Genomic DNA, 200,800 nt, shown 5'->3' with positions numbered 1-200,800 from the left:
TACATATATATTGTTGGTCAAAATTCTTAAAATATCCATAAAACCAGAAAAATTTAAGAAAATGATAAAATAAATATTCTGAAAATTTAGAAAATGTGTTATAGTATTTTTTATCATTACTTAATACAACAACAAAATATTATAGGAGGTATAAGAATGACAACAGAACTTAGAAAAATAAGCGTTGGAGATTTTATTTTTAGAGTACTTTCCGGAGTGGCTATTGGGATTGTGGTAGGTTTAGTACCGAATGCCATTTTAGGTGAAATCTTTAAAGCACTTATGCATCACCATCCTATTTTTGCAACATTACTACATGTTGTTCAAGCATTACAATTTACTGTACCAGCATTAGTAGGTGCGTTAATTGCAATTAAATTTAATATGACTCCTCTTGCGATTGCAGTCGTATCAAGTGCAGCTTATGTAGGAAGTGGCGCTGCTCAATTTAAGAATGGGGCTTGGATTATTGCAGGTATTGGTGACCTCATCAATACGATGATTACTGCAGCAATTGCAGTTTTATTTATTCTACTTATTGAAAAACGTGTAGGAAGTATGGCATTGATTGTTTATCCAACAATTGTTGGAGGTCTCTCAGCTACTATTGGTGTGCTCATCCTACCATATGTACATACTATAAATATTGCGATTGGTAATATGATTAATAGTTTCACTGAATTACAACCTGTATTGATGTGTATGTTAATATCAATGGTATTTAGTTTTATTATTATTTCTCCATTATCAACAGTAGCTATCGCTATTGCCATTGGTATTACAGGTTTAGCAGCAGGTTCAGCTTCAATTGGTATTTCAGCTACTGAAGCTGTTTTACTTATTGGCACAAGTCAAGTAAATCGTGTCGCAGTACCAATTTCTATTTTCTTTGGTGGCGTGAAAATGATGATGCCAAATATGGTGAAATATCCAATTATTATGTTACCTATTTTGATTACCGCAGCGATTTCTGGTGTAGTGGGTAGTCTTATCGGTATTGCTGGAACAAAAGAATCTGCAGGATTTGGATTTATTGGCATGATTGGGCCGATTAGTGCATTTAAATTTTTACATGTCGATTCAGCCGTTATGAGTATCATCCTAATTATTATTGGTTTTTTTGTTGTACCTTTAGTAACAGCATTTATACTAGATGTTATTTTACGCAGAGTCTTAAAATTATTTACAAATGATATTTACAAATTTATGGGATAAACGTATTAAGCCTGGGACATGATGAATTGTCTCAGGCATTTTTAAATTTAAATGATAAACGTCAATAATGTTACAATAAAATAGAAAAAAGATTAAAAGGATGAAGGGTTAATGGCGAAAAAAATTGAAGCTTTAGCATTAAAAACAGCAGAATTAACACGACGTACACATGAACTAGGCATTCCAGTGATGATATTATTTGAAGGTGTACCTGCATCTGGGAAGACGCGCTTATCTAATGAGTTATTATTAAATTTAGATGCGAAGTATACACAATTTATTGCGACACAGTCACCTAAACAGGATGATTTAAGATATCAATTTTTACAAAAATATTGGAATACCTTACCTAAAAAAGGTGATATAAATATTTATTTTAGAAGCTGGTATTCTCATTATCTAGATTATAGAGAAAATAAAATTAAACACGACAAATATAAAAACTATGATGTACTCAAACAACAAATTTCTTCTTTTGAAAATATGCTTAAACGAGATCACTATGAAATCATTAAGTTTTTCATAGAAATTAATGAAGAAAAGCGTCAAGAACATATTCAACAAACCAAAGATAACCCATTGACGCGTTGGAAAGTTCAAGAATATAGTAATGTACTTCCAACAGATATTTACCTTAAAGATATGCGTCAATTTATAAAAAATGATAAAGCATGGGAAATCATTGATTATACCGAAAGAGAAAAAGCAATCGAAACAATGTATGAACATATTATCAAACGTCTTGAAACAGCGATTGAGAAGCATGAGCAAAAAGAAGAACAGCGAGACGGTAAATTTCATTCTAATTTTAAAACACACCTTTTTGATAGAAAGGTGGATAAAGTAAAAAAAGATGAATATAAACAGCTCATCGAGGAATTACAAAATCGTATGAGAGAAATTCAATTCGCTTTATATGATAGAAAGATTCCACTTATTTTAGTATTTGAAGGTATGGATGCAGCTGGTAAAGGTGGAAATATTAAACGAATTAGAGAAAAATTAGATCCAACGGGTTATCGGGTGAATGGAATTAGTGCCCCTACAGATGTTGAATTAAAACATCATTATTTATGGCGATTTGCGAAGGAAATGCCAAGAACAGGGCACATCGAATTATTCGATAGAAGTTGGTATGGTCGTGTATTGGTAGAGCGTGTCGAAGGTTTTGCTACTATCGATGAATGGCAACGTGCATATGATGAAATAAACGCATTTGAGAAAATGTGGACAGATGAAGGAGCAATTATTTTAAAATTCTTCCTTACATTAGATAAAGAAGAACAATTAAAACGTTTTAAAGATCGTCAAGAAAATGTTAATAAACAATGGAAAATTACAGATGAAGACTGGCGAAATAGAGAAAAATGGGATTTATACGTGGAATCAAGTCACGATATGGTTGAGAAAACAAATACATCCTATGCACCATGGCTTGTTGTCCCTGCTGATCATAAAAAAACCTCTCGTATTGAGATACTAAAATATATTATTCGTAATTGTGAAAAGGTACTTTGGGGAGTAAAAGATTATTAAAAATAAATAAGGAAACTTAATACGTGCAAGCTCTTGTTTTTTATCAAAAGTAAAGAATTTAAATAGCCAATTACATTTTAAAAATATTACAGTAATGTAACAAAATATTAATTTGTAATATGACTAATGACGTTAAAGTATTGTGAATTTTGTAAGAAAGTATTGTAAAACGTTAATTTATAATAAAAATAAACTCCATATTGATAGATTTTATATATTACAGGAAGTATTTAATATATTTCAATATTACAAAATGATGGGTTAATTGTAATTTTTTGTAAAATAAGCGTAATACTATTCTACAAATTTTGTGTTATAGTAGCTATTGTCAAAAGTTAAACAACAAATCAAAACAGAAATTAATCTTAAATAAAGAATGAAACATAACGAAAATATATATTTCAATTTTGGAGGAATTATTTATTATGAAAAAGACAGTAATCGCTTCGTCATTAGCAGTAACTTTAGGTTTAACAGGATATGCTTTAACAAACGATCACAGTGCACATGCATCTGAACAAACAACTAACTATTCACATTTAGCTGATTTAGCTCAAAATAACCCATCTGAATTAAATGCTCACCCAGTACAAGCTGGTGCATACAACATTTCATTCGTACAAGATGGTTTCAAATATACTTTCACTTCAAATGGTAACACTTGGTCTTGGAACTACACTTACACTGGTGGTGCTGATACAGCTCAATCAACTACTGACTACACTGATTCTTATAATCAAGCTTCAACTCAATCAGTAAGTTCAAATAATCAAGCTAGCACTTCAAATGTAAAAGCTGTTTCAGCTCCAGTACAAAGAACGTCTAGCTACAGTAACTACAGTGCTCGTACGACTTCATACTCAGCACCAAAAACTACTTCATACTCAACTGCTTCAACTGGTGGATCAGTTAAAGCCCAATTCTTAGCTAACGGTGGTACTGAAGCTGCTTGGAATGCTATCGTAATGCCGGAATCTGGTGGTAATCCAAATGCTGTTAACCCAATTGGTTACAGAGGTTTAGGTCAAACTAAAGAAGCTTGGGGTACTGGTTCAGTAGCTACACAAACTCAAGGTATGGTTAACTATGCTAAATCACGTTACGGCTCATGGGATGCAGCAATTGCTTTCCGTCAAGGCCACGGTTGGTGGTAAGATTTAAATCGATAACTGGATAGGACATCGAGTTATCAAGTAAGAGAACGACATTGTCGTTCTCTTTTTTTTATCTTTTTTAAATAATATAAGCTTATTTTCTTGATGAATACATATAAAACGACTTTCTTTTAATGGTGAACAGTTTTAATTATAATGAACATAACTATATTGAAAGAGGGTGATGCGATATGGAAATTAAAAAATTAATAACGTTAGGTGTATATCATAGTGTATATTGGTCGGTTACTCAAATGTCGCTATCTCACTTATTTACAAAAGTGCCTAGTTCTTTTTTTGATACATATCATCATTGGTTTAAAACATTTCCTTTTGAACAAGGTGGGCAGTTATGGAATCGTCTTTTTCTTATTAATAGATGGAAAGGGTATATTCCAGAAGGAGAATCCCTAAATAAAAATGTTTATAATAAGCATGTTTTGAAACCACTAACTCAAGAAAGTGTTTATAAAATGATTATCGAAATGAGACGAGCTGAATTAGTACATTGGCTTTCTATACTGCCAGTTATTGTCTTTGTAAAAGCACCTAAATGTATTAAAACAATAAATATACTATATGCTTTATTAGCAAATGTACCGATTATATTGACACAACGTTATAATCGACCAAGATTAGAGAGATATTACCAATTAAAGTACAAGAGAGGTATGGATGATGGCGAATAAAACAATTGTCGTTATTGGCGGTGGATTAGGAGGTATATCAGCTGCTATACGTTTAGCGCAAAGTGGTTATCACGTAGATTTATTTGAAAAAAATACACATATAGGTGGTAAAGTGAATCGATTAGAAACCGAAGGATTTGGTTTCGATTTAGGCCCTTCTATCCTAACTATGCCTTATATTTTTGAAAATTTATTTTACCATAGTAATAAAGAAATGGCAGATTATGTGACAATTGAACGCTTACCACTTCAATGGCGTAGTTTTTTTACAAATGGTAAAGTGATTGACTTATATGAAGATTTAGAACAGACGGAAAATAAGAATAGCCATTTAACAGACTATGATATTCAGCAATTATCTAATTTTCTAAATTATGCAGAAAAAATACATCGATTTACTGAAGATGGATACTTCGCTTTAGGTTTAGATACGGTAACGGACATTCTTAAATATCAGGGTCCTTTTAAATCTTTAAAAGGTGTAGATTATTTTTCAACAATGCAACAAGCGATTAATCGATATATAAACAAACCTGAACTTCAAGATATGTTAGGATATTTTATCAAATATGTTGGATCGTCTTCATATGATGCACCTGCTGTATTAACTATGTTAGTACATATGCAGTATGAACAAGGATTATGGTATGTCAAAGGTGGTATTCATCATTTAGCCAATGCTTTAGAACGACTTGCTGAAGAGGTAGGGGTTCAGATTCATAAAGGTATTGACGTAACAAGCATTGATACCTATTTCAATCAAGTCATAGGGGTAAGACTTGATAATGGTCAGCACATTCATGCTGATTACATTGTCTCTAATAGAGAAGTCATACCAACGTATCGAGATCTACTTCATTTTTCTGATAAAAAGTTGGAAAATTTAGAAAAAATATTTGAACCCGCCAGTTCTGGTTATGTGATGCATTTAGGTGTTAATACATCTTATCCTCAATTGGCTCACCACAACTTCTTATTTTCAAATGATTCTAAACAAAATTATTATGAAGTTTTTCATGAGAAGGTGTTACCACAAGACCCTACCATTTATCTCGTTAATAGTAATAAAACGGACGAAGCACAAGCTCCTAAGGGATATGAAAATTTAAAAGTATTACCGCATATTCCGTATATCCAAGATCAACCGTTTACTAAAGAACAATATGATGAATTTCGAGAAAGAGTTTTAGATAAACTAGAAAACATGGGTTTAACCAATTTAAGAGAACATATTATTTATGAAGATGTATGGACACCTCATGATATTGAGAGCAATTACGCATCGAATAGAGGTGCCATTTATGGAGTAGTGGCAGATAAAAAGAAAAACAAAGGTTTTAAATTTCCTAAACAAAGTCAATATTTTGATAATTTATTCTTTGTTGGCGGTTCTGTCAACCCAGGTGGAGGTATGCCAATGGTAACACTGAGTGGACAACAAGTAGCAGATAAAATTAATGCCATAGAAGAGGCGAAATTATTAAAATATCAGCCTTAAGGAGACACTCAATGATGAAACGATTAGCTAAACTATTATACCCATTACTCGGTGCTTCAATAGCGAGCGGATACTTTATGTATAATCGTCAACGACTACTTCAATATAATAAAAAAACAACTAAGAAAAATTATCCATCTATCAGTATTATTATTCCGGCTAGAGATGAAGAAGTTCGATTACCACGCTTATTGACGAGCTTAAATCAACAGTCTATCTCTCCAGAAATTATTGTGATGAATGATGGATCTAAAGATAATACTAGAGTAGTAGCATTATCTTACGGTGCTAAAGTAATAGATGTCGTAGAAGGTGACGATGCACGATGGTATGGTAAATCGTTTGCTTGTTATCAAGGTGTTCAGTATGCAACGTCAGATATTTTTATCTTTATAGATGCTGATGTACAGCTATTAGATTCACATGCTTTAGAATCTATATTACAAGCTTATGAAAACCAATCATATCGTGGACTATTAAGTATTCAACCCTATCATCTCGTCAAAAAAGCATATGAACAGTTTTCAGCTTTATTTAATTTGATGACAGTTGTTGGAATGAATCAATTTTCAAGTTTATCTCATCATAAGCAAACATTAGCATTTGGTCCAGTTACAGTAATGAAGAAAGAGGATTACGTTTTAACCCAAGGTCATAAAAATGCTGAATGTCATATTATTGAAGGATTTGCTCTTGCTCAAGCTTTCTCGAAATATAATCTACCTGTATCCTGTTATGAAGGTAAAGGGTTTGTAGGATTTAGAATGTATGAAGAAGGACCTAAATCTTTGATACAAGGTTGGACAAAACATTTTGCGACTGGTGCTTCTGGAACTGAGGGTACGATTATGTTTATGATTATGACATGGATGATGGGCATAACATTTAGTCACATCTTATTGTTGCTCAGTTTTGTTACGAAAACCGTAACAAAAAAATGGGCAGGATTGTCTTATGTTTTATATCTTATTCAATTTATAAGACTACATAAGCGTGTAGGGAATTTTTCAATATTATTTTTAATCATGAATCCATTATTATTTATAGTGTTTGTATTTGTATTTATAAATTCATATTGCCAGACACATTTTACTAAAAACGTAAGATGGAAAGGGCGTACTTTTAAAATTAAGTAAACATGTAAAGTATAACAGGGGGACGCTTCATGAGTTTTGTAGAAGAAAGTTATCAGTACTGTCATAAAATAATGAAAGATTATTCTAAAAGTTTTTCATTTGCATTTGATTTATTACCAGAGCGACAACGACGAGCTATTTGGGCGATTTATTCCGTGTGTCGGATTATTGACGATAGTATTGATATTCACCAAGATGTCGATTATTTATATAAAATTAAACAGGACGTAAAACGTATCGAGCGTCAATCAGATATTCAAAAATCGTTTGAAAGTGATCAACATATTATGACTGCTTTTGCAGATACAGCTCAAACATTTCCAATGAATTACGATGCATTATATGAATTAATAGATACTGTTATGAACGATCAATACTTTACAATGTTTGATACTGATGATGCCTTAATGGAGTATTGTTACGGCGTCGCTGGAACAGTTGGTGTATTACTTATACCTGTATTATCTACTTCGCCTACAAAAGAAACATATGAAAATGGAAAACAACTAGGGGAAGCTTTACAACTAACAAATATACTTCGAGATGTAGGTGAAGATTATCACAACGGACGTGTTTATTTAAGTATCGAACGATTAGAACAATGTGGCGTATCAATGGATGATGAAATGAATAGTGGCCCTTCTGAAAGATATAAAAAATTGTGGGAATATTATGCAACGATTGCAGAGAATGACTATGAAGCGGTACTTAATCATCTAGATGTGTATGACAAAGAAGCACGTTTTATTATAGAATTAGCAGCTCGCGTATATAAAAGCATTCTTGATGAGACAAGGAAAGCGAATTACACATTTAGTCAGCGTGTTTACGTTTCCAAATGGAAAAAGAATCATATTTATCGTGAATTAAAGAAAGAATATAAAGTAAAAGAATAGGTGGGAAGTTTATGGATATTGCCGTTATAGGCGCAGGAATCACTGGATTGGCGTCAGCAGCACGATTAGCTTCACAAGGACATCATGTGACAATATTTGAGAAGAATGGAAAAGTTGGAGGAAGAATGAACCAACTTAAAAAAGATGGTTTTACTTTTGACTTAGGTCCAACTATTGTTATGGTACCTGATGTATATAAAGCTATATTTGAGGAGTGCGGCAAACACTTTGAAAATTATATTGATATGCACCAATTGTCACATATTTTTGATATCTATTTTTCAGATAAAGATAAAGTAAGTGTCTCTACAGATTTACCTCAATTAAGTCAGACTTTAGAAGCGATTGAACCAGGTTCTACACATGGATTTATGTCATTTTTAACAGATGTCTATAAACGTTATGACATTGCACGTAAGTATTTCTTAGAGCGCACTTTCCGCAAACCAAGTGAATTTTATAATCCGATTGCTTTATATAGAGGCATGAAATTAAGAACACTTGGTAAAGCAAATCATCTTATTGATAGCTATGTTAAAAATGAAAAGATTCGTAAATTACTTGCTTTTCAAACACTATATATAGGGATCGATCCAAAGCAAGGTCCTTCAATTTATTCAATTATCCCAATGATAGAAATGATGCATGGCGTATATTATATCAAAGGTGGTATGTATAGCTTTGCTAAAGGTCTTCATCGTCTTACACAAGATTTAGGAGTCAGTATTGAATTAAATTCAGACGTTCAAGAAATTATTATAGACCCTAAATTTAAACGTGCGGATGGTTTAAGAGTGAACGGAGATATTCGTCGTTTTGATAAAGTATTATGTACGGCAGACTTCCCATATGCAGCGCAACATCTTATGCCAAGTCATTCTCCACTTAAAAAATATACACCTGCTAAGATAGATAAAATGGATTATTCATGTTCTGCATTTTTAATTTATGCAGGAATAAACAGAGATTTGAAAGATAAAGTTCATTTGCATAATGTGATTTTTGCTGAAGATTTTAGAGGGAATATTGACGATATCTTTGAAGGAAGATTGCCGAAAGACCCTTCTATATATCTTTATTTCCCCTCCGTTGAAGATGAGGAATTGGCTCCTGAAGGAAAAACAAGTATGTACATTTTAATGCCAGTACCTGAGCTTAAAACAGGTCAAATCGACTGGAACAATCCAGCCATAATTGAACAGGTTAAAAATGAAATTTACAAAAAAACAGAAACAATTGAATCACTTAAAGGATTACGTAACGATATCGTATCCGAAACTATTTTTACACCCTTAGATTTTGAAACACATTATAATGCTAAATTCGGTACAGCCTTTGGATTAATGCCTACTTTAGCACAAAGCAATTATTACCGTCCGCCTAACGTGTCCCGTGATTATAAAGATTTATATTTTGCAGGCGCAAGTACACATCCAGGCGCAGGCGTACCCATTGTATTAACAAGTGCTAAAATAACAGCAGAGGCTATGTTAGAAGATATAAAAAATATGAAATAGAATAAATAAATCTGAAAATTGACAATTATCAGTGTAATGTTAAAATAAGACTTAATACGTAAGAACTTATCGAGAGAAGTGAAGGGATTTGGCCCAATGAAACTTCAGCAACAGGCTTCATAAATATAAAGTACTGTGCTAATTCCAAGAGGATAATAAATAACCTCAAAGATAAGTGACATATATCTTATGAAGCTATATGCCACACAAAAGTGGTATATAGTTTTTTATTTAAGGAGGAATAACATGGTTATTTCAAAAAGATTAGCAGCCATTCCTGATAGCTATTTTGGAAAAACGATGGGCCGTAGAGTAGAACATGGCCCTTTACCACTTATTAATATGGCAGTAGGCATTCCCGATGGTGAAACACCAGAAGGTATTATTGAGCATTTTTCTGAAGCGATTCGCATTCCTGAAAATCAAAAATATGGTGCCTTTCATGGTAAAGAATCATTTAAAGAGGCCATTGTTAATTTTTACCAACGTCAGTACAATGTGACATTAGATAAGGAAGATGAAGTATGTATTTTATATGGTACAAAAAATGGATTAGTAGCGTTACCTACATGTGTTGTTAATCCTGGAGAAAATGTGCTACTTCCAGATCCTGGATATACAGATTATTTAGCAGGAGTGATGCTTGCAGATGCCAATCCTGTTCCATTAAATTTAGATCCTCCAGATTATTTGCCAAATTGGGATAATGTAGATAAGAGAGTACTAGACAACACAACGCTTGTTTATTTAACGTATCCCAATAATCCAACAGGATCAACGGCTACAAAAGAAGTATTTGATGAAGCAATTGAACGATTCAAAGGTACAAAGACAAAAATCGTGCACGACTTTGCTTATAGTGCTTTTGGCTTTGATGCTAAAAATCCAAGCATACTTGCTTCAGAACACGGTAAAGATGTCGCCATTGAAATTTTCTCACTTTCAAAAGGATATAATATGTCAGGTTTCAGAGTAGGGTTTGCAGTAGGAAATAAAGACATGATTCAAGCATTAAAGAAATATCAAACGCATACAAATGCTGGAATGTTTGGTGCGTTACAAGATGCAGCGACGTATGCACTTAATCATTATGATGAATTTTTAGAAGAACAGAATGAAACATTTAAACGGCGTCGAGATAAGTTTGAAGCAAAATTAAGTGAAGCCCATCTACCATTTGTGCATTCTAAAGGCGGTATCTATTCATGGTTACGTACACCTCCAGATTATGATAGTGAAACCTTTGAACAATATTTATTAAAAGAGAAATCTATTTTAGTTGCTCCAGGTATACCATTTGGTGAAAATGGAAAACATTACGTGCGTATCTCACTTGCATTAGACGATAAATGGTTAGAAGAAGCAGCTAGTAGATTAATGGACCTAGCTGATATGTATAAAGCAAAGCATAGTTAAAAAATTATGAAGGAAGATGATCAATATATGACCAAAATTAAAATTATGAGTGTAAGAGATGAAGATATACCATATATTAACGAGTGGGCGAAACAAAACAATGTTGATGTTGATTTAACCAAAGAAATGTTAACAGAGACAACAGTTGATACTGTAAAAGGATTTGATGGTCTATCGTTATCTCAACAACATCCAATTTCAGAAGAGGTTTTTGCGAAATTGAAACAATATGGAATTAAGCAAATTGCACAACGTAGTGCAGGATTTGACACGTATGACTTAGATTTAGCTACTAAATACGACATCATTATCTCAAATGTACCCTCGTATTCTCCAAGTTCAATTGCTGAATTTGCTGTTACACAAGCTATCAATATTGTAAGGTATCAAAAACGTATTCAACATAAAGTGCGCAATTATGATTTTCGTTGGGAACCTTCTATATTATCACAATCTATCCGAGATTTAACTGTGGCAGTAATTGGTACTGGACGCATCGGTTCGATTGTGGCAGAAATTTTTGGAAAAGGTTATAACAGCAAGGTTGTTGCTTATGATCCATTTCCAAATACCGCTTTAGCAAAATTCGTTGATTATAAAGATACATTAGAAGCAGCAATTAAAGAAGCTGATATTGTTACCGTGCATATTCCAGCTACGAAATATAATCATCATTTGTTTAATAATGTTGTTTTTTCAAACTTTAAAAAAGGTGCCGTATTTGTGAATGCGGCAAGGGGATCAATTGTAGATACACAAGCTTTACTTTCTGTTATAGATAGTGGTCGAATTAAAGGGGCTGCATTAGATACATATGAATATGAAAGAGGGTTATTCCCAGGTGATTATCGTGGAAAAGAGATAGATGATGTATTGTTAAAGCAACTTATCAAAAGAGAAGATATTATTTTAACACCACATATTGCTTTCTATACAGAAGCGGCCGTCAAAAATCTCATAGTAGGTGCACTTGATGCAACTATGGATGTTTTAACTAGTGGTACGACTAAACTAAGAGTAAATTAAAATAAAAAAAGTTGGAGCGTTACCTCCAACTTTTTTATTATTCTTTAACATCATAGCCTTGATCTTCAATAGTATCATGTAAATCTTTCGTTGAAACGAGTTCATCATTATAATCTACACGAACTTCGTTTTTATCAAGGTCTACTTCAGCAGTTCTTACACCATTAATTTTAGCTAATGCTGATTCGATTGTATTTTTACAATGGTCACAACTCATACCATCTACTTTAATGACTTTATTAATCATTGATTGTCACCTCCGAGTATTTCATAATGACTATACCCATATTTTACGCTTTTTAAATTTTTATGAAAGTATAAAGCTTAAAATTCATTTATAATTTCATTCGTTTTAGACGTAATGCATTAGTTACAACGCTTACAGAACTTAATGCCATCGCTGCACCAGCAATCCATGGAGCGAGTAAGCCCATTGCAGCAATAGGAATACCAGCAGCATTATAACCGAACGCCCAAAAAAGATTCTGTTTGATATTTCGAATGGTTTTATGACTTGCGTGAATCGCTTTAGGAACTAAAGCAATGTCTCCACCTAAGATAGTAATATCAGCCGCTTCAATTGCAACTTCAGTACCTGTTCCCATGGCAATACCAATATCTGCTTGAACTAAAGCAGGTGCATCATTAATACCATCGCCAACCATCGCAACGTTCTCACCTTTATCTTGAAAATGAGCAACATGTTTAGCTTTATCTTCCGGAAGAACATTGGCGATCACATGATCAATACCAACTTCATTTGCGATAGCTTGAGCTGTAGAGTGGTTATCACCTGTAATCATTACCGTACGTAAATTCATGTCTTTTAGTTCTTGAACCGCAACTTTGGCTTCAGATTTAACAGTGTCTGCTACAGCAATATAACCACGTAATATCTGATCATATGCAATCAACATGACGGTTTGTCCTTTTTGTTCAATTTGGGTGATTTCATCTAATAAAGATGTTGTATCAATATGATGATTTGACATTAATGACCGGTTGCCTATGAATAATGTCTTATTATTGATTATAGCTTTAATACCATGACCTGGTAATGTTTCATAGTGCTCTATATTTGTTAAAGTAAGCTGTTTTGTTTTAGCGTACTTAACAATCGCGGTTGCTAAAGGATGTTCAGAATTATTTTCAGCAGAAGCTACATATCGTAATAAAGTATCATCACCTTTAAAGTAAGTCACTTCTGGTGTACCATGTGTCAACGTACCCGTTTTATCAAATACCACTGTATCAATTTGATGAGTACGTTCTACATATTCGCCACCTTTAAACAAGATACCTTCTTCTGCTGCACGTCCTGTACCAACCATAATAGAAGTTGGCGTTGCAAGTCCTAATGCGCATGGACAAGCAATCACTAATACAGAGATCATGGCAACGAGTGCATCTTCAAATTGACCAGGATGAACGAAAATAATCCATATGATAAAGACGAGTACGGCAATACCAATAACAATAGGTACGAAATAGCCAGAAATCATATCTGCTAAACGTTGAATAGGTGCCTTTGAACTTTGGGCTTCTTCAACTACTTTAATAATATTAGATAAAGCGGTATCTTGACCTACTTTTGTTGCTTGAACGGTAATGACACCATTTTTATTTAGTGTTGCACCAATCACTTCATTATCAACTGTTTTATCTATAGGCATGGATTCTCCAGTTAGCATGGATTCATCTACGGTTGTTGTCCCTTTAATGACTTTTGCATCTACTGGAATTTTTTCTCCTGGTTTAACAAGTAAGGTGTCTCCAACTTGAACATTTTGAAGCGGAACCATTGTTTCTGTTCCATCATCTTTAATGAGACGTGCTTCTTTGGCTTGTAAATTTAATAATTGATTTAAAGCATGTGTTGTTTGTGATTTTGCACGTGCTTCTAAATACTTGCCAAATAAAATTAAAGTGATTAAAACAGCACTGGTTTCAAAATAAAGGTGGGGCTGTGCGTTTGAGTCTAATAACCATTTACTCATTTCATAAATACTATAGAAATAAGCTGCACTCGTACCAAGTGCTACAAGAACATCCATATTGGCACCACCATTACGTAAATTCTTGTATGCGCCAACATAAAATTGCCATCCTATAATAAATTGAATGGGAGTGGCTAAGATAAATTGAAACCAAGGATTCATAAATATTTCAGGTAACGGTACATTAAATAAATGAACAAGCATAGTTAAAAGTAATGGAAAAGCTAATATTGCTGAAATAATGAGTTTATTACGTTTTCTTTTTAATTCTTGAACTTTACGAGAAGCTTGTTCTTTTTTTGATTGTTTAGGTTTAGCATCATAGCCGAGATGTTGTATTCGTCCAATGAGCGTATCAACATCAGTTTGACCTGGATAATAATCGATTGTTGCTTGTTCTGTGGTTAGATTGACTGTTGCTTGCTTAACGCCTGTTGTTTTATTTAATACTTTTTCAATACGATTAGAACAAGCAGCACACGTCATACCTATAACGTCTAGTTCACTTTTATCTGTTTCAACGTCATATCCTAATTTTTGAATCGTTTTAATAAAATCGCTTACTTCATATTGATCGTTAGGATAATCAATGGTTGCTTTTTCAGTTGCTAGATTCACTTGAGCATGAACGCCATCTATTTTATTCAATCGTTTTTCAATACGATTAGAACAAGCGGCACATGTCATACCAATGATATTCAAGGTGATTTGATGATTTTGAGTCATATGTTCGACCTCCTACCACCTTCAATATACCCCCTTAGGGTATATTAGTCAATGATCTTGCTTAATAAAAAAAGAACAATGTTACTCTAAATAAAATGAGTATATTGTTCTCTTATTCATAATAGCTATTCATATTAAAAGAAATCAGAGGGTTTAAAATGGCTTAAATCTAAATCTTTAAAATTATTGAAGTTAGGATGAGTGATAGATCGTACAAGTTCACCACTTTTAGCTTCATTATAGTATTGGTTGGCTTCATTCATTAAATCATGATCTTGAACTGTTTTTACAATCCCTAAAATGATGAGAATGGTAATGATACCCTTTAGAATGCCTTTCATGTTGTAACACTCCTTTTTATCTTTATCTCTATATGAGACGCTTTTTAGATTAATTATATTATAAAGACTCTATGTTAAAATTTCATGCATCTCTAGTACGGACTTTGTATCATTCAAAAGTAGTAAGCATAATCATTTTGTTTTAAAAATTAAAGAAATGGGAACGGTTAAGTAAATAAAGAAGGAGTGAAGAGGTATGGACTTATTAAATTTTCATAAAAAAATTAAAGGTTATACACAAGAAAAACAACCAGGTTCTGAAAAAGATATGAATCCTAGACCTATTGCTGAAATGGAAGAATACAAGGCAGGCGGTAAACTAAAAGGAAAAGTCGCATTAATCACTGGTGGTGACTCCGGTATTGGTCGTTCAGTAGCTATTTTATACGCCAAAGAAGGCGCTGATGTCGCTATTGGTTATTATAATGAACATGAAGATGCTGAAGATACCATCAATCGTTTAAAAGAAATCGGCGTTAAAGCAAAAGCATATTCTCATGATTTAAAAGATGCTGATCAATCAAAAAAACTTGTTGAAACTGTTGTTAACGATTTTGGCGGTCTTAATATATTAGTAAATAATGGTGGCGTGCAATTTCCTAATGAAGACTTTTTAGATATTAAACCAGAACATTTCAATGAAACATTTAAAACAAATATTTTTGGTATGTTCTTCTTAACACAAGCTGCAGTACCTCATTTAAGTAAAGGTGATGCAATTGTTAATACAACAAGTGTAACGGCTTATCGTGGTTCTGGTCACCTTATTGATTACTCAGCAACTAAAGGTGCTATTGTGTCGTTCACACGTTCTATTGCAACTTCGTTGATGGAAAAAGGAATTCGTGTTAATGGTGTAGCGCCAGGTCCAATTTATACTCCATTAATTCCATCAACATTTGATGAAGATAAGGTAGAAAATCAAGGTGGAGATACACCAATGGGTCGACGTGGTCAACCTGCTGAACTTGCGCCAGCTTATGTATTCTTAGCAAGTTATGCAGATAGTTCTTATATTACAGGTCAAATTATCCATGTTAATGGTGGCGATTATATTACGTCTTAGTATGTAGTACTTATGAAGATAATAAAGTATTCTGTCTACGTATAGCGTAGGGAGAATACTTTTTATATTTATAGAAAGAAAAGAGGAAAAGACAATGACTGAAAAAGAAAAAATGTTAGCACACGAATGGTACGATGCAAACTTTGATAAGGAATTAAGAATGGACAGACAAAGTGCTAAAGACTTATGCTTTGAATATAATCATACACGACCTAGTGATATAGAAAAACGCCAAGCGATTTTAAAAGAATTACTTGGCTATGAAGCGAAACAACTTTCAATCAGCAGTCCATTTGACACAGATTATGGTTGGAATATAAAAGTTGGAGAAAACGTGTTTATCAATAGCAATAGTTATTTGATGGATGGTGGTGGCATTACGATCGGCGATAACGTCTTTATAGGACCATCATGTGGACTATATACAGCACATCATCCACTCAATTATCAAGATCGTAATAAAGGATGGGAATTGGCAAAACCTATTCATATAGGAAGTAATATTTGGTTTGGTGCGAGTGTGACAGTGACACCAGGTGTTTCAATTGGTGATGGCTCAGTTATTGCAGCAGGTAGTGTTGTAACAAACGATATTCCACCGAATAGTTTAGCTGCTGGAGTGCCAGCAAAAGTGATAAGAACGATTGATCAAAATGAAACGATAAATATACCTAATCACTTTGAATAATATAGTAACCAACCTTTAAGCAGTAACACGTATGCTTAAAGGTTGATTTTTATGTAAAATAACAATTTGTATTGAAATTAAATATTTATTATATAATATAATTAAATGATATAATTGTAGAGTGCTGAATGTGTGTATTACTATATGTGCATCATTGAAATAATTCAATTCATTTTAATGAAACAACTTAAGAGAAATAAAAGCAACTTAGAAAGGATAATGAATATGACACTTAAGACATGTCTTACAAATCAATTAAGACGTAAATTGAATTTTTTATTTAAGCCAATACAAAGAAAAAATAAATCTGCTTATACAAGTAAAGTAATGACTTACGCTAAATATTATAAAAAAAATAACGTTAAGGAATATCAGATACTATATCAAGTGAGAGATGGAAAAAGTATCACAGATAGTCCATATGCAATATTTAAAAGTTTAATTCAACAACCTCGTTACCGTAAATATAAACACATATGGGTAGTAGATCATCACGAAACATTGCTATTTTATAAAGCAAGATTTAAGTACTATAAAAATGTAGAGTTTGTTATTAAAGAATCAAGAGAATATTTGAAAGCATTAACGGAGAGTAAGTATTTAATTAATAATTCTACTTTTCCATCCTATTTCATTAAAAAGCCAAAACAAATGTATATCAATACATGGCATGGGACACCTTTAAAATATATGGGATTAGACATTGAAAATAGTCTTTATGGTTCTCAAAATATTATTAAAAACTTTTTAAGCAGCGATTACTTAATTAGTCCTAATCACCATACGACGACGATTTTTAAACGAGCCTTTAGACTTGAAAATATTTATGGTGGAGAATTTTTGGAAATTGGATATCCTAGAATCGATTTAACTTTAAATTCAAATCGAAAAGACATGATTAGCGAGTTGAATCATTATCTTCATATTAGTAAAGAACAAAGTATTTTATTGTATTGTCCAACTTGGAGAGGCGAGGATGTCAATGCACCAGAGGCAAGTTTAAATCATATCGTTGAAGAAGTTGAAAAACTTAAACATCATCTAGATTATCAAGTGTTAGTCAAAGTCCATCCTTATTTATATAAAGACGCGCTTAAAATAAAACGTTTAAAACCTTATTTAATTCCTGATTATTTTGATACCAATGAAATATTAGCGATCGTCGATTTAATGATTACAGATTATTCAAGTATCTTCTTTGACTATTTAGTAACCAATAAACCGATTGTCTTCTATACTCCAGATTTGGATGAATATCAATCATCACGAGGTATGTATATTGCTAATCGTGACCTACCTGGTCCTGTCGTTCATCATATTGAAGATGTGATTACAGCGATCAAGCAAAAAGTATATGATGATGATTCAGTAAAGAAAAAATATCAATATTTTAAACGTCAATATACCTATCTAGATGATGGAACTGTTACTGAAACACTTATTAACATACTGTTTGAGGGTAAACGTAAGCGTCCTAAACGTAAGATCTGTGCTAAGAAAAGAGTGTTAATTTATCCTGGTGGTATGAAAAATAATGGTATTACAACGTCTATCATTAATTTATTAGAAAATGTCGATTATGAAAAATACGACATTACATTGTTTACTAATAAAAGTAAAAATCTTGAAGTTTTAAATAACTTAAATCGTATTAATAAGAACGTTAGAATTATTTTGAGAGTACCTCCATTAGCAGCATCATTGAAAGAAATGTATAGTATCGATTTCGTAAGACAGAGAGGATTAAAAAGTACGTTAGAACATTTGATATATCCGAAGAAAGTATACGAAAGAGAAATGCGAAAAGTATTTGGTCATAGCCAATTCGACTATGCGATTGATTTTAGTGGGTATTCTATGTTTTGGGCTAATTTAATTTTAGCAACAAAAGTAAAACGTAAATTGATTTATTTACATAGTGATATTAAAGCAGATATGGAAAGAAAAGTTAACGGTGTTAAAATACATTATCAAAATTTAAAAGGTGTACTCTCGCTGTATAGTCAATTTGATCAATTAGTATGTGTATCCGATGCTTCTAAAGATCAAAATAAACAGAAGATCAATGATAAATCATTGAATAAGAAATTTGTTACTTCCAGAAATACGATTAATTTGAATAAAATCAATCAACTAAAATTAGATGACTCTGAAAAATTTGAAAAACAACACCAATCCGTACTCGTACGCATCAATAATAGGGATATAAGTTCAGTACCGTTTAAGGAAGACGATTTCAAAATTGTAACTGCAGGACGATTATCACCTGAAAAAGGTTTTGACTTACTTATTGATGCATTTAGTAAAGTACATGTCAGTCATCCGCATACAAAGTTATATATTATGGGGGAAGGCCCTATCCGTGTTCAATTAGAACAACAAATAAAAAGGTTGAAATTAGAAAAACATGTCTTTTTATTAGGCCAAAGGAAGAATCCATACTATATCATGAAACAAGCAGACGTCTTCTGCTTAACGTCTCATTATGAAGGACAATCAATGGTATTACTTGAAGCATTAACTTTAAAGGTTCATATTATCGCGTCAGATATTATAGCAAACCGCTATGTACTCGGTAATGGTAAATATGGTACTCTTGTGAGTCATGATATTGATGATATCACAGTCGCATTAGAACAGTGTATTCAAAAACGACCATCTCAATATGAAGTATTTAACGCACAAGAATATAATCAATTAGCACTTAAAGAGTTTTATAAACTACTCAAATAGTAAAAAACGGTTAGCATATTAATAAAAGCTAACCGTTTTTCTATTAAATAGTGATGTTGTTATGTTTATTATAAGTCAAATAAGCTGTAATACCTTCTTCAATACTATATTTAGGATTGTAACCTAATGCTTTGAGCGGGGTAATGTCAGCACAAGAATGTTTAATATCTCCAAGACGTGGAGCTTCAAATTGATAAGGTATATGATAATCAAAGCCATGTTCGAACGATTGAAAAACAGCTTTCAAATTTGTTTGTATTCCTGTGCCTACATTATAGATAAAACCATCCGTTAGAGTAGTATTAAGAACAATTGATAGAGCATTGATTAAATCATCGATATAAACAAAATCACGTGTTTGTTCACCATCTCCATAAAATGTAAAGGTTGAATGATTTAAAAACTTAGTATTCATAATAGAAATGACTCCTGAATAATCAGATGTTGGATTTTGTCTAGGACCGTAAATATTAAAGAATCTTAAACAAGTACAAGGAATTTGATATAAATGATTATAAATCTTAGTATATTGTTCTCCGGCATACTTTTGAATAGCATATGGAGATAATGGAAATGGTTTCGATTGTTCTACAGATTTAGGTAAATCGGGTAGATGACCGTAAATAGCTGCAGAAGAAGCAAATATGACTTTTTTAATATTTGGATTATATATTCGAATTGCTTCTAATATATTGACAGTAGCATCTATATTAATACGATTGGATAATTCTGGTTTTTCAATAGTTTCTACTACACTTACCATAGCAGCTAAATGAATGACAAAATCAAATTGTTCTTTTTGTATTAACTGTGTTACAAATTCAAAATCGGTGATGTCTTTGATATAAATATGTTCATTGTTCACAAAAGGTATATTCTTTAAAAAGCCGGAACTTAAGTTGTCAATAATATGTACTTCTGTGTCATGTTTCATAAAATATTCTGCTACATGGGAGCCAATAAAACCTGCTCCCCCAGTGATAAGTACTTTCATATAAATACTTCCTTTTCTAGATGTCGGTTAATTATGTTGTGATTATTATACTTTATTTTATTTAAATTATAAATTATTTATATAAAAAATGTATTGATAGGGCTATATTGGTATTTGAAGAAAAGTTTAAACAAACAATTTTGTAAGCGGTTGCAAATAAAGGGGTAAGCATAGTAAAATGAAGTTAATGATAGAAAATATCATGATTAAGAAACAAAGGGTTAGAGAATGAATTTAAATATTTAAAAACATATAGGGGGTAATGAAGTATGGTAGTACCTTTCAAAAATGAACCTGGTATTGATTTTTCTGTACAAGAAAATGTTGAAAGATTTCAAAAAACGTTAGAAAAAGTAAAACATAGCTTAGGCCAAACGCTTCCTATTGTCATTGATGGTGAACATATCATTAAGGATGATACATTCGATTCAATTAATCCAGCGAATACATCTGAATTAGTAGCTAAAGTGTCAAAAGCGACAAAAGACGATGTAGATAACGCATTTGAATCTTCAAACAAGGCTTATGACGCATGGCGTAAATGGTCACACAAAGATCGTGCTGAATTAATGCTTCGTGTCGCAGCAATCATTCGTCGTCGTAAAGAAGAAATTTCAGCAGTCATGGTATATGAGGCGGGTAAACCTTGGGATGAAGCAGTTGGAGATGCGGCTGAAGGTATTGATTTTATAGAATATTATGCTCGTTCAATGATGGAACTTGCAGATGGTAAACCGGTCTTAGATCGTGAAGGTGAACACAATCAATATTTCTATAAACCGATTGGTACAGGTGTAACCATTCCACCTTGGAACTTCCCATTTGCAATTATGGCGGGTACAACATTAGCACCAGTGGTTGCAGGTAATACGGTGTTATTGAAACCTGCTGAAGACACAGTGCTTACTGCATATAAACTGATTGAAATTTTAGAAGAAGCAGGCTTACCTAAAGGTGTGGTAAACTTTGTGCCTGGTGATCCTAAAGACATTGGTGATTACTTAGTTGATTCTGTGCATACACATTTTGTGACATTCACGGGGTCTCGTGCAACAGGAACACGCATTTACGAGCGTAGTGCAGTTGTACAAGAAGGTCAAACTTTCTTAAAACGTGTGATTGCTGAAATGGGTGGTAAAGATGCAATTGTAGTAGATGAAGGTGTAGATACAGACTTAGCTGCACACTCTATTGTAACGTCAGCGTTTGGATTCTCCGGTCAAAAGTGTTCAGCATGTTCACGTGCCATTGTGCATAGCGCTGTTTATGATGAAGTCTTAGAAAAGGCAATTGAGTTAACAAAAGATTTAACAGTAGGTAATACTGTTGATAATACATTTATGGGACCTGTTATTAATAAAAAACAATTCGATAAAATTAAAAAATATATTGAAATTGGTAGTAAAGAAGGAAAAATTGAAATTGGTGGAGAAGCGGATGATTCAACAGGTTACTTTATCCATCCAACAATCATTTCAGGATTAACATCTTCTGATCAAGTGATGCAAGAAGAAATCTTTGGCCCTGTAGTTGGCTTCACCAAATTCGATAACTTTAATGAAGCCATTGATATTGCAAATGATACAGATTATGGCTTAACAGGCGCGGTCATCACAAACAATCGTGAACATTGGATTCAAGCTGTAAATGAATTTGATGTAGGTAACTTATATCTAAATCGTGGATGTACTGCAGCTGTTGTAGGTTACCACCCATTTGGTGGTTTCAAAATGTCAGGTACAGACGCTAAAACAGGCAGTCCTGACTATTTATTAAACTTTTTAGAACAAAAAGTCGTATCAGAGATGTTCTAACATAACGAAGTGGTAGGTGCTGTGGAAAGTCGAATTCGTTCGATTTTCCATAGCTTTTTTTATAGTCTCAAAAAAATAAATACGCTAAACAATGTATGAGTCATATCTAAAATTTATGAAAAATGAATAAATAAATAATTGTAAAAGTAAGTGAAAAAGGTTATCATTTAAGTGTTGAGAATGATTATTAATTACAAATAGAAAGTGTGAGTGGAATGATAAATGTAAGCACTGCATCAAAAGATAAAAAGTATGTAGTTAAACAAATTGATATTCAAAATAAAAATATGCTATATCGTTTAGGTGCCTTTGGCTTAAATGTAGGTAGTAAAATCAGTATTAAACAAAAGTGCTTGTTAAATGGACCAAGTGTTGTTGAAATTAATGGCCAATGTGTAAGCATTCGTCAACGTGATGCACGTTTAATTATGTTAGAGGAGTAAGCCTATGCACGAAAGCTTCTGTATATTAGGTAATCCAAATGTAGGAAAGACATCATTGTTTAATGCACTAACCGGTTCGTATGAATACATTGGAAACTGGAGTGGCGTTACAGTTGAAAAGAAAGTTGGACAATTAAAGAAAGATATTGGCAATTTAATCGATTTACCGGGTATTTATGATTTATCACCTATTTCTAAAGATGAAACAGTTGTCACAGACTATCTGATGACAAATACATTTACAGGTATGATTAACATTATTGATGCCAGTCAATTAAAGAGAAACCTTCAACTTACAATACAATTAATGGAATTAAATGAACCTATTATCATTGGATTAAATATGGTAGATGTGGCAACGCAAAGAGGTATTAAAATTAAATACGAAGGTCTAATGAGAAAACTGAAAGTACCTGTATTTCCCATTGTTGCTCGTAAAGGAAAAGGTACGGAGGAATTGCTAAATGAATTGTCTTTTTTAAATCCAAAAGAAAGACGTAACTTCAAAATCAGTTATGGTAAAGAAACTGAAGATGCGATTAAGCAAATGACTTCTATCATTCAAGCACATACAGAATATCCTTCAAAACGTTTACGCTTTATAGCAATTCAGTATTTATTAGACAATCCGGAAATCGAGCGAGAACTACCTTCAGTCATTTCCGAACAAATTGAACCTATTAAAGAGAAGTTAAGTCAACACTTAGATGTATCAATACGACAACATATTGAAATCATTCGAAATCAATACATTGATCGTCTATTAGATGGCGTCGTTGAATATCCGAATGAAGAACAGCAATTTTTAACTGAAAAACTCGATAAAATAATAATGAATAGATACTTAGGTATTCCAATATTTCTAGTCATTATGTGGCTGATTTTTCAAACGACATTTACTTGGATAGGAACACCATTATCAGATCAGCTAGATGCTTTCTTTAGCGGACCACTCACAGACTGGTTAAAGGCAGGCATGCATTATATACATGTTGCGCCATTTCTACAAAATTTGATTACAGATGGTATTGTAGCTGGAGTAGGTTCAGTCTTAGTATTTGTGCCACAAATTATTGTATTATTCTTCTTTATTTCACTTTTAGAAGATTCAGGATATATGGCACGAATTGCAGTTTTAATGGATAGAACAATGGAATCAATAGGATTAAGTGGAAAATCATTTATTCCCATGATTATTGGATTTGGTTGTAATGTACCCAGTATTATGGCAACACGGAGTATTGAAAATGAAAAAGAAAGACTAATTACTATTTTAATTGCACCTTTCATGTCATGTTCGGCGCGATTGCCAGTATATGCTATTTTTGTAGGAGTATTTTTTGAAAAGTATCAATCTCTTGTAGTCCTAAGTTTATATGTATTAGGAATTGTAGTGGCATTAATTGTAAGTACATTACTTAACAAGTTTATTCTTAAAAGTGAGAATTCCGTATTTATTGTGGAACTACCTACATATAGAGTTCCATCAATTAAAAAGTTATGGAGAAGTACTTGGGAAAAAGCAAAAGGATTTGTAAAAAAAGCAGGAACATTTATTTTTGGTGGTTCTGTAGTCATTTGGGCATTGAGTTACATCGGTCCTCATGGAGTGAATGTACAGATTGATGAAAGCTTCATGCACAGTATTGGAGAATTCTTTGGACATCTCATTGCTCCATTAGGATTTGGTAGTTGGCAAGCAGGCGCTACGTTAATTCCAGGATTCTTAGCTAAAGAAGTCATTGTAAGTTCTATGGCTATCTTGTATTCTTCTAGTGAAGGTGGTTTAGTCAATGTCATTCAACAACAGTTCACACCGTTATCTGCATATGCCTTTATGATTTTTATATTATTATATGTGCCATGTATTTCAACTGTTGCAACAATTCGTAAAGAAACAACATCATGGAAATGGACACTTACAGCATTAATTTATCCAATTTTTACAGCGTATATATTAACATTTGCATTTTATCAAATAACAAAATTACTTATATAAGGATGATGACAATGACTTTATTAATAAACGTAATCATTTTTGTTGCTATTTTTGGTTACGCTGCGTATACATTATATAAATTCTTTAATCGCTCTACTCAAGGAAAATGTGGTAGTTGCGATACAGATTGTAATTGTGATATTAATGCATCTAGCGAGTTAAATGAATTAAAATTAAATCATATAAAAAACAATAATTAATAATAAATAACCCCCGTCGAATTAAGACGGGGGTTATTTATTAAAACGATATAACGATGGTTTGATCAGTAATTAATCGTTTTAATATTAACTAATTTATGAAAAACGTCATCCATTTCTTTAGGCGTAAGTGTTGTCTCCTCATTTTTTTGCCACTCTAAAAAACCACCTATAATTGAACCAAAAACATAGAAAACTAAGCTTTTAGGAATGGTTTCTTCAAGTGCTATCCGATCCATATTTTCATAAACATCATTTTTGATAATATCTATAAGAAACTGATTTCTAACTTTGTTGTATTCATTATCCTCTTCTTGCATGTGTTCGATTCTAGACAATGTTTCACGATTTAATGAATTAGACAAAACTTGAAACGGACGATTAATACGTTCCTTAATATCAATTGCAAAGTAATTTTTCCCAATGACTTCAAGTAAATAGACGAGTAGTTCATATTTATCATAAAAGTGTTTATAAAATGTAGTACGATGAATACCAGCATTTTCACAAATTTTATGAACTGTAATAGAAGAGAAGGGTTCTATTTCTAGTAAAGCATATAAACTACTCGTTAACGCTTTCTTAGTCTTTATCACTCTTAAATCTTTATCATTCATGTCTTTCTCCCCTAACATGTAAACTATAAAATATTTATATAGAGATACATAATATATGATTATAGAATAGAAATATCTATAAATAAATAGAGAATAACTAATAAATTACAATTTAATAAAAAAAATGATTTTTTATGTTTAGCGTTAAATAATTTATAATATAGAAAAGTTTTAACTAGGATGAATAGGGTATACAAATTTTAAAGAAATTAATTAGAATTATAAATAAAAATTAAAAAATTATAGAAAAATAGTATTCTTTATAGAATGATTCAATGATAATTCTATAAAATATAAAAATACTCTATACTGGAGGATGGTAAAATATGAAAGGTAGTAAAAGATTAAATCAAATTAAAGAAGATAATAAAAAACAACTTAAAAAATTATTTAAGTATGACAAAAATAATGCTTTATCATTTAGTAAACCAGATCGTGAAAAAGTTCAAGATAAATTTGGTGTATATGTTATTTTTGATAAAAAAACACCAATATTTGTAGGTCAAACTGGAGGATATTCAACAGGTTATCAACCTATTACGAAAGACTTATTTAACAAAATGGGACAATATAACTTAAAATCTGGTGTAGGCACAACAAAATTTAAAAAAGGCTTAGCTCAACAAAAAGGCTTGAACGAAGACGATATTAAATCAATCACTGCTGAAGATTATGGATTAAAATTCCAATATGTAAATGTTAAAGATGAGCCAGCATTTATCAATATATTAGAAATTTTAGCATTAGAATATGCTAAAGATAAAGGCTATGAATTATATAACTTCAATTAAGAACGATTGTATTCTTAAAATAAACTTAGTATTAAACAGTTATAAATCAATGTGTCAGAATTGATTAATGGAAGCGAGAAGAGGAATTCAAATGAATTCAGTCTCGCTTCTTATTTTTTATTACAATACAATAGAGTAAGGAGGAAGCTATTATGTTCTATTCAATGCTTTATCACTCTCCAGTAGGTAATTTAGAAATCGTTACAGACGGAGAAGTAGTGACGCAATTAGAATATTTATATCAATACACGCATTTACGTTTTCCTACAAATCATGAACTATATATTTTAAAAAAAGTAAAGCGATGGCTTGATGACTATTTCTTAGGAAATAATCCAGAGATTGATTTTCCTTTACAACCTCATGGTACATCTTTTCAACAAGAAGTATGGGCTTATCTTAATACGATCCCATATGGAGAGCTTACTACTTACGGAACCATTGCAAAACATATTGGTCAAGTATTAAACAAACCAAAAATGTCTGCACAAGCTGTAGGTGGAGCTGTAGGAAAAAATCCAATTTCTATCATCATTCCTTGTCATCGCGTTGTAGGAAAAGATGGTAGTTTAACAGGATATGGTGGAACAATTGATAATAAAATTAAATTGTTAGAAATTGAAAATGTGAATATGAGTCAATTATATCGACCATTATACACAACTAAACCATAAATAAAAGGCGCCTAAGACATAATGAGTTGTCTTAGGCGTTTATAATGTTTTGGGGAGATGGGATGACGAATTCATTTTGAGTACATCGTCCCACCTTTTTTAATATCGGATTGACATACATTATTCAGGAGAATGATAATATCTAATATCATCTTCAATGTTTTCTAAATAAAAGATATTTTTATCGTTTTCTACGTTTTCAATCTCATGATTAAAAGATAAATCATCAAAACGTCTGAAGAACGATTCGTATTCTTTTACAGATACTTCTTGACGCTCATTTAATAAAGCTTGATGTGCTTTTTTATCTAAGTGTTGTTCAAAACCTTCCACTACTGTGGCGCTAAAGAATTCTCCCACTGACCCAGAACCATAACTAAATAATCCAATTGTTTGACCAGGAGTTAAAGTTCTGTTTTCAAGTAATGAAATTAAACTTAAATAAAGTGATCCAGTATATATATTACCTACATAACGATTATAGTATACAGCATCTTCATAACCAGACGTTAATCGAGATTGAGTCGTTTCATCAGTATCATTAATGATAGAATCTAATGCTTTTTTGCCCATTTTAGTAAAAGGCACATGGAAACATAATGATTCAAAATCGGATAATGATTTATCTTCACGACGTGCATACTCTTTCCAACTTTCTTGGAATGATTCAATATATGCATCTTTTGATAATGCACCTGCAACAAGTGGATATTTATAACCAGTCGGTCTCCAGAAATCATACACATCTGCTGTATAAGCAACAGCATCATTGTTTAATTGTAAAATGCGAGGCTGATGTGAAATTAACATTGCCACTGCACCAGCACCTTGTGTAGGTTCACCGCCTGACTCGATACCATAACGTGCTGTATCACTTGCAATGACCAATACTTTTTCGTTAGGACGGTTTGCAAGATAATCTTTAGCAAGTTGAATTGCAGGTGTAGCTGCATAGCAAGCTTCTTTCATTTCAAAACAACGTGCAAAAGGTTGGATATTTAATAAATGGTGAATTTGAACTGCTGCGGCTTTAGCGTTGTCGATAGCAGATTCAGTAGCAACGATAACCATTCCAATATGTTTTTTATCATCTTCTGTTATAATATCTTTAGCAGCATTGGCTCCCATTGATACGATATCTTGAGATACTGGACTTACTGCCATTTGTGTTTGTCCAATCCCAATTAAAAATTTGTTTGGATCAACTTGACGAGCCTCTGCAAGCTTCGCCATGTCTACATAGTATTTAGGGACATAAAAATTGATTTTATCGATACCTATATTCACAGGCATGTCATCCTTTCGAATAGTCTAATTTTAACAATACAATACTCTGTATTTTACCAAAATAAATTACTAAAATACAATTATATCTATATTACAGGCAAGGAGATAAAGAATGAAACAAATCGCTATTGTAAGTGCTAAAAGAACGCCAATTGGCAAATATAAAGGGAAATTGAGAAATTATTCAGCTGTTGAACTAGGTACAACAGCTTTAAAAGGAGCTATTGAATCAATTGATATCGATCCATCTCTTATTGAACAAGTTATTTTCGGAAATGTCTTACAAAGTGGTATAGGACAAAACTCTGCACGACAAATTGCTATTAAATCAGGTATTCCTGATACAACTCCAGCGATGACGATTAATGAAGTATGTGGTTCAGGACTTAAAGCAATTATTTTAGGGAAGCAACTTATTCAATTAGGAGAAGCTAAAGTCGTTGCTGTTGGTGGTGTTGAAAGTATGACTAATGCACCTAAACTTATTTTAAAAGACGGAGAAGACCCTGTAGAAAGTTTTATGCATGATGGATTAACGGATGCTTTCCATTATGTTCCGATGGGTGTCACAGCAGAAAATATAGCTGAAAAATATCATGTAACACGTGAAATGCAAGACGAGTTTGCTAACCATTCTCATGCTAAAGCTGCAAAAGCCGTTGAAGAAGGTAAATTTGATAACGAAATTATAAAAATGACAGACGCTGAAGGTAATGAGATGACTTCTGATGAAGGTATAAGATCAAATAGTAGTGTTGAAAAATTATCTACTTTGAAAACAATATTTAAAGAGAATGGAACAGTCACTGGTGGTAATGCTTCGAGTATTAATGATGGATCATCTGCCCTTATTTTAATGGAAGCAACATTTGCAAAAGAACATGGATTTGAAATTCTTGGCATAGTAGGAGATTACGCTGAAGTAGGTTGCGATCCACAATACATGGGTTATGCACCTTTTTATGCAGTAAAAAAATTATTAGAAAAAACACATCAACACATTAATGATATTGATATTATAGAAATGACTGAAGCATTTGCAGCTCAAAGTATACCTGTTAAGGATCATTTAAAAATTCCTGATAGCATTTTAAATATTTATGGTGGTGCCATTGCATTAGGACATCCTATTGGTGCAAGTGGTGCACGTCTCGTTACAACACTTGTGAATGCTTTAGAACAAGAACATCAACATACAGGTATCGCAACAGCTTGCATTGGTGGAGGACTAGGCATTGCTTTAATGATTGAAAAGGGAGTACATTAATATGAAAAGTTTAGATAAAAACTTTCGTCATTTATCAAGAGAAGATAAATTAAAACAATTAGTAGACTACGGATGGTTAGATAAAACGAATTATCAAACATTATTAAGCAATCCAGTTATTGATGAGGAAGTGGCAAACAGTCTCATCGAAAATGTCATTGGCCAGGGTACGTTACCAGTTGGATTATTACCTAAAATTATCGTAGATGAGAAAGAATATGTGGTACCTATGATGGTTGAAGAGCCGTCAGTTGTTGCTGCTGCGAGTTATGGAGCGAAACTTGTTAACCAAACTGGAGGATTTAAAACGATAAAAAGTGAACGATTGATGATCGGCCAAATCGTATTTGATGATGTTAAAGATACAGAAGACTTAACACATCGCATTCAAAAGCGAGAAAGCCAAATTAAACGTATTGCAGATGAAGCCTATCCTTCTATCATCCATCGTGGAGGTGGCTATCGTGGTATTGACATAGATGCGTTTCCTAATGAACAGTTATTATCTCTTAAAGTATTTGTTGATACTAAAGATGCGATGGGCGCAAATATGCTTAATACCATTTTAGAAGCAGTGACAGCCTATCTAAAAAATGAATTAATAGATCAAGAGATATTAATGAGTATCTTATCTAATCATGCAACGTCTTCTGTTGTAAGGGTAGAAGGTGAGATTGATATCAATGATTTAAATCGCGGCGATTATTCTGGTGAAGAAGTAGCTAAGAGAATGGAGCGTGCGTCAGTGCTTGCACAAGTCGATATTCATCGGGCAGCAACACATAACAAAGGAGTCATGAATGGAATTCATGCCGTTGTTCTAGCTACAGGTAACGATACACGAGGTGCTGAAGCAAGTGCGCATGCTTATGCAGCACGTGATGGTCAGTATAGAGGCATTGCCACGTGGAAATATGATGAAACCCGTGGACGTCTTGTGGGCACAATTGAAGTACCGATGACTTTAGCCATTGTTGGCGGAGGAACGAAAGTATTACCAGTCGCGAAAGCTTCTTTAGACTTACTCAACGTTGAGTCTGCTAGAGAATTAGGACATGTAGTGGCTGCAGTAGGTTTAGCACAGAACTTTTCAGCTTGTAGAGCCCTTGTTTCAGAAGGTATTCAAAAAGGACATATGAGTTTGCAATATAAATCATTAGCGATTGTTGTAGGCGCTAAAGGTGAAGAAATTTCAAAAGTTGCTGAGCAACTTAAACAAGAACCTAAAGCAAATACCGAAGCGGCTGAACGCATTTTAAAATCAATACGCCAATCTTAAAAATAAGCCATGAGAATTTAGAAATGGAAGAGATTCCATCACTAAATTCTCATGGCTTATTATGTTGTGTCAATTAATAAATGTAATTGTAATTACGCGCAGCAGATGCACTAATATATCGCGTACTGTATGCTAGCGGACGGTTATAATTATATTCTGAAACAAGAATTTTTCCATTACTGTAAACACGTTCAACGATGGCAACATGACCGTAATATCCTGCAGTTGATTGCATAATAGCATAGCGTTTAGGCTTATGTCCTGTTCTATAACCAGCACGTTGAGCTCTATAGTACCAGTTTTTGGCATTGCCCCATTGATTTGAAACAGGTTTACCTAATTGAACACGGCGTTGATATGCCCACCAAGTACATTGATATTTATTATAATAGTTATAACCAGCTGCTTCAGAAGTATGTGTATGTTCAACATTTTGATATGTATAAGTTCCAGTAAAAATAATTGCCGTAGCTAATATTAAACGTAAAATGAATGTTTTAATTTTCATTAAGTTCTCCTCAAAAATTAAATAATTTAAAGTCTAAAATAATATTATTATTTAAAAAGTTGTAATACAATATAAGAAATGAATTATACAAATAACTGTAATACTTCTGAAATATATGTAATACATCGTAACTAAATCTTTGCATAAAAAAAGACGCCACGAGGGCGCCTTGGTGAGATGATACTTCCATGTAATGTATAACTACATTTTGTTGAAATCATACATCTGTGAATTGGTTAAAAACAGCTAATGCTCTTTTAACACTAGTCACCGGTATGTTTTCAAGACACGGATTTGTTCGAAAATATAGCAATATTTCGTTTTGGCTCTTCACGTCTTTAGGAAAAGTGTTATCTTGATTAATCCAATTTACCAATTCACCTAATGGTGTGTCATCGCCTATAAAATTTTGCATAAATTCGTAAAAGCTCAATTCATCACCTCATATTCACTTGAGCCGATTTTGATTATAACATTTTTTGTAATTTGAAAATATAGTTTTGTTTATATGAAAAATAATTTATTTATAAATATTATTTTTCCATAAAGTATACATATTTGAGTCAGTTCTCGAATGAATTCAAATTGAATGAATTTACATTTTTTTTACAAAAATAATGTATAATAAAAAAAAGAATTTTTTAAGAAGGTGAGCAATTGGATATCAAGCATATGAAATATTTTATGGAAGTTGTGAATCAAGGTGGTATGACAAATGCTTCTAAATCTTTATATATTGCTCAACCAACTATAAGTAAAGCAATAAAAGATATTGAAAAAGAATTAGACATGCCTTTATTCGATCGACAAAAACGTTATTTAGTTCTTACAGATGCAGGAAAAGTGTTTTATAAAAAATGTGAAGAAATTTTAGCATTATATGATAATATTCCAAATGAAATTAATGGCTTGCTTGGTTTAGAAACAGGTCATATTAATATTGGGATGTCAGCAGTGATGGATATGCAACAGTTTATTAATATTTTGGCGGAGTTTCATAAATTATATCCAAACGTTACCTATAGTCTTAATGAAAGTGGGGGTAAATCGATTGAAAATCGTTTGATTAACGATCAAATAGACATTGGCATTACGACCATTCCTATAGATGAGAACATATTTGATTATGTGTCTTTATATAGTGAAGATTTAAGACTTATAGTGAGTGAAGAACATCAGTTAGCTAAGCGTTCATCTGTGACTATGGCTGATTTGAAAAATGAAGATTTTATATTATTCAATGAGGACTTTTATCTTAATGATAAAATTATAGCTGCTGCAAAAAATGCTGGTTTTATCCCAAATACAGTGTCCAATGTATCACAATGGAATTTCATCGAATATTTAGTAATAGCACGATTAGGCGTTAGTATTTTACCAGAACATATTGCCAAGATGTTAAAAGATGAGATTAAAAGTATAAAAATTGAAGACTCAGGTATGAGCTGGGAACTTGGAGCAATTTGGAAAAAAGATAAACTTTTAAGTTATGCAACTTCTAAATGGATAAAATTTATGACTGAGAGATTGGAAAACAAGTAAACGATTCATTTTTACAAATAGTGAAAAACCTTAACGTAGGTTCTCTCACTATTTTTTTACTTTTAAAACGGTTCCATAGAAAATAACTATAAGTTATATATAAAATCAATATTTTTATAATCTATCAATATAGATTACAATTTTGAATATAGACTAAAAAATCGCTGTAACAAATTCGACAAATTTATGGAGGTCAGTCGTTTTGAAAAAAGCATTAAATATTATAGAGATTATTCTTCAAATCGTATTGGTGGTAGCGATTAGTATTATAGGTTCACTGCTACAAAAATGGCTACATATACCATTAGCAGGAAGTATTATCGGTATGATATTATTTTATATTTTATTACATTTTAAAATTATTCGTGTTGAATGGGTTTCTAAAGGAGCCGACTTCTTATTAACTACAATGGTCTTCTTCTTTATTCCTTCAGTTGTAGGAATTATGGATATTGTTTCTAATATCACTACAAGTTATATTATTTTCTTCCTCTTGATTATTATTGGTACAAGCTGTGTGGCACTTGTTTCTGGATTTATTGCTGAAACAATGTCTAAGAAAAAACCTCATACTAAGAAAGGAAATCATTAAAAATGGATATATTAAAAGGCGTTTTAATGATATTATTAACTGTTGTAATGTATAAACTTGCTCAAATATTACAACGTAAATATAATAACCCATTATTGAATCCAGCATTAATCGGTTCACTTGGAATAATTATTGTTTTACTTTTAACACGTCAAAACTATCACGATTACATGATTGGCGGTCAATGGATTAACCATCTATTAAATGCCACTGTTGTATGTCTTGCTTACCCACTTTATAAAAATAAAGATAAGATTGTAGAAAATATTGGGGTCATTTTTTCAAGCGTCATGGCTGGCGTGATATTGAATTTTGTGTTAGTGTTTAGTTCGTTAAAGTTATTAGGTTACTCAGAAGAAACAATCGTAACTATACTACCTAGATCAATCACAGCTGCTGTAGGAATTGAAGTTTCTCAAGAACTTGGAGGTACAGATACGATTACAGTACTGTTTATCATTACTACTGGATTGATAGGTAGTATGATGGGTTCAATGCTACTTAAGGTTGGTCAATTTAAAACATCAATCGCGAGAGGTTTAACATACGGAAATGCATCACATGCTTTTGGAACTGCAAAAGCGTTAGAACACGACATCGAATCTGGCGCATTTAGCTCAATTGGAATGATTTTAACAGCAGTTATTAGTTCAATTCTTATTCCAATTATGATTAAGTTGTTTTACTAAAGGGAATACAGAAATAAAATGTATATTTAGGAAAGGGGCTATTTAATCAAATGGCGAAGATTAAAGCAAATGAAGCATTAGTTAAAGCATTACAAGCTTGGGATATTGATCACTTATGGGGTATTCCAGGTGACTCAGTTGATGCAGTAGTAGATAATTTAAGAACAGTTAGAGATACTTTCAAATTTTATCATGTACGTCATGAAGAAGTTGCAAGCTTATCAGCTGCAGCATATACAAAGTTAACAGGTAAAATCGGTGTAGCTTTAAGTATTGGTGGACCTGGGATTGTTCACTTATTAAATGGTATGTATGACGCTAAAATGGACCGTGTACCTCAACTTATTATTACAGGTCAAACGAATAGTACATTATTAGGTACAAAATTCTTCCAAGAAACTAACATTTCTAAAATGGTTGACGACGTAGCAGTATTCCATCACCAAGTTCAAAAAGGTGATGACTTATTTGAAATTACAAATGAAGCGATTCGTACTGCATATGAAAAAAATGGTGTAGCCGTTATTATTTGTCCAAATGATCTATTAACTCAAAAAATTAAAGACACTACAAATCGTCCAGTAGATACGTCTAGACCAGTGTTACCAACACCATCTTATCGTAGTATTAAAAAAGCTGCTAAATTAATTAACAAAAGTAAAAAACCAGTTATGCTTGTTGGGGTAGGTGCAAAAAATGCTTCAACTGAATTACAAGACTTCATTGAAGCAGCTAAAATCCCTGTAATTCATACATTACCAGCTAAAACTGTTTTACCTGATTCACATCCATACAGTGTGGGTAACTTAGGTAAAATTGGTACAAAAACGTCTTATCAAACTATTCAAGATGCTGATTTATTAATCATGGCTGGTACTAACTTCCCTTATGCAAATTACTTACCTAAGAAAAATATTAAAGCGATTCAAATCGACACAAATCCAAACGTAATTGGTGAACGTTTCGATATTAATGTTGGTATTGTTGGTGACGTTAAATTAGCATTCCATCAATTAACTGAAGCAATCAAACCAGTACCTCATCGTTCATTCTTAGACAAAACGTTAAAACGTAAAGCTGTATGGGATAAATGGATGGAAAAAGACATGAATAATACAAGTGCTCCAATTCGTCCAGAACGTTTAATGAAAGCTATCAATGATTACAGTAAAGATGACGCTGTATACTCAATCGATGTTGGTACTTCAACTGTTTGGGGTACACGTTACTTAGACTTAAATGTTAATAATAAATTTATTATCTCAGCATGGTTAGGTACAATGGGTTGCGGTCTTCCAGGTGCCCTTGCTTCTAATATTGCTTACCCAGGTCGTCAAGCAATTGCAATTACTGGTGACGGTGCATTCCAAATGGTAATGCAAGACTTCGCAACTGCTGTTCAATACGATTTACCAATGACAGTCTTCGTATTAAATAACAAACAATTATCATTCATCAAATATGAACAACAAGCTGCTGGTGAATTAGAATATGCTATTGACTTCTCTGATATGGATCATGCTAAATTCGCTGAAGCTGCTGGTGGTAAAGGTTATGTATTAAAAGACCCTAACCGTATTGATGAAATTGTTGAAGCAGCATTAAATGAAAATGTACCAACTGTTGTTGATGTACATGTTGATCCAAATGCTGCGCCATTACCAGGTCAAATCGTTAACGAAGAAGCATATGGTTATGGTAAATGGGCTTACAGATCTATCACAGAAGATAAAGAATTTGACTTTGATAAAGTACCACCAATCTCTGTAGCTGCTAAACGTTTCTTATAAGACATAGATTCGACACACTGACGAAAGTAATGCTTTTGTCAGTGTTTTTTTATGAATATTTAAATTATAAAAAATGTAAAATATTAGTAAAAAAAGATATTGAAAACGCTTTATATTATAGGTATAATTAAATTGTTAAAAAAGAACTGCGTGTTACTATTCGATTAGGCATGAGCAGATAAGCTATCATTATTTTTGTCATAAATAATGGGCTTATTTGGTCATGCTTTTTTAATGCGTAAAAAAGATATATTGAAAGGATTGAATCAAAATGTTTAAAAAGCTATTTGGACAATTGCAACGTATTGGTAAAGCATTGATGTTACCTGTGGCAATCTTGCCTGCAGCTGGATTATTACTAGCAATTGGAACAGCTTTTCAAGGTGAAGCATTACAGCAATATCTTCCATTTATTAAAAATGGAGTAATTCAAAATATTGCTAATATGATGACAGGTGCTGGTGGTATTATTTTTGATAACTTACCTATCATTTTTGCACTCGGTGTAGCAATAGGACTAGCAGGTGGAGATGGTGTAGCAGCCATTGCAGCTTTTGTTGGATTTATTATTATAAATAAAACCATGGGAGCATTCTTAAATGTTACACCAGCACAATTGGAAGATCCATCTAAAGGATTCGCAAATGTTTTAGGCATACCTACACTTCAAACTGGAGTGTTTGGTGGGATTATTATAGGAGCTCTAGCAGCTTGGTGTTATAACAAGTTTTATAATATTTCCTTACCATCGTATTTAGGGTTCTTTGCGGGTAAACGTTTTGTGCCGATTATGATGGCAACGACATCGTTTATTTTAGCTTTCCCAATGGCTTGGATTTGGCCATTCATTCAAAATGGATTAAATGCATTTAGTACAGGTTTGTTAGATTCTAATACTGGATTGGCAGTATTCTTATTTGGATTTATTAAACGATTACTTATTCCATTTGGTTTACATCATATTTTCCATGCGCCATTCTGGTTTGAATTTGGTTCTTGGAAAAATGCAGCTGGAGAAATTATTCGAGGAGATCAACGTATTTTTATTGAGCAAATACGTGAAGGTGTTCATTTAACTTCAGGTAAATTCATGCAAGGTGAATTTCCTGTTATGATGTTTGGATTACCAGCAGCAGCATTAGCAATTTATCAAACAGCTAAACCTGAGAATAAAAAGGTAGTTGGAGGTTTGATGTTATCAGCAGCTTTAACATCATTCTTAACTGGTATTACTGAACCGTTAGAATTTTCATTCTTATTCGTAGCACCATTATTATTCTTTATTCATGCAGTACTTGATGGATTATCATTTTTAACACTTTATCTACTACATTTACATCTAGGATATACATTCTCTGGAGGATTCATAGATTTTGTTTTATTAGGTATTCTTCCAAATAAAACACCATGGTGGTTAGTGATTCCAGTAGGATTAGTTTACGCTGTTATTTATTATGTTGTATTTAGATTCTTAATTGTTAAATTCAACTTTAAAACGCCAGGTCGTGAAGATAAACAAGCCTCTGTAGCTAATACATCTGCAAGTAAATTACCTTTTGATGTGTTAGATGCAATGGGCGGTAAAGAAAATATCAAGCATTTAGATGCTTGTATTACGCGTTTACGTGTTGAAGTCAATGATAAATCTAAAGTAGACGTTGAAGGACTAAAAGCCCTTGGTGCTTCAGGGGTGCTTGAAGTAGGAAATAATATGCAAGCGATTTTTGGTCCTAAATCAGATCAAATTAAACATGATATGGCACGCATTATGAATGGAGATATCACAAAACCTAGTGAAACCACTGTGACTGAAGATACATCAGATGAGCCAGTACAGTTGGAAGAGGTAAAAGAAACGGATATCTATGCACCAGGTACAGGTCATATAATTCCATTATCTGAAGTGCCAGATAAAGTATTCTCAGAAAAAATGATGGGTGACGGTATTGGATTTGTTCCTGAAAAAGGCGAAATTGTAGCACCATTTGATGGTACAGTTAAAACGATTTTCCCAACGAAACATGCCATCGGTTTAGAATCTGATACAGGAATTGAAGTATTAATTCATATTGGTATCGATACAGTGAAATTGAATGGTGAAGGCTTCGAAAGTTTAGTCGATGTCAATGAACCTGTCACACAAGGTCAACCATTAATGAAAATTAATTTAGCATACTTAAAAGAACATGCGCCAAGTGTCGTTACACCAGTGATTATTACAAATCAAGGTGATAAAACATTAACATTCGATGATGTTGATTCAGTAGATGCTGGTAAACGCATTATGACAATTAAGTAATAAAACAAGCCTGGGACATCATATGTGTCTCAGGCGTTTTTAATGTGTTGACAGTCGATGACTGAATTGAAAAGGTGTGGTCTCAAGTTTTTCAATTCTAATCCTCTTTGCCATGGCGGAGCGACGAATTCAGAAAGAATTCTGTCCCCCTTACTTTTTATTTAATATACAACATTATTCAGTTATATCATTCTCAATTAATAATTTGATAGCTTTATGATCTGTAGCATTTCTAAATAAGTCATAAGCATTTTCAATGTCACTTAATTTACTATAATGTGTCACGAGTTGTTCTGGTTGAATGATTTTAGATTTGAGAGCTTCCAACAATTCTTCAGTGGTATTAGCAGAAACTAAACCCGTTGTAATGTTGATATTTTTAATCCATAATTTTTCGATATCAAATTGAACGGGTAAGCCGTGAACACCAACATTAGCAATTGTTCCATCGACGCCAATCAACTTTTGACATAAATCAAATGTTGCTGGAATACCAACTGCTTCAATAGCAACATCGACGCCACGATGATTGATATCTTTGATTTGTTGAATTGCTTCATTCACATGACTAGAATTAATTGTATGAGTCGCGCCAAATTTTTTGGCTGTAGCTAAACGATGATCGTCTAAATCAATCATAATTATTTTTGAAGGTGAGTAGAATTGAGCAGTTAATAAAGAAGCTAATCCAACTGGTCCAGCACCTACAATAGCAACAGTGCTTCCAGGTTTTACTTTTCCTTTTAATACGCCAATTTCATAACCAGTCGGTAAAATATCTGAAAGCATCACGAGTGCTTCATCAGATAAAGAAGTAGGAGCATGATATAAAGAATTATCTGCAAAAGGTACTTTCACATATTCTGCTTGCGTACCATCAACAAGATGTCCTAATATCCATCCACCGCCATTTTCACAATGAGCATAGATACCTTTTTTACAGTAATAACATTTGCCACAAGATGAGATACAAGACACAATGACTTTATCGCCGACTTTGAAGTTATTGACATTAGAACCAACAGATTCAACAATACCAATACCTTCGTGACCTAATGTGGTATATTGAGGAACTTCAGGTGTGTCCCCTTTAATAATATGTAAATCAGTACCACAAATTGTTGTTTTGACCATTCTAATAATAGCGTCAGTACTTTCCGTAACAACTGGTTTTTCTTTATCGACGAGCTTAGCTACGCCAGGTTTTTCATAGATGTAAGCTTTCATGTTGATTCCTCCAATATAAATTGTGAATTATTTCACAAACATTATAACATTAATTTAATAAGATGTATTCTATTTTGAAGAGAAAATCATTGAACTCTTGTTAAACGTATTTAACAAGAGGATTTAGATGAAAAAATAAGTGTAACATCGTAAAATAAATATGTATAAGAGAACTAGACCGTTAAATTAAATAAGTAGGTGAAAATATGACTAAAAGTATTGAAAGTATAGAACAATTTCATCAATTTATTCAAACGCATCGATTAGTAGTGATTCATGTTATGCGGAATCATTGTTCAGTATGTCATGCGGTATTGCCACAAATTGAAGATATCGTCAATGATTATTCTAAAGTACATTTTGCTGTTATCAATCAATCTAATGTAGAAGCTATTGCGGGAGAACTATCTATATTTACTGTTCCAGTGGATTTAATATTTTTGGACGGAAAAGAAATGCATCGACAAGCGCGTTTTATCGATATGCAAGATTTTGAGCACCAGTTAAGTTTAATGCATGAGAGTTTAAATTAAGTTAAGAAAGCCTAAACACGATAAATGAATTGTTGTGTTTAGGCTTTTTTTACTATTTATTTAAGATTGATTCAATGATAGCATCAGCACGTTGTTGATGCTCTAAAATAATATGACTTGATTGTTTGAAACGAGTAAGTTCATCTTCTTCTAATTTCAGTTCAATGACACGATCAGCACCATTACCGTTAATCACTGTTGGCGTTCCAATATAAAGGTCATTTAATCCATATTCACCTTCAAGATAACTTGACACATTCATAATCACATTTTTATTAAATAAAATAGCTTCTACAATACGTACTAAACTTAATGATATGCCGAAGTTTGTAGTACCTTTTCGAACGTAAATATCATATCCCACTTGAGTAGTTTGAGAAGCGATAGATTGTTTGAACGCGGTTTGGTCTACTCCTTTATTCAATAAATCAAGAACAGGTTCGCCGGCAATTTGAGCATGAGACCAAACAGCTACTTGAGAATCACCATGTTCGCCAATAACAGGCGCATAGACATTTTGTGGTGCCACATCAAACGTGCGACTTAAGAAAAATTCGAAGCGGGCTGTATCTAATGAAGTGCCTGATCCAATAATTTTATTCTTAGGAAATTGAGACACACGTTTTATGACATAACTCATAATATCGACTAGATTAGATGGAAGTACAAAATAACCATCGAAACCATGAGCAATGACTTTTTGAATCATAGGCACAAAGATATTTACATTATCTTCTAATAATTTTAAACGTGTGTCGCCTTTATCTAATTTTGCACTTGCACAAATGACGACGATATCAGCATCACTACAATCACTATACGAACCAAGATGTACATCTACAAACTTATCTCCAAAAGGTGTAGCATGGTTTAAATCCCATACATCTGCTTTTGCTTTATCTTCATCAATATCAATAATAGCTAGCTCATCGACTAGTCCTTTATCTACAACTGCATGTGCAAAGGCAGAACCTACGAATCCACTACCAATAAGCACAATTTTATTTCTTTTCATTCATCATAACCTACTTTCTAAAATAAAATAAAAATTCTGATAATTATATTTAGAATAGCACTTATCACTATTTTTTTAAATTTTTAAAAGTTGAATAAGCGATTTACTAAAATATAATGACTCTGAGGTATATAATAATATAGAGTATAGGAGGTTAAAAAATGAAAAAACGATTGTTAACCGTAGCGACATCTGCAATTCTTGGAACTTTAGCTTACATTAAAGTAAAAGAAAAACGCAGTTATCAAAGCTTTATTACTGAAAAATATATTCGTATGTCTGGAATGAAAAAAACATTTGAAAATGTGAATGATGCTAAAAAAGCATTAGAGGAGGTCAAACCTTTAACAGCTGGTAAATATGATGGGACAGATTATGAGTTTAAACATCGTGCGCATACTAGAAGTATTAATGGTTCTGTCACATATATTGTTAATGATAAAAGAGAGCCTCATCAAGATGTTGTGCTTTACATTCATGGGGGTGCTTGGTTCCAAGATCCATTAGATAATCATTTTGATTTTATTGATCAACTTGCAGGAGAATTGGATGCACGAGTGATTATGCCTGTCTATCCTAAAGTACCTCATAGAGACTATCGAACAACATTTGAATTACTAAAAAATATTTATCAAAAAGAAATATTAGAAGTTGAAAATCCGCAACATATGACGATAATGGGAGATTCAGCAGGCGGTCAAATCGCTTTATCATTCGCACAATATCTTAAAAAAGAAACACCATTACCACAACCAGGACATATTGTGATGCTGTCTCCAGTTCTTGATGCAACATTTAGCAATCCCGAAGCTAAAAAATATGAAAAAATAGATCCTATGTTAGGAATTGAAGGAAGTAAATATTTCATTCAATTATGGTCTGGTGATACGCCAATAGAAGACTATAAAATATCGCCAATTAACGGAGATTTAGAAGGTCTTGGTCGTATATCTATTTTTATAGGAACAAAAGAAACGCTATATCCAGATGCATTAAAACTCTCTAAAATGTTAAATGATAAAGGGATTGAACATGATTTTACACCAGGGTATAACTTATTCCATATTTATCCTATTTTCCCATTACCAGAACGTCAAAAGTTCTTTATACAACTGAAAAATATAATGGGAAAAGATTAAATACTAGTTTGAACGTTAGTGTTATTTTTAAAAGCACTCAAATAAAGAATGAAACATCTATGATATCACATCTGGCTAGGCTATTTTTTAAAAGGTAATAATAAAATAATGAGTAAAATGAGTATCATTCTAAGCATTTGAAATACAATGAAAATCGAATGTTTAGGTTGAGAAATTTTATCAAAATTCAATAACAGCATGTTACTTATTAATAGTCTAGCAGTAAGTAACATACCCATCCGCATGTATATGACGTTGATTGAATAGTAAATCAGATACTGTACCACTTAGTCCCATAATAACTATGGCACCTATCATAGTAAACAGTATTTCTCTTGTTCGTTTATGAGTAGTGTCCATATGATGTACCTCTATAAACGATATTACAATTTTTATATAAATATAAAAACAGATACTAACTTGTATTATTCTCTAGAGTTAGTATCTGTTTCTTTATATTGAGGATTAATAGTATTTTTATGTGAAGGTAGAGCATCTTCTTTTTTAATTTCAGTAAAGTTTGAAGTCGAATGTGGTGATTCATTTTTGTTGATTGTCTCGTTAGAAGATTGAGAACGATTGTTGATATAACGAGGGTCAGTATCTAGGACAGAATGACTCATGTCATTTCCTTGTAGACTGCCAATCAAAATAAAGATGAGATAACTAGAACAAGCCAGTAAAACTAAAGCAAGATAAATGCCAACTGCAATTTTAACAGGTTTAGCCATAGATTTATCCATTTATGTCCTCCTAGAGTCATAGCAATGTTTACTTATAAACTAACATGAGAGTTTTAAGTAAATGTAAATAAGAAGTAAATATTTATCAATTTACTATTAATAAATGTAAGGCAATTAAATTTGTCGATATTAATTTGGAATAATCAATAATTTGTCTGAGAAAATATTTATATTCTTTTAATTTTTTTATAATTTTATACTATCCTTAACTTAATATTTACATTTTTAAAACTGACTAAATATTAAGATGATAGCATACCCTTATTAAAGTGTTTAACGCATTCATTAAGATAATATTAAATGAAAGAAAAAATATGTTTAAAGAGAGGGACTTCAGTTTGATTCTCATTATCATTTGTATCGCTTTGATATTATTTCTAGGAATTAGAGAGAAAAAGCGCCATACACACCGTTTAAATAAGATTCCTCTACGAATAAATATTAATGGTATTCGTGGTAAATCAACTATTACAAGAATGATTTATAGTATTTTGCGAGAAGATCAATATCATGTCATTGGTAAAACAACAGGCACTGATGCCAGAATGTTGTATTGGTTTACAGAGAAAGAATATCCTGTCCTTAGAAAACCGCAAGGCGCCAACATAGGAGAACAAAGAGACATTGTGCAAAAAGTAGTTAAGCAAAAAGGCAATGCGCTTGTTAATGAATGTATGGCAGTTAATCCAGATTATCAAATTGTCTTTCAAGAAGATTTAGTAAAAGCGAATATTGGTGTCATTGTCAATGTTATGGAAGACCATATGGACGTATTAGGGCCGACACTTCAAGATATTGCTCAAGCATTTACTGCAACGATTCCCCGAAATGGAAAATTAGTAGTCATGAAGGATGAGTTTACAGACTTTTTTGCTAAAGAAGCTAAAAAACGTAAAACTGAACTTATTGTTGTAGATAAAAATGATATACCTGAATCATACTTAAGGAAATTTAATTATTTAGTATTTCCTGATAATGTAGCCATCGCTTTAGGTGTAGCTCAAGCTGTAGGAGTTGAAAAAGACGTTGCGCTGCGCGGAATGTTAAATGCGCCTCCCGATCCTGGAGCGGTTGAAATTAAATATTTTAATGCAAATAACACAAAAAATGTATTTGTTAATGCGTTTGCTGCTAATGAGCCTCAGTCTACGAAAGCGATATTAAATAAAGTGGAATCATACGATTATCCTTATACAAAAAAAGTAGTGATTCTGAACTGTCGTTCTGACAGGGTAGATCGAACGCGACAGTTCGTTGAAAATTTTATTGAGGACGTCGAATTCGATACCTTAATTTGCACAGGAAAAAGCACGCAAATGGTTACAGATGTAATGCAACGGCTACCTGAAAAGACATACATAAATCTTGAAAATCATGACTTTTCAGATATAGAAAAAGCGATTCTTAGTGAATCACATCAGGCACTCATATTTTGTGTGGGAAATATTCATGGTCCAGGTGGAAAAATAGCAGAATTTATAGAAGGGATAGAATAAAATGATAGGTTCGGAGTTATACTTTTCCCTATTTGTTGGTATTGTATTAAGTTTAATTTTTGCAGAAAAATTTGGGATTAATCCCGCAGGTCTTGTTGTACCTGGTTATTTAGCCCTTATTTTTGATCAACCCATTATGTTACTATCTGTGTTGGTCATTAGTTGTCTCACTTATTTTATTGTTACGTTTGGTATTAGTAGATGGGTCATTCTTTATGGTAGACGTAAATTTGCAGCGATGATTTTAACTGGTATGGTTCTAAAATTTATTTTTGATTTAATTTATCCACTTACTCCATTTGAAGTTGTAGAGGTTTCAGGTATCGGAGTTGTTATTCCTGGTATTATTGCCAATACCATTCAAAAACAAGGTGTTGTAATTACATTAGCTACAACAATGTTATTAACATGTATGACTTATGTCATCTTGTTCTTATATAGCTTTATTAATTAATCGCGATCGAGGAGCGCATAATAATGAAAAAGACAAAACGATTATCAGCGAGCGAATGGTTACTTAAGCAATCAAAACGACATAAACGAAGAAACTTTTTGTATACGTTTATTGTCTTAGTTATCACAGTAGTACTTCTAATTTTTGCTATTCGAGCTGTTAAAGTTGAACCTGTAGAGACGATGCCACATTCAGGTAATAGTATTAGAAATACATATTTAGGAAATATCACTTTGAATAATGACATCAGAAAGGTCAATTTAAATGATGTTTTTAAAAGTTTAAGACAGCCATTACAACAAAGTGATTTTTCCACAGCTTCTTTATATGTGAACCAATTTTCTAAAAATCCTAAAGAAAATTTAAACAAAAACATAGAAAACATTATGTTTTTAAAAAAACAAAATATTAAAAGTATCAATTTAATTAATAGCACTATAGATAATGTACAAGCGCAAGATTTATCCAAAAAAGTTGAAGCACAAACAGATTATAATTTTTTAACTGGAAATGGTTCGAATCCAATTAATAGTAAAACAGTACAACAAAAAGTTAAAAATAAAAAAGTCGCTAATGTTTCGTTCACAGATATTGAATCGTATTATGAAGATCCTTTAAAAAATACGACATCTATTAGCTTAGATCCCAAAATTTTTGTACCATTAATTAAAAACTTAAAGGAAAACAATGATCTTGTAGTTGTGAACGTAGATTGGGGGATTCCTAACGAACGTAATGTAACAGATCGCCAAAAAGCTTATGCTCATGCATTAGTTGATGCAGGTGCAGATGTAATCATTGGCCATAATACAGTTATACAAAGTATTGAGAAATATAAACATGCTAGTATTTTTTATAGTTTAGGAAATTTAACCTCTGCTGATTTTCTATCAAAAAATCAAAAAAGTATAGTTGTTCAACATGATTGGGATGGTCAGCATCATCAATTTCAAATTACACCTGTTCGCTCTGCAGATGGAAAATTAACAAAAGATCATATGAATAGTATGGAGTCACAACGTTATTACAATAATATTAAAGATAAAACAATTCATCTGAAAGAAAAGAATGGGGGGTATTCTTTTGAATATTAAACAAAATTGGTTACCTATTGTTACAACACTCATTATTATTGCTATTTTATTAATGGTTACATTTGCTAGAGCAAATGAAGGTCTCGATAATTACGAAAAAAATGAATTAAATAAAGCCACGGAGCAATATTTATCTAAAGGGGCCAAGTAGTATGAATATCTATAATAAAGTGACACTATCAGTCATTTTAGTGATTACAATTTTAATCTCATTTACATTTTATTTTTTTAATAAAGAAGATAAACCTGATAAAGATGATCTATATGAAAACAAGATTGCTAACCGTAAATCAGCAACCTCTGATGAGCAAAAAACGTATGGTGTCGCTTCAAACAATGCTATCGCAACACGTGTAGGTAATAGAATTATTGAAGATGGTGGTAATGCAGTTGACGCAGCGGAAGGTGTCGCATACGCGCTTGCAGTAACAGAACCTCATTCATCTGGATTAGGTGGTGGCGGCGCTACACTTACCTACGATGGTAAAAATGGTGAAGAACCTCGCATGTATGAATATAAAACAACATCTTCATTTAATTACAAAAAAGGAGATAAAATAGGGACACCTGGTTTTGTACGCGGTTTACATGATATGCATGAAAAAGAAGGTAAAATGGATGAGAAAAAAATCTTAAACTATGTCATTCCATTAGCTGAAGATGGCTTTGAAGTAGATTCAGAGTTAGAACGTAGTTTGAAATTATTTGGTTCTGACATTGATCGAAACTCTCCCTTCTTTAAAGGCAAGCGTACAGTTCGTGAAGGTGCAATTGTAAAACAACCTGCTTTAGCAAATACTTTAAAGAAAATTCGAGATAAAGGGCCGGATTATTTTTATAATCATATTGGAAAAAGTGTATCTAAACAATTAAAAAATCAACTCACTGAAGAGGATTTTAAACAAGTAAAAACAGAAGAAAAGAAACCTATTAGTACAAAATATTTAAACAATACTGTTTATGCTGCATCTAACCCATTAGGTGGGATCTTAATGGAACAAGGTTTGAAGATTGATGAAAGCGTAAATTCTGCAAATGATCGTACAGATTATATTACAGGGATTGTCAAATCTCGTGATATTATGTATCGAAATAGAGATATTGTTAATGGCAAAGAATCTAGTAGCAATACCTACTTGTCTCAAGATTATTTATTAGATAAGATTAACGGTATCAATTTTGACGAACAAGGTAGTGACTTCAATACACAACGTATTGATAACACAAGTACAACGCACTTTGTAGTGATTGATAAGAACGGTAAGTTAGCAAGTACTACAAATACATTATCAAGCTTCTTTGGAACAGGTAAATATGTTAAAGAAGGTTTTTACATGAACAACTCACTAACAAACTTTTCAACAGATCCAAACAGTCCAAACTATGGTGAGAAACATAAAGCACCACGTTCTTATACGTCGCCTACTATTATTGTTGGACCTGACTTCTATATGGGTATTGGTTCGCCAGGAGGAAATAAAATTCCAACGATTCTTAATGAAGTCATTGTAGATTATTTAAGAGGAAATGGTACGTTGCAAGAATCTATTAATAAGCCACGTTTTTATAATGATGGTGGAACAATCTTCTATGAAAATGCTATGGATGATAATGATGTCAATATTTTCAAAAGTCTAGGTTTCGGTGTAGAAGAAAAACGTAACGATCCTAACTTTGGTAGTGTTCAAGGTGCTGTTTATAACAAAAAAGATAGAACAGTGGAAGTTGGACAAGATGTAGGAAACAGATAATAAAAAAGGACAAAAATCAATCGGTTTTTGTCCTTTTTTTATTTACTCAAAATAAGTATTGAAATAATTATTTAAAACGCTATCATAAATACATAGATAGCTAAATTTAATTTATTTACAATAGAAAATATAAAAATAATAAATTGTCATTAATATAATTATATGAATAGTGATATAAAGGGTGAGACGTATGAAAGAAGCAGTATTAGGTATTGATCTTGGAACTAGCGCAGTTAAAATTATTGCGGTAAATCAAACAGGCCATGTAATCACTTCAACAAGTGTACCTTTAAATTTAATACAATCCCAACCTGGATATAGCGAACAAGATCCAGAGGAATGGTTTAATGCAGTTAAAACAGGCATATATCGGTTAAATCATTCTGATGAAATGAAATCGTATAAAGTGAAGGGCATCTCATTCTCAGGTCAAATGCATGGACTAGTAGCCTTAGATAAAGAAGGTCACCCTGTACGACATGCTATCCTTTGGAATGATACACGTAATTCAGAACAATGTAAGCAAATTCGATCGGTTTATGGAGAGCGATTAAATGGAAATCCGATTCTTGAGGGTTTTACACTTCCTAAGATGATGTGGGTAAGTACACATGAGCCTGAACTATGGAAGAAAGTAGATGTGTTCGTTCTTCCTAAAGATTATGTACGTTATTGTTTAACGGGTAAGATTCATATGGAATATTCTGACGCTGCAAGTACGCTCCTTCTTAGTCCAGAAACGCATGATTGGTCAAAAGAAGTTGGAGATACATTTGATATAGGGGATGTTTATCCATCACTTGTGAAATCCACAGACGAAGTTGGAATGATTCAAGACCCCTTAGCGAGTGAACTTGGTTTTACATCTCCAGTAAAAGTATTTGCTGGGGGTGGAGACAATGCCTGTGGTGCTATTGGTGCAGGTATAATCAATGATAATGATACATTATGTAGTATTGGTACTTCTGGTGTAATCGTAAACGTAGAAAAAAGTAATCAAACGCACTATAAAAATAATATACATTTTTTTGATCATAGTGTTCCAAATACATATTATGCAATGGGAGTAACGTTGGCTGCAGGATATAGTCTTAATTGGTTAAAGAGAGCATTTTTTGATAACGATACGTTTGATGAAATTGTGAAACAAGCGAGCACCTCGTCAATAGGTGCAAATCGTTTATTATTTGCGCCTTACCTAGCTGGTGAGCGTACACCCCATGGTGATGCATTTATTCGAGGGAGTTTCATTGGCATTAGCGGTAACCATTCTAAATCAGACTTTGCACGAGCGGTATTAGAGGGTATTACCTTTTCTTTATATGATTCAATTCAATTGATGCGAGAAGCGGGAAAAGAAATTACACATATTACTTCAATTGGTGGAGGCGCAAAAAGTGAATTTTGGCTCCAAATGCAAGCTGATATTTTTAATGCATCTATACGTAAATTGAAGCATGAAGAAGGACCAAGTATGGGGGCAGCAATGATTGCAGCGTATGGGTTACAATGGTTTGATTCTTTTGATGACTGTGTAGCACAATTTATAGACGTTGAACATATATATGAACCTAATTTGCAACGACATCAACAATATGAATCTTATTACAATATTTATAAACAAATCTATCAACATACACATCAACTTACAGAAGCGTTATTAAAGACTTAAAGCGTTTCGCACATGATTATTTAGAAAGAAACTCGAAGAATCAGATGACAAAGTAGGGACAGACATTGTTTTTGTGTCTCTACTTTTTTAATAGTAAATTCCCATTAATATGCTTTGTTATAATTAATATATTATATTTTATAAAAAATTTATTGACAAAAATCTAATGTAGATATTAAATAATATATATAAATTCCTCATTCCAAATAACACTATCTGTTAAGTATGGAAAGGAGTGATAGTTATGAACGATACCCATTTCATTGATCAACTATCACACGTAAATATGATTGAGACGCTTTATTTAAATTCCAATGATTTAAAACCCTCTATGAATCTTTTCCTAAATTTATTATTTAAACGATTATTACTAGAATATTATGTATACATTCGTACAATTTACAATAAGTATGCATGTTTAGAAATGCCATTTCTATCCTTTCAACTTTTTTTCAATCATTTTCATGATTTATTTTATATCATGTATACACTCATCGATACGCAAAATATAACAACTTATTCTAACGTTTTAGAATAGTAAAACGATATAGTTAAGTATGTTTGTGTGTATAAGAGATCCACCCCGTTAAGAAATAGAGTGAGTAAGAAAACAATAAATAATTGATAAAATTCAATCAAGTGGTGAACATTCATATTACTAAAAGATGAATTATAACTGAGTGTATTTATAAACATCTTTTTCAGTAGAAGTGAGTATATTTCTCATTTCTACTGTTTTTTTATGAATAAAATTAATATTTTGCGTCTAATTTTTTTACAAGAAAATTAAATTCGTTAAAATACTTAAAATGTGAATTATTTCACAAATAAATTTTGGATTTACTATATTAGGTATTGAAAACGTTTTCTGCCAGGTGTACTATGACATTGGCTAGGAAATTAGAGAGAAAGAGGTTATTGGGAAATGAATATTATTTTAGGCGTTGGGACTCTTGTATTAGTATTAATTGTAATGACACTTTTCTTAAACTTTGCACCATATGGGAAACAAGGATTACAAGCACTGTCGGGAGCAGCCTGTGCGACTTTCTTACCACAAGCATTCTTAAGTTATGCGATAGGTGGCGTTTTCCATATTCACTTCTTCCAAGTGATTGGAGATTTAGCAGGAAGTTTAGCTGGCGTTGCAGTAGGGATTTTGACATGTGTTAATTTAGGTATTTCCCCAGTATTTGCAGTTATCGTTGGTTTAGTATTACATGATTTTAAATTACTACCAGCATTTATTGCAGCGTATGTTATTTCATTTGGTATTAAATTTATTGAGAAGAAAGTACCAGAAGGGTTAGACTTAATTACAGTTATTTTAATTGCTCCAGCTGTTGCATTTGGCTTAGCAACGGTAATTAGCCCAGGCGTAATGGCTGTATTGCAACAAATTGGTGGCGCAATTACTGCTGTAGGAGATAGTAATCCATACGCTTTAGCAGTGATACTTGGATTAGTAATTCCAGTTACAGGTATGACACCATTAAGTTCAATGGTACTGACAAGCTTATTAGGTTTAACAGGTGTACCAATGGCAATCGGTGCATTAACTTGTACAGGCGCTTCATTTGTTAACTACGTGATGTTTAGTAGATTAAACATTGGTGGTCCATCTAAAGCATTTGCAGTTTTTGTTGAACCGCTCACTCAAATTGATTTAATTGCTAAATATCCATTACAATTATATGGAACAAATGCCTTGATTGGTGTAGTAAATGCATGTATTGTAACATTTAGTGGACTAGTAATAAATGTAAAAGGTATGGCTACACCAATTGCTGGTGCAATTGTATTGTTTGGCTTTAATACACCAATGAAAGCAGTAATTACAATCATTGCTGTAGCAATTTCAAGTATCATTTTGGCGTTCGTTATCAGTACATTGATTAAAAAATTCAATCTTATGGATTTATCTATTAAATTACCATCTAAACAAAAACAACCTAAGGAGAGTGTTTAAGAATGGCTACTAAAAAAAGTTATGACTATCAAAGTGCGTTTGATATTATTGGGCCAGTCATGATGGGACCTTCAAGTTCTCATACAGCTGGAGCAGTAAAAATAGGGAATGCTACTTTTAATGTACTAGGAGGCATTAAACCAGAAACATTAGCAATTCATTATTATGAATCATTCGCAAAAACACACCAAGGGCATGGTACAGATTTAGCAATTGTAGGTGGTGCAATGGGTTATAGTACGTTCGATAGTCGAATTAAAGATTCATTAACTATTGCTAACGATTTAGGTATTCATGTTGATATTATTGAAGAAGATGGAGAAAGTATTGGAGAACATCCAAACTGTGCTTATTTAATTGCTGAAGCGAATGGACGTCATATTGAAGTAATTGGTAATTCTATAGGTGGCGGTACCATTAAATTGAGAAGAATTAGTGTTGAAGGTATAGATGTTAACTTTAATCATGGCTTACCTATTTTAGTCATGGATGGATCTAAAAATAAGTCGGAAGTGAATCATTTCTTAAATGATGTAAACGAACTTGGCGTAAGTATAGATGAAGAATTGGTTGATACAGATGATGATAATAGTTTAGTTGTTTTACCGTTAACAAAAGCAATCAAAGAATCAACATTAAATCAAATTAAAGAAAAATATAATCACTTAAACATATCCTATATAAAATAAAGGAGGATTAAAAATGTTCGATTCAATTAGAGAAACTATAGATTATGCTGTTGAAAACAATATGTCATTCGCGGATATTATGATTCAAGAAGAAATGGAATTATCAGGTCAATCACGTGATGAAGTTAGAGATTTAATGAAAGAAAATTTACAAGTCATGCGTGATGCTGTAGTTAAAGGGACCACAGGAGATGGGGTAGAAAGTGTCACAGGTTATACGGGACATGATGCAGCTAAAATCCGTGATTACAACGAAAATCATCATGCTTTATCAGGCCATGAAATGATGGAAGCAGTCAAAGGCGCTGTAGCAACAAATGAAGTGAATGCGGCAATGGGTATTATTTGCGCGACACCGACAGCTGGGTCCTCCGGTACGATTCCGGGCGTATTATTTAAATTAGAAAAAACACATGGTTTAACAGAAGATCAAATGGTTGATTTCCTATTTGTTGCATCATTATTTGGACGTGTAGTTGCAAATAATGCGAGTGTTGCTGGAGCAACGGGAGGTTGTCAAGCAGAAGTAGGTTCAGCTTCAGCTATGGCAGCAGCAGCTGCAGTATCGGTCTTTGGTGGTGAACCAGAAGCTTCGGGTCATGCGATGGCATTAGCTATTAGTAACTTATTAGGCCTTGTGTGTGACCCAGTGGCTGGACTTGTTGAAATTCCATGCGTCATGCGTAATGCCATTGGTTCAGGAAATGCATTGATTTCAGCAGACTTAGCATTAGCTGGTGTGAAAAGTAGAATTCCAGTCGATGAAGTCATCGAAGCGATGGACAAAGTAGGGCGAAACTTACCAGCACAACTTAGAGAAACTGGACTAGGTGGTTTAGCAGGTACACCAACAGGAGAAGCCATTAAACAAAAAATCTTTGGTAATGCAGAAGATCCAGTCAATAGTTTTTCATAATATTTAAAATCCTAAACCATTCTTGAATGATAGCATATTCAAGAATGGTTTTTTATGCCTTGAATTATCAGAAAATTTCAAAAAAATAATTGCAATATTTCACTTTTAAATATAGAATAACTTAAAAGGGGATGATGATATGCTTAGATTATATATTTTATTTTTAACCTTCATCATTAATACAACGTTAACACGTGTATGGACGATCGAAGGAACTTGGGAGCATCTTTTACTTCAATCAATGTCTATGAGTATAATGTTTGTATTTCTTTTTTACTATGTGTGTTTTATGCTTGAAAATAGAAAACATAACAAAATAGATAAACTTAGAGATGAAAAATAAACAAAAAAGTCGAGACAGTTATTTGAATAACAGGGTCTCGATTTTTTTATGAATTATGTATCCGCTTTTAAATCGTATTGATAGAAAGCTAAATCAAGCCAACGTTCAAATTTATAGCCTACGTTTTCAATCGTACCAGCATGTTTAAAATTGAATGTTTCATGAAGTTTAATACTTGCTTCATTTAATGTATCTATACCTGCAACTATAGTACGATACTGGCGGTGTTTAGCATCATCAATTAAATGTTCGAGTAAATGTGATGCCACGCCTCTTCTACGATAGTCTTTATTTACATATATAGAATGCTCAATAGAATATAAATAGGCTGGCCAATGTCTAAATTGACCATACGTGGCAAACCCAGCTACTTTATGATCTATTTCAAATACAAATATAGGTTCGTTTGCAAGCACTTTTGTTTCGAACCATACTTCTCGTTCATTAAGACTTTGTGGATGATAAGTATATACAGCCGTTGTATTCAATATAGCATCATTATAAATATTTAATATATCAGGTAAATCTTTACGTTCTGCTTCTCTAATTATGATAAGCACCTACTTATAGTATTTATTATTAATTTAAGCACTTGCATGAAATTAAATCAAATATATATCATATAATCTAACATTTTATTTAGAAAAATAAATGGTATACTATGAATTAAGAATTTTAAAATTAAAGGAGTACTACTTAGTGAAGAATTGGACAAATCGACTCATGACCATGATTGGCGTGATTTTGATATTAGTAGCAGTATATTTATTTGCGAAACCATATATTGATAATTACTTACATCAAAAAGATAATAACGATAAAGTAGAACAATACGATAAAAATGATAAAAGCAATACATCAAAAGAAAGACCTACGATTCCAAAAGATAAATCGAAAATGGCAGGGTATATCAGTGTACCCGATGCGGAAATCAAAGAACCTGTTTACCCAGGTCCTGCGACACTTGAACAACTTAATAGAGGTGTAAGTTTTGCAGAAGGTGATGAATCACTTGATGATCAAAATATTTCTATTGCAGGACATACGTTTACTGATCGTCCACATTACCAATTTACAAATTTAAAAGCAGCAAAAAAAGGCAGCAAAGTTTATTTTAAAGTTGGAGATGAAACACGAGAATATAAAATGACAAGCATCCGAGATGTAAACCCTGAAGATGTTCAAGTATTAGATGAACATGAAGGGGAAACCAATCAACTGACATTAATCACGTGTGATAATTATAATCAACAAACAGGCGTTTGGGAAAAAAGAAAAATTTTCGTAGCTAAACAAATTAAATAAATACTTTAGTTGACCGTTCATCTTCTCATTGATGAGCGGTTTTTATGCATAAAATTTTATTCTTTGTATGTAATTTCTAAATGTGAATATAGTTTCACTCTTCAAGTACTGACTTCAATCCCAATCATAAGGTGGATATAATGGACGATGAAAAGTATTGTAAGGGGGAAACCACTCATGATTAGAGCCATTGCAGTAGATATGGATGGGACATTTTTAGATACAAATAAAGAATATGACAAAGTGCGATTTGAGACAATTTATCAAGAATTAAAACGAAACCATATTGAATTTATTGCAGCCAGTGGTAATCAATATGCAAAGTTAAAGTCTATTTTTGGAGAGCGAGACATGTATTTCATTTCTGAGAATGGTGCAGTGATTTATCATGGCAATCAATTGTATAATTACTGTAGTTTTGATCAAACTATATATGACAAAGTAGTGAATTATATTCATCTTGATCAACACATCTACGAATTCATTGTATGTGGACTTAAAAGTGCATATATTTTAAAAGATACGTCAGAAGCCTTTAAAAAGGATGCTCATTTTTATTATCGTCAATTAGAAGAAATAGATACATTTCAACCTTTACCTAATGATGAATATGTGAAGATTGCATTAAATATTAATCGTGAGACACATCCCAATTTGGACACAGATTTAGAAACAAAGTTTAAAGAAGAAATTAAACTGGTTTCAAGTGGCCATGATAGTATCGATATTATTATGCCTAATATGACAAAAGGCCAAGCGTTAAAACGTTTGTTAAAAAAATGGGACATGTCACCATCAGAATTAATGGCATTCGGTGATGCTAACAATGATAAAGATATGCTAGAATTTGCAGAGCATAGTTATGTTATGGCAAATAGCCATGATCAATCATTATTTGATATCGCAAAATTTGTAGCGCCAAGTAACGATGAACAAGGGGTACTTCAAATGATAGAAGAAAAAGTATTAAAAAGTGAGACAGAATAATTCGTCGACTCACTCAGTGGTCGACTGCCAACACATAAAAATGCCTGGGACATCATAAGTTGTCCCAGGCATTTTTATATATCAAATCTTAGTTTAATTGAGTGTCACATTTACCTGTGTTAATGACAGATAATGCAGCATTTAATCCACCTTCAACTAAGTTTCTAACTGCTTCATCTGAGAAGAAAGCAATATGAGGTGTCACTAAGATGTTTTCATTTTCAATTAATTCAAGTAAAGTTTTATCTTCAATTTCTTTACCTGTCCAGTCATATGTGAAGTAATCAGCTTCATTTTCATATGTGTCAATGGCAGCACCATATAAAGTACCATCATTTACAGCATCAATTAAAGCTGGTGTATCAATAACAGCACCACGAGCAGCGTTGACTAATACAGCGCCTTTTTTCACTTTGCTAAACATGTCAGCATCGAATAAGTGGAAGCTTTCTTTGTTAGCAGGTACATGTAAAGAAATGATATCAGCATCGGCAATTGCTTCTTCAACTGAATCTTTATATTCTAAGAAATCTAATGAGTTGTTTGGATATGCATCATAGCCTACTACTTTTGCACCAAAACCAGCATAAATTTTACCAGTTGCAGCACCAATACGGCCTGTACCGATAATTGCAACAGTCATGTTTTTAACAGGTGTAGACATGATAGGTGCAGCCCATTTGAAATTATGTTCTTGAACGCGTTTTTCAATTGCAGGGAATTTACGTACTAATTGTAAAGCGATTGATACTGAGTATTCAGCAATTGTTTCAGGTGAATAACTTGGTACGTTAGAAATTACAATATTGTGTTTTTTTGCAAGATCTAAATCATACATATCAAAACCAGCAGTACGTTGAGCGATTTGTTTAATACCGTATTTTTCAAGTTTAGGATAAACAGAATCTGCTAATTTACCGAATTGCATTGTAGTTACGCCATCGAAACCTTCTAATTGATCTACTGTGTCTTCGCTTAAAATATCTTCAGAAGTAACAACTTCTACATTGTGTTCTTTACCCCAATTTAAAGCGTCTTTTTTTTCGTAATCACGAGTTCCGAAAAACATAATTTTTGTCATTAAAATAACCCCATTTCATTTTGTATAAATAAGTTAAAATTTAATAAATACGTAAGACTAAAGTTGAAGTAAGAGATTGGGTACAACATCATTGAATGTTATCTCTAACACAACTTACAACCCTATTATATTGTGAATTAGTTCACAAATCAATTAAAAAGGGACTTTTATTTTGTATAATATGAAATTATATACATAAAATATCATTTAAAATGAAATATTACAACTTGGGAATAGGTGAATCCTTTTGAGCTAATTATTTTGGCTAAAATAATTTGTATTTTATAATTTGAGTAAGTTTTTAAATAGAGGAGTGGATGACTATCAATCAGATTCAAAATACCATTATAGATGCGTTTAAATTTAGATTTGCTACTAAGGAATTCGATACAACAAAAAAGATAAGTGATTCTGAATTCAATACCATTCTTGAAGCAGGACGATTATCTCCTAGTTCGTTAGGTCTTGAGCCTTGGAGATTTCTTGTGATTCAAAACGAAACGCTACGTGAGAAATTAATACCTTATAGTTCTGGTGCACAAAAGCAACTTAATTCTGCCAGTCATTTTGTACTAATTTTAGCCCGTAAGAATGTAACACCGACGTCTGATTATGTACAGTCATTTATTAGAGGGATTAAGCAGTATGAAGAGAGCACCATTCCAATGTTTGAAGATAAAGTACAGGGATTCCAAACACGTTTCCATATTAATGATAATGCTAGAACCATTTTGGATTGGGCGTCTAAACAAACCTACATTGCATTAGGTAATATGATGACAGCAGCTGCATTAATGAATATTGATTCCTGTCCAATGGAAGGTTTCGATTTAGATGGCGTAACTGAGTTATTAGAACATGAAGGGATCATTGATAGTAATCAGTTTGCACCTTCAGTTATGGTAGCTTTTGGTTATAGAAAAGAGAATCCTACAAAACCTAAAACACGTCAACCACAAGAAGATGTAATTAAATGGATAAATTAAGCATAGTTTTGTAAAAAAAGGGTAAATAATAAGTATACAAAACGTATCAATGAATGAAGTAAATTTAACATTACTTTATATAGAGTTACGTTATGATTTATAAACAAAGAAAGAGGGATGAAAACGGATGGCAAAAGTAAATGTTAGAGATTTTTTAGATGAACAATATGATTTATTTATAAATGGTGAATTCCAACCAAGTGAAAGTGGAGAAACACTTACGGTAAGTAACCCAGCAAATGGTGAAGAGTTAGCCAAAGTTGCTAAAGCAAATGAAAAAGATGTTGATAAAGCAGTGCAATCAGCACATGAGGCATTTGATAGTTGGAGTAAAATTTCTAAAGCAGAACGTGCAGATTATTTATTAGAAATTAGTCGTCGTATTGAAGAAAATAAGGAACATTTAGCAACAGTTGAATCACTTCAAAATGGTAAACCTTACCGTGAAACATCAACAATTGATGTTCCTCAAGTAGCTGAACAATTTAAATATTTTGCAGGAGTATTAACGACTGATGAAGGTTCGGTTAACCAAATAGATCATAACACGATGAGTTTAGTTGTAAATGAACCTGTGGGAGTAGTAGGTGCAGTAGTAGCATGGAACTTCCCAATCTTACTTGCATCTTGGAAATTAGGTCCAGCATTAGCAGCGGGTAATACAGTGGTAATTCAACCTTCTTCTTCTACACCATTAAGCTTAATTGAATTAGCTAAAATTCTTCAAGATGTGTTACCTAAAGGTGTAGTCAACGTCATTACTGGTAAAGGTTCAGAATCAGGTGATGCGATTTTCAAACATGAAGGTGTAAATAAATTATCATTCACTGGTTCAACAAGTGTAGGTTATGGTGTTGCTAAAGCAGGCGCTGAACGTATTGTGCCAACTACGTTAGAACTTGGCGGTAAAAGTGCTAATATTATCTTTGATGATGCAAATTTAGATCAAGTCATTGAAGGCGTTCAATTAGGTATTCTATTCAACCAAGGTGAAGTATGTAGTGCCGGTTCACGTTTATTAGTACAATCATCTTTATATGATAAATTATTACCAAAATTAAAAGAAGCGTTCGAAAATATTAAAGTGGGTGACCCATTCGCTGAAGATACAAAAATGGGTGCACAAACTGGCCCAGAACAAATTGAAAAAATTGAAAGTTATATTAAATTAGCAGAAGAAGATGACAAAGCAAATATTTTAACGGGTGGACATCGTATTACTGATAATGGTTTAGATAAAGGCTACTTCTTCGAACCAACAATCATTGAACTTTCAGATAATAGTCATAAATTAGCTCAAGAAGAGATTTTTGGACCTGTTATTGTTGTTGAAAAATTCGAAGATGAAGAAGAAGCAATTAACATTGCTAATGATTCAGAATATGGTTTAGCTGGTGGTGTCTTCACTACAAACTTACTTCGTGCATTAAATGTTGCAAAAGCAATTCGTACTGGACGTATTTGGGTTAATACGTATAATCAAATCCCAGCTGGTGCACCATTTGGTGGTTATAAAAAATCTGGTATCGGCCGTGAAGTTTATAAAGATGCAATTAAAAACTATCAACAAGTTAAAAACATCTTTATTGATACAAGTAATGAAACAAAAGGCTTATACTAATTAAAATATGATTAAATAGTTTAATACATGTTTTAAAATGTCGACAAAGGTATATACTTTGTCGGCATTTTTTTATGAAGTATGATTAAAAATTAGAAAAGTATGACAGATTTCATTTTGAAGTTGTATAAGTCTCTCGGTAATCCCAATTTAACGTATATGCAGACGTTTTGATGAAAATCTAAATAGTAAGATCTTCGAACTGAAATCAAAATTTAATATAAATTGTATTTTCAATTTAAAAATTGATGGTTAATATAATATAAATACGTCTTTATATTTTAAGTTTGATGAAATTTAAATACATTATATATTTTGAAAAGAGAAAATGATGAAACGTTTAAAATTTTTAGTTATTTATTTAGTTATTACAATTATAGTAAGCGGTTGTTCAAACATTGATAATGTAAAGTATCCTAAAGAAGCCTATACACCTAAATCATTAACTGTTGAGTTTGTTCCATCTCAAAATGCTCAAATCCTTAATGCTAAAGTAAAACCTTTGCAACAATTATTATCTGATGAGCTGGAAGTTCCTGTAAAAGTACATATAGCAACAAATTATAATACAATGATAGAAGGGTTGAAATCGAAAAAAATCGATATTGCATTTATTTCTCCTGTTTCTTACACATTAGCTCATGATGCTCATGCAGCAGATGTATTGTTAAAGTCAAAAGGTTACTTAGTAGATAATAAAGGAAATCAAACACATCACCTTGTAGATTACTATCGATCTCAAATTGTGGTTCGTAAAGATAGTAATATTAATCATTTAAAAGATTTGAAAGATAAGAGGGTAGCGTTACAAGATGTGGAATCAACGTCAGGATATATTTATCCTTTAGCATCGTTAATGGAAAAAGGAATAAAAAAGTCTGATATTCAAATTCAACAAGTGAAAGGTCATGATCAGGGGTTAATTGCATTATTAAATCATGATGTAGAAGCTGTTGCTACATATCAAGATGCTCGGGCAGATTTAAAAAAAGAGTATCCCAATATTTATCAAGAAACTAAAGTGATTTATCGCACAAAGAAAATTCCGAATGATACCATTTCAGTACGTAATGACATGAGTAGCAAATGGAAAAAGAAAATTAGTAAAGCATTTATTGATATCAGTCATACAAAAAAAGGTAAACATGTTATTAGTGATATTTATGGTCATCAAGGTTATGAAAAAGCAAAAGATAGTGACTTTGATACTGTAAGAAAATATCGAGATATTGTAGATTAAAAAAAGATTGGATGATTGTCATCCAACCTTTTTTTTAATCAGGAACTACACTTACATCTCCATGAACAGTCACACTAAACCCTTCAGGTGATGTTAAATTCGTTTCTTTAGCGTGAGGTTGATAGATATCAATATGTGTTAATCCATAAGTGTTCTTATTGTCTGGATTCACTTGATTAGATTGCCATGTATTCACAGCAATGTGATGATGATAGTGTTGTGCAGAAATAAATAAACTTTGAGGGAGGTTTGAAATATGTTCAAAACCAAGTTGATCAATATAGAATTGACGAGCCTCCATCAAATTATGTGTTTTTAAATGGAGATGTCCTAGTTTTCCATCTGATGGAAAACCTTGCCAACCCTTTTCAGTACGATGTGAAATTAAATCTTGTGCATCAACTTCAAGGGTATCCATTTTAATAAAGCCATTCTCCCATTCCCAACCACTAGAAGGGCGATCTTGATAGACTTCAATACCATTACCTTCTGGATCATTGAAATATAGCGCTTCACTTACTAAATGGTCACCGCCACCAACAGGCTGATTTAAACGACTCATATGATATAGGAAGTTAGCTAAGTCTTGTCGTGAAGGTAATAAATAAGCGATATGAAAAAGGCCAGCTTCTCTAAATTCAGGATGACGTCCATGATTTAAAAGATGAAGCGTTAACGTGTGACCATGTTCTCCAACATTAAAAATGGTTTGTGTGTCAGTTTTCTTTTTAATAGAAAAGCCGAGTACTTCAGAATAAAAGTGATTCATTTTGTTTAAATCTTTAACATTTAAAGTGACGTTCGTCACTTGCATTGCTTCTTTTGAATGAAATGCAGTCATGTATCATTGCCTCTCTTTTTTATACTAAGTATATTAAATATACTAGAATGATTAATAGGAAACAAGATAAATCACTTGATTAAAAAAATCCTCTAGAGAATGATTCTCTAGAGGATTTTATTTTACTCTTATCCTAAATAAACATCTTGGTAACTATCATTTTTTTCTAATACATCTTTTGCAAATGGACAAGAAGCGATAATTTTTAAATTAATTTGACGAGCATGTTCTACAACTGCATCAACTAATTTAGTTCCTAAACCTTGACCACCTAATTCATCAGATACACCAGTGTGATCGATTTCAATTTCATTGTTATCTACTTGTTTGTAAGTGATTTCTGCTTTAGGATTATTTTCGTCTTCACCTACATAAAATTTATTGTTACCTTGTTTAATTTCTTCAGCCATATTACTTCACTCCTTATATAATGTCTTAGTATTATTTATCACATTTCCACTAAATTAAAACATTACATAAATAAAATTTAGAATATAAAAATTATAAAAAATTTAAATACAAAGTTATTGCTTTTTTATAAAAGAACAGATATAGTTGAGAACGAAATTATTACGTTTTGGAGGGTTTTGTGTGAAGAAGATGATCGCAATTATCGGTTTAATGTGTTTGTGTCTCATATTATCTGCTTGTAGTACAAACCGCGATATCACTCACAAACAGAAAAAAGTAACAACTGAGAATAAATTAAAAATTTATACCACGGTTTTTGCGTTTGAAAGCTTTACAAAACAAATTGGTGGTAAATATGTGGATGTAGATACGATTTATCCACCGGGTGCTGATATGCATACATATGAACCTAGTCAACGCGATATGATTAATATTGCAAAAAGTGATTTATTTGTTTATTCAAGTGATCATCTTGATCCAGTAGCAGCTAAAATTACAAAATCAATGAATAATAATGATATGAAATTAGCGGTTGCAAATAGTTTAAATAAACAAATCCTTGTGAATGAAGATGATGATCACGATGAACATGGACATCATCATGAAGCAACATCATATGATCCTCATGTTTGGCTTGATCCAATACTAGACCAACAATTCGCAAAGAAAATTAAAGATGATTTAGTTCATAAAGATCCTGTGCATCGTAGATATTATGAGCATAACTATAAACAATTAGTTGAAGATTTAAAACAAATTGACCATACATTATCTAACATAACGAGGCGTCCTAAACGAGATAAAGTAATTATTTCTCATGATTCATTAGGATATTTAGCGCGTCGTTACCATTTCGAACAAGAAGGGATTAGCGGTATGAATAATAAAGAGCCAAGTCAAAAAGACATCTTAGCGCTCATTAATCAAATAAAAGACACACATGAACCGTATATTTTATATGAACAAAATATTTCTTCAAAAATAACCGATGTGATTCGTAAAGAGACCCAAACTCAACCTGTAAATTTTAATAATTTAGCAGTATTGTCTCAATCTCAATCAGAAGATCAAACACTCACTTTTCAATCCATTATGAAAAAAAATATTCAAGCCCTCGATAAAGCATTAAACAAATAAAAAGGAGAGCAAGAAAGAATGGCGTTACATTCTTTCTTGCTCTCTTTTTTTATTTTTAATTTACCATCTAATATAACTTACAGTTGTATTGTAATATTCTTCAAAACCATGAATACCGTCTGCACCACCAAGGCCAGATTCTCTCCAACCTGCGTGATAACCATTGACTGCTTCTTCTGCCTCACAGTTCGCATACACTTCTCCAAATTTTAAACGTTCAGTAGCTGTCATAATTTCTTTTAAGTTTTCAGAGAAAATATAAGATGATAGACCTGCATTCGTATCATTTGCCATATCAATAACGTCATCAAAGTTTGTATACGTAGTTATAGCAAGAACAGGACCGAAAATTTCTTCTTTAAAAGCACTATCAGTCGTTTTTACATGATCTAAAATTGTAGGAGCGTAGAAGAATCCTTTACGATCTAATTTATAGCCACCTAATACTAAATCTGCGCCATGTTTTACTGCTTCTTGAACTTTATCATCAATACTATCTAATTGTTTTTGATTAATGATTGCACCATAGTCAGTGTTTTCATCGTATGGATCTCCAACTTGAAGCGCATCCATTTTATCTTTCACTTTATTAATAAAGTCATCATGTACATCTTCATGAACAAAGATACGTTCTGGACATGTACATACTTGGCCAGCGTTATTAATACGTGCAGTAACAATATAATCAACAGCTTTATCTAAGTCAGCGTGTTGTGTGACAAGAACAGGAGCATTTCCACCTAGTTCTAAGTTAAGTTTTTTAATGCTGTCAGCCGCATTTTTAAATACAGCTTTACCTGCGCCCATACTACCCGTTAATGAAACAAGCTGAATATCTTTATGAGTTGCCAATTGTGTTCCAACTGTTTCACCAGTACCTGGAACGATTTGAATAAGACCAGCTGGAATAGTTGAATCACGGAAAAGTTCAGCAATTTTTAATGTTAATAATGTTGTTTCTTCACTTGGTTTGATAACGACAGAACAACCCGTTACAATAGCTGGAATCACTTTACGCATAAGCACTAAAATTGGAGCATTCCAAGGCACAATACCAGCCGTCACACCGATAGGTTTTTTTGTCAGTTGAATGGTTTCGTTTACTATACTATTTTGTAATACTTCACCTTTGTTACTCATACTTAAACTTGCCATATAATCAATAAATTCTATTGATTTATCAATTTCACCTTTAGCTTGTACTATTGTTTTACCTTGTTCTTTAACGTATAAATGAGCAATGTCATCTTTATGTTGTTCAAGTAAAGGAATTAATAATTTTACATGCTCAGCACGTGTAGGAGCTGGTACTTTTTCCCATTCAAGTTGAGCGTGTTTAGATTTTTCAATTGCGTCGTTTACCTCTTCTTCAGTAGCGAATGTAATCGTATCGATTGTTTCTCCCGTAGCAGGATTAATCACGTCCATTGTTTCGTTTGACTTACTTTCTACAAATTCATTATTAATAAATAGTTGATTCGTCATTAACGACACCTCCATACCTATTATTCCCGTAAAGTATTAAATTTAATCTATAAAAAAAGAAGATTCAAAAGGAGATTAATGTTCTCCCTTTGAACCTTCTTTTTTTGAATATTTAAAATGTCTAACCCCTTTATATAAAATAGGAATGAGTAGAATAAAGCCAAATAACCCCATAATTGGAAATACTTTGCCAATGAGTGAAATAAAGCCGATAAATGTACAAATGAACGTCACGCTTGTCATGACGATAATAAGTACAAAATATTGTTTTGAAAACGGTGTTGTGAAACGAGAGGCGAATGCGTACATTAAGCCTACAATAGTATTATAGATAACTAGAATCATAATAATAGACATGATAGTTCCCAAAATAGGTGAGATATGTCGTGCCAATAATAAGGTTGGAAGCGCTACGGATTTAATATCATTAAATTTTGTCATTAAGCCTAAATTAATCATTAAAAGTAAAAATGTAATAATGACGCCACCGATTAATCCGCCCCAAATAGAAGCACGTTGGTCATGTAAACGTCCCCCCATTACACTTAGAAAACTGAAGGCAGCAGCAATTTGTAAACTGGCATAATTGATGCCATCAAACCACCATCCAAGTGAAATAGATGATTTATGCTGTGCATATTGATTTGCACTTTCAAAGTCAAGATGGCCAGTTGCAAGATAATATATCGCAATAATTGTGACGACGATAACTAAGAAAGGTGTAACGATACCGAGTACTGCAATTAAACGATCAAATTTTAAAAATAATGTAACCAAAATCAGACCGACGAGAATAAGTGAACTAAGCCAATAAGGTAAATGAAAACTTTCTTGAATTGTAGATGCCCCGCCCGCGCTCATAATAATAGCGAGTGAAAACAAAAATAATGTTAGGATAATATCAAATAATCGAGCAATCATAGGGTGCAAATAGTAATGAATGGATTCTGAATGATTATGTGATTTTATATTGTAACCAGTATTTAAGACGAACATACCGCCTAGTGTGATGATTAATCCTGTAATAATAATCCCTAATACACTGAATTGACCGTTACTTGTGAAAAATTGGAATATTTCTTGACCTGTAGCAAAACCAGCACCAACGACAACACCTACAAAGGCAAATGCTACGATCATCGACTCTTTTAAAACTTTCATTTTTAAAAATCCTTTCTAAATCAAACACATGAGAATATATTAATCTATTTTAAAGGACATTTTGTTAAAAATAAATATTAAAGTTTACTTGTAATGAACATTGTATTTCTCAAAAATACATTAGAAAGAATTTGTATAAATTTTAAGTTATATGGGGTATATAATAGTTTATAGTTCTTATATAAATGTTGTTTAAAAAATGTAATTAATATACTATACATTATTCAGTAAAGTTTGATAGGATATTGCAATATATTCAATTTAAATAAGGAAGGTGTAGATATGTTATTTGATTTACCTGTAATGCTAGTTATTGTGTTATTTCTTGCATTAGGTATCTTCAGTCAATGGTTAGCAAATCGAATTAAATGGCCTTCAATTGTAGTCATGTCGATTGTTGGTTTATTAGTGGGACCTATATTAGGACTAGCAAATCCTGAGCAAACACTAGGTTCAGAGATATTTAGTCCAATTGTATCTCTTGCGGTAGCAATCATATTATTTGAAGGAAGTAGTAATCTAGATTTTAGAGAATTAAAAGGCATTTCTAAGGCGGTTATACGTATTATTACGATAGGCGCCACAATTGCATGGGTTCTTGGAGCTATTGCCTTACATAAAATTTTAGGTTTTCCTATTTCTATCGCTATTGTTATGGGTGGATTACTTCTTATTACTGGACCAACGGTGATTCAGCCACTGTTAAAACAAGCCAAAGTTAGAAACAGTGTAGATACTGTCTTACGTTGGGAAAGTATTATACTTGATCCACTTGGTCCAATACTAGCATTAGCTGCATTTTATGTGTATCAAATCGTTGGACAAGGTTTTGGTTTCCAATTACTCCTTATATTTATTTTTAAAATGTTGATTGTAGCATTAATTGGCTTTGGTGCTTCATTCTTCTTCAATTGGCTCATCCAACGCGATGTCATACCACAAAATTTAATGCCTTCCATTCAGTTGGTGTTTATATTGCTCGTGTTTAGCATCTGTGACCAAATTCTCGATGAATCTGGTTTACTGGCAGTAACCATTTTTGGATTAATGATGGCACGTTATAAACGACATGATTTAATTTATAAAGAGTCAGATCATTTTATTGAAAATATGTCTTCCATTCTAGTTTCAACGGTGTTTATTTTAATAACATCATCATTAACACCCTCTGTATTGATGAATGTATTATCATGGAAGCTTGTGATTTTCTCACTTGTTATGATTGTGTTAGTACGTCCCATTGCTGTTTTATTATCTACCATTGGTACTGAAATCACTAAAAAAGAGCGTGCGCTTGTAGCCATGATGGCACCAAGAGGGATTGTTGTATTAACTGTAGCACAATTTTTCGGTGGATTATTTTTAAATGATAATATGAAAATGGCATCTTATATTACACCGGTAACATTTGGTTTAGTATTTATTACCGTAGTCATATATGGTTTTAGCTTTACACCAATAAGTAAAATGCTTGGTTTAGCAAGTACTGAACCTCCAGGTGTCATTTTAGTAGGTGAGAGCGAATTCTCTTATCACTTAGGTAGACAGTTACAATCGCATGGTATTCCAGTGATGGTGTTTAACTTGTTTAGTAACACTTCTGATAAAGCTGAAGAACTCGGCTTTGAAATTTTTAAAGGAAATTTATTATCAAGTAGTGATCGTATGTATGCAGACTTAATTCGCTATAACAAATGCTTATTAATGACCAAATCATTTATTTTTAATAGTCTTGCATTTAATGAGTTAGTTCCAGAATTTGGATTAAATAATGTAAATATGATGCCAGTATCCTTTACAGATGATCAAGCACGTAATAATTTAAATGGACCACTTCGTAATCATATTTTATTCGATGAAAAGCATAGTCCAAGATGGTTTGACAATGTGATTACGAATCAAAATATTGTCGAAGTTCCAGCCTCTTCATATCATGATATTACAGATAAAGATATGATTATTTATCACATTAATGACGATAAAGAAGCGACATTCCATAGGAGTACAAAATCAATGGATGAGTACGACAATGGAACTTATGGTATTTTAAGAAACGTATATAAATAATAAAAGTGCCCAGCAACAGTTCATTTGAACTGTTGCTGGGCATTATTATAGGTTTATTTTAAATATCTGTCGTGCATTAATAATTTTAACATGCGAATTTGTTCCATAATGTCTTTACCGACATTCGTATCTCTAATCTTTTTACGTTGTAATTCTTCATCAACGACACGTCGTACTGATAGTTCATCAGCACCATCAGATAAGACATTCTCTTTAGAATCAAAGAATTGGTGTGCTACAAGTTGCATACCAAATGAATTGTAAAGTAACGTGTAACCTGCGATACCTGTCGTAGATTGATAAGCTTTTGAGAATCCACCATCAATGACTAACATCTTCCCATTAGCTTTAATAGGATCCTCGCCATCGATTTCTTTTACTGGTGTATGTCCATTGATAATACGACCTTCATCAGGATTAAGTCCGAAATCTTTTAGCATTTTGCGAATCATATCAACATCTTCACGTAAGTAATAATAAGGGTTTTTCGGTTCTTTATGAGACGCTTTATCTTCAATGAAGTAGCGCTCAAATGTAGTCATAGCACGTTTACCAAATAAAGAACTGTATTTTCCTGTCCATAAATACCATACAAGATCCGTAGATAAATCATCTGTTTTCTCTTTGTCGCTAAACGCTAAGCGCACGTGACGTTCAAAGACATCTAATAAATCACGGCCTTTATGTTTTACCCCTTCAATTTCAAAAGATTCCATTTCGCCATTATCATTTACAGGAATGCAACCATGAATAAGAAGATTTCCATTATAAGGGAGATATAATTTACCTTTTTGCATTAGAAAGGCCATATGACGTTTTAATTTTTCAGATTGTTGGAAAGACAGTAATAATTTATTAACAACATCTTCTTCTTCTGGTAATAATTTTGCAGGATCTTTAGGGTCCACCGTACTAAAGCAAGTATCTTTTAAAGGATACGTTTTACCATAAATTGTAATTTCGTTTGTATCATAATTTATTTTTTCTAAAACTAAACGGTCATCCATTTCAAAACTTGGGCGACGTTTAATAATTGGCATTTCAAGCTTAAATTGAATCATTGCAATGGCTTGGTGAATCTTAGTAATTTGTGCTTCTTCGTGTTTAGATAAGCCCACTTTTTTATCCGGACGTTTTTTCGGTTTGAACGCTGGGTTATCGCCATCGTAATGTTTTTCAGCTAAAGTGAGGAGTGGTCTTAAATTAATACCATATGCATCTTCAATAATATCTAAGTTATCGTAGCGGGCACATATACGTAGTAAATTGGCTAAACACACTTTAGAACCTGCATAAGCGCCAATCCAAAGTACATCATGATTACCCCATTGAATATCAACAGAATGGTAGTCAATTAATGTATCCATAATTTTGTCAGGTTCTGGACCACGATCGTAGATATCACCCACAACATGAAGATGATCCACGACAAGGCGTTGGATAGTATAAGATAATCCAATGATTAAATCATCTGATTGCTCAAGCTCGATAACTTGATTTAAGAGTGTTTCATAATACGATTTTTTATTGTTAAATTCATTATTTTTATAAAGCAACTCTTCAATAATATATGTATACTCTGAAGGTAAGGCTTTACGTAGTTTTGAACGCGTATATTTTGAAGAACAATACGTGATTAAATCAATCAAGCGTTCGATTGTTAAGATATACCATTCATTTAATTCACGTTTTGAATTAAAGTCATTCTTAATGAGCTTTAACTTTTCTTCTGGGTAATACACTAGCGCAGCTAAATCATCTATTTCTTTTTGAGAGATGTTACCTGAAAAGATATCGTTAATTTTAGCACGGACATTACCAGAGCCATTTCTTAATACGTGTTGGAACGATTTATATTCACCATGAAGATCGCTGACGAAGTGTTCAGTACCTTTTGGTAATTCTAAAACGGATTCTAGATTAATAATTTCTGTTGCAAGTTTTTCAGGACTATCAAATTGCTGAGATAGTAAATCCAAATACTTTTTCTTTAATTCACTTTCCGTAGATTGAGACATTTGATTTCACTCCTGTATAGGAAATTTATTAGATAATAAGCAGAGTAATAAAACCGCTTACATAAATTATCGTTAAAAAGCATCACTTTTTCAACAGTGATGCTTAAATTGTTGTAAATTTAATTTGAAAGTAAAATTAATGTATTTATTTAGCGTTATTTTTTTTGAAGAATAGACGATAGAGTACATAAAGAATAATAATGATAAGAATTACATACATAAAATAAGAATATGTATGAATACCAGACATTAATACATCGAAACTATCACTAAGAAGACGACCAAGTAAAATTAAGGCAAAGTTCCAAATTGTTGTGCCTAATAAAGATAACATCGTAAATGTTGCAACATTCATTTTATTGATACCTGCTGGAATAGTGATTAATACACGTAAAACAGGAATGAAACGACATAATAGAACTGCCCACGCGCCATAACGTTTAAACCAGTCGTTCGCACGTTTCACATCATTTCCTTTAAGTTTGAACCATTTACCATACTTATCAACAAATCGATAAATACTTTCCTCTTTAATTAAACGACATAAATAATACAAAATAAGTAAACCGATAAATGAAGCAATTGTTGAAATAATAAATAAGACTAAAATTGAAAGACCTGATTTAACTGACATTAAACCTGCAAATGTTAATATAATTTCAGAAGGCACAACAGGTAAGACATTTTCTAATAAAATAAGAATGAAAATGGCTGCATAACCCCATTGACCTATAAAATTTGTAATAATTTGTTCCATTATAAAGTTAAAAATCCTCCGTTATTAAACATTACTCGAATAAAAAATTCATAGTAAATTCATTATATAGGAATTTACTATGAATTGCTTGTGATAACATAATAAGGATTGTACAGCTCATTTTAAGGATTTTAAATATTGATGATACAATTGTTCTGCTTCATTATCATCTTCAACGCCATAGACATTCATTCTACCATCTTTGAATAAGGTAATTTCATAATTGCCATCTTTAATTAGCTTTGCAAATGAGGTTGACTTCACAATATCACCTGGGAAATGTTCAGCATAGTCAAAAGCAGTAGGTTGATATCTAAATAGGTAGGTTTTTCCGCATAAGCTTTCAATATTCTGTTGTTGTTTCGTTTCTAATAATTCGTAATGACCTTTACCACATACGTCACATTCATCATCTTTTAAAATATCGATATTCAATGCTTTATAATCAATATGAAATGCATCAAGAGTAATTAACTTATGAGAAAATCCATGACCAGATAAATAACGAATCGCTTCTGTGACCTCATAGCTTGCTACCTGTGTAATCACAGGCGGTAATACGCCATTAATAGCACAACTCTCTGCACTGGTTGGAATTTGTTTTAATAAACATTTCAAACAAGGTCCTTTGAAATCAATGCCGTAAACGGTACCTTTACTGCCTACAGCAGCACCATACACCCACGGAATATGGTGTTTTTGACAGGCTTCGTTAATAAGATAACGAATTTTGAAATGATCCATACCATCAATGACAATATCAGGATTGACGGCTTTTAAAATGTCCTCAATAGTTCTAGAGTCAATTTCTTGGTAATAAGTTTGAATGTTTACATTTGAATTAATGTGTTCAATCTTTTGTTTAACTGCGTGAACTTTAGGGACCATATTGTGAGCATCATCTTCAGTATAGAGTGCTTGGCGATGTAAATTAGATAATTCAACGATATCCATATCGACAATGGCTAAATGATGCGCACCCATACGTGCTAAAAGCTCTGCAACGTGACTTCCTAACGCGCCTGCACCAAGTATTAAAATGGTTGCATTGGAGAGGGCAATTTGGCCATCCTCTCCAAATGCATGATAACGCATTTGACGGTTATAGCGTTGCATTATAAGAATCCTAAACCTTCAGTAGGGCTTGACGCTTGGGCTGTATATTTTACTGGAATACGTCCTGCTTCATATGAGAGACGGCCTGCATGAATACCCAATTTCATTGCTTCAGCCATTTTAACAGGGTCTTTTGCGCCTGAAACTGCAGTGTTTAAAAGAATAGCATCAGCGCCTAATTCCATCGCATGACACGCATCTTTTGGTGAACCAATACCAGCATCGACAATAACGGGAACATTTGAATGTTTAATAATGTAACTTAAATTAAGTTGGTTATTAATACCACGTCCAGTACCAATTGGAGAAGCAAGTGGCATGACAGCATGAACACCTAATTCTTCTAAACGTTTCGCTAATACGACATCATTAGAAATGTAAGGACATACGATATAACCTTTTTCTAATAACACTTTACATGCTTCATATGTTTCAAATGGATCAGGGAGCAATGTTTCATCATCACCAATCACTTCGACTTTAATCATGTCACATACTCCAGCATGTTTTGCAATTTCAGCGATACGAATCGCTTCTTCAGCCGTTTTGGCGCCAGCTGTATTTGGAAAAGTAATAAAGTCTTTAAGATTAATATTTGCTAATGGATTAGGCAAGTTTTTATCATATAAATTCATACGTCTTACGGCAAAAGTCAGCACATTCGCTTCTGCTGCTTCAATCGCTTTTGTTTGCGTCGCTTCATCTTCAAATTTTCCTGTACCTAATAATAAACGAGATTTAATTTCTAATGGTCCAATTTTAAACATTTTATCCGCCTCCAACAAATTCTAATAATTCTAATTGATCATCTTCACGTACTGTATGTTGATCGTAGTCTTCTTGTTTAATTAAAGTTTTATTATGTTCGACAATGACACGTTTAGGGTCTAATTCAAGAGATTCAAGTACAGAAGTAATAGATTGTTCTGAATCAAAATTGAATGTGTCCCCATTAATGATACACTTCATGATTTAACCTCCTTGAAGCACTAAATGATTCATATCGATGTGGCTTAACACCGGTGAGTATCCAATTGGCAATATCACGACCAATAATAGGTGAAAGTAAAATACCATTACGATAATGACCAGAAATCACATATAAATCTTCATCAATACGGTCCATTATTGGTATTTCTCCTTCAGTATATGGACGGACACCAGACCACTGTTTAATGACTTTGCCGTGTGCGAGTTCTGGTACACGTTCATTTGCAAAGTGGTGTAACCAAGAGATGCCATCGTCTGTATTACCAACTGAATAATTATCAAACTCGCTTGTGGCACCAATTAAGAAACGATTTGGATATTTTGGCACGATATAACAGCCATTGGTCATAAATACGGTTTCTTTTAAATCCAAGTGGTCATTTTCAATCAGTAAGACTTCACCTTTTACACCGACTACATCTCTAGGTAGTGAGTATTGAGTTAATAATTTAGATGTCCATGCGCCTGCTGCCACAATGACTTTCTTAGCTTGTAATGTGCCTTGTGACGTTTCAACATCGTAGTACCCATTTTGGCGCTGAACAGATTGTACCTCTGTATTGACATATCGCTTAATTTGACGTTGCTTTAAAGATGTAAATAAAGCTTTAGTGTAGTGATTGGCATTAATCTGTCCATCTTGTGGAATGTAAATAGCCATTTCACTTGATGTTACTGTGCCATTCGTTAAATGAGTCAGTTCCTCATCTGAAAGAACAATGACACTAGAATCTAAACCACTTAAAAATTGATACTGTTTTTCTAAACTTTCAACATCTTCAGGACGATTAGCCACTTTAATTAAGCCTGAATTTTGAAACTGAATATCAATACCTGTCTCAGCTTCTAAATCTTGACATAATTGTGGAAAGAGACTTCGTGATTCAAGAGCAAGTCTAAATAAATCAGTATCTTCAGTAAATTCATTTTGAGCACCTAACATTCCACCTGCTTTATATGATGCGTGTTTACCTGGTACGTCACGATCGATAAGTGCAATGTCAAGGTGAGATTGACTTAATTGGCGTGCAATAGACATGCCAATCACGCCCGAACCTATGATTAAAACATCATGCATCTTTCAACCACTCCTTTCGCAATAGTTCAATTTGTTGTAAAGATGCGTTCATAAAAAAAGAAATCGCACAAATTCCTTTAAAACCATGAGGTAATTGAAGAATCGTTTTTTCAGTGATACCTCCAATGGCATAAATGGGAATAGGAATCTCTAACACACGCTGAATCTCTGCTTTTGATCGAGGCAATTGATTAGGTTTTGAAGGTGTCTTAAAAATGTGACCAAAAAAGACATAATCAAGATCGTGTTCATAAGCTGCTTTAACAGATTCAATTGAATGTGTAGACATACTCACTTCAATCTCTGGATGCGTTGATTTATAGCTAAATGCATCTTCATCCATTTCTCGAAAATGAATATGAGAGAGGTGAAGTTGTTCAAGTAAATGTACATCACTATGAATAATGATTTTTGATTTAGGGAATCCTTTTTCTATAAGTGATGTTAAAAATGAAGACAAATCACTTGATGACATGGGAGTACGAAACAATAAACCATCTATTCCATCCGAGATATCAAGAAAATGTTGTACATCATCATTGGTTAAATCTTTATATTTCGTTATCGCTATAAAAATGAACATCACTCCTTATTAAACAAAAAAACGCTATTTCCCTGCAGTAGGGAAATAGCGTTTTGTTTAACTTTACGATATCCTAGTCGCCACTTTCCTACGCCAGTACAAACTGGATCAGGTTCCAGGAATTATAAAGTTCGTTCTTTACTCTCAGCCTTAAACAAAGGCACTTCCAGTGGATTGTTTATTCAGTTGTGTTTAAAATAAACATCAGCGTTTTTGCTTCAATTTTATTCTACAACCTTTTTTAATAGAGTTCAAATACAAAAACAAATTAGATTTGTAGCAATATACTTTTTAATCAGTAAAACACATTTTACATAGCTATGTATAAATAAAATAAAAAATATTCAAAAAGTAATTGTAAACGCTTGCAAAACCTGTTAATATTATAAAAAATATAGCAAAAAGCTTATGATATGGGGCTTGAAAGGCGGTTAAAAAAGGGAACAACATGATTGGGAGTTTTCATTATCAACGTGTAAGTAGAATCAACACAACTTTAAAGGGAAGCAGGAAAAAATTATGGTACAAAGACAAAAGAAAAGTAATGTTCGTTGGTATTTCGCTATCGCATTCTTTATTATTGGGGTCATTGCATATATGGATAGATCTAATATCTCATTTATTGCACCTCAAATGATGGAAGATCTTCACATGACAAAGCAACAATTTGGTTTATTAGCTTCATTCTTCTCACTAGGTTATGCATTGATGCAAGTGCCTTCAGGTATGTTAGCAGAGAAGTTTGGTCCACGTAAGATGATTTCAATCGCATTATTATGGTGGAGTGCATTTACAATTTTAACGGGAATGATTAAACATCATGGTTTATTATATTTAGTACGTTTCTTATTTGGTATCGGAGAAGCGCCAATGTATCCATCTAATGCAGTATTCAATTCAACTTGGTTTGCTAAAGATGAAAAAGGGAGAGCATCGAGTGCGTTGTTAGCAGGATCATATTTCGGTCCAGTATTAGCACCAGTAATTACTATCGCAATTGTTAATGCATTTAACTGGCAAGCCGTATTCTACATTTTTGGGGCAGTTGGTATTGTGATTGCAGCACTTTGGGCAATTATTGCAAAAGATTTACCTGAGCAACATCGCATGGTCAATGATGCAGAAAAACAGTATATCATGCAACATCGTGATTTAGTAGAAACAACTAAATCCGTAGCACCTTGGAATCAATTTTTTAAACGCATGAGTTTCTATGCCATTGCAGGGCAATATTTCGTAGTTCAATTTGTTATTGCTCTATTCTTAATTTGGTTACCTACTTATTTAACTGAGCAATATCATGTACAATTTAAAGATATGACAATTAGTGCTTTACCATGGTTTATTATGTTTATTTTAATTTTATCTGCGGGTGCGATTTCAGATAAAATTTTGCATAGCGGTCAAAGTCGTTTTGTAGCGAGAGGGTTAATTGCAATTGTTGGCTTTATCGTATTTGCTATCTCCATCTTCTTTGCAGTTCATACACAAAACTTATATGTGACCATCTTTTGGTTATCACTTGGCTTAGGTGGTATGGGTATTTCAATGGGAATGAGTTGGGCAGCAGCAAATGACATTGGACGTAACTTTGCTGGTACAGTATCGGGTTGGATGAATTTATGGGGAAATATTGGTGCGTTAATCAGTCCATTTTTAGCAGGTGCATTAGTATCATCACTTGGCTGGACAATGACATTCCAATTATTAATTATTCCAGCGGTGATTGCAGCTGTATTATGGTTCTTCGTTACACCAGACAAACCATTAATTAAAGATGAAAGTAGACATATTAAATAAGATTTATACATTATCCACAAAAGTGAAAGCCTGGGACATCATCAGTTGTCTCAGGCATTTTTAATATATTGACTGTCGATGACTGAATTGAAAATCAATGTTACCTCTCTTCTTACTACTGTTTTCTTTTTATAATATCCGGGTAAAACGTTATAATTATATTTGGAAGGTGATTATATGATTATTATTAATGCGAAGCTTAAAATTAAAGAAGATGTGCGTAATGACTATTTAGATTTAATGAACAAATTAGTTCAAAGTTCACGTCAAGAACCGGGTAATACATTTTATGCTCATTATGAAGATGTAGCAGAACATAACACATTCGTTGTTGTTGAAAATTATAAAGACCAAGAAGCGGTTCAAGCACATAACCATTCAGATCATTTCAAAGCATTTAGTGAAAATATAGGAAAATATGTCGCTGAAGAACCTGTCATTGATGTAGCAGAAACAAAATAATAACTAAACATGCCTTGTCTAAGTGATATTTGTACTTGGGCAAGGCGTTTATCATGTTATGATAAGATGGTATGAAATAAGATGGTATGAAAAATGAAAGGAAAGATAGTAGTGGGACATGTGATTGCTTCATTAATAAGGTTTGATAAGCCTAAAATTAATCTATGGAAAGGTATACGCCAAGGATTATTAATGATTATCCCAACATTGATAGGGTATTTACTAGGACATTTTAGTTTTGGTCTACTCGTAGCAACCGGAACTTTGGCACATACTTATGTATTTAAAGGTTCAGCACAATCAATGTTAAGAACAGTCATTATTTGTACGTTATCCTTTACCATTTGTATGATGCTTGGAACATTAACTGTCAATCAGCCAGTTCTGTACGGCGTATTATTATTGATCGTTACTGTCATTCCATTCTATGTATTTAATGTGTTAAAAATTGCGGGTCCTTCATCCACATTCTTTTTAGTTACATTTTGCTTATCCAGTAACTTACCTGACGCTCCAGAACAAGCACCGATTCGTGGCTTAGCGATTTTTATTGGAGGAATGTTAGCGACATTAGTCGTCATTTTAACTATTGTATTCCAAAAACAAAAAGCTGAAGATCGAGCGATTACCTCTGACTTTCAGACGATTAATAATTTAATGCATCACTTTAATGATGCTGAAAAATTTAATGATATTTCACAAGACACAGTAACGAAATTTAAAAATTCAGAGAAACTATTGATTACATCGACTACTGCGATGAGTGAAAAGTTAAGTTCTCGCTTTGAAAAGTTATTGCTTCTTCATACATCAGCCCAAGGAATTTATGCCGAGTTACTTGAACTAAATGAAAAAAATATTCGTCCCATCCCTCAAGAACTGATTGAGATGATGGATATGATTACAAGAAATGCCTATAAATTATCTTCAAAACGAGAAAAATGGACGAAAAAAGTCGATGTGGATGAACCATTTGAAAGTTTGATGCAACACATACTTAAAATAGACGAAATTGCACAATTACAACCGGAACAAATAGAATCTGAAGCGAGTATTCGTAAGCCATTATATAGTAAACGTATCGTTCAAAACTTAACACTCGATTCCATTATTTTCCGCAATGCATTAACGTATGCTGTTATTATGGGCGCAGCTATTTTTGTATCGTTATTTTTCAATATCCAACGTTCATATTGGATTCCATTATCCGCCCATACAGTATTATTAGGATTAACGACAATTCGTATGTTAGACCGTTCATTAGCACGTGGTCTTGGAACAATTGTAGGGACTTTACTTCTATCAGCCATACTCTTTTTCCAACCTCATTTAATTGTCGCAGTCATTTTAATGGGGCTGTCTGCTATGATGACAGAAGGATTTGTCGCAGCAAATTATGCTTTTGCAGTTATTTTTATTACAACACAAGTCATCCTGTTAAATGGTTTAGCCTCTGGTAATTTATCCATTGATATTGCGTATACACGAATTGTTGACGTATTGATCGGGATTGTGATTGCGGTCATTGGTGTTTTAATCATTAATCGAAAAAATGCTTCAACCATGTTACCTACTGTGATTGCAGAAGTGGTACGTAAAGAAGCGGTTATTTTCCAATATTTATTTTCAGAAAATAAATACCAAGATACAGCACGTGATAGAACAGAAAGTTTATCATTATCTGTAAAAATGAATAATATGACACAAGTGTACAATTCAGCCAATGGTGAATTATTCTCAAGTAAAGAGGCCATTCGTTATTATTATCCAAGTATTTTTGCCTTAGAAGAAATTAGCTTTATGTTAATGCGTGCAATGCAAGACAAACAACGTCAACGCATTTCAGAAAAACAAATGGGAGAATATCTTGTCACATTTGAAAATGTAGCAAAACATTTTGAATTACGCGGTAGTCTTAATGAAAAAGAATTGACGGATTTACCACAGTATAATTATTTAAAATCTGCCTTAATGAAGTTACAAGATAATTGTGTAGCAACACGTAAAGACGTTGATCATACAAATCATCAGAAAACGGTGGACGCTTAATATCAATGTATGACGTTTCATTATAGCGTATGGTGGTAAAGCTTACTAAACACTATAGAGGAGCGTGACATCATGCCTTGGACAATGAATGATTATCCACAAACTTGGAAACATTTAGATGAATTAGAGCGTAAAAAAGCAATTGATATTGCAAATGCGATGTTAAAAGATGGCTACAAAGAGGGAGACGCTATTCCTATTGCAACAAAACAAGCAGAAGAATGGTACAAAGATGCCAGTAAAGAAGAATTAGAAGAATTAAAACATAAACATATTACTCAACATCAAAAAGATCCATCAGCACGACCTGAACTGAATGATGAAGATGTTCATGTATATTATGAGGATCATGAATGGAAAGTTAAAACAGAAGATGCAAAACAAGCGTCTGATACGTTTAGTACTAAAAAAGAAGCAAAACAACGTGCCAAAGAAATTGCTGATAATCGTGGTACACAAGTGATTGAACATCAAAAAGATGAATAATGTAATAGAGTCCGAGTAGCAATGAAACTTGCTATTCGGCTTTTTTTATGACTAAATGACTCAGACTAAATGAGTAGCGTCAAGTCTAGGTTATCATTTTTAGTTCACTTAAGAGTTAGATATAATATACAGTGATGATTAAAGGAGGCAACAAATATGTACGTAGAGAGAAAACCATCATTGTACATTGAAGAGCTACGCAGTGAATTCAAAGAAAATATTGATAAGTTTAAGAATGGAGATGAAGCCTTCGATAAGCTAGTGGGTTTCGTAGAGCTCGATCATTTATATTCTTCTGCATTAAAAGAGATTAGTACGAAGTTAGATATTTTAGATGACAATTTTAATCATATTTACAAACATAATCCAATTCATCATATGGAACGTCGCGTCAAAGAAATGACGAGTTTAGTTAAAAAATTGCAACGTAAAGGTTTAACTATAGATGCGGAAACAGCGAAAACCAATATTTTAGATATCGCTGGTATTCGTGTGGTCTGTAATTATCTTGAAGATATTTATGTGATTGAGAAATTATTATTAAAACAAGAGGACGTTAAATTACTTAAGCGTAAAGATTATATACAACACCCAAAAGAAAATGGTTATCGCAGTCTTCATATAGTCGTGTCGATTCCAGTCTTTCTAGCTGATAGAGTAGAGGTTACACCAGTAGAAATTCAAATTCGAACTATTGGTATGGATATGTGGGCAAGTTTAGAGCATAAAATTCGTTATAAAAATAATACCAATACAGAGGACTATAAAGACAAACTTAAAGAATGTGCAGTAGAAATCTCAGATGTCGAAGCAAAAATGCAAACCATTCACTCAGAGATTCAAGATAAAGATAAATAATTTAGTCATATAGCGAAACGATAGAAATGTATAGCTATTGTTTCGCTTTTTTATATAAAATAAAATGATATATTTTTATGATAAAATAAATTAATAGTAATATATATTTTTTGGAGTTTTAAAATGATTAAACAGAATTTTAAGTCACAACGATATGAACTAAAACAATTTAAGGGTGAACACATTGAAGTCGCATTTGCCGGAAATATGGATGCAGATAAAACCATCGTATTTATACATGGAGCAATGATGACATATCGCATTATGTTGTTGTTTGAGCCTTATTTTAGAGAGAACAACCTTATTTTTGTTAACTGTCCAAGTAGAGGCAGAAGCTCTAACATTGTAAGAGAACAACATACATTAGATGATTATTCTGAGCGTATCAATGATGTACTTTCACAAGTTATCGAAACATACGGTATTAAAAACTTAGTGATCATAGGTTATTCTATGGGAGGAATGATAGGCACACGTTTATTAAAATTTAATACGTTACCTATTTCACATCTGGTTTATTTAAATAGCGCTGCACGTATTACACCAAATCAAAGTATGTTGTCACGCTTATTTACTTCAAATAGTAAAAGAGATCATTTTAAAGATGAGATGATTGCCTTTAAAAATTTACCGCAGTATATTTTGAAAAAATCTTTTCATAACAAAAATAATAGTATTCGTAACTTATTTTCATATATTGCACCCATTAAAACGATTATTACAGATATCATTTATTCTACAAACGCAGATTACCTTCCAGATATAGAGGAAATAGAGCAATTTCCTAAACTTTTATTTATTTCAGGAGAAGATGACGAAATCATTCCTTACACTGATTCACAAGAAACAATGAAAATGTATAAAAAATATGGCGGTGAAGTAAATGAAGTTATATATTCTGGTATCGGACATATCGACTTTCCTGCTGTCTTGGATAATTTGCCTAATGGAACCATAGGTATTATTGACCACATTAAACAGTGGATTCAAGAAGAATAAGACGACCGGCAGACTGCATAAGCAAATGTTAAAATCATACTTGCTTATGACGTAGCGTCATTAGCTATGTTAACAGTAGGAGGTGAATGATATGTCACACTATACGATTGGAGAATTGGCAAAACAGAGTAAAGTCACGATTCGAACACTACAATATTACGATCGAAGAGGATTACTTATAGCTCATCGACAAACTGACTCTAATCGCAGATATTATACTGACGAACATGTAAAGCAGCTTGAACTGATTTTAGTATTAAAACAATTAGGATGTACGTTAGATGAAATAAAGACATTACTTGATGAAGATACAAATATGAACACACTTAAGACACTACTTTCATTGAGAAAAGATGCATTACACTCAAAAGTAGAGGTGTACAGTCATACATTAAATCAAATTGAAAAAGTCGACACATACATTTCTGAGCAATCAAGTGCGTCTATTAACCATCTTACTGACATAGATGACGCTATGAAACAAGAATATAAAATAACATACTTTAGAAAAAAGATTTGGATAAGTGCTGGAATCTTAGGGATCATACACTATAGTGGTTTACTATTAAGTCTATTAGGACGTTCAACTAAGCCGTTGATCGTTATATTTCCCATCTTAATCACATATGCCATTGCGCTGACAGCAATATATTTAAAAAAAGTGTTATATCTATGTCCGAATTGCCAGCATACATTTAAACCTACATTAGGTGCCTTCGTGAAAGCGAAACATACACCTAAAACAAGACAATTAACATGTCCCAACTGCCATCAAACACATTATTGTATCGAAGTATATCAAAACGAATCGTAATAAACACCTGGCTTATAATGAGCTAGGTGTTTTAAATTACAAAAAGTAAGCGCTTGCAAAAATAGAGTGAGTGTATTACTATACTTGTATACAAGTTAACGTATTGAGGTGAAAAGATGGAACAACATTATCCGAAACAATGGAAAAACAGAATGACTACAGGGGAAAGTATCGCTGCGGAACTTAGGTTTCAGATTGTTAATAGTACACTTGAACCCGATACTTTACTAACTGAAAATCAAGTGGCTAAACAATTCGATGTCAGTCGCTCTCCGGTTAGAGATGCATTTAAATTACTGCAAACGAATCAACTCATTCACCTCGAGCGCATGGGTGCAAGGGTTCTTGAATTTGGTGAACAAGAAAAGAAAGAATTATATGATTTACGATTAATGCTTGAATCCTTTGCATTTTCAAAATTAAAGCATATTGATAGAAAAAAAGTGATTAAAGAAATGAAAAAACATTTAGAAATGATGAAAGTCGCTATTCAATTTGAAGATGCTGAATCATTTACGCAACACGATCTTCAATTGCATGAAGCATTGATTCACGCCTCTCGACATCATTATCTTCAAACATTTTGGAACCATTTGAAACCCATTGTAGAAGTACTTGTATTATGTTCAATGAGAGAGCGAATGAGAACAAATAAAGAAGATTTTGACAGAATACACCGTAATCATTCGGTATTTATAGAAGCGATAGAACGTTATGATACTGATACGTTAAGAGAAGCGTTTCATTTAAACTTTGATGATGTAGGTAAAGATATTGAAAGCTTTTGGTTACAATAAATAGAAGGAAGAAGGAATACATATGAAATACATGATTGGAGTAGATATTGGAACAACAAGTACGAAGTCAGTACTTTATGATGAACATGGTCAATTTATTACAAAACATCATATTGGCTATCCTTTACATACACCAAACGTTGATGTTTCAGAAGAAAATCCTGACGAATTATTCGATGCCGTATTAATGACAGTCAAACATGTGGTTCGCGAATCTGGGGTGCGCAAAGAAGATATTAAACTCATTTCTTTTAGTGCGCAAATGCATAGCTTAATTGCACTAGATAGTCAACACGAGCGCTTAACTGAAAGTATAATTTGGGCGGATAACCGTGCGAATCAATATGCTGACTTGATAAATGAACAATATGGGGGACATGACATTTATAAACGCACAGGTACACCCATTCATCCTATGTCACCACTCTCTAAAATCTTTTGGATGAAACATGAGCAACCAGATATTTATCAAAATACTGCAATGTTTGCGGATATTAAAACGTATATTTTCTATCAACTTTATGGAGAATACGTGATGGATCACTCTATGGCTTCAGCGACAGGCTTGTTTAACTTACAACAGTTAGACTGGGATCAAGAAGCACTTGAATTACTCGGTATTTCAGCCTCTCAATTGCCTCAACTTGTACCGACGACACACATTTTAAAAGGGATGAAAAAACGTTATGCCACATTGATGGGTATCGATGAAAATACACCGGTTGTGGTTGGTGCAAGTGATGGGGTGTTATCAAATTTAGGCGTTAATAGTTATAAAAAAGGTGAAGTTGCAGTCACAATTGGGACATCAGGTGCGATTCGTACAGTCATTGATAAACCTCGTACAGATTATAAAGGCCGCATTTTCTGTTATGTCTTAGATGAAGAGCATTATGTGATTGGTGGACCGGTCAACAATGGGGGTGTCATTCTTCGATGGTTACGAGATGAATTACTCGCCAGTGAAGTTGAAACAGCAAAACGCCTGGGAGTGGATCCTTACGATGTACTTACTAAAATAGCGAGTCGTGTTAAGCCAGGGGCAGATGGCTTAATTTTCCATCCGTATCTTGCGGGAGAGCGTGCACCCTTATGGAATGCGAATGCACGGGGTTCATTCTTTGGCTTAACATTGTCACATCAAAAAGAGCACATGATACGCGCTGCACTTGAAGGGGTGTTGTACAACCTTTATACCGTCTATTTAGCACTTGTTGAAGTAATGAATGAAACACCTAATACGATTAAAGCAACAGGTGGCTTTGCGAAAAGTGAAGTATGGCGTCAAATGATGGCAGATATTTTTGATACTGATGTCATCGTACCAGAAAGTTATGAAAGTTCTTGTCTAGGTGCGTGTGTCCTTGGTTTAAAAGCATTGGGAGACATTGAAGATTATTCGATGATCGAAAATATGGTTGGTACGACTCATGCACATCAACCTAACCAAGATACAGTAAATATATATCAACAACTTGTAACGATATTCATAAACTTAAGCCGTACACTTGAAGATCGCTATGACGAAATTGCAGATTTTCAACGTAAACATATTAATTAATCCACATATTTAAATCAATTATACATCAAAGGGGAGAAGACAAATGGGAACAATATGGACACTAGCAAGTGTTGTCATTGGAATCGTATTACTACTGACACTGATTATTTTCTTAAAACTAAATACATTTATTTCATTAATTATTACATCGATTGTCACGGCCATCTTATTAGGTATGCCTTTAAATAAAGTAATGGAAACGATAGAGGCAGGTATGGGCGGCACCCTAGGTCATATTGCACTCATCTTTGGATTAGGAGCAATACTTGGCAAATTACTTGCAGATGGTGGAGGCGCCAACCGTATTGCGGATACACTGATTGATAAATTTGGACAAAAACACGTTCAATGGGCGATGCTGATTGCAGCTTTCATCGTTGGTATTGCATTATTCTTTGAAGTAGGACTCGTATTACTCATTCCACTTGTTTTTACCATTGCTAAACGTGCGAAAGTGTCACCACTGAAATTAGGATTACCTATGGTAACAGCATTATCTGTGACACATGGTTTCTTACCACCACATCCTGGTCCTGTGGTCATAGCAAAAGAATTAAAAGCGAATATTGGACATGTGTTACTATATGGGATTATTATTGCTATTCCAGTGACGCTCATTGCAGGTCCGATTTTTAATATAGTTGCACAAAAACTTATCCCATCTGCTTATACACGTGAAGGGGATATTTCAGCACTTGGTTCACAAAAAGAATTTAAAGAATCTGAAATGCCAAGTTTTGGTTTAAGTATCCTCACTGCTGTATTACCTGTTATTTTAATGTTATTATCAACGGTTGTTCAATTAGTGACTGGACATGAAAATGCTGAAAATCTGTTTGAACAAATCATTTACTTTATCGGTACAGCAGGTACAGCGATGTTAATTTCAGTCATCTTTGCTATCTTTACAATGGGCTTACATAGAGGAAGAAAAATGGATGACATTATGAAATCTGTAACGAATGCTATTTACCCAATCGGTATGATGATTTTAATTATTGGTGGCGGCGGTACATTTAAACAAGTCCTCATTGATGGCGGTGTAGGGGATACAATTGCTAAGTTATTCGAAGGTTCAACCCTGTCACCTATCTTACTAGCATGGATTGTCGCTGCAGTATTACGTATTGCACTAGGCTCAGCAACAGTCGCAGCGATTTCAACAACAGGTATCGTCTTACCATTATTACAACATTCAGATGTAAATGTGGCACTTGTCGTACTTGCCATTGGTGCAGGGAGCGTGATCTTATCACACGTTAACGATGCTGGGTTCTGGATGTTTAAAGAATATTTCGGATTGACCGTTAAAGAAACCTTCTTAACTTGGTCATTACTTGAAACCATCATTTCAGTATCGGGCATCATCTTCATCTTATTCATTAGTTTGTTTGTATAACTTATAAAAGAAGTGAGAGAGAAATCAATGAATTTCAATCTTACTTCTTATTTTTTTATAGCATGGAAGAATACAGTCAATCGCTATGAATGACAATAAAAGAATGATAAACTTACTTATAATATAAAAGACAGAATGCGCAAAGGAGATATTCGAGTTTGAAACAGATAAAGAAAGCCATCATACCTGCGGCTGGTTTAGGGACACGTTTTTTACCAGCGACAAAAGCCATGCCTAAGGAAATGCTTCCTATTTTAGATAAGCCAACGATTCAATATATTGTTGAAGAAGCGGCACGTGCGGGCATTGAAGATATTATTATTGTGACGGGTAAACATAAACGTGCGATTGAAGATCACTTCGATAATCAAAAAGAATTAGAAATGGTCCTTGAAGAAAAAGGTAAAACAGACTTATTAGAAAAAGTACATTATTCTACAGATTTAGCGAATATCTTCTATGTACGCCAAAAAGAACAAAAAGGATTAGGACATGCCATTTATACTGCGCGTCAATTCATTGGTAACGAACCGTTTGCAGTATTATTAGGTGATGATATCGTGGAATCTGAAGAGCCAGCGATTAAACAATTAATGAATGTATATGAAGAAACAGGACATTCTGTTATTGGGGTGCAAGAAGTGCCTGAACATGTGACTCACCGTTATGGCATTATTGATCCATTAGAGAAACAAGGTCGCCGCTATGAGGTGAAACAATTTGTTGAAAAGCCTGAACAAGGTACAGCACCTTCTAATTTAGCGATTATGGGACGTTACATTTTAACGCCAGAAATTTTCGATTATTTAAAAACACAAAAAGAAGGCGCCGGTAATGAGATTCAATTAACCGACGCGATTGAACGTATGAATAGTGATGTTCCAGTGTATGCATATGACTTTGATGGTAATCGTTATGATGTTGGAGAAAAATTAGGATTCGTTAAAACGACAATAGAATATGCGTTAAAAGATCCTAGAATGAAAGATGAACTCGTCACATTTATTAAACATTTAGGATTATAATAATTAAAGTGCCTAAGACATTGAAGAACAAGTGGTGATTCTTCAATCTTCTTAGACACTTCAATCTCATCAAAACTAAACCTAAAAACAGGACACACCCTATTTTCCGCTAAGGCGTGCCCTGGATTAGAGAAGAGATAAATTGTCGACAAACACTTCTCTAACCATAAATCCTCAACATCTCAGAAATTTTTTCTGAGAATCTTTTCCTCAGCGTCTTAGGACTTCTCCTAAGACATTTTTATTATATAATATAAAATTTGAATATCATAGATGTTGCAATAGCAATATTTTGACTAATAGTATCACTTTTCGGGAGAATTAAAATTTTCTTGGATAAGTGATGTTTTATTTTTAAAGAAATTCAATCCTAGTATGTTATTGATGAAAAAGCGAAGTTTGATAAAATTATAATAAATAAACTAAAACAGAGGTGTTATTTATGAAAAAAAATATTAACGTTGTTGGTGCAGTTATTTATTCGGAAAATAAAATCCTATGTGCACAACGTAATGAAAATATGAGTTTACCTCTAAAATGGGAATTTCCAGGTGGAAAAATAGAAAAGGGAGAAACAGAAGAAGAAGCTTTAATTAGAGAAATAAATGAAGAAATGAAATGCGATTTAACTGTAGAAAGTAAAATAATAGCAGCTGAATATGAATACGATTTTGGGATCGTTAACCTTACAACTTATAAATGTACATTAAATAATGAAATGCCAACTTTAACAGAACATAAAGAAATAAAATGGTTAGAACCCGATGAACTTACTGAATTGGATTGGGCGCCTGCTGATATTCCAACTGTAGAAATAATTGTTAAAGGTAAAAATTAATGGAAGACAAACTAATATTAAATCTAAAACAATCCTTAAAAAAAGGATTTATTGATAAAAATCTGACAAATGAAAGTAATTTAACTCCTAAGTTACTTGTAAACAATAATAATCAAAACGTGCTTACTTCTATTATTAATGAATTAGAAAAATGTTATTCTTTTTTTATATCTGTAGCATTTATAACAGAAAGTGGTTTAGCAAGTTTAAAAACTATATTCAATGATTTAAATCATAAAGGGATTAAAGGTAAGTTAATCACTTCTAATTATTTAGGTTTTAATACACCCAAAATGTATAGAGAATTATTAAAACTAGAAAATATAGAAGTTCGATTAACTGATGTAGAAGGCTTTCACGCTAAAGGATACATATTTGATCATAAAGATTATTCTTCAATGATTATAGGAAGTTCCAATTTAACATCGACTGCTATGAAAATAAATTATGAACATAATATTTTATTATCTACTCATAAAAACGGAGAGTTAATTTATAATTTAAAAAATCAATTTGAAGTGCTTTGGGAAAATAGTATAAGTCTAAATTCTCAATGGATTAATGATTACGAAGAAATATTTGAGTCTAAATTATATAAAGATTTTTTAAAAATAAATAGAGAACAAAATCGTTTGGTTAACCGATTTAAAAAATCTAATGAAATCCAACCTAACATTATGCAAGAAGAAGCATTAATGTCTTTAAAAAATCTTAGAAATTCTGGAGAGAATAAAGGATTAGTAATTTCTGCAACTGGAACAGGTAAAACGATTTTATGTGCCTTAGATGTTAGAAACTATAATCCTCAAAAATTTTTATTTATTGTTCATAATGAAGGTATTTTGAAAAAGGCAATGAAAGAATTTAAAAAAGTTCTTCCTTTTAATCAAGAAACGGATTTTGGCTTTTATACTGGTAAACATAAAGATATCGAAGCAAAATATCTTTTTGCAACAATTCAAACATTGTCTAACAATAATAATTATGAAGTTTTTGATAAAAAAGAATTTGATTATATTGTTTTTGATGAAGCTCATAGAACAGATGCATCGACCTATCAGATTATAATGAATTATTTCCAACCTAATTTTATGCTTGGAATGACTGCTACACCTGAAAGAACCGATGAAGGAAATATTTTTGAGTTATTTGATAATAACATTGCTTATGAAATTAGGCTACCTAAAGCTTTAGAGAGCGATATTTTATGTCCTTTTCATTATTTTGGAGTAACTGATTACATTCATAATGGTGTAACAAGTGATGATTATACTGAATTAAAAGATTTAACTTCAGAGGAAAGAATAAAACATATTATTGAAAAAACAAATTATTATGGATACTCAGGTAGTCAGTTAAAAGGACTTATTTTTGTAAGTCGAAAAGAAGAAGCGACTGAAATAGCTGAAAAATTATCGCTTAATAATATTCCGAGTAAAGCTTTAATAGGCTCAGATACTCAGAATAAGAGAACAAAAGTAATAAATGAATTGGTTAATGGAAAAATCAATTATATTGTCACTGTTAATTTATTTAATGAAGGAATAGACATTCCAGAAGTTAATCAAATAGTAATGCTAAGAAGTACTCAATCTAGCATTATATTTACTCAACAACTTGGAAGGGGCTTAAGAAAAAGTTCAGAAAAAGAGTTTGTAACGATTATCGACTTTATTGGAAATTATGAAAATAATTATTTAATTCCTATTGCTTTATCAGATAATCAATCTCATAACAAAGACGACTATCGAAAATTTCTGACTGAACCTAATAAATTAAGTGGTGTGTCAACTATTAACTTTGAGGAAATAGCTAAAAAGAAAATTTTTAAATCAATTGATCATGCTAATTTAAATAGTACTAAAATAATAAAAGAAGCATTTGAAAGTGTAAAAGAAAGAATAGGTAGAACACCTATGCTTATGGATTTCATTACTCAAAATTCTATTGATCCCAAAGTGATTATCTCTAAGTTTAACAATTATTATTTATTTCTGAAAAAATATAATTATATTGAAAAAGATTTTAATAAAGATGCTGTTAAAAATCTAACTTTTTTATCAAAAGAATTACTACCCGGATTAAAACAAGCTGATTATAAAATTTTAGAAAGTATAATAAGTGAAAATAATTATGCATCAATACCTAAAGATGACTTGGAAACTTCTTTAAATATTCTATCTTTAAACTATTTTGGAAAAAATGAAAATGAAAGATATGGTAGTCCAATTATAGATATTAAGACAAAAAGACTAAGTAAAACTTTTTCTAAGTATCTTAAAGATGAAGATTATCAAGCATTTGTTTTGGATATTCTAGCCATAGCAAAATATTATAATAAAAAAATTCAAGATTCTGGAAATGATTTAATCTTATATAATCAATATACACGCTTAGATTTTCTTAAATTAGTAAATTGGAGAAATCATGAGAAAAATATGGCAAATAATATATATGGCTATAGAATTTTGGATGAACACATACCATTATTTATTACTTATCATAAGTCAGAAGATATAGATGATAGTATAAAATATGAAGATCATTTCTTAAATCAAGAAGAGTTTGCTTGGTTTTCAAGAAAAAATGTATCATTAAAGAATAAAGAAATAAAGCAAATTATTAATCATAAAGAGGACGAAAAGACAATATATATTTTTGTTAAGAAAAATGATTCTGAAGGCTCGCAGCATTATTATTTAGGAGAAGCTGAGTATGTGAAAGGTAGCGCAAATGAGACAACTAATGTCACGGAAGATAAGATTGTGACCATGAATTTTATAATGAAAACTCCAATTAGAGATGATATTTATAGATATTTAGTAAATTAAATAGCGATTTATTGTTAGTTTTAATTAAATTAAATAAATTGGGTGAATATATATTTAAACGCATTTTATCACTAAATATTTTTTAGAAAAGAAGCATAAGATTTAATGATTTTATGCTTCTTTTTTAATTAATTAAAAAGGAATATGAAGGTATCGAAATTTTTTTAATTCCCTAACATACTTAGTATTTAAATTCAACTTACATGTGAAAAAATGAACAAACAAATTTTCAAATTATTGAACTATTTGTGAAAACTATCACATACCCCTTTTAAAATATAAAAAAGCGTGTATGATAAGAATTGTAAGGAATAAGTAATTGGAGTGATACTAATGAGAAAAGTAATAGAAGGCGTTATCTTTTCTGAAGAAGGCAGCTACGATATTTATTTAAAAACAGGCGTAAACCAAGGATTAATTAGTGATATAAAAGATGGATATATGACAATTGATTCAATGTCTTATTTAGACGCAGAACGTTTATATTTCTATGGTCTCGAACGTAAAACACTAGTTACAAATTAAAATACAAAATTGAATGACCTCCTATAACATTCAAGAAAGTATCCTATCATGCCCTCGTTGGTGAGCAGTCGAGGGCATATCCTAAATATACCCCCAATCATTTTTAGATAATGTGTTGAAACCCGCATCTCACTTCCCTTGATGCGGGTTTATTTTTATGATAAAGATTTAAAATTGTTCTTTACTTCATTATATTGGTACTCTTGATTATACAATTTGAACTTATAGCCATCTTCACTAGAAAAAGGCATTCGAATATTTGGAATGTGATCCATTCGTGCAATAAATTCTCTTTCTTGGCGTGTACGTTCTTTGACACTCATGTGTAACCATTCTTCTTTAGTAAATAAATCTTCGAAACGAAATGAAAAACTTGTGCGACCTACTTTTTGACGTAATGCTTGAACTAATGGACTAAAATCTTTCGCAATCACAGACATATCTATTCCCCTTTATTTATAGTCATATATATCTTCACTTTATTACGTTTAAGTTTAAATTACAATCTATAATTGAGACTTTAAATTGATAATGACGTTTATGTATAAAGAATTATGGAAATGGAATGAATAAACAACAATAAAGGATGATGAATATGGCTAAATTAACAAATAAAGTTGCGATGATTACAGGTGCAAGTAGTGGCATTGGTGAATCAACAGCCAAACGACTTGCTGAAGAAGGTGCTAAAGTTGTGCTAGCTGGTCGTAGTGATGAGAAGTTACAACGTGTTGCAGAACATTTGAATGAAGGAGACTACCTTATTACGCCAACCAATGTGATGTATTGTGATGATGTGGATGCTCTTGTAGAAAATGCGATTGCTAAATTTGGGAAAGTTGATATCTTTGTTAATTGTGCAGGCATTAACTTATCTTCTAAAATCACAGATTACAAAGTAGACGATTGGGATAAAATGATTGATACGAATATTAAAGGATTGTTATATGGTCTGAATGCTGTACTTCCTCATTTTGAAGAACAATCTAGTGGTCATATTGTCAATATGGCATCGATTTCAGGCTTTGAAGTTAATAAGACGAGTGCATTATACAGTGCAACGAAATCTGCTGTATTACGTATTGTAGAAGCTTTAGAAAAAGAGCTTGCGCGAACGGGTATTAAATCAACCAGTATTTTACCAGGAATGGTAGATACACCTATGACAGAAGGATCTGATTTTGGTGATAGAAAGAAATTAGATCCTGAGAATATAGCTGATGCGGTGATCTATGCAGTGACGCAACCTGCACATGTAAACGTTAATGAAGTCATCGTTCGTCCAGTTTAAACCTAATTAGAATAAGAGCGTTTCTTGCCTAAGGTAGGGAATGCTTCTTTTTTACCCTTCAATATTAGTGTTGAAATGTTACACTTATATTGAAAGATCATATAACTTAAAAGGGTGATAAAGTGATGGAACAACGTTTATTTGAATTGTTAGATGTATTAGTTAAATATAATACAGAGAGTCCTCCTGGACGTAATACGGATCCTTTACAAGATGACATTGAACACTTATTAAAAACACTAAATTTTGATATTCAACGTGAACATTTATATGAAAATGATAGTGTTATCGTCGCAACATTAAAAGGGGAAGATGAGGATGCACCTAAATTAATTCTCAATGGTCATGTAGATGTGGCGAATGTGGACGATGATTCTAATTGGCAATATCCACCGTTTCAACTGACTGAAAAAGAGGGATGGCTATATGGTCGTGGTGTGAGTGATATGAAAGGCGGTATGGCCTCGCTGTTTTATGTGCTTGAAAAGTTACATCAAGAAGGACGACGACCTAAAGGAGATATTGTCGTGCAATCTGTAGTAGGAGAAGAAGTGGGTGAAGCGGGGACGAAACGCGCATGTGAAATCGGTCCTCACGCAGATTTGGCATTAGTATTAGATACAAGTGAAAATATGGCACTTGGACAAGGCGGAGTCATTACAGGATGGATTACGGTTAAAAGTAAGAATACCATTCATGATGGCGCACGTAGTCAAACGATTCATGCAGGTGGAGGTTTATTTGGTGCGAGTGCAATTGAAAAAATGACCAAAATCATTCAAGCACTGAATGAACTCGAACAACACTGGGCAGTGATGAAACATAGTCCTGGTATGCCACCAGGTGCGAATACGATTAATCCAGCAGTGATTGAAGGGGGACGCCATCCTGCTTTTATTGCTGATGAATGTCGTTTATGGATTACGGTTCATTATTTACCGAATGAAAGTTATGAAGACGTTACAAAAGAGATAGAAGCGTATTTAAATCGTGTTGCAGATGCAGACATTTGGTTGAGAGAGAACCCGTTACAGTTCGAATGGGGCGGTGAATCAATGATAGAAGATAAAGGAGAAATTTTCCCAAGTTTTACGATTCCATTAGAACATCCAGGCTTTAAACAATTACAAGATGCACATTATCACGTTCATCACAGTGAAATGAAACATGGTATGAGTACCACAGTGACAGATGGAGGTTGGACTGCTCATTTTGATATTCCAACCATTTTATATGGTCCAGGTAGTTTAGAAGAAGCTCATAGTGTAGATGAAAAGATAGAAGCACAAGAACTTCAAACTTATAGTGATGTGTTATATACATTCTTAAAACACTGGTATGACCATCCTGAGAAATAAATTAAAAAGCCAAGTCGTGCTGATGAATGACACGACTTGGCTATTTTATAGTCACATTATTTTTTTAATGTGTTTCGAAGACGATTGACCCAGCTAGCTCTTCTTTTAGAAACGACGGGCATTCCTGAAGGCTGGGTTGCCTCCTTTTTTAGCTTTTTACCATACTTAACTGCTTCTTTCATCAAGTAAGCTTGTGAATTTAATGGAGATAAATCATTTTGAACGTAATGATACTCACCATACTGATCTTGATAACGTCCTTTTTGATTATCAGATAATTGTAAATTCATAAAGTCTACAAGACGTTTACCGATTTCTTTATCTTCTACAGGGAATAAGATTTCAACACGTTTAATCATGTTACGTGTCATGACGTCTGCAGATGATAAATAAATACGTTCGTCACCATTATTGTAGAAGTAATAAATACGAGAGTGTTCTAATAGACGACCTACAATACTTACAACTTCAATATTTTCGCTGACACCTGGAATGCCTGGTTTTAGGCAACAGATACCACGAATAATAAGTTGAATGGTAACACCCGCTTGAGATGCTTCAAATAATTTTTCAATGATGGCCTTATCAGTTAAGGAATTCATTTTCATCATAATTTTACCGTTACCATGTTGACGATGACTTGCAATTTCTTTATCAATACGATCAATAAAGACGTCACGAATATCAAATGGTGCGACAATTAATTTATTATATTCAGGTTTAACTGAGTAACCACTTAAATAGTTAAAGAAATTAATGGCATCTTCAGCAATTAATGTATCTGTCGTAATCACACCCATATCTGTGTATAGTTTTGCAGTTTTATCGTTATAGTTACCTGTACCTAAGTGTACAAATGAAGTTAATTTGCCACCGATGCGTTTAACGACTAGAGCAATTTTACTATGCGTTTTTAAATGAGTCATACCATAAATAACATGACAACCTGCATCTTCTAACATACGTGCCCAATGAACGTTATTTTCTTCGTCGAAACGCGCTTTTAATTCTACAAGTACAGTTACTTGTTTACCATTTTCAGCCGCTTCTTTTAAGCTTTTAATAATGGGTGAGTCTTTACTCACACGATAAAGCGTTTGTTTAATCGCAATCGTGTTAGGGTCTTCAGCCGCTTCACGAATAAAGTCGACGATAGGCTCAAATGATTCGTATGGGTGATGGAAAAAGACATCACGTTTTAATGCAAGATCATACACATTATTGTTACCTAATGAACGTGGAATTTGTGGTGTATATTTATCATATGTTAAATATTTTAATTTATGGGATAGATGATCAACTAAGCCAAAGATAAATGTTAAGTCTAAAGGTCCGTTAAGTAAGTAAACGTCTTGTTCATCTACTTCTAACGTTTCTGTTAGCCAACCTAAATCTTCGATAGAAGCGGTACGATTGTCGACTTCTAAGCGTACAGCAGAACCACTTTTACGTTCTTTTAAGAAACGTTCGATTTCGATAAGTAAGTCTTCAGCGCCATCTTCATGAATCGTTAAATCAGCATTTCTAGTAATTCTAAATGTAAAGGTATTTAATACTTCATAGCCTGTAAATAAGTGATTGATGAAGTGTGTAATGACATCTTCTACCATGACTACATATTGTTTTGAGCCTTCATTATAAGTTAAGAATCTAGGGATAAGAGATGGAATTTGAACAATAGCTGAGTTAATGGCATCATCTGTATCGATATCTACGAAGATATTTAGACTTTTATTATTTAGTTTTGGGAAAGGGTGGTATGCATCTATACCAAGTGGTGTTAACGTTGGTAAAATCGTGAGTTTAAAATCCCTTTCTAACTTACTTAAAATAGAGTCAGATAAGTTTTCTGGTTTACACATCACAATGTCATAATTGCGTAATTCTTCGATAAGTTCGTTATAGCGTTCATATTGCATATTGACATATTTTTTAGCTTTTTCTTGAATAGCATCTACTTGTTCTTGTGGTGTCATTTGTGTTTTGTTTTCAGGTTTATCGAATCCCATTTTTACTTGGTCTTTTAAACCAGCCACACGCACCATAAAGAATTCATCTAAGTTCGAACTAAAGATAGATACGAAATTTAATTTTTCTAATAGTGGATTGTTGTTATCATAAGCTTCTTGTAATACACGATAGTTGAAATCTAACCAACTAAGTTCGCGATTATTATAGTATTTCGGCAAGCTAATATCATAGTCTCCCAATTGAGTTTGCATATTCAAAATACACCTCGTCATTTCTTCGATTATCAATCTTTCTATTTGTAAAACTATATAGTCTATGACAGAACTATCTACCTATAATATAGCATACAAATTTTAAGATTTTGTAAAGACAATGGATACTGATCCTTTAAGAATCTTTTCAATATGCTTTTTCTGTCTTAATGCTTGATATTTCTCAGCAATCGGTTCGCCTTCAGTATAATGTACGGTCAGTTCATAATCGTCATTGCTTTTTTTCGTTTCTTTTAAAGTCACGTCTTGAACAAAGCTAGTTTGTGAAATATTTAAAGCATTCACAAATTTAATAATGCCACCTAATGCTTGAATGGTTTCAATTTCCTTATTACTAAACCAATCTGTTTCTTTACAATAGAACTTAAGTAAAGATTTATTTTTAAAACTTGCTAAAAGGGCGAGTTTAACGCGATCTTTATGTGTATACCCATTAATCATTGAGTTCGCGATAATATAATACGTATGTGGAGAACTTGAATCTGAATCAATAAATCTACCTAAATAATAAATATAGGTTGCTTCTTCAAATAGACGTTGCTCTGTGTCATTAATCTTTAAATCACCTAAATCCATTAATTGTTTTAATAAAGATTGTGCTAATTTTAAACGACCTTGTGAGCTATGTTCTTCGATATGATAGTCATGTGCTAAGAAATAAATCGCTTCTTTACGCACATTATGTTTGTCAAATACATCTGGATAGCGTGAGCGGATTTGTTTAATAATATAGCCTTCACGTAAGCCATTTCTTGAAAATGTGAATTGCTTCGCATCTATTTTTTTATAAAGTGTCTTAAATACTGATACTGCTGGAAGAATAATATCTGCACGATCGCGACTTAATCCATCTAGGTTATTTAACTCATCACGTGAACTTTTACGTATCATGTTGTACACTTCATCAATATCTTTATCTGACATTGTATAATTGTGTACGCCACTTATAGGATAAGCGTGTTCAGATTGATGAATACGTGCTACGTTACGTGCAGAACCACCAACGCCGACTAAGGCAATCTCTTGATCTTTAAGCCAATCCAATGTACTAAATTGTTGAGATAAAAATTTCTCCATATCTTTGATCGCACCTTTATCATTGTGGTCTTTGCCATCAAAGAATTTATGTTTTAACGTGACTACCCCGAAAGGAAAACTATGTGATTCAAATAGTTCTTTATCCTTAAATAAAGTAACTTCCGTTGAACCGCCACCGATGTCTACAGATACGCCATTTTCAATTTCAGTGGTATGAGTAATAGCATAGTAACCATAATATGCTTCTTCTTTTTCAGGAATAATTGAGATTTCAATATCAAGTTCATCTTTCACTCTTTTAACAATGTCATCCTTATTCTCAGATTGACGAATCGCTGCTGTTGCGATAGGATGTAATGCTTTTACTTTAAATTTTTCAGATACAGATTTAAAACTGCGTAATGCTTCAATGAGTACGTTAATGCCTTCTTGGCTCATTTTATTTTCTTTTGTCAAGTATTGACTCAAGCGAGCAGGCGTTTTAATGTTGAGCAATTCATTTAATCCTGCATCTTTGCTAAATCTAAAGATAACTAATCTAATCGTATTTGAGCCAATATCTATTAATCCTATACGTTCTTCCATCATGGCCTCCTAAGTCTTTCAATACTTCCTATTATAGTTTTATTTTACATGAATTTTATAAATAGAAAAAGATACGAATCCTATTTGCATTTCTTTGAATATAAAAAAGAATTCAATTGTAAAACGATTTCATTTTTAGTATAACGTTTAATCTAAACTGTTTAGTGGAACAATAAGGTTGTATTAGAAAACAAGTTCACTAGGAGTGTGACAAGATGAAACGTTTAGAAGATAAAATTGCAGTCATCACAGGTGCAAGTACAGGTATTGGACAAGCATCAGCAAAAGTGTTAGCTAAAGAAGGGGCACATGTCTTAGCACTTGATATTTCAGATGAATTAGAAAAAACTGTAGATGACATTAATCAAGAAGGCGGTAAAGCGACAGCTTATAAAGTTGATATCTCTCAAGATCAACAAGTGAAAGATTTTGCTGAGAAAGTTAAACAAGACTATGGTCACATTGACATTATCTTCAACAATGCAGGTGTAGATAATGGGGCAGGACGTATTCATGAATATCCAGTTGAAGTATTTGATAAAATTATGTCTGTTGATATGAGAGGGACGTTCTTAGTAACGAAATTCTTATTACCATTAATGTTGAATAATGGTGGTTCAATCATTAATACAGCTTCATTCTCAGGACAAGCAGCAGACTTGTATCGTTCTGGTTATAATGCCGCTAAAGGTGGCGTCATTAATTTCACTAAATCGATTGCGATTGAATATGGACGTGAAAATATTCGTGCGAACGCGATTGCACCAGGTACCATTGAAACACCACTTGTAGATCATTTAGCTGGTACATCTGAAGATGAAGCGGGTAAAACATTCCGCGATAATCAGAAATGGGTCACTCCACTTGGTCGTTTAGGACAACCTGAAGAAGTAGGTAAATTGGTTGCTTTCCTAGCATCAGATGATAGTTCATTTATTACAGGTGAAACGATTCGTATTGATGGTGGTGTGATGGCATACACTTGGCCTGGTGAAATGTTAAGTGAAGATAAATGGAAACATTCTGTAGAATAAATCATAATAGATATATTAGTGTTTAAATGTGGGAGATGGCGTCAGTATGAGGCTGTCTCTCGCTTTTTATGTATTTAGATAAATTATCATATTTTATAAAAATGTTATAATGTTGTTGTCGTCTTTCCTTTAGACGGTCGTACGTTTAAAGGGGGTGAAGTTATGACGTTAATATTTGTACTCGTTATCGCACCTATATTAAATAGGTGGCTCAATATATTGTTTGATTATTGGTTTGAACAATATAAGAATAAAAAAGACGGCAGATAATCCAATACACAAAGAACCCCTAGTCTAGGGCAATAGACTAGGGGTTCGTATCGTTATGACGTTAATACTCGTTAATGTGATATTAACATAAGTAGATGTAATATTTCAATATTCAAATTACCATTTGATTTGATTGTACGTTTGGTCATTTAAAGAACGTACAATTTCAGTGATTAATCGTACTGAATTTTCATAATCATCCGTATGGAGAACAGATACATTTGAGTGCATATAGCGTAATGCTACACCAATGGCAATTGTTGGAATACCATCGTTAGCAACATGGATACTACCAGCATCTGTACCACCGCGTGGTGTTGTATCCCATTGAACAGTAATATAATGTTTTTTTGCCACTTCTTTAATATGTTGACGTAAGCCTTGATGTGCCACATTTGAAGCATCCATTAAAATAATTACTGGACCGTCACCAATGGCTGTATCACTACCATATTGTGCCATTCCAGGTGTATCGTATGCGACAGCAACGTCGACTGCGATAGCTAAATCGGGGTTAATTTTATTTGCTGCGACTTTAGCGCCACGTAAACCAACTTCTTCTTGTACAGTGCCACCTGCATATAAATTAATACCAATTGATTCATCTTTAAGATTGTTAAGTACGTCAATAGCCAGTGCACAACCGTATCGATTATCAAATGCTTTGGCAGTTAAATATTTACCATTTGCAAGTTGTTCAAACTCACTATAAGGTGTAATCATATTTCCAATTTCAATACCGTATTGTTCAGCATCTGCTTTACTTCTAACACCAATATCAATAAACATGTCTTTGATATCGATAGACTTTTTGCGTGCGTCTGGTTCGAGTACATGTGGAGGTTTAGAACCAATAATACCTCGTATTTCTTTACCATCGTCAGTAGTGATGGTTACTTTTTGAGATAACATCACTTGGCTCCACCAACCGCCAATAGGTTGGAATTTAATAAACCCATTATTGTCAATTTTAGTGACGATGAATCCAATTTCATCTAAATGACCAGCTAACATTAATGATTTAGATCCCGTTTTACTTTCCTTTTTACCAAAGATACCACCCAAACCATCTTCGATAATCTCATCACTAATCGGTGTTAAATAGTCTCGCATTTTTTCTTTAACTTGGTATTCATAACCAGCGATACCATTAACATCTGTTAATGTTTTTAGTAATTCGATAGATTCTTTCATACAATGAGTCCTCCTAAAATGTTGTTAAGTGTATTGTAGCATGGATAAAATGAATTTTATGAAAAATAGTTTATCATATCTATGTAAATTAAATGTATCCTATTCATAGTTAGTAAGTGATATAATTTGTGTAAAATTAAATATGGGGAAGTAGATGAGTATGATGAAAAAAGTCTTAACATTATTTGCGTTGTTAGTGTTAAGTGTGAGTATATTAGGAGCTTGTACTCAATCACGTTCAAAAACATACGAAGGTGATATTGATGGTAAGCATGTTCTTACAACATTAACTTATAAAAATAATAAAGTGATTAAACAATCAACTGTCAGTACGTTAAAATATGAGGACCTCGGAATGTCTAAACAAGAAGGTAAAACATCTTTTAAAGATTATCGTCCATTAAAAGGAAAAAAGGGTGTAACATATACGCTAAGTAGTAAGCATCAAAAAATAGTTGAAAATATAGATATTGATTATAACAAAGCAAACTTAAAAGACGTTAGTCGTTACTTTGCATTAGCGCATTATTCTAAAAACTATAAAAAAGTAACAATGGACGGTACGGTCAAAGAACTTAAAAAAATTGGATTCCAGAAAAAAAGCAATATGAATGAAGAATAATATAAAAGTGAGACAACCATTGGCTTAGATGGATTGTCTCACTTTTTTGTTGACTATTGAATAAGTTTTAATTTATAACTTGCGATATCTTCAATATGTCCATTTTTTCTTTTAATCACAATATGATCTTCTGTAATTTCGTTTGGGCTTTTAACACCTACTGCAGCCGCAACATTAAATAATCCTTCATGTAAACTCGTCACATAGTTTGTGACACGATATTGCTTTTCTTCAACAATTAAAGCTTTTTCTTTTTTAGGATCAGTTGTTGCGACACCAACGGGGCAAGTATTTAAATGACATTGTTGACTCATAATGCAACCAATGCTAATCATCATACCTCTTGCAATATTACATAAATCAGCACCAAGTCCAAGTGCAATGGCTACTTTATCAGGTGTAATAAGTTTTCCAGATGCGAATATCTTCACATATTTGCGTGCATCATAACGTTCTAAAACACCAGTAACGATTGGAAGGGCAGTAAAAAGTGGGAGACCTACACCATCTTGTAATTCTTGGAATGTTGCGCCAGTTCCACCTTCACCACCATCAACAGTAATAAAGTTTGGATAAATATCTAGGTTAATCATTTCTTGAACAAGGGCCTCAACTTCATCAACTCTGCTTACAACAATTTTAAAGCCCACAGGTTTCTGACCGAGTTTTTGCAACTTAGCTACAAATTCTAATAATTCTTTCGGATTATTAATGAAATCGAAACGGTTAGGCGAGTTGACGGTCTGATAGGGTTCAATATGACGAATTTTAGCAATTTCTTCTGTCACTTTATTGCCCTCCATATGACCACCACGTGTCTTAGCACCTTGTGCAAGCTTAATTTCAAATGCTTTAACTTCTTTATAGTTTGCCACATTTAAGAAAGCTTCTTCACTAAAACCACCGTCTTTATCTCTCACGCCGAATAAACCTGGTCCAATTTGATAAATAATATCGCAGCCACCTTTAAGATGATATTCAGATAATCCACCTTCTCCTGTATTCATCCATGTGCCAGCACGTGCAAGTCCTTGAGATAATGCAGTGATCGCGCGACCACCTAATGAGCCATAACTCATACCAGATTGGCCTACTAAACGTTTAACTTTAAAGGGATGTGCTAATTCTTCGCCTATAATAACTGCATGATCATCTGATAAATAATAAGGATCGATGTGTTTGTTCTCACGATGTTCTTCACGCTTAAACAATCGTTCATTATCGATTGAATAAATAAATGTTGAAATCATTGAATGGTTATCAATTTGAAGTTCTGACTTTTGTAATGGAAACATAGCGTTTCGAATATAAAAGCCTTCTTCATAGTTTTTTTCTGTACCAAAACTAGTCATTCTTGAATGATATTTACCTGCTAAAACGATATCAGTATATTGATTTCTTGAAAATGGTTTTCCTTCGGTATCATTTGCAAATAAATATTGACGTAATTCTGGTCCTATTTTCTCTGAAAAGTAACGTACTCTGCCTAATACAGGAAAATTACGTAACACACTATGTTGTTCTTGTCTTTTATCTTTGAATAAAAGAAATAATCCAACCATTAATATAGAAAGTAACACCATAATAATAAGAATATTAACTATAAATTGCATGACAGTAAGTAAAGTTGTCATGCCCATCCCCCCTCAATTCTCTTTATACTGTAAATCTTACATCAAAAAATTTTATTTACAAAGATAAATAAATAGATTTAATATTTATCTTTGAATATCAAATAAGGGAAAAGTTAGAATCTCTTATGACAATAATGTGTTTAAATGATAAAGTACTATATGCGTAGATAGTTGAGGTGATATATGAAAAAAGAAAAAGATGTGATCACACAAGTGGTATCAAAAAATCGATGGAGTAGTCCTAAAATAATAAAAAAGGATTTTCTACTCATTCCTTTATTTATCTTTTTCCAAATTTTAACGCCTATTATTATTGTTTTTGGCGTATTAGGTGTGACGGCTATGGTTACCCAACAACCACCGCCATCTTATTTATATAATGTGATGCTAAGTTTAAGTTTTGTGATTGCCCAATTTATTGTGTTAGGATTATTTTTTACATTACACAAATTTTATATTGCGAGTGTTGTACGACGACAATATCGTATTGCGATTCATCATTATTTGAAATTTATCATCATCATCGTAATGGTTAGTGTGATGTTATATTATGGTTTTAATGCATTGGCACACATATTACCGCATCCTTTTGGTTACGTAGACACACAAGCACAACGTCGTTTAGAAGGATTGTTTATTCATCCAAGTGCGCTGATATTCACTTTTATTTCAGTGGTATTATTACGCCCCTTAATTGATGAGTTACTATTTCGTCATCTATTGATTCATGAATTAGGTAAAACATTTAATCTTTTAGTAATGATGATTGTTAGTGTGTTAATAGAAACTATTGTCCAAGTATATGATTTAATTTCAATATTGGAAGCCATCCCTTACATGATTATTTCAATAGGTGCAGTGATGGTATATATGAAAAGTGGGAAAAATTTAGTAGCCTCCTATCTTTATCATAGTACTGTACAATTCATCATATTTATTATTACAATGATTGATAAGCTTGTTTAAATAGAAAGAATAGGAGAGTTATATGACTTCGGAATATAATGATACATACTACCAAACCTCAGAACAACGACCGATAAGAAATGAATTTGATTCAAAACGTATTGTTAAACGTGATTTTTGGCTAATACCTACATACTTAGTCATGAATATTGTTTTTCCATTGATTCTTACATTTATTGTGATGGCAATGATTTCAGGCATCACAGGTGGTCATATATCGGAAAGTAAGTTTACAAAATATTATTTAGGTTATGCACAAGTCTTTACGTTAATTGGTCAATGTCTTGTATTATTAGTCTTTTATTTAATGCATCGCAAAACCATTATTCCTATTGCCATCTCACGTTTCAAAGCTTTAAAAAAACATATTCCACTCATTATTATTGTGATGGTGGCCCTTTATGTATTACAAGGTGTATATGGTTATTTAGTAGAATTTTTACCGAAACAATATCAGTTTGATGATACAGAAAATAACAAAATGATTATTAAAATGTTTGAAATCAATTGGCTTTGGCCTGTTTTATTTTTAGATATTGTGATTATTACACCTGTTGTAGAAGAATTATTATTTAGACATTTGTTAATTCATGAATTAGGTAAAAAATTAACGTATGGTGTGATGTATGTCGTGTCAGTGCTCGGATTTGCAGGATTACATATGACAAGTGCATCATCACCATTTGAAGTTGGTCCTTATATAATTATGGCTACAGGATTTGTTGTGGCATATCACTTAAGTGGTCGAAATTTAGCGATGACAATTACCCTTCATATGATAAATAACTTTGTTTCTTTTATAGCGATTATGATGAGTATCATTTGGGGTTAAGGGTAAGAGGTAGAGTCATTGAAATTCAAAAAATAGTAACATTGAATTTCATTACTTTGCCTCTTTTTTTGTTATGATAAAAAAGAATATGTCATCCCATTAAAGAGTAAAGATAAGGAGGAAGTGCTTGTGTTATTAGAAGTAAAACATCTGACCTACAAAGCCGATCAACGAACGATACTCAATAATATTAATTTTAAATTAGATCAAGGTGAAACCGTTGCAGTGGTTGGTCCTTCTGGAAGCGGAAAAAGTACATTCTTAAAGCAACTTAACAATTTAATTAGTCCGACTGAAGGAGAATTATTATTTAAAGGAAAACCATATGATGAGTACAGTCCTGAAGAATTACGTTCTAAAATTAGTTACATGATGCAACAAAGTGAATTATTTGGAACGACAGTAGAAGATAATATGGCTTTCCCAGCATTAACGCATCATGATCAATTTGATGAAGATAAAGCGAATGATTTACTTAATAAAGTCGGCTTGTCAAACTATAGTCTAGATTCAAAAGTAGAACATATGTCTGGTGGAGAACGTCAACGTATTGCTATTGCACGCCAGTTAATGTATCAACCAGAAATATTACTTCTAGATGAATCAACGAGTGCACTTGATACGCAAAATAAAGAAAAAATTGAAGATATTATCTTTAAATTAGCAGATGAAGGCGTCGCTATATTATGGATTACGCATAGTAATGATCAAAGTATGAGAAACTTCCAAAGAAGAATTACTATTAAAGATGGTCAGATTACAAATGAGGAGGTGTTAAGTCATAATGAGTAATACAGCGCTTTGTTTAACAGCATTATTATTATTAATTCCTATTATTATTTCATATAAAGAAGGCTTACATATTATCAAAGATTTAGTCGTCGCTTCGATTAGAGCGGTGGTTCAATTATTAATTTTAGGATTGATATTAGAATATATTTTTAAAATTGATCAAGTATGGATATTATTGATTGCAGTATTAGTCATTATTATTAACGCTTCTTGGAATACAATTCATCGTGCATCGCCTGTTATGCATCATGTGTTTTGGATTTCTTTTGTTTCTATATTTATATCAACAGCAATTCCATTAGCATGTACAGTGCTTGCTGGTGCCATCGATTTTAAAGCAAATGATGTCATTCCTATCGGTGGTATGCTTGCAAATAATGGTTTAATTGCCATTAATTTGGCATATCAAAATTTAGATCGTGCGTTCGTTCGAGATATAGATGATATTGAATCTAAGTTAACATTAGCAGCAACGCCAAAGCTTGCATCTAAAGGGGCGATTCGTGAAAGTATTCGTTTGGCGATTGTTCCAACAATCGATTCTGTAAAAACATATGGGTTAGTGTCTATTCCGGGTATGATGACAGGATTAATTATTGGAGGTATGGCACCATTACAAGCCATCAAATTCCAATTACTTGTTGTATTTATTCATACTACTGCAACGATTATGTCTGCATTGATTGCAACGTATTTAAGTTATGGTCAATTCTTTAATGCACGTCATCAACTTGTAGCACGTACAACGAATATAAAAGACAATAATTAAATCTCAGCGACATATTTTTTCGCACAAAAGTTTAAGAAATTATTATATAATGAAACAGTTACGAATGATAAAGGTTACCATTGCGTAACTGTTTTTTTATACCAAAATATAGAAAGAAAGGAGTTCTATGCATGTCTGTCATGCGAGTGGCAACCTTCATTATTAGTGTGTTTATCGTCGGTATGGTTGAGATGATGGTTGCAGGAATTATGAATTTAATGAGTGGAGATCTCGGTGTCTCTGAAGCGATTATTGGTCAGCTTGTGACTTTATATGCATTAACCTTCGCTATTTGTGGACCCATACTTGTTAAGCTTACGAATCGCTTTGCAGTACGACCGGTCTTATTATGGACACTCGTTGCATTTATTATCGGAAATGCCATGATTGCGATGGCGCCTAACTTTACTATTTTAGTGATTGGACGTATCTTATCTTCAGCAGCAGCGTCACTCATTATTGTTAAAGTCTTAGCTTTAACAGCGATGTTAACGATACCTAAAAATAGAGGGAAAATGATTGGTGTCGTTTATACTGGATTTAGTGGGGCTAACGTATTTGGCGTCCCAATCGGTACGATGATTGGGGATGCAATAGGTTGGAGATTTACGTTCTTATTTATTATTATTGTGAGTGTGATAGCCGGTGTACTGATGATGGTGTATTTACCATCAACATCAGAATTAAATCAAGTTCAACGTCAATGGGGTTCAACTTCAAATAAACAGCTAAATACATCTAAAATTTTAAGACCAGCGGAGGTAGTCAAATATTTAACGATTACTTTTTTAATTTTAGTAGCAAATTCTGTGACATTTGTATATATTAATCCTCTTATTTTGAATCATGGTCATCAAATGGGATTTGTATCATTGGCGTTATTAGTGAATGGGATTGCAGGGGTGATTGGTACGTCGTTAGGTGGCATATTAGCAGATAAACTTAGCAGTAAACGTTGGCTAATCATTGCCTTTTCTATTTTTATAGTTATGATGTTGATAATGAATCTTATTTTGCATACTGTTACCCTATTATTAATTGGATTGTTTATATGGAATATTGTACAGTGGAGTACCAATCCAGCAATTCAAAGTGGTATGATTGAACATGTTGAAGGTGATACGAGTCAAGTGATGAGTTGGAATATGTCGAGTCTGAATGCGGGAATAGGATTTGGAGGCATTATTGGAGGACTCGTTGTTTCAAATATCTCTGTTCAAGCAGTCACGATTGTGAGCGCGATGGTTGGAGCTATGGGTCTTATTATTGTCTTAAGTTTAAAAAATATGTCTTATATGAGAAATTAAGGAGGAAGTGGAACAGAATTCATTTTGAATTCATTGTTCCGCTTCTTTTTATTTATATATATAACAATAAGGTGTTTGAGGAGAATAAGATGGCCACGGCATAGTGTGGTATGTCGCAAAATAGATTAAATCATCTATCATGTGTTTACTGAGATGACGTTCATGTTCTAATGAGTTCACACCATGCGCTTTTAAAATCTCTAATTTTCCAAACCAAAACACTAAATCTAAAATATGATAAGCAGATTGAAACGGTGATGCATTAGAAAGGCACCAATCAAAACGTAATTTCCAACAATGGGGATTGTTGTCAAGTTGATTTAAAAATGAAATTGCAGGTGTTTCGAAATAATGAGTTGTCACCATACGGGCTTGGTCTTTACCAGTTTGAGCTTGGGAAATGTGAAGGTGTATATCATTTAATTTCATGACTTCCACAAAGCGCTCAGATGATAGTTTTCTAGATTCATTACGAATATAGATATTGCCTTCTTCTTTCGTAGTACCTATAACAACCGGTTTAGTAAATTGAGAAAGAGGACGAGACATGTTTGACTCTTGAATAGGTGCATAAATCAATTCAAGACCTTTTGATTTTCCGCGTGATGCTTCATCATAAGCCATTAATGATAATATATCTAAAGTTGTTAAGTGAGTCATTCTTTTTTTAGGAAAATAAGCATCTTTCAGATAGGCAAAATGGGCTGCTTTCTTTTGTCCTAATAAATGAGAATCAAGACGTAGCGTTCCACTTAATAACATCACTTGATGATAGTATTTATCTAATTCTGGTCGTTGCATTAATGCCATAATACTCATACTGCCAGCAGACTGTCCCATTAATGTTATATTGTTTGAATCTCCACCGAAATAGTTAATAAACGTATGTACCCATTTGAGTGCATTAATTTGATCAGACAAACCATTGTTTTTATTATAATCGCTATTGAAGTAAGACCAGTCTAAAAACCCTAAAGCACCTAAACGATAATTAAACGTAATGACAATGACATCATGTTGTGCAACTATATGTTCTGGTGTATAAAGTTCCTGAGAACCATGTCCGTTCACAAAGCCACCACCATAAAAATAGATAATGACAGGCTTATTTTTATATTGATTATTTTGACACCAAATATTTAAATATAAACAGTCTTCACTTTGATTAAATAATTGAGCATGTGATGAGAAGAAGGTTTCGAGTTTGTTATGTGGTTGTGGTGGTATAGATTTAAATGATGTTGCTTCAATGGTCTTTTCCCAAGTTTTTAAGCATTTCGAGTGTTTAAATCGATGTTCATTGATGGGTTGATTAGCATAAGGAATCCCGAGAAAGTAATTAATTTTCCCTTTAGTATAGCCTTTAATATCTCCGCCATGTGTTTTAATTAAAGTCAACAGTATCATCTCCATACTTATCTTATATCTAATATAACATTAAAAAAAACGTCTGAAGCAAGATGAGACTATTCTCTAACTTGTTTCAGACGTTTGAATGATTATTCGTTACCTTTAGCAGCTGCTTCAGCTTCTTCTGGTGAGCCATCTTTCATTTTTTTATTGATTTTCTTAGCACGTTTGAAGTAAATACTATTGAAGTGACTTGAAGAACCAATTTTATAAAAAATGAGGGACAACACAATAATAGCAATAAAGTCATATGGGTAGTGAATCCAGTTCATACCTTTAAATTCTTTACTACCTATAAATGACATAGCAGCTAATAAAATAAGATAGACAATAATCCATAAGCTACCGCCAATTTGCTTTTTAGTATTTTTCCAATTCATTTTATATTCATAGAAGAAGTAAATTGGTAAACCTAAAATAATAATTAAAATAACTTCTGCTGTAGTAGGCCACATTGCCCAATAAATGGCCAGTGATGCTAATACGAATGATAAAGGTGCCATGATTTTTAATAATTTACCACGGAAGGGACGATGCAATTTAGGTCCCATTTTACGTAACGCAATAACGGTAGTAGGACCTGTAAGATAGGCTACTAATGTTGCAGTTGAAATAACAGCTGCAAGTACCCCCCAATCGCGGAATAACGTTACCATGATAATACTCATGACAGCATTAAATGCAATCGCAACACGTGGAATATTATATTTTGAATTAATTTTTCCTAAGAATTTAGGAATATGACCATTTTTTTCCATAGCGCTTAATACGCGACCAGTAATGGCTACAAATGATACACCAGTACCAAATGGAGATACTACGGCTTCAATATAAAGTAAAATGGCTAACCAATTAATACTTAATAAAATTGCCATGTCTGCAAATGGTGAATTAAAGTTAATACCGTGCCAACCATGTGAATGAATCATTGATTGTGGCATTGAAGTGATAAATGTACTTTGTAAGATAATATATAAAATTGCACTTAATGTTAGTGAAATGCCGATACCACGTGCAATGTTTTTCTCAGGATTTTTAATTTCTGAGCCCATATTAATGATCGTTTGGAATGCATTAAATGAGAAGATAATACCTGATGTTGTTGTTGCTGCAAAGATAGGTGCACTACCATATGGCATAAATGTATTCAAGGAATGACCATAGTTTCCTGCATCAAACCCTGAGATTGTTAACATAATAATTGTTAGGAGTGGCACACCTAATTTAAATACAGAAATTAAACTTGTAAATGATGTTAATAATTTTACAGACCAATAATTTAATAATGAAAAGACAATGATGATAATGTAAACAACAAATAAACCAATTGTACTTACAGAACCATTATGCATCAATGCCTGAGTTGGCTTAGCCCAGTCCCAAGGCCAAGAGCTTATATATTGGACTGCAGATACTGCTTCAATTGGAATAATCGTTACGAGTGATACCCAATTTGCCCATGCAGCAATGAAGCCAAGTAATGACCCATGTGTATATTGAGCATAGTTACTCATTCCACCGGATTGTGGAAACATTGTTCCTATTTCAATATAGTTATAAGAAATCGTTCCAATAACTATGAAGCCTATGACCCATGAGATAATGGCTGCTGGTCCAGCTACTGAAGATGCTTCCCATGCTCCAAAGAGCCAACCAGAACCAATTAACGAACCTAAACCGAGTAACACAAGCTGCGTTAGGCTAATTTTATTATCGCTTTTATTCTTTCCCATAAATACTCCTTTTAATTTATTTTATTTTTTATAAAAAAACACGATATAATTATACGCTTATCATTTAATTAGTCAAACTAAATATTTAATAGATTTCAAAATATTATTAAAAGGAGTTTATTAAATTTTTTCTATAATATAATGATGATAATGTTATGAAAAAGTATGTAGTGAAACCGATGTAGAAAGAGAATAAATGATAAATAAAAATAGAGATGATAGGCATAGAATCGTATGATTTGAAATAATACAAAAAACCCTGTAAAGAAAACTTCTTTACAGGGTTAAAACATTTAATTAATATTTTTGGTCACCATTTAATTTAACTAGGATTTTAGCTTGTGATTTATCATTAACTAATTGATTGAATCCTGATTCAACGATGTCAGCTAATTCAATTTTATCTGTTACAACGCTCTTAACATCTAAGCTACCATTTGCGATTAAATCAATTGTTTGTTGGAATGTTGTTGGTGTATAAGCAATAGTAGACGTTAATTTAACACCAGAGTTTGTCAATAACATTGGATCAAAGTTAACTTCGTGTGCAAAGATTGAAACAATGACAACACTACCTCTTGGGCGTGTTACTTTTACTGATTGTGCTAATGTTACGCCAACACCAGCTACTTCAAATGTTACATCTACACCGTTTTCAGTGTGTTCGTTTACGAATTCTAGTGGATCAGTATGACCAGAGTTTACAACGTGAGTTGCGCCCACCTCTTTAGCTTTAGCTAAACGTTCTTCTGATAAATCAAATACAAAGATTTTACTAGCACCAGCTGCTTTAGCTGCAACGACTGTTAATAAACCAATTGGACCTGCACCAAAGATAGCCACTGTATCACCAAATAATAAGTTACCTTCTTTAACAGCTTGCACTGCTACTGCTGTTGGTTCAACTAATGCACCTTCTTGAGCAGACACATTTTCAGGTAAGTGATACACATTGTCTTCAGGTGCATTAGTAAATTCAGCGAAACCACCATCTGAACCCAATCCGATGAATGTATACCCATCATATAAATCTAAATTTTCTTCTTTTTCACGTGCAGAAACAGTTGGGTTTACAACGACACGGTCGCCTTTTTTATATTTTGTAACGTCTTTCCCCACTTCTTCAACGATACCTGAGAATTCATGTCCTAAAGTTACAGGTGCTTTTTGACCTAAGAATGGATCAGGTTTGTCAGTTGAAATAAATACTGGACCTTCTAAATATTCGTGTAAGTCAGTACCACAAATACCAGCCCAAGATACTTTAACTTTTACCTCGTTATCTTTTAATTCTTTTGGTTCACGATCTTCAACGCGAACATCTTTTTGACCATACCATACTGCTGCTTTCATGATATATAACATCCCTTTCATAATAAAAACACTTTACAATTATAGATTAATACGAGTAACTCAGAAATTCAAATATATATAAACGAATTGTTACACACTTTAGAATAATTTGACAATTTTGCGAATTTTAATTGTAGGCAATATAAAAAGGTTAGAATGTACTGTCTACAATGAATAGTTGTATATAAGGAATATTAAAATTAAAAACTTAAAAAAATAATTAGGTAAAAAAATTAATTATTACGTATAAATAATGTTTCAAAAAATTATAAAGGGTATATAAGTATAGGTGGTGGAATTTTAACGATTTCTATTAAAATTCAATTTTTTAAAACTTTATTACGCAATGGCCATATGGTTCTTGATTGAGACAATCAAAAATAGAATACTTTGGCTTTTTTGTATTTAAAATTTTCCATCATTAATACGATAGAAGGGGACATCCTATGACGCTTAGTATAAAGAACCTTACTAAAATTTATTCTGGAAATAAGAAAGCAGTCGATAATATTTCTTTAAATATTGAAGCTGGAGAATTTGTTGCATTTATTGGAACAAGTGGTAGTGGTAAAACAACAGCATTAAGAATGATTAATCGCATGATTGAACCTACAGAGGGTTCAATTGAAATGAATGGTAAAGATGTACGTAGCATGAATCCAGTAGAATTACGTCGTAGTATTGGATACGTGATTCAACAAATTGGATTAATGCCACATATGACTATCAGAGAAAATATTGTGCTCGTTCCAAAACTTTTAAAATGGTCTAAAGAAAAGAAAGATGCTAAAGCAAAAGAGTTGATTAAATTAGTCGATTTACCTGAGGATTATTTAGATCGTTATCCGTCTGAACTGTCGGGTGGACAACAACAACGTATTGGTGTAGTTAGAGCGCTTGCAGCAGAACAAGACATTATTTTGATGGACGAACCGTTCGGTGCATTAGATCCTATAACTAGAGATACGTTACAAGATTTAGTTAAAGATTTACAAAAAAAGTTAGGAAAAACGTTTATTTTTGTAACTCATGATATGGATGAAGCGATTAAGCTAGCAGACAAAATTTGTATTATGTCGAAAGGCCAGATCGTTCAATATGATACACCGGACAATGTTTTAAGATATCCAGCAAATGATTTTGTTAGAGAATTTATTGGACAAAATAGACTGATTCAAGATCGACCAAACATGAGAACGGTTGAAGATGCAATGATCAAACCCATTACGATTCAAGCTGACGATTCTCTTAATGATGCAGTCAATATTATGAGAAACCATCGTATAGACACTATTTTTGTAGTGAATAATAAACATCGTCTTTTAGGTTTTTTAGATATTGAAGATATAAATCAAGGATTACGTCAAGGTAAAGAATTAATTGATACGATGCAGCGTGATGTTTATAAAGTACATATCGATTCAAAACTACAAGATTCAGTACGAACTATTTTAAAGCGTAATGTACGTAATGTGCCTGTAGTAGATGATCATCATACATTAATTGGACTGATTACACGAGCAAACTTAGTAGATATTGTGTATGACTCCATTTGGGGTGAAGAGAATGAAACGAGTCACTCTTCTAAAACCTATTCAAATGAAGTTGAGCGAGAGAATGAACGTCAAAATGAAACGCAACAACGTTTAACATCGCAAGGTACACAACGTTATCATGAAGATATTATGAACGGAACAGATAGAGAACATACCCATCATACGGATGATACGGGAGTGGATCGTTAATGAGAGACTTTTTTGCACAATACGGAGAAGAACTCGTATCGAAAACGATAGAACATTTCTATATTTCTATTATTTCGTTACTTATTGCTATTGTCGTAGCTGTACCACTTGGTATTTTATTATCAAAAACAAAACGTACGGCGAATGTTGTATTGACTATTGCAGGTGTACTTCAAACGGTACCAACACTTGCCATTTTAGCGCTTATGATTCCAATTTTTGGTGTAGGTAAGACACCAGCAATTGTAGCTTTATTTATCTATGTATTATTACCTATCTTAAATAATACAGTATTAGGCGTTCAAAATATTGATAAGAACATTATTGAAGCAGGAACAAGTATGGGGATGACAAAACTTCAATTAATGAAAGACGTGGAATTACCACTTGCCTTACCATTGATTATCAGTGGTATACGTCTTGCAAGTGTGTATGTCATTAGCTGGGCTACACTTGCGAGTTATATTGGTGCAGGGGGGTTAGGTGATTTAGTATTTAATGGTTTAACACTCTATGAACCACCAATGATTATTAGTGCTACAATTTTAGTGACTTGTTTAGCACTAATTGTGGATTTCTTATTATCTTTAGTCGAAAAATGGGCTGTACCTAAAGGCCTTAAAGTATCTAGATAGTTTAAAAGGGAGGAATGAACAACTATGAAAAATATTAAATGTATATTTATCGTTCTTGCATTGTCTCTCGTAGTATTATCTGGATGCGGCTTACCCGGTTTAGGTGACAGTAATTCGAAAGACAGTGTGAAAATTACAGCGACTGAAAGTAGTGAAACCAAAATAGTAGCAAATATTGAGAAATTAATGATTGAACATTATACAAATGGAGATATCAAACCAATCATTATTGGAAATTTAGGTTCAAGTATTGTTCAACATAATGCACTTATGCGTGGAGATGCTAATATGTCAGCGGTGCGTTTTACAGGAACAGAGTTAACCAGTGTACTTGATGCACCCCCAACTAGAGATGCGAATAAAGCTATGGATGAGTCACAGCGATTATTTAAAAAGAAATATAATCAAAAATATTATCATTCACTTGGCTTTGAAAACACGTATGCGTTTATGGTAACAAAAGAAACTGCTGATAAATATCACTTAGAAAAAGTATCAGACTTAGAAAAATATAAAGATCAGTTACGCTTGGGTATGGATACTCAATGGATGAATCGTGCCGGAGATGGATACCCAGCTTTCCAAAAAGAGTATGGCTTTAAGTTCAAAAGTGCACGTCCAATGCAAATTGGTTTAGTGTATGATGCCCTTAAAAACAAAAAATTAGATATTGCCGTTGGTTACTCCACAGACGGACGTATTGCGGCATATAATTTGAAAATTTTAAAAGATGACCGTAACTTTTTCCCTCCATATGATGGCAGTCCGTTAGCCACAGAAAAGTTAATTAAAGACCATCCAGAGATTGATAAAGCTTTAACAAAATTAGAAAATACAATAAGTACAAAAGAAATGCAAAAACTGAATTATGAAGCAGATGGAAAAGGAAAAGAACCAGCCGTCATTGCAGAAGAATTTATTAAAAAACATAACTATTTTGAAGATAAGAAAGGTGGTCAATAACAGTGAAAGGGAATGTATTAAGTTCGCTTTATGAATATTACACTTTGAATTTTGGCTATCTGATGGAACTCTTTTTTAAACATTTATTAATGTCTATATATGGAGTATTGTTTGCATGTATTATTGGCATTCCAATTGGTATTTTAATTGCACGTTATTCAAAAATAGCATGGCCAGTGATTACTATTGCTAATATTATTCAAACCGTGCCAGCCATTGCAATGCTTGCTATACTGATGTTGGCGTTAGGGCTCGGTCCATCAACGGTTGTATTTGCAGTATTTTTATACTCCTTGCTACCGATTATTAAAAACACCTACACAGGTATGACAGAGGTTGACTACAATATTAAAGACGCAGGTAAAGGTATGGGAATGACTAATAACCAAGTTATGCGTATGATTGAGCTTCCACTATCGTTATCTGTGATCATCGGTGGTATTCGTATTGCACTTGTTGTAGCAATAGGAATTGTTGCTATTGGTTCATTTATTGGTGCACCGACGTTAGGAGACATTATTATTCGTGGAACCAATTCTACTGATGGTACAGTCTTTATTCTTGCAGGTGCGATTCCAATTGCATTAATTGCGATTTTAATTGATATTGGTCTACGTTTATTAGAGAAAAAATTAGATCCCACACATCGTTCTAGTAAACAAGTACAAAGTTTAAGATAAATTAAAAGCGTTGCTTAGACGATGACTAAGTTGTTACTTAGTTCGTCAGCAACGCTTTTTTTATTAGAATAATAGTGAAGCAAGTGGTGGTACGATTACAACAATAATCACACCTACAATTACTACTGCAATACTTCCCATTGATTCTTCTGTTTCTCCTAGTTCTTTAGCAGCGGCAACACCAAGTGTGTGTCCACTTGTACCAAGAGCTAAACCACGTGCAATTGGATTTGAAATTTTAAACATTTTTACAATTTTTCCACCTAATGCTGAAATAACGACAGCGTTAAGGATAACTGCTAATGATGTTAATTCTTTTACACCACCGATACCGTCAGATACTGGTAGGGCAATCGCAGTTGTTGCAGCTTGAGGTAACATAGACGCACTAATTTGATCACCTAAGTGGAATAATGTTGCAACTAAATAGATTAAGATTAAAGCTACTAGTGTACCAACAGCAATACCACCAAAAATTTGTAACCAATACTTTCTAAGTACTTGACGTTTTTTATAAAGTGGAATCGCGAAACTAATTGTTGCAGCTTCTAAGAAGAAGTTGATAATATCTCCACCAATTTTATAGTTATCATAACTAATACCTGTTACTTTTAAAAAGACAATTCCTGCCACCATCGCTACAAATAAAGGTGCCAGTAGGAAAAAGCCATTTGTTTTTTTATAGAAATATTGTGCAATAATATATGGAATTAATGAGACTAAAATACCAAAATAAGGTGTTGTAATACCTAAGTGATCAACCATTAGTTTTCCTCCTTAAGTTGTGTTTTTTCATTTTGTTCTTCAGTAGGGAATAATGTTTTTGTTACAAATAATTGTGATACATAGCCCACACTGACTAATAATAATAATGTTGAAATAATAATTAATAGAATAATTAAAATTGGATGTTGACTTAAAAGTGGTAACGAATTAATAACTGATACACCGGCTGGTACGAATAAGAAGCCGATATTATTTGTTAGAGCGGTCCCCACACCCTCTACTTGACGTAATTTTACGACTCCTGCACTTAATAAAATAAATAATAATACGAGTCCGATTACCGATGCAGGCATTGGAAACGGAATAAATGATTCAATAATTTTTGAAACAAATAATACAGCAACAATAGTTAATACTTGGATAAAGAAATTGTAAGTTTTACCTGCTTTCTTATCTCCCTGAGTATTAGCGGTAGTTGAATTGTTTTTCGCCATATTGATACTCTCCCTCTTTTTCTTTTCTCTTGATGGTAGTATAAAATGAAAACGCTTTCTTGAGTTGGATTTAGAAGTGAGTTACGAAAATTAATAGGTGAGTTGCAGTATTTCCCAGTTGAAAATCAGAAAGTGTTTATAGAACAACAAATAAGCTATGAGGTCATTAAAAAAGCTTTTAATCTAACACTTGATCATATGAAGCGTTAGGTTAAAAGCTAACTTAGAATAGATATTAAACAAGACCAATTTCTTGTTTGAATGATTTCATAAATGAACGACTAACTTGAAATTTGACATTCGTTGTCATTGTCACTTGATACGTATAATTAAACCAGTGTTCGACACTTTCGATATACTGCTTATTAATAATCGTAGCTCTATGAATTTTTATAAACAATTGCTTAGGTAATTTCTTCTCATAATAATTGAGTGGTTCTGTCGTTTCATATGTTTTTTTTAAAGTCGTAATAGTAGAAATTCCGTTGTTCACAGAAATCGCAACAATATCGTCTAAATTAATGACATAAATACGTTCATCCACTTCGATAGGAAGTACACTTTGATTATTATAAGAAGAAGTACTCGTTTGTGATTGTGGAGAGTGAATAGGATCAGAAAATGTTTGAATCTGACGTTTAGCGTTTAATAATCGTTTTACTTTTTGAACTGCTTGTTCAATCCGTTCTAATTCAAAAGGTTTTAAAATATAATCCACTGCATCTAATTCAAATGCCTTTACTGCAAACGTATCATGTGCCGTAGCAAAAATGATATAAGGGGGGTGTTTCATTTTTCGAATTTTATGAGCTAACTCAATCCCATTCTCATCCGTTAAATTAATATCTAAAAATACTAAATCATAGGTATGACAGAGTAGTTTTTCTAAAGTTTCTTCAATATTTTCAGCTTCATCGATGATTTCGAAACTAGATATTTCATTTAATAAGTAATGTAATTCATTACGTGCTAATGGCTCATCGTCAACAATAAGTGTCCTCATTTAACGTTCCTCCTTTATTAAATGGTATGGAATCATACAGGATACTGTTGTTCCATGATTAGATGTATCAAAGTGTAACGTTGCACTAGAACCATATAAACCAGTGAGGCGGCGATTTAAGTTTTCTAATGCACTGCCAGTTCCAGTGTCTGAAGCCACACTGATTTGTCCAAGTGAGGGTAATTTTTCAGGCGCTATACCATGTCCATTATCACTAACTGATATTTTTAATGAGGCTTTTTTGTATTGAACGTCTACACAAACAATGTTATCTTTTCGTCGATGTTTGAATGCGTGTTTAATTGCATTTTCCACCAAAATTTGAATGATAAATGGTGGAATTAACACTTGTTTATAGGCATCATCAATATGATATTTAATTGTAAATCGATCTGGAAAACGTGCTTGTTCTAATGATAAATATGCTTTGACTTGTTGTAATTCTTTTTCTAAAGTAATCGTACTATTACGCGCACCTTGTAAGTTTGATCTGAAAAATTGGCTCAATTGCAAAAGTAACTTGCGTGCTTTTTCACTGTCAATACGTACGAGTGCTGAAATGGTATTAATCGCATTAAAGAAAAAGTGTGGATTAACTTGAGCTTGTAGAGACTTAATTTCAGCATCTCGTAACAATTTACTTTGCGTTTCGGCAAGTCCCAATTCTAATTGACTTGAAAAAATATCTGCTAAACCTCGAGCAAGTTGTTTAGTTGATGTTGTAATATGATTATAGTCTGTAAAATAAAATTTTAAAGTACCTGCGACGTTTCCATCCGTCATTAAGGGCACAACGATAGCTTCTCGAAGTGGACAATTCGGATTATTACATCCAATGTCCTCTTTGGAATTGGCTTCTTTTAATTGGCCTGTGCGTATGACTTCTTTAGATAAATTAGTAATGATTTCTTTTTTAGCGACATGATGATCGCTACCCGCACCTACGTGTGTTAAAATATCGGTTTTATTAGTAATTGCCACAGCAGATACTTTCATTAGCCTCAGTATAATTTCAGCTACAGGACGAGCAGATTTTTCATTTAATCCTGAACGAAAATAAGGTAGTGTTTTGTTTGCTAATTCAAGGACGTCATGAGTTTGAATTGCACGTGTTTGTTCTTCTTGTTTTAAAGTAGACAGAATAATAGATAAAAATAACGCAGTTCCAATACTATTAATTAATATCATCGGTAAAGCAATAAATTTTACCAATGACCAAGCATTAGAAACATCATCAGCAAAAACTAAAATACAAGCCATCTGAATACTTTCGTTTATTAATCCAATTATTGCACCTATTAAAACAGTTGGATAGCGATTATGTCTCATGGTGCGATATCCATAAAATCCAGAAATTAATGCAATGATGACTGATGAAAATAGGTAAGTATAAGCATTTGCTCCACCAATGATGATTCGTGATAAGCCCGAAATAATACCAACGATAATCGCCACAAAAGGACCACCAATTAAACCAGACATTCCAATCGTTAATACTCGTGTATTCGCAAGTGACGTTTCGTTATTTAGATGATAGTAAATATTACTAGAAATAATTTTGCCATGCTCAATTTCAATCCCAGTAAAGTTAGAAATAATTGCGAATAATGAAAATAAAATGGTGAGTTCTATTTGAGCACGTAATTTTTCACGTGCACTCATAATCGTCTTGAAGTGATTAATATTCATTAAAATGTAAGCAATAATAATAATTAAGCCCACACGTTCAAGTAATAAAATAAATAAATTAAACATTTTTGCACCTATTAAGTATATTAATAAAATTCAAAAGTTTTACTACACTTTTTATTATAGTATGGAAAATTTAAAGTTGATAGTTTAAAATGTTTACTTATAAATACTTAGCACTTAATTTATATTAAATGATAATTTATTTTGGAAAACAATATTTAAAAAGAAAAAAAGATTTTTATATCCCATTTATAATAAGCTATGATAAAATTTTAATGTAGTTTAAAATTATATAGTTTTTGGGCAAAGTAGGAGGAATTTTTTTATAATGGAGTCTTCAAAAGAATTTAAGGGAGATAATCGGTTACTCGTTGGAATTATTATTAGTGTATTAACATTTTGGCTGTTTGCGCAATCATTACTTAATATTGTGCCAACACTACAATCATCATTTAATACTGATTTGGGTACCATTAATATTGCAGTGAGCTTATCTGCCTTATTTTCTGGTTTGTTTATTGTAGGTGCTGGAGATGTTGCTGATAAATTTGGTCGCGTCAAAATGACTTATTTGGGACTAGGCTTAAATATCATTGGTTCATTATTATTGATTATTACACCAGTTCCATGGTTATTACTGATTGGACGTGCTTTGCAAGGTTTATCAGGTGCATTCATTATGCCATCAACTCTTGCGATAATTAATGAATATTACATAGGAAAAGAAAGACAACGTGCATTAAGTTTTTGGTCTATTGGTTCATGGGGCGGAAGTGGAATATGTTCATTGTTCGGTGGATTGATCGCTTCAACAATAGGATGGCAATGGATTTTTATTATTTCTATTGCTTTGTCGATACTTTCATTTTTCTTAATTAAACACACGCCAGAAACAAAAAATGAACCAGATACTGATACAAACAATAACGGTTCAAAATTTGATGTTATAGGTTTGATTTTATTAGTTATTACATTATTAAGTGTCAATGTGATGGTAACACAAGCATCTGATCGTGGATTATTATCACCTGTCATTCTATCATTATTTGGAATATTTTTAATTGCTGGTATATTCTTTGTCCTTCGTGAATTTAAAACTGAGAACCCACTTGTTGATTTTAGTTTATTTAAGAATAAAGGATATAGTGGTGCTACACTTTCAAACTTCATGTTAAATGGAGTAGCAGGTGGTACGCTCATCGTAGTAAATACATACTACCAAAGTCATTTAGGTTTCACTTCATTACAAGCAGGATTAATCTCTATCACTTATTTAGTAGCAGTTCTTGTAATGATTCGTGTAGGTGAAAAACTATTACAAAAATTAGGTGCTAAAAAGCCATTGCTCATAGGTAGTGGATTTACATTTTTAGGGTTACTACTTTTATCACTAACCTTCTTACCTAATTTGTTTTATATTATTTCAAGTATTATTGGTTACCTACTATTTGGTATTGGGCTCGGTATGTATGCAACACCATCTACAGATACAGCAGTTGATCAAGCGCCAGATGATAAAGTGGGGGTTGCCTCTGGATTGTATAAAATGGCTTCATCATTAGGAAATGCATTTGGTGTAGCTTTATCAAGTACGATTTATGGTGTTTGTGCAGCGAAAATGAATTTAGAACTTGGTGGTTTGGCGGGCGTACTCTTTAATGCCATCATCGTTTTAACTGCTTTCTTTGTCATTTTCTTCTTAATTCCAAGTAAAACTAAACGTGCTTAATTAAAACTGGATATTCATACTATTTAAATCTGAGGTGCGCTAGAGTGCCTCAGATTTTTTTATTGATAAAAGAATAAATGTAAACATAATAATGAGTCCTTATACAGAGTGATAATGACTTCTACGTCAATTATTGAAAAATAAAAATAGTTCTAATTTTATCGAATTATTCAGAATATTTTGTTTATATTATTGACGATACTTTATTAAAGTAGTATTTTAAAAATAATATTAAAAGAAGGAGTCGAATGTTATGAAAATAGCAATTGCTGGTTCAGGAGCGTTGGGAAGTGGTTTCGGTGCAATGTTATATCGCCAAGGTAATGATGTTACACTCATTGATGGTTGGGAGCCACAAGCAACAGCTGTAAAACATGAAGGTTTACATATTGATATAAATGGAGAAGACTATCATTTAAACATCCCTATGTATCAAGATACAGAAATACCAAGTGATCTTCAATTTGATATTGTATTTTTATTTACAAAAGCTATGCAACTTGAAAGCATGTTAACACATATCCAGCCACATATTCATGATACAACAATTATGGTGTGTACAATGAATGGTTTAAAACATGAAGACCGTATTGTAAATTATGTAGATAAATCACGTATTGTTCGTGGTGTAACTACATGGACGGCCGGATTAGAATCACCTGGACATACTCATTTAATGGGTAGTGGTCCAGTAGAGATAGGTTCTCTTGTGCCAGAGGGACAGAATAATGTTGAAGTGATATATAATCTATTAGAACAAGCAAAACTTAATCCACATAAAAGTGAAGACTTGCAACAATCTATTTGGAAGAAGATTTGTGTAAATGGTACAGCAAATGCGCTATGTACCATTTTAGAATGTCGTTTATCAACATTAAATGAAAGTGAATACGCAAGAAAACTTGTATATGACATTACTAAAGAGATAGTAGAAGTTGCTACTGTTGATGATGTACATTTAAATGCAGATGAAGTCTATCACTATCTTATCGATTTAAATGATAAAGTAGGTCCACATTTCCCATCAATGTATCAAGATTTGATTAATAATAATCGACTTACTGAAATTGATTACATTAACGGAGCAGTGGCTCGCTTAGGTTCAGAACATCATATCGATGCGCCAATTAATCAATTTGTAGCGAACATGGTACATGCCAAAGAAGAGCAACGTCAAGCTAAGTAAATAGAGTGCAAAAGTGAGTTAAAAGTGATTAACTCACTTTTTAATTTGTAATCATTAAGGGTAAATATAATATATAGTGAGATAAGGAGTTGTGAAATTAATGAAACAATCAACGAAAAGAGTTATCATGACGGGCGTTATTGGCGGATTATTAAGCGGTGCAGTTAAAATGGGATGGGAAGCACTCATCCCTCCTAGAACACCACAACGTGAAGAAGAACCACCACCAATGACATTACTGCATAAATTGAATTTACCTGACAATGTTAAACATGCTACGTACCGTTATAACGAGAACGATATACCTATAACTGTCATGGGCATTCATTATGGCTTTTCAATTGCAAATGCTATCGTATATGGATTACTTGCTGAAAAGTGTCCAAAAGTGACGACATTAAGAGGCACATTCTTCGGTATTTTGATTCATATTGCTTTTCATGAATATATACTACCTAAATTAAATCTAACACCACAAGTTAAAGATTTACCTAAAGAAGAACGCATTTCAGAATTATTAGGTCATATTGTTTGGATGAATACGATTGATTTAATACGAAATAGTCATCGATAAATAAAAAAGGAAGAGCGTGAGAGTCTCGCTCTTCCTTTTTATATAATTAATCTTATCAATGGTTAGAAGTGTCTGAGGATGTTTCTGAAGTAGTTTGACGCTTTATTTCTATGCGTTGTCTTAATTTTTCTCCCTCAATTTTACCGACTTTCGCATAATGACTATGAGCAAAATGCATTTGAATAATTAAAAACGTTGCACTTATAGCCCAATATAAACTTAACGCTGATGCTGAATGTAATGATGCATAAGTAATAAATAAAGGGGATAAGACCATCATGACATAATAAGATCGACGTTCATTTTTAGGATAATGGATTGAGTTGACAAGAGGTTGTATAAAATACATCACAGCTGCAATGATGGTCATGATGATATCAGTATGCATTAAATTAAACCATAAAAAATGAGGATGCTGAGTAATACCACCACTTGTTGGATATTTAATTGACGTATATAATCCGAGAAGAATTGGAATTTGAATTAAAATTGGAAATGTGCCAATTAAATTTTTAAAAGGATTGATTCCATACTCATTATATTTTTTCATTAATAATTTATTTGCTGCACGTCGTTCTTCAGGCGATTGAGCTTCTTTAATTTTTTCTTGGATTTTATTAATTTCTGGTTTTACGACCTCTGTTTTGCCACGAATAACATGAATATTTTTTACTTGAATACACATGAGTGGCATCAGTATTAAACGCAATATAAATACAATGACGATAATAGCTAAACCATAGTTTTCGTTGAATGCATGTCCTAAGACATGGAGTAAATCATCCATCGGTTTTACAAATACAGTATAAAACAGGCCGTGTTGTGCTTCTTTATGAGAATAGTCACAACCTGCAAGCATTATTAAGGACATCGGTAATAAGAACCATTTCTTTTTCATATTTAAACTCCTATACACTGGTCTTTAATAATCTTAGTCTTAGTGATATAAGCTTAACATAATAATGAAGAAAAGAAGACATACATGTTTGAACAGCCTATATTGATCGTTTAGATAGCGTGATCATTTTTAGGATAAAATAACTCCATAGACTTGTCAGTAATAAGACGAAGCTAAATAATGTTATTTTTGCTTGTAATGGTAACCATGACATCATAAAACGCCAATCAGAATTTGATAATAAGAGTATTGGAAGTAAGTGAAGTATCGCTAAAATAAGTGTGAAAGTTAACATCATCATACTTATTTTGATGAGTAATCCACCAGACATCGTTTTAAAATAAATAGACTTAAATTTAAAAATTAAGCGATAGATTATTAGAAAAACACTTGCTACAGCTATCAGTAAAATAATAGTGATGATGATAAATACGATATTCCACTGATTAATAAGATATTGTAACGTTTTAATATGTTGACCATTACTCATTTGTGTATTGAGATGCTGTGCAAGTTCGGCTACATTTTTTGAATAGCTATTAGCAAGAACTACAATGCCATAGTCTTTTTTGGGATTTAAAATAATATATGAAGAATAGTTTTCAAGTGTACCAGGATGATATACAATTGTTTCTGAATGATTATCATCAATAAACCAACCTGCTGCATAGTGAACGTCTTGAGAATTATCTATTGCTTTAACTTTAGGCTGATGCGTTAGTTGAACTAATGATGCTACTTTTTTTGGCGGATTAAGTTGAAACTTCAACCAAGAGGCTAAATCTTTCGTGTTAGTCATCATATAAGCAGCTGGATTATCTCCTAAATTAAATTCAGGACTATCAGCATAAGCTTTTCCTTTTTTTATTACATACCCTTGAGCGTCATTGTTCTTTTTCATATTACTTTCTTTTACTGTTGATTGCGTCATATGTAATGGAGTGAAAAGATGTGTGCTTAAATAATTCGCATATGATTGATGAGAAGCCTTTTGAACAATCAAACCTAAAATATCATAATTCATGTTGGAATACTCAAATTGCTTGCCTGGTTTAGCATCTAAGTTACGTCCTTTGATACTATGAACAAGGCCTTCTAGACTGTTTGTGTCTTTTGTGATGTTGTCATCATTTGTGATGTCTCCTGAAATACCACTTGTTTGAGCAATCAATTGATCTACTGTGATATCTACTTTTTTATGATTATATTTCATATAGAAATCTGGAATATACTGACTGACTTTATCATTGAGATTGATTTTATGTGCCTCAACAAGTTGCATCATTGCATAACCAGTAAATGCTTTGGTATTTGAAGCAATTTCAAAACGCGTATTTGGTGTGACTTTGGATTTCTTTTTAATATTTGAAAAACCATAGCCTTTATTAAGAATCGTCTTATTATTTTTTACAATAAGAACGGACATTCCTGGAATATGATCGTCTTTCATTTTATTAACAATCATGTTATCGATATAACTTTGTGACGATGGACTAAACATTGAATAACTAGATTTTAATTTAATAGCTATGGAAAGAATAATGATTCCTACTAATAAAATCATCCCAATCATGATCAATTTTTTTCTCATTTTCCCTTACTTCCTTACTTAATACTTCTTAAAATTAAACCTCTAAAAATAGTATAGCAAGTTTAAACTTAAACGGCTCTATACAAATATTAAATACTGTTGACACCTCTTTAAAACTGGTAAAAAGAAAATATTTCAAAAATATAATTGTAAAAAGTTACTTAAAATGTAATTTATACTATATTATTTCCGTGAAAATGTATACTTTTTCACTAAATGGGAGTATATTTTATCCATTAAAAATGAATATAAAAAGAGGTAAGGATGGATTATGTTCACTCAATTTAAAAGACTTATTATTGGTAAGCCCAAAAAAAATAGAGACTTAAAAAATGAAAAAATAAGTAACTTTAAGGCTTTAGCAATTTTATCTTCTGACGCATTATCTTCAGTAGCATATGGTCCAGAACAGATTTTAATTACTTTATCTGTGGTTGGAGCTATTGCATCTTGGTATACATTGCCCATTGCGGCCGCTGTTTTAGTGCTACTTGCGGCATTGATTCTATCATATCGTCAAATTATATATGCTTATCCTAAAGGCGGAGGAGCGTATATGGTTTCTAAAACAAATTTAGGAGAAAAATGGGGATTGCTTGCAGGTGGCTCTTTATTAGTAGACTATATTTTAACCGTCGCAGTAAGTATTTCATCAGGTGCGGATGCTTTTGTCGCAGCGTTTCCAGGATTATATCACCATAAAGTATTCATTGCATGTTTATTAGTACTATTTATTCTAATAATGAATTTACGTGGTTTAACAGAGTCAGCAACTGTGCTCTCTTATCCAGTTTATTTATTTATACTTGGATTAATAGTCATGATTGTTATTGGAACATGGAAAGTGGCAACAGGACAAACTGAACCTCATATGCATGCGACAGTAGGAACCGCAGTGCCAGGTGTCACATTATTTTTATTACTTAAAGCATTTTCTTCAGGTGCATCATCTCTAACAGGTGTAGAAGCCATTTCGAATGCAGTAACAAACTTTAAAGATCCTGGTTCTAAAAATGCAGTTAAAACGTTAATTACTATGGGAATGATATTAGCTTTCTTACTTGTAGGTATTGTGGGATTAGCATATTGGTATGGTATTATGCCACAGACTGAAACAACTGTATTATCTCAACTTACAATGAATATTTTAGGGCATAATGTAGGATATTATTTTGTACAAGTAACGACTGTTATGATTCTTGTCCTTGCTGCTAATACTGGATTCACAGCTTTTCCAATGTTAGCTGCAAGTATGTCAAAAGATAAATATATGCCCCGTATGTTTAACGTAAGAGGAGACCGTTTAGGTTATTCAAATTCAATTATTACATTAGGCATTTGTGCAATGTTGCTTATTATTTTTTTCCACGGTAAAACTGAAAATCTTATTCCTTTATATGCAGTAGGTGTGTTTATTCCATTTACACTAGCTCAATATGGAATGGTTTTAAAATGGGTTCGTGGTCGTGAAAAAGGATGGTCTACTAAACTTATTGCAAATGCTATAGGGGGGACTATTACTTTTATCGTATTTATGATTTTCTTAATTACGAAATTTAGCCAAGTATGGCCAATCTTAATCTTTTTACCGATTGTTGTATATATATTTACGCGTATTAATAGACACTACAAGGATATTGCTGAGCAACTTAGCACAACTAAAATTGTTCAAGATATGCCAGTAGTTGATAAAAATCTAGCGATTGTACCCGTTAATACGATCACTACAGCATTAAATAAATCTATTTATTATGCACATATGATTGCAGATGATGTGATTGCTGTACATGTATCTTTCGGAGACCAAACTGATAATTTATTTATTGAAAAATGGAACAAACAATATCCAGATATTAGACTAGTGACGTTACACTCAGAATATCGCAGTGTCATTCGTCCGATTTCTCGATTTATCGATAAAATTAATAAAAAAGCGAATGCTCAAAACTATGTCATCACAGTGGTTGTCACTGAATTTATTCCTAAAAAACCATGGCATAACTTTTTACACAATCAAACGAGTTTGCGATTAAAAATGCATTTATTCTATCAAAAAAATGTTATTTTAGCGACGGTTCCTTATAAATTACAAAAGTAGAAGAAAATAAAAAGAACTCGAGAGATACAGGTCTCTTGAGTTCTTTCTATATATTAATGATTTAATTCATTGGCAAGTACAATTTCATTATAGTTAATATTTTCACGTAATTGCGTGGCAATTTCATTGGTAACTTTATTTTTAGAAATCAATTCGTCTAAAATTTGACGCTGAGTATACAATGCATCTAATTTAGCATCATATTGTTGTTGAGTGTTTAATTCATGCATAAATTTATTTTCTTCACGTTGATGTTTTCGATTATGATGTTGTCTTAACGTACGTGATAGTGCGTAATATTGGTTGATAATTAAACTGACTTCGAGGACATTTGTGCTATTTTGTTCTTCTTGAAGTCTCAAAGTCACCTGACGGTTAACAATACGTATAATGTGTTGTACTTTTTTAAAGTTATTTCTTAATTCTTTTCTGTCAGTATAGCGCTGTTGTTCAAATGAGGATTGATTCACACTATGATGTGAATCTTTTCGCGCTTTAAATCTAAGTATGATTAACTTACTAAAACGATTTAATTTCTCAATAAAAGACATTTCTCTAAATGATTGTGTAAATTCCATTACTTTACGATAATCACTTAAATCTTTTTTAGTAATACGCTCCTGTTTAATTAACTGTTGAAGCGTCTCAGTTTCAACTTCTTCTGCAATGTCTCTTAATCGATGTAATTCTTTCGTATTTTTATCATCGCTTTCCATGTCGATTAAAAATGATAATTCATTAAAATATTGATTCAGAATAGGTCGATAATCGATATCTTTGTGCGTAGCTGCTTTTTCTTTTAATGTGTGAATAACATGTTGAATCATGAAAATTTTAGCGGATTGATAACTCATACCTTTGAAGTGTGATTGTTGTTTGGATGGCGTAATGAACGGAAGAATCATTTGTGCAAAAATTAAACTGATGAGTACCATCATTGAAGCAATAAATAGTAAATCGTTTCTATGATCAAAGTTCTGATTGCCGTTAATAATGAATGGTAATGTTAATGCCATTGACAATGAAATCGTTCCATGAATGCCACACAAAGTCATAATAAATGCATAACGACTCCGTTTTGGTGGTTGTGTTTCTTCTTCGTCATCGAGATATGCTTCAACATTTTTCGGATAGTAAAAATCTTTGAACAAAACATAGACCCAAATAAATCTAAAGATATAGATGGCAAATGCTATAAGGAATGCTACCACAATTAGAAAAACTAAATTTTGTGGTTCATTACGTACAATTTCTAAAATAACTTCTGGCACAATATATCCTAAAACGACGAAGACAAAGCCATTTAATGCATAACTTAATGTATTCCAAATTTGATTGTAGTTCATTTGTAATTCAGTTTGGGCGCGAATGAGACGATCTCGTTCTAAACCATGAATCAACCCAGCTACCACAACTGCAATAATCCCAGAAGCATGAACTTCTTCAGCAATAAAATAAATGACAAAAGGAGTAAGTAATTGGATGAAAGTCAATGTATTACTATCTTTTAAACCTTTATTAGAAGTGAGGTAAACACGTAAACTGACGACTAAAGCGCCAATTATTGCGCCTACTAAAATACCAAGAAATGTTGAGAGTAGAAACTGACCAATTGCATTTATAGCTGAAAAACTACCTGTCACCAGAGCAGTGACTGCAATTTTAAAAGAAATAATACCTGCAGCATCATTTAATAGAGACTCTCCTTCTAAAATTGCCATAGACCCTTTGGGTAATACTTTACCTTTAGTAATGGCTGATACAGCAACTGCATCTGTCGGACATAAAATACCTGCAATAGCAAAAGCAGCTGGCATCGGTAAATTAGGCCAAATCCAATGGATGAAAAAGCCGACTCCAATCACAGTTGTAAATACTAATCCCATGGCCATAAGAACGACAGGTTTTCGATATTCTAGAAGTTTTTCTCGAGAAACATGTGTCCCTTCCACAAATAAGAGTGGGGCAATGACAGCCATCATAAAGACTTCTGGTTCAAATTTAAAATGTAGTGGAATGGGTAAGATGAATAAAGCGACACCTAAGGCAATTTGAATGAAAGCTGTTGGAATGTTGGGGAAGCGATGATAAATAATAGAACTAATGATAACAGCAAGTATAAATAATAAAAAAGCTTCTAACAATTCCATATGTATTGTGACTCCTTTTTTTAAATAATTAATATTTTATCATGATTAAAAAGATAATGAGATATTTTAGTATATTTCATTATTAAGACATAGAAAAGCGGAACTGAATTCAGTTCCGCTTAAATAAAATATCTAATGATTGATTGATTCTCGAGGTTGCTGACGTGTTTTTTCAGCTAAATATTCAGCATTTTTTTTATACTTTTTATAGAACAAGAATAAGAATATAAACCAAATTGGTGAAATACATATGGCTACTCTCGTATCAGCACTAAAGAATAATAATACAAATACAAATAAGAAAAATGCAAGAATAACATAAGCCATTGCTTTACCGCCTAGAAGTTTAAATTTATTATGTTTATGTTCTTCAGGATTTTTCCGTACATATATAATGTAAGAAATAATGATCATTGCCCAAACGACTATAAATAATACAGTTGAGAGTGTAGTGACATAAATAAATAATTGAATTGCATCTGGGAAGATAAAGTTTAATAATGCAGCTAAAAGTAATGTTCCAGAAGATACCAGCATTGATAAGTAAGGCACACTATGATGATTTGTCTTACTTAACATTTTAGGTCCTAATCCTTGTTTAGATAAACCAAATAAAATACGACTATTAGAATAAATACCACTATTCGTTGCAGAAGCGGCTGCTGTTAATACGACAAAGTTAACAAGTCCTGCTGCAAAAGGTAAGCCAATCATACTAAATAACATCACAAATGGACTTGCATCAGGGTTGATCTTATTCCAAGGAATCACTGACATGATCACAAGTAAGCCTCCCACATAGAATAATAAAATTCTAACAGGTACATTATTAATTGCTTTTGGAATAACTGTGCGAGGATCTTTAGTTTCTCCGGCTGTAACACCTATTAGTTCAATACCAATAAATGAGTAGACAGCAATTTGGAATGACATTAAAAATCCAGCTGGTCCATTTGGAAAAATACCGCCATGATTTACAAGATTACTAAAAGACGCATGACCATACGATGTTTTAAATGAAAAGAAAATCATAACTAAGCCAACGATAATCATAGCAATAATAGTAATAATTTTTATAATAGAGAACCAAAATTCTAACTCTCCAAATAATTTTGCACCAAGCATATTGAATGAAATAAGTAAGAGTACGATAAATAATACAGTTAGCCAGTGAGGAACGTTTGGAAACCAAAAACTAAAATATTGTCCCATTGCTGTTAAATCAGACATACTTGAAACAATCCAAGATAACCAATATGTCCAACCAATGACAAAACCACCGAACGGCCCTAAATATTCGTTGGCAATGTCTACAAATGAATTGAAACGTGTATTACTAAGTAACAATTCTCCAAGTGCTCTCATAAAAGCAAATAACACGATACCAATAATTAGATAGGTGATGAGTAGTGATGGTCCTGTTAACGAAATCGTTTGTCCAGAACCTAAAAATAATCCTGTGCCAATAGCGCCACCAATTGCAATTAATTGAATGTGTCTATTACTTAATTCTCTTTCTAACTGTCTTGCCATAGACTTCCCCCTAAGAAAGCAATATAATAATCGAGTAAGCGCTTTCTTCGAATTTTGAAAACTTTTTTAACAAAGTAGAAAAGAGTAAAGATCAATTTGTAATTAATTAGAATATTCAGATTTTTAAAAGTTTACCTTTTTTAAATTTTGTTAAATATGTAACTTTTTTAAATTTTGTTAAATATGTAACTTTGTTAAAAGTTAATTTTATTATACTCTTAATTTTCAAAAAAACAAATATGTGTATACAACTATGAAAAACAGAATAATTTATATTTATAATAATCTATGGCATAATAGATAAAATTTAAAAATGTATTAGAGGAGTAGAGGAATGAGAATCGGAGCGATTTCTGATCTACATATAGATAGACATCCTAAATTAAAATCAAATGTATATCTAGAAACATTGATTAAAGTAGTACAACATAGAGAGGTTGACTTACTATTAATTGCAGGAGATATTTCGAACTATTTTAGAGATAGCTATCAATTTATTAAAGATTTAAAAACTGCTTTACATATTCCCGTACTATTTGTTCCAGGAAATCATGATTATTGGAAAGTAGAGGATGAAACGACATCTCAAGATATTTATGATTTTTATAGAACAAAGCCAGAGTGTTTGTTGGATCATCCATATGTAATTAATGATAATTGGGCTATTGTAGGCCATACTGCTTGGTATGATTACAGTTACGCTGATAAAAAGTTTGAAGAAACTCGATTAAAAAAAGGGAAATATTATGGGGCCACTTGGCAAGATAAAGTGAAAATCGATTGGGATGAAGATGATACGATTTTATCCAAAAAGGCGGCTAAGCATGTTAAACAAGCATTGGAGCAACTTCAAGATAAACAAATTATTTTAATGACACATATTGTAACACATTCTAAATTTGTAGTACCTACCCCTCATCGTATTTTTGATTTTTTCAATGCATTTATAGGTACATCAGATTTCGATCAATTATATCAGCAGTTTCCGATTAAATACAGTATTATGGGACATGTTCATTTTCGTAAATCTTTAGTTGAAAATAATATAACCTTTTTATGTCCTTGTTTAGGTTATAAAAGAGAATGGCGAACAGCAGATATATATTCAGAAATGAATCATGCATTAATGGACTTTGTAATAGAATAAAAAAAGAGCAAGAAACGACGTTTAGAAGGAAGTCGCTTCTTGCTCTTTTAATTTATGGTTTTACATAGATACATTTTTTACCAGGGGCGTTAAAGCTACGCTCCATGAATTCTTTTTTAATTTTTATAATCTGGAAGCGATTAGGTACTAATGCAGGCACAATTACTTTTCTTAAAAAGTGACTCCATAAAGGATCAATATAATAGTAATGTGTGTCGTCATATCCAATAAGTAATGTAACGTGAATGTTAGACACAAGCTGACGCGTATGGTTATCAAATTTAAACGTTTTACGTGAAGGTTTTTGACCTAAACTTGTATGATACATAAGAACCGGTTGTCCTTGATCAATCACAGTTTCTAGTTCCTCTAAATTCGTACCAGTGCCATCTACGATACGTGAATCAAAAGTTTGTAAATATGGAACATAAGCAGAAGGGAAAATCGTTTGGTGATGACCAAACTTAACAAGTAAATGATGACCAACATAGCCTTTATAGGGATTATTTGGATGAGTGGGCCAATGTTTCATAATATCAGTAGCTTTAATATTATGATGATTATATTGTAATAACATAGCTGCAGAAACGCCTTCACAACCCATAATCATAGGGATTGGAAAAAGTTGACTTTTAGGCGTAACAGATAATAATTTTTTATTCATTAACGTTCTCCTTTATGTCAGTAAAACATTGTTTTAAAGTAAATTTATTATATACCTTGATTAGAGTAGCGTATAATCATTTGAATTCTTTGTTTGAATATTATTTACTAAGAAATATTATTACTAAAATATGGATATCGTTTTAAGTATATATTCATTTTTAGTTTGTGGTCAAAGCGTATTAATATCTAACTGTAATAATTCGATTATATATTGAAAAGAAATCCCTTTTTCATATTTTTGGAAAACGTATCGTAATATATTGGCTTTCATTTTATATTTACTAGACATAAAAAACGCCCTTCAAAGTTTTAATATCTACTTTGAAGGGAGCATATCAACAATTGTCTTAACATATTGGCAGTCGATGATTATATTAAAAATGGAGGCTAGATTACGTTTATTAATATAAGAATACATTAGATACGTTGATATTTTTTAAAATATAAAAATTGAAGTAAAACTATGAGAATTGCTGTGATAACAATTACTGTGATATAAGGCATTACATTGTATTGTCCTTTAAGACCAACTAAAGGAGACACTAAACCACCAAGGATAAATTGAAACAAACCTAGTAAACTAGAAGCATTTCCACTTCCACCAGTACGTTCTTCCATAGCCATTGAAAATCCTAAGGGGCCGATTGAAGTGACAGGACAAACATTTAAAAAGAAAGCGACTAATAAAAGCCACAATGGACCTTGTAATATCAAAGTAAATACAATGAGAAGTACACCAATAAGTTGAATGAAAGTCAAATAAATTAAGATTTTAAAGCGATGTATACGTTCAACAAGCAAAGCAACGATTTGACTCACAACAATTAAACCAATGCCATTGATTGCAATCATTACACTAAATTGTTGAGGTGTCATATGGTATATTTTCTGAGTGATAAACGGAGAAGCAGATGAAAAACTAAATAACATAACATAAGTTAATCCTTGCAAAAACATTGGAATAATAAATTTTGGTCGTTTAAGTAAACGTCCAAAGTCAGAAAATATATGTTTAAAATTGGAAGTAACGTGCTCAAAGTGATGTGTGGTCGGCATATTGAAAGTAACGCCACCTAACATAATCATACTAATAGCTGTTAAAATAACAAAGATAATTCTCCATGAGCCAAGAGAAAGCGATAAACCTCCAAGTAACGGCATTAAAATAGTCACTATACCATTTACAACCATAAGAGAAGCAAGAAATTTAGCTAGAGTATTTCCTTGGTAATAATCTCCTGCGAAAGCTTTAGCGATAACAATAATACCTCCGGCAGTTAATCCTTGTACCAAACGTATCAATAAAAATATTGGAAATGTTGTAATAAATATCGCACTACATGAAGCTAAAACGAATACACTAAGAATTATTAGTGCAATTCTTTTTCGACCCAATACATCTGATAAAGGTCCGAATACAAACTGTCCAAGCGCTAGACCAATCATTGCAAAGGATAGGGTAAGTTGTATGCTTGACGTTGATGTATTAAATTGTTGCTGAATTGCTGGTAAAGCAGGTAAATACATATCTATAATCATTGGACCAAATGCTGTCATTGTTCCTAGAACGATAAGTAATAGCATCGGCAATTTAGTATGTGTTGAGTTATGCATAATTGTACTCCTTGAAAAGATTTGCAATGTACATTATATAGGTTTTTGAGAAAATATGTAATTTCAAATATAAAAAGCTCTAAAAAGATTGATTTAATCAATTTTTTTAGAGCTGAAATTTATCACAATACATAAGAATATTAATTATTATTACCAAGAATACTGTTTAGTTTTTTCTTGATATCATCTACTTTATTATTGACATCATCTAATAGCGCATTCACTTTGTTTTCATTTGCGTTGTTTTGTTGTGCATTATTTGCTTCTTTTAATTTATTAACTTGGTCTTGATAAAATTGAGTTAATTTAGAGTCTTCTTTAGTAATCTCATTATTTTTTAATTTATCAATTTGAGATTGAATTTGTCTAAGACGTGATTCAGTGTCTATTTTATCTTTAATATCATTTTTTGCATCTTCAACTTGTTTCTTGATATTATCGCTTTGATTTTGAACTTCTTGTTGATAATTTTTAGATACATCATTTGTTGCATTATAAGTATGTTGTTTATTGTCCGATTCATTTTTATGATCAATATAAGATTTAGTCGCAAAAATGCCAATAATTAAAAGAAGAATTGCAATAATAGCGATTAACCAACGTTTTGATTTTTTATTTTTTTCATTCTCTTCTTCCAGTAATTGTTCACGTCTAAAGTCACGATCGTTATAGTAACGATTACCCTTTTCATCATAATCGCCCTGATTTTGATGATGATACTCTTGACGAGGTTCATTTCTTCTGTAATTTTCTTCACTTTGACGTCCTTGTTGACGTTGTTGATACTCCCGACTTTTTTGATTACGTTGTTGATATTGATCATCGTATTGATATGAATCTTTGTATTTTTCAGTACGTTTCATAGATTTCACCTCTTTTTAATTATTTAACTTAATTAATCGAGCAATATTTTCAACAGTTTGTGTTAAGAATCGTTCTCCATGTGCTAATAAATAGGGTAGTTCTGAGGGCATTTCTATAATGCTAAACACACTATCAATTCCATGTTGATATACGGCTTGATAATTTTTTCCCAAACTACCGCATATCGCAATCACAGGTAAGTCGAATTGTTTGGATGCTTTTGCCACTCCAATAGGTGTTTTACCATAAATTGTTTGTACATCTATTTTTCCTTCTCCTGTAATAACTAAATCGGCATCTTTAATTCTTTCAAGAAACTGCGTTTCTTTTAAGACAATATCGATGCCATTAGATAATGACGCATTGAAGAAAGTGAGAATACCGGCGCCTAATCCACCGGCAGCTCCAGCACCGGGTATATCTTTAACACTGATATGATATGCTTTCTCTATCATATCATGATAATTTGCGAGTGCGGAATCCAACTTTGGTATCATCTTTTCAGTTGCTCCTTTTTGTGGTCCATAAATATATGTGGCACCATTAGGGCCTAATAAAGGATTTGTAACATCACATGCCACTTCAAAGGTAACGTCGTTTAATCTATAATCTAAATTTGACGCATCTATATGGGTCAAATGAGCAAGAGCACCACCACCAAGTTCAATTTCTTCATTATCAGAGTTTAGAAACTTTACGCCAAGAGCGGTCAGCATACCACTACCACCATCATTTGTTGCACTTCCTCCTATGCCTAATATAATTTTAGTCACATGATGGTTTAGAGCGTCTTTAATTAATTCGCCAACACCAAATGTTGTAGTAATTAAAGGATTACGTTCATCTGTACGAATTAAATCTAATCCTGAAGCTGCTGCCATTTCAATAATAGCTACACGATTATCTCTAGAACGAGCATAAGATGCAGTCACTTCTCTAAATAGTGGATCATGTACTTTAATGCTATGAATTGACGCATCTAATGCTTCTATTAAAGCCTCGGTTGTACCTTCGCCACCATCTGCCATAGGGATAACCTCTGTTTTAAGCGAATCACCGAATATATTTTTAAAACCCCGTTCTATAGCTAATCCAGCTTGTTTAGCAGTCATACTCTCTTTAAATGAATCTGGCGCAATAACAATTTTTTTTATGTTCAACGAGATCACTTCCGATTAAAATTATAAATAAAAATCTAAATTAAAATGATTTAATGTTTAAAATATAAAAAAAGTATATAATGGTATTTAATTAAATAGAATCGATTAAACACTATAATTTAACATTATTGTAGTGGAGGAGTAGTGTAAATGTCTAACTTTAAACAACACGAATTTTACATCTGGGTCATAGGGTTATTATTATTTTACGGTTACTTAGGTTTAATCATTCCTTTACATGGAATCGATTGGTTTTTTGGAAGTCCTCAAGGCATAAGTGCCTTTTACCAACATTTTGATAATTTGAATGGACGTTATATTAGTAATTTAATTGAGCTTGTAGCAGTACGTTCGGTAATATTACGTATGATTATGTATTCAATAATATCAGTAAGTATTATTTTATTAATACTCAAATTGATACGCCAAACATTTTCAATTCGTCATCTCATGCTTGCAACTATTTTATTACTTATTATACCTAATTCAGTTTTTTCAGAGAGTTATGGAAGCTTTGGTTATTTTTTTAGTTATGCTTTTGGAATGATATGTGTTCTCTATCATTTTTGTTTTATAAGTAAAATTTTATTTACAAAAGATGAACTAAAAATGTACAATATCATTTTGTTTTGGATAAGTTGTTTCAGTGGGCAATTATTTGCTGAATCATTAACCTTTTTTGTTAATTTAGCTTTATTCACGACATTAATGGCTTATTTTATGTTAAAACGTAAAATTAATTTTAATTTATTAATAGGGTTTCTATTATCATTATGTGGTACATTAATAATGTTGATTAACCAGACGTACATTAATTATCTGAGTGACATTCAAGCAATGAGAGCACACATTGATGGCTTAGGTTATGTTCATAAATTAAGAGTTACAATATTAAATGACCTTCCACATTATATGTTTTTTAATCATATTGTCATAGTGTCTATGATTGCGATTGTTATAATTGGGTTACTTATAAAAAATACTCGCTTTCAAACGTTTTCTAAAATTAGACAAATTCTATTAATGATTGGCATACTTGCATTGCCTATATACAAGATATTTATTTTTGAACCCTTTAATTTTAATCAAACAACGTTGATTACAAGTTATGGTCTAATTAATTTCTTACTATGCTTTAGCTTTTTCGTCAGTATAAGTATGGCTAGTTTTATTATAGTTACAGATAGCTACTATCGTATCATTTTAATCGCTGCTTTTATTTCCATTATTTTAAGTGCGATACCTATCTTTTTCATTTCAGAGGTAACGTCTCAACAGTTCTTTATTGTCTATATAATGTGGTGTGTGATATTGATTACTTTAGTTACTGAATTACATACTTTAAAACAAAGCTATGATAATATTTTAAAAATTTGTGTAGGATGTTTATTATTCGTATTTATTGCTATTTTTACGATTGTGCATTTTAAATATGAAGCTAGATTAAATAATATTCAAACTCAAATTCAACAACATAGAAATGAAATTATTGTAAAACATTTGCCATTTGAGACATATTTCTATGAAATGACTCCAACTGAAGAAACCGCAAAGGAAAATTTCAAAGAGTACTATCAAATTTCAAATAATAAACAACTTAAAATACTGCCGTTTGATATTAATGTAATAGAAGACAGAGGAGATTAACTATGAAGTTAAAACAAACGCACTATGAAATAATCAAATTCGTCATCGTGGGTGGGATTAATACACTTGATTATTATTTAGTGTATCTCATTTTATTAAAATTATTACACGTTCACTATATGGTGAGTCATATTATTGGATTTATAGTAAGTTTTATTATTTCTTATTATTTAAATTGTTATTTCGTTTATAGAGTTAAACCAACCCTTAAGAAATTTTTAAGTTTTCCATTAACACAAGTAGTAAATATGGGAATGCAATCTTTGTTTTTATATATATTTGTAAGATGGTTTCATTTCCCTTCTGAAATTGCACCCTTTGTAGGACTTATCGTTACAATTCCAATTACTTTTATATTATCTAAATGGATTTTAAAAGACTAAAATTTAAGAAAGAGCTAGAAATATGTATTTCTAGCTCTTTTTTTATAAATAGTAAATTAGGCTTGGCTAAAAAATTAATTAGTTTATTTTTATAAAAATAATAGAAATAAAAAAATATTGTAATTCAAATTTCGATAGTACATACTATTAATACTAAGTGTTTAAGGTGGTTAACTAGATATGACCCAAAGCGAAAATCTTAAATTGGCGCAAAGAGGCGCTTATTTAAGTTTAGTTGTTTATATCGTTTTATCTGTTGCAAAATATATTACTGGGTATGTGTACGATTCAGCAGCTGTAAGAGCAGATGCATTGAACAACATGACTGATATTGTTGTCTCTATCGCTGTTATTGTGGGATTAAAGATTTCAATTAAGCCAGCTGATAAAAATCACCCTTATGGTCATTTGAAATCTGAAAATATTTCAACGCTTCTCGTATCATTTATTATTATGTTTGTAGGTATACAAGTAGTGATTGAAAATGCACCTCGAATTTTGACAAATGAACAACATATTCCAAATTTTATTACGATTATTATTAGTATGATGAGTGGTGTCATTATGATTGGTGTTTATGCTATTAATCATAGGCTTGCAAAACAAACTAAAAGTAGCTCATTAGACTCGGCCTCAAAAGATAATTTATCTGACGGTTTAGTCAGTATTGGTACTGCTATTGGATTATTATTTACACAATTTGGTCTACCTATCATTGATGTAATACTTGCCACTGTATTAGGGTGTTTAATTATTTATACTGGGTTTGGAATATTTAAAGATTCAATTTTTACATTGAGTGATGGATTTAAAGAACAAGATTTAGAAGAATATCGAAATCTTGTTCAAGAAGTTACAGATGTAAGAGAAGTAAAGAATGTAAAAGGACGTTATCACGGCAGTAGCATTTTTTTAGATGTAACGATTGTAGTTGATGCAAATTTATCATTACAAGAAGCGCATGATATTTGCGATAGAGTAGAAACACATTTAGAAAATAATGGTATATCGTCTGTATATGTTCATCCAGAACCAAATACATTAAATGAGAAATAAAAAAGAGCGGGAGTATACTCCTGCTCTTTTTTGATTCAATTTACCACCAACCATTTGATTCTCTAAAACGTATCGCTGCTCCAATTGATCCATAACGTTCTTTTGCATATTGAATCATGCCTTTCGTTTGGGTTTCCACTGATCCATACCCCCATGATTGGTTAGTTTGGCCTAATCCATGGTATTGACCATTTGATGCATTAGGGTTACCGCCGGATTCAGGAAGTACAATTTTCTCCCACATTTCTTCTGTGCCTCCAGCAGCTAAGAAACGTTGATATACTGATTGTGTACGACTTGAAGTACTAGAAGTGGTCGTGTTTGAACTTGATATATTTAAATTAGATGTATGACTTTGATGATATTGGTATTGATGTTGTTGAGAAGGGGATGTTGATACCTCTTCTGCGTGTGCCTGGCCACTTTCTAATCCAGCGGCACCTAATGAGAGCATTGTCATTAATGCAAAAATTGATTTTTTCATGATAAAAAACTCCTTTGTGATTTGGATATTAATGTTCGAATTAAAACATTGCATCCCAATAAATCTAGATGTTGACTACGGTAAGTTCACTATAACAGTTCATTTAATGACATAGGTTACTGTCATATCAAGATTAATTATCAAATATGAACACGAAGTAACAAATATCTCAACCGTTTATCATATATTCCGAATTAAATTAGAAGTAGTCCTATTATGAAAAAAAGTGAAATCGTTCTATAATAATGATGTAAAGATAAATAGATATTAAATTAAATAATGAGGAAAGTATTTATAATTCAATCGTTATACTCATTAACTTTCTATTAATCTAAGGAGTGTTATATTATGCCAAAATTAATTTTATGTCGACATGGACAAAGTGAATGGAATGCGAAAAATTTATTTACCGGTTGGGAAGATGTTCAACTGTCAGAACAAGGGAGAAATGAAGCCATCACTTCAGGTAAAAAATTAAAAGAAAACAAAATTGAAATTGATGTTGCCTATACTTCTTTATTAACAAGAGCATTAGAAACAACTCAATATTTATTAGCTGAATCTGATCAAGAATGGATTCCTGTTCATAAAAGTTGGCGCCTGAACGAACGACACTATGGAAAATTACAAGGATTAAATAAAGATGATGCCCGTAAGGAATTTGGTGAAGAACAAGTTCATCAATGGAGACGTTCTTATGATGTATTACCACCAGCACAAACTGAAGAACAACGTCAATCTTATTTAAATGATCGTCGTTATCGTCATTTAGATCATCGTATGATGCCTTACTCTGAAAGTTTAAAAACAACATTAGAGCGTGTCATTCCAATTTGGACTGATCATATTTCACAACATTTATTAGATGGGGATACTGTACTTGTAGCAGCACATGGTAACTCTATTCGAGCATTAATTAAATATTTAGAAGACGTATCAGATGAAGACATTATAGGCTATGAAATTAAAACAGGCGCACCGTTAATTTATGAATTAGATGACGATTTAAAAGTAACTAATCATTATTATTTATAAAAGTGTGAGCAAGAATTTTTATTTATTGTAATATAGTAGATAGAATAAAAGGCTAAAGCATTAAAGAAGTGCTTTAGTCTTTTATTAATGTAGTGGAGTAAGATTGCTTATAAAAATAGTTAAACGGTTTTAACTAACGTCGATATTGCTTAATCATCTTTAATGCACGTTTACGTGTTTTAATATTAGAACTTTTTAAGTTGCGACGTGCAGTTTGTAAATCTGGTTTCATAAATATTCCTCCTTTTTATAAAGAATAAAGGAAAAGATGGCTTATGTAAATAGTAATTATTACGATTTAAAAATAAAAATAAGGAGATGATACCATGTCGCATAGTAAAAAGTTAATTATGATTTTCACTATGCTATTAGGTGGTTTTTTTGGTTTATTAAATGAAACCTTGTTGACCACAGCATTACCGAGAATAATGAAAGATTTTCATATTGAATATTCTCAAGTACAATGGCTCACAACAGCCTTCTTACTAACAAATGGAGTAGTTATTCCATTATCTGCATTTATTATTCAACGTTATACAACAAGACAGGTCTTCTTAACTGGAATTATTATATTCTTTCTAGGCACTTTACTAGGAGGATTTAGCCCTAATTTCATTACTTTATTAATTGCAAGAATTATCCAAGCATTAGGTTCTGGTATTATGATGCCACTAATGATGACGACTATATTAGATATATTTGAACCGCACGAACGTGGAAAATATATGGGGATGTTTGGATTAGTGATTGGTTTAGCACCAGCGATTGGACCTACATTATCTGGATATTTGGTTGAATACATTAATTGGAGAGCATTGTTTTATGTTGTAGCGCCAATTTCAGCAGTGACCTTTATACTTGCTTTAATTTTTATTAAAAACGTTGGAGTAAAAGTAAAAGCACCCATTGATATGCTCTCCATTATTTTATCTATTATCGGATTTGGTGGTATGTTATACGGGGTAAGTTCTATTTCTCAGAAAGGTTGGAATGACCCAGTCGTTCTGAGCACTATTATTTTAGGCATTATTTTTGTAGTTTTATTTATTTGGAGACAAGAACGACTTGAAACCCCTCTATTAAGTTTTAAAGTATTTAAAAATAATCAATTCACAGTAGGTATTGCTATTATGGCTGTAACGATGATTTCGATGATTGGATCTGAAACGGTATTACCTATGTTTGTACAAAATGTGTTGCAACGTACGCCTGTTGATTCTGGTTTGATATTGTTACCCGGAGCAATTGTAATGGCAATCATGTCTATCATATCTGGGCGTTTATACGAAACGTTTGGAGCACGAGTACTTTCAATGATAGGTATGCTTATTGTAACGATTACGACGTCCTACTTTGTAGTAATGGATGAGCATACGTCAACAATTGTTTTAGCAACTATTTATGCGATTCGTATGATTGGTATTGCTTTAGGGTTAATGCCTGTAATGACGCATACAATGAACCAACTCACTCCAGAATTAAATGCCCATGGATCTTCAATGACAAATACAATTCAACAAGTAGCGGGTTCTATTGGTACAGCTGGTTTAGTAACAATTTTAAGTGTAGCAAGTCAGCATTTTAAACCGACACTCAGTGATTATCAAGGAATGGCTAAAACAGAGATGATGAAACACATTCAAACAGACGCAATGATACATGGTTATCATTCTGGCTTTTTATTTGCAGTCATTATCACAGTCGTTAGTTTATTATTAACTTTTTTACTTAAACGAAAAAAGAATTTAAATGAAGAAAGGCATTAACCTCATATCTAAACATTCTATTTTATTTAATAGTTTAAATAGTTATTGACTATTCATAGTGATGAGATTAGAATTAATTTATTCTGACTAATTTAATAGGAATATGGAGGAGTTATTAATGAAAAGACTTTTATTTGTAGCTTTGACACTTATTTTTGTATTAGCCGCATGTGGTAATAGTGGTTCATCTGACAAAAATAGTGATTCAAAATCAAGTAGCAGTAATAGTGATAAAAAAACATTACGTGTAGGAACTGAAGGGACTTATGCACCGTTTACTTTCCACAACAAAAAAGATCAGTTAACTGGTTATGATATTGATGTAATTAAAGCTGTTGCGAAAGAAGAAGGATATAAACTTAAATTTAATGAAACATCTTGGGATTCAATGTTTGCTGGTTTAGATGCAAAACGTTTTGATGTCATTGCAAACCAAGTGGGTATCAATAAAGAAAGAAAAGAAAAATATAAATTCTCTAACCCTTACACTTATTCAAGTGGTGTCTTAGTTGTTCGTGATGATGAGAAGAATATTAAATCATTTGATGATGTGAAAGGTAAAAAATTAGCGCAAACATTTACTTCTAACTACGGAAAACTTGCTAAAGATAAAGGTGCTAACATCACTAAAGTAGATGGTTTCAACCAGTCTATCGATTTATTATTATCTAAACGTGTGGATGGTACTTTTAATGATAGCTTATCTTATTTAGATTATAAAAAACAAAAACCTAATGCTAAAATTAAAGCAATCAAAGGTGATGCAGAACAAAATAAATCAGCATTTGCATTCTCTAAAAGTGTCGATGATAAAGTTGTTTCTGATTTCAACGATGGTCTGAAAAAACTTAAAGAGAACGGTGAACTAGCAAAAATTGGTGAGAAATGGTTCGGTGAAAATGTTTCTGAGCCTAAATAGTCAACAACAACACGCATTAGATGCAGCAACTCAAGCATTTGGACCCATGTTGGAAGGTTTAGTAAAATACTCTATTCCAATTACAATTGTGACATTTATTTTAGGTTTGATTATCGCTTTGTTTACGGCGTTAATGCGTATTTCGTCTAGTAAAGTATTAAGAGGAATTGCACGTGTATATGTATCTATTATTCGTGGGACACCAATGATTGTACAACTCTTTATTATCTTTTATGGTATTCCAGAACTTGGACGTCTAATTACTGGAAATGCAGACGAACAATGGACATTGTCTTCTGTTGTTTCAGCGATTATTGGATTGTCTTTAAATGTGGGTGCATATGCATCTGAAATTATCCGTGGTGGTATTATTTCTATTCCAAAAGGCCAGACAGAAGCGGCATACTCTATTGGAATGAATTATCGTCAAACGATTCAACGTATTATTTTACCTCAAGCGATTCGTGTTTCAGTTCCAGCTTTAGGTAACACATTCTTAGGATTAATTAAAGACACATCATTACTAGGATTTATCTTAGTAGCTGAAATGTTCCGTAAAGCGCAAGAAGTTGCTTCTACAACATACGAGTACTTTACAATTTATATTCTCGTAGCCGTGATGTATTGGGTTGTTTGTTTTATTATTTCAGTCATCCAAGGCTTCTATGAATCATATATTGAAAGAGGGTATAAGGCATGATTGAGTTATCCAATATTCATAAATCTTTTAATGATAAAGAAGTAATTAAAGGTATTGATTTGAATGTAAAGAAAGGTGAAGTTGTCACATTAATTGGTCGTTCCGGTTCGGGTAAGACTACATTATTGCGTATGATTAATGCGTTAGAGATTCCAACTGAAGGCAACGTTACTGTGAATGATAAAACGTATACTGCTAAAGATAAGAAATCTCAAATTGAAGTACGTAAACAATCAGGGATGGTATTCCAAAGTTATAATCTTTTTCCACATAAAACGGCTTTAGAAAATGTGATGGAAGGTTTAGTAACTGTAAAGAAAATGAGTAAATCAGAAGCTAAAAATAGAGCATTAGACTTACTTGAAAAAGTAGGTTTGACACATGTTAAAGATCAACGTCCTCATGCACTCTCTGGTGGTCAACAACAACGTGTGGCGATTGCGAGAGCTTTAGCGATGAATCCTAAAGTGATGTTATTTGATGAACCTACATCTGCACTTGACCCTGAACTTGTAAATGATGTGTTGAAAGTTATTAAAGAATTAGCAAATGAAGGCATGACGATGGTGATAGTTACTCATGCAATGCGTTTTGCAAAAGAAGTATCTAATAAAGTTGTATTTATTCATGACGGTGAAATTGGTGAAGAAGGTTCTCCTGAAGAATTATTTGATCACCCTAAAACTGATGAATTAAAACGTTTTTTAAATGTGATTAATGAAAATTAAAAAAGAATCGTCGTTTGAGATATTTCATCTTGAACGACGATTCTTTTTATTGAATAATGCTTTCTTTCTTCAGATAAATAGATTTTAGAAATATTTATATTTTAAACTGATAGTAAAACAGTAAGCTCAAATTGAAGTACTTTATTCTCATATTGATTAAATGTCATAATTTCAACGGTTAAACTACCAAATTGTTTTTTCAATTTTTTATCTAAAACTTTAACTTTTACATATAAGTTGTCATTTGGATAGACAGGTTTAATAAAGGTTACATTATTTAAATGAGTCCCTGCTATAATGTCTTCTTCATATTTGTTTTCTTCAATCCAAAGTTTAAAGGAAAGAGAAAGGGTATGCATACCTGATGCTATAATCCCTTTATACATTCCTTGACCTGCTTTTTTCTTATCTAGATGCATATATTGAGGGTCAAATTGATGAGCAAACTCTAATATTTCTTTCTCAGTTATTTTGTAATGTTTACTAATGAATGTATCTCCTATAGAAAACATACTGTATTTCATAGTTATATGCCTACCTTAAAGTATACTTATAATGCAATGATTATCTTCTGTTTTTGATCCATTGTTGAGTATGATAAAGAACAGGTTTAATTGGTTTAATGAAGTCACCAATATATTCATAAACACCAGCATTAAAGCCTTTTTTGAACTGTTGGACACCATAATCTTCAGCATTTTCACTAAAGTCTCCAGTAATACCATAGAAGTTGTAACGGTCAATGTTATGCTCTTTAGCAAATTTAATCATTTCCCACTGTAAACGATAGGCTCCCATATATTCATTATATTTTGGGTTAGAACCACTAGATAAATAATATACTTCATGTTCATTGTAGATATATAATGCAGCTGCTAGATTTAATACTTCACCTTCTGCTGCAATTTTATCTTTTGTTTGGTTTATTTTACGTTCATTGCTATCAAATTGTTGTTGAAGTTGATTACGTTTATTTTTGTTCTTTTTAGAGTTAGGGCTTTCTTTTAAAGCTTCTTCAATTTCAGTAAGTTGTTTTGTTAAATCCTCATGTTTATGTTGTAGAGTAGACAAATAATCTTTTAAATCGATATAAGCTAACTTTAGCATGGCATGATCTTTATATGTTTTTTGCATTTCATAGAAATAAGGCTCATCTCTAAATTTAAAGCCATGTTTTTCTTCAGCCATTTGGAACAGTTCGAAGAAAGTATGTGTGTCTTCCATAGGTAATGTTTTAACTTTTACGCCCATTTCATACGTCTTTTTAATATTACGACGTGTTTGATAGTCCATTTCTTTTAATAATTGGTCTTCAGTTTTATCTTTAAGATCAAGTACAGACAACCAACGAATTTGACTCATTGTACTATAACCTACAGACCAACCTTGATGTTTATATCCTAAGTCTTCAAGCGTTTTAATCACTGCACGATTATCGTAGCTTTTTAAAATTTCTCCATCTGCATTACGTAGGTTTTCTAAAATATATGGATCTACTAAAACAAATAGACAATTTTGTTTTTTTAAATATTCTGTTAGTGATTTGAAAAAGAAGTGAACCAGTTTGATATTGCTATAATCCATTACTGGACCACGATGTGTGTAAAAATATTTATAAAATTTCAATGCGCGTGCTTCAGTCATTAATGTTGCTGCAATGACATCTCCACTATCATCTTTAACACCTACAACATGTACATCATGTTTCATCTCATTTCTATTATCAAAGTGTATTCGAGATTGTGTATAGTGAGAAAAATGTTCGGATGTGAATTTTTCAAATTCTTCAGGTGTTAAACTTACGAATTTCATGATTATCTACTCCTCTGTGTTTTTAAGAATTCTAAACTATTTTATCAAATTAGTTCTATTATTACACACATTTAGTAAATTAATTTGCTCATACTTTAGTATAAAATAATAATTATTTTTTTAAATATATAACTATAAAACTTAAAATATATTATTTTTTAATAGTCTAGTTTATATTGCAAAACCACGGTATGATAATCAGTATATGCATAGTATAATAGTAAGAGTTATATTAGGTTAGATTAGAAAAAGTAGGAGTGAAGATATTTGAAAAGATTGATTGTATCATTAAGTGTATGTGTCATATTGCTAGCGGGTTGCGGTAATGATGAATATGCTAATAAAATAGATAAAGCTGTAAAACTACAAGATAAAAAACAAGAACGACTTGCTAAGAATGAACAAGGCGATGTAGTAAAACACTTTGATAAAAAAGACGCTAATATATATGTGTATGAAAAAGGTAAGTATGTTGTATTAGCATATAGACCATTAAGCAACAACGATGAAATGCATTATTATACATATCAATTTAAAGATAAGAAGGCAACCTACTTAGAGCACTTTGATACGAAACAATATATTAGTACACATGATTCGGATTATAAGGAAGAAAATCTTAATTAACTGAAACAATCTTAAGGAGTATATATGAAAAAATTGATTTTTATTGGAGCTGCGATCATATGTTTAATCATTATCGTTGTCGCTTGCTCTCAAAAGAAAAAAGAAACAACCCCAGCTCATACGAGAAATGGGAAAATTTTAATTGTAGAATATGGAGACTATAAATGTCCTTATTGCAAAAAAATTGAAGATAACGTCATGCCTATCATAAAAAAAGATTATATTGATACAAATAAAGTGGAATATCAATTTATTAATGCAAGTTTTCTTGGAAAAGATTCATTAATGGGCTCTAGAGCAGGGAATGCTATTCAAGCTATTGCACCCAAAGAATATCTTACATTCCAAAAAAATATATATGCTCATCAACAAGATGAAAAAAAACATTGGATTACTGAAACATTACTTGACAAAGAAATTGATCAATTAGATATTTCTCAAAAACAAAAAGATCGCATTAAAAAAGAGTATAAAACTAAAAACAGCGATGCTTGGAAGGAAGCAGAAAAACAGAAAAAGTTAACAAAAGAAAATCATATTCAATCCGTTCCAACAGTTTTTATCAATGGTAAAAAAGTAAAAGATCCTTATAAAATCAAAGAATGGAAAAAATATTTATAGCATAATACAAAAGATCTAACTTAATGTTGTTTAAATATTAAATTAGGTCTTTTAATTATGTTTTTATATCGTTTAAGACATATTTAAAAATTTTACATTCAAAATCATTATTTTTATAAAAAAAGGGAATACAAATAAAAGAAACAAAATCAGCACAATTAATATATTTTAATTAAGTCGCTTAGTTTGTAATTTTTGTTAGATTTATTTAATATACTAAGTATAATAATTATATCAAAGTAAAAGATAAATAAATTGAATAATATTATTTTATCATTTCACTATTGGAGGGAAAATAAATGGCTAACTTTAATTTAGATCCAGTTCATTCAGGTGTGAATTTCTCAATACAACACCTTGTAATTAGTAATGTAAAAGGACGTTTTAACGATTTTGATGCAGATATTACAGGTGACTTTCATGATTTAAGTTCTTTAAAAGGAACTTTTACTGTTCAAGCTAATTCTATTGATACTAAAGTAGAAGATCGTGATAATCATCTTAAAAGTGAAGATTTCTTAAACGTTGAACAATATCCTGAAATTAAATTTGAAATTATTAGTGTTGATGATCATTCAGTTACTGGTAATGTAACAATTAAAGATCAAACACAAAAAGAAACATTTGATTTAGATTATAAAGGTATTAGCTTAAACCCACTTAATAATAAGAATACAGCAGGTTTAGTTATTACTGGTGAACTTGATCGTGAAAAATATGGTGTTACATTTAACCAACCATTAGAAACTGGCGGTTTTTTATTAGGTAAAATATTAAATGTGGAATTCGATTTAGAATTTCCTATTGAAGAATAATAAAGTTAAAAAACAGGCAAGGTTCTAACTTTGCCTGTTTTTTTATTGTCTTAAAATATAATAGTTGCTAAACTATAGGAATTATCATTTTAAAAATCAGGAGAGATAACGATGTCAATTGAAGTAAAAGAAAATAAAATTATTTTTAAAAGAACATTTAAAGCTCCTATCAATGATGTATTTGATGCCTATACAAATCCATCGTTATTTGAGCGATGGTTTCATCCTCAAGGCGCTAAGACAAAAGTATATCGTTTTAATACTGAAGAAGGCGGGGAATCCTTCTTTGCTATAGAAACCTCAGAACAGACAAGCTATACATTAACTGAATATCGAAAAGTGGATCGTCCGAAGTATCTTGAATACTTTGATTACTTTGCTACACCTGAGGGAGAAAAAGATACGCGTTTACCTGGTATGCATATTTCAATCAATTTTAATTCAGATAATAAACAAATGACTACTGTTACATCTACGTCAATGTTTCCAACTAAAGAAGCAGCTCAACAAGCGGTAGATATGGGAATAGAAGCAGGTATGAATTCAACATTAGATCAACTAGAAGCCTTACTTAATGAATAAATCGTCACGAGGATGTCAAATTTAAATTGAACTTTTAAGTTATAATAATGTTGAAAAGAGGATGATATAGTATGAAAGAAAGATATTTAAAAGTGCTGGGATTATTTTCAATTAGTACTTTAATTCCAACATTATTAATTAATTCAAAGTGTTTAAATAATGGCGTCATAAAATATATTTTAAGAACGGCATTAGGCTATGGTATTTTTGCTTCAGGATTACGTTATTTTTCAAAATTAAAAAAAGCACATTAATATCATGACAAGAGCAAGATATGGAAAATAAACCTCCATATATTGCTCTTTTTTAATCTCCTCTATTCAAAATGCACTTCACTATATATAATATAAAATTATAAATGAATTAAGGAGAGGGAATATGACAAGTAACCATACAACAATTGAAGATACATATACTACAAAAGATCTTATTAAAGCGGCTGTAAGACAGGTACAAATGAAAGAAGTTATGGCAACTCAAACACCTGGACGATATTTACTAAAGTCAATGATGTCAGGATTTTTATTAGCTATTGTTACAGTATTTATGTTAGCAATCAAAACACAGTTTGCAGGAACAAATGATGGCCTTGTTAATTTATTAGGAGCGATTTCATTTAGTTTAGCTTTAGTTCTCATTGTTCTAACTAATTCAGAATTACTGACTAGTAATTTTATGTATTTAACTATCGGATGGTACTACAAAGTTATTACAGTTAAAAAAGTGTTATACATATTCTTATTTTGTTTCATTGGAAATATGATAGGTGGATTTATTTTATTCTTATTAATGAAGGGTACACATGTGATGACACCTGAAATGGTTGCAAGTCTAAGTAAAACAGTACATTTAAAAACGGTAGAATCAACTTGGTTAAATATTCTTATCAAAGGGATATTCTGTAACTTCTTTATTAATATTGGTATTTATGTTTCAATGCTTTTTAAAGAAGGTTTAGCTCGCGCATTTTTCATTGCTGTTGGTGTTATAGTATTTGTATTTATGGGATATGAACACGTTGTATTTAATGCTGGATTATATGCAGGAATGATTTTTTATAATAGTGATGCATTATCATGGATAGATGTGCTAAAAAATATCGTATTTGCTTTTGTAGGTAACTATATTGGTGGAGGTATTTTTGTAGGGCTTGTTTATGCCTATTTAAACGGAAAAAGAGACAGTATAAAAGCATAGTAAGACGATCAAAGAGCGGAAATATCGAGAGACATTTCCGCTCTTTTAATCCCCAACATATTGACTTAATATTCAGAAAATCTTATTATTTTAATCAACATTAAAATAATAAGGGGGAAACCATTTGGTTGCGAATATTCTAGTAGCTCATGGCATGAGAAAAGGAGATCAAAATAAAGCACTCGGTGAATTTATAGATAGTTTATTACAAGATGAAACTTACGCTTATGAGCTTGCTTTTATTGAAAGTGAAGAAAAAAGTGTTGAAAATACGATTATTAATTTAATAGAAAAAGGAGAAACGCAATTTAAAGTTGTACCTTTACTTATATTTTCAGCTATGCATTATATTGTAGACATTCCAGAGATGTTAAGAAACATTAAACAAGCACATCCAAATATAACCTATGAAATTAGTGCACCTCTTGGTACGCATCCATATATGGTAGATTTAGTAGAACAACGTATTAATGATGTGGATATAAAAGAAGAGTCAGATGTGGCAGTTGTATTGATTGCACATGGTAGCTTTTCTTATACTAAAGCACATGATGAACTAAAAGAATTTAGTACTAAGTTAAAGCAAGATAAACCGATATATTGCCGTACGTTATATGGAGATATTACGTTTAAAAATGATTTAAATCAACTTTCAAGACAATATCGTCATCTTATTGTGGTCCCAATGTTTTTATATGATGGACGTTTAGTTAATAAAGTAAAAGGTCTTATATCAGAGATGGATATTGCTAATGAATTGCACATGACTCCGTCTATTAATTTCGACCCTATTTTAAAATCGATTATTCGAGAGCGATTAAAAGAATTAACAGTATAGTAACTACATACATCTTTCATTATATGAGTGCTAAATTCTCACTTATGTAATGGAAGGTGTTTTTTATTAGGGAAATCCCCGATTTTACATTTAAATGTGAAAATAATCACAATTTTAAAAGAATATGGTATAAAATAGCCTTGTAAAGAATAGTGAGTTCAAAAATATTTGAAGTTAATAATAATTAAATGTAATAAAAGGGGTATTGATATGGCTAAACAAAAACTCGTAATGATTGGTAATGGTATGGCTGGTTTAAGAACAATTGAAGAAATTTTAAAACGTTCAGATTCTCAATTTGACATTACAATTATTGGTAAAGAACCTTATCCTAATTATAATCGAATCATGTTATCCAACATTTTACAAAAGAAAATGACAGTCGAAGAAACGATTATGAACACTTATGACTGGTATAAAGAACATCATATTGAACTAATTGTAGATGATCCAGTTGAAAAAGTAGATAGACAATCCAAAACTGTCACTACATCTAAAGGTATCACTGTAGCTTATGATATCTGTATCTTTGCGACTGGTTCAAAGGCATTTGTTTTACCTATACCTGGATCAGAATTACCAAGTGTCATCGGTTGGCGCACAATTGAAGATACTGAGCGTATGATTGAAATTGCTAAAACAAAACGACGTGCCATTGTTATTGGTGGAGGTCTTCTTGGATTAGAATGTGCAAGAGGATTAATGGATCAAGGTATGGATGTAACAGTTCTTCACTTAGCAGAATGGCTGATGGAAATGCAATTAGACCGTAAAGCTGGAGATATGTTAAAAGCTGATTTAGAGCGTCAAGGTATGCATATCGAACTACAAGCAAATTCTAAAGAAATTATAGGAACAGATGATGTAGAAGCTATTAAGCTAGCTGATGGTAGAGTAATAGAAACAGATTTAGTCGTTATGGCTGTTGGTATACGTCCATTTACCGAAGTAGCTCGTGAAGCGGGATTAGAAGTGAATCGAGGTATCGTCGTTAATGATTACTTACAAACATCTGATGAACATATCTATGCTGTGGGTGAATGCGCGGAACACAATGATAAAGTATATGGTTTAGTTGCACCTCTTTATGAACAAGGTAAAGTGCTTGCTGATTATTTAACAGGTAAAGAGACTGAAGGATATAAAGGATCTACGACATTTACGTCTTTAAAAGTATCAGGCTGTGATTTATATAGTGCAGGACAAATCGTTGAAGATGACACTGTACATGGCATCGAAATCTTTAACAGTGTAGATAATATTTACAAAAAAGTCTATCTAAGTGAGGGTCGAGTGGTAGGTGCCGTTTTATATGGTGATACAGATGATGGTTCAAGATTTTATAATATGATGAAAAAACATGAATCATTAGAGGACTATACACTAGTGTCACTTCTTCATAAAGGCGGAGAAGAAAGTGGAATTTCAATAGCAGATATGCCTGATGATGAAACAATTTGTGGTTGTAATGGTGTAGATAAAGGTACGATTGTCAACGCAATTACAACAAAAGGGTTGACTACTGTAGATGAGGTTACAAAAACAACCAAAGCAGGAAATTCTTGTGGTAAATGTAAAGGACAAATTGGAGAAATACTAAAATGTACATTAGGTGATGAATTTGTAGCTGCTAAACCAACAGGTATTTGTGCATGTACTGATTTGACACGTGATGAAATTGTTACCCAAATTAGAGCTAAAGGTTTAAAAACGTCAAAAGAAGTTCGTCACGTACTTGATTTTAAAGATAAGAATGGTTGTCCAAAATGTCGCCCAGCTATCAACTATTATCTAAATATGGTATATCCTCATGAACACCAAGATGAAAAAGCATCAAGATTTGCGAACGAACGTTATCATGCAAATATTCAAAATGATGGTACTTTCTCAGTGATTCCACAAATGCGTGGTGGTGTCACAGATGCTGACCAATTAATTCGTTTAGGTGAAGTAGCGAAAAAATATAACGTGCCTCTTGTTAAAGTAACAGGGTCTCAGCGTGTAGGATTATATGGTCTTAAAAAAGATGAGTTACCAAAGGTTTGGAAAGATTTAGGTATGCGTTCTGCCTCTGCATATGGTAAGAAAACGCGTTCTGTGAAAAGTTGTGTTGGTAAGGAATTCTGTCGATTTGGTACACAATATACGACACGTTTAGGTATTCGATTAGAAAAAACATTTGAATATATCGACACACCTCATAAATTTAAAATGGGTGTCTCTGGTTGTCCAAGAAGCTGTGTAGAATCAGGTGTTAAAGACTTTGGTGTCATTTCAGTAGAAAATGGCTATCAAATTTATATTGGTGGTAACGGTGGCACAGAGGTCACTGTAGGTCAATTACTCACTACTGTTGAAACTGAAGATCAAGTGGTACAACTGTGCGGTGCGCTTATGCAATATTACAGAGAGACTGGAATATATGCTGAACGAACAGCACCATGGCTTAAACGACTAGGATTTGATCATGTTAAAGAAGTGCTTTTAGATGAACAACGTCAAAAAGAACTTTTTGATAGAATTATGGATGCAAAACAAGCACTTGAAGAAGAACCTTGGGAAGCTATTGTTGAAAATAAAGAAGCACAAAAAATATTTGATGTCGAGAAAGTGTGAGGATGAGTGTAATGGAAAAAGTTAAAGTAACAACTATGGATGAATTAACACCATTAATTGGTAAAAAGGTTATTGTTAAAGATAAACAAATCGGTATATTTTTAACAGAAAATGGACAAGTGCATGCTATTAATAATGTGTGTCCACATAAAGAAGGACCGCTATCTGAAGGTACTGTAAGTGGAGAATACGTTTATTGTCCACTCCACGATCAAAAAATTGATTTGAATACGGGTAAAGTGCAAGAACCTGATACAGGTTGTGTTGAAACATATCAAGTTGAAATTCAAGATGGAGACGTATTTATATGTCTCTAGTCACTAATAGTGGATTTGGAAAAGTATATTTAATTGGGGCTGGCCCTGGCAATCCTAATTTGCTAACTAAACAAGCAGAACGATTAATTCGTCAAGCAGATGTTATTTTATATGATCGTCTTGTCAATCCATTGATATTACAATATACAAAGCCAACTACTGAAATCATAGATGTTGGAAAAAAACCTTATACTAAACATATTCAACAAGAAGATATTAATTTAAAAATAGTAGCAGCAGCGAAAAAGTATAAAGTTGTTGTACGTTTAAAAGGTGGAGACCCAGCAGTATTTGGACGAGTAACTGAAGAAATAGACATTTTAAAAGAACATCAGATTGCCTACGATATTGTACCTGGGGTAACTTCTGCGAGTGCAGCGGTAGCTTCATTAGACTTAGGTTTAACGATGCGTTCAGTAGCACCAAGTGTTACATTTTCTACAGGTCATTTTAAAGATGATATTGATCAAGACATGGATATACGTAATTTAGCTAATGGTGGGACTTTGGCAATTTATATGGGAATTAAACGATTAAATTATATTATTAGTCAAATTAGAAGATATACTAAAGAAGATTATGATATTGCTATCATTTTTAATGCTACGTGTTATAACGAAACAATAGTAGTTGGTAAACTAAGCACTATTGAATATCAATTATCTAAGCTTAATATTAAACATGATCCAGGAATTTGTATATTAGGCCATATCATTAACTATATGGATGACGAAAAGATTATACACTCAAAACAAACAATAGATGAAACATTGTACGTTATTAAAGGGAATAAAGAATTAGCACTTTCCAAAGCAGAAGACTTATCTCAACAGTATTTAAAATGCTTAATTCAATATGATGAAACATATCATTCTTCTCAAAAGTATTTATATGAATCGATTATAACGCAGCACCAAAATATTAAATATATTGAAGTATAGTTCTTTACGCTTCGAATGTCATAAGTGAGATAACACGATATTTAAAACGTGTGTTATCTCACTTTTTTTAGGGATTCTTTTATATGAAATAGGTAATTCCCTAATATAAAAACCATGTGAAAAAATGTACAATTTAAATGAAATTTCTTTAAATAACATTGAACATAAGTAACGTATGACCTTTGCAGGTAGGAGGATTTATATAAATGGGAAAATTCGGATTAAACTTTTTCAAACCAACTGAAACGTTTAATGGAAATTGGTCAGTCTTAGAAAGTAAAAGTAGAGAATGGGAAAAAATGTATCGTGAAAGATGGAGTCACGATAAAGTAGTAAGAACCACACATGGCGTAAACTGTACAGGATCGTGTTCGTGGAAAGTTTTCGTTAAAAATGGTGTGATTACGTGGGAAAATCAACAAATTGACTATCCAAGTTGCGGTCCAGATATGCCTGAATTTGAACCTCGTGGATGTCCACGTGGTGCGTCATTTTCATGGTATGAATACAGCCCACTTCGTGTGAAATATCCTTACATTAGAGGTAAACTATTAGATCTATGGACAGAAGCACTTGAAGACAATAATGGAAATCGTATCGCTGCATGGGCATCTATCGTCGAAGATGAAAAGAAAGCTAAATTATATAAGGAAGCACGTGGTAAAGGTGGACATGTACGTGCAAGTTGGAAAGATGTAACAGATATTATCGCAGCACAAATTCTTTATACCATTAAAAAAGATGGTCCGGATAGAATCGCTGGTTTTACACCTATTCCAGCAATGTCGATGATTAGTTATGCATCTGGTGCGCGTTTTATTAATTTATTAGGCGGAGAAATGTTAAGTTTTTATGATTGGTATGCTGATTTACCACCTGCATCTCCTCAAATTTGGGGTGAACAAACTGATGTACCTGAATCAAGTGATTGGTACAATGCCTCTTATATCATTATGTGGGGATCTAACGTTCCACTTACTCGTACGCCTGATGCCCATTTTATGACTGAAGTACGTTATAAAGGTGCAAAAGTGGTGTCTGTAGCACCAGATTATGCAGAAAATGTTAAATTTGCTGATAATTGGTTAGCACCTCATCCAGGAACAGATGCCGCAGTTGCTCAAGCTATGACGCATGTCATCTTACAAGAATTTTATGAAGATGAACCAAGTGATATGTTTGTTAATTATGCCAAGCAATATACAGATATGCCATTTGTATTGATGTTGGATGAAGATGAAAATGGTTATAAGGCAGGACGATTTTTACGTGCAAGCGATTTAGGCATAAAAAGTGAAAATGGTGAGTGGAAACCAGTGATTCACGATGCAATTAGCCATCGACTTGTCGTTCCAAACGGTACAATGGGTCAACGTTGGGAAGAAGGCAAACAATGGAATTTAAAACTTGAAACAGAAGATGGAAATAAAATTGATCCAGCTTTATCTGTTGCAGAAGAAGATTATGAGTTACAAACCATTCAATTCCCTTACTTTGATAGTCAAGGAGACGGTATTTTCGAACGACCTATTCCAACTAAAAAAGTTAAATTGGCAGATGGTAAAGAAGTACGTATTGCTACAGTATATGATTTAATGGCTAGTCAATATGGTATTAAACGATTTGGTCATGAGTTAGAAGCTAAATCTTATGAAGCTAGTGAATCTAAATATACACCTGCATGGCAAGAAAACGTTACAGGTATTAAACAAGAATTAGTGACACAAGTCGCAAGAGAATTTGCACAAAATGCTATTGATACTAAAGGACGTTCGATGATTATTATGGGTGCGGGGATTAACCACTGGTTCAATTCTGACACCATTTACCGTGCTGTATTGAATTTAGTTCTCTTATGTGGATGCCAAGGTGTTAATGGTGGAGGTTGGGCTCACTATGTTGGGCAAGAAAAATGTCGTCCAATCGAAGGATGGAATACTGTAGCTTTCGCTAAAGATTGGCAAGGTCCACCGCGTTTACAAAATGGTACAAGTTGGTTCTATTTTGCAACTGATCAATGGAAATATGAAGAATCTAATGTAGATAAATTGAAATCACCACTTGCTAACAACATTAAACATCAGCATCCAGCAGATTATAATGTGACAGCAGCACGTTTAGGTTGGTTGCCTTCATATCCACAATTTAATAAAAACAGTTTGTTATTTGGTGAAGAAGCAAGAGATGCGGGCGATGATTCAAATGAAGCTATTTTAAAACGTGCGATTGAATCAGTGAAAAATAAAGAAACAGAATTTGCTATTGAAGACCCAGACTTAAGAAAAAATCATCCTAAAACATTATTTGTTTGGAGATCTAACTTAATTTCAAGTTCAGCTAAAGGTCAAGAGTACTTTATGAAACATTTACTTGGTACACGTTCAGGATTAATGGCTGAACCAAATGAAAATGATAAACCAGAGGAAATTAAATGGAGAGAAGATACAGTAGGCAAATTAGATTTACTTGTATCATTAGATTTTAGAATGACTGCAACGCCTTTGTATTCTGATATTGTGTTGCCAGCAGCAACTTGGTATGAAAAACATGACTTATCTTCAACCGATATGCATCCATTTATTCATCCATTTAATCCAGCAATTGATCCATTATGGGAATCACGTTCTGACTGGGACATTTACAAAACATTGAGTAAAGCAATTTCAGAAATGGCTAAAGATTATTTACCAGGCACATTTAAAGATGTGGTAACTACACCACTTGCTCATGATTCTAAACAAGAATTAGGTTCTGAATACGGTATTGTTAAAGATTGGTCTAAAGGTGAAGTAGAAGGCATGCCAGGTAAAACTATGCCTAACTTCTCTATTGTAGAACGTGACTATACTAAAATTTATGATAAATACGTTACATTAGGACCTTTACTTGAGAAAGGTAAAGTAGGGGCACATGGCGTAAGTTTTAGTGTTAAAGAAGAATACGAAGAACTAAAAAGCATGATTGGTACATGGAATGATGACGATGAACATTCTGTTAGAAATGATAGACCACGTATTGATACTGCACGTAAAGTAGCTGATGCAATTTTAAATATCTCTTCGGCAACGAATGGTAAATTATCTCAAAAATCATATGAAGATTTAGAAAATCAAACTGGAATGGAATTGAAGGATATTTCAAAAAAACGTGCATCTGAAAAAATTTCATTCTTAAATATTACAGCTCAACCAAGAGAAGTTATCCCAACAGCAGTATTCCCAGGTTCTAATAAAAATAATCGTCGTTATTCTCCATTTACAACAAATATTGAGAGACTTGTACCTTTTAGAACGCTAACAGGAAGACAAAGTTACTATATCGATCACGAAGTATTCCAGCAATTTGGTGAAAGTTTACCAGTATATAAACCAACACTTCCACCAATGGTATTTGGCGCAAGAGATAAAAAGGTAAAAGGTGGACAAGATGCACTTGTTCTACGTTATTTAACACCTCATGGAAAATGGAATATTCATTCAACATATCAAGATAATGAACGTATGTTGACTTTATTCAGAGGAGGTCCAGTTGTTTGGCTATCTAATGAAGATGCTGAGCAACATGGTATTAATGATAATGATTGGCTTGAAGTTTATAACAGAAATGGTGTTGTGACTGCAAGAGCGGTAACGTCACACCGCATGCCTAAAGGCACAATGTTTATGTATCACGCTCAAGATAAGCACATTGAAACACCAGGTTCTGAGATTACTGATACTCGTGGGGGATCACATAATGCACCTACAAGAATTCACCTAAAACCTACGCAATTAGTTGGAGGATATGCACAAATTAGTTATCACTTCAATTACTATGGACCAATTGGAAACCAACGTGATGTGTACGTCGCAGTTAGAAAAATGAAGGAGGTAAATTGGCTTGAAGATTAAAGCGCAAGTTGCAATGGTATTGAATTTAGATAAATGTATTGGGTGTCATACATGTAGTGTGACATGTAAAAATACTTGGACAAATAGACCGGGTGCAGAATACATGTGGTTTAATAATGTAGAAACCAAACCAGGTGTAGGTTATCCAAAACGTTGGGAAGATCAAGAGCACTATAAAGGTGGTTGGGTATTAAATAAAAAAGGTAAACTTGAGCTTAAATCAGGTAGTAAGTGGTCTAAAATTGCCTTAGGTAAAATCTTCTATAATCCAGATATGCCGTTAATCAAAGATTATTATGAACCATGGACTTATAATTATGAACATTTAACAACAGCTAAAGAAGGTAAACATTCACCAGTTGCAAAAGCACACTCATTGATTTCAGGAGATAGACTAAATCTTGAATGGGGACCAAACTGGGAAGATGATTTAGCTGGTGGACATGTAACAGGACCAGAAGATCCAAATATTCAAAGAATTGAAGAAGACATCAAATTCCAATTTGATGAAACATTTATGATGTATTTACCTCGTCTATGCGAGCATTGCTTAAATCCTAGTTGTGTTGCTTCATGTCCTTCAGGGGCTATGTATAAAAGAGATGAAGATGGTATTGTTTTAGTCGATCAGGATGCATGTCGTGGGTGGCGCTACTGTATGACAGGTTGTCCTTACAAAAAAGTATATTTCAACTGGAAAACAAATAAAGCTGAAAAATGTACATTCTGCTTCCCAAGAATTGAAGCAGGAATGCCAACTGTATGTTCAGAAACGTGTACAGGAAGAATGAGATATTTAGGCGTTTTACTATATGACGCTGATCGTGTACATGAAGCGGCTTCAGCTGAAAATGAACAAGACTTATATGAAAAACAACTTGATATCTTCTTAAATCCATTTGATGAAGAAGTGATTGAACAAGCAGAAAAAGATGGTATCAGTTATGAATGGATCCAAGCTGCTCAAAATTCACCTGTTTATAAATTAGCAATTGAATATAAATTGGCATTTCCATTACATCCTGAATTTAGAACAATGCCAATGGTATGGTACTGCCCGCCTTTAAGTCCAATTATGAGTTATTTTGAAGGTAAAAATTCAGGTCAAAATCCTGATATGATTTTCCCGGCCATCGAAGAAATGCGTTTACCTATTGAATATTTAGCAAACTTATTTACAGCAGGTAAAGTAGAGCCAGTGAAAGAAGCGTTACAAAAAATGGCAATGATGAGAAGTTATATGCGTGCTCAAGTCACAAACAAACCATTTGATACTTCTAGATTAGAACGTTTAGGTTTATCAGAAATTCAAACAAAAGAAATGTATCGTCTATTAGGTTTAGCTAAATATGAAGACCGATTTGTTGTACCATCTTCACATAAAGAAACCTATTTAGATACGTATCATGCTCAAGGTAGTCAAGGATATGGCGGTGAATATTTCGGAGACAATTGTGAAGGTTGTGGTGTTCCAGTAGGTTCAACGTCAGGAAAATCTAGTCAAGAAATTTATAATGAGAATTTCTATGGAGGTATTTTCCGTGATTAATCTAACGCAATTTAAATACTATCAAGAAAGTTTTGGATATCTTGCACAACAACTTAATTTTCCAGAAAAATTAACCTTTCATCCTAATACATTTGAAGAAACGATTCATCCTTCACATCCAGGATATGCAGATTTAATGAAATATCGTGAAATTATGTATCAATTTACTTTATCTGAAATTAAAGCAATTTATACGGAGACATTTGATTTCAATAAAACATCACCACTTTATATGACTTACAATAAATTTGATACTCAAAAAGAAAGAGGTCAAATGCTCGCAAAACTTAAAGTACTTTATGAAATGTTTGGATTAAAAATGGTAGATAATGAATTATCTGATTATCTACCATTGATGTTGCAGTTTTTACACGTAGCAAGTTGGCATAATGATCCTCGTGCAGAAGGCAATATTGAGTTAGTGATTATGATTATTGAAGATGGTACATATGAAATGGCAAATCAATTAGCTAAGGAGAATAATCCTTACGCTTATGTGATTCGTGCATTACGAGAAACATTAAAAGCTTGTTTAGACATTCCAAAAGAGGTGACACATCATGCTTAATCAATTTCTTTGGATTATTTACCCATATTTATGTGTGGCAATTTTTATCGTCGGTCATATTGCCCGATATAAATATGATCAGTTTTCATGGACTGCAAAATCGAGTGAGTTTTTAGAAAAGAAACAACTTAAATGGGGCAGTCTGTTATTTCACTTAGGAATTATTCCAGTATTTTTTGGCCATGTGGTGGGATTAGCTATTCCAGCAGAATGGATAGATGGGCTTGGTATAAGCGAAAGTACATATCACTTTGGAGCTGTTTATATCGGTAGTATTTTTGGTATAATGACTCTAATTGGAATGTTACTTTTAACAGCCAGACGTTTAACTATTAGTAATGTGAGAAAGTTAAGTTCAGCGTCTGATATTTTCGTAAATTTCTTATTAATATTAATTATATTTATGGGATGTTTCTCAACATTAGTTACTAATGCAATGATAACTGACTTTGATTACCGTCAAACGATTTCTATATGGTTTAGACACTTATTTACATTTTCACCTAATGCAGCACTAATGACAGGCGTTCCATTATCATTTAAAATTCATATCTTATTAGGATTTACAATATTAGCTTGTTGGCCATTTACACGTCTTGTACATGTATGGAGTATTCCATTAGCATATACAAATAGACGTTATATTGTATATAGAAAACATAAAGCACCTCGTGCACATTAAATATAAAAGGAGTACGATATATGATTCCGGAACCTTTGTTTGAACCGGTACATTTTCAGCAAGAGCTTGACACACTTAGAAAAAAAGAAAACTGTGATTTTGCTGGTGTTGCACTATATGAAAACCACGAACCTTCTGGACCTATAAAATGGCAATATGTTTCAGGTAATCTAAACAATCGTTATAAATTGATTGTTTTGAGAAAAGGCAGAGGCTTAGCTGGGACAGTTATGAAAACAGGAAAGCGAATGGTTATAGAAAATGTTTCCAAAACAATAACGCCAGAAGAAAAAATTAAGTATCCCATTTTGATGAGTGAGAATTTAAACGCGCTCGTCGCTATACCATTATGGCATGAACAGCATGTTGCAGGCGTGTTATTATTAGGACAAAGAGGTAGTAAAACATTGCCTAAAGTGATTAGTCAATTAAATATTAAAGGCCGTTTGTGGGAATTTAATGAAGAAATCTAGGTGATATATGTGTTAGAGTTGTATAATCTGAAAATGGAAGACTTACTAAAAAAATATTATGAAACTACAAATGAAAAAATTGTTTTTGTAAACAAAGAAGGAAAAATCATTGCAATGAATGATGCCGCTGAAGAAATTATTTCTAAAGATAATAATTATAGTGCGATGACAAATGCAATTTGTGACCGTTGTGAAGGGTATTCAAATGAATTTGAACTTCAAAGTTGCAAAAATTGTTATTTAGACACATCTAAACCGAACGATATCAATTTTCAAGTGTTTATGAAAACAGTAGATCATAAAGTTCGACCATTTACAGCTTCTTATCAAGCGATTGATGAAGATAATGAGATATATGCATTTACACTTCAAGATATTTCGCCGCAAATTGAAAGACAAGAAAAAATGTATCAACGTCAGATGATGAGAAAAACAATTTCCGCGCAAGAAAATGAAAGAAAACGTATTTCTAGAGAATTACACGATAGTGTTGTACAAGAAATGCTAAATATTGATGTTGAACTCAGATTACTGAAATATCAAAAAGAATCCTCAGAACTTGTCCAACAATCACAACGTATTGAGGGATTAATGTCTAAATTGATTGATGATATCAGACATCTATCAGTTGAATTAAGACCCTCATCTCTAGATGATTTAGGCTTGGAAGCGGCTTTTAAATCATATTTTAAACAATTTGAAAATAATTATGGTATGCAAATTGTATATCAGTCTAACATTAAAGATAAAAGATATGATAGTGAAGTAGAAACGGTGGTTTACCGTGTGGTACAGGAAGCGGTATTTAATGCATTAAAATACGCAGGCGTAAGTTCGGTAGATGTCTTTGTTCAGGAGGTTGGACGTTTATTAATGGCTGAAGTGATTGATCATGGACAAGGTTTTGATCCGAATTCTCAACCACAAGGTACAGGACTAGGGTTGTATGGTATGAATGAAAGAGCAGAGCTTGTAAACGGAAAAGTAAATGTAGAAACACATTTAGGAAAAGGAACTATTATCACTTTAGAAGTGCCACTCTAGAGAGCGTAAAGGGACTGACTTATAATTGAAAATAGTAATTGCAGATGATCATGCAGTAGTAAGAACAGGTTTTTCTATGATATTAAACTTTCAAGAAGATATGGAAGTTGTAGCTACGGCAGCTGATGGAGTAGAAGCGTATCAGAAAGTGATGGAATACAAGCCGGATGTATTAATTATGGATTTAAGTATGCCACCTGGTGAGTCTGGCTTAATTGCTACTAGCAAAATTTCTGAAAGTTTTCCTGAAACAAAAATATTAATTTTGACAATGTATGATGATGAAGAATATTTGTTTCATGTTTTAAGAAATGGTGCTAAAGGATATATTTTAAAAAATTCACCAGATGAACAACTCATTTTAGCAGTACGAACAGTGTATAAAGGTGAAACGTACATTGATATGAAACTAACGACATCATTAGTAAATGAATTTGTAAATGTTTCTAATCAAGATGAAAAAGCAACTAATGACCCTTTCAAAATACTTTCTAAAAGAGAATTAGAAATATTACCATTAATTGCAAAGGGATATGGAAATAAAGAAATTGCTGAAAAATTGTTTGTATCCGTTAAAACAGTTGAGGCACATAAAACGCATATTATGACTAAATTAAATTTAAAATCTAAACCAGAGCTTGTAGAATATGCGCTTAAGAAAAAACTTTTAGATTTTTAAATATATTGAAAGACTTAAATAATGACACTCATATTATATTTCACCAGCACATGATATTCATGTGTTGGTTTTTCTTTGTCTCATTATTTAAATATAGGGGGATTATTAGAGAGTATAAGGGAAACTCCTTATGTTCATATTTTCACAAAGTGATTAAAATTTAAATGTAATCAATAATTAATCACACAAATTAACTATATTGATATGTGATTTAATTAGAGATAATAGAAAATTGATGAAGGTGAAAAAATGAATAAAACTAAAGGTGGTTTTCAACTTACGTTACAAACTTTAAGTCTTGTAGTTGGATTCATGGCTTGGAGCATTATTTCTCCATTGATGCCATACATTTCACAAGATATTAAAATTAATCCAGGACAGTTATCAATTATTTTAGCGATACCAGTTATCCTAGGATCGATTCTTCGTGTGCCATTTGGTTATTTAACAAATATTATTGGCGCTAAATGGGTATTCTTTTGTAGTTTTATTATATTATTATTTCCTATTTTCTTCTTAGGACAAGCCCAATCGCCTGGTATGTTAATGGCGTCTGGATTTTTTTTAGGAGTAGGAGGAGCCATCTTCTCTGTAGGTGTCACTTCAGTTCCTAAATATTTCTCAAAAGACAAAGTAGGATTAGCAAATGGTATTTATGGAATGGGGAACATTGGTACAGCAATTTCATCATTCTTAGCACCTCCTATTGCGGGTATTGTAGGATGGCAAACAACAGTAAGAAGTTATCTTATTATTATCGCTATTTTTGCAATATTAATGTTTTTCCTTGGAGATGCTAAAGAACCTAAAGTTAAAGTGCCTTTAGGCGCTCAAGTTAAAGATTTATCTTCAAACTACAAACTATATTATTTGAGTTTATGGTACTTTATTACATTTGGTGCTTTTGTAGCATTTGGTTTATTCTTACCTAACTATTTAGTTAATAATTTCGGAATAGATAAAGTAGATGCAGGTATTCGATCAGGAGTATTTATCGCATTAGCAACATTCTTAAGACCTGTGGGTGGGATTTTAGGAGATAAATTCAACGCGGTTAAAGTCTTGATGATAGATTTTGTTGTGATGATTATCGGTGCAGTTATTTTAGGTATTTCAAGTCATATTGCCTTATTTACTATAGGTTGTTTAACAATTAGTATTTGTGCTGGATTAGGAAATGGACTCATCTTTAAACTTGTGCCATCTTATTTTGCTAAAGAATCTGGTACTGCAAACGGAATTGTTTCTATGATGGGAGGGTTAGGTGGTTTCTTCCCACCACTTGTTATCACGTATGTTACTTCATTGACAGGTTCAAGTCATTTAGCATTTATTTTACTAGCTGTATTTGGAATACTTGCTTTTATTACAATGGGTCATCTTTACAAAAAAGAATACGCAAAATAAATATACAACGTAGTGCACTAGCACTACGTTTGTTTATTAGCTTATGCTAAGCACCTATTTTTTCAATAATCTAATGTAAAATGAAAGATGAATACAACGTACTTTGATGAGAGGTTGAAATAATAGCACAAGCTGAAACTACCCTCTAAGAGAGTAAGGCAATAATACGAAGAATTATAAATAAGCCAGTAAATGAATGTCTAATCACTCATTTACTGGCTATTTTTCTGAAAGTTATATCTCAACTTCTTTTATTTATTCTACTGTAATTGTAGTACCTTCGTCTTCTTCAGTGACATTCTTAGGTAAAATCACCACTAAAACACCATCTTCATAACTTGCTTTGATTTGATTTTTATTAATATCTTCGAATTCAAAGCGTCTTACCAATTCTCCGCTTGAGCGTTCACTTAATTGAACACTACCTGTTTGCTCAGATACTTGTTTAATGACTTTAATCGTTAAAGTAGCATGTTCATATTTAAGATGAATGTCTTGTTTCTTTACGCCAGGTAATTCGGCTTCTAGAACATATTGATTTTTTTGACTGTAAACATTTGTTGGGAAGCTTTTAGTTGAAAATTGGTTAAATACTTGTTCACCTAGATCACGAAATACATCTCTTGGATTATTTTTAAAAATAGCTTGATCAAAAAATTCTCTATTATTCATATATGAAATCTCCTTTTCAGAGTAATATGTCATAAAATATATTGAAATTTTACAATATCATTATATAAATAGAGATACTACACGTAAAGTAAAAGCAATTTGAAAGTTTGAAGAATTAAAAAGTGAAAGATGTGGAATAAAGAAACATGACAAAAGACGTCGATATTATGTATTAGTTAGAAAATAAAAGAAAGAAGGAACAATAATTACTTAGCTTTTGTCATGTGTATTAACTATTCAGCATTAGAGCCGAAGTTCTCTGAAATAATATGTCTTAAGCTACTAGCAAGGCCATCCGCTTCATCGTCAGAAATATCAAAATCATTAAACACTTGATTAGAAATTTGCTCTAATACTGGTTTAATGTCTCTACCATTTTGAGTTAATGAAATTTGTAAATTACGTTCATCTTCTTTTTCTCGCATGCGTTGTACGTAACCTTTTTTCTCTAATTTTTTTAAGAGAGGCGTTAAAGTTCCAGAATCTAAGAAGACACGTTGACCAAGGGACTTAATGTTTATTTTTTCGTCGTTTTCAATAGCCATAAGAACCATAAAACTTGTGTATGTTAAATCATACTCTTTTAGATAGTGAGTATATTTTTTAATTACCTCTTTTGAAGTAACATAAAGTAAAAAACATAATTGTTTACTTAAATAACTGTCCTTTACATACATATTTTTCCCCCCTCAACTTATTTAAAGATAGTATGAACAATAGCTAATGTCAAGACTATTGTCAGAGTATTATATAAGTTTTTTAATAAATTTAAAAATAAATTTAACTAAGTCTACATATAAATTTAGAATGTTGATTTATTTCAAATTCTAAATTAAATTATTAGTATATTTTGTTACAAAAAAGAGGTATCACTTTAAAAAAGTTACTATTTCATTCATAATTATTTAAATGATAAAAGAAGCTATTTTATTGAGTAAGAGAATGAAGGAGTGCTCTGATGAGTAAGAAGCAAAAGATTATTAGAATTATTATTATATTAGCTATTTCTCTTGTATTAGCTATTGCGTTCTTCTTTGGAACGAAAGCGTATCAAGGGCATAAAAATGTGCAACTTGTAGACAATTATATAGAACAAAAACATTTGAAAGATAAAATTAAATCAGAAAAAACATTATATAGCGCTAAAAGAGGCGTTTATTATAAACAAGTGGTGTTTAAAGACGAGCCTAATTTAACATATATCATTCAGCCAATTGGTACACGTAAAGGTATTTTAGTTGAAGGCTTTGATACGGAAACCAAGAAAAGCATTAAAAGTGCAAAACATAACTATTTCAACCAAAATTATAAGCCATGATATATAATTAATATGTAGAACTAGAGATATTAATGGTGATTACTACTCAAAAAAACAATGTCTATGGAAAAATAGATATTGTTTTTTTTAATGAAATTTTTGTTAAATGGTAAAGGTAAACGAGTTAGTTAAAAAAGGTTTTAGAGTAATGTCATTCATTTATCAACCGCTCTTACATTGAGAAGGTTAAAGATAGTGATTGAATTCCAACATCTATATTCTAAAAAATATTCTCATTTTTCTGTTTTTAATTAATTATTTTTTCCAAATTAAATATGTATATTATTTAATAGTTTTTAATTTGTTATATCCGAATTTTGAATAATTTGATATAATTAAGCGATGTCAGAAGAAGGGGGTTTCAACGTGACTCTGTTCAAGAGAAAAGTTAGCCTACCTATGCAAGTATTAATTGCATTAGTGCTAGGTGTAGTAATTGGTTTATTATTATTTGGACAAACAGGTGTTGCAAATTATATTAAACCTTTCGGTGACGTTTTCTTAAATTTAATCAAAATGATCATCATCCCAATTGTATTCTGTTCACTTGCTTTATCTATTTCGAATTTAGGGGATTCGAAAAAAATAGGAAGCTATGGATGGAAATCAATTCTTTATTTCGAAATTATTACAACCATCGCCATCGGTTTAGGTTTAATTATTGGTAATATTTTTAAACCAGGAATTGGATTAGATCCTGATAAGTTACCTAAAGGCGATATTACTAAATATCAATCAACTGCGTCTGCCGCAGAACAATCTACATACGGTAACCACTTTATTGATACAATCGTAAATATTATACCAACTAATATTTTTGAAGCTTTAACTAAGGGTGAGTTATTGCCAATTATTTTCTTCGCAGTATTCTTTGGTTTGGGATTAGCTGCAATTGGAGAAAAGGCTGAACCAGTTAAAGGTTTCTTAAACGGTACATTAGAAGCCGTATTTTGGATGATTAATAAAATCTTAAAATTAGCACCAATTGGTGTATTTGCATTTATTTGTACAACTGTTATGACATTCGGTGCTTCAGCTTTAATTCCATTAGCTAAACTTGTTTTAGTAGTTGTATTTGCGATGATTTTCTTCATTATTGTTGTTTTGGGTATTGTAGCAAGGATTTGTGGAATTAGTATTTTCTCAATCATTAAAATACTTAAAGATGAATTATTGCTTGCTTTCTCTACTTCAAGTTCTGAAGCAGTATTACCAGTAATGATGAGTAAAATGGAGAAATTTGGTTCTCCAAAAGAAGTGACTTCTTTTGTTATACCAATTGGATATTCGTTTAATTTAGACGGATCAGCCCTTTATCAATCTATCGCTGCTTTATTTGTTGCTCAAATGTATGGTATTCACTTATCATTATCTGAACAAATCATTTTAATGGTGACATTAATGGTTGCATCTAAAGGTATGGCAGGTGTGCCAGGAGTATCTATCGTAGTGTTATTAACAACATTGGGGGCAATGGGCTTACCAGCTCAAGGTCTTGCGTTAATTATCGGTGTAGATCGTTTGTTAGACATGGTTCGTACATGTGTGAACGTTATTGGTAATGCATTATCTACAGTAGTTATCTCTAAATGGGAACATGTCTATGATAAAGAAAAAGGTAAGAAATATCTAGAATCAATTTAAAAAAGGACATCTGACATTTTTAGCGTCGCTTGGATAAGCGATGCTTTTTTATTCAAACAAAAAAGCGAGATAACTGATTTCAAATGAATGTTATCTCGCTCTTTACACTTTCTAATATATCAAAAACTACATGCCTTTCATATCATGCATTTCATGAATTTTCATCATGAGACCATGTGGCACATCATCATGATTTACTTTTGATACTCTAGAAAATGAATCAGAACCTTTTTCTTTTACTAAAAAGACAAAATCGCCTTTTTTCACTTTTACATTAGTGTTAGATGGTAATTTAACATTTTTCTCTACTTTTTCAGTTTGTTCATTTACCATTTTATCAATAGTGTGACTATCTTTCATATAGCCATAGTATGATTCTTTTTGGTGACCATTTAGCATGACAATGGCTAAAATAATGCTAACAATTAACATAATTGCAATTAAAGCAATTCCTAACCCTAAACCTTTTTTGTTCTTCATTAAGACTCTCCTTAAATATATTAATTTATTTGTACAAAAAATAGAATTAAATTACAATAAAAGTTTCACAAAAATTCAATTGTACTTCAACTAATATAAATGAATCATTATAAATAAGCAAATAAGAGTAGATAGAATTCATGATACATTCTATCTACTCTTATTAAAAATAAAATTAAAGATCAATTGTGATTGGTGTATCAATATCATCATCATTCATTAAAGTAATCGTTTTTGGATTTATTTTTAACACACATAAATTAGGATCCTCTTTGGAATCGAAGAATGTTTTATCTTGTGTTTCCCACAACCAATCAATGACTTTCTGATCTTCTACAATGTCAATACTTGCTTCTATTTCAACAAAACTATTATTTGTTGTTTCATTATATCCTAGTAAAATATATGCTTCTGGATTACTTTGAATTTCTTTTACTTTAGAACTTTTATTGCTTGTTTTTGTATATAAATTAAGACCATCGTTATAGAACACCATATATCTGCTATTCGGTTTATTATTATATGCAGTTGATAATACGCCAATTTTAGAAGTATTTAAAACTTTCTCAATCGCTTGAGTCACTTTTTGTTTGTCCAAACTAATCATCTCCTTATTTTATTAATATCCCTTAAAATTAAATTTAAACAGATTTGATATAAATATATTTCACTTCATCATGATGCAATGTCATATTAAATGGATGGTTGGTTTCTTCTTGTATAAATAGTTCTGTTTTAGGTTGATTGCATCTATCTAATTGACGAATAATACTTTTTTCGATGTATACAGGTAAATTATCTTGAGACATTAATTGATGAATCGTCCCATGTTCTTTATTTAATGTATTTGCGATAATTAAGCTGTTTTCATTTAATTTATTTAGTATTTGATAATGTTGTTTACTGTCAGACAAGTAGCGATCATTAATTTTATTAAATAAGATAAAATGGTAATTTCCATCTTTTTGACTCATTAAATAATTATTTGAAATATGGATTGGCACATCGATAAATGCTGCAATAAATTGATACAGATGCATAATTGGGAGTAAACTCCCATGTCGATTAAATAATGCAATAAACATCGGATCATCTTCAAAAAGGTGATAGCAAATACCGCCTCCATATTTTAATAGTGCCGTTAAATGACAAACTAAATCTGCTAATTGAAGTGGATGTTTACCGTCATTTGTATACTTAAAGCAACGTAATGATAAGCTACTATAGACAAATTGAGTCGAAGGTATATTAGAATTCTTTATAAAATGAATGTAGTTTTCGAAGTGAGTATTTGCATGAGTAAATCCGCGTTGGTATTCAATTAATATATTTTTCGTATCAATATTTTCAATGTCAACAAAATAGTAATCAAAATTAAGACGCTTCATTGTATCATAGACCTCTTGTAACTTTTCATACTGATGTAATAATCCTTCCACTAAAACACCATATTTAATCGAACGATTTTTGTTTCTAAGTTTTAAATATGATAGATGAATATCTTGAATAGTCATTGACTTGGTATCAAATACTAGCATAAATCGTACACTTTTTTTATTCCATTTATAATCTTGATTATTTTCTAAAAACGTCATAATTAAATCGTAAAAAGTAGTGAACTCAGATTTATTTTTGATAACGACGGCTAAACTGATATTTTTTTCAAATAATTTTTCGAAGCAGCGATTGAGTAAGGTTCCGTTAATTGAATGTTGATTCATATCACTCATATCATTAATCAAAATGGCTGGTTTAGGTAAATAAGATAAATCGATAACATAATAATCATTAAAAACAAACTGGAATAATTCATTAATATTTTTAAAATGAATAAATGCCTTTGAAGATCGAGTATGTTGAAGGGCTTCTAATTGCTCAAGATCAATGATAGTCGTTTCAGTAGATAAGTGTTCAGTTGTTTCAAATTGAGAGATTAATTCAAAATGCTTAGGTTCAATGTCACTCTTCAATCGTATCGCAGATATAGGATCAGAATGATTCAGTTGAGAACGAAATCGTTTTGGACTTAAATTAAGATAATTTTTAAATTGATTAGTAAAATTGGTATGACTACTAAAACCAGATTGTTCAGAAATACTTGTAATAGAGTCATTCGTACAAATGAGTAACCTAATAGCATGATTGATTTTCAAACTTGTATAATAATCTTTAAAATTAATATTCAATATACGTACAAATAAATTTGAACAATATGACTCAGAAATAAGTGCATGTGCTGCAATATCTTGTAGAGAAATATTGGAAGTAATGTGATCATGAATGAATGTAAGCAGATTAGCTAAGATATGTTGTTCAACAGGAATCTTTGGAATATATATATGAGGATGTCTAATAACTGCTTCTTTATAAAATGTTCGTATAATTTTTGGAATGACTTTGTCATCGTGATGAGACGTGTTGTACATATGTTCGATATTATTTAAAATAATTGATTTGATAAAATGACTTGATTGCAAGAGATGTGCATCAAAGTGGCAATTAAAAAAAGTAGCGTCTTCAAGATAAAAGTAAGCCATTGGTATTTTGAGCTCAATCAGATTTCTTCCTTTATTAATTTGATATAAATCACCTTGATTAATGATTGCAATATGATTTGATAATTGATGATATTTTCCATTGATTGTCATTTCTAATTCATTAGTTAAAGAAAATAATATAAGAACATGATTGATGTTTCTCCTAGGCATAGAAGTAATATTTTCATGTAAAAAAAGAGTACTGCTCATAAATAAGTCTCCTCATCTTGTATAGTATTTATGTGCGGGGATTTAGGTCTGTTTGAATAATAAAAGTTATTATATATGAAAATGAAAGAGATATTAATAGTTAAAAATAAAAAAATTTCGTTTATTTTCAAATGAAAACGTTAACAATTTTATAGATGCACAATATTATTATTTTTTTTAGAATGTCGCATGAGACTATTGGAAATTTTTAGTAGGTTAATGAAACGAATTTAAATGCATAATAAATATAGATTTTGAGTGAAGAGATATAAGCTATCAAATAACGATTCACTTGAAATTAACAATGACTAATTCTGTACATACATCACGATACAACATCATTTGAATATGTAGCATCAAGAATGAATTTACTTATATATTTGATGTAAGCCCCATATATTTAAAATCACTTTTAAAATGTATATCAAGAAATAACATCTTAGAGCATTAGCGACAGATATACAATAGTTTAATGAAACTAACGATTACGGTGATTTAAATAGAAAAAAAGAACATTACTCCTTAGAATAAGCAACTTAGAATAGAAGATGCATACAAATATAAAAAGGTATTAACAGTAGCTAACTATTATATTTAGAATCATTATAACTCCCCAAAAATTTCTATTTAATGTGTAACAGTTTTACATCATAACATCTAAATATACTTTTACTTAATTAAACATCACGAATTATATTCAAAGTTAAGAATGTCAGAATTAGTATTAAAAAAATCCTGGGATAATGAATTGTCCCAGGATTTTTGATGTATTAGTAAGTAGGAATTAATAGGTATGTTTATTGCGTTTATAATTGCCGTGATTGTCACTTTAGTTTTATCACGAAGAAAAGCTTACAAAGCTGCAGCAGAATAAAAAAGTAACTCTTGCGATATATTGCAAGGGTTACTTTTTTATTAAAGTTTTTGCTTACGCCATAAGAAAATACTTACAATAGTGACTAATATCAAAGAGATTCCTACAATAACCAGCCACGAAACGTAACTCTTATCATCAATAGGTAATGGAACGTTCATACCAAAGAAACTAAAGACAAGTGTAGGTAGTGTTAGTAATACCGTAAAAAGCGTTAATGTCTTCATAATATTGTTCATTTCATTTGAAAGTAATGAAGAATACGATGACGTGATACTTTCTAAAATACCTGTGTATAATTCAGTTGTTTCAATCGCTTGGTTATTTTCAATGACTAAGTCTTCTAATAAATCCTCATCTTCTTCAAAACGTTTAATTGCAGGTAAACGGAATAATTTTTTAATAATCGTATCATTCCCTTTTAAAGCTGCTAAAAAGTAAACCAAACTTTTTTCTACTTCCATTAAACGATAAAGTTGTTTATTCGTAATACTATTTTTCAAATCTCTTTCAATACGGATTCTTGATTTATTTAAAAGACGCAAGTTTCTGTTATAGTGATTTGAAATCGTAAGTAAAATATCTAAAGCAAAGCGACTATGAAATTTTAAATTTACGTTATCTTGTCTTGAATAATTTTCAAGAAATTCATTTTCAGCATCACAAATTGTAAAAATCACACCATTTCCAATCACAATACCTAGAGGAATGGTAACAAATGAGAGAACATGACGATTCGTAGAACTTACAATAGGCAAGTCGACAATAATAAGAGAATAGCCAGTATCTTCGTCATATTCAATACGTGCACTTTCATCTGCATCAAGAGGGTCACGAATAAAATCTTCTGGCAGATTGTACTGCTCAATTAAATGCTCAATTTCTTCTCTATCAGGTTCGACAACATTTATCCATGATGCAGATTGGTTTATATTTGTTTCAACTATTTCGTTAGTAGTTGAGTGTTTATATGCAGTCAACATAATTGATAGTTCCTTTCTTAGTCTTTATTTCGCTGTGTCAATATTTAAAGTTTTATATTGATGCTGAACCATTATTCTTAAAGGTCCATGATAAATAATTTTAAAAATATGATTGGTTAAATCTTCAACTGAAAGACGTTGTGGATCATTCACCCAAAATTTAACAGTAGATATTGTTGCACCAGCAACATAACTATGAAAATATTTTTCTGGTATACCTTCAATCTCATGATTTGTACTAATATATTTTTGCATATTTTCCCCGATTAAGGAATAAATTTTTTCTTCAAGTTTTGACTTCCTATTTAATTGTAAGATCGTTTGATAAAAAGTAATATTATCTGAAATATGTTGAAGCATATTTTTTAAAATAATATTAATAAAATTTTTAGCAGTATCTTCTGGATCTTTTCCCATAATATTATGAAGATGATTTAAGAATGTCATTTGAGAAATAAATTCATCTTCCATATCTGATAATAATAAATATTTATCTTCATAATGTAAATAAAAGGTACCTCTATTAATATCTGCACGATCTGCAATATCTTGAATTGTAATTTTTTCTAATTCCTTTTCATTTAATAATTCGATAAATGAAGACTTAATTGCTGACCTCGTCTTACGAACTCTCCGATCTTCTTTCATTCTGCATCAATCCTTTATAATTAATTAACAATATTAGGCATAATGTTCATTAATTAACGATATGATCATTATTGATTATTGTATTGAAGTGATAACCTCATTATAATTTACAACGCATTAAATATTCAACACATTGTTCAATAAATATAGGGAGGTAAGTAAAAATGAATATTTTTTAAAAGTAAATTACTATGGTTAGCACCAATTGCAGATATTTTATTATTAGTGATATTCTCTTTAGCATTTTATCTTGCATTCAACCCAAAACAAATACCGATAGCAGTGGTAAATAATGACAAAGGTTTAGATATCCAAGGTAATAAAGTAAATATTAGTAAAACAATTGAAGATAAATTGATAGATAGTGATTCTGATAGTGTTAAATGGATTAAAGTAGATAAAGAATCAGATATTAAAAAAGGGATTAATGATCATGAATATTACGGCGCAGCTATTTTTAATAAACATTTTTCAAAAAATGCAATGAGTAAAACGCAGTTGATTATTTGAAAAAAGGTGTATTATATTATTTAGATATCTAACTAAATGATATAGGCACAAATGGAATATAATTATTCATATTGAGTTAGTGTGTTAGCATATGAAACGAAACATTATCCTAGTACTATTTATATTAAATGCGTTGTTTGGTTTAACAGGGGTTGTATGGTCATTATTAATCGCTGAAACACTTTGTTCACTGTTAGCAATGTTTATTGTATATGTTTAAAACACAAGTTAACTGTGGACACTCAAGTGTTAGTAGAAGAATAAAATAATTTGATATTAAAGCGAGCTATAAGGGAGGAGATCTCTTATTTAGCTCGCTTTAAATTTATATAAACGATGACATATGATAATAATTATTGTTAAATAAGTTATATTACTTTATTATTGTTAAATGAGTATTTTTTATAGGAGGACGTCAATGGTCATTTTAAAGCGAAGTTCTAAAGTAGCTATAGCGTTATTGATGATGTTCCTATTTTTATTCGTGCCGAGTATGACAAAAATAGCTTCTGCGCACGCTACTTTAGAAAAAACAACCCCAGCACAAAACGGTATCGTATCAAAACAACCAGATACAATCGAATTAACATTTAATGAGCCAGTAAATGCCGAATATTCAGGGATAACGATATATAATGATAAAGGAAAGAAAGTTGCTGATGTTAAACCGAGTACAATAGGACATTCAGATACTTTATCTTTCTCAGGCAATCAATTAAAAGAAGGTACACAACAAATTAAATGGCATACTGTATCTGCTGATGGTCATGAAATTAGTGATCAATTTGAATTTTCAGTTGGTAAAAAAACAGCCAATGGTGTAGATACTACTCCTGTTGCATATGAAACGCCTGCATTTTGGTTTGGTGTGTTTAGATATATCGCTGAAGGCGCAACAATTATTTTAGTTGGTTTATATTGGTTAAACGGTATTGCACGTAGAAATAATTTATCAACATTTGATATTTTCCCTAGACATGTCGCTGTATCATTGATCATGATGATGGCATATATTATGTCACTTGTACTTTATCTGATGACTCTATCATCTGATATTTTGGATTCAGTTTTAACATTTAATCCAAGTGTCTTAATTCAATTCCCATATATACTGAGCGCTGTTGCTTTAATTATTTTAAGTGGATTATTTGTATTAAGAAATATGGAACGAACATGGTATTGGGCTATTTCGATAATTATGATTTTAGCTTTAAGTATGTCAGGACATGCTTGGTCTCAAAGTGCACCTGTTTGGTCAATTATACTTAGAACATTACACTTAGCTGGTATCAGTTTATGGCTAGGCGCATTAATTTATTTGTTTTCTTCAGTATTTACTAAAAAACGAGATGCAGTTGATTTATTGCGAGAAATCTTATTTAAAGTGAATGGAGCTGCTGTTGCAGTTATCATTATTACTGGTATATTAATGTCGATTGATGAAACTAAAATTTTATCAATATGGTCTAATATGCAAACGTGGACAATATTATTAATAATTAAAATCGTAGGAACATTAATGATGATGGCTTTAGGCTTTATGCAAACAACGCGCGCCTTAAACAAACGTTATAGAATTAATAAAGTCTCTTTAATCGTAGAAGTTTCTATTGGTATTATTTTAATACTTGTTGGTGTTATTATGAGTCAAATTAATATTCCATAAAAGGAGATTGTAAAATATGTTTAAAAAATTATTTGCTTCAGGTTTAGTGTTCTTCTTTTCACTAGGTTTATTTAAATATGCTGATGCACATGTAACGATAAATCCAAAAGCAGTTGAACCTGGATCTTATGAAAAAGTGGATGTTCGAGTACCTGTTGAACAAAAAGATCATACTGAAAAAGTCGAATTAGATATTCCAAAAGAAGTACAAGTGTCAAATATTCAACCCGTAGAAGGGTATAAATATAGTTTAGATAAAGACAAAAAAGGTAATATCACAAAAATCACCTGGAAAGCGAAAGATAAAGGCATTGGTCCTAATGAATTTATCGAATTCCCACTTCTTGTAGAAAGTCCTAAAGAAGAAGGCACATATTCATTTAAAGCTGTGCAGACATACGATAATAAAGATAAGGTAAAATGGACGGGTAAAGCGAATAGTGAACATCCTGCTCCAACATTGGAAGTGGAAAAAAATGCAAATGCTGTAACTGTTAAAGAAGACAACGCTAAAAAAGATGAAAGAAGTCAATCATCTTCAGGTGGTTCTATCGCATTGTGGATTATTTCACTTGTTGCCATTATTTTATCTTTAGTTGCATTATTTAAACATGCAAGAAATAAATAAGATATATAATAAAGTGACTTCTAGTGCTTGCTAGAGGTCATTTTTCATAACATGATTTGATTACAAAATTTTGTCACTTTAAAGACGAAGATAATCGATTATAATAATTGAAGTAAGGGAGGATTTTTTATGCGCAGATTATTATACGCTTTTTTAGTCTATATGATTATTGGACTTGTAAGTGGATTTTACTACAGAGAGTTAACGAAAGCACATGATTTTACGGGCGATACGCAACTAGCGCTTGTTCACACACATACATTAATATTAGGTATGTTTATGTTTTTACTTTTACTTCCGCTTGAAAAAGTATTTAAGTTAAGTAGTTTTTATTTATTTAATTGGTTCTTCATTGTATACAATGTTGGTGTCATTATTACTGTAGGAATGATGCTAACAAAAGGCACTTACCAAGTCACTGGAAAAAGTTTTTCACCAGAAGCATTTGCTGGATTTGCAGGTATCGGTCATACAGGAATGCTTGCTGGCTTATTATTACTTTTCTTTTTACTAAGACAAGCCATTTTAAAAGAACCGAGAGATTAAAATAATAATTTGAGACACAATAGATTCAAACCTATTGTGTCTTTTTTTATAATTAAGAATAAAGAGACTAAAAGAGGAGGACGTTTTAATGATTCATTATTCAAATCATCCACCAAATGTTAAAGATTATTGTGAATTAAGAGCAAAAGCAGGTATGAGTCCTAAATCAGAAAGAGCAGCAAAAAAGGATTACCCCATGCATGCTTTAATATTACTATTTATGAAGAATCAACATTGATTGGGATGGGTAGAGTGATTGGAGATGGAGGAACTGCATTTCAGATTATAGATATTGCTGTCCATCCATATTATCAAGGACAAGGTTTTGGGAAAGAAATCTTAAAACAAGTGATGTCATTTATTGAAAATCATGCAGAAAAAGGGACATATGTCAGTCTGATTGCAGATTATCCAGCTGATCAATTATATAAGAAGTTTGGATTTCAATCTACCGAACCAAAATCTGGTGGAATGTTTAAAAAATATTAAAGAAAAGAGATGAGATTAAATTAAATTTCTTTTAAGTTTGTTATTTTATGTCTAGATTACGCTTTACGTAGATATTCTAAATAAAAATCTTTAGGTGATGGCTTCTAGATTAAAAAATATAAGTGAATTTTTAATTTTTAATAAGCTAAATAAATTCTGAAACAATTATTTGAAGTGCATCTAGTATATAAGTTAAATATATTATTTAATAAAATATTCATAAAATAATATACACATATAAAATGAATGATGATAATATATAAATGAACAAATACACCTATTGTTCAGTACAATATAGTAAATGATTGTGAAACATTGAGTTATAATATAGTTTTTAAATAAAAATGTTTCATCATTTACACCTATACAGCTAAGAATAAACATCAAGAATAGGAGTGAATAATCACTGTGAATTATCGAGAAAAATTACAGAAGTTTAGTATCCGCAAATATACAGTCGGTGCTTTTTCAACTGTTATTGCGACATTAATTTTCTTAGGTTCACCTCAAGCACACGCCAGTGAACAACTACAAAAAGATGGACAAGTGATTCAAGCAAAAGCTAGAGACCAAGAACAAACTTCAAATGAGACAAGTAACAAGCAAGTTCAATCTAACACAGAACCTAAAGCTTCACCTGTATCTGAGAGTCAAAAAGGAAACAATGAAACTTTAAATAAAGTTCAGACTACTGATACATTAACAAATGATTTAACATCATTTTCATCTCAAAACGAAAACAAAGATACATCTCATACAACAACAGATTTAAAAGAAAACAATGAAGCTAAATCTCAACTAAATAAATTAGATGATATAAATGTAACCGAGGTGAATGAAGGACATAATCATGACAACCGTAATCGTACTCGTTACGAAGATAGAGAAGCATCAGATGATACTCTAGTATCTTCAACTTCAACAACAATTGATGGTGATAAACTTCAAGCAGCTTATGACCGTTCTTACGCTGAATATCAAAAAATTGATAGAGAACAATCTGATAATAAAAAAGTTGCTCAAATTAAATCGACGTTCAATAAAGTTAATCATTTCTTTAGTGAAAATAACAATTCAAATCAAACATTAATTAATGAATTATATAAGGAACTAGAGCAAGCTAATGCATTAATTGAATCACTGCCACAACGACAAGTAAGAACTATTAGTACAAGAGCAAATAGAGAAGCACGTGCTGTAAGATCAAGTAGACGCCCTGTACGTGGACAAGGTGGAACGAGACCCCCTAGCAATACTGCTAACACTTATACACCACCAGTAGTTCATAACTCTAGACCAAAACCTGGCTCAAAAGTAAAAAAGAATTCAGATTTGTATAATAATGCTAAAAAAGAATGGTATGTAGAAAATGAAAATGATGGTTCCGGTTATTGGTCAGGAACGTTTTTACATGCGACAAATAAAAGTGCACCATATTACACTACACGCTCACATTATCGAAATATGAGTCCATCTAGTGTTAGAGGTATTGCAGAAATTTCATCAATTAGACAAAATGATGGATATTTATGGACGATTAATTTTAATAAGTATCATATTAAACGTAATGGCATGGTATTTTGGTTTGGTTTACCAAAAGGTCAAACGCCGACAGGACCAGTTCGTTTTACAGTTACAGATGTCAATGGCCGAGAAACAGCATCATCTGGTGCTGGAGATGGTAGAGACCAATCATTATCAAGAATGTGGGATTCTGCTGGTGGTATTACATCAAGTGCATATAATTTCAGACAAGGTAATCCTTTGAATAGAAGTGAGTTCTATAACGATTCAGTTAATCATATTTATAATTTAGGGGATTTTGCACGTGGTAATGAAAATCAACCACTTACATTCTTTGAAAGAGAAGGTGTTCCAAATAAAATTAAAGTAGCTGGAGACGATATTTATCGTTATTTAACTGCGCAAGTAGATCATAATCAAGGTATTGATCATATCTATGCATTTCAAGCTAGAGGAACAGATAGTTATACTATTCAATTTAAAACGTCTGGTAGCTCACAAGATAGATTATATTATGCAGCAGGTGGTAGAGGGATTGAATTTAATGAAATCAACAACTATAACCAATTATATTTAGAGCCACTAGAACAGTATAATGATCGTAAAACTAAAATTGTAGATGTTATTGATCGCGTACTGCATATTGACCATGTTGAATCGGCTTATGATGTGCCAGAGCGTAGAATAATGAAAAAACATTACTTAGATAGCGATTTCGCTACACACGAATATGCTGAAGATGTTGCAAGTTATCTAAGTAACCCTAGTGATCATGTAATGGGTTTATTTCCTAGAGTACCTACTGATCGTTATAGAGGTAATTTTGGTGTAAATCCGCTTAACTCTTATGAAATTCATGAAATGTTTTCTGAAGAAAAATTAAAAGAGGCTGCGAGAACGGGAAGACCAATTGAAATTTTTGTTGGGTTTAATGTAAGTGATGCATATCATAATGGTGAAACAATCAAAAAAGTAAATTTATTCGTCAAACCAAAGTTAGAACAATCCATTGGATTCTATTCAGATAATGCAACCGATAATAAAGAAAATTCACCTGAATCACAAGCTGCACATCATGCGGTCTTTTTACAACAAGAAGGTCAAATGCTTAATACAGTGACTAATGGTAATAGTAAGGATTATCATCAAAATATTCGAATTCAATTTAAAAGTAACGAGTCTGCAAATGTATGGGAAATCTCTGGATATCCACCCTCTCTACGAATTGAAGATGCAGTAGATAGACCCAATACAGAACTTGAGAAAAATAAAGTATTAGTTGGTCAATTGCCACCAGGACGACATGTGATGACAGCGAGAATCGGTAACGAAACTAAAATATTTGAAGTCATTGCTAAACCAAATCCACCAGTTATTTCAACACTTGCGGCGCAATTAGGACAAAAAGGAGGTAAGAAACCAACTATTACGGTAACACATGTACCACAGGATGAGAGAGCAAAAGTACGTTTAGTTTCAGGTGGTACAGATGGTGCAGGTCCTGGCACATCACCTTTAGGCTATACTGTACTCGCGGAAAAGATGGCAAACTTAGATGGCACGGTGACATTTGAAGAAAGTGATTATACTAATCCTTTACCTAATAATGGGGTTATTAGAGCAATTACATACTATGAAGATCCAGTGCAATCCAACTTTAGTAATTCGATTAATGTAGGACTAGATACTACACCGCCAACATTTAGCAACGTAAGAGGTCTTCAAGATAAATACTATCGTGGAGATAACGTTAATATTTCAATTCCTGTTTCTGATAATGCATATGGCTCAGGTGTGGAAGATGCATCTATCACTGGAAATAGTGGTTTACAAGCGGTATTCAATAGAGATGCTTCTGGAGACGCAGGTACTTTAGTGATTACAGGAACAATTTCGAATGATGTAACGTGGAATAGTGACATACTTGTTCAACCCGTTGCTCATGATAGAGCAGGCAATACTACCAATGTAAGCCCATATCATCTTCATATTGGAAAGTTATCTGATGATAAACCAGTTCAGTTGTTTAGTCAGCAAGAATTGAAAACAGTGGTTAATCCTAATAGTATTTCGCAAAGTGAAAGAAATGATATCATTAACTCGCTTAAAGCTAAAAATAGTAGTTTGACATCATTTTTAAGTACATTTAATCCGTACATGGTTGATAATGATGGTAGAGTAGTCTTGACTTTTAAAGATGGTTCGACTCGTATAATTGATCCGGCTCAAGTGATTACATATAGACCTCAACGTAAATCAATATATACTGAACCAGGTAGTTCAAATACAAAAGAAGCATTTATCACAATTGCTAAAGGTCAAGAGTATACAATTGGACCTGATTTAAGAAAATATTTCTCATTAAGTAATGGACAAGATATTCCTAATAATGCGTTTACAACTATTAATGGTAGTTCAATACCATCACCTCAAGCAATAAGTCGTCTAAATGCTGGTATTTATACTTATAACGTAGATGCATTAAATGCTTACAACCATAGTTCAGAACGTTTGACAATTAAAGTTAACGTAGTTGATGTCAATACATTAGCAGAAAATCAACGTGTTTATCGTTCAACAACTAAAAATTTAAGTAATGATGAAATTACACAAGTTAGAAATGCCTTTAAAGATGCTAATCCGCAATTAAATTTAAATGATAGTGATATCAGAATTGAAAACGATGAACCTTTAAGTAATCATCCAAGTCGTGTAAGAGTAACGATTACTAAAGGTGAATTAACAAAACAATTCATTTCAACATTTGATCATATGGATTTCTTAAAATGGATAAATTTACGTAATGATTATACTGTGACTTGGACAAGTCAAAAACTTAATGGAAGAGGCACAGATGGTGGATTTGAGTGGTCTCCAGATGGTAAAACAATAATTTATCGATATGATGCAACGACTGGAAGAAGAATAACAGGTAATGACGTATTATCACTTTTAAGAGCAACGCCTAAACATGCAGGGTTGAGAAACCATATAGAAGGTCAAGAGAAAATATTAGCAGAATCAGGCTCAGCTCGTGGATTTAAACCTGTAGGATATTCTAAAGGGAATAGTATATATTCGGATGGAGAACATCCATTTACATATGATGGTCAACCTATTCAAGTATTAGACATCGTTGACAGCAATACTGGATATAGCAACTCTGTCATTGCACGCAGTGACTATAGACATACAAGCAGCAATTCGACAGTGATGAGTGGTGATATTCCAGCCATGAATGGTGCTGCTGGTTTCCATTTAGATAAAGTACTTAAACAAAATGGTACGGGTAATGGAATTATGGGTGCGGTAGATAAACAACAATTGTATTTAACGCCTTATGGTGCAAAAAGCTATATTGAACGTCTTGGACAATCAATGTCATCAACAGACAATGTGATTAATATCGTATTTGTACCAACTGATAAAGTAACGCCAAATATTGTATTAGATAATTATAATGATCATGTTGTATTTTCAGGAGAAACTTTCAGAAATACACTTACATTAACTGATAACTTTGGTATTAAAAATGTTACTGTACCTAATGACAGTCAAATACCTATGAATGTATTAAACCATTCAATATTAAGTGGTGTTGCCCCTAATGTATCTACCCCAATGTCTAAACAAGTGAAAGTTAAAGTAACAGATGGTAGTGATAACGAAACAACGGCTGTATTTAATGTATTAATCAAACCATTAAAAGATAAATATAGTGTCATGACAACTGCTGATGAGTCACATCCAATACGTATAGCAAATATTAGTAACAATGCAAGTTTATCTGAGACAGATAGACAAGCTATTTTTAACAGTTTAGATATTTCAAAATCAATTACCAATAGAAATTACGTTACAGATGGCAGTAATGAAATAAGAAGTAGGGAAATTAGTAATGTTCATCGTTCAGGTAATAATGCAAATGTTGAAGTGACTATCACTTATGCAGATAATTCAAGAACATCCATTACTGTACCAGTAAAACATGTCATTCCTAATATCAGAGAAATAGAATTATTTACAGTACAAGGTCAGCCATTCCCAAGTGGTAAAGGAACAAATAATAATGACTTCTTCGTTATAAACAATGATCACCCTTTGACAGATGCTACTGTGACTTGGATTGGTAATGGACCAGATATTAACTCTACAACAGTAGGTGTCCCACAAATTTTAAGAGCAAACATCTTATTTGATGGTGAAACAACACCCATTGAAAAAGAAGCACACTATAGAGTAGTTAAAGCGAAACCAAAAAGAGTATATCAAACAACAATAAATGGTAATTTCTTATCTTCAAATGAAGGTTTGTCATCTAATGTAGGATCGTTTGTAGAAGGTATTGCAAATTATTTACCATCGGGTACGAACTTCGATTGGGCACCTGGTTCTGGACAACCTTTATCAAATAGTCCAGGTATTTTTACAGAAACAATTAACGTGATATATCCTAACGGTCAAGTAGACCCAGTTAATGTATTGTTTAAAGTGAAACCAACTACGCCTTCAATCGACACTATAAGTACAAAATATAAAGCTGATTTATCTGGACAATCTATTAAAGTAAATAATGTTCCAAATAATGCACATGTTAAACTATATACTGAAGATGGTAGAGAAATTAGTAATACAACTATGACTAGAAATCGTGATGGTTCAGTATCTATTACAATTCCAGGAGTATTACCACTTGGTAATATTAAAGCTAAATCAATTATCACGGTTGATCATTTAACCATTACTGAACAAAATAATAGTGGTTCTGTTGTGAATTCAACACGTTCAGAATCAATAGAATCAGATTTAAGTACATCTTCGCCTGTAACAAAACAGCTTGAAGCGGTAGACGGCGGATTAAAATTTGTTAAAGGGGACAACATTGATTTAAATAATCCTAGAACTTACATTAACTCTAATTCAGATATCATACGAGTAGAATGGGAACAGAATGCTAATCAATGGAAAAACACAATTGGTACTACAACTAAACGCGCCATTGTCACATTGAGTAATGGAGAAACGAGAACAGTTTCTATTCCAGTAACCATTTATGCACCAGCCACTGCTAAAGCACCACAACGTGATGTGGTCGGTCACGCGTTAACTTATGGCGATGACGCAGCAAATTATGTGACATTTGAAAATAATTATATGAATGGGGCTACAGTGACTTGGAAAAATAATAATGCTCCAAATAATAATATTGCTGGCGTTCAAAGCTTAACTGCTGAAGTAAGGTATAACGGTATTAATCACGTATATAATGTCCCAGTAAAAGTATATGAATATAAATATAAATTTAAAAAATCAGAGTATAGTACGATTGTAGGAACAAGTTTTGATGGAAATGGAAATATTAATAATTATGTAGCATTAGAAAATGCGAATGGTTTACCTACAGATGGTTTCCATTTTGTTTGGAATCAAAATACAACAGCTTCTCATAACGAACAATGGTCAAATTTAGTACATCCAACTCAAGCCTTCAAAAAAGAAGCGAGATTTGAAGTATTAGATAACCAAAACCATGTCTTCTTTACTTCTGATACAGCAATATTTAAAGTGACTAATGCAGCTCCAAATCCAGCAACTGTTACACAAAATGATGTTGGCGATGTAGTCATTTCACCAGGGGTAGGTAAAAATTTAGGAGTTAATGTTGAAAATATAATTGTAAATCCAGATAGAATTACTGTTAAAAAAGGAAATCAAGTTATTGGCACATTTGTCAAAAATAACACAGGCAAATGGACAAAAGCGAGTGATTCTATAAATACACCTGGTTTATCAGTTTCTCCAGATGGTAGTGAAATTATTTATGACAAAATGTCAGTCCCAAATGATACATTGATTAACACTGAATCAACGACAGGGAATGGAGAATTGACAAGTGAGGCTGCTATAAGTGCGACTTACAAAGTTAAGCCAGCAACACCATCTAACACAACATTTGCATTTAAACAAAATGGGGAGTTCGAAGTTATTCCAAATAATGCTAATGCATCAACAACAAAAAATCCTACAGATAAAGTTAAAATTAGCTATGTCGAAAAAATGGGTAATAGTACAGAACAATCTAGAGAATTAATTGTAACTAAAAATAATCAAAATCAATGGTCGATGAATAATCAGCTAGATTATGTAACACTTGATTCTAGAACAGGTAAAGTGACATTTAAAGCTAATTCTTTAAAACCACATGTACTGATTAATACAGAATCTATTGCTGGAAATGATGATAATTTTAGCCATAATACTGTTGGAGTTGTGGGACCTGATCATCATGATGTTGTAATTCATGAGATAGTCAAAGAACCTGGCGAAAGAGTTAGTAATGAGGAACTTAATAATGCAATTAGTGTAGATAATAAAGATCATGCTAATGTAAACGAAGGAGTAAGTTTACCTACAAATTTACAGAGTGATACAACGCAAGCAGTACCAACACGTATTACTTATAGAGATGGAAGTATAGAGATTGTAAATGTACCAATTAGAACCCATGCAGATAAATCGAGTATTAGAAATGCTTTACCTAAACTTAACGCACAAGGAGACACTAATGGTAAAACACCATTAAGTGTGACTGCATATAATAATGAAATGCAGCATTTGCATGATGAAATTGAAGCAGTTCGAAGAAAAGCTAATGAAGTGTTATCAAATGATAGAGCAACAAATACGGATGTTGTAAATGTGACAAATAATATTAATGATGTCTCATTGAAAATTCAACATGCAATTTCATTACTACAAAATAAAGCAGATAATAGTGCTTTAGTTGAAGCAAAACGTCAACTTGATGTAGCAACAGCAGAACAAGATCCAACGTCAGGAATGACACAAGTAACATCAGATAATTATAGAGCGAAGAAAGCAGAAGCAGAGCGAATTAGTTCAGAAGCTCAAGGTGTGATTAACAACGGAGATGCGACAGCTGAAGAAATCAGTGATGAGAAAGCAAAAGTAGAAGAAGCATTAACTCAATTAACTGAAGCGAAAAATGCATTAAAAGCAGATAAGTCAGTGCTAGAACAAAAACGTCCAGGATTAAATCATGTAGGTGTTACCGAAGGTTAAACAACATAATTTTTATAAAGTGTTGATATATCAGTGCTTTTAGGTTATTTTTGATTTATTTATACATAAAAAAGGGCAGAATAAGGGCATAATGTGAAAAAACTTGATTTTAAGCATAAAAAAAAGCCGAGATATCGGCCTTATTTTTTCTTTCTATATGCCTCGTCACAAGTGCGACGTCCATCAATATGTAATGAAAGACTGTCTCTTATATCTGCTCCAAGTGAATCAAGAACAAAGTCAATACCTTCAGTCCTTGCTAATTTTGCAGCAGGCACAAAATCACTATCTCCAGCAATTAATATGATTTTATCTACTTGATGTTTATAGGAAATGGATGCAATATCTAATCCGATTTTCATATCTACGCCTTTTTGAACTAGTGATAAAGCAAAATCGTTTGTTTCAAGATTATTAAGATCTTTGCTACCATTAAGTAGTTGTTTAGTGGTATGGTGTTTCAAGTTATAATGTACTGTTGATTCATTTAACTCTCCCAATCTTAGTGCTACTTTTCTTTTTTTTGAGATTTCCTTGAAGAAGTCATTAGTCCATTGTTTTGTTTCACTTTTAGTGAAATCAATGGTTTTACGAGTAAGGGGATGAAATACTTGTTTGTCAATAGGAGGGCAATCATAATAAAATATTCTATAAAGCTCATTATGTATTTCTTCTTTAAAGTGAGTTTCTTTTAAGTGTCTATTACAGTATCTATATAGTTCATCAGCTCTTTCTTTGGCAGTTTTTTTACCAAATACTGTTTTACTTCTTTTTCTGTAATATCCACCATCTACTAATATAGCAACTTTTTTCATCTACGTTCTCCTTTTTTATGCATAAAAAAAACCATGATTTCGCCCAGCCCCTTATGGTGGGGTGTCTACTGTCATGGATTAGTTGACTTGTTTATAAACAAATATTAACATCGACTACAATAGTAAGTCAACAATTATTTTCCAACTTTTTCCAACTTACTCATCATATCTTTATCCATTTGTTCAGTAACATGACTATATATCTGTAAAGTTGTTTTATAATCTTTATGGCCTACACGATCCATTATTGCACGCAGTGACACTCCTAATTGTGATAATAAGGATATGTGACTGTGACGCATAGTGTGAGTTGAAATATCTTTTTCAATACCTACATTCTTTGCAGCGTTCTTAATGTTAGCATTAATAGACGATAAGGGCATAGGACTACCTTTACTATTTGTAAAAATAAAATTTCTCTCTTTAAAATTACTATCCCACTTAGCCGATTTCTTATTTTCCAACATTACCTTACGCAATATCTCACAACTTCTAGTGGTAATAGATATAGTGCGATAAGAGGCCTCAGTCTTAGTTGTATCTTTAAAGCCACGTACACCATCTTTAGTTATCCATGCTATTGTGCCATCAATCTCAATCTTTTTATTCTTAAAATCAATGTTTTCAGGTTGGAGTGCTAACAACTCACCAATTCTTAAACCGTTCAATACTTGAAACTCAGTGATGTATGCAGTCATCATATATGAGCGTTTAATATAGCCTTTATTACTAGTGCTTGCCTTATGGTTAAGTTCATCAATGAGTTTATGTACTTCATTCATTTCTAGATAATTCTCACGTTTTGCTTTGATTTCTTCTCTAGTTACTGCTTTCTTAGGTAATGACACATTATCTATATATGATATATCTGAGATATTGTACTTTTTCTGAGCAAACTTCAATACACTCTTTATAAGGCTCACATTGACTTTAATTGTAATGTGTTTAATATTATTTTCTTTCATTGATGTATTTATGTAATCTTGAATAACTTGAGCATTCATTTTATCGACAAGAATATCCTCATTTATTCGCTCTTTGATGTGAGCAAGTCTGTAAGTTTTTGCTCTTATAGTTGATTGTTTAGCTCCAGATACTAATTTATAGTTTTCAAACCACTCATCACATGCAGCATGGAAAGTTAGCGACTTTAATGTAGTAGGTGTCTTATTATTTAGTTTTTCTTCTATACGCTCATTTAAGCGTTTCTGAGCCTCTTTCTGTGATTGCTTTCCATTCTTATTAAGCACCACGCTAACACGTCGCCATTTGTTTGTGAGTGGATCTTTATACTTCTCATAATAGCGATATTTAGTTTCACCATGTTTATTAGTAAATTTCTCATGCCACATGTGAGTGAGCCTCCAATTCTATTTTATTTAGAATTTAAAATTATACCATCATCAATAGTAACTTTATAAGAATAATTTCTGTTAAATTTATCAATAAAATCATTTAAACTCTTTTTATTCGTTCTTAATTTTTTAGTTAAACTAATAACTTGATAATCTCTCTCTTTCTTTAAATCTTCACGAAATTTTAATATATAAGCGTTTAAATTATATTCTTCAACCATCTTTTTTATAAAATTTTCCTCAAATTTCATTATGGAATTAGTAAAGTAGTAATTTATTAAATAGTCTAAATAAAAAAATTCGTTATATAAAAATTGGAAGTTTTTTTCTATATCGTATCTTTTTATATCTATTTCAATATCAAAGCTAGGGACAGGATTAAACTTAACTATTAAGCGATAAGGAAAATAGAATATTCTTTCCTTATCATCAATAACTAAACGACATTTTAAAGTATTTAATTCATTTTCTTTAAAACGATTTCTATTTATATCTCTAATGCCTTTTCCTAGTTCACTTTCATATTGAGGTATTTCGTTTACATCTTTAATTTCTTTAGTAATTATTTGGAATTGAAGAACGTCAAACGATCTTATGAATAAATCACTAATTTCTACATTTAAAGCAATAGCTATCTTTTCTAGAGTTTCAAATTGAACGCCTTGACTTTTTCCATTTGCTAATAAGGTTAATGAATTTCTAGAAATTCCAGTTTCGGAATGTAACTTAGTAATAGAGTAATCTTTTTCATCTAATAATTTTTTTAAGTTAAATTTTATCATAATAATCACCAAAATAAATATACCATCTTTATAAGTCTATGAGAACTAAAAAAGACATATAAGAAGTACTCTAAATAAAAAATGTATTAAATATAGTACGAAAAATAAAAATAAGACAAACATGTTGACAATTTTCATAGTACTGCATATAATACAAATATACAATTTAAGTATTGTAAATGGACTATAAGCGAGGTGATTATATGTATCTTACTGTTAAGGAAACAGCTGAATTGATAAGAATGAGTGAAAGGCACACATATAAACTTATTCAAAAAAATGTAATACCACACACTAAAATTGGCGGCAAAATTCTTATCAATAAAGAAAAGTTACTAGACACATTAGAAAAAGAGGAGGCCTAAACTATGCCACATGTAAAGTTGCAAGATTTACCAACTAAAGAAAATGTAGTGACTGAACCTAAACAAGTGATAGTAAAGCCAATCATGGCAAAGCCTAATGCCATTGCTAAACTATTTGGGATTTCTTATTCATCGGTTAATAGAATTCTCAAAGAATATGATAAAGATAACAAAGGTGTAGAAGATCTATATTACAGCTTGTCATCTACAATGACAGTTATCTCTATTGATGGCTTTAAAGAGTATCTTAGTAAACGTCATAAAGGTTGGCTTTAATAAAAAGGAGGCATAAAAGTGCTTAGATTTATAAATGAACTTATTTATATATGTATCATTACTGTGTTTTTAAATATGCATAGTCAATTACATTATGCTTTAGCTTTTTTCTTATTCTCAAGCATGGTAGCAATTATCAAGTTTGATATAAGAGATAAACAAAATTCTTATTTTTTAAAGGCACTTAAAGAATATTTTTAATGGAGGAGTAGTAAATGAACATTAATCAAAAATTAAAAACAACAAATAATTTCAGAGAGGAAAATGAAAAAATGAAAAATTTAACTAAAAATGATTACAAAAATATTGAAAGTAAAGTAAGTGGCGATTTAATTTTTAAAGATAAAAAACATGTTAAAAAAATGATGAAACTATTACAAAAACGTCGTAGTAAAGATATTTCAATTATTAAAAAAATGTATCCTTATTTAAATGATAATGAAATTTTAGAAATTACTAATGATTATCAAGAATATAAAAATCTTGTTCAAGCTACTGAAACTTTTACAGATTTCCCTATCATTTATGAAGATTCTAATATTAGTAAATTCTTAACTAAAGACGATATTGAAGAATTAAAAATAGCTATTGAAGAAATGACAATTTTTGTTGAAAGTTTGGAGGAGTAGTCGTTGAAAAATTTAAAATATCAAATTCACGAAATCAAAGATGAAGTAGTAAGTGCAAATTTAACTTCTAAACTCAACGCACTTAGAAACTTAGTAGCAGATGAAATGGAACGTGCTGAGGAATATAAAAAAATGCTAGTTGCGTCTAACGATCAAGTAGCAGCATATACTGCAAATGAAAATATTCAAAATCATTTTATTTATCTAGCAGTAATCAACTCAATCTTTACTGATGTTAATTCAATGATTGAACAAGTGGAACATCATTATAACAATGCAATAGATGAATTAAAAAATGCGTCACTTCCAACCGACCAAAGCGAAAGTAACGCATAATATATAAATTTTATTAAATACAAGAGCAATAAGAAAATACTCCATTTGTATTATAACATCTTTGCTCTTGTTTTAATACATGGAGGTATAAAATTGAGCAAAATTCAATTAGAAAATGATACTCAAGTGAGTGTGGTTTGGTATGGAAATGAAAAAGCTACATCATTTAAGAACTTCTCTCAACCTAATTGGAGTGAATTAATCAATCGTTTATCCATTCCACAAAATAATATAAATAAATATGCTAGAGGGACAGCAGTATATGGTGATCTTGCTGATGGCGTAGATGATAAAGGCAACGAATATCGAAAATACAGAAATGATGACAATGTACTTTATAGAGATGTACTTGTACTTGATTATGATGATGAAGATGATTTAAACATGCTACACAAGTCAATTAAAAGCGAATTAGAGGGCTTTGCATGGTTTTGGCACACAACATTTAATCACACAAATGAAAGCCCTAGAATACGTTTGTACGTGCCACTGAGTAAGCGTATAAGTGCAAATGAATACCGTATATATGTAAGAACATTAGCACAAAAAATTGCACGCAAAATTGATGAGGGTAGTTATCAACCATCTAGGGCTATGGCGTTACCAGTTAGAAAAAGTAATGAAAGCCCGTTTGAAGTTCAATTTAACGACGCTGCAATTATAGATAAATCGACACTTAAAGAGTGGGCTAAATTATTTGATATTTCTACTCAATCAAAATCTACTCCAGTCTTTAAAAGACGTGACGCAAGTTATTGGGAAGAAAAAGCATTTGGCGTTAGTGAAGGTGGGCGTAATTCATCACTAGCAAGTATTTTAGGTCACTTATTTAATCGTAGAGTAAATGAACATATTATTTATGCCTTTGCTCAGATGTGGGGGCAATCATGCACACCACCAATGAATGATCGTGAGATAAACGCTACTTTTTATTCAATTATGAAAAAACATTACAACAATTAGAGAGGAGTTTTCTATGAACTTTACTAATGATGAAATTATGAACGAAATTAAAGAGAATATGAATAAAAAGACATATACTCCCAATATTATTCCAGATGGTTACAAAGTGAAACCTAATAGTTATGGTGCAGCACTTTATCAAGTTATTCCAAGTAGAAAAGATGGTGAACCAGATAAAGAAAGATTTATCACTACTACTATTCCAGAAATCAATACTAGATATGAAAATATTGAAAATGGTGAAGTGAGTTATAACATGCACTTTTTTGATAATAGAACACCAGTAAATTTAAATGTTACTGCAGAAGAAATCACAGATAATAGACAACTCCTCAAACTAGCAAATAGGAAACTAGATGTAACTTCAAATACTTCATCAAAATTAGTTGATTATATTAATCAATCTAAGAGATATAATCCACCTATCAATATAAAGGTAGCAACTCGATTAGGACATGTAAAAGATTACTTCATTTATCCTTACAAAGATGAAATGGAACATAAAAATATCAAGTTTTTTAATAACGATAAAGGCTTTCAAAAACTAGTAAATTCATTTAAATCTAAAGGAACAATCGAAGATTATTCAAAAAAAGTATTTATAAAAATTAAAGATTTACCTATGGTTATGGTGATGTTATATGCCTCACTAGGTTCGGTATTACTTTATGAATTTGATATTATGCCATTTATTGTTGAACTTGCTGGCAGTACTTCAACAGGTAAAACATTCACTTTAAATCTAGTAGCTAGTGTGTGGGGTACTACTGACCTCACAACTACATGGAGTTCTACTAGAAACAGCATTGAGGCTATGGCTGCATTTTTGAACTCTTTTCCAATGTTTAAAGATGATACACGAAATATATCACCAAATTTTATAGCTAATGCTGTCTACAACTATTCAAGTGGTGAAAGTAAAAGCCGAAGTAATAAGAATTTAACTATTGATGAAAAGAAAGAATGGAAAAACATCATGCTTTCTACTGGTGAGGCCTCAATTACGAATATGGCAGAAGATAAAGCAGGGGTATCGGCTCGTGTCGTTACTTTAGAAGAACAACCTTACCCAGATAATTATGATTTCATCTCATTAGATCATGAATTTAGAGAGAATTACGGAACGCTAGGAATTGAATTTTTTAAACAATATCAATCAAAAAAGGATAAGTATAAAGAAAGTTTTGAAAGCTACTTAAGATACTTTAATGAAAAAGGTATCAATGAAGTAATGCAACGTATTGGAAAGTGTTTCGCCTTATTACAGCTTACTGGTGAAATTCTTAATGATATAGATGGCTTTGAACATGACTACTATAAGATTATTAACCAAGCATATGAAAATATGTTGAAGAATAATAAAACGATAGATAAACCTAAACAAATGCTTGAGGATATGCTGCAATATTTAGATGCTCACCGAAATAATATAACTGGCGATGGATATAGTTACGTAAAAAATGGGGAGATTAAAGCAGTATATAAACGTGGTTACCTATGTATTTTAGGCGATACAGTAAAAGATATATTAAGTCATGAAATGTACACCACAACAAAACAATGGGATAAAAAAGGTTATTTAGTTAAGAAAGAAAAAGACCGTTTACAAATACAGGTTAGACATGAGACTAAAAAACATAGAGGCTTTGCTATTAAAGATGAAGTTATAAAAGAAATGGGATTTGATTTCTCAAATTCTCACAATCCACATTCAGAATTTTAAAAGTACCACATGTACCCGTTGAGTACCCACTTAGAAATAAAAAACGGGTACTCGATAAATATTGTAATATCAAGGTTTGAAAAAGATAGTACCCGAAGTACCCACTAATTAATAATAGTGTATATAATTTTAAGAAATTTAGATTTTATAACTAATTAATACTCACTATTTAAATGCACATACTAAAAGTATTTTAACGGGTACAACGGGTACTAATAACCTTAAATCCTTGTCTATCAATGGTTTCAAGAGTACCCACTCAATAATTAATGACGGGTACGCATTGGGTACTAGTACCACATTTAATTAACATGGAGGTTAAGTATGCCAACAATTACAGAAATAGGACACCAACAATTTAAGATGTTTATAAATAATAATAAATTTCAGCAGCATGTGAAGAAAGAACAAGAAAACATGGCTAAAGGTTTGATTATAAGTCTTTTAACTAATTCTACTAAAACTCATAAAATCTTTATTCAAGAAGTTATTTTATTAAGTAAAAAATATTATCTCTTTTGTTTTGGTAGGGATATATCATTGATAACTAAAGATTTCAAAGCACTCATAAAATTTAATATTAGAAAGCCTAATCCGTTACTTAGTCAATATTTTAATAGTGATTGGATCATTGAAATAGATAACTTAAATTCACTTAAAAAAGGACATGGCAAAATGCTACTAAAAGATATACTAGCAATTTCTACAAAGCTCAATCTTGAGTCTTGCCTATGGACTGAGAGCGATAAAAATACAAAATATTTTGAAAGATATAAATTTGAAAGTATCGGTAAAGTTGGAAAAGATAACGAAAATCTAATGATTAGAAGAAAGGAACGTGTATAGTATGAATAATAAACAATTAAAAGAATTAACTAAGATTGCTCATTTTATGGAAAGTGTAATTAATGAAACAGATAATAGCGTAAGAGATTTTAATATACTTACGCAGCAACAAGTAAATAAGACAACATTTTTAGAGTTCGCACTCAAATTCTTTGAGCGTAAAACGTGGGAAATTGTTGAAATGTTGGAATTTGATACTAATGAATTTATCTTATTGAATGAAGTGAACGAAACATTAGATAGTGTAATGAAAGAAACAGAAAGTATATATCATTATAGTGTGACTGATGAGAATGGTGAACATTATTATACTACTGATAGAAAAGGCCATATCATTGGAATATTAGAGTGGGCATTAGATCAGATTGTTGGGAATATAGATATTGAACAAACAATTTAATATATAGATTTATAGGTCATGCATTTTAACAGGTGCATGGCTTTTTTATATGTAAATCGTAATTGTTAAGATTTGTTAATGATTTTGGATTGAGCTTAGGTAAAAAACGAACATTAGTTCTTATATAGAAAGTCTATGAATTAGTGTGAAAGTATTTATAAACATTGATTTAATAGCATTAAATGTAATGTTAAATAGTTATTTAAATTCTACAAAAACAGAACGTTTGTTTGTAATTTTGGTGTAAATTTAGTATAATAGTGTTATAGAAGTAATTATACTTTTATATAATTTGATTAGTTTTCTTGTTCTCTGAAATCACGAGTACAATAGTTGAAAAATGCAAATTCACTAGATTTTCATTTATTACCTCTTCATTTAATTAGGTCTGCTCAAAATAACTAAAAAATGAGGTATTAAATAATGACAATAACAATTGAAAAAGAATTAACTCAAGATCATATTAAAGTATTAAATGTATTACGCAACACTAAGCACAATATTATTACTAAACAAAATATATTCAATCAATTGAATATGGAGTTTACTAAAAACAATGAAAGATGGTTACAACATACTATTAATAGTTTAGTTGTAGATTATGGCTATCCAATTGGATATAGCTATAAGAAAGATACTAGAGGCTATTTCTGGATAAAGTCGAAAGAACAAAAAGAATTAGCCTTACTAAGTATTAAGCGTCATATTGAGGGCAGTATGAAACGATATGAGGCATTAAAGAAAACTGAGATTTAAGGTGATGTAGTGAGTGCAGCAATTGAAATTATTCAAGAGAAAGTTAGCGATTACGAATTGTTCACTAGATTTAATACTTACTACATTCAATCAAGAATAGCACTCATAGAAAGTGATATAGAAGATATGTATGACCGAACTACACCTAGTTTATGTAGTGATACGGTATCAGAAAGCATTTACTATGAGAGTTATTCCGTTGAAAATTTAGTAATCGCTATATTAGAAGAACGTCAGAAATTGGAACGGTATAAGAGTAGAAGTCAAAGAGATTTAAACGCCTTTTATACTGTTCTAGGGCGTTTCTCTACTAAAGAACAAAAGTATATTAAAGATTACATTAATACACGCTCAGAGGCTCATATGAACGTGGTAGAGCGTTTTAAGATTGAACTATACAAATATATTCATATAAATAGAAATGAGCGTAATAAAGGTATAGAAAACAATTATTCATATATAAATGACAAGCGTCAAAAAGTAAAGACTTATCCTCATAAGTTGACGCTTAACCAAGAGAAAGCACTCAGGGAAAAAGAAGATGGTGCTACTGAAAAGAATATGAATAATGATGAGTTTGTAGCAAAGTTGAATGATCTAGATAAGAAATCATTTAAAGAATTTATTTATAACAGAAATGAAAATAATATCGACTTTGAGAAAGTCTTGATATTGCTACAAGCTATACCGAAACGATTACCACAAAAAGAGATTAAAAAGCCATATAACTACATAAGAGAAATAGGCTTAAAAACTAATTGAAACGAGGAATTTAATTGAAAACTGCAAAATATTTTGATGAATACAACGAATATGTAATAGGACAAAGAGAGGGTATCAATAAACTTGAAAAAGAACGTCAGGAACTCACACAACAAATTAAAGAAGATAAAGCTAAATATAAAGAACTAATTGCTAACTCACAAGATGATGAGGCTGATGAACTCTATACTACATTTGATAGCAATGAGAAGAAACTGAAAGCCTTAGAGAAACGCTTATCGACTAAAAAAGAAGTATTTGATGAGGCTAGACGTAAAAAGGCGATTGAACTAATTAAGCACCAAAAAGAAGTACCACAATTATATAAAAAAGATAAAGAAAAATTATTAGCTAAATTCTATCCAATCATGGAAGAATATAACAAAGTTTTAAAAGAAATTGATGAATTAAACGTTAAGTATGAAAATGAGTATTTACGTTATGCTGCTCCATATTATAAAGAAAACTTTAATAAAGATAATGAAGTAAAAAGAGAATTGCGAAATCACTTTAGAGATATTTTATACAGTCCATTTATTTCAGGAATGGACTTACCAATAATAGATCAATTCAATGATAGACTTAAATTTAGAGGTGATAAATAATGACTAGAAAACACAATTTAGATAAGGTATCAAATCATATTATGTTAGAAACAAATTTATCAGAGAAAGATCGTGATAAATTATTAGATGTTGTTGAGGCACAAATTAATCAAAATAATGATGAGCAACGTAGAAAAGAAGCGAAACAACAATCTAAAAGTTCAAAATCACTTATACAAATGGCTAGAGAAAATCGAATTATCAAAGATTAATATCATACACGCCTATCCTTAGCGATAGGCTTATTTTATCTGTGAGGTGCATACATGAACCTTAAAAGAGTAAACTACTCACTATCATATTATGAAACTAAAATATCTGAATATACTTTGCTAACAGAATATAACCCTAAATTTATTAATACCAAGATTAAAGCTATTACTACACAAATAGAGATGATGTATCACTTAAATATCTCACATATGACTATAAATGATGTGTATGGCGTTGTATCAATATCTTATCCACTAGAAAAGCTAGTGATTAATATAATTGATGAAAAAGAAAAGTTACATCGTTTCAAAGCTAAATCGAATAGAAACATGCAGCAATTAAAACAGGTTATTAAGCGATATACACCTAGTGAACAAAAGGAAATCATGTATTATATGCAATCTAACGGTTCAGTAATAGATTATGACCTTATAGAACGCCTACAACGTGATTTATACGCTTATAATCGTAAAGTAAGTGTTGCTACATGATGTTGGATAAACAAGTGATTAAACAGTTTATAATGGACTATCACAAAGAGAAAGCGTCAAATGTTGTAAGCTATGATGATACTGATATAGATGATTTCTTTTCACTGAGTGATGAAGTCGAACCCTTTGAACTAAGTGAGAATACTAGTAATCAAGTGTTCTTTAATGAACTAGATCAGCTTATTTATGCAGTAGGGACTAGAAGGGAATACTACATATTTTTCTTACTATGTGAAGGGAAATCTATGAATGAAATTGCAAAAATATTTGAGTTAAGTAGAGAAAGAATACGTCAATTATTGAATGGTTTATTAGACAAATTAGAGGAGGGATAACATGAGTGATTTAAACCCTAGACAAGAAAAGTTTATATCTGAATACCTAAAGACGCTAAATGTAACACAAAGTGCAATTAAGGCTGGTTATAGTCCTCATACTGCAAGTGTACAAGGTAGTAGATTGCTAAAGAATGAAAAAGTGGCTAAGTACATTGATGAGCAACGAAAGAAAGTGATTGATGAGGGCGTGCTATCAGCTAACGAACTACTTCATATCCTAAGTAATGCAGCAGTAGGTGATGAAAGTGAAGTAAGAGAAGTTGTAGTTAAACGTGGTGAATTTCAACGCAACCCAGACACCGAAAAAATGAACTTAGTGTACAATGAGCATGTAGAAATGGTAGAAGTACCTATTAAGCCTAGTGACCGTTTACGTGCTAGAGATATGTTAGGTAAGTATCATAAGTTATTTACTGATAAGAAAGAGTTATCTACGGACACACCAATTTTTATTAATATAGGTGAGTGGCCAGAAGATGAGGAAGAAGAAAAACGTAAAGCACTAGATGAAATACACGAACAACACCCTAATAGAACAATGATTATTAATGATATTCCAGATGAGGACTGATAAGCATGAGGTAGAAATTACTACATCGATATTCATTGATGATGTGCATGAAGAAGATTAAAAAATGATTATGAAAATAGTACTTACTCAATTTTGAGTAGGTGCTTTTTATTAAGTTTTTGATTAACCAAAACTATTGCTCAAAAAGAATATAAGCATATTTTTATTAATAAATAATTAAGGTATTGGTATTTTGCAGTACCCTTTATTTTGTATATTTAGTTTTAATTAAGGAATTAGTTTGTTAGTATCAAATTTAAAGATATCTAGGAGGGAATATAAATGGGGTCAGTTCTCACTGTTGCTTTAATATTCTTAATTTTAGCTCTAGTCTTTAAATCTCTTAAGAAAAAGAAGTAAGAGAGATATACATATTTGAGTAGTATTAATTTTAAGTTATAAAAAGTAAGCGTTTTCTATTTACATTTAGAGTCTTTTATAAGATAATAACCGTAGCTACTAAAATTTACTACTCAAAATCGAGTATCCTTTAAAATGACTGTATCCTTTGGGTGCAGTCTTTTTATTTATAACTTGTCAAAACTTTACATTTCATACAATAGCAAACGAACTTAAAAGTCTACTTGTAACCAGTACCTTAAAATAGGGAAGTGGTTTGATAAAACAAAAAGCGTACCTCAAATTAGGGGTACCTTTTAATTATATGTAATGAGCTCAAATGTGAGTTTGTTATTATAAATGCATTTACTAAAACCAATTTGGATTAAGGGAATATATTGAAAGTTGTATTTCGCTTCTAAAAGCTGATACGTCAAGTTAGCGTATCAGAAATTTAAATATAGACTTATTAATCAATTTAATAGCTGACGCACTAAGTTAGTGCATTAGAAAACCGAAATGTCGGTTATCTAATTCAGAAAAGAAGTTTGTGGCTTCTCTGCGTAGTCAAAATGGCAACGCAGCATACATAATGATCTAGTATTAGTTTTATTATCCCCAAATGTGGGGAGTGAGAATGTAAACAATTTATAGATACTGTAAAAATTGTAGACAATGAATAAATTTAATGCGTATAATA

The 200,800-nt window shown here is 32.0% G+C and carries 185 protein-coding genes, 3 pseudogenes and 2 riboswitches; of the genes and pseudogenes, 129 read left to right on the top strand and 59 right to left on the bottom strand.

Features of this window, described 5'->3' with window-relative positions:
* Positions 1-156 precede the first annotated feature (156 nt).
* The 10 genes from CD034_RS10850 to CD034_RS10805 all read left to right on the top strand — a co-directional run bounded on the left by CD034_RS10850 (position 157) and on the right by CD034_RS10805 (position 12,083).
* On the top strand, positions 157-1,215 hold the full coding sequence (locus tag CD034_RS10850) for a PTS sugar transporter subunit IIC (RefSeq protein WP_002449546.1): 1,059 nt from the start codon (positions 157-159) through the stop codon (positions 1,213-1,215).
* 111 nt (positions 1,216-1,326) lie between these two features.
* Positions 1,327-2,751, top strand: coding sequence for a phosphate--AMP phosphotransferase (locus CD034_RS10845; protein ID WP_087436310.1), 1,425 nt, complete (start codon positions 1,327-1,329; stop codon positions 2,749-2,751).
* Between the two features lie 425 nt (positions 2,752-3,176).
* Positions 3,177-3,905, top strand: coding sequence for an aggregation-promoting factor C-terminal-like domain-containing protein (locus tag CD034_RS10840; RefSeq protein ID WP_070715468.1), 729 nt, complete (start codon positions 3,177-3,179; stop codon positions 3,903-3,905).
* A 191-nt stretch (positions 3,906-4,096) separates the two neighbouring features.
* Positions 4,097-4,594, top strand: coding sequence for a glycosyl-4,4'-diaponeurosporenoate acyltransferase CrtO family protein (locus CD034_RS10835; protein WP_103288390.1), 498 nt, complete (start codon positions 4,097-4,099; stop codon positions 4,592-4,594).
* Positions 4,584-6,092 carry a phytoene desaturase family protein gene (locus CD034_RS10830; RefSeq protein ID WP_103288389.1) on the top strand — a complete coding sequence of 503 codons (1,509 nt, stop codon included), beginning with the start codon at positions 4,584-4,586 and terminating at the stop codon, positions 6,090-6,092. The genes CD034_RS10835 and CD034_RS10830 overlap by 11 nt, the downstream gene beginning before the upstream one ends.
* A gap of 14 nt (positions 6,093-6,106) precedes the next feature.
* Positions 6,107-7,228 carry a glycosyltransferase family 2 protein gene (locus CD034_RS10825; protein ID WP_172457923.1) on the top strand — a complete coding sequence of 374 codons (1,122 nt, stop codon included), beginning with the start codon at positions 6,107-6,109 and terminating at the stop codon, positions 7,226-7,228.
* 29 nt (positions 7,229-7,257) lie between these two features.
* Entirely contained in the window at positions 7,258-8,124 is an 867-nt protein-coding gene (locus CD034_RS10820) for a phytoene/squalene synthase family protein (RefSeq protein WP_064206737.1), read from the top strand.
* Between the two features lie 11 nt (positions 8,125-8,135).
* Positions 8,136-9,641 (top strand): phytoene desaturase family protein, encoded by a 1,506-nt coding sequence (locus tag CD034_RS10815; RefSeq protein ID WP_049437208.1) that lies wholly within the window; start codon positions 8,136-8,138, stop codon positions 9,639-9,641.
* Between the two features lie 63 nt (positions 9,642-9,704).
* A riboswitch (SAM riboswitch) is annotated at positions 9,705-9,819 on the top strand.
* 68 nt (positions 9,820-9,887) lie between these two features.
* Complete coding sequence (locus CD034_RS10810; RefSeq protein ID WP_002454816.1) at positions 9,888-11,057, top strand: aminotransferase class I/II-fold pyridoxal phosphate-dependent enzyme; 1,170 nt, start codon at positions 9,888-9,890, stop codon at positions 11,055-11,057.
* A gap of 27 nt (positions 11,058-11,084) precedes the next feature.
* Positions 11,085-12,083 carry a D-lactate dehydrogenase gene (locus CD034_RS10805; protein ID WP_103288387.1) on the top strand — a complete coding sequence of 333 codons (999 nt, stop codon included), beginning with the start codon at positions 11,085-11,087 and terminating at the stop codon, positions 12,081-12,083.
* A 37-nt stretch (positions 12,084-12,120) separates the two neighbouring features.
* On the opposite strand, the gene copZ is transcribed toward CD034_RS10805, so the two are convergent.
* The 3 genes from copZ to cwrA all read right to left on the bottom strand — a co-directional run bounded on the left by copZ (position 12,121) and on the right by cwrA (position 15,147).
* Positions 12,121-12,330 (bottom strand): copper chaperone CopZ, encoded by a 210-nt coding sequence (copZ, locus tag CD034_RS10800; protein WP_002449345.1) that lies wholly within the window; start codon positions 12,328-12,330, stop codon positions 12,121-12,123.
* An 88-nt stretch (positions 12,331-12,418) separates the two neighbouring features.
* Positions 12,419-14,806: a heavy metal translocating P-type ATPase gene (locus tag CD034_RS10795; RefSeq protein WP_049432726.1), complete on the bottom strand. Its 2,388-nt coding sequence runs from the start codon at positions 14,804-14,806 to the stop codon at positions 12,419-12,421.
* A 134-nt stretch (positions 14,807-14,940) separates the two neighbouring features.
* A complete protein-coding gene (gene cwrA / locus CD034_RS10790; protein ID WP_002454819.1) occupies positions 14,941-15,147 on the bottom strand; it encodes a cell wall inhibition responsive protein CwrA in 207 nt (68 codons plus the stop codon).
* A gap of 196 nt (positions 15,148-15,343) precedes the next feature.
* Between cwrA and CD034_RS10785 the strand changes: the two genes are divergently transcribed.
* The 3 genes from CD034_RS10785 to CD034_RS10775 all read left to right on the top strand — a co-directional run bounded on the left by CD034_RS10785 (position 15,344) and on the right by CD034_RS10775 (position 19,634).
* Positions 15,344-16,213, top strand: a complete 870-nt coding sequence (locus tag CD034_RS10785) for an SDR family oxidoreductase (protein WP_071859582.1) — start codon at positions 15,344-15,346, stop codon at positions 16,211-16,213.
* 94 nt (positions 16,214-16,307) lie between these two features.
* Positions 16,308-16,901, top strand: a complete 594-nt coding sequence (locus CD034_RS10780) for a sugar O-acetyltransferase (protein WP_002449256.1) — start codon at positions 16,308-16,310, stop codon at positions 16,899-16,901.
* Between the two features lie 225 nt (positions 16,902-17,126).
* On the top strand, positions 17,127-19,634 hold the full coding sequence (locus CD034_RS10775; RefSeq protein ID WP_103288386.1) for a glycosyltransferase: 2,508 nt from the start codon (positions 17,127-17,129) through the stop codon (positions 19,632-19,634).
* Between the two features lie 43 nt (positions 19,635-19,677).
* Here the strand turns inward: CD034_RS10775 and CD034_RS10770 are convergent, their stop codons facing one another.
* Positions 19,678-20,628, bottom strand: coding sequence for an NAD-dependent epimerase/dehydratase family protein (locus tag CD034_RS10770; RefSeq protein WP_002454822.1), 951 nt, complete (start codon positions 20,626-20,628; stop codon positions 19,678-19,680).
* Positions 20,629-20,897: 269 nt separating this feature from the next.
* Here CD034_RS10770 and pruA point away from each other — a divergent pair, with 269 nt between their 5' ends.
* From pruA to CD034_RS10750, 4 genes are all read left to right on the top strand, one after another.
* On the top strand, positions 20,898-22,442 hold the full coding sequence (gene pruA, locus CD034_RS10765; RefSeq protein ID WP_049419029.1) for an L-glutamate gamma-semialdehyde dehydrogenase: 1,545 nt from the start codon (positions 20,898-20,900) through the stop codon (positions 22,440-22,442).
* 215 nt (positions 22,443-22,657) lie between these two features.
* Positions 22,658-22,885, top strand: coding sequence for a FeoA family protein (locus CD034_RS10760; protein ID WP_002449375.1), 228 nt, complete (start codon positions 22,658-22,660; stop codon positions 22,883-22,885).
* Between the two features lie 4 nt (positions 22,886-22,889).
* The gene (gene feoB / locus CD034_RS10755) at positions 22,890-24,884 is read left to right on the top strand and encodes a ferrous iron transport protein B (RefSeq protein WP_103288385.1); all 1,995 of its coding nucleotides are present in this window, start codon (positions 22,890-22,892) and stop codon (positions 24,882-24,884) included.
* A gap of 11 nt (positions 24,885-24,895) precedes the next feature.
* A complete protein-coding gene (locus CD034_RS10750) occupies positions 24,896-25,084 on the top strand; it encodes a FeoB-associated Cys-rich membrane protein (protein ID WP_002449289.1) in 189 nt (62 codons plus the stop codon).
* A gap of 65 nt (positions 25,085-25,149) precedes the next feature.
* Here CD034_RS10750 and CD034_RS10745 read toward each other — a convergent pair whose 3' ends face one another.
* Positions 25,150-25,701: a TetR/AcrR family transcriptional regulator gene (locus tag CD034_RS10745; protein WP_002449497.1), complete on the bottom strand. Its 552-nt coding sequence runs from the start codon at positions 25,699-25,701 to the stop codon at positions 25,150-25,152.
* A gap of 326 nt (positions 25,702-26,027) precedes the next feature.
* Between CD034_RS10745 and CD034_RS10740 the strand changes: the two genes are divergently transcribed.
* Both CD034_RS10740 and CD034_RS10735 read left to right on the top strand, forming a co-directional pair.
* Entirely contained in the window at positions 26,028-26,492 is a 465-nt protein-coding gene (locus tag CD034_RS10740) for a hypothetical protein (protein WP_002449534.1), read from the top strand.
* A 152-nt stretch (positions 26,493-26,644) separates the two neighbouring features.
* Positions 26,645-27,166, top strand: a complete 522-nt coding sequence (locus CD034_RS10735) for a methylated-DNA--[protein]-cysteine S-methyltransferase (protein ID WP_103288384.1) — start codon at positions 26,645-26,647, stop codon at positions 27,164-27,166.
* A 120-nt stretch (positions 27,167-27,286) separates the two neighbouring features.
* On the opposite strand, the gene CD034_RS10730 is transcribed toward CD034_RS10735, so the two are convergent.
* A complete protein-coding gene (locus CD034_RS10730; RefSeq protein ID WP_037555820.1) occupies positions 27,287-28,453 on the bottom strand; it encodes a hydroxymethylglutaryl-CoA synthase in 1,167 nt (388 codons plus the stop codon).
* Positions 28,454-28,565: 112 nt separating this feature from the next.
* Here CD034_RS10730 and CD034_RS10725 point away from each other — a divergent pair, with 112 nt between their 5' ends.
* Positions 28,566-29,720: a thiolase family protein gene (locus tag CD034_RS10725; RefSeq protein ID WP_002454828.1), complete on the top strand. Its 1,155-nt coding sequence runs from the start codon at positions 28,566-28,568 to the stop codon at positions 29,718-29,720.
* Position 29,721: 1 nt separating this feature from the next.
* Positions 29,722-30,999 (top strand): hydroxymethylglutaryl-CoA reductase, degradative, encoded by a 1,278-nt coding sequence (locus tag CD034_RS10720; protein ID WP_103288383.1) that lies wholly within the window; start codon positions 29,722-29,724, stop codon positions 30,997-30,999.
* Positions 31,000-31,072: 73 nt separating this feature from the next.
* Here the strand turns inward: CD034_RS10720 and CD034_RS10715 are convergent, their stop codons facing one another.
* Both CD034_RS10715 and CD034_RS10710 read right to left on the bottom strand, forming a co-directional pair.
* Complete coding sequence (locus CD034_RS10715; RefSeq protein ID WP_019835140.1) at positions 31,073-31,507, bottom strand: CHAP domain-containing protein; 435 nt, start codon at positions 31,505-31,507, stop codon at positions 31,073-31,075.
* A 217-nt stretch (positions 31,508-31,724) separates the two neighbouring features.
* Positions 31,725-31,940 carry a sterile alpha motif-like domain-containing protein gene (locus CD034_RS10710; RefSeq protein ID WP_002454831.1) on the bottom strand — a complete coding sequence of 72 codons (216 nt, stop codon included), beginning with the start codon at positions 31,938-31,940 and terminating at the stop codon, positions 31,725-31,727.
* 224 nt (positions 31,941-32,164) lie between these two features.
* Here CD034_RS10710 and cidR point away from each other — a divergent pair, with 224 nt between their 5' ends.
* The 5 genes from cidR (at position 32,165) to ptsG (ending at position 38,419) form a co-directional block, all read left to right on the top strand.
* Entirely contained in the window at positions 32,165-33,049 is an 885-nt protein-coding gene (cidR, locus tag CD034_RS10705) for a cidABC operon transcriptional activator CidR (RefSeq protein WP_103288382.1), read from the top strand.
* Between the two features lie 202 nt (positions 33,050-33,251).
* The gene (locus tag CD034_RS10700; protein ID WP_002449529.1) at positions 33,252-33,641 is read left to right on the top strand and encodes a CidA/LrgA family protein; all 390 of its coding nucleotides are present in this window, start codon (positions 33,252-33,254) and stop codon (positions 33,639-33,641) included.
* 2 nt (positions 33,642-33,643) lie between these two features.
* Positions 33,644-34,330 carry an LrgB family protein gene (locus CD034_RS10695; RefSeq protein ID WP_002449420.1) on the top strand — a complete coding sequence of 229 codons (687 nt, stop codon included), beginning with the start codon at positions 33,644-33,646 and terminating at the stop codon, positions 34,328-34,330.
* 50 nt (positions 34,331-34,380) lie between these two features.
* Entirely contained in the window at positions 34,381-36,120 is a 1,740-nt protein-coding gene (locus CD034_RS10690; RefSeq protein ID WP_002449340.1) for a pyruvate oxidase, read from the top strand.
* Between the two features lie 271 nt (positions 36,121-36,391).
* The gene (gene ptsG / locus CD034_RS10685; RefSeq protein WP_103288381.1) at positions 36,392-38,419 is read left to right on the top strand and encodes a glucose-specific PTS transporter subunit IIBC; all 2,028 of its coding nucleotides are present in this window, start codon (positions 36,392-36,394) and stop codon (positions 38,417-38,419) included.
* A 174-nt stretch (positions 38,420-38,593) separates the two neighbouring features.
* On the opposite strand, the gene CD034_RS10680 is transcribed toward ptsG, so the two are convergent.
* Entirely contained in the window at positions 38,594-39,646 is a 1,053-nt protein-coding gene (locus tag CD034_RS10680) for a zinc-dependent alcohol dehydrogenase family protein (RefSeq protein WP_002488265.1), read from the bottom strand.
* A gap of 206 nt (positions 39,647-39,852) precedes the next feature.
* Here CD034_RS10680 and CD034_RS10675 point away from each other — a divergent pair, with 206 nt between their 5' ends.
* Positions 39,853-40,179: a thioredoxin family protein gene (locus CD034_RS10675; RefSeq protein ID WP_103288380.1), complete on the top strand. Its 327-nt coding sequence runs from the start codon at positions 39,853-39,855 to the stop codon at positions 40,177-40,179.
* A 52-nt stretch (positions 40,180-40,231) separates the two neighbouring features.
* Here CD034_RS10675 and CD034_RS10670 read toward each other — a convergent pair whose 3' ends face one another.
* Entirely contained in the window at positions 40,232-41,194 is a 963-nt protein-coding gene (locus tag CD034_RS10670; protein ID WP_103288379.1) for an L-lactate dehydrogenase, read from the bottom strand.
* Positions 41,195-41,355: 161 nt separating this feature from the next.
* Here CD034_RS10670 and CD034_RS10665 point away from each other — a divergent pair, with 161 nt between their 5' ends.
* A complete protein-coding gene (locus tag CD034_RS10665) occupies positions 41,356-42,333 on the top strand; it encodes an alpha/beta hydrolase fold domain-containing protein (protein WP_002454837.1) in 978 nt (325 codons plus the stop codon).
* A 216-nt stretch (positions 42,334-42,549) separates the two neighbouring features.
* Here CD034_RS10665 and CD034_RS11270 read toward each other — a convergent pair whose 3' ends face one another.
* Positions 42,550-42,693 carry a hypothetical protein gene (locus tag CD034_RS11270; RefSeq protein ID WP_002449276.1) on the bottom strand — a complete coding sequence of 48 codons (144 nt, stop codon included), beginning with the start codon at positions 42,691-42,693 and terminating at the stop codon, positions 42,550-42,552.
* A gap of 65 nt (positions 42,694-42,758) precedes the next feature.
* Positions 42,759-43,076 carry a hypothetical protein gene (locus CD034_RS10660; RefSeq protein ID WP_103288378.1) on the bottom strand — a complete coding sequence of 106 codons (318 nt, stop codon included), beginning with the start codon at positions 43,074-43,076 and terminating at the stop codon, positions 42,759-42,761.
* 338 nt (positions 43,077-43,414) lie between these two features.
* Between CD034_RS10660 and pgsB the strand changes: the two genes are divergently transcribed.
* The 11 genes from pgsB to CD034_RS10610 all read left to right on the top strand — a co-directional run bounded on the left by pgsB (position 43,415) and on the right by CD034_RS10610 (position 53,460).
* On the top strand, positions 43,415-44,572 hold the full coding sequence (gene pgsB / locus CD034_RS10655) for a poly-gamma-glutamate synthase PgsB (protein ID WP_049432686.1): 1,158 nt from the start codon (positions 43,415-43,417) through the stop codon (positions 44,570-44,572).
* Between the two features lies 1 nt (position 44,573).
* A complete protein-coding gene (pgsC, locus tag CD034_RS10650; RefSeq protein WP_002449243.1) occupies positions 44,574-45,026 on the top strand; it encodes a poly-gamma-glutamate biosynthesis protein PgsC in 453 nt (150 codons plus the stop codon).
* Between the two features lie 23 nt (positions 45,027-45,049).
* Positions 45,050-46,120, top strand: coding sequence for a CapA family protein (locus CD034_RS10645; protein WP_002449286.1), 1,071 nt, complete (start codon positions 45,050-45,052; stop codon positions 46,118-46,120).
* Entirely contained in the window at positions 46,110-46,271 is a 162-nt protein-coding gene (locus tag CD034_RS11265) for a hypothetical protein (RefSeq protein WP_002449238.1), read from the top strand. The genes CD034_RS10645 and CD034_RS11265 overlap by 11 nt, the downstream gene beginning before the upstream one ends.
* Before the next feature lies 1 nt (position 46,272).
* Positions 46,273-47,871: a gamma-glutamyltransferase gene (locus CD034_RS10640; protein ID WP_049419001.1), complete on the top strand. Its 1,599-nt coding sequence runs from the start codon at positions 46,273-46,275 to the stop codon at positions 47,869-47,871.
* 190 nt (positions 47,872-48,061) lie between these two features.
* A complete protein-coding gene (gene xylB / locus CD034_RS10635) occupies positions 48,062-49,543 on the top strand; it encodes a xylulokinase (RefSeq protein WP_037554300.1) in 1,482 nt (493 codons plus the stop codon).
* A gap of 244 nt (positions 49,544-49,787) precedes the next feature.
* Positions 49,788-50,081 carry a hypothetical protein gene (locus tag CD034_RS10630; protein ID WP_039984097.1) on the top strand — a complete coding sequence of 98 codons (294 nt, stop codon included), beginning with the start codon at positions 49,788-49,790 and terminating at the stop codon, positions 50,079-50,081.
* Between the two features lie 387 nt (positions 50,082-50,468).
* On the top strand, positions 50,469-51,512 hold the full coding sequence (locus tag CD034_RS10625; RefSeq protein ID WP_002449239.1) for a PTS sugar transporter subunit IIC: 1,044 nt from the start codon (positions 50,469-50,471) through the stop codon (positions 51,510-51,512).
* A 2-nt stretch (positions 51,513-51,514) separates the two neighbouring features.
* Complete coding sequence (locus CD034_RS10620; protein WP_002449314.1) at positions 51,515-52,201, top strand: serine dehydratase beta chain; 687 nt, start codon at positions 51,515-51,517, stop codon at positions 52,199-52,201.
* A 13-nt stretch (positions 52,202-52,214) separates the two neighbouring features.
* A complete protein-coding gene (gene sdaAA / locus CD034_RS10615; protein WP_002449485.1) occupies positions 52,215-53,117 on the top strand; it encodes an L-serine ammonia-lyase, iron-sulfur-dependent, subunit alpha in 903 nt (300 codons plus the stop codon).
* 139 nt (positions 53,118-53,256) lie between these two features.
* Positions 53,257-53,460, top strand: coding sequence for a hypothetical protein (locus tag CD034_RS10610; RefSeq protein ID WP_064207186.1), 204 nt, complete (start codon positions 53,257-53,259; stop codon positions 53,458-53,460).
* Positions 53,461-53,513: 53 nt separating this feature from the next.
* Here the strand turns inward: CD034_RS10610 and CD034_RS10605 are convergent, their stop codons facing one another.
* Positions 53,514-54,011, bottom strand: a complete 498-nt coding sequence (locus CD034_RS10605) for a GNAT family N-acetyltransferase (protein ID WP_039984137.1) — start codon at positions 54,009-54,011, stop codon at positions 53,514-53,516.
* A gap of 148 nt (positions 54,012-54,159) precedes the next feature.
* Here CD034_RS10605 and srtA point away from each other — a divergent pair, with 148 nt between their 5' ends.
* The gene (gene srtA, locus CD034_RS10600; protein ID WP_002449272.1) at positions 54,160-54,765 is read left to right on the top strand and encodes a class A sortase SrtA; all 606 of its coding nucleotides are present in this window, start codon (positions 54,160-54,162) and stop codon (positions 54,763-54,765) included.
* A 177-nt stretch (positions 54,766-54,942) separates the two neighbouring features.
* Positions 54,943-55,752, top strand: a complete 810-nt coding sequence (locus CD034_RS10595) for a Cof-type HAD-IIB family hydrolase (protein ID WP_103288377.1) — start codon at positions 54,943-54,945, stop codon at positions 55,750-55,752.
* Between the two features lie 88 nt (positions 55,753-55,840).
* Here the strand turns inward: CD034_RS10595 and CD034_RS10590 are convergent, their stop codons facing one another.
* On the bottom strand, positions 55,841-56,833 hold the full coding sequence (locus CD034_RS10590) for a D-lactate dehydrogenase (protein WP_002454848.1): 993 nt from the start codon (positions 56,831-56,833) through the stop codon (positions 55,841-55,843).
* A gap of 317 nt (positions 56,834-57,150) precedes the next feature.
* Here CD034_RS10590 and CD034_RS10585 point away from each other — a divergent pair, with 317 nt between their 5' ends.
* The 3 genes from CD034_RS10585 (at position 57,151) to CD034_RS10575 (ending at position 60,680) form a co-directional block, all read left to right on the top strand.
* Positions 57,151-57,819, top strand: a complete 669-nt coding sequence (locus tag CD034_RS10585; protein ID WP_080978694.1) for an NAD(P)H-dependent oxidoreductase — start codon at positions 57,151-57,153, stop codon at positions 57,817-57,819.
* A 127-nt stretch (positions 57,820-57,946) separates the two neighbouring features.
* Entirely contained in the window at positions 57,947-59,440 is a 1,494-nt protein-coding gene (locus CD034_RS10580) for an aldehyde dehydrogenase family protein (protein ID WP_103288376.1), read from the top strand.
* 331 nt (positions 59,441-59,771) lie between these two features.
* A complete protein-coding gene (locus CD034_RS10575) occupies positions 59,772-60,680 on the top strand; it encodes a phosphate/phosphite/phosphonate ABC transporter substrate-binding protein (protein WP_103288375.1) in 909 nt (302 codons plus the stop codon).
* A gap of 34 nt (positions 60,681-60,714) precedes the next feature.
* Here the strand turns inward: CD034_RS10575 and CD034_RS10570 are convergent, their stop codons facing one another.
* Both CD034_RS10570 and CD034_RS10565 read right to left on the bottom strand, forming a co-directional pair.
* Complete coding sequence (locus tag CD034_RS10570; RefSeq protein WP_103288374.1) at positions 60,715-61,521, bottom strand: VOC family protein; 807 nt, start codon at positions 61,519-61,521, stop codon at positions 60,715-60,717.
* Positions 61,522-61,649: 128 nt separating this feature from the next.
* Positions 61,650-61,931, bottom strand: a complete 282-nt coding sequence (locus CD034_RS10565; protein ID WP_103288373.1) for a GNAT family N-acetyltransferase — start codon at positions 61,929-61,931, stop codon at positions 61,650-61,652.
* 181 nt (positions 61,932-62,112) lie between these two features.
* On the opposite strand from CD034_RS10565, the gene CD034_RS10560 reads away from it, so the two are divergent.
* Positions 62,113-63,069, top strand: a complete 957-nt coding sequence (locus CD034_RS10560) for a metal ABC transporter solute-binding protein, Zn/Mn family (RefSeq protein WP_039984014.1) — start codon at positions 62,113-62,115, stop codon at positions 63,067-63,069.
* A 60-nt stretch (positions 63,070-63,129) separates the two neighbouring features.
* On the opposite strand, the gene aldA is transcribed toward CD034_RS10560, so the two are convergent.
* Both aldA and CD034_RS10550 read right to left on the bottom strand, forming a co-directional pair.
* Complete coding sequence (gene aldA / locus CD034_RS10555; RefSeq protein ID WP_103288372.1) at positions 63,130-64,554, bottom strand: aldehyde dehydrogenase; 1,425 nt, start codon at positions 64,552-64,554, stop codon at positions 63,130-63,132.
* A 75-nt stretch (positions 64,555-64,629) separates the two neighbouring features.
* Entirely contained in the window at positions 64,630-65,715 is a 1,086-nt protein-coding gene (locus CD034_RS10550; protein WP_103288371.1) for a YkvI family membrane protein, read from the bottom strand.
* Between the two features lie 282 nt (positions 65,716-65,997).
* Here CD034_RS10550 and CD034_RS10545 point away from each other — a divergent pair, with 282 nt between their 5' ends.
* Positions 65,998-67,782: a cation:proton antiporter gene (locus CD034_RS10545; RefSeq protein WP_103288370.1), complete on the top strand. Its 1,785-nt coding sequence runs from the start codon at positions 65,998-66,000 to the stop codon at positions 67,780-67,782.
* A gap of 53 nt (positions 67,783-67,835) precedes the next feature.
* Here CD034_RS10545 and CD034_RS10540 read toward each other — a convergent pair whose 3' ends face one another.
* The 7 genes from CD034_RS10540 to CD034_RS10510 all read right to left on the bottom strand — a co-directional run bounded on the left by CD034_RS10540 (position 67,836) and on the right by CD034_RS10510 (position 74,324).
* Positions 67,836-69,800, bottom strand: coding sequence for a fructose-1,6-bisphosphatase (locus tag CD034_RS10540; RefSeq protein ID WP_103288369.1), 1,965 nt, complete (start codon positions 69,798-69,800; stop codon positions 67,836-67,838).
* 145 nt (positions 69,801-69,945) lie between these two features.
* Complete coding sequence (uptA, locus tag CD034_RS10535; protein ID WP_002448460.1) at positions 69,946-70,557, bottom strand: undecaprenyl phosphate transporter UptA; 612 nt, start codon at positions 70,555-70,557, stop codon at positions 69,946-69,948.
* Positions 70,558-70,674: 117 nt separating this feature from the next.
* Positions 70,675-71,673, bottom strand: a complete 999-nt coding sequence (locus CD034_RS10530) for a ThiF family adenylyltransferase (protein ID WP_103288368.1) — start codon at positions 71,671-71,673, stop codon at positions 70,675-70,677.
* Positions 71,673-72,440: a thiazole synthase gene (locus CD034_RS10525; RefSeq protein ID WP_002454859.1), complete on the bottom strand. Its 768-nt coding sequence runs from the start codon at positions 72,438-72,440 to the stop codon at positions 71,673-71,675. Before CD034_RS10525 ends, CD034_RS10530 begins: the two co-directional genes overlap by 1 nt.
* 1 nt (position 72,441) lies before the next feature.
* A complete protein-coding gene (thiS, locus tag CD034_RS10520) occupies positions 72,442-72,642 on the bottom strand; it encodes a sulfur carrier protein ThiS (protein WP_049437248.1) in 201 nt (66 codons plus the stop codon).
* On the bottom strand, positions 72,626-73,741 hold the full coding sequence (gene thiO, locus CD034_RS10515; protein ID WP_077700017.1) for a glycine oxidase ThiO: 1,116 nt from the start codon (positions 73,739-73,741) through the stop codon (positions 72,626-72,628). The genes thiS and thiO overlap by 17 nt, the downstream gene beginning before the upstream one ends.
* Complete coding sequence (locus CD034_RS10510) at positions 73,734-74,324, bottom strand: thiamine phosphate synthase (protein WP_002488780.1); 591 nt, start codon at positions 74,322-74,324, stop codon at positions 73,734-73,736. Before CD034_RS10510 ends, thiO begins: the two co-directional genes overlap by 8 nt.
* 68 nt (positions 74,325-74,392) lie before the next feature.
* A riboswitch (TPP riboswitch) is annotated at positions 74,393-74,502 on the bottom strand.
* Between the two features lie 341 nt (positions 74,503-74,843).
* Between CD034_RS10510 and CD034_RS10505 the strand changes: the two genes are divergently transcribed.
* The 14 genes from CD034_RS10505 to CD034_RS10440 all read left to right on the top strand — a co-directional run bounded on the left by CD034_RS10505 (position 74,844) and on the right by CD034_RS10440 (position 90,768).
* On the top strand, positions 74,844-76,124 hold the full coding sequence (locus CD034_RS10505) for a pyruvate MFS transporter (protein ID WP_049418967.1): 1,281 nt from the start codon (positions 74,844-74,846) through the stop codon (positions 76,122-76,124).
* A 177-nt stretch (positions 76,125-76,301) separates the two neighbouring features.
* Positions 76,302-76,586, top strand: a complete 285-nt coding sequence (locus CD034_RS10500) for a putative quinol monooxygenase (protein WP_002448351.1) — start codon at positions 76,302-76,304, stop codon at positions 76,584-76,586.
* 111 nt (positions 76,587-76,697) lie between these two features.
* Positions 76,698-78,635: an FUSC family protein gene (locus CD034_RS10495; RefSeq protein ID WP_037556164.1), complete on the top strand. Its 1,938-nt coding sequence runs from the start codon at positions 76,698-76,700 to the stop codon at positions 78,633-78,635.
* Positions 78,636-78,707: 72 nt separating this feature from the next.
* On the top strand, positions 78,708-79,121 hold the full coding sequence (locus tag CD034_RS10490) for a DUF2188 domain-containing protein (RefSeq protein WP_002448481.1): 414 nt from the start codon (positions 78,708-78,710) through the stop codon (positions 79,119-79,121).
* A gap of 156 nt (positions 79,122-79,277) precedes the next feature.
* Positions 79,278-79,979, top strand: a complete 702-nt coding sequence (locus CD034_RS10485) for a GTP pyrophosphokinase (protein ID WP_002454864.1) — start codon at positions 79,278-79,280, stop codon at positions 79,977-79,979.
* 123 nt (positions 79,980-80,102) lie between these two features.
* Positions 80,103-80,978, top strand: a complete 876-nt coding sequence (locus CD034_RS10480; protein ID WP_002448335.1) for an alpha/beta fold hydrolase — start codon at positions 80,103-80,105, stop codon at positions 80,976-80,978.
* A gap of 91 nt (positions 80,979-81,069) precedes the next feature.
* Positions 81,070-81,792: a MerR family transcriptional regulator gene (locus CD034_RS10475; RefSeq protein ID WP_002488749.1), complete on the top strand. Its 723-nt coding sequence runs from the start codon at positions 81,070-81,072 to the stop codon at positions 81,790-81,792.
* A 116-nt stretch (positions 81,793-81,908) separates the two neighbouring features.
* Positions 81,909-82,589, top strand: a complete 681-nt coding sequence (locus tag CD034_RS10470; protein WP_064207095.1) for a GntR family transcriptional regulator — start codon at positions 81,909-81,911, stop codon at positions 82,587-82,589.
* A gap of 22 nt (positions 82,590-82,611) precedes the next feature.
* Complete coding sequence (gene gntK, locus CD034_RS10465; RefSeq protein WP_103288367.1) at positions 82,612-84,150, top strand: gluconokinase; 1,539 nt, start codon at positions 82,612-82,614, stop codon at positions 84,148-84,150.
* 43 nt (positions 84,151-84,193) lie between these two features.
* A complete protein-coding gene (locus CD034_RS10460) occupies positions 84,194-85,549 on the top strand; it encodes a gluconate:H+ symporter (RefSeq protein ID WP_103288366.1) in 1,356 nt (451 codons plus the stop codon).
* Between the two features lie 158 nt (positions 85,550-85,707).
* The gene (galU, locus tag CD034_RS10455; protein ID WP_002448353.1) at positions 85,708-86,574 is read left to right on the top strand and encodes a UTP--glucose-1-phosphate uridylyltransferase GalU; all 867 of its coding nucleotides are present in this window, start codon (positions 85,708-85,710) and stop codon (positions 86,572-86,574) included.
* Positions 86,575-87,016: 442 nt separating this feature from the next.
* Positions 87,017-87,412, top strand: coding sequence for a (deoxy)nucleoside triphosphate pyrophosphohydrolase (locus CD034_RS10450; protein ID WP_002488794.1), 396 nt, complete (start codon positions 87,017-87,019; stop codon positions 87,410-87,412).
* Positions 87,412-90,243: a DEAD/DEAH box helicase gene (locus CD034_RS10445; RefSeq protein WP_103288365.1), complete on the top strand. Its 2,832-nt coding sequence runs from the start codon at positions 87,412-87,414 to the stop codon at positions 90,241-90,243. Before CD034_RS10450 ends, CD034_RS10445 begins: the two co-directional genes overlap by 1 nt.
* A 333-nt stretch (positions 90,244-90,576) precedes the next feature.
* Entirely contained in the window at positions 90,577-90,768 is a 192-nt protein-coding gene (locus CD034_RS10440) for a hypothetical protein (RefSeq protein WP_002448449.1), read from the top strand.
* A gap of 155 nt (positions 90,769-90,923) precedes the next feature.
* Here CD034_RS10440 and CD034_RS10435 read toward each other — a convergent pair whose 3' ends face one another.
* A complete protein-coding gene (locus tag CD034_RS10435) occupies positions 90,924-91,208 on the bottom strand; it encodes a DUF1413 domain-containing protein (RefSeq protein ID WP_049334717.1) in 285 nt (94 codons plus the stop codon).
* Positions 91,209-91,363: 155 nt separating this feature from the next.
* On the opposite strand from CD034_RS10435, the gene CD034_RS10430 reads away from it, so the two are divergent.
* Together CD034_RS10430 and CD034_RS10425 are read left to right on the top strand one after the other, a co-directional pair.
* A complete protein-coding gene (locus CD034_RS10430) occupies positions 91,364-92,059 on the top strand; it encodes an SDR family oxidoreductase (protein ID WP_103288364.1) in 696 nt (231 codons plus the stop codon).
* 125 nt (positions 92,060-92,184) lie between these two features.
* Entirely contained in the window at positions 92,185-93,417 is a 1,233-nt protein-coding gene (locus tag CD034_RS10425) for an acetylornithine deacetylase (protein ID WP_103288363.1), read from the top strand.
* 56 nt (positions 93,418-93,473) lie between these two features.
* Here CD034_RS10425 and CD034_RS10420 read toward each other — a convergent pair whose 3' ends face one another.
* Both CD034_RS10420 and ppx read right to left on the bottom strand, forming a co-directional pair.
* Complete coding sequence (locus CD034_RS10420) at positions 93,474-95,639, bottom strand: RNA degradosome polyphosphate kinase (protein ID WP_077700012.1); 2,166 nt, start codon at positions 95,637-95,639, stop codon at positions 93,474-93,476.
* A gap of 102 nt (positions 95,640-95,741) precedes the next feature.
* Complete coding sequence (ppx, locus tag CD034_RS10415) at positions 95,742-97,283, bottom strand: exopolyphosphatase (protein WP_103288362.1); 1,542 nt, start codon at positions 97,281-97,283, stop codon at positions 95,742-95,744.
* A 215-nt stretch (positions 97,284-97,498) separates the two neighbouring features.
* Here ppx and CD034_RS10410 point away from each other — a divergent pair, with 215 nt between their 5' ends.
* Complete coding sequence (locus CD034_RS10410; protein WP_103288361.1) at positions 97,499-98,317, top strand: SDR family oxidoreductase; 819 nt, start codon at positions 97,499-97,501, stop codon at positions 98,315-98,317.
* A gap of 387 nt (positions 98,318-98,704) precedes the next feature.
* Here CD034_RS10410 and CD034_RS10405 read toward each other — a convergent pair whose 3' ends face one another.
* Positions 98,705-99,781 carry a M42 family metallopeptidase gene (locus tag CD034_RS10405; RefSeq protein WP_002454876.1) on the bottom strand — a complete coding sequence of 359 codons (1,077 nt, stop codon included), beginning with the start codon at positions 99,779-99,781 and terminating at the stop codon, positions 98,705-98,707.
* A 160-nt stretch (positions 99,782-99,941) separates the two neighbouring features.
* Here CD034_RS10405 and CD034_RS10400 point away from each other — a divergent pair, with 160 nt between their 5' ends.
* Positions 99,942-100,403, top strand: coding sequence for a DUF1307 domain-containing protein (locus CD034_RS10400; RefSeq protein WP_002448550.1), 462 nt, complete (start codon positions 99,942-99,944; stop codon positions 100,401-100,403).
* A gap of 53 nt (positions 100,404-100,456) precedes the next feature.
* On the opposite strand, the gene CD034_RS10395 is transcribed toward CD034_RS10400, so the two are convergent.
* The gene (locus tag CD034_RS10395; protein ID WP_103288360.1) at positions 100,457-102,037 is read right to left on the bottom strand and encodes an FMN-binding glutamate synthase family protein; all 1,581 of its coding nucleotides are present in this window, start codon (positions 102,035-102,037) and stop codon (positions 100,457-100,459) included.
* Between the two features lie 183 nt (positions 102,038-102,220).
* Here CD034_RS10395 and lnsB point away from each other — a divergent pair, with 183 nt between their 5' ends.
* The 5 genes from lnsB to CD034_RS10370 all read left to right on the top strand — a co-directional run bounded on the left by lnsB (position 102,221) and on the right by CD034_RS10370 (position 106,703).
* Positions 102,221-103,003 (top strand): CPBP family lipoprotein N-acylation protein LnsB, encoded by a 783-nt coding sequence (gene lnsB / locus CD034_RS10390; protein ID WP_037554310.1) that lies wholly within the window; start codon positions 102,221-102,223, stop codon positions 103,001-103,003.
* 22 nt (positions 103,004-103,025) lie between these two features.
* Entirely contained in the window at positions 103,026-103,835 is an 810-nt protein-coding gene (locus CD034_RS10385; protein WP_103288359.1) for a CPBP family intramembrane glutamic endopeptidase, read from the top strand.
* Between the two features lie 129 nt (positions 103,836-103,964).
* Entirely contained in the window at positions 103,965-104,627 is a 663-nt protein-coding gene (locus tag CD034_RS10380) for an ABC transporter ATP-binding protein (RefSeq protein WP_002448620.1), read from the top strand.
* Positions 104,620-105,396: an ABC transporter permease gene (locus CD034_RS10375; protein WP_002454881.1), complete on the top strand. Its 777-nt coding sequence runs from the start codon at positions 104,620-104,622 to the stop codon at positions 105,394-105,396. Before CD034_RS10380 ends, CD034_RS10375 begins: the two co-directional genes overlap by 8 nt.
* Before the next feature lie 131 nt (positions 105,397-105,527).
* Positions 105,528-106,703 carry an MFS transporter gene (locus CD034_RS10370; protein ID WP_002454882.1) on the top strand — a complete coding sequence of 392 codons (1,176 nt, stop codon included), beginning with the start codon at positions 105,528-105,530 and terminating at the stop codon, positions 106,701-106,703.
* 48 nt (positions 106,704-106,751) lie between these two features.
* Here the strand turns inward: CD034_RS10370 and CD034_RS10365 are convergent, their stop codons facing one another.
* The 3 genes from CD034_RS10365 to CD034_RS10355 form a co-directional block, all read right to left on the bottom strand.
* Complete coding sequence (locus CD034_RS10365) at positions 106,752-108,101, bottom strand: carboxylesterase family protein (protein WP_049437278.1); 1,350 nt, start codon at positions 108,099-108,101, stop codon at positions 106,752-106,754.
* 101 nt (positions 108,102-108,202) lie between these two features.
* The gene (locus CD034_RS10360; RefSeq protein WP_049437279.1) at positions 108,203-109,846 is read right to left on the bottom strand and encodes an APC family permease; all 1,644 of its coding nucleotides are present in this window, start codon (positions 109,844-109,846) and stop codon (positions 108,203-108,205) included.
* Positions 109,847-110,143: 297 nt separating this feature from the next.
* Positions 110,144-111,199, bottom strand: a complete 1,056-nt coding sequence (locus tag CD034_RS10355; RefSeq protein WP_002448606.1) for a 2,3-butanediol dehydrogenase — start codon at positions 111,197-111,199, stop codon at positions 110,144-110,146.
* 446 nt (positions 111,200-111,645) lie between these two features.
* Between CD034_RS10355 and CD034_RS10350 the strand changes: the two genes are divergently transcribed.
* From CD034_RS10350 to CD034_RS10335, 4 genes are read left to right on the top strand one after another with little or no spacing between them, the layout of a single operon-like run.
* Complete coding sequence (locus CD034_RS10350; RefSeq protein WP_002448357.1) at positions 111,646-112,944, top strand: betaine/proline/choline family ABC transporter ATP-binding protein; 1,299 nt, start codon at positions 111,646-111,648, stop codon at positions 112,942-112,944.
* Entirely contained in the window at positions 112,944-113,579 is a 636-nt protein-coding gene (locus CD034_RS10345) for an ABC transporter permease (RefSeq protein ID WP_017174996.1), read from the top strand. The genes CD034_RS10350 and CD034_RS10345 overlap by 1 nt, the downstream gene beginning before the upstream one ends.
* A gap of 24 nt (positions 113,580-113,603) precedes the next feature.
* On the top strand, positions 113,604-114,542 hold the full coding sequence (locus tag CD034_RS10340) for an osmoprotectant ABC transporter substrate-binding protein (protein WP_049432586.1): 939 nt from the start codon (positions 113,604-113,606) through the stop codon (positions 114,540-114,542).
* 2 nt (positions 114,543-114,544) lie between these two features.
* Positions 114,545-115,222 carry an ABC transporter permease gene (locus CD034_RS10335; RefSeq protein ID WP_049432584.1) on the top strand — a complete coding sequence of 226 codons (678 nt, stop codon included), beginning with the start codon at positions 114,545-114,547 and terminating at the stop codon, positions 115,220-115,222.
* 63 nt (positions 115,223-115,285) lie between these two features.
* Here the strand turns inward: CD034_RS10335 and lrgB are convergent, their stop codons facing one another.
* The 4 genes from lrgB to CD034_RS10315 all read right to left on the bottom strand — a co-directional run bounded on the left by lrgB (position 115,286) and on the right by CD034_RS10315 (position 119,200).
* Positions 115,286-115,987 carry an antiholin-like protein LrgB gene (gene lrgB, locus CD034_RS10330; protein ID WP_049382405.1) on the bottom strand — a complete coding sequence of 234 codons (702 nt, stop codon included), beginning with the start codon at positions 115,985-115,987 and terminating at the stop codon, positions 115,286-115,288.
* Positions 115,987-116,442: an antiholin-like murein hydrolase modulator LrgA gene (gene lrgA, locus CD034_RS10325; protein WP_049432581.1), complete on the bottom strand. Its 456-nt coding sequence runs from the start codon at positions 116,440-116,442 to the stop codon at positions 115,987-115,989. Before lrgA ends, lrgB begins: the two co-directional genes overlap by 1 nt.
* A gap of 235 nt (positions 116,443-116,677) precedes the next feature.
* Positions 116,678-117,445, bottom strand: coding sequence for a response regulator transcription factor LytR (locus tag CD034_RS10320; RefSeq protein WP_103288358.1), 768 nt, complete (start codon positions 117,443-117,445; stop codon positions 116,678-116,680).
* On the bottom strand, positions 117,446-119,200 hold the full coding sequence (locus CD034_RS10315; protein ID WP_103288357.1) for a sensor histidine kinase: 1,755 nt from the start codon (positions 119,198-119,200) through the stop codon (positions 117,446-117,448). It lies immediately after the preceding gene.
* A 265-nt stretch (positions 119,201-119,465) separates the two neighbouring features.
* On the opposite strand from CD034_RS10315, the gene CD034_RS10310 reads away from it, so the two are divergent.
* From CD034_RS10310 to CD034_RS10300, 3 genes are all read left to right on the top strand, one after another.
* Entirely contained in the window at positions 119,466-120,866 is a 1,401-nt protein-coding gene (locus CD034_RS10310) for an MFS transporter (protein WP_049432573.1), read from the top strand.
* A gap of 253 nt (positions 120,867-121,119) precedes the next feature.
* Positions 121,120-122,052: a 2-dehydropantoate 2-reductase gene (locus CD034_RS10305; RefSeq protein ID WP_103288356.1), complete on the top strand. Its 933-nt coding sequence runs from the start codon at positions 121,120-121,122 to the stop codon at positions 122,050-122,052.
* Between the two features lie 100 nt (positions 122,053-122,152).
* Positions 122,153-122,626: a DUF1440 domain-containing protein gene (locus CD034_RS10300; protein WP_002454890.1), complete on the top strand. Its 474-nt coding sequence runs from the start codon at positions 122,153-122,155 to the stop codon at positions 122,624-122,626.
* A 55-nt stretch (positions 122,627-122,681) separates the two neighbouring features.
* Here the strand turns inward: CD034_RS10300 and yidC are convergent, their stop codons facing one another.
* Both yidC and CD034_RS10290 read right to left on the bottom strand, forming a co-directional pair.
* Positions 122,682-123,524 carry a membrane protein insertase YidC gene (gene yidC / locus CD034_RS10295; protein ID WP_019834812.1) on the bottom strand — a complete coding sequence of 281 codons (843 nt, stop codon included), beginning with the start codon at positions 123,522-123,524 and terminating at the stop codon, positions 122,682-122,684.
* Positions 123,525-123,621: 97 nt separating this feature from the next.
* Positions 123,622-125,115: a serine hydrolase domain-containing protein gene (locus CD034_RS10290; protein ID WP_103288355.1), complete on the bottom strand. Its 1,494-nt coding sequence runs from the start codon at positions 125,113-125,115 to the stop codon at positions 123,622-123,624.
* A 271-nt stretch (positions 125,116-125,386) separates the two neighbouring features.
* Here CD034_RS10290 and kimA point away from each other — a divergent pair, with 271 nt between their 5' ends.
* A complete protein-coding gene (gene kimA, locus CD034_RS10285) occupies positions 125,387-127,213 on the top strand; it encodes a potassium transporter KimA (protein ID WP_049432565.1) in 1,827 nt (608 codons plus the stop codon).
* 53 nt (positions 127,214-127,266) lie between these two features.
* On the opposite strand, the gene CD034_RS10280 is transcribed toward kimA, so the two are convergent.
* Complete coding sequence (locus CD034_RS10280) at positions 127,267-129,363, bottom strand: cation:proton antiporter (RefSeq protein WP_103288354.1); 2,097 nt, start codon at positions 129,361-129,363, stop codon at positions 127,267-127,269.
* A gap of 132 nt (positions 129,364-129,495) precedes the next feature.
* Positions 129,496-130,896 carry an amino acid permease gene (locus CD034_RS10275; RefSeq protein ID WP_065581131.1) on the bottom strand — a complete coding sequence of 467 codons (1,401 nt, stop codon included), beginning with the start codon at positions 130,894-130,896 and terminating at the stop codon, positions 129,496-129,498.
* 334 nt (positions 130,897-131,230) lie between these two features.
* On the opposite strand from CD034_RS10275, the gene CD034_RS10270 reads away from it, so the two are divergent.
* Positions 131,231-132,043 carry a metallophosphoesterase gene (locus CD034_RS10270; RefSeq protein WP_002448624.1) on the top strand — a complete coding sequence of 271 codons (813 nt, stop codon included), beginning with the start codon at positions 131,231-131,233 and terminating at the stop codon, positions 132,041-132,043.
* Between the two features lie 52 nt (positions 132,044-132,095).
* Here CD034_RS10270 and CD034_RS10265 read toward each other — a convergent pair whose 3' ends face one another.
* The 4 genes from CD034_RS10265 to CD034_RS10250 form a co-directional block, all read right to left on the bottom strand.
* Positions 132,096-132,707, bottom strand: a complete 612-nt coding sequence (locus CD034_RS10265) for a C39 family peptidase (protein ID WP_002448367.1) — start codon at positions 132,705-132,707, stop codon at positions 132,096-132,098.
* A 419-nt stretch (positions 132,708-133,126) separates the two neighbouring features.
* Positions 133,127-134,323, bottom strand: a complete 1,197-nt coding sequence (gene tcaB / locus CD034_RS10260) for a putative multidrug effflux MFS transporter TcaB (protein WP_002448477.1) — start codon at positions 134,321-134,323, stop codon at positions 133,127-133,129.
* A 140-nt stretch (positions 134,324-134,463) separates the two neighbouring features.
* Positions 134,464-135,186 carry a hypothetical protein gene (locus CD034_RS10255; protein WP_002448557.1) on the bottom strand — a complete coding sequence of 241 codons (723 nt, stop codon included), beginning with the start codon at positions 135,184-135,186 and terminating at the stop codon, positions 134,464-134,466.
* Positions 135,187-135,201: 15 nt separating this feature from the next.
* On the bottom strand, positions 135,202-136,347 hold the full coding sequence (locus tag CD034_RS10250; protein ID WP_103288353.1) for a glycerate kinase: 1,146 nt from the start codon (positions 136,345-136,347) through the stop codon (positions 135,202-135,204).
* Positions 136,348-136,497: 150 nt separating this feature from the next.
* Here CD034_RS10250 and CD034_RS10245 point away from each other — a divergent pair, with 150 nt between their 5' ends.
* From CD034_RS10245 to CD034_RS10235, 3 genes are all read left to right on the top strand, one after another.
* Entirely contained in the window at positions 136,498-137,994 is a 1,497-nt protein-coding gene (locus tag CD034_RS10245) for a hypothetical protein (protein ID WP_002448402.1), read from the top strand.
* A gap of 2 nt (positions 137,995-137,996) precedes the next feature.
* Entirely contained in the window at positions 137,997-138,377 is a 381-nt protein-coding gene (locus tag CD034_RS10240) for a GtrA family protein (RefSeq protein WP_002448341.1), read from the top strand.
* A 180-nt stretch (positions 138,378-138,557) separates the two neighbouring features.
* Positions 138,558-139,433 (top strand): cation diffusion facilitator family transporter, encoded by an 876-nt coding sequence (locus CD034_RS10235; protein ID WP_049432561.1) that lies wholly within the window; start codon positions 138,558-138,560, stop codon positions 139,431-139,433.
* Positions 139,434-139,473: 40 nt separating this feature from the next.
* Here CD034_RS10235 and CD034_RS10230 read toward each other — a convergent pair whose 3' ends face one another.
* A complete protein-coding gene (locus tag CD034_RS10230) occupies positions 139,474-139,917 on the bottom strand; it encodes an aggregation-promoting factor C-terminal-like domain-containing protein (RefSeq protein ID WP_049432558.1) in 444 nt (147 codons plus the stop codon).
* A 348-nt stretch (positions 139,918-140,265) separates the two neighbouring features.
* Between CD034_RS10230 and CD034_RS10225 the strand changes: the two genes are divergently transcribed.
* The gene (locus tag CD034_RS10225) at positions 140,266-140,952 is read left to right on the top strand and encodes a 2,3-diphosphoglycerate-dependent phosphoglycerate mutase (protein ID WP_002448565.1); all 687 of its coding nucleotides are present in this window, start codon (positions 140,266-140,268) and stop codon (positions 140,950-140,952) included.
* Positions 140,953-141,085: 133 nt separating this feature from the next.
* Here the strand turns inward: CD034_RS10225 and CD034_RS10220 are convergent, their stop codons facing one another.
* Positions 141,086-141,184, bottom strand: coding sequence for a putative metal homeostasis protein (locus CD034_RS10220; protein ID WP_100066500.1), 99 nt, complete (start codon positions 141,182-141,184; stop codon positions 141,086-141,088).
* 94 nt (positions 141,185-141,278) lie between these two features.
* Here CD034_RS10220 and CD034_RS10215 point away from each other — a divergent pair, with 94 nt between their 5' ends.
* The 4 genes from CD034_RS10215 (at position 141,279) to CD034_RS10200 (ending at position 145,065) form a co-directional block, all read left to right on the top strand.
* Complete coding sequence (locus CD034_RS10215; protein ID WP_002454903.1) at positions 141,279-142,718, top strand: MDR family MFS transporter; 1,440 nt, start codon at positions 141,279-141,281, stop codon at positions 142,716-142,718.
* A 118-nt stretch (positions 142,719-142,836) separates the two neighbouring features.
* Entirely contained in the window at positions 142,837-143,637 is an 801-nt protein-coding gene (locus tag CD034_RS10210) for a transporter substrate-binding domain-containing protein (RefSeq protein ID WP_002448333.1), read from the top strand.
* Positions 143,618-144,337, top strand: a complete 720-nt coding sequence (locus CD034_RS10205; protein ID WP_002448600.1) for an amino acid ABC transporter permease — start codon at positions 143,618-143,620, stop codon at positions 144,335-144,337. The genes CD034_RS10210 and CD034_RS10205 overlap by 20 nt, the downstream gene beginning before the upstream one ends.
* Positions 144,334-145,065, top strand: a complete 732-nt coding sequence (locus tag CD034_RS10200) for an amino acid ABC transporter ATP-binding protein (RefSeq protein WP_002448438.1) — start codon at positions 144,334-144,336, stop codon at positions 145,063-145,065. The genes CD034_RS10205 and CD034_RS10200 overlap by 4 nt, the downstream gene beginning before the upstream one ends.
* Before the next feature lie 101 nt (positions 145,066-145,166).
* Here the strand turns inward: CD034_RS10200 and CD034_RS10195 are convergent, their stop codons facing one another.
* Together CD034_RS10195 and CD034_RS10190 are read right to left on the bottom strand one after the other, a co-directional pair.
* Positions 145,167-145,589: a MaoC/PaaZ C-terminal domain-containing protein gene (locus tag CD034_RS10195; RefSeq protein ID WP_002448363.1), complete on the bottom strand. Its 423-nt coding sequence runs from the start codon at positions 145,587-145,589 to the stop codon at positions 145,167-145,169.
* A gap of 40 nt (positions 145,590-145,629) precedes the next feature.
* A complete protein-coding gene (locus CD034_RS10190) occupies positions 145,630-146,877 on the bottom strand; it encodes an aminoacyltransferase (RefSeq protein WP_002454905.1) in 1,248 nt (415 codons plus the stop codon).
* A gap of 267 nt (positions 146,878-147,144) precedes the next feature.
* Between CD034_RS10190 and CD034_RS10185 the strand changes: the two genes are divergently transcribed.
* The 18 genes from CD034_RS10185 (at position 147,145) to CD034_RS10100 (ending at position 165,723) form a co-directional block, all read left to right on the top strand.
* Positions 147,145-147,504, top strand: coding sequence for a DUF4467 domain-containing protein (locus tag CD034_RS10185; protein WP_064207261.1), 360 nt, complete (start codon positions 147,145-147,147; stop codon positions 147,502-147,504).
* 24 nt (positions 147,505-147,528) lie between these two features.
* Positions 147,529-148,125, top strand: coding sequence for a thioredoxin domain-containing protein (locus CD034_RS10180; RefSeq protein WP_002448447.1), 597 nt, complete (start codon positions 147,529-147,531; stop codon positions 148,123-148,125).
* 299 nt (positions 148,126-148,424) lie between these two features.
* On the top strand, positions 148,425-148,940 hold the full coding sequence (locus CD034_RS10175; protein ID WP_002448482.1) for a YceI family protein: 516 nt from the start codon (positions 148,425-148,427) through the stop codon (positions 148,938-148,940).
* Positions 148,941-149,051: 111 nt separating this feature from the next.
* Positions 149,052-149,522, top strand: coding sequence for an SRPBCC family protein (locus CD034_RS10170; RefSeq protein WP_002448416.1), 471 nt, complete (start codon positions 149,052-149,054; stop codon positions 149,520-149,522).
* Between the two features lie 71 nt (positions 149,523-149,593).
* On the top strand, positions 149,594-149,776 hold the full coding sequence (locus CD034_RS10165) for a hypothetical protein (RefSeq protein ID WP_002448340.1): 183 nt from the start codon (positions 149,594-149,596) through the stop codon (positions 149,774-149,776).
* 124 nt (positions 149,777-149,900) lie between these two features.
* Positions 149,901-150,719: a formate/nitrite transporter family protein gene (locus CD034_RS10160; protein ID WP_049432550.1), complete on the top strand. Its 819-nt coding sequence runs from the start codon at positions 149,901-149,903 to the stop codon at positions 150,717-150,719.
* A gap of 124 nt (positions 150,720-150,843) precedes the next feature.
* On the top strand, positions 150,844-151,557 hold the full coding sequence (locus CD034_RS10155) for a sirohydrochlorin chelatase (RefSeq protein WP_002448589.1): 714 nt from the start codon (positions 150,844-150,846) through the stop codon (positions 151,555-151,557).
* A 210-nt stretch (positions 151,558-151,767) separates the two neighbouring features.
* Complete coding sequence (gene nirB / locus CD034_RS10150) at positions 151,768-154,173, top strand: nitrite reductase large subunit NirB (RefSeq protein WP_103288352.1); 2,406 nt, start codon at positions 151,768-151,770, stop codon at positions 154,171-154,173.
* 2 nt (positions 154,174-154,175) lie between these two features.
* The gene (nirD, locus tag CD034_RS10145) at positions 154,176-154,490 is read left to right on the top strand and encodes a nitrite reductase small subunit NirD (RefSeq protein WP_037554316.1); all 315 of its coding nucleotides are present in this window, start codon (positions 154,176-154,178) and stop codon (positions 154,488-154,490) included.
* Positions 154,481-155,431: a uroporphyrinogen-III C-methyltransferase gene (cobA, locus tag CD034_RS10140; protein WP_049432545.1), complete on the top strand. Its 951-nt coding sequence runs from the start codon at positions 154,481-154,483 to the stop codon at positions 155,429-155,431. Before nirD ends, cobA begins: the two co-directional genes overlap by 10 nt.
* A 206-nt stretch (positions 155,432-155,637) precedes the next feature.
* Positions 155,638-159,321: a nitrate reductase subunit alpha gene (locus CD034_RS10135; protein WP_103288351.1), complete on the top strand. Its 3,684-nt coding sequence runs from the start codon at positions 155,638-155,640 to the stop codon at positions 159,319-159,321.
* The gene (gene narH / locus CD034_RS10130; protein ID WP_002454911.1) at positions 159,311-160,870 is read left to right on the top strand and encodes a nitrate reductase subunit beta; all 1,560 of its coding nucleotides are present in this window, start codon (positions 159,311-159,313) and stop codon (positions 160,868-160,870) included. Before CD034_RS10135 ends, narH begins: the two co-directional genes overlap by 11 nt.
* Entirely contained in the window at positions 160,863-161,438 is a 576-nt protein-coding gene (gene narJ / locus CD034_RS10125; protein ID WP_172457909.1) for a nitrate reductase molybdenum cofactor assembly chaperone, read from the top strand. Before narH ends, narJ begins: the two co-directional genes overlap by 8 nt.
* Entirely contained in the window at positions 161,431-162,120 is a 690-nt protein-coding gene (gene narI / locus CD034_RS10120) for a respiratory nitrate reductase subunit gamma (RefSeq protein WP_103288349.1), read from the top strand. The genes narJ and narI overlap by 8 nt, the downstream gene beginning before the upstream one ends.
* A 20-nt stretch (positions 162,121-162,140) precedes the next feature.
* Positions 162,141-162,593, top strand: a complete 453-nt coding sequence (nreA, locus tag CD034_RS10115) for a nitrate respiration regulation accessory nitrate sensor NreA (RefSeq protein WP_002454912.1) — start codon at positions 162,141-162,143, stop codon at positions 162,591-162,593.
* 33 nt (positions 162,594-162,626) lie between these two features.
* On the top strand, positions 162,627-163,637 hold the full coding sequence (nreB, locus tag CD034_RS10110) for a nitrate respiration regulation sensor histidine kinase NreB (protein ID WP_233172043.1): 1,011 nt from the start codon (positions 162,627-162,629) through the stop codon (positions 163,635-163,637).
* A 25-nt stretch (positions 163,638-163,662) separates the two neighbouring features.
* Positions 163,663-164,316 carry a nitrate respiration regulation response regulator NreC gene (nreC, locus tag CD034_RS10105; protein WP_002448626.1) on the top strand — a complete coding sequence of 218 codons (654 nt, stop codon included), beginning with the start codon at positions 163,663-163,665 and terminating at the stop codon, positions 164,314-164,316.
* A gap of 249 nt (positions 164,317-164,565) precedes the next feature.
* Positions 164,566-165,723 carry a nitrate/nitrite transporter gene (locus CD034_RS10100; RefSeq protein WP_103288348.1) on the top strand — a complete coding sequence of 386 codons (1,158 nt, stop codon included), beginning with the start codon at positions 164,566-164,568 and terminating at the stop codon, positions 165,721-165,723.
* Between the two features lie 255 nt (positions 165,724-165,978).
* On the opposite strand, the gene CD034_RS10095 is transcribed toward CD034_RS10100, so the two are convergent.
* Positions 165,979-166,395, bottom strand: a complete 417-nt coding sequence (locus CD034_RS10095) for an Hsp20 family protein (RefSeq protein WP_002488807.1) — start codon at positions 166,393-166,395, stop codon at positions 165,979-165,981.
* Between the two features lie 233 nt (positions 166,396-166,628).
* Positions 166,629-167,072: a MarR family winged helix-turn-helix transcriptional regulator gene (locus CD034_RS10090; protein ID WP_002448339.1), complete on the bottom strand. Its 444-nt coding sequence runs from the start codon at positions 167,070-167,072 to the stop codon at positions 166,629-166,631.
* A gap of 281 nt (positions 167,073-167,353) precedes the next feature.
* On the opposite strand from CD034_RS10090, the gene CD034_RS10085 reads away from it, so the two are divergent.
* Positions 167,354-167,713, top strand: coding sequence for a DUF3139 domain-containing protein (locus CD034_RS10085; protein ID WP_002448406.1), 360 nt, complete (start codon positions 167,354-167,356; stop codon positions 167,711-167,713).
* Positions 167,714-168,079: 366 nt separating this feature from the next.
* Positions 168,080-169,357, top strand: coding sequence for a cation:dicarboxylate symporter family transporter (locus CD034_RS10080; RefSeq protein ID WP_002454915.1), 1,278 nt, complete (start codon positions 168,080-168,082; stop codon positions 169,355-169,357).
* A gap of 126 nt (positions 169,358-169,483) precedes the next feature.
* On the opposite strand, the gene CD034_RS10075 is transcribed toward CD034_RS10080, so the two are convergent.
* From CD034_RS10075 to CD034_RS10055, 5 genes are all read right to left on the bottom strand, one after another.
* The gene (locus CD034_RS10075) at positions 169,484-169,837 is read right to left on the bottom strand and encodes a DUF4889 domain-containing protein (protein ID WP_002448569.1); all 354 of its coding nucleotides are present in this window, start codon (positions 169,835-169,837) and stop codon (positions 169,484-169,486) included.
* A gap of 175 nt (positions 169,838-170,012) precedes the next feature.
* Positions 170,013-170,435, bottom strand: a complete 423-nt coding sequence (locus CD034_RS10070; protein ID WP_002448507.1) for a pyridoxamine 5'-phosphate oxidase family protein — start codon at positions 170,433-170,435, stop codon at positions 170,013-170,015.
* 43 nt (positions 170,436-170,478) lie between these two features.
* Positions 170,479-172,584: an AraC family transcriptional regulator Rsp gene (gene rsp / locus CD034_RS10065; RefSeq protein WP_002454916.1), complete on the bottom strand. Its 2,106-nt coding sequence runs from the start codon at positions 172,582-172,584 to the stop codon at positions 170,479-170,481.
* A gap of 915 nt (positions 172,585-173,499) precedes the next feature.
* Positions 173,500-174,441: a magnesium transporter CorA family protein gene (locus CD034_RS10060; protein ID WP_017174948.1), complete on the bottom strand. Its 942-nt coding sequence runs from the start codon at positions 174,439-174,441 to the stop codon at positions 173,500-173,502.
* Between the two features lie 24 nt (positions 174,442-174,465).
* Complete coding sequence (locus CD034_RS10055; RefSeq protein WP_049432532.1) at positions 174,466-175,089, bottom strand: TetR/AcrR family transcriptional regulator; 624 nt, start codon at positions 175,087-175,089, stop codon at positions 174,466-174,468.
* 168 nt (positions 175,090-175,257) lie between these two features.
* Between CD034_RS10055 and CD034_RS10050 the strand changes: the two are divergent.
* The 7 genes and pseudogenes from CD034_RS10050 to ebh all read left to right on the top strand — a co-directional run.
* Positions 175,258-175,596 (top strand): annotated as a pseudogene (locus CD034_RS10050) (YhgE/Pip domain-containing protein); the annotation flags it as partial.
* A gap of 106 nt (positions 175,597-175,702) precedes the next feature.
* Positions 175,703-175,863 (top strand): annotated as a pseudogene (locus CD034_RS10045) (MATE family efflux transporter); the annotation flags it as partial.
* Positions 175,864-176,017: 154 nt separating this feature from the next.
* Positions 176,018-177,265 carry a copper resistance CopC/CopD family protein gene (locus CD034_RS10040; protein WP_049432528.1) on the top strand — a complete coding sequence of 416 codons (1,248 nt, stop codon included), beginning with the start codon at positions 176,018-176,020 and terminating at the stop codon, positions 177,263-177,265.
* Between the two features lie 16 nt (positions 177,266-177,281).
* Positions 177,282-177,893: a YcnI family protein gene (locus CD034_RS10035; RefSeq protein ID WP_002454921.1), complete on the top strand. Its 612-nt coding sequence runs from the start codon at positions 177,282-177,284 to the stop codon at positions 177,891-177,893.
* A gap of 129 nt (positions 177,894-178,022) precedes the next feature.
* Positions 178,023-178,439: a DUF2871 domain-containing protein gene (locus CD034_RS10030; RefSeq protein WP_002454922.1), complete on the top strand. Its 417-nt coding sequence runs from the start codon at positions 178,023-178,025 to the stop codon at positions 178,437-178,439.
* An 88-nt stretch (positions 178,440-178,527) separates the two neighbouring features.
* A pseudogene (locus CD034_RS10025) lies at positions 178,528-178,928 on the top strand (GNAT family N-acetyltransferase).
* A gap of 408 nt (positions 178,929-179,336) precedes the next feature.
* A complete protein-coding gene (gene ebh, locus CD034_RS10020; protein ID WP_103288346.1) occupies positions 179,337-187,535 on the top strand; it encodes a hyperosmolarity resistance protein Ebh in 8,199 nt (2,732 codons plus the stop codon).
* Positions 187,536-187,675: 140 nt separating this feature from the next.
* Here the strand turns inward: ebh and CD034_RS10015 are convergent, their stop codons facing one another.
* The 3 genes from CD034_RS10015 to CD034_RS10005 form a co-directional block, all read right to left on the bottom strand.
* Complete coding sequence (locus CD034_RS10015) at positions 187,676-188,350, bottom strand: NYN domain-containing protein (RefSeq protein ID WP_103288345.1); 675 nt, start codon at positions 188,348-188,350, stop codon at positions 187,676-187,678.
* Positions 188,351-188,484: 134 nt separating this feature from the next.
* Entirely contained in the window at positions 188,485-189,702 is a 1,218-nt protein-coding gene (locus CD034_RS10010; RefSeq protein ID WP_103288344.1) for a tyrosine-type recombinase/integrase, read from the bottom strand.
* Positions 189,703-189,725: 23 nt separating this feature from the next.
* On the bottom strand, positions 189,726-190,487 hold the full coding sequence (locus tag CD034_RS10005) for a helix-turn-helix domain-containing protein (protein ID WP_070491929.1): 762 nt from the start codon (positions 190,485-190,487) through the stop codon (positions 189,726-189,728).
* A 203-nt stretch (positions 190,488-190,690) separates the two neighbouring features.
* Here CD034_RS10005 and CD034_RS10000 point away from each other — a divergent pair, with 203 nt between their 5' ends.
* From CD034_RS10000 to CD034_RS09925, 16 genes are all read left to right on the top strand, one after another.
* Positions 190,691-190,852 carry a helix-turn-helix domain-containing protein gene (locus tag CD034_RS10000; RefSeq protein ID WP_070491932.1) on the top strand — a complete coding sequence of 54 codons (162 nt, stop codon included), beginning with the start codon at positions 190,691-190,693 and terminating at the stop codon, positions 190,850-190,852.
* 3 nt (positions 190,853-190,855) lie between these two features.
* Complete coding sequence (locus CD034_RS09995) at positions 190,856-191,128, top strand: helix-turn-helix domain-containing protein (protein WP_054105604.1); 273 nt, start codon at positions 190,856-190,858, stop codon at positions 191,126-191,128.
* A gap of 18 nt (positions 191,129-191,146) precedes the next feature.
* Positions 191,147-191,329 carry a hypothetical protein gene (locus tag CD034_RS09990; protein ID WP_049432512.1) on the top strand — a complete coding sequence of 61 codons (183 nt, stop codon included), beginning with the start codon at positions 191,147-191,149 and terminating at the stop codon, positions 191,327-191,329.
* Between the two features lie 14 nt (positions 191,330-191,343).
* Positions 191,344-191,757 carry a pathogenicity island protein gene (locus CD034_RS09985; RefSeq protein WP_070491935.1) on the top strand — a complete coding sequence of 138 codons (414 nt, stop codon included), beginning with the start codon at positions 191,344-191,346 and terminating at the stop codon, positions 191,755-191,757.
* A 3-nt stretch (positions 191,758-191,760) separates the two neighbouring features.
* On the top strand, positions 191,761-192,093 hold the full coding sequence (locus CD034_RS09980; RefSeq protein WP_103288343.1) for a hypothetical protein: 333 nt from the start codon (positions 191,761-191,763) through the stop codon (positions 192,091-192,093).
* A gap of 93 nt (positions 192,094-192,186) precedes the next feature.
* Positions 192,187-193,056, top strand: coding sequence for a primase alpha helix C-terminal domain-containing protein (locus CD034_RS09975; RefSeq protein ID WP_103288342.1), 870 nt, complete (start codon positions 192,187-192,189; stop codon positions 193,054-193,056).
* A 37-nt stretch (positions 193,057-193,093) separates the two neighbouring features.
* The gene (locus CD034_RS09970; RefSeq protein ID WP_370444864.1) at positions 193,094-194,779 is read left to right on the top strand and encodes a DUF927 domain-containing protein; all 1,686 of its coding nucleotides are present in this window, start codon (positions 193,094-193,096) and stop codon (positions 194,777-194,779) included.
* Positions 194,780-195,103: 324 nt separating this feature from the next.
* Positions 195,104-195,625, top strand: coding sequence for a hypothetical protein (locus CD034_RS09965; RefSeq protein WP_103288340.1), 522 nt, complete (start codon positions 195,104-195,106; stop codon positions 195,623-195,625).
* Position 195,626: 1 nt separating this feature from the next.
* Positions 195,627-196,025, top strand: a complete 399-nt coding sequence (locus CD034_RS11500) for a pathogenicity island protein (RefSeq protein WP_244927423.1) — start codon at positions 195,627-195,629, stop codon at positions 196,023-196,025.
* A gap of 423 nt (positions 196,026-196,448) precedes the next feature.
* A complete protein-coding gene (locus CD034_RS09955; RefSeq protein WP_002448465.1) occupies positions 196,449-196,781 on the top strand; it encodes a hypothetical protein in 333 nt (110 codons plus the stop codon).
* A gap of 9 nt (positions 196,782-196,790) precedes the next feature.
* Positions 196,791-197,543: an encapsidation protein CP3 gene (locus tag CD034_RS09950; RefSeq protein ID WP_103288339.1), complete on the top strand. Its 753-nt coding sequence runs from the start codon at positions 196,791-196,793 to the stop codon at positions 197,541-197,543.
* Positions 197,544-197,557: 14 nt separating this feature from the next.
* The gene (locus CD034_RS09945) at positions 197,558-198,148 is read left to right on the top strand and encodes a coiled-coil domain-containing protein (protein WP_103288338.1); all 591 of its coding nucleotides are present in this window, start codon (positions 197,558-197,560) and stop codon (positions 198,146-198,148) included.
* The gene (locus tag CD034_RS09940; protein ID WP_103288337.1) at positions 198,148-198,360 is read left to right on the top strand and encodes a hypothetical protein; all 213 of its coding nucleotides are present in this window, start codon (positions 198,148-198,150) and stop codon (positions 198,358-198,360) included. The genes CD034_RS09945 and CD034_RS09940 overlap by 1 nt, the downstream gene beginning before the upstream one ends.
* A 54-nt stretch (positions 198,361-198,414) precedes the next feature.
* Positions 198,415-198,852, top strand: coding sequence for an encapsidation protein CP3 (locus CD034_RS09935; protein ID WP_103288336.1), 438 nt, complete (start codon positions 198,415-198,417; stop codon positions 198,850-198,852).
* Complete coding sequence (locus tag CD034_RS09930; RefSeq protein WP_103288335.1) at positions 198,849-199,187, top strand: sigma factor-like helix-turn-helix DNA-binding protein; 339 nt, start codon at positions 198,849-198,851, stop codon at positions 199,185-199,187. Before CD034_RS09935 ends, CD034_RS09930 begins: the two co-directional genes overlap by 4 nt.
* Position 199,188: 1 nt before the next feature.
* Positions 199,189-199,761, top strand: a complete 573-nt coding sequence (locus CD034_RS09925; protein ID WP_103288334.1) for a terminase small subunit — start codon at positions 199,189-199,191, stop codon at positions 199,759-199,761.
* The last annotated feature ends 1,039 nt before the right edge of the window (positions 199,762-200,800 follow it).

The organism is Staphylococcus hominis subsp. hominis (genome assembly GCF_002901845.1).
GTDB lineage: Bacteria > Bacillota > Bacilli > Staphylococcales > Staphylococcaceae > Staphylococcus > Staphylococcus hominis.
The sequence above is the reverse complement of the archived record's forward strand: the minus strand, read 5'-3'. Positions and strand labels throughout refer to the sequence as shown.

Coding starts and splice junctions, on each gene's coding strand:
- CD034_RS10850 (WP_002449546.1), top strand. CDS start 157: ATGACAACAGAACTTAGAAAAATAAGCGTTGGAGATTTTATTTTTAGA.
- CD034_RS10845 (WP_087436310.1), top strand. CDS start 1,327: ATGGCGAAAAAAATTGAAGCTTTAGCATTAAAAACAGCAGAATTAACA.
- CD034_RS10840 (WP_070715468.1), top strand. CDS start 3,177: ATGAAAAAGACAGTAATCGCTTCGTCATTAGCAGTAACTTTAGGTTTA.
- CD034_RS10835 (WP_103288390.1), top strand. CDS start 4,097: ATGGAAATTAAAAAATTAATAACGTTAGGTGTATATCATAGTGTATAT.
- CD034_RS10830 (WP_103288389.1), top strand. CDS start 4,584: ATGGCGAATAAAACAATTGTCGTTATTGGCGGTGGATTAGGAGGTATA.
- CD034_RS10825 (WP_172457923.1), top strand. CDS start 6,107: ATGAAACGATTAGCTAAACTATTATACCCATTACTCGGTGCTTCAATA.
- CD034_RS10820 (WP_064206737.1), top strand. CDS start 7,258: ATGAGTTTTGTAGAAGAAAGTTATCAGTACTGTCATAAAATAATGAAA.
- CD034_RS10815 (WP_049437208.1), top strand. CDS start 8,136: ATGGATATTGCCGTTATAGGCGCAGGAATCACTGGATTGGCGTCAGCA.
- CD034_RS10810 (WP_002454816.1), top strand. CDS start 9,888: ATGGTTATTTCAAAAAGATTAGCAGCCATTCCTGATAGCTATTTTGGA.
- CD034_RS10805 (WP_103288387.1), top strand. CDS start 11,085: ATGACCAAAATTAAAATTATGAGTGTAAGAGATGAAGATATACCATAT.
- copZ (WP_002449345.1), bottom strand. CDS start 12,330: ATGATTAATAAAGTCATTAAAGTAGATGGTATGAGTTGTGACCATTGT.
- CD034_RS10795 (WP_049432726.1), bottom strand. CDS start 14,806: ATGACTCAAAATCATCAAATCACCTTGAATATCATTGGTATGACATGT.
- cwrA (WP_002454819.1), bottom strand. CDS start 15,147: ATGAAAGGCATTCTAAAGGGTATCATTACCATTCTCATCATTTTAGGG.
- CD034_RS10785 (WP_071859582.1), top strand. CDS start 15,344: ATGGACTTATTAAATTTTCATAAAAAAATTAAAGGTTATACACAAGAA.
- CD034_RS10780 (WP_002449256.1), top strand. CDS start 16,308: ATGACTGAAAAAGAAAAAATGTTAGCACACGAATGGTACGATGCAAAC.
- CD034_RS10775 (WP_103288386.1), top strand. CDS start 17,127: ATGACACTTAAGACATGTCTTACAAATCAATTAAGACGTAAATTGAAT.
- CD034_RS10770 (WP_002454822.1), bottom strand. CDS start 20,628: ATGAAAGTACTTATCACTGGGGGAGCAGGTTTTATTGGCTCCCATGTA.
- pruA (WP_049419029.1), top strand. CDS start 20,898: ATGGTAGTACCTTTCAAAAATGAACCTGGTATTGATTTTTCTGTACAA.
- CD034_RS10760 (WP_002449375.1), top strand. CDS start 22,658: ATGATAAATGTAAGCACTGCATCAAAAGATAAAAAGTATGTAGTTAAA.
- feoB (WP_103288385.1), top strand. CDS start 22,890: ATGCACGAAAGCTTCTGTATATTAGGTAATCCAAATGTAGGAAAGACA.
- CD034_RS10750 (WP_002449289.1), top strand. CDS start 24,896: ATGACTTTATTAATAAACGTAATCATTTTTGTTGCTATTTTTGGTTAC.
- CD034_RS10745 (WP_002449497.1), bottom strand. CDS start 25,701: ATGAATGATAAAGATTTAAGAGTGATAAAGACTAAGAAAGCGTTAACG.
- CD034_RS10740 (WP_002449534.1), top strand. CDS start 26,028: ATGAAAGGTAGTAAAAGATTAAATCAAATTAAAGAAGATAATAAAAAA.
- CD034_RS10735 (WP_103288384.1), top strand. CDS start 26,645: ATGTTCTATTCAATGCTTTATCACTCTCCAGTAGGTAATTTAGAAATC.
- CD034_RS10725 (WP_002454828.1), top strand. CDS start 28,566: ATGAAACAAATCGCTATTGTAAGTGCTAAAAGAACGCCAATTGGCAAA.
- CD034_RS10720 (WP_103288383.1), top strand. CDS start 29,722: ATGAAAAGTTTAGATAAAAACTTTCGTCATTTATCAAGAGAAGATAAA.
- CD034_RS10715 (WP_019835140.1), bottom strand. CDS start 31,507: ATGAAAATTAAAACATTCATTTTACGTTTAATATTAGCTACGGCAATT.
- CD034_RS10695 (WP_002449420.1), top strand. CDS start 33,644: ATGGATATATTAAAAGGCGTTTTAATGATATTATTAACTGTTGTAATG.
- CD034_RS10690 (WP_002449340.1), top strand. CDS start 34,381: ATGGCGAAGATTAAAGCAAATGAAGCATTAGTTAAAGCATTACAAGCT.
- ptsG (WP_103288381.1), top strand. CDS start 36,392: ATGTTTAAAAAGCTATTTGGACAATTGCAACGTATTGGTAAAGCATTG.
- CD034_RS10680 (WP_002488265.1), bottom strand. CDS start 39,646: ATGAAAGCTTACATCTATGAAAAACCTGGCGTAGCTAAGCTCGTCGAT.
- CD034_RS10675 (WP_103288380.1), top strand. CDS start 39,853: ATGACTAAAAGTATTGAAAGTATAGAACAATTTCATCAATTTATTCAA.
- CD034_RS10670 (WP_103288379.1), bottom strand. CDS start 41,194: ATGAAAAGAAATAAAATTGTGCTTATTGGTAGTGGATTCGTAGGTTCT.
- CD034_RS10665 (WP_002454837.1), top strand. CDS start 41,356: ATGAAAAAACGATTGTTAACCGTAGCGACATCTGCAATTCTTGGAACT.
- CD034_RS11270 (WP_002449276.1), bottom strand. CDS start 42,693: ATGGACACTACTCATAAACGAACAAGAGAAATACTGTTTACTATGATA.
- CD034_RS10660 (WP_103288378.1), bottom strand. CDS start 43,076: ATGGATAAATCTATGGCTAAACCTGTTAAAATTGCAGTTGGCATTTAT.
- pgsC (WP_002449243.1), top strand. CDS start 44,574: ATGATAGGTTCGGAGTTATACTTTTCCCTATTTGTTGGTATTGTATTA.
- CD034_RS10645 (WP_002449286.1), top strand. CDS start 45,050: ATGAAAAAGACAAAACGATTATCAGCGAGCGAATGGTTACTTAAGCAA.
- CD034_RS10640 (WP_049419001.1), top strand. CDS start 46,273: ATGAATATCTATAATAAAGTGACACTATCAGTCATTTTAGTGATTACA.
- xylB (WP_037554300.1), top strand. CDS start 48,062: ATGAAAGAAGCAGTATTAGGTATTGATCTTGGAACTAGCGCAGTTAAA.
- CD034_RS10630 (WP_039984097.1), top strand. CDS start 49,788: ATGAACGATACCCATTTCATTGATCAACTATCACACGTAAATATGATT.
- CD034_RS10625 (WP_002449239.1), top strand. CDS start 50,469: ATGAATATTATTTTAGGCGTTGGGACTCTTGTATTAGTATTAATTGTA.
- CD034_RS10620 (WP_002449314.1), top strand. CDS start 51,515: ATGGCTACTAAAAAAAGTTATGACTATCAAAGTGCGTTTGATATTATT.
- sdaAA (WP_002449485.1), top strand. CDS start 52,215: ATGTTCGATTCAATTAGAGAAACTATAGATTATGCTGTTGAAAACAAT.
- CD034_RS10610 (WP_064207186.1), top strand. CDS start 53,257: ATGCTTAGATTATATATTTTATTTTTAACCTTCATCATTAATACAACG.
- CD034_RS10595 (WP_103288377.1), top strand. CDS start 54,943: ATGATTAGAGCCATTGCAGTAGATATGGATGGGACATTTTTAGATACA.
- CD034_RS10590 (WP_002454848.1), bottom strand. CDS start 56,833: ATGACAAAAATTATGTTTTTCGGAACTCGTGATTACGAAAAAAAAGAC.
- CD034_RS10585 (WP_080978694.1), top strand. CDS start 57,151: ATGACTATCAATCAGATTCAAAATACCATTATAGATGCGTTTAAATTT.
- CD034_RS10580 (WP_103288376.1), top strand. CDS start 57,947: ATGGCAAAAGTAAATGTTAGAGATTTTTTAGATGAACAATATGATTTA.
- CD034_RS10575 (WP_103288375.1), top strand. CDS start 59,772: ATGAAACGTTTAAAATTTTTAGTTATTTATTTAGTTATTACAATTATA.
- CD034_RS10570 (WP_103288374.1), bottom strand. CDS start 61,521: ATGACTGCATTTCATTCAAAAGAAGCAATGCAAGTGACGAACGTCACT.
- CD034_RS10565 (WP_103288373.1), bottom strand. CDS start 61,931: ATGGCTGAAGAAATTAAACAAGGTAACAATAAATTTTATGTAGGTGAA.
- aldA (WP_103288372.1), bottom strand. CDS start 64,554: ATGACGAATCAACTATTTATTAATAATGAATTTGTAGAAAGTAAGTCA.
- CD034_RS10550 (WP_103288371.1), bottom strand. CDS start 65,715: ATGAAAGTTTTAAAAGAGTCGATGATCGTAGCATTTGCCTTTGTAGGT.
- CD034_RS10545 (WP_103288370.1), top strand. CDS start 65,998: ATGTTATTTGATTTACCTGTAATGCTAGTTATTGTGTTATTTCTTGCA.
- CD034_RS10540 (WP_103288369.1), bottom strand. CDS start 69,800: ATGTCTCAATCTACGGAAAGTGAATTAAAGAAAAAGTATTTGGATTTA.
- uptA (WP_002448460.1), bottom strand. CDS start 70,557: ATGGAACAAATTATTACAAATTTTATAGGTCAATGGGGTTATGCAGCC.
- CD034_RS10530 (WP_103288368.1), bottom strand. CDS start 71,673: ATGCAACGCTATAACCGTCAAATGCGTTATCATGCATTTGGAGAGGAT.
- CD034_RS10525 (WP_002454859.1), bottom strand. CDS start 72,440: ATGTTTAAAATTGGACCATTAGAAATTAAATCTCGTTTATTATTAGGT.
- thiS (WP_049437248.1), bottom strand. CDS start 72,642: ATGAAGTGTATCATTAATGGGGACACATTCAATTTTGATTCAGAACAA.
- thiO (WP_077700017.1), bottom strand. CDS start 73,741: ATGCATGATGTTTTAATCATAGGTTCGGGCGTGATTGGCATGTCTATT.
- CD034_RS10510 (WP_002488780.1), bottom strand. CDS start 74,324: ATGTTCATTTTTATAGCGATAACGAAATATAAAGATTTAACCAATGAT.
- CD034_RS10505 (WP_049418967.1), top strand. CDS start 74,844: ATGGTACAAAGACAAAAGAAAAGTAATGTTCGTTGGTATTTCGCTATC.
- CD034_RS10500 (WP_002448351.1), top strand. CDS start 76,302: ATGATTATTATTAATGCGAAGCTTAAAATTAAAGAAGATGTGCGTAAT.
- CD034_RS10490 (WP_002448481.1), top strand. CDS start 78,708: ATGCCTTGGACAATGAATGATTATCCACAAACTTGGAAACATTTAGAT.
- CD034_RS10485 (WP_002454864.1), top strand. CDS start 79,278: ATGTACGTAGAGAGAAAACCATCATTGTACATTGAAGAGCTACGCAGT.
- CD034_RS10480 (WP_002448335.1), top strand. CDS start 80,103: ATGATTAAACAGAATTTTAAGTCACAACGATATGAACTAAAACAATTT.
- CD034_RS10475 (WP_002488749.1), top strand. CDS start 81,070: ATGTCACACTATACGATTGGAGAATTGGCAAAACAGAGTAAAGTCACG.
- CD034_RS10470 (WP_064207095.1), top strand. CDS start 81,909: ATGGAACAACATTATCCGAAACAATGGAAAAACAGAATGACTACAGGG.
- gntK (WP_103288367.1), top strand. CDS start 82,612: ATGAAATACATGATTGGAGTAGATATTGGAACAACAAGTACGAAGTCA.
- CD034_RS10460 (WP_103288366.1), top strand. CDS start 84,194: ATGGGAACAATATGGACACTAGCAAGTGTTGTCATTGGAATCGTATTA.
- CD034_RS10450 (WP_002488794.1), top strand. CDS start 87,017: ATGAAAAAAAATATTAACGTTGTTGGTGCAGTTATTTATTCGGAAAAT.
- CD034_RS10445 (WP_103288365.1), top strand. CDS start 87,412: ATGGAAGACAAACTAATATTAAATCTAAAACAATCCTTAAAAAAAGGA.
- CD034_RS10440 (WP_002448449.1), top strand. CDS start 90,577: ATGAGAAAAGTAATAGAAGGCGTTATCTTTTCTGAAGAAGGCAGCTAC.
- CD034_RS10435 (WP_049334717.1), bottom strand. CDS start 91,208: ATGTCTGTGATTGCGAAAGATTTTAGTCCATTAGTTCAAGCATTACGT.
- CD034_RS10430 (WP_103288364.1), top strand. CDS start 91,364: ATGGCTAAATTAACAAATAAAGTTGCGATGATTACAGGTGCAAGTAGT.
- CD034_RS10425 (WP_103288363.1), top strand. CDS start 92,185: ATGGAACAACGTTTATTTGAATTGTTAGATGTATTAGTTAAATATAAT.
- CD034_RS10420 (WP_077700012.1), bottom strand. CDS start 95,639: ATGCAAACTCAATTGGGAGACTATGATATTAGCTTGCCGAAATACTAT.
- ppx (WP_103288362.1), bottom strand. CDS start 97,283: ATGGAAGAACGTATAGGATTAATAGATATTGGCTCAAATACGATTAGA.
- CD034_RS10410 (WP_103288361.1), top strand. CDS start 97,499: ATGAAACGTTTAGAAGATAAAATTGCAGTCATCACAGGTGCAAGTACA.
- CD034_RS10405 (WP_002454876.1), bottom strand. CDS start 99,781: ATGAAAGAATCTATCGAATTACTAAAAACATTAACAGATGTTAATGGT.
- CD034_RS10400 (WP_002448550.1), top strand. CDS start 99,942: ATGATGAAAAAAGTCTTAACATTATTTGCGTTGTTAGTGTTAAGTGTG.
- CD034_RS10395 (WP_103288360.1), bottom strand. CDS start 102,037: ATGACAACTTTACTTACTGTCATGCAATTTATAGTTAATATTCTTATT.
- lnsB (WP_037554310.1), top strand. CDS start 102,221: ATGAAAAAAGAAAAAGATGTGATCACACAAGTGGTATCAAAAAATCGA.
- CD034_RS10385 (WP_103288359.1), top strand. CDS start 103,026: ATGACTTCGGAATATAATGATACATACTACCAAACCTCAGAACAACGA.
- CD034_RS10375 (WP_002454881.1), top strand. CDS start 104,620: ATGAGTAATACAGCGCTTTGTTTAACAGCATTATTATTATTAATTCCT.
- CD034_RS10370 (WP_002454882.1), top strand. CDS start 105,528: ATGTCTGTCATGCGAGTGGCAACCTTCATTATTAGTGTGTTTATCGTC.
- CD034_RS10360 (WP_049437279.1), bottom strand. CDS start 109,846: ATGGGAAAGAATAAAAGCGATAATAAAATTAGCCTAACGCAGCTTGTG.
- CD034_RS10355 (WP_002448606.1), bottom strand. CDS start 111,199: ATGAAAGCAGCAGTATGGTATGGTCAAAAAGATGTTCGCGTTGAAGAT.
- CD034_RS10350 (WP_002448357.1), top strand. CDS start 111,646: ATGACGCTTAGTATAAAGAACCTTACTAAAATTTATTCTGGAAATAAG.
- CD034_RS10345 (WP_017174996.1), top strand. CDS start 112,944: ATGAGAGACTTTTTTGCACAATACGGAGAAGAACTCGTATCGAAAACG.
- CD034_RS10340 (WP_049432586.1), top strand. CDS start 113,604: ATGAAAAATATTAAATGTATATTTATCGTTCTTGCATTGTCTCTCGTA.
- lrgB (WP_049382405.1), bottom strand. CDS start 115,987: ATGGTTGATCACTTAGGTATTACAACACCTTATTTTGGTATTTTAGTC.
- lrgA (WP_049432581.1), bottom strand. CDS start 116,442: ATGGCGAAAAACAATTCAACTACCGCTAATACTCAGGGAGATAAGAAA.
- CD034_RS10320 (WP_103288358.1), bottom strand. CDS start 117,445: ATGAGGACACTTATTGTTGACGATGAGCCATTAGCACGTAATGAATTA.
- CD034_RS10315 (WP_103288357.1), bottom strand. CDS start 119,200: ATGTTTAATTTATTTATTTTATTACTTGAACGTGTGGGCTTAATTATT.
- CD034_RS10310 (WP_049432573.1), top strand. CDS start 119,466: ATGGAGTCTTCAAAAGAATTTAAGGGAGATAATCGGTTACTCGTTGGA.
- CD034_RS10305 (WP_103288356.1), top strand. CDS start 121,120: ATGAAAATAGCAATTGCTGGTTCAGGAGCGTTGGGAAGTGGTTTCGGT.
- CD034_RS10300 (WP_002454890.1), top strand. CDS start 122,153: ATGAAACAATCAACGAAAAGAGTTATCATGACGGGCGTTATTGGCGGA.
- yidC (WP_019834812.1), bottom strand. CDS start 123,524: ATGAAAAAGAAATGGTTCTTATTACCGATGTCCTTAATAATGCTTGCA.
- CD034_RS10290 (WP_103288355.1), bottom strand. CDS start 125,115: ATGAGAAAAAAATTGATCATGATTGGGATGATTTTATTAGTAGGAATC.
- kimA (WP_049432565.1), top strand. CDS start 125,387: ATGTTCACTCAATTTAAAAGACTTATTATTGGTAAGCCCAAAAAAAAT.
- CD034_RS10280 (WP_103288354.1), bottom strand. CDS start 129,363: ATGGAATTGTTAGAAGCTTTTTTATTATTTATACTTGCTGTTATCATT.
- CD034_RS10275 (WP_065581131.1), bottom strand. CDS start 130,896: ATGGCAAGACAGTTAGAAAGAGAATTAAGTAATAGACACATTCAATTA.
- CD034_RS10270 (WP_002448624.1), top strand. CDS start 131,231: ATGAGAATCGGAGCGATTTCTGATCTACATATAGATAGACATCCTAAA.
- CD034_RS10265 (WP_002448367.1), bottom strand. CDS start 132,707: ATGAATAAAAAATTATTATCTGTTACGCCTAAAAGTCAACTTTTTCCA.
- tcaB (WP_002448477.1), bottom strand. CDS start 134,323: ATGCATAACTCAACACATACTAAATTGCCGATGCTATTACTTATCGTT.
- CD034_RS10255 (WP_002448557.1), bottom strand. CDS start 135,186: ATGAAACGTACTGAAAAATACAAAGATTCATATCAATACGATGATCAA.
- CD034_RS10245 (WP_002448402.1), top strand. CDS start 136,498: ATGTCTAACTTTAAACAACACGAATTTTACATCTGGGTCATAGGGTTA.
- CD034_RS10240 (WP_002448341.1), top strand. CDS start 137,997: ATGAAGTTAAAACAAACGCACTATGAAATAATCAAATTCGTCATCGTG.
- CD034_RS10235 (WP_049432561.1), top strand. CDS start 138,558: ATGACCCAAAGCGAAAATCTTAAATTGGCGCAAAGAGGCGCTTATTTA.
- CD034_RS10230 (WP_049432558.1), bottom strand. CDS start 139,917: ATGAAAAAATCAATTTTTGCATTAATGACAATGCTCTCATTAGGTGCC.
- CD034_RS10225 (WP_002448565.1), top strand. CDS start 140,266: ATGCCAAAATTAATTTTATGTCGACATGGACAAAGTGAATGGAATGCG.
- CD034_RS10220 (WP_100066500.1), bottom strand. CDS start 141,184: ATGAAACCAGATTTACAAACTGCACGTCGCAACTTAAAAAGTTCTAAT.
- CD034_RS10215 (WP_002454903.1), top strand. CDS start 141,279: ATGTCGCATAGTAAAAAGTTAATTATGATTTTCACTATGCTATTAGGT.
- CD034_RS10210 (WP_002448333.1), top strand. CDS start 142,837: ATGAAAAGACTTTTATTTGTAGCTTTGACACTTATTTTTGTATTAGCC.
- CD034_RS10205 (WP_002448600.1), top strand. CDS start 143,618: ATGTTTCTGAGCCTAAATAGTCAACAACAACACGCATTAGATGCAGCA.
- CD034_RS10200 (WP_002448438.1), top strand. CDS start 144,334: ATGATTGAGTTATCCAATATTCATAAATCTTTTAATGATAAAGAAGTA.
- CD034_RS10195 (WP_002448363.1), bottom strand. CDS start 145,589: ATGAAATACAGTATGTTTTCTATAGGAGATACATTCATTAGTAAACAT.
- CD034_RS10190 (WP_002454905.1), bottom strand. CDS start 146,877: ATGAAATTCGTAAGTTTAACACCTGAAGAATTTGAAAAATTCACATCC.
- CD034_RS10180 (WP_002448447.1), top strand. CDS start 147,529: ATGAAAAAATTGATTTTTATTGGAGCTGCGATCATATGTTTAATCATT.
- CD034_RS10175 (WP_002448482.1), top strand. CDS start 148,425: ATGGCTAACTTTAATTTAGATCCAGTTCATTCAGGTGTGAATTTCTCA.
- CD034_RS10170 (WP_002448416.1), top strand. CDS start 149,052: ATGTCAATTGAAGTAAAAGAAAATAAAATTATTTTTAAAAGAACATTT.
- CD034_RS10165 (WP_002448340.1), top strand. CDS start 149,594: ATGAAAGAAAGATATTTAAAAGTGCTGGGATTATTTTCAATTAGTACT.
- CD034_RS10160 (WP_049432550.1), top strand. CDS start 149,901: ATGACAAGTAACCATACAACAATTGAAGATACATATACTACAAAAGAT.
- nirB (WP_103288352.1), top strand. CDS start 151,768: ATGGCTAAACAAAAACTCGTAATGATTGGTAATGGTATGGCTGGTTTA.
- nirD (WP_037554316.1), top strand. CDS start 154,176: ATGAGTGTAATGGAAAAAGTTAAAGTAACAACTATGGATGAATTAACA.
- cobA (WP_049432545.1), top strand. CDS start 154,481: ATGTCTCTAGTCACTAATAGTGGATTTGGAAAAGTATATTTAATTGGG.
- CD034_RS10135 (WP_103288351.1), top strand. CDS start 155,638: ATGGGAAAATTCGGATTAAACTTTTTCAAACCAACTGAAACGTTTAAT.
- narI (WP_103288349.1), top strand. CDS start 161,431: ATGCTTAATCAATTTCTTTGGATTATTTACCCATATTTATGTGTGGCA.
- nreA (WP_002454912.1), top strand. CDS start 162,141: ATGATTCCGGAACCTTTGTTTGAACCGGTACATTTTCAGCAAGAGCTT.
- nreB (WP_233172043.1), top strand. CDS start 162,627: ATGGAAGACTTACTAAAAAAATATTATGAAACTACAAATGAAAAAATT.
- CD034_RS10100 (WP_103288348.1), top strand. CDS start 164,566: ATGAATAAAACTAAAGGTGGTTTTCAACTTACGTTACAAACTTTAAGT.
- CD034_RS10095 (WP_002488807.1), bottom strand. CDS start 166,395: ATGAATAATAGAGAATTTTTTGATCAAGCTATTTTTAAAAATAATCCA.
- CD034_RS10090 (WP_002448339.1), bottom strand. CDS start 167,072: ATGTATGTAAAGGACAGTTATTTAAGTAAACAATTATGTTTTTTACTT.
- CD034_RS10085 (WP_002448406.1), top strand. CDS start 167,354: ATGAGTAAGAAGCAAAAGATTATTAGAATTATTATTATATTAGCTATT.
- CD034_RS10075 (WP_002448569.1), bottom strand. CDS start 169,837: ATGAAGAACAAAAAAGGTTTAGGGTTAGGAATTGCTTTAATTGCAATT.
- rsp (WP_002454916.1), bottom strand. CDS start 172,584: ATGAGCAGTACTCTTTTTTTACATGAAAATATTACTTCTATGCCTAGG.
- CD034_RS10060 (WP_017174948.1), bottom strand. CDS start 174,441: ATGTTGACTGCATATAAACACTCAACTACTAACGAAATAGTTGAAACA.
- CD034_RS10055 (WP_049432532.1), bottom strand. CDS start 175,089: ATGAAAGAAGATCGGAGAGTTCGTAAGACGAGGTCAGCAATTAAGTCT.
- CD034_RS10040 (WP_049432528.1), top strand. CDS start 176,018: ATGGTCATTTTAAAGCGAAGTTCTAAAGTAGCTATAGCGTTATTGATG.
- CD034_RS10035 (WP_002454921.1), top strand. CDS start 177,282: ATGTTTAAAAAATTATTTGCTTCAGGTTTAGTGTTCTTCTTTTCACTA.
- CD034_RS10030 (WP_002454922.1), top strand. CDS start 178,023: ATGCGCAGATTATTATACGCTTTTTTAGTCTATATGATTATTGGACTT.
- CD034_RS10015 (WP_103288345.1), bottom strand. CDS start 188,350: ATGAAAAAAGTTGCTATATTAGTAGATGGTGGATATTACAGAAAAAGA.
- CD034_RS10010 (WP_103288344.1), bottom strand. CDS start 189,702: ATGTGGCATGAGAAATTTACTAATAAACATGGTGAAACTAAATATCGC.
- CD034_RS10005 (WP_070491929.1), bottom strand. CDS start 190,487: ATGATAAAATTTAACTTAAAAAAATTATTAGATGAAAAAGATTACTCT.
- CD034_RS10000 (WP_070491932.1), top strand. CDS start 190,691: ATGTATCTTACTGTTAAGGAAACAGCTGAATTGATAAGAATGAGTGAA.
- CD034_RS09995 (WP_054105604.1), top strand. CDS start 190,856: ATGCCACATGTAAAGTTGCAAGATTTACCAACTAAAGAAAATGTAGTG.
- CD034_RS09985 (WP_070491935.1), top strand. CDS start 191,344: ATGAACATTAATCAAAAATTAAAAACAACAAATAATTTCAGAGAGGAA.
- CD034_RS09970 (WP_370444864.1), top strand. CDS start 193,094: ATGAACGAAATTAAAGAGAATATGAATAAAAAGACATATACTCCCAAT.
- CD034_RS09965 (WP_103288340.1), top strand. CDS start 195,104: ATGCCAACAATTACAGAAATAGGACACCAACAATTTAAGATGTTTATA.
- CD034_RS11500 (WP_244927423.1), top strand. CDS start 195,627: ATGAATAATAAACAATTAAAAGAATTAACTAAGATTGCTCATTTTATG.
- CD034_RS09955 (WP_002448465.1), top strand. CDS start 196,449: ATGACAATAACAATTGAAAAAGAATTAACTCAAGATCATATTAAAGTA.
- CD034_RS09940 (WP_103288337.1), top strand. CDS start 198,148: ATGACTAGAAAACACAATTTAGATAAGGTATCAAATCATATTATGTTA.
- CD034_RS09935 (WP_103288336.1), top strand. CDS start 198,415: ATGAACCTTAAAAGAGTAAACTACTCACTATCATATTATGAAACTAAA.
- CD034_RS09930 (WP_103288335.1), top strand. CDS start 198,849: ATGATGTTGGATAAACAAGTGATTAAACAGTTTATAATGGACTATCAC.
- CD034_RS09925 (WP_103288334.1), top strand. CDS start 199,189: ATGAGTGATTTAAACCCTAGACAAGAAAAGTTTATATCTGAATACCTA.